Origin of the sequence: Nemorincola caseinilytica (assembly GCF_039540515.1) — a bacterium.
GTDB classification, from domain to species: Bacteria; Bacteroidota; Bacteroidia; order Chitinophagales; family Chitinophagaceae; genus Nemorincola; species Nemorincola caseinilytica.
On record NZ_BAABFA010000019.1, the window covers coordinates 1 to 230,686 of the forward strand.

Sequence of the window (230,686 nt, forward strand, 5' to 3'; positions counted from 1 at the left end):
TTGGTATTCCGATGAATTTGATGAAATGGTCAGGGAGCGTAGCAAATAATTTCAAACTGAGACACTACCCGGCATTGAGTTCGGGCACGGCGCAGCGGAACCAATTATCGAACGCGGCCTTTGATGCCTGGTAGGCCGCCCAGTAGGGCGCAGGTGCCAGCAGCACATTGACAGCAGATATATTGATGATGTGACCCCGGTTCTTTTCTATCGAAGGAATAAGCGCAAGTATGAGCTGCGTGGGGCCAAAGTAATTGACGGCCATGGTGCGGGTAAGATCGTGATGCCTGTTCAGGGAATCGTACAAGGAACGGCGAATGGACCTGCCTGCATTGCTCACCACTATGTGTATACCGCCGGGCAACTGCAGGAGTTTTTCCGTAAGTACCGCTACCTCTTCGGACTTTGAAAGATCGGTGGGGAATATGTGTGCCGTACCACCGCGCCGGGCTACCTCTCCCTGTACCTGTAGCAGCTTTTCCTCTGTCCTGGCCACAAGTAGCAAGGTAGCTCCTGTACCGGCCAGCATATAGGCCAGGCTTTCACCTATGCCATAGCTGGCACCGGTGATGAGGATGTTCCTGCCATTACACCTTTCCCCGAGCCGCCGCTCATTTACCGCCGTAGGCGGCAATAAGATATGCTGAAGAAGACCATAGCTAGAGTAGGCCATAGGGATGCGGATATGAGCTGCGAACAAATATCGCAAAACTTTAAGAGCATACCGATCTATAACGTTATCTTTAGAAAAGGCATGGGGTATGCCGGTAATGAAGCCACTATGGATGTGCGCAAATATAAAATATCGCCGGGGGAGAAAGTAAGGCTGTCCGAGGTAGCCACCGCACCGGGCAAGCTGCATGATGAGGAAGAACTGCGGGAAAAACTGGCTGCATGTGTAGAGGAGATATCGGCGCTGCAATACCGGCTGTATGCAGAGAACAGGCGGTCGCTGCTCATCATTCTGCAGGGTATGGACAGCTCGGGCAAGGACGGCACCATAAAACACCTGATGCGTGGCCTGAACCCGCAGGGCACACAGGTACACAGCTTCAAGCACCCTACCGACCTGGAGCTGGAACACGATTTCCTGTGGCGGCACATACAGAAGATACCCCAGCATGGAGAGATAGCCATCTTCAACAGGTCGCACTACGAAAACGTATTGATATGCAAAGTACACCCTGAACTGGTACTGGCAGAGCGCAGACCGGGCATAGATACCGTAAAGAAGGTAGACAAAAAATTCTGGAAGGAGCGTTACGAACAGATAAACGGCTTTGAGAAGGGGCTGGTAAGGAACGGCATAGAGATAGTGAAGTTCTTCCTGCACCTGTCTTTTGACGAGCAGCGCGACCGTTTCTTTGCCCGGCTGGACAATAAAGAAAAGCACTGGAAATTCTCGGCAGCGGACATTACCGAGCGTGGCTTCTGGCCGGAGTACCAGAAAGCCTACGAACAGGCACTGGAACACACCAGCACAAAGAAAGCGCCATGGTATGTGATACCTGCCGATCACAAACCATTTACACACCTGCAGGTAGCGCGCATAGTACTGGAAAAGCTGCGCAAGATGGATCCGCAGTTCCCACCTGAGGATAAAAAGGAGACAGCCCTGCTGCAAAAAGCACGCAAACAACTAAAGCAAGGCATGTAGCATCAGCCATTATCTTTTATAGCGCCTATGTTGCGCTGTATGCCCTTCCATTTGCTGCGCTTTAGGGGCGAGCTTTTGAATATCTTATTGAAGGCCTCCTCGCTCATGGCCTCCCATTCGCGCAGGGAAAGGTCCAGCACCTGTGGTATGGGTGTAAAAGCAGGTTCGCTATTGGGGCGGGAGAAACGGTTCCACGGGCATACGTCCTGGCACACATCGCAGCCGAACATCCAGCCATCCATTTTTGTTTGCAGGTCGCCGGGTATGAGGGCATCCTTCAGCTCTATAGTAAGGTAGGATATGCACTTGCTGCCATCTACCAACATGGGCGATACTATGGCCTCTGTAGGGCATGCATCCATGCAGCGGGTACAGGTACCGCAATGGTCGGTAGAGAAGGGCGCATCGGCCACCAGGTCCAGATCGGTGATGAGGGTGGCTATGAAGAAGAACGAGCCGGAATGACGCGTGAGCAAATTGCCATTCTTGCCCACCCAGCCCAGGCCGCTGCGCACGGCCCAGCTACGCTCCAGCACAGGAGCACTATCTACAAAGCCACGACCGTTAACAGCGCCTATGTGGGCATTGATGTATGCAAGCAGCTCGTTCAGCTTTTCGCGTATCACATAGTGGTAGTCGGTGCCCCATGCATACTTGGCCACCTTTGGGGCCTGCGGCAATTGTTCTGCCGCAGGAGAATAATTGAGCAGCAATGTGACCACTGAGCGCGCACCGGGCACCAGCTTGCGGGGATCTGTGCGGAGGTCGAAGTGGCGCTCCATGTACTGCATAGTACCGTGGAAGCCCTTGCCGAGCCATTGCTCTAGCCGGCGGGCATCGTCCTGCAGTTGCACGGCCTCTGCCACCCCGCACGACATAAAGCCGAGGCGCTGCGCTTCGGCTTTTATGAGCTGTGTATTTTTTCCGGCATTGTACAAGTGGCTGCAAAATTACACCATTGGCAACTATGCGGCGGGTTTGTCCTCCCTGCTGTCCTTGTTCCCTTCATCAGCTTTGCCCCAGGGTCTTACAGGTGTAAGCCCCTTTTGCGCAGGGCCCGTGAGCAAATGCCCATCAGGGCTATAGCGTGCGCCATGGCAGGGGCAGTCCCATGTACACTCGGCACTGTTCCATTTTACGGTACAGCCCACATGCGGACAAATGGCGCTGAGTATATGCAGCTTGCCCTCATCGCTCTTGTATATGGCCAGCTTCTGGCCCTCCCATTCACCCATTTTAGCCTCGCCGGGCGCTATGCCCGATAACTCCTCTATCTCCTCGGCGCTGAAACGGCCCGCCACGAACTGGTGTATGACATCGGCATTCTCTTTGAGGAAGGTACCAAGACCTGCCAGCTTTATCCTGCCGGGATCGAAGAGCTTTTCGTAGGAAGACGTACCCTTAGTGATGAGGTCGCACAATATCTTTCCCGACAGGGTGCCGTATATCATGCCATTGCCCCCGAACCCCGTGGCCGCATAGACCTTACTATGGCCGGGCATAAGCCCTATATAGGGCAGGCCATCTACAGAGTTATAGTATTGCGATGACCACCGGTAGGCCACAGTATCTATATCGAAGTACTGCCGCATATATAGCTCCAGTTCCCGCTGTACATGTGCGGTATCTTCATTGTGGCCCGTCTTATGGTCGAGCCCACCGGCTATGACATACTTAACACCATCTACCACCTGCGAGCGATAGTAGTGATATGGCTCCTTAAGGTCATATACCATAGCATCGGGGTATTCGCCACTTTTAAGGGTAAAGGCTATGGCATAGCTGCGGTAGGGCGCACAGCGAAAGCTGAATACATTGACACCAGGAGGCAGATGCGTGGCATATACGGCATACCTGGCCCTGATAACACCTTGTGATGTCTCGGCAGTAATTATATCATCATCATGCAGCTTGTGCACCATGCACTGCTGCACAATAACGCCTCCCTTCATCTCGAACACTCTTGCAAGGCCCAGCAGATGCTTCAGCGCATGCATCTGCGCCTGGCGTGCCACAGAGGCCGCCTTGACATATGGAATAGGAACAGGCAATATATCACTGCGCTGCATGGGTACACCCGCACGGTCGCTGGCCTCCATCATTTCCTGCAGCATATCGGCCTCTTCGCCCGTAGTGGCAAAGAGATAGCCCGTCTTATAGGCGAGGTCATTTTCTATGCCATACTTATTGGTGAATTGCTCTATGAGATCTATAGCCTCTCTTGCCCCTTTGGCCACAAGGCATGCAGCATCGTGACCAAAATGGCGGGCGATGTCGATATAGGGTGTATCGAGCACAGTATTGAGATGGGCCGTAGTGCCGCCCGTTGTACCGAAACCTATATTGTGTCCTTCTACCAGCAGGCACTTCTGCCCGCTCTCCTGTAGCAGCAATGCTGTTGTGAGACCCGTGATACCTCCACCTATCACCAGTACGTCATACACTGTATGTTCATCCCGGTCGTTGGCAGGTATATAGTTACCTACTGCGTGCTGCCATATGCTCTTTGATGCGCCATCCCTATCCATAACAATGATATTGAGATCATTATGAAATATCGCAAAAACGTTGCCACGGGCGGGCCATTATGTGGCCTATAAAAGCGTACGGGGAACAAAGAATTGACGATCAGTGACTTTGTAAAAAGAACATATAAAAAGCAGACCGCTTTTTAACAATATGCTTGGGGAATGTAAGAGATGTACCGATGCGAGAGGGAATATTCTCCCCACCTGTTGGGTGTGTACTGCCACAGGTGGGGGCCTGTATCAGGGCGCAGCATTCCACTCCAGCGATACCAGTTCCTCGTCATGTACGGTGATGGGACCCTTATGGGCAAAGCCCAGCTTTTGCAGCAGTCGCAGGGAATGTTCATTACCGGGTGTAACTATGGCCATGATGGTGCGCATGTCCAACACCTCTGCCCCATGACGCAGCACAGCATTTGCGGCCTCGAAAGCATAACCCTGGCCTTCGTATCGCGGCAGCAGCGCAAAACCGATATCGGGATGCGGCAGATATTCGCGCTGCAAGAGGCCGCACATACCTATAGAGGCATTGGTGGCGCGCAGCTTTACAAGCCACAGGCCAAAGCCCTTTTCGTTATAGCTTTTCATGGGGCCGTTCATAAGGTAGGCCAAAGCCGTCTCGGTATCCGATACACCGCGATCGCCTATATACTGTAGCCAGCCGGGGCTATTGAGCAGCTCTATGATAAAAGAGGTATCGTAAACGGAGAACTCTGTTATATGCAGCCTGTCTGCGGTAATGGTGGTCATGATGCAAGTGCAAATTAGCGCACTATGATGAGTATATTTACAGTGGCGGCAATATACCGCCAAAGGGGTCATTTAAAAGGTAGAACGATGGCAAAACAGAGACTGGTGGCGCTGACCGGCGCAGGCATAAGCGCAGAGAGCGGGCTGCACACCTTCAGAGACAGCGATGGCCTGTGGGAAGGCCACAGGGTAGAGGATGTGGCCACTCCACGCGCCTGGCGCCGAGACCCCGCGCTGGTGCAGGAGTTTTACAATATGCGCCGCCGCGATGTGCTGGCCACCGTGCCCAATGCCGCACATATAGCCCTTGCGGCCCTGCAAGAGCACTATGATGTGCATATAGTGACCCAGAATATAGACGACCTGCACGAAAGGGCGGGATCGCGCAATGTAATGCACCTGCATGGCGAGATACTGAAGATGCGCAGCGAGCGCAATGAATACCAGCTATACCCCATTACCACCGATATAACACTTGATATGATAGCCGCGGACGGCGGACGATACCGGCCGCATGTAGTGTGGTTCGAGGAGCCGGTGCCTATGATAGCACAGGCCATACCGCTGATGTATGAGGCCGATGTCTTTGTGCTGGTGGGCACATCGCTGGCGGTATACCCGGCAGCGGGACTCGTAGACCATGTACCCGACCATGTAATGAAGTATGTGGTGGACAAGCGCATACCCGAGGTGAAGCGCTTTCGCAATGTAGTACCTATAGAGCAACCCGCCACTACGGGTATGGCACACTTACTGGAACTGTTGCGTAACAGTAAATAAACGGGAAAAGGTACTTTCTACTATTTGAGACTGAAAAGGCTATCCACGAATTCGGCCTTGTCGAAGATCTGCAGGTCTTCCATGCGCTCGCCTACGCCTATGTATTTCACCGGTATCCTGAACTGGTTGGCTATGGCCAGCACTACCCCACCCTTGGCCGTACCATCCAGCTTGGTCACGGCTATGGCCGTAACATCGGTAGCAGCGGTGAAGTGGCGCGCCTGCTCTATGGCGTTCTGCCCGGTGCTGCCATCCAGCACCAGCAGTACCTCGTGCGGGGCATCGGGCATTTTTTTGCTTATCACGCGGCGTATCTTGCCCAGCTCGTCCATCAGGTATGCCTTGTTGTGCAGGCGGCCTGCGGTATCTATTATCACTACATCGCTATCGCGGGCAATGGCGCTCTGTACGGCATCGAAGGCCACCGAGCTGGGGTCGCTGCCCATCTCTTTCTTCACTATAGGCACACCTACACGGTCGCTCCAGATGGTGAGCTGGTCTACAGCCGCCGCCCTGAAGGTATCGGCCGCGCCCAGCAGTACGCTCTTGCCGTTCTTTTTGAAGTTGTGGGCCAGCTTGCCTATGGTGGTGGTCTTGCCCACACCATTCACACCTACTACCAGTATCACATAGGGCTTCTTACCTGCAGGAACATCGAACGTAGCAAATTCGTTGGAAGGGGCCGAGGTGAGCATGCTCATTATCTCTTCCTGCAGTATATCGTTCAGCTGCGATGTGCCCAGGTATTTATCGCGGGCCACGCGCTGCTCTATGCGGTTTATGATGGCCACCGTGGTATCTACACCTACGTCGGCGCTTATGAGGGCATCTTCCACCTGGTCCAGCACTTCCTCGTCTACCTTATCCTTCCCGGCAACGGCCTTGGCAAGTTTTGAGAAAAATCCCTCCTTGGTCTTTTGCAAACCCTGGTCAAGCGCCTCTTTCTGCTCCTGCTGATCTTTGTTCCGCCTGAAAAGTTTGTCGAATAAGCCCATGTTCTTTTATATAAAGGCGCAAAATTAGTAAAATATGATCACCCTTCCGCTGTTCATATGCCGTATACGGTGTGCTGGGCAGGTATCTCTATGTCCTCGAAACCCTTTCGCTGCAGCCTGTCGCTAAAACGCTGCTGTACCTCGTACTCGCCATGCACCAGGAAGAGCTTGCGCACCTGGCGGGGGTCCTGGCAGGCCAGCCACTGGCTCATGTCCTCGTAGTCGCCATGGGCGCTCAGGCTGGTTATCTCTGCTATATGGGCCTTTACAGGGAAGGCACGGCCAAAGATGCGCACCTCGGGCGGGTTGGCCTTGAGCCTGCCCCCCAGCGATCCCGGCTCGCAGTAGCCGGTAAGCAATATGGTATTGCGGCTATCGGTGATGTTGTTGGCTATGTGGTGCTTCACCCTGCCGGCCTCGGCCATACCCGATGCCGATATGATGACACAGGGCTCCTTACTGTCGTTGAGGCGTATGGAATCGTCCACATCCTCTATATATGTTAGCCCCTTGAAGGAGAACACATCATCGTCCTTGCGAAGGAGGTGCTGCACATTGCTATTGAAGCAAGCTGGGTACCGCTTTATGGTCTCGGTCATTTTCACCGACAGCGGGCTATCTACATAGTATGTGAGCGGCGGCAGGCGTTTTTCCAGCTCCAGGCGGTTCAGCATATACAGTATCTCCTGCGTGCGGCCCAGGCTGAAGGCAGGCATCACCAGCTTGCCCTTGCGCTTCAGGCAGGTCTCTACTATATGATCGAGCAGCTTGTCGGTGGCTACGGCCTGCAGGTCGTGCAGCTTGTCGCCATAGGTCGACTCCATGATGATGACATCGGCCTGCGGGAAATCCTGTGGCGAGCGTAGTATCATATCGCGGTAACGACCCACATCGCCGCTGAAGGTAAGGTGGGTGGTCACACCCTTCTCCTTTATCTTCAGGTTGATGGCCGCAGAGCCCAGTATATGGCCGCAATCGGTATAAAGCAGCTCTATACCTTCGTCCACAATGTATGGTTCGTTGTATGGTATGGTCTCGAAGAGAGGAAATACCGCAGTGGCATCTTCTTCGGTATACAGGGGGGCAACGGGTGGCTTGTGTTCTTTCTGCCGGTGTTTGTTCACATACTTTACATCGGCCTCCTGTATGCGGGCAGAGTCTACCAGCAGCAGCCTGGCCAGCGATGCCGTAGGTGGTGTACAGTATATCTTACCCTTGTAGCCGTCCTTTACCAGCTTTGGCAGCAGACCTATGTGATCGATATGCCCATGCGAGATGATGACATGATCGACCTCGGAAGGCTCGAAGCCCCACTCGCTATTGAGGCGGGTGGTATCTATGCCCATGCCCTGGAACATGCCACAGTCGAGCAATATCTTCTTAGTGGGGTTGATGTGCAGTAAATGCTTGGAGCCGGTGACGGTACGCGCCGCGCCATGGAAGGATATCTTCATGCTAACAGTGTTGTGTGTACAATGGCCTGAAATTACGGTAAAACCTGAGAAAGCACTGTTAAAAAGTACCGGCGGCCAAAGCTGTGTAATAGTGTAATAGCGGTACTGAGCTATTATAATTACCTTTGACATAACGTACACACCCATGCGCATCTTACTCACCTTATTGCTCTTTGCCGCCATCGCCTCGCTATGCTCTTGCGAGAAACTGGGTATATGTGTAGACCGTGACCTGAACATAGAGCGCCATGCCGATACCACCGCCAGGCTGCGCCTGGACGGTTACTACTACAGCCCTGCCGATACCGACGAGAATGGCCAGGTAATGAACGAGCTGATGGTATTCTACAAGAATGGTGTAGTGCTGCTGCCCGGCAATGTGAGCCAGGGCAACGAGGAACTGTACCTGCGGGCCATAGGCGGCTATACGGGCATACGCAGCTCCAAGGCCAGTTGGGGCGCATATAGCATAGACAGCATCCTTAATATAGCGCACTGGAAGCCTGCCAAATGCGGCGCACAGGCCGTATGGCGCAAGGGCGAGGTACTGAACGATACCACCTTTATGGTAAGGGAGGTACAGATAAAGGGACGGTATGGCACAGGTAAACTGACGAAGGAGCAGGTATTCCGCTACAGGCCGCACATGCCCAAACCTGATAGCCTGAACGATTTTGTGAACTAAGTAAACCCTACAACTCGGGCATGAGGCCCGACTCTGTGGTACGCTCGGCCCTGGCTATGTGACCACAACCTGCGTAGCGGCGTTTCCAGTAGCGGTCGTTGAGGCTGCTTACCACCACACCCCTCGAACGTGATGCATGTACGAAGTATCCATTGGCCAGGTATATACCCACATGCGAAATGCGGATACGATTGATGCGGAAGAACACGAGATCGCCCTCCGTGGCCTCATCGTGATGTTTTATACGCTCGCTGTGGCGGTATTGCTGGCGCGATGTGCGAGAGAGGTCTATACAGAATATCTGCCCGTATACTTTTTGTGAAAAGGCAGAACAATCTATACCCCTGATGGTGGTGCCACCATACTTGTAGCGCACGCCATACCAGTCGTCTATGAACTTGTAAAGCCTCAGGTTGCCCAGGTCTTCGGGCTCTTCTTCCAGCATTTCGGCAAAGCGCTCCATCAGCATCTCTGTCTCGGTATCGAAGGCGGTGGCCACCTGCATATCCATCTCTGCCTTGGCAGAGTCTACAGGCTCGGCCACAAGGGTTATGCTATCATTGATGACAATGGTATCGGCTACCTGGGCGGCAAAAGCACCCGGCTCCATGGGCGCACATATGAAGAGGCTGTAAAGAAAGTGGATATTAGTATCGGCCACCTGGGCGGTAAGCTGCTGGCCGAAGGATGTATGCGAAGCAAGGCAGCATAGCAGCAATGCCCAGAGACGGGGCGACGATGCTATAAGCTTTAATATTCTTCTCCGCATGATGAAAGAACTTTATCCAGATAAAGATAAGTTCCATTTTCGGAAAACCAAATATCAAATATAAAAATTTGAAATTCCAGATCTCAAATTCCAAGGGAAAATTCCAAATTCCAAAGCCCAAATTACAAAGGGGGAAATTCCAAAGGGGAATTTCTAATTCCCCCCAATACCTAATTCCTAAACCCAATTCCTAATTCCCCAAAAAGATCAAGGCGCCAGACGACAACGTTTCCAGCTACCATCTTCGTTGCGGGAGAAAGAGATACGATCGTGCATGCGGCTGCTGCGACCCTGCCAGAACTCTATGCGCTGCGGTACTACCAGGTAGCCGCCCCAGTGTGGTGGCCGGGGTACGTTCTCGCCAAATTCTTTCTGGTAGCGCTCATAATTCTGCTCCAGCACCTCGCGGCCGGGTATCTCGCGGCTCTGGGGCGATGCCCAGGCGCCAAGGCGGCTACCCACGGGGCGCGAATAGAAGTATTCATCGCTTTCGGCAGCGGGCAGCTTTTCTATACGGCCGTCTATGCGCACCTGACGTTCCAGCTCTTTCCAGAAGAAAAGCAGTGCCACAAAGGGGTCGGCAGCTATGTGCGTGCCCTTGGCGCTATCGTAATTGGTAAAAAAGGAGAAACCACGTTCGTCCGCCCCTTTGAGGAGCACTATGCGTGCATGGGGACGATGGTCGGCATCTACGGTAGCTAGGGTCATGGCATTGACCTCGGTAATCTGTGCCGACTCTGCCTCGCTGAACCATTTCATGAAAAAATGCATGGGATCATCTCCCGTCGCCTGCTCATCGAGGGCCTCGCGACTGTAATCCATGCGTATCTCCGCGATATTTAGCGGTCTGTGGGACAAGACAGAAAATTACTTATCGTCAGATGTACCGGTATATTTGAAGCTCACATACAGGAACTCTATCACCAGCAGGAAGAAAAATGTGTAAGTAAGTATGGGACCTACGCTCAGGTTAACGGCATCATAAAAAGCACCCAGCATCAAATGGCTCATGTTCGTGAATTTAGTGGGCGCAAGTTACATTTTTATGCCAGAAATAACAAAGCCTTCGAACAATAAGGAGTAACTTTAATATATGGACCGTGCGCACAGGATATATACCGGTATAGGGATAGGTCTACTGATAGTTGCCTTCTTCATCACCCTATGGAAAATGAACCTGGAAAGCGAGGCCTTCTACACTATAGACAGAGTAGAAAATATCATCTGGATAGCGGGCGTAGGGTTGGTGATGATAGGCCAGTATAAAAAGAGAAGGAAAAGGCAGAAATAGATAGTATATGACAGGCCCTACGAAAGCATTCTGGCAGGATAGCGGCCCTCGCATCTCCTTTTTGCCACTGCTGCAGAATATTTCGACGGACGTATGTGTGATAGGGGGCGGCATAGCAGGCATGTCGGTAGCCTATATGGTGGCCGCTACCGGCAGGCAGGTAACGGTGATAGACGATGGAGCCATAGGCGGTGGAGAGACCGGCCGGTCGACAGCGCATCTTTCGTTCGCACTCGATGATACCTATACATTACTACAGCGCCTATTTGGCAAGGCAGGCGCACGCCTGGCGGCCGAAAGCCATATGGCGGCCATAGACAAAATAGAAGAGATAACAGCGCGTGAAAGTATAGACTGCGGGCTGCAAAGGGTGAACGGCTACCTCTTTAACCCTTATGGCCAACAACTGCTGGACCTGCAACAAGAGCTACAGGCCGCCCGGGAAAGCGGCATACAGAACATAGCCATACAGAACGGTATACCCCTGCCGGGCATGGCCGCAGGCGATGCGCTCTGCTTTGGCGGCCAGGCCATATTCCACCCCATGCGCTACCTGGATGGGCTGGCTAAAGCGATACAAAATATGGGCGCCCGCATATATACCCATACACGCGCCACTTCCGTAATGTACGATGAGAAGACCTTTACCATAAACACCCAAAATGCATGCATAGTAGCACAGAGCGTAGTGGTAGCTACCAACGACCCTATAGTAAAGAGCGCCATACCCGGCAAGAACATAGCCTACCGCAGCTATGCAGTGGGTATGCGTTGCCCAAAGGGTATAATGCCACCACACCTCTTCTGGGATACCCATACGCCCTACTACCATATGCGGGCATGCAGGCTGGATGAAGCCAGCGACCTGCTGCTGGCCGGTGGTGGCGACCACCGCACCGGCAGGCATACCGGCCTGCAAGAGACCCGTGAGCGTTTTGCAGCTATAGAAGCATGGGCACGGGCATATGTACCCGGTGCGGGAGAGGTGCTGTACCGGTGGTCGGGGCAGGTGATGGAACCCATGGACCACCTGGCATATATAGGGCGCATAGAGACCGGGAAAGACCTGTTTGTGGTCACAGGCGGCTCGGGGCATGGACTGACGCATGGCACCATAGCGGGCATGATAATAGCCGACCTGCTGAATGGCATACCCAATAAATGGCAACACATATACGACCCATTGCGCCCTATACGCCGGTACGGGCAACTGCTGCGATACCGGCTGGGCAACCTGGCACAATGGACAGAACGCGTTGCAGTGAACCATGTGACACCTGAGAAAATAAGACCGGGAGAGGGCGCTATAATAAGCCATTGGCTGTACCACAAAGCAGTATATAAAGATCCGCAGGGCATATTGCACCAATTCTCTGCCATATGCCCGTATAGCGGATGTGTGCTAGTGTGGAACGGGCTGGAACATTCGTGGGACTGCCCGTGCTACGGATCGCGGTATGATGCCGTGGACGGGCGTGTGGTGAACGGGCCATCCAATATACCGCTACGCCCTATTTAACAGGGCTTACAGGAATAATGACCTAAATTGCAGAAGAGCATATTCCAAGCGCCATGAACAGGCAGACACATAAGATACTGATAGACGCACCACCCGAAAGAATATGGAACGTACTGTGGAACGACCTGACGTATATGTCGTGGTCTGCGGCGTTCAGCGCGGGATCGCGTGCAGAGACGGACTGGAAAGCAGGCAGCAATGTACTGTTCCTGGATAATACCAATAATGGCATGGCGGGGGTGATAGTGGCCGCTATACCGAATGAACTGATGTCTATAAGGCATATGGCAGAGGTAAAGAACGGCATAGTGCAGCCCGATAGCCCTGCAAGCAGGGAATGGATGGGCGCCATGGAGAACTACACCCTGAAAAAAGCAGGAGACCAGACAGAACTGACCATAGAGGTAGATGTGACACAGGAATACAGCGAATACTTTGCCCGCACCTGGCCACTGGCCCTGAACAGGATAAAGGGATTGGCAGAACGCAAATGACCTAATGATATATCTTTGTAATTATAAGAATGTAACTATGGAAAGCTCTTCGTGGAAAGACCGTATAACCACCGATCCTTTAAAATGTGGCGGAAGGCCCTGTATACGCGGAATGAGGATAAGGGTGACAGATATACTGGACCTGCTGGCCGCAGGACTGGACAGAGCTCAGATACTGGAAGAATTGCCCGACCTTGAGAACGAGGATATCGATGCTGCCCTGAAATATGTAAGCCAAAGGTTCGATCATCCTATACTTGCTGCATGACCTGACATTACTTCTTTACTACATCCTTTATGTGCTCCAGGTATCTTTTTGCCAGTACCTCTCTGTCGAAATTCTCGCGAGCATAGCGGTAACCGCTCTCGCCTTCGCGCGCGATGCGGCCGGGGTCGGCAAGATACTGGCGAATGATGCGGTCATACTCGGCAGTGTTCTCGGGCTCTACATATATGCCGGCACCGGCGGCCTCTACCAGCTCGCGCGATACCCCATCTATGGCCATGAGTATGGGCCGCTTGCAAGACATGTAATCGAAGGTCTTGTTGGAGTATACGGTCTTGAAAGTATCTACCCGCTTCAGCACCGATGCCCCCATCTCCGAGGCCAGTATATAGCGGAACACCTCGGCCTTGGGTACAGCATCCAGAAAGCGCACATTGGTTATCTTCCTATCGGCGGCCAGCTTTTTCAGCCTGTCTTTTTCCATACCCTGCCCTATGAGCAGGAAGAGCACATTGGTATCGGCAAGGGCCTCACCTGCATCCAGCACCTGCTCCAGGTGATTGGCCACACCGTGCGCCCCCACATAGGTGATAACGAAATGACCATCCAGCCCATGCTCTTTACGAAAAGTATCCCTGTCCACCTCGCGCAGCAGCTTCTCCGACAGGCTGAAGTCGGCGGCATTGGATATCTGTATCAGCTTGCGTTCGGGCATGCCTTTTTTATCGCGCAGGGCATTGTAAAAGGCAGGTGTAAGTACATTTATGAGGCGAGCGGTACGATATATGAAAGCCTCTACCCAATAGGCCAGCTTTATGATGAGCTTGTTGGTAAGCACACCTGTATCTATAGCCGATTCAGGCCACAGGTCGCGCACCTCGAACACGAAGGGCATACGCCTGAGCCGCGATATGAGGTAACCCGTAATGCCTACGAACAGCGGTGGCGAGGTGACGATGACCACATCGTACCTGCCCTTTACCTTGAACAGACCCGCATAGAAGGCCGAGAACATGAAGGAGAAATAGCCCCACAGCCTGCCAAGGAAACTTTTATTGTATGCCTCAGACACATGGCAGCGCCATACATCCATATCTCCTTGCTTTTTCTTTACAAAATACTTGCCCTTGTATTCGGCCCGCTTCTCATGGCCATTGTAGTGCATCATACCTGCCAGTACGGTCACGGAGTGGCCCTCTGCGGTCCAGATGCGGGAGAACTCGTTCCAGCGCGATCCGCCGGGGTCGTCCTCTTCCAGGAAGTACTGATGAATGAGCAGGATGTTCATGGCGGCGGCGAAGATACTATAACTCTACGACTGTCTTTATCACCCGCCCTGCGGTGGTGAAACAGTATTCATCGGTAGGCTCTTTGGCCCCATAGAGCGAAGAGCTCCAGCCATCATATTTGGCGGGCAGCATCGCTACCCCATCATCGCCCTCGGCCCTTATCCTTACTTTATGTGTAAGCGGCAGCGGCACATGCCATAGCTGCCGCATAGACATCTTTGCAGGTACGCATAGCAACTCGTCGGTCACCGTCCAGTATGGACGGCCTTTTTCCTTTACTATCGTACGCTGGTGGCGAATGCGCTTGTGCAAATGCCTGAAAGCGCTTATCCTGCCTGTGAACTTGTAGCTGCCTGCATCCTCGGTCATTTCCACACCCCGGCTTTGCGTCCAGTGATACCATATGAACCTGCCGCCCTTCAGCATCTGGTCATTATCGTCCACCATCACCGTATTGTGCGAGCGTGTGCCGCTGAAGTAGCGTATGGTAGCGGCATCGGTATTATACTTATAGCTGCCTGCATCGGTGAGTATGTTCTCGCCATTGTGCCATACATCTATGTGCAGGTTATCGGCCTGCGAAGGTCTGTCCTTATGGTTGCCACAGCGTATGAAAGTAAGTGTGTGCGGCTCGCGAATGATGTAGTACCCGCCCCAGTAAAAGGAATGCAGCCCATTGCCGGGATGCCATTGCTGCGTGGTGAGCTTGTCTATACCGTACCACGACCTATCCTCGTGGCTGCCATCTATACCGGCATCCAGGCCCAGGGCCGCGGCCAGCGCATGCAATTGTGACCGGTAGTCGCGGTAATGGGCATTGCTGAGCTTGAAGAAGAGCGCACCATCATTGGCACCATAATTGGGCAGCCAGCCGTTCTCGTCTACCATGCAGGTACGCAGGAAGCGTACAGAATTGCGGGCACGGTCGTACACCACATCGGCAAAGCGCTCACCGTTCTTATCGGCCAGCACTATACCCCAGGTAAGCAACTGTACCACTACCCTATGGTAATTCATAGAGAACTGCAGGAAGGTACCATCCTTATATACCTGGTAGGCCACCTCTTCCTCGAACCAGGCCTTGCCCCGTTCTTTCCATACGGCGGCGCCGGGCAGGGAGGGGTACAAAAGGCCGCCAAGGTAAAGCGTGAGTGTCTCGGTGATGGCATGATTGTTGCGCACGGCTATGCGCGAAAAATCTATGTTGTGGTATATGTGGTGCAGGTGCCAGTATATGGTATGCTGCACCTGGTCGAACACCTCTTCGGTAAGGGCGGGCGAGTGGCGATAAAAATGCAGGGCAAAGGTCCAGTTGAGCACACGCAGCGACATCTCCTGGCTACAGCGGTAGTTGGGGCCACGGTTCACGGGGTTACTCCCGATCCACGACAGCATATCATCGAATACCATTTGGCTATGGTCCTCACCAAAATGATGATCGTACCTGATGATGTCGTAAAGGTAGGAGAAGCGCGAACGCTCCCATACATATTTTATATCGCCTGCGGTGGCAGAGTAGTCGGGTATCTCGGTCCAGTGCTTGCTCACATCGTACCTGTAGCCGTTATCGGGATTGGTGACCCAATCGTGGTCAGGACCCAGGTCGGCAAGCACACTGTTGAACAACAGTAGTTTTCCCTGTTCCAAATGCCGGAATGCCACGGCAAGGCCCTCATCGGGCCTGCGGGGTATGGTAAGGGTATCGCGGGAATGGAAGAAGAACCTGTGTGTGCTCTTTCTCCATTCATCCAGCGTTATATACCTGTGAAAAGGGGGATCGGCAGGGAACCTTTTTTTCAGCAGGCCGGTGCGGCGCAGCAATTCATGCTTTGCCCTGAAGGCGGCCCACCGCCAGCCCATATTGCGTACCAGGTCTATTATCCTCTTTAGCTTTGTTATCATTCCCTGCCTGTCACAATGTAACTATGAACTCGCTTCCCTCATTGGGAGCGCTCTTTACTTCTATTTTGCCACCCAGCGACTCTACAGTGGTCCTGGTGATGTACAGTCCTATACCTTTACTTTCAAAACCCTGATGGAACACCTGATTCAGCTTGAAGAGCCTGTCGCCATACTTGTCCATATCTATACCCAGGCCATTGTCCCTTACCACGATGCACACATGCCCATCCTGCATTTCGGTAGTTATATCTATCTCGGGCACCAGGCCGCTGATGGTATATTTCAGCGCATTGCTGATAAGGTTATACAATATATTCTCCAGGTATGCTTTCGGGTACTGTACCCGGGTCACATCCAGCTTTATGCGTACTACGGCCTGCTTCTCGAGAATGGCGCTCTGCAACTGGTTGCATATATCGTTCACTATGGCCACCACATCACAATCGTCTTTGGGTATCTCCTTGTTCAGCTTTATCTGCGTTATCTGCATGAGGGTAGAGAGGCTATCCATAAGCGACATACTGCTGTCGTGTATAAGCAGCAGCGCCTCGTCCTGCGTAAATACTTCGTCCTGCGCAGGCTCTCCGTTGTTCCTTTGTGTCTGCTGTTCCAGCAGTGTTTCCGACAGCATCTTTATATTGCCGGCCGGCCCCCTCAGGTTGTGCGCTATGATGTGGCTCAGGTCTTCCAGCTGGTTCACCTTGTTCAGCAGGTTCTGCCTTGCCAGCTCCAGTTCCTCGTTCTTTTTGCGCAGCTCCAGCTCCATTTCCTTCTTGCCGGTAATGTCTATGACCTGCACTATGAAGAATTTGGGCAGGCCATCGTTGGTGCGCACCAGCGATAGCGTGAACGATACCAGTAAGGTGGCGCCACGCTTGGAGACAAGCCTTTTCTCACCGTTGTATGTAGAGATCTCCCGGCGCAGCATACGCTCTACCTGTTCCCTGTAGGTGTTCACATCTTCGGGATGGGTTATATCCTTCAGGCTCAGGCGCTGCAGCTCTTCTTTGGTATAGCCTGTTATCTCGCACAGCACACTGTTGGCATCTAGCCACATGCCTTCATGACTGAGCAGGGCCATACCTATACCGGAGTCGTTGAAGGCGCTGGCGAACGTATCACGGCTGGTCTGCAACTCCTGCTGAGCCTTTACCCTGTCGGTGATGTTGAGGCCATAGCCAATGCTCATCACATGTTTGCCCTGCTCATCGAAAACGGGATAATGATTGCGCAGGTGATATTCCGGTTCTCCGTCCTTGTTCACAAGCATCTCTTCCCACTCCACGTTGTGCCGGGTAGCTATGGCCTCGTCAAATATCCTGCGCCTGCGTTCTACCAGTTCGAACGACCTATTGCGCACACGGCAGTAGTCCTCATCGGTCTTGCCTATCATCCATTCGCGCAGCTCTTTGTTCTTTATGGCCGTGGGGTTGATGAACAAGTACCTGAGCTCATCATCGAACACCACTATATCGGCAGCTATCTGGTTCAGTATCTGCTCGTAGAAATTGCGCAGATCGGCAAGCTGTTTCTCGGTGTTCTTCTGCACCGTTATGTCCCTGAACTTCCAGATGCATCCTTTATTGTCCTTGCCCAGGGTGAGCGGTATATGGTCGCGGCCTATTATCTTGCCATTCACCATCTCCCATTCCTCGTTCAGCACTATCTCCTGCCGGGTCAGCACCTCTACGGTTCGGTCATAGAAACGCTGGGGGTCCTTATAGAACGGCATACGCGATGCTATGCTCTGGTACACATCCATGCCTATAAGCAGGGACGGATGCTCGCTTACATTGTAAATGTCGCAGAACATCTGGTTGGCATAGAGTATCTTCTTGTTCTCGTCTATCACCAGCACACCATCGTGCAGGTTGTTTATGAGCTTGGAGAGTAGCTGCGCGGTAGAGAAATATCTTTCTTCGGCCGTTCTGTGCGCATTGATGTCGGTATGAGTGCCTATGAAACGAAGGGGTTTGCCATCGTTGTCGCGGGCCACTATCATGCCCTTGCTCATCACCCACTTATAAGACCCGTCCGAACAGAGCACCCTGAATTCGGAGCGATAGGATGTCATGCCATCTTCCAGGTATTCATCCTTGTTATGCAGGGCAGCATTCCTGTCGTCGGGGTGTATCATGGCCACCCAGTCGGCTATGGTCCTTATATCCTGCGACGCATGGCCGAAGGTCTTGTGCCAGCGGGCAGAGAAAGATATGGTCTGCTCGGGTATGTTCACGTCCCACATGCCATCGCCCGATGCATCGAGCACCTGCTTCCATACCAGCTCGGTTATCTTGCCTACCTTTTTGGCAGACAGGAGCTCTATGGCCACCAGCACATTATCCATTCGCCCGGGCTGGCCTGATAGTACCCTTACCTTGTATTTCGATACCGTATCGCCCGATGTGATGCTATATTCCAGCGACTCGTTCTTCTTCTCATCGATACATGCCTTAACGAGGTAGCTCAGTTTATACACCAGCGCATTGCTGTCCGCAGGTGTCATTTTTCCTTCACCCTCGGGCGAGGCCCATTCATTTACGATAGCGCCATCGCGTGATACTTCCAGTACACGGTCGGCCATGAGCAATAATGTGCTCACAACAGTGTCTGTAGTATGGGCGAGGTCGCTTATCATATTTTATTTCAATGCAAAAATATGGATCAATTGTTTAACGATGCGTTCTGCTGTTCTGCCATCCCACAATTCGGGTATCTGGCCCTTTTTCCACTCGCCGGCGAACAGCCTGCTGAATGCCGGCGCTATGGCCGATGGGTGGGTACCCAATAGCTCGTTGGTACCTGTGGTGCAGGTCTCGGGCCGCTCGGTACTGTCGCGCAGGGTCATGCAGGGCACACCCATCACGGTGGTCTCTTCGGTAATGCCGCCAGAGTCGGTCACCACGGCGCGGGCGTTCTTCACTAGGTAGTTGAACTCAAGGTAGCTCATGGGCTCTGCCACATGCAGGTTGTCGGCCTTTATGCCTGTGGCATCCAGCATTTTGGCGGTACGCGGGTGAACGGGGAATATGACCGGCATTCCTTTAGCCCCCAGCAGTATCTCGCTTATCAGTTCGCGCAGCTTGCCTGCATCGTCCACATTGGCGGGGCGGTGCAGGGTCATAATGAGGTATTCGCCCGCTGCAAGGCCTGCCTTTTCCCATATAGGGGGCTTTGTAAAGCGGGGCATCTGCTTGTACAGCGTATCTATCATGGTATTGCCCACGAAGAAGATGCGGTCGTCGCTCACACCAGCCCTGCGCAGATTATCATTTGCAGTAACGGATGTGGTAAAGAAATAGTCGCTTATGGAGTCGGTAACGATGCGGTTTATCTCCTCGGGCATGGTCATATCGCCGCTGCGAATACCACCCTCTACATGCGCTACCTTTATATTGTTCAGTTTTTTGGCTGCTATAGAGCATGCCATGGTAGATGTCACATCGCCCACCACTATACACAGGTCGCAGGGCTTTCCCATCAGCAGGCGCTCGTAGGCGGTCATTATCTTTCCGGTCTGCTCGGCCTGTGTGCCCGATCCCGCCTCCAGGTTGTGGTGGGGTGCAGGTATATCCAGTTGTTCGAAGAAATCATGGCTCATCTTCTTGTCGTAGTGCTGGCCGGTATGCACCAGGCGGTAGTGTATGTTCACACCCGCTGCCTGCCGTGCACTTATAGCGTCTATTATGGGCGCTATCTTTATGAAGTTGGGCCTTGCGCCCGCTATGATATCTATCAGCATTATCTCTTCTTTAACCTCTCCCCGTCTCTCTCTTTCCGGAGAGGATGATGGGCTTTGATATTGTCTAAAAAGTATCTCTGTATCCTATATCCGCCTATCTCTGCACCTCTTCCCTACCCTATTAACTATTTAACCTTTTGACCAATTAACTAATTGACCAATTGACCCACCTCTACCCACTGCCTTGTGCGCAGGCTGTCTATGGCGGCCAGGCCTGCCAGCGTGGTATTCACTATCTCATCGAACGGTATGAGGGCGGATCCGCCGGTCCTCACACGCTCTACCAGCATCCTGAACTGGGCATTATGGCCTTTATCGGTATTCGTCTTCAGCTTTGAGAAGCCGCGCACACCATAGCCGGTAGTGAGCTGAAAATTGTCGCAGATGAGGGTACGCTCCTGCGAGTATACCTCTATACGCTCTTTGGAGTATTCCTTAGATCCATTGGCAAAATAGTTGATGACACCTGTACTGCCGTTCTCGTACTGCAGTAGTATGCTGGCATTATCGGTATTCTCGGCCGGGTTCACGCCCATGGCATTCATGCAAACCGCCTTTATGCGGCTGCCGGTAAGGTAGGTTATCAGGTCCATGTAGTGGCATGCCTCGCCTACTATGCGGCCGCCGCCTACCTTCATATCGTGTACCCATACATTGGCAGGTATGGCACCGGCATTCATGGTGGCTATCACATTCATGGGGGCATCGCCTATGGCCTTTTTTATGGCCACGCTGTGTGGCGAGAAACGCCTGTTGAAGCCCACGGTAAGTGTCTTGCTGCCATTGTATGCCGCCAATACATCATTGAGTCCCTGGCGGTCTATGGCCAGTGGCTTCTCTACAAATACATGCTTACCTGCCGCCAGGCACTCTGCCACCATATGCGCATGCTCGTTGTGGCGGGTGGTTATTATCATCAGGTCTACAGCGGGGTCGTTCAGTATGCTTTTGTAGTCCGTGGTGCTCTTGCCTATCTTGTATTTTTTGGCCAGCGCCGTACCGGTAACGCCCGCCGCACTGGCTATGCTGTATAGCGGCGCATTGATGGCGCCCAGTATAGGCAGCATGGTCATGCCGGTAAAATTGCCCGCACCTATGATACCTATACCTCCGCGGCCTGCCGCAAAGCTACCATCCGTTACCGTGACGGTCTCTGCCGGGCTGCTATCCTCGGGGTATTCCAGTATAGATGCTATGGCATCGCGGTTGCTGATGTCGTTGTATATCTTGCCATACTCGCCGAGGGGCACACGGCTGGTGATGAGCGATGTCACATCTACCTTGCCACGGCTTATCATATCCAGTATAGCGGTGAAGTTGCGCTGCTCTGTCCACCGTACGAATGGCAGTGGGTAATCGTTACCCTCCTTTTCGTAACTATCATCATAGCGGCCCGGACCATAAGAGCAGGACACCTGGAAGGTGAGCTCCTTCTCATAGAAGTCGGCCCGGCTGATGTTGAGGCCTATAACGCCTATCAGTATGATGCGGCCCCGCTTACGGCTCATTTTGGCCGCCTGTGCTATTATCTCGTCCGTCTTGGCCGATGCCGTGATGATGACCCCATCGGCACCTGCATCGCCCGTCATGCTGTGTACATAGCGCACAGGGTCGGTACCGGCGGTGGGGTTTATGGCTATTACGCCTTTTTTCTTTGCCAGTTCTACCTTGTTGGCGTCGGTATCTATACCTATCACCCGGCAGCCGTTGGCCAGCAGTAGTTCGGCAGTGATAAGGCCTATCAGGCCCAGTCCCACTACTACTATGGTCTCGCCCAGTTTGGGGTCGCAGAGGCGTATGCCCTGTAGCCCTATAGAGCCTATGACGGTGAATGTAGCGGCCTCATCGCTCACATTGGCGGGTATATGTGCTACCAGGTTCTGCGGCACACACACATATTCGGCATGCTGGCCGTTCGATGCCACACGGTCGCCGATGGCTATACCCTTTACGCCTGCGCCTACGGCTATGACGGTACCTGCATTGCAATATCCCAATGGTAATGGCTGGCCCAGCTTGTTGAACACGGCCTGCATGGTAGGCTTCAGCCCGTCGGTCTTCACCTTGTTCAGCACCTGCTTCACACGCTCGGGCTGCTGCATGGCCTTCTGCAGCATATTGGCCCTGCCGAACTCTACCAGCATACGCTCTGTACCCAGCGATACCAGCGTACGCGACGTTTTTATAAGCACATACCCATCCCTCACTACAGGGGCAGGCACTTCTTCCAGTATGGTATCTCCGGTCTTAAATGACTGTATTATCTGTTTCAAAGGAGTATGTTTTGTAAGACCGAAATATAAATATAATAAATAAAATTTATATATTCATTTTTTCGTTGTGCAAAGGTAATATTAATACTAGTAGCCCGGTATGAATATTCTTTTACGGAAAGATAGGTAAAATACCCTGACCGACATATATACAAAGGCGGCGACGGTTGTGAAAAACGTAGCAGGAACAGCAGTATGGGAACACCTCATTTTTAGCGACACATATTATAGAATTTATTTTTAACTCATTAATATAAACCTACAGATAAAGTCATTGATGCCAAAAAATAAATATCTTTTGTTTTACTAACATCGGGAGACAGTACTGCGCCAATTATCGTACATCAAAATGCACATTACTCTATTCTTAAACCAACCATTGTCTCTTTTTTATGAAAAAACTATCTATCCTCGTACTCGGCCTATGCGCCCTACTCTTCTCCCGCGATGCCTCGGCTACCATACATGGTACACTCGGCGCCTGCGTGGGCAACACCAGCCTGCTGTATGACAGCACCAGTTCCGGCCCCAGCACGGGCGGCACCTGGAGCAGCAGCAACGTAGCAGTAGCTACTGTAAGCAGTGGCGGACTTGTGACCGGCATTTCTGCGGGAACGACCACCATTTCGTACACCTCTACCCTGATGGTGACGAGCACTGCGGTATTTACCGTCAATCCTGCACCCGGGGCCATATCGGGCTCCACAACACCCTTCTGCGCGGGCTCTTCTATCACCCTCACCTGCCCTACTGCAGGCGGTGTATGGAGCAGCAGTTCTGGCGTAGCATCGGTGAGCCCTACCACAGGTGTGGTGACAGGTATATCTGGCGGCACGGCTACCATATACTATAGCATATCTACGGGTTGCTCTTCGAGCTTTGTAGTGACGGTGAACGGCGTACCATTCGTAGACTCTCTACTTGGCGCTAGCAGCATATGCGTAGGTGCTACGGGTACCATCACCTGCACCACAGCAGGCGGCGCATGGAGCAGCAGCAATACCTCGGTGGCCACTGTTAGCGGTGGCGTGGTAACAGGCGTATCGGCCGGTACTGCCATCATCTCCTATTTGGTAACAGGCGCTTGCGGCACAGGCTTGCGCACGCGTACCGTTACCATCACCTCTACCACCAGCCCCGGCACCATATCGGGCACAGGTACCGTAATGGTCGGTTTCACTACAGCACTCAGCAGCACCGTTCCGGGTGGCGCATGGAGCAGCAGCAATACGGCTATAGCTACCGTAAGCGCATCGGGCGTGGTAACAGGTGTGGCTCCCGGCATCGCTACCATATCTTATGGTGTTAGCGGGTGCAGCGGCATGGCATATGCCATATTCACCATTAGTGTAAGCGCGGCCGACTGCATATCGGGCGATGTACTGTTCTCAGGCTCTCCTTACTACGGTATGGTGAAGGTATGGCTCATCAAATACAATGGCTCTACCCATATGCTGTATGCAGTAGACTCTCTGAACGCATATGCCAGCGGCACCAGCGCTCATTATTCTTTCTGCGGCATAGGCACCGATTCGTTCCGTGTAAAGGCCGCCTGCGACTCATCGGTACTTAGCGCCCCCATGGGTTACCAGCCTACCTACCACACTGCCAGCGCATACTGGAGCGCCGCTACCGTGGTATACCATGTGACCGGCACTCATGACATGAGCAAGAACATAAATATGAACTATGGTGCGACCACATCGGGCCCCGGCTTCATAGCAGGCGATGTGACCACAGGCGCCAACAAAGGCACTGCCGACCCCATACCCGCTGTAGGCCTGCTGATATACTGTGTGAACAACACTACAGGCGCTATCATGCAGCAGACAGTTACCAATTCGGCCGGTCACTACTCGTTCAGCAACCTGCCAGTGGGTACATATAAGATATACCCCGAGCTGATGAACTATGCTACTACTCCGTATACTTCTATCACGCTCACATCAGGCTCATCGTCTATGACCAGCGCCAGCTTTGTACAGCATACAGTATCACATACCATCACTCCCATCACTTCGGGCGTGCAGGATATGAAGATAGCTACAGGCAGCATAGCTATCTTCCCCAACCCCACCAACGGTGTGCTGAACATATCCTGGGGTGTAGAGAACGCAGGTATGGCCGAGGTGCGCCTTGCCGACGTAACTGGCCGCAGCGTATTTGCTACTACTGCAGACCTGGGCGCTACTGCCGGTACCACTGTCCTGAACCTGAATGGTGTGGCCAAGGGCATATACATCATCAGCATAAAGGCCAATGGCCTGAATTACAACAACAAAATAGTTGTGGAATAACTATTATAACAGAGGATCATAACCCTACGCGGCCGTACCATAAAGTACGGCCGCTATTTTTTGCCAAAAGATCCGGCCCGGTTCTGCCATGCTATCGTTCGGCACACACATGCGCACGACATACATATAACATATCTTTCATTTCGGAATACCGAACTTTTTGCAGACATTTGTTCCACTCAGCGATGGGTCAGTAAGTACAGTCCTTTCCCGACATGCCATGGTATGTCGGGAACTTTTTTTTTGCCATATCCGCGTACCTCCTCTTATCATCCCTTCCGGGATATAGCCATACCATCCTACATGCCTATACCTTCATCGGCTATTTTTATGAAACCTTTGGGGCAAAACTTTGTACTTTAGCTTTCCATTTTTAAACACACTTTTTACATCATGAAACGTCTTTTCTTATCGGCATTCCTGTTCGCCGCCATACTGGCATCGGGCAATGCCCAGGCTCAATTGAAGGTTCCATCGCTCAGTCCTACCGCCAAGATCACGCAAGATTTCTCTGTATCCAATATAGAGATCACCTACAGCCGCCCGTCTATGAGGGGCCGCAAGATAATGGACGATGTGATACCCTATGGTAAAGTATGGCGCACCGGCGCCAACGCCCCCACGAAAGTGAAGCTGGGCGAGGATATGGAGATAGGCGGCATGAGGCTGAAGGCCGGCGAATACTCGGTATATACCATACCCGACAGGGACAAATGGGAAGTGATATTCAGCACGGCCACAGGTAACTGGACGGCCGATGGTTTCCCCCGCGAGTACGATGCCGCGCGCATAAAAGTGAAACCTACACAACTTAATGAAGACGTGCAGACATTCACCGTACAGATAACCGATATCACCTTCAATAGCTGTAAGATAGAGATAATGTGGGAGCGCACTAAAATAGTGCTGCCCGTAGTGGCCGACAACAAAGATGTGGTGGCCGGTAACATAGATAAGGCCATCAACAGCACCAATGTGCCCTATTTCCAGGCGGCCAGCTACTACTACGAGACCAACCAGAAAACAGAGCTGGCCCAGAAATATGTGAACATGGCCATAGACCAGAACCCCAAGGCATTCTATATGTGGTACCTGAAGGCCCGCATAGAGAAGAGGCTGGGCAATAACGAAGAGGCCATGTCTGCAGCCAAAAAATCGATAGAGCTGGCAACAGGCACGCCCAATGAGCTGGAGTACAAGCGCAACAACCAGAAGATAATAGACGACCTGAACAAGCAGAAACGTGCTACACAGCCCGCCGACTAAGGTGATACCATTTTACTACAAAAGCCCCTGCCCTACCCGGCGGGGGTTTTTAGTATACAGCAAGTTAACTTTTGTCCCGGGCAGGATGTGCTTGCTGTCCTCAATATCATTTTCATACTATATTTGCGTAGATGGCATTTTGGTGCCTCTCCCACTAATACAACAGACAGGTTTTGAACAAAGAGAGCATTTCGGTATTCGATATTTTCAAGATAGGAGTAGGCCCCAGCAGTTCGCATACACTAGGCCCATGGCGCGCCGCCCTCCGGTTCATAGACAGCATAAAGGCAAAAGGTATAGACAAGGTACAGCAGGTGCGTGTACTCCTATATGGCTCGCTGGCGAAAACAGGCAAGGGCCACGGTACAGATGTGGCCGTACTACTGGGCCTGTGCGGCGAAGACCCTGTGACCTTTGACGTGAACGAGATAACACCCCGCATACAGCAGATAGGCGCAGAAAAGACGCTGGACCTTGGTGGTATGCACAAAATAGCCTTTGACCCGGCGGTGGATGTAGTGTTCCTGATGACGGAATCGCTGCAATACCATCCTAATGCGCTCACCTTCCTTTGCTCCTTCGGCAATGGCGAGGAGATAGCAGAGACCTACTTCTCTATAGGTGGCGGCTTTGTAGTGAAGGAGGGCGAAGAAGGTGGCGGCAGTGGCGATTTCGTGCACCTGCCCTACCCTATAGAAAAAGCCGATTCGCTGCTGGCCGCGTGCAAAAGAACGGGACTACCCATATCGGGTGTGGTGATGGAGAACGAAAAGACCTGGCGCAACGAGGAAGATACCCGCAAGGGCATACTGCGTATATGGCACACCATGCGCGACTGCATATACCGTGGCAGCCACATAGGTGGTGAACTGCCCGGTGGCCTGAATGTGACCCGCCGCGCAGCCGACCTGAACAAAAAACTGACAAAGGGCAATACCTATAGTAATTATAACGAGTGGCTGCAGGTGATACGCAGCGGCGGCCATTCCTTCCAGTATACGCTGGACTGGGTAAGCTGTTTCGCGCTGGCGGTGAACGAGGAGAACGCCTCCTTCGGCCGCGTGGTCACAGCCCCTACCAACGGTGCGGCAGGCGTGGTACCTGCGGTATTGCAATATTTCATAGCCTTCTGCGATGGCGACAGCGACGACAAGATCGTCAACTTCCTGCTTACGGCATCAGAGATAGGCAGCATTTTCAAGAAGGGTGCCACACTATCGGCCGCTATGGGTGGCTGCCAGGCAGAGATAGGCGTATCATCGTCTATGGCGGCAGCGGCACTGGCCGAGGCCCTTGGCGGCACCGTAGAGCAATGCCTGATGGCCGGTGAGATAGCTATGGAGCACCACCTGGGCCTTACCTGCGACCCTGTAGGCGGCCTGGTGCAGGTACCCTGCATAGAGCGCAACACCATGGGCGCCATAAAGGCCATAACCGCAGCCCAACTGGCCCTGCAGGGCAACCCCGGCAATGCCCGCATAACACTGGACGCCGTGGTGAACACCATGTACGAGACCGCGCTGGACATGAACCACAAATACAAGGAAACAGCCGAGGGCGGCCTGGCCGTACAGGTACCACTGGGCCTGAGCGAATGCTGATGCCGGAGACTTAACGATCGCCGGGCCGCTACCTTGCCCGATATTTGGTAATTTTGCGGCCCTCATGCAGTTCCAGCTACATACCACCGACACCGCCTCTGCCGCAAGGGCGGGCACCATCACTACCGCGCATGGTGTTATAGAGACACCCATCTTCATGCCTGTAGGTACCGTAGGCAGTGTAAAGGGCGTATCGCAGCAGCAATTGAAGGACGAAGTAGACGCACAGATAATACTGGGCAATACCTACCACCTGTACCTGCGCCCCGGCACCGGCATACTGGAACAGGCCGGCGGCCTGCACAAATTCAACGGCTGGGACAGGCCCATACTTACCGATAGCGGTGGCTACCAGGTGTTCTCGCTGGCCGCCAACAGGAAAATAAAGGAAGAGGGCGTAGTATTCCAGTCGCATATAGACGGATCGCGGCACCTGTTCACGCCGGAGAATGTGATGGACACCCAGCGCACCATAGGCGCCGACATCATCATGGCCTTCGATGAATGCCCGCCTTACCCATCAGAGTATGGCTATGCCAAAACATCTATGGAGCTTACCCACCGCTGGCTGGCCCGTTGTGTGCAGCACTTCAACAGCACCGAACCGAAATATGGTTACGAGCAATCGCTTTTCCCCATAGTACAGGGCAGCACTTATAAAGACCTGCGCCGGGCATCGGCAGAATTTGTGGCCGGTATGGAGTGCGACGGCAATGCCATAGGCGGCCTGTCGGTAGGCGAGCCCGAGGAAATGATGTACGAAATGTGTGCCCACTGTTGTGAGTTCCTGCCTGCAGACAAACCCCGCTACCTGATGGGCGTGGGCACACCCTGGAACATACTGGAGAACATAGCCTTGGGCATAGACATGTTCGACTGTGTGATGCCTACCCGCAATGGCCGCAATGGTATGCTCTTTACCACACAGGGCGTTATCAACATCCGCAACAAGAAGTGGGCCGATGACCTCTCGCCCATAGACCAGGGCCTCGACTGCGCCACCAGCCGTTTCTATACCAAAGCATACCTGCGTCACCTGTTCATATCCTCAGAGATACTGGGCCTTACCATAGCCAGTATACACAACCTGGCCTTTTACCTGCACCTGGTGCGCCAGGCCCGCCAGCACATACTGGCCGGCGACTACACCACCTGGAAGAACAGCATGATACCCATACTGAAACAGCGACTTTAAGGGTATTCCCAGGAGTACTTTTCAAAATGATCGGTACACCCGGGCGACAGCGAGGACATTATCGCTCCCTCTCTCTGGGACAGGGCTGGGGAGAGGCCTACCCATACTGAAACAGCGACTTTGACCGTCGACCGCTCACGGTAGCCCGATGTTTCTTACTTTTATGCACCGGCGGCCATTCCCGCCGGTGCGCACCATAGCCCATGCAATTATTCTTCAATGCTGTGCTTGCCTTCAGGGCCATCCGTACCAATAAGCTGCGGTCGTCCCTCACTATAGCCATCATAGGGCTGGGCATCATGGCGCTTGTAGGCATCCTCACCGCCATAGAGGTGATGAAGGCCAGCATCTACTCCAACTTCAGCAGCATGGGGGTGAATACCTTCCAGATAACGAGCGAGATACTGAAAAAGAAGAAGCACAAGGGCGGCGGCGTGAATGTGACCGTGGTGGATGGCAAAAGCATTACCTATGAAGAGGCAAAGATGTTCCGCGAGCGCTACAGGTTCCCATCCGAGGTGGGTGTATCTTTTGGCGCTACCGATATAGCTACCGTACAGTACCGCTCCCAGAAGACCAACCCCAATATACGCGTGGTGGGCGGCGATGAGGCTTATCTTGGCGTATCGGACACAAAGCTGGAGGCCGGGCGAAATTTCTCTGTAGCAGAGGTGCAGATGGGCGGCTATGTATGTATACTGGGCAATGGCGTAGCCAAAAAATTGTTCAAGAACAAGCTAAGGGAGGGCATAAACCAGATAGTGTCTGTAGGCAATATGAAATGCCGCGTGATAGGCATTATGGAGACCAAGGGCGGCAGCATGATAATGAATGCCGACAACAAGGTAGTACTACCCCTGCTGACGGCCCGTTCGCAGTTCGGCGAGTCTGACGACTCCTACCTGCTCAGTATCAAGATAGACAACATCAACCAAAAGGACCTGGCCGCCGAGGAAGCCGAAGGGGTGTTCAGGGTCATTCGCAAGCTGCCCCTGGGTACAGAGAACAATTTTTCCATTACCCAGAACAACGACCTGGTGGAGATAGTGATGGACAGCATAGTGTATATAAGCCTTGCAGCCGTTATCATAGGCATCATCACCCTGCTGGGCTCGGTCATAGGTCTTATGAACATCATGCTGGTATCGGTGGCAGAGCGCACGCGCGAGATAGGTGTGAGCAAGGCGCTGGGCGCGCGTTCATCCACCATCAAGCAGCAGTTCCTTACAGAGTCGGTGCTTATAAGCCTGCTGGGCGGTATCACCGGCATCATACTGGGCATACTGCTGGGCAACTCTGTAGGCGGCATCTTTGGCACCGGCTTCGTGGTGCCATGGCTATGGATGGGCATGGGCGTTACCCTGTGCGCCCTTGTGGGCATCATATCGGGCATATACCCTGCCATAAAAGCCTCTAAGCTGGACCCTATAGTAGCGCTGCGCTACGAGTGATGGCTCCGGCGCAAACGCATTCATCGATACGGAACGGATAATACCTCCCTCTCCCTCGGGTTGCCATGTACCCACATTTTTTGCAGTAATAAGGATACGCCGGAAATGCTCCGTAGGAGCAAAAGGTTTGTAGGAAATGCCAGTTTATGCCGTCCAGACATTTATCTATTGTATGAAAAAACATAAAGTAGCATTGTCAGAGACTATCTCCTCCCCATCGGGGAGGCTGGGAGGGGCTAAACCAAATATAGCAGGTAGATGCTCTAAATGGTATTATCATGTCTTTCGAGAGGGCTACAGAGAGGCCTTTGTTAAAAATATGTGATATACGTTGCAATATTTGGTGCGCATATACAGCTCATGTACTTTTGTGGAGTGATCGGTCGGTCGAATGGATAAACAACAAGAGATATTGAAAGCTGCGCTTGCCCTTTTCGTAGAACATGGCTTCCACGGAACGCCTACATCTATGATAGCCAAACAGGCAGGTGTGGCCAATGGCACCCTCTTTCACTACTACAAGACCAAGGACGAGCTCATAACCGCCCTCTATGTGGCCGTGAAAAAGCAAATGACCGACTGCGCAGCCGCCGACGGCATGGCAGACCTGCCACTAAAGGAGACCTGCAGGCAGTTCTATACCAATGCACTGAACTGGGGACTGGACAATAGTACGGAGTTCCGCTTCCTGCAGCAGTTCATGAACTCGCCCTATGCTACTCTGTTACCAGATGAGCTAAAAGCACAAAGTCATGCGTGGATAGAACTGATAAAGGCCGGTATAAAGGCAAAACAGATAAACCCCCTTCCGGTAGACTATATAACTTCTATACTGTCCAGCCATCTCTTCGGGGTGAACCAATATATAACTAATGCGAACCTGTCGGCACAGGCGCGCAAAAGGATAATAGCCGAGTCGTTCGATATGGTGTGGGGAATGATAGCAGCATAAAAAATTTGAACAACAAATAGAGTGACCGGTCGGTCAACAAAAAAGAAAGAACATGATAATAACTATCGCATCAATAATAGTGGCCTTCATAATAGTGGTATGGGCCTATATGCAGCAGCCACAGTTCGGCAGAAGGCCGGCGGGCGACAGGCTGGCACAGATAACAGGATCGCCTAACTATAAGGACGGTGCATTTCAGAACCAAAGCCATACGCCGTCCTTTACCAATGGCGGCACCTTCCTGAAAGTATCCCGGAAGTTCTTCTTCGAGAAGAGCAAACGCTCTGCCCCCACCACAGCACTGCAGGCCACCAAGGTGGACCTGAAACAGCTAGACCCCAGGGAGGATGTGATAGTATGGTTCGGCCACTCGTCCTACTACATGCAGGTGGGCGGCAAGCGCATGCTGGTAGACCCTGTGCTGAGTGGCAGTGCATCACCGGTCAGTTTTACCACACGCAGCTTTGCCGGTACTGACATATATACCGCAGACGATATGCCGGAGATAGATGTGCTGTTCATAACCCACGACCACTACGACCACCTGGACCACAAGACCGTAGCCGCACTGAACAATAAGGTAAAGGCTGTAGTGACGGGCCTGGGTGTAGGCGCCCACCTGGAACGCTGGGGCTATGACCCACGCAAGATAATCGAGCGCGACTGGCACCAGGAGGTAGACCTGGGCGATGGCTTCAGGGTGTTCACAGCGCCGGCAAGGCACTTTTCGGGCAGGGGCTTTAAAAGGAATGTAACACTGTGGAGCTCCTTTGTACTATATACCCCACAGCATAAGATATACATAGGCGGAGACTCGGGCTACGACACCCACTTTGCCGAGATAGGCAAAATGCACGGCCCCTTCGACCTGGCCATACTGGAGAACGGGCAGTACAATGATTACTGGCAGAACATACATATGATGCCCGAGGAGACGGTACAGGCCGCTATAGACCTGGGAGCCAGGACACTGTTCCCTGTACACTGGTCAAAATTCGCACTCTCGCTCCACGACTGGGATGAATCGATAAAGCGTGTAGTGGCCGAGGCCGACAGGAAGGGCATGCCGCTGATACACCCCTCCATAGGTGAGCCCGTAAACCTGCAGCGCTACGCAGCCACCAAAAAATGGTGGGAGAATTATGTATAGTTGCCGCCGGTGAGGGTGCGGCAGCCATAGCGCCTTATTTTGATATTAGGCCCCCAGACAGTATTTTTGCGCACACCCCGGCATGCTATATGTTTCCATTTTTGCGAATATGGGAACTCATTCTACAGTGGGTCATCATATTAAACGCAGAAAATAGATGCTGTTCAATTCCTCCGAGTTTTTCATTTTTCTGCCCATAGTTTTCTTTCTCTATTGGTTCGTACTGAAGAACTCTTTCAGGCAGCAGAATATAATGCTGCTGGGTGCCAGTTACTTTTTCTACGGTTGGTTCGACTGGAGGTTCCTTGGGCTGCTCATACTTTCTACCGTTATCGATTATTCTTTCGGTTTCTGGGTGGCCAACGGTACCGAGCGGAAGAAAAAGCTCTTCCTCTGGCTCAGTATATTCAATAACCTTATCATACTGGGCTTCTTCAAGTATTACAACTTCTTTGTTACAGAGGCGGCCATCTTCCTGGGCAATTTAGGCTTCCATGCACACCCTTATGTGCTGAACATAGTACTGCCGCTGGGCATATCGTTCTATACCTTCCATGGTATGAGCTATGTGCTGGATATATACCGTGGCAACTTCAAGCCCATAGCCAATTTTGTCGATTATGCGGTCTTCGTATGCTTCTTCCCCCTGCTGGTGGCGGGGCCTATAGAGCGTGCGTCGCACCTGCTGCCGCAGATCACCACCTCGCGCAAATTCAGCTATGCTCAGGGAGTACAAGGCCTGCGGCTGATGCTATGGGGCTTCTTCAAAAAGGTAGTGGTGGCCGACAGCCTTGCCCCTATAGTAGACGATATATATAAGAACTACCATACCTACTCGGGCTCTACCGTGGCGCTGGGCGCCATTTATTTCTCCTTCCAGATATACTGCGATTTCAGCGGCTATACCGATATAGCGCTGGGCACTGCCAAACTCTTCGGCTTCGAACTGCTCACCAACTTCAAGTTCCCCTATTTCTCGCGCAACATAGCCGAGTTCTGGCGGCGGTGGCATATATCGCTTTCCTCCTGGTTCCGCGATTACCTGTATATACCACTGGGCGGCGGGCGTACCACCCGTGCCAAGGCCGTGCGCAATACCTTTATCATCTTCCTGGTTAGCGGTTTCTGGCATGGCGCCAACTGGACCTTCATAGTATGGGGCGGTATACATGCCCTGCTGTTCATACCCCTGCTGCTGGGCAACAAGAACCGGCAATTTACCGGCCCCATAGTAGCCTACGACCGCAGCCTGCCTACACTAAAAGAGCTGGCACAGATGCTGCTCACCTTCACGCTGGCCACGCTGGCATGGGTGTTCTTCCGCTGCCCCGATATGGCCACCAGCTTTGCCATACTGAAGCAGATGACGGTGAATTTCTTCCACGTTCCGGCCCTCAAGTCGTTCATGCTGTTCTATGTGGCACCGCTGGTACTCATAGACTGGTACTTCCGCAGGGATGAGCGTGCACTGGCCTTTCCCCGCAACAGGGCACTGCGGTACATTACCTATGCGGTCATGTTCGTCGTCATCATATACCATTCCAATAACAATGCCAGCTTTATCTACTTCCAATTCTAGGCGATGAAACAGTTCCTGAAAAAAACACTGGCATTTGGTATAGCACTGCTGCTTGTAGCGGCGGTGGTACAGGCTCTAATAACTGTACGCATAAAGAACAAGACCACTACCGGTCACGACCACCTGACGATATACCCCGGCGAAAAGTTCGATATACTGTTCCTGGGCAGCTCCCGCTGCGCCGACCACTTTATTCCCGGTGTCTTCAAACAGGACGTAGGGCTCACATCCCTGAACATGGGATGCATAGGCCATGCCGATATCCCCAGCTTCCTGCTGAAGCTGAACTACTACCTGCTGTACCACCCTGCCCCACGGTATGTGATCATGAACTTCGACCTGGCTACCATAAATGGCCCGCAAGACCCGGCACAGAACAGGAACTATTTGGCAAAACACTATTTCGCACGCTATGCATTCTTTGCTGAGCCGCACAACGAAATGGTATCGCAGTACTTTGGCTTCAACCTGGCAGAAAGATACCTGCCCATGTATGCCATACTGAAGTACAAGATGCTGGGCGACTGCATTACCATGAAGGATGGTAGGAACTGGATGAAAAAGGGCTACCTGGAGCAGGGAGGGGTATGGAATTTCGACCCCGTGAAGCAGAAAGATGCCGTGAGCCGTGGCCATGCCGATACCTTTCGCATAAGGTATGCGCCCATAAAAGACCAGATGCGCTATGTAAAAGACCTGTGCGCAAAGAACGGCAGCAAGCTGATATGCGTGCACACGCCCCTCTTCAGCATGGTGTACGAGGATAAAGGCTTTGAGCTGCCGGGCCAGATGTGCCGCGAGCTGGACATACCCTACATAGATATGCACAGGAATACCATTCCCGATAGCGTGGTATATTTCTCTGATATGCTGCACCTGAACGAGACAGGCGCTACCCGGTTCTGCAAGGCCCTCTGTGCCGATAGCACCTTCCGCGCTGCACTGGGCGGTACGGCACGCACAGTGGCCCCATAACGATAGGTACATTATCTTTGCCCGCATTATGAGCAAGAAAGAGATAGTAGTGAGCGGCATCCGCTCTACAGGATACCTGCACCTGGGCAATTACTTTGGCGCTATACAGAACTATGTGCGGATGCAGGAAGAGCACAACTGCTACTTTTTTGTGGCAGACTATCACTCCCTTACCACCCACCCCAAGCCCGAGGACCTGAAGCAGAACGTGTACCGCGTAGTGGCCGAGAACGTGGCCAGCGGCCTGGACCCCGAAAAAGTGGCCCTGTATGCACAGAGCGACATACCCGAGATACCCGAGCTATACCTGATGCTGAACATGCTGGCCTATATGGGCGAGCTGGAAAAAGTGCCCACCTTCAAAGAGAAGGTGCGCATGCAGCCCGACAATGTGAATGCAGGCCTGCTTACCTACCCCGTGCTGATGGCCGCCGACATACTGATACACAAGGCAGTGAAAGTACCCGTAGGCAAAGACCAGGAGCAGCACCTGGAAATGGCCCGCAACTTCGCTCACCGCTTCAATACACGCTATGGCACCGACCTCTTCCCCGAGCCGCAGGTATATCGTTTCAACAATGATACGGTGAAGATCATGAGCCTGGACGGTAATGGAAAGATGAGCAAGAGCGAGAACGTGAACGCCACCATATACCTGAGCGATGATGATGATACCATACGCAAGAAGATAATGAAGGCAAAGACCGACCAGGGCCCCACAGAGCCCAATATGGAAATGCCCGATTACATCCGCAACCTCTTTGTGCTGATGGATGTATCATCTGCCCCCGAGACCACGGCTACCTTCAAGGCAGCCTACAACAACTGCAACATACGCTATGGCGATATGAAGAAGCAACTGGCCGAGGATATGGCGGCCTTTGTGCGCCCCATACGCGAGCGTGCTGCCGAGCTTCAGAAGGACGAAGCAGCCATAAAGAAGATACTGAAAGAGGGTGCAGAAAAAGCCCGCGCCAGCAGCGCCACTACCATAGCCGAGGCAAGGAAACTGATAGGCATCAATTACTATTGATGCCTGCTGCCGGTGAGCGCCTGCCAATGGTAGCGATACCGCACAGCAGCATCACCAGCAGCGCACCTATCACATTCAGCCACAGGAAGGATACGAGGTCGGCGAGGTAGATAGCTATGATGGCCGCTTCTGTAATGACGGCCGCATAAAAGACCACCTTCCCGCCTACCCTCTTCATATAGAAGGCCACAAGGAAGATACCCAGTATGGTACCATAGAACAGCGAGCCCAGTATGTTCACGGCCTCTATGAGCGAGCCCATGCGTGCCGCGAACATGGCCACCGCTATACAGAACACGCTCCATGCCAGTGTATGCAGCCTGCCCAGCCGCAGCTCGGTACGTTTATCGGGATGGCCGCCGGGCAGGTGTATATCCATGAGCGATGATGCCGCCAGCGAATTGAGCGCGGCCGATATGGAACCCCACGATGCCAGTATGATGACCGCGAACAGCAGGCCCACCAATCCCTTTGGCAGGGAGTTCTTTACAAAGTAGAGGAAGATATAGTTGGTATCGTTCTTATCGGGGGCATAGCCCTTTTCGGCTATATATTTTACTACACTGTCTCGCAGGCCGTTCATCTGCTGCTGTGTGTTTTTGTATGCAGCTATGTCGGCACCCAGTTGTGCTTCATTCCCCGCTTTCCTGTGGTCTGCTATGGCCACGGCCTGCTGCTGGTAGCGCTCGTGTAGCTGTGTGTAGCGGGCATTCTCTCCCCCAGCCTTGGCAGGTTCCTGCCCCTGGTAAGATGCATATGCACCTGTATTGAAGTATACCGGCGCCGGGCGGAAACTATACAGCACGAATACCAGCACACCTATCAGTAGTATGAGGAACTGCATGGGTATTTTCACCAGGCCGTTCAGCAGCAGGCCCAGGCGGCTCTCGCGGGTGCTGCTGGCCGTTATGTAGCGGCCCACCTGGCTATGATCGGTACCGAAGTAGGAAAGCGCCAGGAAGAACCCGCCTATCAGCCCGCTCCATATATTGTACTTATCGTGCCAGTCGAATTTAGTGGTTATCACGTTCAGCTTGCCCGCTCGTCCGGCTATGTACAGTGCATCGTCCAGGCCTATGCTTGCAGGTAATTGTTTTACCACCAGCACACCTGCCAGCGCCATAGAGGCCAGTATCACTAGGAACTGCAGCTTTTGCGTATGCGCTACCGCCTTGGCGCCGCCGGTATAGGTATATACCATCAGCAGGCCGCCCATCACTATATTGGTGAGGTAGATGTCCCATCCCAGCATGGACGATAATATGATGGAGGGCGCATAGATGCTGACCCCCGTGGACAGTCCCCGCGACAGCAGGAACAGCAACGAGGTAAGCAGGCGCGTACGCCGGTCGAAACGCTGCTCCAGGTATTCGTATGCCGTATATACATTGAGCCTGCTGAAGACGGGTATGAAGGTGATGCATATGACCACCATGGCCAGCGGCAGCCCGAAGTAGTTCTGCACAAAGCGCATACCATCGGTATAGGCCAGCCCCGGCGCCGAAAGAAAGGTGATGGCGCTGGCCTGCGTGGCCATTACCCCCAGCAACACCACATACCATGGCATGCGCCTGTCGGCCAACAGGTAAGAATTAGCACCATCCTGCCCGCGGCCTTTGTACATACCATACCCTATCATGGCGGCGAGGGTCAGCAGCAGTACTATCCAGTCGGTAAGGCTCATGTGTGGGCGATAGATATGGCGTAATATACCACAACATAGCCATACGAATATCCCCCGTATGGCTATGTACTTTGTTAAAAAAAATGCCTTGTATGGTCGCGGCCTATCTTTCGGCTATCGCCTTTATATTGGCCATTGCCTTGGGCCACATACCGTCGAACATCTCTACGAAGTCGGAAGGGACATCTATATCTACTACCAGCTCGGTGCCGCCATTGCTGTTACGCAGGGTGTAGTTCTCCAGCGATCCCGCCCATTGCCGTACTTTTTCGCTGGTGGTATCTTCCACCCTACCTCTCACCTCGCCCAGGTGTTCTATGGACATGAATTCGGCAGGCCTGCTCTCTGCTATGCGAGATACCATGCCATCGCCATTCTCGCCGAGGAACAATGTTTTACTTCCCGTTTTCCAGTCGGTAACGGCATAGGATCCGGGCGAGAATGCCGTTGTCCATTCGCGGTAGGTCTTATCGTCCCAGAGTATGTCCCATACTTTTTCGCGGGGTGCATCTATCTGCACTTTGTACTGTTTCTTTTCCATGTGTCATTGAGTTTAATAAGGCAAAGATAGACCACCTCTGCCAAGACAACGATACACGGGTCCGACAATAAACAGGGCGATCGCGACAGCTACTGCCATCAGCCGTGGTACACCCGCGAGGCTACTATGCGGCCACCGGTCACCTCCAGTACTTCGGCCACCAGCATATCTGGCTCACTTTCTACACTGCGCACATACTCCATAAAAACGCGTTCCTCATTGGCAGTGAGGGTAGTATACCTGTAGTGCAGTGTAGGCAGCCTGTCGAACGCATCGCGCCACCATGTGCGCAGGGCGTCCTTACCCTTTACCAGTCCATTGGTCTCGGGGTGGCGTATCTTCAGCTTGGGGCTGTAGTGTACAGCATCATCGTCATAGAGTGCCAGCAGGTATTCTAAGTTATGTTCGTTAAAAGCGGCGAACCATTTTTTTGCTATTTCCTCGTTCGGGTGGGTCATAGGCAAATATACCTATGCGGAAACAATAATATCCATCATCGGCCGCAGGCACATCCTATATTCTCTGCCAGCTTGCAATGCATTCGCCTTAGCAGCCTTATAAAGAAGGGCCATACAAAGAAAGGCCCGCGAAAAGTGATGGTCTCTGTGACTATGGTGCCATGGCCGTTCTGCACCATATCGAACACCAGTCGCAGGTCGGCGCCCCTGCGTATGGGCGAATGCATTACCACCCGCACATTGGGCACAGCCTCTATTATGCTTACAGGGTAAGAGAAAGATATGCCTATGCCCATCACCCGCAACCGCTCATACAGCATATGGTCGTTGCCGCCCAGCGGTTCGCACCTGTATATCACCGGGTGCATATCTACAAAGCGGGGCATATCGCAGAAATAGGGATAGATCTCCTCTACCCTGCCGGGAATATGATGTACGAGAACTGTCTCTGCCATACACTATCAAAGATACCCCGATCTGCGTTAAGCAATTCTTATTACAGGTCGTTATCGGCTATCACCTGCAGCGACTGCCGTATCATGTTATCCACGGCACGGTCGGTATCGGCAGAGAAGGTCTTTGTGGCCCTGTTGGCCACGGCCGTACTGATAGACAGGCACTTGTGCCCCAGCAGTGCGCCCATACCATATATGGCCGATGTCTCCATCTCGAAGTTGGCCACACGATGGCCCTTGTGCCCGAACGATGCCAGTGCATCCAGTATGTGCGGGAATGCAGGTTGCAGGCGCAGCGTACGCCCCTGCGGACCATAAAAGCCGGGGCAGGTGACGGTGATGCCATGTACATAGCCATCGGTAAAATGCGAACGCAACTCCGCAGCGCCCTCGCATATATATGGGTGTATGTTCTTGCCCGTGGTAGCTATATGCTGTGCGAATGCCGCAAGCAGTTCTTGTTGCGCTGCATTCACTTCCATATCGTAGAACAGCATCAGGTTGTCCAGCCCCATAGCGTAGGTAGAAACGATCATGCTATCTACAGGTACATCGGCCTGCAGAGTACCGCATGTGCCCAGGCGAATGATGGACAACGAGGTCTTGTGTTCATTTATGGTCCTCGTGGCAAGGTCTATGTTCATAAGGGCATCTATCTCGTTCAGCACTATATCTATATTGCCCACGCCTATGCCTGTACTGATAACACTGATGCGCCTGTTGGCCACATAGCCCGTATGAGTGATGAACTCACGATGCTGCGCCCTATGCTCTATCTTATCGAAGTATTTGGACACCTCCTTTACCCTGTCAGGGCTGCCTACGGTGATAACGGTGGGCGCCAGGTGCTCCGGTGCTATATCTATGTGGTAAATGGTGCCGCGCTCTGTGATGATGAGTTCCGATGGTTCTATGTGTCTGCCGCTCATGGTAGTAAAGATATTGGGAGGGGAAAATTAGCCGCTATATGCTTCGCAAGCCCACCATCACCGAAACTTAACGATAACACAATATACGCTACCTTCATTAAGAACTACTATTGCTAACAATTCAACAGCAGCATTATGAACATTCCTGTAGTGGACCTGGCCGATATGCACAGCGGCAATGACGAACAGAAACAACATTTTGTACAAAGCCTGGGCAAGGCCTATGAGGAAGTAGGCTTCGTGGCCCTAAAGGGCCATGGCATACCCGACGACCTGATAGCCAAACTGTACACCGAAACACAGGCTTTCTTCTCGCTACCTGCAGACACCAAAACAAAGTACAAGAGACCCGAACTATCGGGCCAGCGTGGCTATACATCTTTTGGCACAGAACACGCCAAAGGCTATGATGCGCCCGACCTGAAGGAGTTCTTCCAGTTCGGGCAGATAGTGGAGCCGGGCGCTCCCAACCCCGAGCAGTACCCCGGCAATGTATCGGTAGCAGAGACGCCGTACTTCACCCCTACCATGCTGGAAGCCTACAGGGCCTTCGAGCGTACGGGCTTGGCCATGCTGCGCGCTATAGCCCTATACCTGGGGCTCGATGAGCACTACTTCGACCGGTATGTGCAGAACGGCAACTCCATACTCAGGGCCATATATTATCCGCCTATCACTACAGAGCCGTTATCGGCCATCCGTGCCGAACAGCATGAGGATATAAATCTCATCACCCTGCTGGTGGGCGCATCGGCCGACGGCCTGCAGATACTCACCCGCCAGAACGAGTGGGTGCCTGTGACATCGCTGCCGGAACAGATAGTGGTGAACGTGGGCGATATGCTGCAACGCCTCACCAACGACCGCCTGCGCTCTACCACTCACCGCGTAGTGAACCCGCCCCGCGAGCAGTGGCATACACCCCGCTACTCCATACCATTCTTCCTGCACCCGGTGAGCGATATGAGCCTGGTCTGCCTGGATAGCTGCATCAGCGATGAGCGCCCCAAGGCCTACGAAGACTATACCGCAGGCCAGTACCTGGATGAAAGGCTGATGGAAATAGGACTGAAGAAATGATGAAGTACCTACCCGAAGCACAGGCCGCAGAGCTGATGCAGCATGCGCAGGCCGCGGCTGCATACTCCTATTCTCCCTACTCGCATTTTGCGGTGGGCGCCGCAGTACTTACCACAGATGGTACTATCTTTAATGGAACGAACGTAGAGAACGCATCGTATGGGGTCACTATCTGCGCAGAGCGCACCGCGCTGGGTCAGGCCATAGCACAGGGCCGCAGAGATATAGTGGCCGTAGCGGTATGGTCTGCCACAGATACCATATCGCCATGCGGCGCATGCAGGCAGTACATCATAGAGTTCGGCAGAGATATAGTTATAGTTTTCAGGCAGGAGGGACAGGTGATACAAAGAACGATAGGCGAGTTGCTGCCATTCGCATTCTAAAGGACCACAATGGGGTGATCGCCGCCCCGGCTACCAAAGAGAACAGACAATGGAACGTTTTACCGGCATCATAGGCATATTACTGATATTGGGAATAGCATTCCTTTTCTCGAACAATAAACGACGCATAGACAGGCGGCTAGTGCTGAGCGGGCTGGTGCTGCAGATAGGCATAGCCCTGCTGGTGCTGAAGGTGCCCGCGTTCAATCAGTTCTTCCAGGGTATGGGACGCGCCATGCAAAAGCTGGAGAGCTTTGCCAGGGAAGGCGTAGCCTTTGTATACGGCGGCCTCGCGGCCATAGATGCCAATGGCAATGCCGTGAACTATGGCATAGCGCATGTGTTCGTCTTCGCGTTCAACATCACGGCCACGGTAACGCTGCTGTGTGTGCTGGTGGCCATACTGTATCATTTGCGGGTCATGCAGTTCATAGTATCTATGGTAGCCAGAGTGATGCATGTAGTGATGCGCGTGAGCGGTGCCGAGGCACTGAGCAATGCGGCCAGCGCCTTTGTAGGGCAGGTAGAGGCACAGGTGATGATACGCGCCTACCTGCCTACCATGACGGCCAGTGAGCTGCTGGCATCTATGAGCGGCAGCCTGGCCTGCATATCGGGCAGCATACTGGTGGTATATGCCAATATGGGTGTGCGTGCCGACCACCTCATAGCCGCCAGCCTGATGGCCGCACCCGGCGCGCTGGTGATATCGAAGATCGTATTTCCCGAAACAGAGGCGTCGCCCACTATGGGCACCGTGAAACTGGATGTAAAAAGCGGGTATACCAACCTGGTAGATGCCATAACGCATGGCGCGGCCGATGGCTTCAAGATATCGATGAACATGATAGCCATGCTCATAGCCTTTATAGCGCTCATAGCCATGGTGAACTGGGGCTTGCATCACATATCGCCCGGCCTCTCGCTCGATACGATATTCGGCACCTTGTTCTACCCCATGGCGTGGGCCATGGGCATACCCACTGCCGATGTACACAATGCTGCCACCCTGCTGGGGCAAAAGCTCACCATCAATGAGTTCGTGGCTTTCCGCAGCCTCACCAATGGCACTGTGCCCATCATCACGCAAAAGGGCCTCACCGTAGTATCTATAGCCATATGCGGCTTTGCCAACTTCAGCAGTGTAGGCATGCAGATAGGCGGTATAGGCTCCATAGCCCCCGAACGCCGCACCGACCTTGCCAAACTGGGCCTGAAGGCGCTGCTGTGCGGTACGCTTGCCTCCTACCTTTCGGCCTGCATAGCCGGCATACTGCAGTGATGCAGCACGCTTACTGCACTATGCTCACATTGGTCTGCGCCGTGTCGGTCGGTTGTTTCAGGCCACCCTCTGTCATTATGTACTCGGTATCGGTGTCTATGTCGTCATGGTCCTGCCAGTGGCGCTCATAGTTCCTTTGCCTGCGGGTGTTTATGGTATACCAGCTATAGTTGTCCACCGCTTCGCTCATCCTTATCCTTTTGCCTACAGGCACCTCTACCGTCACCAGTACCTGCTGGTTACGGAATTTATCCCTGCTGCTGATCACGAACCCATCGGCCAGTCCTATCACGCTATCCTGCTGTGTTATATCGAAGCCGAAATGTTCTGCCCGCTGCCTTGCCTCGCTGCCTGTATTGCCCCTGCTGGTGCGTGTGCGATATACATGAAAAAGTGTGTCCTGGCTCTTCTCTATGTTCACTCTTACATTGTTCAGCCACAGAGAATCATCGCTGATGCACCTGAAGGGCGCATCGTTGTTAGCACCTTCGCCGAACCACCTGTCGTGGCGGGCATGGTGGTTGTTGCCGGTCTTGTTCACATCTATATACAGTACCCCGGCAGATGGCTGCTGTATAGCATACACATCCTCGACCTCGCCTATGGTGCTGAAGCCCCTCGCCAGCGTACCGGCAGTGATGATGATACAGGTGATACCCGTGAGCCACAGCCCCGTGAACACATAGCCCAGGTAGTGGCGGCGTGTGTGTACCCTCATCATCCTGCGTATCATCCATACCACTATGGCCAGCAAGGGTATACCCAGTGTGAGCACAATGCCTACCCATGCCAGTGTATGCTGGCCCTCGCCATAGAATATGAAATTGGTAAAGGGCAGAACAGCAGCCCCGGCGAACAACAGTGCTATGAGCACACCAAAAAGGCTAAGGGCTATGCAACCCGCTATGAGCAGGAAAAAGGCCTTGAACAAAGTGCCTATCACACGGCCGAAGCCACGTCCGGCACGGCGACCTGCGCTCACGGCCTCACCTGCACGCGCCTGTGTAGCGGCCTTTATGCTGTTCATGTCTATGCGCTCGCCACGCATCTCCATACGTTCTGTGGCACTATGTGCATAGGGCACTACTGCCCATAGTATGGCATATAGTATGAACAAAGTACCCCCTACCGAACCCGCGAATATACCCGGGAAGCCATGGCCCCAACCCATAGAGAACCCATCGCCCGAGGAAATGGCTATGGCTACGGGTACCACCACTATCGTGCGCAGTATCCAGCGGTCTACACCGAAGTAGGCGGCCAGGCCGCTGCACACACCTGCTATCATCTTGCCCTCCCTGTCGCGGAAGAAACGCCTTGTGGACTGTGACCGCAGGCTGCGCGATGGCACCAGTATCCACAGCAGCACATATACCCAGAACAATGCGCCCGCCAGCAGCACGAACAGTATACGCACTATGGTAGGATCTATACCGAAACGCGCAGCCAGCCCACTGCACACACCTGCTATCAGGGTATCGTCGCCATTGCGGTACAGGCGGCCCTTCCATGCATCCTCGCTGTTAGGCGGCGGCGTGCTGGTGTGCGCCTGGTTTTGGCTTTGCCCGGGGTTCTCTTCCGCATCTGCAGCGGCTATATCCTCCAGGCGGCCTATGCTGTCCATCACCGCGTTCACATCGGCCATACCTATGCAGGGCACACCCTGTTTCAGGCGGTCGCTCAGCAGCTCGGCTATGCGGTCCTCTATATCGTTCATTATCTCCTCGTGGCTCTCCTCTTTGGCAAAGTGACCACGCAGACCATCTATATATCGTTTCAGGTGGTCATAGGCGGTCTCTTCTATCGCTATCACCCTGCCCTGAAAGTTTATGTTTATTATCTTTTCCATTGTTGTTGGTTTGTGTGGTAGGTTATTGTTGGTCGGTGATGGGTGGTAAAGAATTCTCTTTGCTCTTTAGCGTGTTCACGGCATAGGCCAGTTCGTTCCAGGTATCTTCCAGCTCTTTGTAGAATGCTATACCCTGCTCTGTGAGCGAAAAATATTTGCGCGGCGGCCCCGAATTGCTCTCTACCCAGCGGTAGGTGAGCATACCTGCGTTCTTCAGTCGGGTCAGCAGGGGGTATAGCGTACCCTCCAGCACTATCATCCGCGATGCCTTCATTTCTTCTACTATATCGCTGGGGTATGCCTCTCCCCTTCTTATCACCGACAGGATGCAGAATTCGAGTATGCCCCGGCGCATCTGGCTTTGTGTGTTCTCGATACTCATTTGGCTCCTTGTTTAAATGGTTATTCCTGAATTCTGAGACAAAACTATGCATAATTTTAGTACTATGCAACACATAGTACTATCTATTTAACACTACAATGTGATAAATGCTACTTTAGGGTGCACACAAGAATGGGAAAAACAGACCGGGACGGCCATATATTGACCGTCCCGGTAAAATACCCTGACTCGACCTCACCCTCCCCGACGGGGGAAGGATGGGGAGGAGCTACCCTATCGCGGCCCTTACCATAGGTGCTACCTCGGTACCAAAGAGGCGGATGGAATTCATCAGTTTAGAATGCGGAATATCCCCGGCTATGGTCTGCGCCAGGAAACGGGTATTACCGAACAACTGGTACTCAGCCACTATCTTGTCGGCCACCTCTTTTGCGGTGCCCACCATCAACGAGCCCTTGGGCGACCGCATGTATTCGAACTGCTCGCGCGTGAGGGACTGCCAGCCACGTTCACGGCCCACTTTGTTCATCAGCCTGCTGTATACGGGCCAGAACTCTTCGGCCGCCTGCTGTGAGCTCTCAGCTATATACATGTGTTGATTTATGGCCAGTTGCAACTGGCTGCTGTCACGACCTGCACGCTCTGCGGCCTGCCTGTATAGTTTGGTCAGTTGGGTAAAATGTACAGGGTCGCCACCCAGTATGGCTATGGTGAGGGGCAGCCCCAGGCCACCTGCACGCACCACCGATGCCGGTGTGCCGCCTACAGCTATCCATACCGGCAGGCGCTGCTGGTATGGCCGCGGGTACACACCCAGCCCGGGTATGGAAGGCCTGTGCTTGCCCTGCGAGGTCACCACTTCGTTATCGTTCAGTTGCAGCAGCAGTTCCAGCTTTTCGGTAAAGAGCTCATCATAATCGTCCAGGTCGTACCCGAAGAGCGGGAAGGATTCTATGAATGAGCCACGGCCTGCCATTATCTCCGCACGGCCCTTTGATATAAGGTCCAGCGTAGCGAAATTCTGGAACACGCGCACAGGATCGGCAGAGCTAAGCACGGTCACAGCGCTGGAAAGCCTTATATGCCTGGTGACCGCAGCCACAGCCGCCAGTACTACCTCTGGCGCCGATACCACATAGTCGGGCCGGTGATGCTCTCCCAGTGCATATACGTCCAGCCCTGTCTCATCGGCCAGTATGGCCTCCTGTATCAGCTCTGCCACCCGCCTTTGTGCGCCTGTGGCATGGCCGCTTATATGTTCTGCTGCTATCTCTCCGAATGTGCTTATGCCTAGTTCCATATAGCAAAGGTGCGCATTAATGGCGCACCCCTATTTATATAGCCATACGATATAGCTATAGAACGCGGTCACTAAAAGTATACCGCCATCTCCTGCTGGTATTTGCGTGCGGCCTCATGCACCTGCGCAGCAAAGCCCTCGCCACTGCCTGCATAGATGACCCCGCGCGATACATTGATGAGCACACCCGCATCTTTATTGAAGGCATTGCGGCATACGGTATCCACATCGCCGCCCTGTGCGCCCACACCCGGCACCAGGAAGAAGTGATCGGGCAGCAATGCCCTCACCTCCTGCAACTGCTCTTTGCGCGTAGCGCCTATCACGAACATGATATTGCCCGGCGTACCCCATGATGCTACCGTCGTCAGCACCCTTTCGTAAAGTAGCTCATTACCACATTGCTGTAGCTGGAAATCGGCGCTGCCAGCATTGGAGGTAAGGCCTAGTACTATGGCCCACTTGCCATCGAACTGCAGGAAGGGCTTTACGCTGTCCGACCCCATGTAGGGCGCTACGGTAACACTATCGTAGGGATATGTATGGAAAAAGGTGCGTGCGTACTGCTCCGATGTATTGCCTATATCGCCGCGCTTGGCATCGGCTATGGTAAAGATATCTTTGGGAATGTAGTTGAGCGTACGCTCCATACTCTGCCAGCCCTTTACACCCTGCGCCTCATAGAAGGCGGTATTGATCTTATAGGCCACGGCGAACTCCTTAGTGGCATCTATGATCCCCTTATTGAAAGCGAATGCAGGGTCTTCCTCCTGCAAAAGGTGCCGGGGTATCTTGGCAAGGTCGGTATCGAGGCCAACGCATAACACAGAGCGTTTGGCGAATATGTTCTTTACTAATGCTGCGCGATCCATGCCGTAAAGATATATCAGCCCGGGCATTTGCAGGCCTGCTGCTGTAAGGACATCAATTATAGTATCCTTTTATTCCGACACACCCGCGCGACCGCGCGGACATTGACACTCCCTCTCTCTGGGAGAGGGCCGGGGTGAGGCTAAGCACGGGCATTTGCAAGGGCTTATCCTCTTTTGGCCTTTGCTTTTGCCTTCTCAGCATTCTGCTTTATACGCTGCTTTACAATGCGTGTTATGAGCTGCAGCGGCATTGGCTGGCTAAGGGGGAACTGCACAGATCCCCTGCCTGTTTTGTACTTAGACAATACCTCTTTGAACGCCTCATCGTTCACAGGTGCGGGATAGAACCCTATATGGTTCTTATACCCGGCAAAGTATACCAGGTTGCCATTGAGCACATAGGTGGGCATATCGTACTTTATGGTCTCCTCTGCGGCTGGCGCGGCCTTCTGTACCGTAGCGCGCACCTGCTGCAGTACCGCCTGCACTTCCGGGGGAAAGGAGGCGATGTATGCATCTACGTTTGCGGGCTTTCCGGGTTTAGCTACCATGTTGTTCTCCTTTTATTTCTTTAGCGTTACTTATTAAGAAAGCCGCTGTCAGGCGGCTTTCTTTGGTAAATATACGGTACAGGACCATTATCACTGAACAGATACTTTATGCCCCCATTTGTGCTCGCTGGCCTGTACAAAATGTCTTAGCGATCATCAGAACGGCGGATGGAAAATGTACTGCGACACATAGGTAGCAGAATCCACACTGTCGTTCACCACTTTGTCGGCAAATATCATGATGTTCTTATCTATCTGTGCTGCCTCATATGCTACCATATACTTTTCTCCTTCGGCCAGCTTCTTGTTTATAGGCACTTTGCGGCTGCTACCCTCGTATCGCCTGCCATTCACATAAAAGAAGTAAGTGGTGCCCGACCGCCTGAGGATGCCCGCATCGAAAGATATTACCGTACCCACCGCATACGATGGATTGGAATATACAGGCGCCTTGGTACAGCCCGCCATACAGGCGCACAGACCGCATAGAAGTAAAATGTATCGTAAGGCCATATAGATGCGGAGTGGGTATATCATGTCGAAAAAAAGAGGGTATCTATGGGTGCAAGATCAGTGAATGAAGCGATAACCAAGCGCGAATTGCAGGCCAGAGTTCCTCCATCTGCCATAGTAGGGAAAGTCTACACCGTTCACATTCAGCAGGCCATGCACATAACGCGCACTGGCGGTAAGACGTGGCAATACCACCACCTCTGCACCGGCCACCAGCGATATATCATTGCTCTGGAACCATAAACCGCGTACGTTGGAGCCCGAACTCATATTCCTTGCCGATATCATGCGGGTATACTGCGGCCCCGCCTGCAGCCATACCACATCAAAAATGTTGTACTGCACCAGCAGGGGTATATCCAGGTAAGATGTTTTAAGGTCGGCATGGTAGGGAAGATAGTCCAGCCTGGCCATCTTTGCCAGTATCTCTACCCTAAAGGCCCATTGCCTCTTCGTGAGGTCGGCATAGATACCAGCCATAGGCATCTGCGAATAGCTGCCACCGAAAATAGTACTGCCGAACGTACGCTGCATATTGAGACCGGCCTTGATGCCCAGGGTCACATCGGGAAATGTTCGGTGTATCCTCGTCGATAACCCGAACTGGGCATAAACGTTGTGTGATAACACAAGTGCCGCCAGTACTATTACAAACTGTGGAAGACGCATCGGGCGTATGAGTTTTGTATAAAGATAGTAAGGGAATGTGACAATGCGATAATACGGCAATACCACGATGCAGGAAAAGAAAAGGTCAAAAATCGAACGGATACATTTGCTTTTTTACCTGATGCCAAATTCCAAATACCTAATTCCTAATTCCTAATTCCCGATACCTAATTCCCGATACCTAATTCCTCACCACTCCATTACGCCTCTACCTCTATACCCAGCTCCTCGGCCAGGTCTTTCTCTATGCGCAGGTTGTTGATGATGAACTGCTGGCGGTCGGGGGTGTTCTTGCCCATATAGTATTCCAGCAGCTTTTGTATCTGTGCATCCTGCGTCAGTAGCACAGGGTCTTTGCGTATATCGTCGCCTATGAACTGTGCGAACTCCTCGGGGCTTATTTCTCCCAAGCCTTTGAAGCGCGTTATCTCGGCTTTGGCGCCTATCTCGTTTATGGCGCGCTGCCTATCCTCGTCGGTATAGCAGTATATGGTCTTCTGCTTGTTGCGCACACGAAAGAGCGGCGTCTGCAGTATGTATATATGGTTGCCACGCACCAGGTCGGGGAAGAACTGCAGGAAGAAGGTCATGATGAGGAGGCGTATGTGCATACCATCCACATCGGCATCGGTGGCTATCACTATGTTGTTGTAGCGCAGCCCTTCCAGCCCTTCTTCTATGTTCAGCGCATGCTGCAGCAGGTTGAATTCCTCGTTCTCGTATACCACCTTCTTGGTAAGGCCATAGCAGTTCAGCGGCTTACCCCTCAGGCTGAAGACCGCCTGTGTCTCTACACTGCGGCTCTTGGTGATGCTACCGCTGGCGCTATCGCCCTCGGTAATGAATATGGTCGATTCCAGTTGCTTCTGCTGGTACTCTTCGCGGCCTTTTGTAGGGGGCTCTTCATTCAGGTGTATGCGGCAGTCGCGCAGCTTCTTGTTGTGCAGGTTGGCCTTCTTGGCGCGTTCGTTGGCCAGTTTGCGTATACCGCTCAGTTCCTTGCGTTCACGCTCACTCTGCTCTATACGTTTCTTCAGCGCCTCGGCCACTGCGGGGTTCTTGTGCAGGAAGTTGTCAAGGTCCTTACCCAGGAACTCTGCCACAAAAGCCTTCATCGATGGTCCACCATCGAATACATACTGTGAGCCCAGCTTGGTCTTTGTCTGCGACTCGAACACCGGTTCCTGTACACGAACAGAAATTGCAGCGCAAATGCTCTGCCTTATGTCCGATGCATCATAATCCTTCTTGTAGAACTCGCGCACGGTCTTTACGAATGCCTCGCGGAAGGCCGCCTGGTGCGTACCACCCTGCGTGGTATGCTGTCCGTTCACGAATGAGTATATATCTTCGCCATAATCGCCGGTATGGGTCATGGCCACCTCTATATCGGTACCCTTCAGGTGAATGATGGGATAGCGCAGGTTGTCCGGGTTGGTCTTGCGTGTCAACAGGTCCAGCAGGCCGTTCTTCGATACATAGTTCCTGCCGTTGAAGTGTATGAGCAGGCCCGCATTCAGGAAGCAGTAGTTCCATACCTGGTTCTCCAGGTACTCATGCAGGAAGTGGTAATGCTTGAACACAGTATCATCGGGGCGAAAGACCACCAGTGTACCATTGTTCTCTGTAGTATCGGCCTCCTTATATTCTTTGGTGAGTACTCCCTGCGCAAATTCGGCCACCTTGGTACGCCCTTCGCGGAAGGATGCTACTTTGAAGTACTTGCTCAGTGCGTTCACCGCCTTGGTACCCACGCCGTTCAGCCCCACCGACTTCTGGAAGGCCTTGCTATCGTATTTGGCGCCGGTGTTTATCTTGCTCACTACATCTACCACCTTGCCCAGGGGTATGCCGCGGCCATAGTCGCGCACGGTCACCTGGCCATCGCTCACGGTCAGCTCCACACGCTTGCCCTGCCCCATAGCGAACTCGTCTATACAGTTGTCCACCACTTCCTTTACCAGCACATATATGCCATCGTCCACGCTGCTTCCATCGCCCAGCTTGCCTATGTACATGCCCGGGCGCAGGCGTATGTGTTCGCGCCAATCCAGCGAGCGTATACTGTCTTCGTTATATTGTGGTATCAGTTCTGCCATTATCGTGGTATAAAGTAGAAAGTATAAAGTAGAAAGCTTTTCAGTAGATAGTATTTAGTAGACGGTCGTTGGTCAAATGTAGGCAGCATGGCGAATATGGTCAAAAGTTGTACGCCCCATATATCCACAATTTCTGCCGGTAGCCTGCTACGCACTACCCTGATGGGCGAGGCCTGCATAATCTGACAGATATTCATATTTCTTCGTCAGCTTACCGTCCTGACATATGGTGGCACGGCGCAGTATGTCGCTATTGGGGCTCAGCACCTCTGGCAGTACATATTTCTCAAAGTGTACCCCGAAGTATTGCGATGCATCGCACGGCAGCTCATTGGGCAGGTTGTCCACGGCCATTATATCTATGGTGTCTTTGGTATTCAGGAAGGGCGCTACCTGCTGCAGGCTGTTGCGGTCTACCCCGAACACGGGATCGGCTATGGTGGTAGAATCGTATGTGATAGGTACCGACCCATCCACATCGCAGCTTATATCGGCTATCACCCTTATGCGCCAGTCGTGGCGTTTTATATCGTCCTTCTCAAAGAGGCGTGCTATACGCTGCTCCCAGTATATACCGTTCATCAGTATATCTGTCTGGTTCACATAGGCCGAGAACAGGCATTTATACATCTCCGGGTGCGCATGGAAGTCATCGCGGTGGAACATATCATTGTCCTTGCGGGCATACAGGTCTCCCCCCTTCAGGTGGGTGAACACAGGATACTCGTACTGGTGGGTCAGGTAGTCCATGGGCTCTACCTGCTCTATATCCAGCTGGCGCATCACATCCAGCACGCCCGATGCCACCTTGCCCGATCCCGTTACCACTATCTTGATGTTGGGCATTTTTATGGCCTCATAGGCATGTATCAGATCCTGGTAGCTTTTCACCTTGTGCGCCGGCGGCAACTCGTACAGCCCATGCTTGCGGCCATAGGTAAGCAGGCCATTGTGGGCACCTACTATACCCGCATACATACCAAAACCCAGTATGCGCTGCTCATCGCTATGGGTAAGGCACTCATAATCTATCATGCGTATCCGCTTTTCTATCATAGCCCGCATCAGGTCCTTGTTGTGCGGCTGTTTCTTTTTGGTATGCGAGAAGAAGAAATAGGTCTTGCCGGGAATAAGATGGTCTATAGGCACCTCTTTGATACCCATCAGTATATCGCGGTCGGTCATGTCGTTGCTCAGGGTTATGCCTTCTGCCATGTATTCGGCATCGGCAAAGCAGCGGTTGGGCGATGGTTCTACGGTTATATTTATGTTGGGGTACTTATCCATTATGTACCTGCACTGGTGTGGCGTGAGCGCCACACGCTCATCAGGCAGCTTTTTTCTTTCGCGTATCAGTCCTATTCTCAGCATGTGCTAATTTTGCCGCAAAGATACGCTGCTACCAGCGCCGCGCCAAAGAGCATACACCCATCACAAAAGCCGAACATACATGACGAACTATTTCGAACTATACCACCTGCCGGTGAGTTTTCACCCCGACCAGGCAGCTGTGAAAAGTAAATACTACGAGCTGAGCCGCCTGCACCACCCCGACCGCTTTGCGGCCGCCGGTGGCGATGCCATGGCAAATGCCCTGCGCGATGCCGCATACAACAACGCGGCCTACAAGACCCTGCGCGATGCCGATGCCACCATGGCATATGTACTGAAACTGCACGGCATGCTGGAAGAGGAAGAGAAATATACCCTGCCCCCTGCCTTCCTGATGGAAATGATGGACCTGAACGAGGCAGTAAGCGACATGGAAGACATGCCCGGCAACGAAAACACCCGCGCCACAGCACAGAACAGCCTTGCAGAGCAGCTACAGCAGTGGGACGCCACCACCGCTCCCCTCACCCATCGCTACGATGCCGGAGAGCACGATAATGCCCTGCTAGCGCAGATAAAAGACATGTATATGCGCAAAAAATACCTCTTGCGCATACAGGAAAGAATAGATACATTTGCCACCCGCTGAGTACAAGCCTCGATGGCGGAACTGGTAGACGCGCTAGACTCAAAATCTGGTTATCGCAAGGTAGTGCAGGTTCGATTCCTGTTCGGGGCACCAAACAGGAAGGGGAGCTAGATTTTTTTAGCTCCCCTTTTTTATTTACGCTGAAAGCCTTGCTAGTAGCGATAAGCATGGGCATTACTCCATCTTCAATGTTGGTTCGAAGTTGGTTGTTTTCAAAAACGAGCTTTTTAGGGAACATCGAACCAATTATCTTGTTTTTTAGCTCCAAATCCGCTTCAGTCAAGAGTTCTGCCATATTCATCAAAAAGTATATGCCGAACTCCTGTATTTCCTGCTCTTCTGGATTTTTTTGATTGATAGAGGTTTGCGCTCTAACTAACTTCTCCAGTTCCGGCTGAAGTCTAGCTTTAATGCTTCTGTATTCAGATGCATCTAAGTGGCCGTCCAACATCAAAGTTTGTGCATTATCCAACCGGCTACGGTAGATTTGAATTTCTTTTTCGATTTTCTCAGCTTGCGCTTTTTGATCAGCATTTGTTTGTTTGTGCAAATTCGATGTGAGAGCATTTATCGTTTGTATCAGTTTTTTGTTATTGCTTACATCCCTCAATGCCTTTAAAAATATCTGATTTAAATTCTCAGCTTTTACTCTCTCCTTGCATCCGTCAAAGCAATGGTAGTAATAGTATTTACCCCCATTTCCACTTGACCCGCTTCCCGTCATTGTTTTCCCGCAAACTCTGCAAGTAAGAAACCCTCGAAGTGGCAACTGCTCTTGTTTAGTCCGCCTCGCAGGCATTCCAATTTTCTTTCTACCGAGCAGAACATCCTGAACATCATTAAAAACATCCATTGAAATTAATGGCTCGTGTTTGCCCTGGACGACCGTAGTTTCTTCATCCTTGTAGGCTGGGATTACAATTTTGCCAACGTAAAAAGGATTTCTTAGCATTGACCAGAATGCGTTCCTCGTTATTTTTAATCCTTTCTCATTGAACATTTTTCTTACAATGTCAATTGGATATTGGCCGGTCGCAAAAAGCTCAAATGCTTCTTTAACTAATGGCGCATTTCGGTCAAACAGGACAATCGGTCTGTTGTTTTCATCTCTTTTGTTAGCATAACCTATGGGGGCTAGATTTGCCCATTGCCCATTTTTCAAGGCTCTTCGCATACCGGCAATTGTATTCAATGAGCGCCGATCATTCTCAACTTCAGGAGTAGTTAGGTATATCGCAAGCATTATCTTGTTCTCTGGCACGCTTAGGTCAAGAGGTTGTTCTATAGCTTGTGGTTCTACCTTGTGCTTGTGCAGAGTGTTAATCATGTTATACGCTTCGGGCGCATTACGAGAAAACCTATCCCATTTTAAAAAGAGCAGTAAATCGACTTGTTCTTTGTTCTTTTTGAGAAAATCGAGTAAGCGATTAAATTCTGGACGTTCAAACGTCTTAGCAGAATAATCTTCCTTGAACAGTGCGACAACTTCGATACCGTTTACTGCACAATGGTTACGCAAGCGATCCTCTTGGTGATGAAGGCTATGCCCCTTTTCAGCTTGCTCGTCTGTACTCACCCGGATGTATAGTATTGCTCTCTTTTGCCTCATACGACCTTGAATTAGATTTTCTGTTTTTTACAATTTTTACTACTGCCTGCATAATTAGGTATGCAAATTCCCTCATGCGTGTTAGTTGAAGTTCGGTGTGTTGCGTTTGTTCGTCATCCCAGATGTTCCGCATAACCTCCAAAGAAATTTTTTCATTTGCATCTTGCTCATTTATGCTGGCAATCTTCGCTACTTTCTTACTTTTCACCTTAGTTCGTTTCTCTGAACCTACACTAGGTGACAAGGTGGATTGTCCGCGTTTGGGTCAAAGTGGACAGTTGTTGCCAATACTTCCACCACAATCCCCATAGATTACACTTCTTGCATGTTTTTGGGAAACCCCAACTTCTTAAAAATCACTTCCATTTGTTTCACGGTGAAGTATCGACCACGTTTTTCGCCAATCTCAGCCATGAAGGGTTCAAGCCATGTTTTGAAAGTACGCTGGCTAACTCCATAAAGTGTTGTTAGCTCTTTGTAGTTGTACGGCCTTACATTGATTGATGTAACATTTTCATTTCCTACCATAATATATCGCTTTAGAATTTACCACTTGATGGGTTGTGAATGTAGAGGCAGCAATTCTATCCATAAATTTCGATGAACTCATCGGTATGAAGATGGAGCAAGGCTGCTATACCATTCGTGTCCAGCTTCTGTTTTGATTTCACTTCGCTGATCCATCTTCTTATTAGCTCAGGTCTTTCTATGTCAATATCAAGTTCTACAGGCTCTCGCCTCCGCAATTTCTGTTCGTTAAATTGCTGTATCAGGTATCTCTTCTGATTGGGTGTTAAGAAGCCAAGATCATCGGCCCGATAAAGTAGTGAGATCATAGAGGCTTTCCATTTCGTTTTTAAATGAGCAAGCAAAGGCAAGGTAATCCCAGCCTCAAAGTCTTTCCTTATTTCGTTTTCAGGCATCAAGAACTCTGCTGCGAAAAGGTTCGCTTCATGGGCAATGTCTCTTTCCCAATCCACTTTAAAGGCAGTATGCATTAGCAAGTGTCCAAGCTGATAGGCCAATGAAAATCGCTGACGGTCTCCCAAAAGCGTTTTATTGAAGATAATTACCGGGTATTTAGCGTCTGTTATAATACAACGGCTATCAACCCGCTCTGTACCAAAATCAAAACAGGCAATAGCTATACCATTATCCTCCAATAACTTTACAACATTGGGTATAACTGGAGTATTTATTTGCCAAGTTTTTCTGACTTTTTGGGCAATAGCTTGAGGGGTGTTCTTTTCTGACACTTCGAAAAGAGGTAATTCAGGTTTGGAAACCGGAAGTACTTTCAATAAATGTTCAACATGAAAACGTATTATGTTGACCCTTGCATTTATAGGCGTGAGTAATCCGGCTGAAACTTTATCCCGACGGCGATATACAAGATGTTCTGGATAAACCTCGTTTTCTTGTCTAAAGAATGAAATCGGATAGTTAGTTATTTCAGCAATCTGACCAAGCGTTTCGTCTTTTATTCCTATGTCGCCGCTCTCAATCTTTCCCATGTTTTGCTGGGACATACCTACTCGGTTCGACACTTCAAGTTGACTGAATCCCCTTGATTCTCTTGCCAATACAATTAGTCCCTTTGATACTTTTTCTGCCATTTTCTCTTACTATGTCGGGTCAAAAGTAATTATATTTTGCAAATACGCAAAAAAAGTATCAAAAAATATCATCAAAAATTACGAAAATCGATCGTATAGCTTGCTTTAACGATACCCCTTAGTTGAGCATTCATTCGTTATCTTTTCCATTTTAATAGTTTAAATTTTTACAAAACAGCATCTTATGAAGTGCATTAAAAATTATTTGTTCGACAATTAATCGTTTGATTAATTTATTTGCTTAAATCAAAATAAAGCAAGTAATTTTGCGGCGAGTACTTGATGAAGATATGTTTGATAAGATTAGTAATGAGGGAATGGATACCACAACTGAGTGGAAAATAAAAAATGCGGCGCGTTCTGTGTTCCACAGGAAAGGGTATGCTGCAACCAGAACAAGGGATATTGCAGAAGAAGCTGGGATCAATATTGCACTTCTTAATTATTATTTCAGAAGTAAGCAAAAGCTATTTGAGCTTATCATGTTTGAAACCATGCGTGATTTTTTGCAAAATATGTCGTTGGTCTTTAATGACGAAAAAACAACATTGGAAAAGAAGGTTGAAATTATGGCGGACAAGTATATAGACTTCATAACAAAAGAACCGGAAATCCCCCTATTTATAATGAGTGAGATAAGGAACGATCCGGATAAGTTCCTGGAACGTTTGCCAGTCGCAAATTTGATAAAGAATTCAGTCCTTATAAAGCAACATCAACTAGCGGTTGAAAAAGGAGAATTGAATGAGCCCAACGTCCTTCATTTCATCATAAATATGATGAGCTTAGTAATGTTCCCTTTCATTGCGAATCCGATGCTAAAAAAAATCGGCAATTTGGATGACTCTTCATTTAATACACTTATGCAAAACCGCAAAAAGCTAATTCCGAGCTGGATAAAAGCCATGTTTACGTAGTATTTTTTTTGTCATGCGATTAAATAAATGATTAAAACAAGAAAATAATGGTGAAAAATCTTACGAAAAAATTGGTAATGGTAATGTGGTTTTTAGCAAACACCACTGCTTTTGCACAAGGCAGCTCTACGCTGACGCTGGATAGCTGTCTAGCGCTTGCCTCGCGCAATTTTCCACTTATAAAACAATATGCGTTGATTGAAAAATCTAACGAATACACCATCGCAAATGCTAACAAGGGATACTTGCCGCAATTCAATATAAACGGTCAGGGCACCTATCAATCTGAGGTAACCCAAATTCCAATAAGCCTGCCGAATGTTACTATAGAACCTTTGAGCAAGGATCAGTATAAAATTTACGGTGAAGTATCGCAGCCATTAACTGATCTGTTTACGATACGAGATCAAAAGGAATTGCTAAAAGTAAATGCGCGAATAGATGTGCAAAAAACAGAAGTTGATATATATAAACTTAAAGACCGAATAAATAATATATTTTTTAGCATACTGCTACTTCAGGACCAAATAGAACAATCGAATCTTCTTAGAGGTGATATTGAAAGCGCTGTAACAAAAACTAATGTAGCGATAGCAAACGGGGTAGCATTGAAAACTTCGGCAGACAACTTAAATGCAGAACTGTTAAAAACCGACCAACGTATTATTGAATTACAGGCTAACAGAAAGGGGTATATCGATATGCTTTCTCTTTTTGTGGGACGACAAATAAATGTTGGTGATATTTTCGAAATGCCAAAACCACAAATATTATCCACCAGCCAAATAAACAGGCCAGAATTGCGACTGTATGACTTGCAAAAAAATACGTTTGACATCCAAAGTAAACTTATATCCAATAAAACCCTACCAAAGGCAAGCTTATTTCTACAAGGTGGATACGGCCGACCCGCACTTAATATGCTAAGCAACGATTTCAAAACTTATTACATAGGTGGAGTGCGTTTTAGCTGGAATCTCAATAGCTATTATACGCTGCGTAATGAAAGAAGATTGCTTGAACTTAATAAGGTTGGCATAGACGTACAACGGGACGTATTTCTATTCAACACAAATCTGACGTTAAAACAACAAAATTCTGAGATCCAGAAAATACTGGAGCTCATCAATACAGATCGGGAAATTATAGTGATTCGCCAGCGTATAAAAGAGGTTACTAAAAATCAATTGGAGTTCGGAGTGGCTTCGACAAATGACTATACAACGGCAGCGAACGCACTTGACCTAGCCGCTCAAAACCTCATTTTACATAAGATACAGCTGCTGCAAGCGCAGTATAACTTTCAATTCACCTCAGGCAATTAAACATAAAATTAAAAACAATGACTAAAGGGATCAAAATAACAACGATATTCTTAAGCATCATGCTATTTGCTGCCTGCAAAAACGAAGAGAAATCATTTGACGCATCAGGCGCTTTCGAAGCTGAAGAAACAATCGTTTCCGCCCAAGCTACCGGTAACATCAACGAACTTAATATTCAAGAAGGGCAGGCTTTGAGAGCTGGCGATATCATCGGCTATATAGATACTGTCCAGCTATACCTCAAAAAAAAGCAGTTAGAAACTCAAATCACCGCCTTACTAAAGAGAAAGCCTGACGTAAGCGTACAGCTTGCTGCATTAGAAACACAACTTGCAACAACAGAAAGAGAACGGGCGAGGACTATCAACCTTCTAAAAGGAGATGCTGCAACCCCAAAACAGTTAGACGATATTAATGCCAACATAGCGGTCATTAAAAGACAAATCGAGGCTCAAAGGTCATCTCTGAGTATATCAAACGAAAGTTTCAATAGCGACACAAGACCACTCGCTGTTCAGATTGAGCAGATAAATGATCAACTATCTAAAAGCAGAATAATAAATCCTATTAATGGCACAGTCCTGTCTAAATACATGCAAGCACACGAGATGGCATCGCCAGGCAAAGCGATATATAAAATTGCCGATCTATCGACCATTATCTTGAGAGCATATATATCCGGCAACCAGTTGCCCAATGTAAAACTTAACCAAAAGGTGAAAGTAAATACGGATAATGGAAGCGGAGGGTATAAAGAGAGAGAAGGAACGATCATATGGATAAATGATAAGGCGGAGTTTACGCCGAAAACCATTCAGACTAAAGACGAGAGGGCAAACATGGTTTATGCAATAAAGGTGAAAATTGCTAACGACGGTAGTTATAAGACTGGGATGTACGGGGAATTAAAATTCTAAACTATGATCGACGTAGTACTTGACAATATCGTTAAGACCTATAACAAAAATAAAATACCCGCGGTTAATGATGTTTCGTTCTCTGTAGGAAAAGGAGAATTATTTGGATTGATAGGCCCCGATGGTGCAGGCAAGACGAGCATCTTTCGTATCCTAACTACATTACTTTTGGCTGACAGTGGTACCGCCTCCGTAAATGGGCTTGATGTAGTCAAAGACTATAAAAAAATAAGGAGTAAAGTTGGTTACATGCCGGGACGGTTTTCACTTTATCAGGATCTCACCGTAGAAGAAAATCTAAGGTTCTTCGCAACAATATTTAATACTTCCATTGCTGCAAATTACGATCTTATTAAAGATATATACGTTCAAATAGAACCCTTCAAAGACCGAAGAGCCGGCAAACTATCAGGAGGAATGAAACAAAAACTTGCTCTGTGTTGTGCATTAATACATCGGCCAACTGTTCTGTTTTTAGATGAGCCTACCACCGGAGTAGATACTGTTTCAAGAAAAGAGTTCTGGGAAATGCTTCAACGGTTGAAGCATCAGGGAATTACAATTTTAGTGTCTACCCCTTATATGGATGAGGCCACTCTTTGTGAGCGGATAGCTTTAATGCAATCGGGTACTATAATGTCCATTGATACTCCTCAAAATATTACGAAGCAGTTTCCAGACAATTTGTATGCAATACGAGCCAAGAATATGAGTAAACTTTTGAATGACTTGCGCCACAGTCGATTTGTCAAAAGCAGTTTTGCATTTGGAGAATTCCATCACATTACCTTAAAGGAAGAGAATACCAACGAGCAATTAGTAAAGGAAATGCGCGAGCATGGCAATGAAGAAATTAACATGACAATTGCGATGCCTACAATTGAAGACTGTTTCATCAAACTTATGAACAATGACAAATGACATCGTAATACATACCGAAAAGCTCACTAAACGTTTCGGAGATTTCATCGCAACAAATGAGATAACGTTCGACGTATACTCCGGCGAGATCTTTGGATTTCTAGGTGCAAATGGTGCAGGCAAAACTACCGCTATGAAAATGCTATGCGGGCTGTCTCGGCCATCATCCGGCAATGCTACAATTGCCGGTTATGACATTTATACAGGCACTGAAAAAATAAAGAAAAATATTGGTTACATGAGTCAGAAATTCTCTCTGTACGAGGATCTGACGGTGATGGAGAATATCGAATTTTTTGGTGGCATTTACGGATTAACAAAACGAATATTGAAAGAAAAAGGACAGTCACTTGTTGAAACTTTGGGAATGCAACGAGAGGCGAAAAAATTGGTGGGCGACTTGCCTTTGGGATGGAAGCAAAAATTGTCCTTTTCCGTTGCAATTCTACATGAACCGAAAATTGTTTTCCTTGATGAGCCAACTGGTGGTGTTGATCCAATTACACGACGACAATTTTGGGATCTTATATATGACGCAGCTGACAAAGGCATCACAGTATTCGTAACTACTCACTACATGGATGAAGCTGAGTATTGTAATCGGATTACCATGATGGTTGATGGTGTAATTAAAGCACTGGACTCGCCTACTAAGCTAAAACAACAATTCTCCGCCACTACAATGGACGAAGTATTCTTCGAACTCGCGAGGGGCGCAAAACGTAAAGCCGATTAACTATGAAACAATTTTTGACGTTTGTCCAAAAAGAATTTTACCACGTCTTCAGAGATCCAAAAACATTGCTATTGCTTTTTGGTATGCCAATAGCGCAAATCGTTTTATTTGGATTCGCATTAACTAACGAGATAAAAAATTCAAATATAATAGTATGCGATTATGCGAATGATCAAGCATCTCATCGAATCATAACTCAATTGCAGGTTAGCAAAAACTTTGATGTAACAAAGTCCATACTTAGCCATCGGGAAATAGAAAAAGCATTTAAGACTGGCAAAGTAAAACTAGCCATTGTATTTCCCTCAAATTTCAATAGTGATCTATTGCATTTAAACAAAGCCCAGATTCAGATCATAGCGGACGCATCCGACCCTAATACTGCGAGCACACTAACCAGCTATGCAACAAATATTATTATGCAGTATCAACAAGAGATAACGGCCGGATCAAAAGTTCCACTTCAAATTAATACTGATGTACGAATGATCTACAATCCTGAGCTGAAGGGCGTATACAACTTTGTTCCCGGTGTAATGGCGCTTGTGCTGCTTTTAGTTTGTGTTTTAATGACTTCAGTATCTATTGTGAGGGAGAAGGAAACCGGAACAATGGAAATACTGCTGGTGTCACCTTTCAATCCTATCCTAGTTGTTATAAGTAAAGCTGTTCCTTACTTTGTGTTGTCGCTGGTTAATCTTACCATCATTTTAGTATTAAGCTCAACCCTTATGGGAATGCCAATAAATGGCAGCATCCCTTTATTGTATTTCGAAAGCTCACTGCTAATACTTTGTGCGTTGTCTCTAGGACTTCTTATTTCTAATTCAACAGACAGTCAACAAACAGCAATGTTGGTTTCGTTGATGGGGATGTTATTGCCTACTATGATGTTTACCGGTTTCATGTTCCCCCTCGAAAACATGCCACGAGCTTTACAGATCGTCGCTAATATAGTACCGTCTAAGTGGTACTATATTACCATTAAATCAATTATGATAAAAGGCTTGGGATTAAAGGCTATTTGGAAAGAAACAATTATCCTGGTGTCTATGACATGCTTTTTACTGATTGTTAGCATCAGAAAATTTAAAATCCGTTTAGCATGAGAACACTTAGCTATTTGCTGAAAAAAGAATTTCGTCAGATTTTTCGCAACACTATGATCTTGCGGATGATTATAGCAATGCCACTAATACAACTTCTGGTAATGCCATTGGCGGCGGATTTCGAAATTAAAAATATCAATATTTCAATCGTAGATCACGATCATAGCACATATTCTACTCGCCTCACGAATAAGATAATTGCATCTGGTTACTTTAAACTTAACGACTACAGTAATTCCTTTGCCCAGTCATTTCGAGAATTTCAAAAGGATAATTCAGACCTAATTCTAGAGATACCAACAAATTTTGAAAATGATCTTATACGCCGAAACGCTAGCAATTTGTCCATTGCAGTAAACGCAATCAATGGAACCAAGGCTTCAGTAGGCAGTGCCTATTTAACCAGAATAATTTCTAGCTATAATTCTGATATTAGGATGAGTTGGTTGCAATCCCAGCGGAACGCCGTTAGTCCCACAATAGAAGTGACTAATCTCAACTGGTATAATCCGTTTTTAAATTATCCGTTTTACATGGTACCGGGTATTTTAGTAATACTTGTGACGATGGTCGCATCATATATGTGTGCACTAAACATTGTTAAAGAAAAGGAGGTAGGCACTATTGAACAAATAAATGTAACCCCTATAAAGAAGCATATTTTCATATTGGGTAAAATGATTCCTTTTTGGATAATAGGAAACATTGTCTTTTCCATTGGTTTATTTGGTATCGCAAGGTTTGTTTATCACATAGTTCCAATCGGATCAATCTTGCTGATGTATTTATTTCTATCGATTTATTTGATAACACTTTTAGGAATTGGTCTGTTGATATCGACGTATTCAAGCACTCAACAACAAGCCATGAGCTTAGCGTTTTTCTGTATGATGATCTTCATGCTGATGAGCGGGCTTTTTACGTCTATTGATAGTATGCCAGCATGGGCACAGTCGATTGCTAAGGTAAATCCAGTAACATATTTTATCGACGTGATGCGAATGGTAGTATTAAAGGGAAGCGGTTTTACGGATATACTACCGCAACTAATTATCATTTCAATTATGGCTATGTTTTTCAACGCTTGGGCAATCCTGAACTATAAAAAAACATCGTAGATACGATATGAAGAAGATACTCATTTCTTTCGCTTTTCTGCTAATTTCTGTAGTGAATGCCATAGCGCAAAGTAGTGATGTTATTGTTGGAAATTGGTACAGTAAGGAACTCAGTGGGTCGACGATGCATGTTTACAGAACTAAAAGTGGAAAATGGGCCGCTCAATTAACAGCATCGGAAAAAAAAGAATGGATAGGCAAAATACTCTTTGATGACTGCACCTTTGACTCAAAAGACAATTGTTATAAAACGGTGCTCGCGCCACCTAACCAGCCCTTTAAGATAAACACAAAAATCTACATAACGGAAGGTAGTTTGACAATGGTCGGGAAAAAATTATTCCTATCTAAAACATTTTATTGGATAAAATTAAACAACTAAATATTAAATCATGAAAAAGACAACATTGATGCTGGCAGTACTTGCCTTTTTAGTTTTGTGTTCTTATGTAATGCCGCAAGGCAGTGAATGGAAGTTGAAAGACGGCTACTCCATCAAATTCTCCAGTGATAATCCCTCTGGCGTTTTCAATTCAATGACAGGAGTTATTAATTTCGATGAGAATAATCTGTCGAAAGCAAAATTTGAAATTCAAATTGAGGCCGCATCTATCAATACAGGTAATGGGTTGAAAAATAAACATGCAAAAGGTGAGCGCTTTTTTGACGTAAAAAAATATCCCTATATCTATTTCAGATCTACGTCAGTTACGAAAAGTGCGTCAGGTTATGTGCTAACCGGGAAATTGAAGATCAAGGAAACCGAAAAGGAAATTTCTATTCCCTTTACATTTAGGAATAACGTTTTCTCAGGTTCTTTTTCGGTTAATCGACTGGACTATGGTGTCGGCCCTGAGAGTGGCATGGCCGGCAAAGCATCAAAAATCTTATTGATCGACATATCAGTTCCCGTCACAAAATAACTTTATGAAACAAGCTTTTTACCAAGCGGTTCTTTGCTCCATTTTGGCAATGGCGGCTGCAGACATCTATAAGGTAATATATTGCTCCTCATTGTCTGTAGATTTCTCAGTTATAATAAACGAAAAGTCAATCGCCTTAGCATCATTAGTGGGATGTTTCATCATCTCTTTTGGATATTTATTCTTTTCGAGGATTGCGAACAAAAATGTCGATGCCTGGTTTAACGTTATCTTACTCGTTTTAACGTTCGCATCGCTAGTTTCATCTTTTGCTGTCACTCTACCATTATCAGTAGAAATGCCAGAACTATTTCCTGGCTTGTCAGTACCCATGCATTTCTTTCCTTGTCTGTTCTGGTTAGCTACAAAATCTTCCTTTATGAATGGGAATGGTAAATACCGGCATACTTTAAGTTGAGTAGCTGCGCAGCAAAACCAGAATAGCAAGATCAAATGCATTTAAAGATGTGATCATCTCAGATGAGAGAACTTCTATAATATGGATAAGCCAAAATTACGTAAAGAAGAGACGACCTTCTTATCGGGCCCTTTATCGCGCATGGCAGAGCTTCGATATTGCGCTGCTACGGTGATTCAATTTGTTAAGGGTTTCCGTGCTTTGCATTTTACTGGACCATGTGTAACTGTTTTTGGCTCCGCTCGTTTCGGCGAGACGAGTACGTATTATGGTAAAGCCAGAGACATTTCATTCAAACTCTCAAAGGCTGGGATGTCGATAATGACAGGTGGCGGCCCAGGGTTAATGGAAGCCGCTAACCGAGGCGCAAGAGACGCAGGTGGCATCTCTCTCGGCTGCAACATTGCGTTACCTAACGAACAGCGCCCCAATTCTTATTTGGACAAATATATCAACATCGAGTTTTTTTTCGTGAGAAAAGAACTACTCAGAAAATATTCCGTTGGATTTGTAGTGATGCCTGGAGGTTTTGGTACGCTTGATGAGTTCTTTGAGACGATAACCTTGATACAAACGAAGAAAATTAGGAAATTTCCAATCGCGCTTGTCGGAATAGATTATCATAAAAATCTAATCAGTCATATTAATGGAATGGCCGAAAGTAATGCAATTAGTCAAGAGGATAAGGACCTTATAGTATTTACGGATTCAATTGATGAAGCGGTTAATCATATCCTAAAGTATGCAGATGAGAATCTTTCTAGGTATTATAAATACAAGCCAAACCCTCTACTAGGTGAAAACTCCGTACAGCTCAAAGCAAATTAATCTGCTACTTTTTATCTTGCTATTGTCATTAGTAGTGTGCCCTAACAAGGCGCAATCGCAGTTTGCAATGAAGAAGAGATTTTTTGATTCGCTTGTTGGACGCATGCCGTCGTTTTCAATATACAACGACAATTATTTTGTACTGGGTGCTGAGACAGACAAAAAAATTACCTCAGCCACTTCAAATGCAAAATTTCAAATCAGTTTTAAGCAAAGGCTATTCAGCGGTAAGTTACCGCTAAACAGCATGCTTTTTATGACTTATACTCAAAAGTCGTTCTGGAATATTTTTGAAAAATCTAATCCATTTGCCGAATCCAATTACAATCCTACAATCGCATTCGGCGTGCCGACATTTTCAAAAAAAACTAGTAACCTAACAGGCCTATTAGTATTTGCAATTGAGCATGAGTCGAACGGACGAGACTCCATCTTTTCTCGGAGCTGGAATCGGGTTGCTGCATCTTTCAGAACGAAGCTAAATGATGATCTCAACGTCGATATAAAGGTTTGGATTCCCTTTATGTATGAAGATAATCCACAGCTATTTCATTACATCGGATATGCAGAATTGGCATTTCACTATTCAATCATAAATGACAGACTCTCCATGGACCTTAATTGTCGCAAAGGCGATAAGGGATGGAATGGTAATTTGCAGTCTGCGATCAGTTACAGAATTTCAAAAAAGTCAAATCAGTTTTTATTTTTGCAATGGTTCTACGGAAATGCAGAAAGTCTTTTGTATTACAATAGTACAACTTCCGTATTAAGGGCGGGAGTAAACTTAAGGCCCTTAAATGTATTTTTCTAGATAACTACCTCATCAAACTGCTATCAAAGGCTCGATTCGTTTTCGGACGAAATAACTCATTATCTGTATAAATGCCGAAACTATAGATGCGTATAAGCCCCCTTTTACGTGTTACGAAACTGAATGGGGCTTTTTGTTGCTCTATGCTGTCAAAAAAAGTACTGCAAAAGTGTCGTCGGTTGTCATCCAAATCAATTAAAAGCATGAGAACACTACTCATAATATTGATGACGACAGCATCAATCGCAGCATTTGGACAAAATTCAAAAACATTAAAAACTGCAACAATGAACCAGTCGCTTATCGAACAAAATCGCAAAGTTGTCGACAATTTTTTTGTCGCGTTAGAAACACAAAAATTCGAAATACTCAAGGAAATTTTTGCGGAAGATGGGAAACAGCTAAATCCTTATTCGCCTACCGGGGTTCCGAAAAGTTTTGATGGCGCTAGCGGAGTTTACACGCAATACAGTGGGCTGACTGCAAACTTTGGGAACATGAGGTTCCCAAGACAGATATTTGCAACAGAAGATCCCAACTTTTTCTTTGTAAAATTTCGGGGTGAAATTGAAATTAAAAACGGTGGAAAATACGAAAATGACTATATCGGAACCTTCAAATTGAAAAATGGTAAAATTGTTGAGTATACCGAGTATTTCAATCAGATCGTTATGGCTAAAGCGTTCGGAATCGAACTGAAGTAGTAAAGATTTTAGCAATAGTTCGCTTTACCAGTAAAGAAAAGTAGGGTGTCTGTGCATACAGGCGCCCTATTTCTGTATTAATACAATCTACTTCTGAATAGCTTTGATTAGAAGGCAAAGCGAAGACAAATTACTTCGAAGAGCGTCCAACCATTATTTAAATGTCGGCAACTATTTTGCAACTTAAGTTGACTTGTTTTTGACTCGTCCGGTAACTCCTGAAATAGGGTTACACCGCTATTAAAACTGACAACAACTGTCACAAACGTGCCGAAACCTTACGTTTTGATACGTGTCGTTACGTTTCATGCAGTTACCTGCTATTTCTTGCTATTTGTTTGCGTTACCTCTCATTACATGCGCTAAGTGGAAAGTAGCCCTTTGCGGCAATAGCATCTTTGTGTCGAAAAAAGTCAAAATCAGACCATATGAATACAAAGATGAAAGAACTCATGCCGCCGAAAAAGAAGTTCGCACAAAGGAAACTGAATGTGTTCTACCTGGGCAAGGTAGCATGGAACTTCGCACATGCCCTGCTATGGAGTGAGCAGAAATTCACTGATGAAGAGATCAGCAAAGCCAAAGAACATCTCATCACACATTTCAGGGAATCTACCCACCGCAGGAAAGCCCTCATTGCCTTTTGCGAGCGCATTATCCTGACCAAGAACTACCTCGCCTCGAAAGAGCAGAGCGTGTTGCCGTCACCAGCCATCTGGCTAAACCCCAAGTATCACCAAGGCTTCCCCGAAACAAAGGGTTGGCTTCAGGCGGTTGAAGAAACACGTAAGAACGTACCCGGACACCTTAAACATTATACGGTGCTGGCTAACCACTATTACCTGTACTGCCTGCACCCGTCAAAAGGCATACTTCAGCAATGCCACGACAAGCTTGTGGACATGAACGCTAAGAGCCTGCTTCAATCTTTCTACACAACCATCTATCACTTCAACTACATCAACCAGTAATTATGGACAAACACGTCAACGAGGCTAACGGCGATATTACGTTCACCCTCAAGCCGCTGACCAGCCTGCAGCTTGCGGAGTTATACGGTATCAGCCTAAAGACCTTCTACAGATGGGTAGCCCCATTCAAAGCCGACATAGGCGATAAGCGTGGGAGATACTACACCAATGCGCAGGTAAAGATCATCCTGCAAAAGCTCGGAATGCCGTCCGAGACCATTACCGGATAATGGAAGTTCAGGGATTGTGGTGGATATATGGGGATTGTGGTGGAACAACTGTCCTCTTTGGCCCAAACAAGGACACCACCCCTCCCCGGCAATGATACCTTTCATAAAAACAACTAAGAATTTATGGTAAAGACAGATAGTGCGACAACGCATTTCAGCAACGTATTGCTTACAGGTACGATACTCCTCGCCAATGTAGACGTAAATGGACTGCTGGATTATGGCCTCAAAGCCTTTTTGGGTGGTGCGGTCTGGCTCGGCTACAAGCTGACGGCTGAATATATCGAACGAAAGAGAAAACAAAGGCAACAATGAGCGCAACAAAAGTTATCGCAGGAACAGCCATCGGAGCAGGGTTAATAGCAGGAGCCGTCTACTTCGCACGAATACGCAGAGCAGGAGTTCAATTGCAGGTGATACCCAATGCAAACATCCACCAGTTAAGCCTTGACGGGCTGACGATACGGGTAGACGCACTGCTGAAGAACCCTACCGGGGCGAGTTTCAAGATCAAGTACCCGTTCATAGAGATCACCCATAAAGATGTGCTTGCCGGAAGCTCACAGGTCGTCAACAAAGACATTAAGATACCTGCCTACGGACAAGTGCTAATAAAGGACATGATGGTCAAGATACCCGTCCTCAGCTTTTTCTCGGTGATGTATGACGTGGTCAAGTCACTGCTCAATAACAAGTCGATTGTTTTCAACGTAGGTGTCATCACAACCATAGACCTGGGCTGGTCACAGATACCCTTTGAACACAAACAAGACCTGACGTTAAAACACGAAAAGAATGGAAGCAAGAAAAGCGAGGACGATTAAAAGCGGGACTGAGTATGACCACCTGTTTCCCAAGGCGAACGTGGACACACATACTGTCATGAAAAATGCAGGCGTAGGCGATACAGTAGCATTCATACCGAAAGTGGTACACAAGACGCTCCAGCACACAAAAGGCATAGCGGGCGTACTGAAGGGCAAAAATGACTACGAGACCTGCCGCAATATCTGGCAATTCGTGTACGGGCATATCGCCTACCGCAAAGACAGGGATGGTTATGAGCAGATAAGAAGCCCTGCACGTAGCTGGCACGACCGGAAAGCGGGTGTGGATTGTGATTGCTACACAACGTTCATCAGCAGCATACTGACTAACCTGAGCATCAGGCACAAGCTGCGCATCACGAAGTATCACAGGGATTATTTCCAGCACATCTACCCGATAGCGGAACTGCCCGGAAGACAGGTAGCCATTGACTGCGTGACAGACAAGTTCGACTACGAAGTACCATACAGCGAAAAAAAGGATTACAAAATGGATCTACAGTATTTAAACGGTTTAGACGGATATAGCGATGGCTATATGGAAGGTACCGGGGGCATGGACGAACTCGGCAAGCTCTTCAAAAAGAAAGCGAAAGGCGGCGGCTCATCCGGTGGCGGCAAAAAGAAAGGCGGCCTGTTCAAAAAGATAGGGCAAGGCATCAAGAAAGCCGGACAAGGGGTAAAGAAAGCGGTCAAAAAGGTAAACCTGAAAAAGGTGCTGAACGTGGTCAATAAGTTCAACCCTGCTACGGTAGCCCTGCGCAACGGTGTTCTGGCCTCCATGAAACTGAATATCGGGAATGTAGGCAAACGCTTACGCTGGAGCTATATCACGCCGGAACAGGCGAAAGCCAAGAAGATGGACATGGGCAAATGGAATAAGCTGGTAGAGACCCGTAAAAAGCTGGAGAAAATATTTTACGGTGCTGGCGGCAAACCGGAGAACCTGAAAAAAGCCATCCTGAACGGCAAGGGCAATAAGAACCATGAAGTGCATGGGCTGGATGGTTTCGGGGCATTGTACAACCACAGGACGGGCAGATTTCACCGACCAATGGCGATGAACAACCGGATGAGACATTTAAGCCCGATGCACCCGCACCACCCTGTAAACAGGCTGCACAGGAATATGCCTGTAAGGAATGTTATCGGCAATGAGATGTTCGAATCGGAAAACCCTGTCGGTGAACTCGGAGAATTGGGCGAACCGATCACGGCGGCAACGATAGCAGCAGCATCCGGTGTTATCGCTGCCATAGCATCCACGCTTAAAAAGATCGGTGACATCTTCGGCGGCAAGGGTAAAGGCTCGGAGGACTTTGACGAGGAAGCCAACAAAGAAGCGGAGAAGGAAATACCGGAAGGTAAGAATGGCGAAGATGCCAAAGCCGCAGAAAGCCTTACAGATGGCGGTTCATCGTCTGATGAAAGCTCCGGTAGTGGTGGTTCATCCAAAAGCGGGTCTTCTTCAGGAGGTAGTGGTAGTTCAGGAGGCAGTTCTGGCGGCGGCAGCAGTTCCGGTGGAGGTGGTGGCGGAGAAGCTGAAAGCCCGTCCAGTCTTCCAAGCGCAGGCGGCGGCGGTGGTGGTGGCGGCAGCACAGCAGTAGCACCTTCCGGTGGAGGTGATGAAGAAAGCGGTGTAGCAGAAGCCCCAACAAAAGCAGCAGCGAAGAAAAGCGCGGATGATAGTGGCGGCGGCGATGAACCTAAAGAGGGCTTCTTTGAAAAGAACAAGAAGTGGATCATGCCCGTAGGCATAGGCGTAGGTGTCCTCACAGTGGGCGCACTCATAGCCAAGTCCATGTCGGCAGCCGCAGCAGCTCCCGCTCCATCACGCTCCCCTTCCAGGGCTATGCATGGCGTTCCTCACCACAGGAAGAAGAAAAACCACAAACGAAGCAAACCAGCGGCAAAGAAGAAAACCGTGCATCACAAGAAAGGCGGTAAGACGGTAAGCCGGGGCAAGCTGAAAGCGGTGATGTTTCATTGATCAGTAAAAACCAAATAACAGATATGGCAAAAGGAAAACACAAAAGTGCCAAGGGGAAAACGAAGGGCAACCGCTACTCGAAAAAAGCGCACAACGCCAGCTTCCTGCATAGTGTCGCCACCCGCACAGAGACCAAGGGCGACCCGAAGAACACAGCGATTGAAACCGTAAAGGACGTGGCGATAGGCGTTGTAGGCGGTGGTCTTGCAGGGGCAGCTATCGGTAAACCATCCTTCCTTGTCGGGCTGGGCGTAACGGGAATCGGTCACTACATGGGCAACCACCTTGCCACATTGTTCGGTGTCGGGCTAATGGCGGCTAATGGCTTCCAGAACAAATCGGTATCAGGCGTGGACGGGTTGAGTATTGATGCGGTCAAAGAGCGTGTAAGCGCCTATGGTAATACGCTGAAAGAAAAGCTTTACCTCGACAAAGTACCGTTTCTCAACAAGAACAAGGAAGAAAGCGCAAACGGCATCGGCGCACTGCAATTCTTCCAGCACCCCAACGATGCCCGTGCATACAATGAGCTGAACAACGAACTCGCAGCCCTTGACCAGATAGAACGCCAGATAGAAATGAGCGGCCTTGAACACATGGAAATGACAGGCATCGGCATGGGCGATATGGAAGGCTACGATGAGGTTGGCGAGATCGGGGAAGCAAACGAGTTCGGGGAACTCGGCGAAATGGGCGACCTCTCGGACATAGGAGACCGCAACCTCTAAGGAAAGCAAAAGAATAGAAAACGTAACCATCAATTTAAAAACCAAAAACAACAATTATGTACGGATTTGAAGGAGTAGAAGAGTACAACAACACAGGCGCATTGCTCGGTATTGACGGTCTGGACGGCGATGAGCTGCTGGGCGCACTGCGCAGGATGAATCCTATCGCAAGGGCAAAGACCATCAACAAGCTCGCCAATCCCGGCGCATCAAGCAGGGGATCAAGGGCGGAAATGGAGAAGCACTTCGGGGAACTGCCACCGAATATCAAGGAAGCACTTGTAAAAGGTGAGCTTCGCCTTGCGGACAACGTGATCTACTCGATCAAGCAGGTGAGCAGCAAAACCGTGAAGATGTTCGAAACACAGGACAGCAAATCGGTAGGTATCTGCAATGTGTCGAATGCAAAGCTGCCTAAAAATCAGGCGTTCCTCGTAAGCGGTATTACGCTGCTGGCTGGCGTTTCGGCTGACCTGACCAAGGACAAGATCATGGCAACCAACTTCCAGGGCATTGAAGGGTTCCCTGCACTGGCAACGGGTGAGATCAACCTCAAAGCCAACAAGAAGCAGATATTGCCGGAAACAAGTTGCAGCATCTTTAAGACCGCCAACTACCACCTGAAACCGCTGGGCTACTACAAGCTCGCTAACCCACGCCTCATCCTTGATGACGTGCTGATAGAGCTGACAGTGGAGTTGGGCACTACGGACGGCCTGCAAGCGAATACACACATATTCGCAGCTATGCACGGTACGATCACTACTCCATAATAGTAACAAACGGTTTGCAGCCGGACTGGCTGCAAATCTTTAAAACGCAGCAATATGGGCGACCTGTTCAAAGAAAACTGGAAGTACATACTTGCCGCACTCGCAGCACCCGCTCTGCTTATGGCGATCAGCACCAAGCTCAGAGCGCAGGCAGCACCTAAAAATACTGCCTCTGTCAATCTGCGGGCATTCCTGACGATGATACAATATGCCGAAGGCACTTACGGGGCAAACGCTTACCGCACCCTCTATGGAGGACAGCTTTTCAACAGCTATGCACAGCACCCGAACATTGCCATCAACAAGGGCGGCATTACCAGTACAGCGGCAGGAGCCTACCAGATACTCTTCAGGACGTGGCAGAGCGTGAAGCAGGCATTAGGCTTGCAGGATTTCAGCCCTGCCAGCCAGGACAGGGCGGCGGTAGAACTGATCAGGCGGCGGGGAGCATTGGAGGACGTTATCGCAGGACGTTTCGGCGAAGCCATCTACAAGTGCCGTAAAGAATGGGCATCCCTGCCGGGGGCAGGCTACGGGCAACACGAGCGCAGCTTCGCCTCACTTGCGCAGGTTTACCAGTACGCAGGCGGCCAGTTGGCAGCATAAAAAGCAAAACAAATGGAAAACACCAATCAGAAAGGAACACCGATAACGGGTCTCATCTTCAAATGGTTCGACATCAATGTGACGGAAGCGGACAAGACCTATTCCGTGTCCTATGAGCTGGACAAGACCATCGGTTATATCACGGGTATTGACTTCACTACCAACCGGGATAAGCTGATGTACCAGCGGGGGACGCACAAACTGGAGGTCAACCGATTTGAGGTGTTCCCGGAGGGCTTCCCTACCAAAAAAGTGTATCACCTGCCGGATGTGGAAGCCCATAAGCGGTTCTACAGGCGTGGTGACCGGATACCGGTTGGTAACGGTATCGTGAAAGTGGAATACAAGGACACCAGTGATGCAACAGCTCCATTCGAGCCTTACAGCATACGGGTCGTTCTTGATTGTGAACTCAAAGATAACTAACGATGCAAGGCAATATCATAGCTGTCAACATACCCATAAGCAGGAAGGGCGAGCTGAACTTTTTCCAGGTGAATCTGCCCGATGACGTAAAAGGCATCACGGGCATAGTTGCGGAACTCAGGGGCTTCAATGCCACTCCCGACCTGTCCACCCGTACCCTTGCAGGCACATTAAAGCTGCAAGCGGAACAGAACGCAGGCATCTGTTACAGTTGCCAGTTGTACACTGGAAGGAACGCCATAGAAGATGTCATATCAGGCTTCACCTATGCGGGAGGCAATATTACCGACCTCTATCCTTCAGTGTATTCAGGCAGCACCTTCCGGGGCATACAGCCCGTGAAGATACCTAACAGCTATGTGGTTTTCGGGTGCTTTGAGGATAACATAGGCAGGCAGATGAATCAGGACGTAGCCTACAACGTAGGACTACACCTCTATACGGTTTGGAATTAAAAACAACGCAATGACAGCAGACTTAGCGCACGACTATATCAGGCGAAGAATGGAAGAATTGGGTCATAGCAAGTACCATATCCGTTTCCGTCACTTCTTCCTCCGTCCCAAAGAATTGCGGAGCATATCGGGGAACAGGCAGCTATTCATCCTCACAGAACCCAATAGCAATATCAGGGTGAAAAGCGAGATAGGCGTGTTTGACCTGACCGAAACGACAGCCAATGAATTGCAGTATGAGCATCAGGGAACAATTGAGCTGACCAATTACAGTGTCCTGCCACAGCAGGTAAAAATGATACAGGTAATATTCAAAAACAAATAGACAAATGCCAGTAATAGAAGAAAGGTACGACCAGAACAAAATAGACAGCCTTAAACGCTATTTGAAGCGGGAAGCGGAAAAAGGCAGGACAAGGGACTACGAGATCATCGTTGACGGCTTCAAGGTAGTTTCCCGCACCAATGACGTAGAAGAGTTTGACGACTATGAGGACGAGATACAGGACAACACCCGCAATATCGCCATTCTCATCTATGACGGTGCAGGCACGAACAGGAACACACGCTATTCGTTCTCCCTCAATCAGGACAATGCCAGCCCGATACCCGCTAAACCCATCAACGGTATCGGAGGCCTTGGTGAGATAGACGAGATCATTCAGCAGAAGCTGGAGGAGAAAGACAGGGACTACAAGATCACCGCACTGGAAAAGGAGCTGGAAGAAACGCAGCAGCAGCTAACAGAAGCAGAAGACTACCACAGGCAGCTACAGGAAAGGATAAAGGAGCTGGAAACAGAGGTAGCGGCAAAGCCAAAGCCGAATGCGATCAACCTGCAACTCGGCGAGATAGGCGCGGCACTTGTCGGCAACCTTGTGAAAAAGAACATGCCGCAGATCTCCGGGTTGCTTAACGGCCTGATGGGAACACCGGAAGCACCACCGGCGCAAACACTGACAGAACCGGAAATGGAGGCGACATTCCAAAAACAGGATGCACAAGCCACATCTCAGTTCACGGAACAGCAGCTTCGCCACCTCAAGAACATTGAGATGATGGAAGCGGCGTTCACGACAGACCAGTTGCAGATCGTCATTGCCATTATTCAAAAGCTGATGGGCAGCCCTGAACAGGTGATCCCTGTAGCGCAATTCTTAAATCTTGACAAGGAACATGAATAAGCATAACTATTCGATAAGCATACCCGCAAAAACAGAAGCGGAAGCAGCGGACAAGATCAAAGCCCTTTCGGTACTGGCGACCAAGCTGACGGCGAAAGAGTTGACGAAGCTGGCGCATACGGTACAGCACGACCCCGTCAAAACAGCTATGGCAAAAGCATACCTGGGCGTATAACCAATTTTCAGGCACGATAAAATACAGCAACAGTGGATTACGCAATCAGCAATGGCGCAGAAATGTATGCGGAACACCCGCAAGAGCTTACCCTGAAGGATAAGCTGCAGTTCTCGCTGCTTGGTATCATCGTGGTGGGCGGCGCTGTTATTATCGGCAGGAACTGGGTCAGGAACGCAAGGGCAAACAGCGAAGAACGCAAAACGCTGGAAGAAGGCAGCGCACCGACCATTGCCAAACAGATCAAAATGGCTTTTGAGAATGACGGATGGTTCGGTACAGACAAAGATGCGCTAAGGCTGGCGATCAGGGATATACCTAGCAAGAGCGACTTCAGGAAGGTGATGGTGTCCTACCAGCGGTTATATAACAGCAGCTTGTTAGGCGATATGCAGAAGGAGTTGAAAAGCTCGGAGTATAATGAAATGCTGTACATCATTTCGGCAAAGCCGGAGACCTATAGTGCGGATAATGCCGGACAGGTCAATGCGGCGCAACTGGAAGCATGGGCAAAACGCCTCAATACAGCCTTCAACATTTCCTACGGGCCGTTCCCCGGAACAGATGAACCCGCCATTAAAGCCGTGTTCATAGAGATACCCACACAGGAGGCGTTCAGCCGGGTAGCGACAGTTTACCGTTCCCTGTTCGGCAGCGACCTGACAGAAGACCTGAAAAGCGAGCTGGAACTATGGGAATATGACCCGATGATGCAGATTATTTACAGCAAGCCAAAAAACTAAACGATGGAAGCTAAGAAAAGGAAAAAAACAACAAAGCCGAAGGGCAAGGTTAAAACCAAGGGGAAAAGAAAGGGCAAGGGGTTGGGGAAGGTGCCAGCGGTCAGGAGCAAGGCACCCGCACGGAAACCTGCCACAGGCAGGAAGCCCGCAGGGCAATGGTTCACGCCAGCATCCGCACCACAGGGAAGCAGCGCATCCAAGATCGTGCTGACCACGCTGACCATAGGAGCGGCTGGAGTTGTGGGTTATCTGGGTTTACAGCTCTGGAAGAAGCATAAAGCGGCAAAAGCGGGCAACCTCGACAACGAGCTGGATAAGATACAGCCGACACCCGTTAAGGAAACAAAGCTGCCGCCAATTCAGCCTGTTAACCCTAAACCTTACACACCGCCTACCGATACTACGCATACGGGAAGCGGTGGCGGCGGCAGCAGCCGCAATGACGATTTCCCGCTGAAAAAAGGCAGTAAGGGAGAGATGGTAAGACAGATGCAGCAGGCACTCATTGAGAAGTATGGTTCATCCATTTTACCTAAGTATGGTGCGGATGGCGACTTTGGCAGCGAGACAGTTGCGGCACTGAAGAAGAAAGGCTTACCGACTATTGTTACCGAGAGTGCGTTCAATGTCATCACACAGGGCAGCGATGGCGGTTCCGGCAATTACCCCCTTGCGGAGCAACTGCACAAGGCAGCGGAAAATAAGAGCTTCAGCTCGGTCATCAGCCTGCTCAAAAAGATAGGCAACAAAGACCAGTATCAGCAGGTGAGCAACAGCTTTATGCAGATGCGCCTGAACGGCGTCCGTCAAACACTGGTGAACGGTATGCTCAGCAGCTTTCACGATGAAGGCCAGAAACAGCAGATACGGATGGAGTTCATCCGCATGGGTTTGCAATACCGCAACAACAAGTTCAGCCTTTCCGGCTTTGACGGTAAGCCATTGGTGACGAAGAATGCAGCGACAGTATGGGTGTCACCAACGGAAAGTGTACAGGTGCCAGCCCAGACGGTTATCGGCAATGAAGTGACGACCAAACTGGACTACACCCTGTTTGAGAACAACGGTAAGTATTATTTAATCAAAACGGAGGCAGTAAAGTATCTGTAGCCTCCGCAATCAAAAACAAAAGCATGAAAGAAAAGCTAATAGCTGCCCTCATGGGGCATGGCTACAGGGTATTTACACGCCCGTTCGAACTGAATATCATCGGTATCAGGAGCAAGAGCGCAGTACCGAACCTTTTCAACGACCAGCTTAATATCCTGTACAAAGACGATACAGGGGCGTGGCAACTGCACAGCTTTGCTGCCACCACCGATCCCGGCACTTTCTGGCTGAAAAACCCGCTCAATCCGCAGGGTACGGCCATCCTGAAAGAAGGGCAATACCTGAACACTTATAGTGTCGGCCTGCACCGCAGCAAGTACCTCGCACTGGTGCAAAGGGCACCCGTTACGGTCATCAGGGACATAACGAGGGATGGCTCCCTTGATTTCAGCGGCAAGGAGGATACGGGCATGTTCGGCATCAATATCCACCGGGCATTGCAGCAGGGAACGACAAGGTTCATTGACAAGTTCTCGGCGGGCTGCCAGGTGATCGCTAATGCGGACGACTTTAAAAAGTTCATGGCATTGTGCGACAAACATCAGGCATTGTACGGAAATACCTTTTCCTACACCCTGCTGCACGAAACGCCAACACTGAGCCTTGCAGCCTGAAAAGAAAGGATATACGCGACAATAGGTATGCTGATAGCAGCCATAATCGGGCTGACCACCTACCAGATCATTCAACATTTAAACGAACAGGAAGCAAATGAAACAATTCCTCCAACAGCTATTTAAAGACAAGCTGGGAAGCTACAGTATGAGAGAGGCGGTTATAGCGGTATTGCTTGCTGCACTCATCATTAGTTGGATAGCCAAACAGTTCTTCAACAAGGATGTGCCGGAGTTCATGTTTTACACCTTCGGCAGCCTGATAGCCGCCGGATGTTTCGGCTACACGTTTGAGCGCAAGGGCGCACAGCAAAGCGTGGAATAGCGCAGCCTGTAAACCCTATCATTTTCTATCTCTAAACAATCAAACAACAATGCAACAAAAAATGAACAGGATTATGTTTTTAGTGCTAGGGCTGATCATCGGCATCGGCGGCACCATGATGTTTGGCAACCGCAAGGCGGCGCAGCCGGTAATAGTAACGGGAATGCAAACACCCGCTGATATGAAGAATACCAGCGTACTGGTTGAGGCAAAGTTTCAGGAAAGGCTCGATTCGCTTTCACAGACCAACGACAATCTAACCCGTAAAGTAAGCAGCAGTAAGACCGAACTGCAAAAGGCAAAGCAGGACAACAAGGTCTTACTGGAACTGGTGGACACGCTACTGGCGCATTCAGCCCAAACCACAGATACCGCTACACGACTGGCGCAATGTGATAGCCTTGGGGCAACAGTTCAGGAGCTTATCGTCACTACGAACCTGAAAGACAGCCTGTATGAGGATATGACATCAGCATTACAGGCACAGGTCAGCAATAAGGATTCTGTCATATCCACGCAGCAGGAGCGATACAATGTACTCCGGCTCTCGTTTGACCAAAGCCTTGCGCAACAGGACTTGCTTGCCTCCCAAAGTTTGTTATTGGAAAAACGGTTAAAAAGAATGAAAGCCAACAATAGGCTACTATCAGTTGGTTTGTTTGTGCTTACAGGTATAGGCACAGCAACGATAGTAGCTCTACACCATTAAATTAAGATGCAATGAAAATGAAAGAGAAAACAATTATATCGTCAGCCACATTAATGACATCACTTCTTGCATACTGGTATGCTAAGTCGGCAGGGAAGGATGCAGCACCGTATGTTATGCTTGGCGGCTTTGTTGGCTCAATCATAGGTGAAGCCATTGCCGATAAAGTAAAAAACAAACAAACAGATGAAGGTTGAGATTTACAACAACAGCAGGTGCATTCAATTCGTGTTCGATGGCACTCCCATAGCACTGAATAAGCAGCAAATCATTGCTATAGAGGTGTTAACCAATGATAAGGTTAAGATAAGTACGGTGGAGGGTGCTTCTCGGCAAATCTATATCAGCGCAGCCGATGTAGCAGCTCCAAACCGATTTGCCAATGCTATTGACCTTCATGCTATGCTATCAGACTTATGGGTAAAGGGGCTGGATTGTTGTAACGAAACGAAAGCCCGTATGGATAAACAGCTCATAGAGCTAAATAATATCCGGTTATTGCTTGGCGATATTAAGGAACAGTTGAAGCCAGCGCCGCAAACAGACGTATTTGCTGCCCCAAGAATTACAGACGATAGCCAGCCGAACATATTGTTTAGTGGCTTTGCAGCAACTGCAACAGCGGCCAGTGATCCAGGATGGGCTATCAAGCAGACAATTAGTCAGAACAATCAGATAATTGAATTGTGGTCTAATGGATCTAAGGCGTTGGCGAGTGTCTGGAGTGATCGCTACAACGTTAACTATCTGCCATTGGCGACACCAAAAATAGTATCGACCGCTGCGACAAGCACATAATAGCATTTATTTCAAAAATCGCACATGGAAACAATAGTAATAATAACCAGCCTGAGGGAGCTGTTCGCACTGTACCGATGGGTACTGATACGGGTGGCTAAAGACCCTAAAAAGGCGGCACAGATCGTCAGGCTGGTCATTTATAGCAGTAAAAGGAACAGGAAGCACAGGAAAGCTGCAAAGCAGCACTAAAACACCAATAATTATGAGTGCATTTGTATTTGCGGTAGAAGCGGAGCTGATGCTCAAAAGGAAACATAACAAACTGTCTATTGAAAAACTGGCGGCATCCTACGGCATTACAGACAAGACGGAAGTAAAGGAGCTGACAGAACTTGCGATTGTCAAGCAGGCAAGAAAGATCGCAAAGGGCGATGAGCCACTAAGGGAACGTTATGAACGGATAGTGGAACTCTACCACTCCCAGGTTAACCTCTCGCACCGGACAAGTCACTCTATTTTACTGCAACAATATTCCACACCTGCACCAATAGGATTTATAGCGGGCATCTTTTGTGGGTTGGACAAACTGCATACCAAGGGCGGGTACGGCTTTGAACCGTCAGCGGGCAATGGCTTGCTGACGGTAGCCGGAAAGCCGGAGCGGATATACGTCAACGAGATAGACCGATTGCGCAACAGCAATCTCAAAACACAGGGATTCGCTAATGTGTGGCAGCGGGATGCCAGTATGCCGTTCTTCGATGTGCAGCGCAATTTCGTAGCGGTCATCAGTAATCCTCCGTTTGGCAGGTTGGACAAGCCCGTATTGTTCGATACTTATCGGATAGACACCCTAGACCACCTCATGGCCTTACGTGCGCTGGAGACAATGACCAATGACGGAAAGGCTGCTATTATCATCGGCGGTCACACCCGTTACGACGATAAAGGCAGGATTGAACGGGGAAGGAACAGGATATTTTTCAACTACCTCTACAGCAGGTATCAAGTAGCGGAAGTGTTACAGATCGACGGACATAAGCTCTATTCAAGGCAGGGTACGGCGTTTGATACCCGCCTTATCCTAATCAATGGCAGAAAAGAAAAACCTGAAGGGGCAGCCCCGGTGCATGACCAGCAAAGGGACGAGGTAGTAAAAACATTCGATGAATTGTACAACCGGGTAACCGGGGCAATGGACATACCGATAGTAAAAGATATGAACAGGTTAAAACAACTGGAACAGGAAGCATTGGCATTACAGGATATGTTTGGGTTTGGCACATTAGGCGCACCCTATATGCCTGCATCCGACAGTTGCGTGGTACTCAATACGCAAGTGCCGGATAGTATGGCATTTGAAACGCAATCTGCCGTAGCACGCATTAAGGAGGAGGTTGGCGGCAACATTGACAACTTTGTACGCCACAGGCTGCAATTTCCTTCCCATGCTTCTCTATGCAAGGCTCTATCAGCGGAGCAAATAGATGCAGTGGCTATGGCTATTTACAATATCGAAGCCCGTGGGCAGGGAATGATAATAGGCGACCAGACAGGCATTGGCAAGGGGCGTATTGCAGCTTCTATGATCCGCTATGCAGTATGCCAGGGATTAAAGCCAGTATTCCTGACGGAAAAGGCTAACCTGTTCTCGGATATATACCGGGATTTGTCGGCTATCGGTTCTGGCAAGTTAAAGCCGTTTATTGTCAATGGCAGGGAGCCAAAGACCGATATTAAAGATGAGGACGGCAATGTTATTTACACAGCTCCGGCGGTAACAGAACAGCAATCGATTTTCAAATCGAGGAAAGTGCCAGAAAAATATGATTTCGTTGTTGCTACCTATTCACAGTTCAACAGCCCTGAAAAGAAGCCCGAAAAGCCCCTGTTCCTGCAAGCGATTGCGGAGGGGAACATCTTCATCATGGATGAGGCGCACAATAGCTCCGGCTCTTCCAATACCGGAGAGTTCTTACAGGGTGTGGTGCGCAATACCAAGGGCGTTGTATTCCTGTCTGCAACTTTCGCTAAAAGACCAGATAACATGCCTATCTACGGTATGAAAACTGCTATTGCGGATTGCAACATGAGCAAGGATGAGCTGGTCGAGGCTATTACGAAAGGAGGTGTAGCCCTTCAGGAAGTATTATCCTCACAACTTGTAGCGGAAGGACAAATGCTAAGACGTGAGCGCAGCTTTGAGGGTGTTGAGGTAAACTATATTTCGCTGGACGAGAAAACGGAGGAACACAGGGCTATCGCAGACAATATCACCGAAGTGCTGCGGGATATTATCGAATTTCAGGGTAGGTTCATCAATGAGGCGGTAGATGAGCTGGATAAGGTAGCGGTAGCTGAAGGAAAGGAAGTTGAGTTGAGGGAAGGGACATCACAGGCTGGTGTGGACAACCAGCCGTACTTCTCCAAGGTATTCCAGGTTATCAACCAAATGTTGTTCAGCCTGAAAGCGGAGGCGGTAGCAGAGCGGGCAATTATGCGGTTACAGGAGGGCAAAAAGCCTGTTATCGCCTTTGCCTCAACAATGGGTAGCTTCATTGAGACACTGGAGAATGAGCAGGGGCTACCCGTATCGGACGGCGATGTTATCAATGCAGATTTTTCAGAGGTATTGAAGCGTGGGCTGGATGGCATTTTGCGGTACACGGAAAAGGACGTAGACGGAAATTCGGTGTACAAGAAGTTCGAGTTATCTGAATTACTACCAGAAGCGCAAGTAGAATACCTGCGTATTGCCGAACGTATCAAATCTGTAGCTACTGGTATCACTATTTCGCCAATAGACGTTATAGTTAAACGGCTTAAAGAGGCTGGATATTCGGTTGCAGAGGTAACAGGGCGCAAGTATGAGCTGCAATTCAACGGCAAGGGCAGTAAAGCCCTGATAGCCTCTCGAAAGAAGCTCAACACGAATGATGCGTTCAGGCAGTTCAACAATAACGAGGTGGACGTGCTGATGATCAACCAATCAGGCAGCACCGGAGCATCCGCTCATGCCATACCAACGGCTAAAGTTCCGGCAACGGAAGTAAAGCAAAGGGTAATGATAGTATTGCAGGCAGAGCTGGACATTAATACGGAGGTACAGAAGCGAGGACGCATCAATCGTACCGGGCAGATATTAAAGCCGATATACGACTATGTAACATCAGCCATACCCGCTGAAAAGCGACTAATGATGATGCTGCAAAAGAAACTGAAGTCACTGGATGCTAATACTACCTCTAACCAAAAGCAATCCACCAAGATATTGGACGTGCCGGATTTTCTGAATAAGTACGGTGATAAGATCGTCAAGGAGTACCTGTTAGAATACCCGGATATTAACCGATTACTGGATGACCCATTGAAGCTGGAGGATAGCAAAGCAGACAGCGACAGCAATACTACAGCCATTGAAGATGCAGCGCACAAGGTCAGCGGACGTGTGGCGGTACTCTCTACCAAGATGCAGCAGGACTTTTACAACGAGGTAGCGGAACGCTATAACGATTACGAGGCTTACCTCCGGCAGGTTGGCGAATACGACCTTGAGGTTGAAGCCATGAACCTCGATGCAGAAACCATTAACTCCCGCATCGTGAAAATGGGTAAAGGATCAGACAGCGCATTTGGTGAAGACAGCATTCTGGAAACGATACGGGCGAACGTGCTGAAAAAGCCGTTTACACGGGCGGAACTCGGCAACCTGCTCAATGAAAGCCTGAAAGACAAGGATGCCATTACACAGCAAAAGGAGCTGACAGATGAATACCAGAACGAGAGCAGGCGAAAGTTGTTTGAAGAGGAACAGGACGTTGTTACCAAGTACGAGGAACTGATAAAGAACGTACCCAATGAAAAGAAAATCAGGAAGATAGCCGGGGAACAGGAAAGGGAAAAAACAATACGGGAGCGAGAGAACGAGTTAGCGACCGCAAGGGAAGGGCAGCTAAAAATAATCAGGACAAAGGCGCATAACAGGTCACACAGCCTGGAGAAGATATTCAGGTTCTTCTATGTCGGCAGGAACCTCCGCTACCCCATAGAGACGTTCTCTTCCGGCAATGAGCTGGTGCCAGCGGTTTTTATCGGTTATGGTATAGACCGGAAGAAAAAGAACCCTTATGCACCATCTCAGATAAAGCTCCGGTTTGCGATAGCTAATAGCAGCAAATACCTGTCTATACCTGCTTCTTATTCGCAGGATATAATGGCGATCATCGGTGCAAGCTCTGATGTGTCCCAACCGGATAAGGAAGGTTTGCTCACACTATGGGAGGATTACACCCGGCAAAATCATGTGGACAGGAAAATCCGGCACACGATCACCGGGAACCTATTGCAGGCGTTCAGTGACTTTAAGGGCAAGCTGGTTAGTTATACCACAATTGACGGCAAGACGGTCAAGGGCATTCTGATGCCGGAAAACTGGAATCCGGGGGATGAAGTGCAGGACAAGGTAGTTGTGCCGATCATTAAGGCGTTGCCCCTGATAAAATCGCTTGTCAATGGTGGCCACATTGTTACCAGCAATGGTATTTCGTTTTTCCGGCAGGGCGGCTACTTCAAGGTGATTGTTGCCGCATCGAGGGCAAAGGGTGGCGACATCTATCTCGACAAGGAAATTCTTGAAGTGGTCGAAAACAACAACTTTGAAAAGACCTCTGATAAAATGTATGCGATTGTCACAGAGGGAAATATCGGCAGGCTGGTGGAAATACTGCAAGCCAACCATAGTTGCGCCGTCACTGTTAACTTGGCACAGTTCAGGCTGATCGGCAGCGAAAACCAACGGTACAGCTCACGGAGAAAGATTGACATACCGGAAGCGATGCCTGATTTGCCTGTAAAAGAGGAAAGCAACATCATCTTCTTATTGGAGTTGGAAGCGGAAGCACTCGCATTGGAATTGGAATTACTCGCAGCTTAAAACACAATTATGATCACAGTTCAGAATTATCACGATAAAATAGCACAGGTTGATTTCAGTACCATGCCGGAGGCAATACGCAAAGGGCATGAGTTCGTAAAGAAGGTAACCGGCAACGGCGCACATTGGGATAACTACCACGCCAGCGATACCATTAAGAAGACCATAGACACCTACTTTGAGAAGCTGTCTGCTCACCTGAAGAAAAGCGGTAAGCCGACACACAAGGTGAACCGCTTTAACAAGGCTTCCAACAAATGGGAGGATGCTGAACCAAAGAAACAGAGAAAGTCGGCTGCAAAGTCTAAGCAGCCCGATTTGTACCAGCCATCATTAGTAGAGCGTATTCCTGAAGAGTTACGCTTTATCAGGCGGTTTGTCAACCTTAATGGTAAAGCTAAAAGCAAGGACGATATTCTGCGCTTCATTAATAGCCTGCAAAAAGCCATATTGGAAAAGAAGATACGCAAGTCATCCGTGCATGTCGAGCGTATAAAGTTCGTACAGGACACGCTTATTCAGGCGTATAATGAAATGGGTAAAACGATAACTATCGCCCTGCAGCCGGACACCCTCGAGGCATTGAGGAAGGCTGCCAATGACGAGAAGGTATTGCCTTCTGTCGGCTTTATCAAGCGGTATATCAATCTGAATGGAAAGGCAGGCACAAAGGATAAGGCACGGCTCCTGCTCGGACAGATCAATAGGGCATACCAGAAGGGTAAGGTAAATGACAGAGACCCGTATGTTGTGGAAATGTACGAGATCAAGAAGAACCTTGAGCAATTTTTGTCGGATAAGTCCATTAAAACCCTTGCTATTGAAAAGAATACCCTGAACGGTTTGCATGGTATTGTCAACGGTTGCTCCTGTCAAAATCTGAACGGATTTGATGGGGATGAAGAAAGTGGCAGCTATGAAAAACCTGCAGTTATGAACAGCATGGACTTTGCCAATATGCACTTTGATACGCTTGGGTTTAAAGGAAAATGGCTGGAGCTGATCGGCGACCCGTCTACGAACTTTTCGCTCATGGTGTATGGCAAGCCGAAAATGGGGAAATCATACTTATGCGTTGATTTCGCTGGCTACCTGGCTCGTAACCACGGAAAGGTTCTATACGTTGCAAGGGAAGAAGGGCTGGATAAAACCCTACAGGACAAGCTGAACGATAAAGAAGTGAAGCACCCGAACCTGTATGTTGCAGCTAACATCCCTGCAAGCCTGACCTTTTATGATTTCATCTTTTTGGACAGTGTTAACCGCTTGGGGTTAAAACCGGAAGATTTGAACAAGTTAAAGGCTATGTACCCCGATAAATCCTTTGTATTCATTTTCCAGACCACAAAGGAAGGAAAATTCAGAGGTGCAAATACATTCCAGCATGACGTAGATAGCGTGGTAGAACTGCCGGAAAAGGGAAAAGCTGTACAGTACGGGCGATTCAATGCCGGAGGGGAGATGCGGATTTTCTAGGTATATTTTTGCCGTTTTCTTAGTGATAGGGTTAATAGGGGCTGGCCTGTTTTCAGGCTGGCTTTTTTTTAACTATCTCAGCAAGTCAACACTTAGGAGAGTTGTTCGGACGGCAATTACCGGGTAAACTGTTTTTGCCATTTACAATTTAATAAATCCAGCTTCAAAGATGCTTTTTAGGATTTTAATATCCATGTAGGCTCACTTCGTAGCCAAGGCTTTTAAACTGACATTAATTATAGTATTTTGCACGAAATGCGTACTAAATAGCACGAAATGAAAATCAATAGGCTTAAAACAGCATTGACAGAACAATCAAGAACTAGTAGGTGGCTTGCTAAGGAGTTAGGCAAAAGCCCAAGTACAGTTTCTCGCTGGTGTACAAATGAGGTACAGCCTTCGATTGAAACTCTATCAGAAATCGCTAGGCTTTTGAAAATTGATGTAAGAGAATTATTAAATCCAACAACACAGAACTAAGATGGCAAACGAACGTGTACTAGACTTTTTTATTGGTGGACTATTAAAAAGCGCTAATATAAAATACACTCCAAATGGCAGTGACATTAAAGAGATACAAACAGCATTGAAAACAGCCTCAAAAAAGGGTACAAGCAAAGTTGGATTTCCTGAATTTACTGCAAAAGTCGGCAATTTTATACTTGTTATTGAGAACAAGGCTGATATGGAAAAGCAAGCCGTTTATGATGATGAGAAAAGAACAATATTGAGTAATTCTATAAAAGCACTAACTGACTTTGCCGAAAACGGTGCCTTGCATTATGCACAACAAATTATTCAAAAAACAAATTTTAAAAAGGTTTTTGCTTTTGGTTGTTCCGGTGATGAAAAACATCACACGATACGGCCAATTTATGTAGATGAAAACTCATATCGTCTGTTAGAACCTATCCAAAATTTTGAAAACTTCAATGAAAAAAATGTCGAGCAATTTTATCGAGAACAGGTTCTCGGAGAAATGCCGCCGAAAATCTTGGAAAAGGACGGACTTATAAAAAAGGCAGGGGAATTGCATGAAGCATTACGCAATTACGGACAGTTGGGCGATAAAGAAAAGCCTCTTGTGGTATCAGCCATATTGTTAGCCTTACAGGACGAGAATTTTGACATTAATAGTCTTAAAGGAAATGCTACTCAAACCGATGGGAATAAGATATTTACTTCAGTACGAAATTTCATGTTGAAAGTTGATGTTTCCCCGGAAGTCAAGCGGGACAAAGTATTGCGCCAGTTTAATATTATTAGAGACCGAACAGTGCTCAACCAGATAGATGATAGACTAAAAAATCCAAATAAGAAAAATGAGCTGGCTAAAACACCTTTACGATATTTTACAGAATTCATAAAAGAACATATTCTTGATTCTATAAAAGCCAATGCTCATCAGGACGTACTGGGGCAATTTTATGGAGAATTTATGAGGTATAGCGGTGGTGACGGGCAAACATTAGGCGTTGTCCTTACTCCAGATCATATCACTGAATTATTTTGCGACCTAGTACAGGTACAGCCAGATGATATGGTATTTGACCCCTGTTGCGGAACAGGCGGATTTTTAGTCGCTGCCATGCACCGAATGGAAAATTTAGCTAAAACAGAAAAAAAGAAGAAACATATAAAATCTCATCAATTACACGGAATAGAGATTAGAGAAGATATGTTCGCTATTGCAACAACCAATATGATTTTGCGGGATGATGGTAAAAGCAATTTAGTTCCTGATAATTTTCTAAACAAAACAGTGGCAGAACTAAGAGCAAATAAATATACCGTAGGTTTTATGAACCCGCCGTATTCACAAGCAAAAGGGAAAGATACCGCTCATCTTTCCGAAATCCATTTTATTGAACACTTACTAGATTCACTGGCAAATGGGGGAAGGTGTGCAGTTATTGTTCCGCAATCTACTATGGTAGGTAAAAGTAAAGTCGATAACCAGGTAAAAAAGCGCATCCTGCAAAACCATACCCTCGAAGGTGTGATAACGCTTAACAAAGAGACTTTTTATCGTATTGGTGTTAATCCTTGTATCGCCATATTTACTGCGCATAAGAAGCATGACCCAAATAAGTATTGTAAGTTTATCAATTTTGAAGACGATGGCTTCTTGATAAGAAAACATATAGGAATTGTAGAAACAGAAGTAGCCAAAGAAAAAAAAGCCCATTTACTTAATATATGGCTGCACGATTCACCAGCTGAAAGTCGTTTTATAGTAAGGACCACTATTGAACCTGAAGATGAGTGGCTTCATTCGTTTTATTATTTTAACGATGAAATTCCCAAAGAAACCGATTTTGAGAAAACAATTGGCGATTATCTCAGTTTTGAATTTAGTATGATTATGCAGGACAGGACTTATTTATTTGAAAATGCAGAATAATAAATAGAGATGGATTTAAAAAATAAAAATTGGAATGAATTCGAGATGGGCAAAATTTTCAAAATTTATGCTACGTCAAGTGGAATTGATAAAAACAAATTAGAGAACCACAACGGAAGGATACCTTATGTTACTCGCACTAATCAAACTAATGGATATGATTTATTTATTGGCAAGCAATTAGAAAAATATCAGGTAAACAAAAAAAACGTTATAACCATCGGCTTGGATACACAAACTATTTTTTACCAACAAACGAATTTTTACACGGGGCAAAATATTCAAATTCTTGAATTTAAAGAATTGAATGAACATGTAGCGATGTTCATAATTCCATTGTTAAAAAAACAAATGATGAAGTTTAACTGGGGTGGAAATGGAGCTACCCTAACAAGACTGAAAAAGGCGAAAATTCTACTTCCTTCAAATGCGGAGGGTGATCCTGATTATGATTTTATGGAGACATATACAAAGCATTTGAAAAGAGTGAAAGAACAGAATTATTTGGATTATATATCCCGTAATATTGAAGGATTAAAAGGAATATCAAAACCAGCTGCTTTAAAAGATAAGAAATGGGAAGTGTTTTTAATAGGAAAGTTGTTTAAGCTAACACAAGGAAAGTCAAAGGGGCTAAACCATCTGAATAGGGTTGAGTACGGCGGAGTTAATTATTTGGGAGCAACCAATAGTAATAATGGAGTAATTGCTTTTATAAAAGAGGAAGCACGTATGCTCCAAAAAGGAAACTGTATTTGCTTTATTAGAAATGGTGAAGGTTCTATGGGGTATGCTATCTATAAAAAAGAGGATTTTATCGCGACATCGGATATTAGCGCTGGCTATTCAAAATTTCTAAATAAACACGTTGGTTTATTTATCACGACAATTGCCGATAAAGTCAGAGGTAAATATACGTTCGGTTATAAACGAAGTGATACAAGGTTGCAAAAGGAAAAAATTCTGCTTCCTGTTCAATCAGACGGTGAACCTGATTATGCTTATATGGAAAACTATATGAAGTATCAGGAATATCAGAAATTAGAACAATACCTGAATTTTAAGTCAAGTGAAGTTACAAATGTGATACAAATTGGATAGTATGCAAAAATCAATAGGGATCAGAGTGACACCGTCAACACTGTATTTCTCAATCGTTTCTTATGAAAATGAGGAGTTGGGAATCATTATAGTAGATAAAATAAATAACCCCAAAGCATTAAATATTCCAGAGCAATTAAAGTTCTTAAGAAATACACTATGCGACATTATCAATGAATTTAGCATTACAAATGCGTGCATTCGAATAACTGAATCAAATGCGCAGTCAATTAATGTCTCTAGAATATATATTGAAGGTGTGATTCAGGAACTATTCGCAAGTTCAACAATCATTAAATACTATGTAGGCCAAATCTCCAACATAAGCGCAAATCTTGGCATAGAAAGGGTACAATTTAAACCCTATGCTGAAGGGAAAGAAGAATTTATGGGATTAAAAAATTGGGAGAAGTATTCGCTAGAAGAACGAGAAAGTTTAATGTCTGCAATTAGTGCTCTAAATATATAAGCAATGCCGTTAGGATTACATACGACCGAACTGAATTTTGAAACCACTAGAGAAATTGGTCAGGAGGGAAAAAATTCTCAAGTTTTTTTGGCACATGATAAACAACTTGATGGGGAAATTGTTGTAAAAAAAATAGAAAAAAGCAAAATTGTCAATCCAACCGAATATTATGAAGAAGCGAAGAAGCTATATGCTTCTTCACATAGTAACGTAGTAAGAGTGAATTATGGATGCTCTGACGCAAATTATATCTATATAGCCATGCCCTATTATAAAAATGGCTCTTTGAAAGCCCTAATTGCGACCAAAAATCTAACAATAAGAGAAATTATCCGTTACTCGATCCAATTCTTATCTGGATTGCATCATATTCATTCAAAAGGCCTAATACATTTTGATGTTAAGCCGGATAATATTTTAATTTCGGATAGTAACGAGGCTCATTTATCTGATTTTGGATTAACAAAAGCAATGAACAATTTTGGTTTTGCATCCCCTGAACAAATTTACAGTAAGCAAATTCCCCCGGAAACTTTTTCAAGCTCAGATAAGACAATCCATTTTGATATATATTTAGCGGGATTAACAATATATAGACTATTAAATGGAGAAGGCCATTTCCATGATCAATTAGGCGTTTTTACAACACAATCTGATTATATAAATGCTGTAACGTCTGGCAACTTCCCTAATAGGAGTAGTTACTTGCCGCATATTCCTCTGAAACTACAAAGGATCGTCAATAAGGCCATAAGTGTAAATATTGCCGATAGGCATCGGACGATATTAGAACTGATAAATGAATTGAGTGATGTTGATGAAAATTTAGATTGGCGATTTTCTCAAACAGGCTCGACGGATTCATGGGAGCGTGATAATGGAACTCATAGATATAATGTGCAAGTCGATTTGGCAGACCCCAAAAATATTAGTATAATTACTACAAAGACCAACAATTTAACTTCCAAATCCCAACGTGAAACAGCTCACTGTCATTCTAATTTGACTGCATCGAACGTTTTGTCTAAAATCAAACAAGCATTGAAGCTTTGAAAATAAAGGCAATAAAGTATAATGAAAACGGATTAACCAGAGCTGAAAATACAGCTCCAAAATTCGTGCTGCCTAAAAACGACCTACATAAAAGCAACATAAAAATTGAGGTGCGAAATCATTATATTAAAGTGTCTAAAAAAGGAAAAAAATAGCACCCTACTTCTCAAGATAAGGTGCTTCTCCACTAGCGGTTACCGGTCAAGATTCAAGCTTGTATTTGCTTTTGAATTGATAAATCTTATAAAAAAAATCCTTGATTTGGTTCGAAGAAATGTCAGTTAGGGGCACACGACCAAAACTTAAAACTCCTGTAAACACTGCGTTTCAGGGGTTTTTTGTTTGTATTTGTAACCAAAGTGTACCCAACGCCAGCTTTTACTCGGTATTGTACCTTACTTGGCTGATAGCGAAATATTGCAAGTAATAGTGCCGACATTTGAGTTCAGCGATCAACTCACGTTTTGCCTATCAATATACAAAGGCCAGGTAAATGATAGCTATTCCATCAAGGTCGCGAACGCTCACCTTTTCTTTATTTTTATTGTTTCTCGCGATCCCGGCCAAGAATGCAGGCTTTATGCCTCGTTCAATTCTGCATGTCCATACATGTTTTTTCTCCGAGAACCGCACCAGTAGCGGCGTTCCGGCGTACTAGCATAGCACGGACGCTGTGCACTCTATCTTACCGGTATAGCGTTTTAAGTATAAATGAGTAAAGATCCCGACATGTGCGAAATAACATTTTGATACGGGAAAATGCATTCAATACCATAAAAAAGTGTGCGATATAGCCTGTCCGAAGGTTCTACGGCACATTTTTTTTACCTGGAAACAAATATTTATTATATCAATTTATTTGATCTTCTGCAGGTAAAACATCAACATTTTGACCCTCCTCAGCTCTCATTTTGCTCTTCCCACCGCCTACATACATAGACAATAAAAACAAATCCATATTATACATTATGCATTATTCATATGGTCGTGTTCCATAGCACAAAATGCGATACTGAAAACAAAATCATACATACAATGACCTTCGTCATGCGAAATTTGCTTTTTGAATAAGGATCGATATTATAGCCGCCTTCGAATATTGATATTTAAAATATTAGAATAATAATAGTTTTTGTTAAAAACTAGTTAATTATAAAAAATAAAGTATATAAGTATTTGTTAGAAAGTGGATGAAAACAAATATTTCTATCAATGCCAATAATAACTCGATAACACATCTGATAAAAATTATTTCATGTAAAATTTAATCAGAAGGTTTTGAAATTCGGAATAGAGTTTTTAGGTTTGTCAAATCGAAAACATTTCATTAACAGTTTAGGCATTTTCATTTTTGTATTTAGAAGAATAACGACTACTTTTTTTTACTTGTATATTTTGTGCGATTTTATTTTACCCCTTCCTACTATGAATGCACAATTAACACCTAGTTAGGGTTTTATTGGGTTTTTACATGCAATTGCTGATCATATTTTTTCATCATTAAAAATGATATATGAAAAAGTTGTATTTACTCCTTGTTGTATGCTTATGTGCCATAGAGGCCTCTGCGACCACATATACCAACATTGCCAGCAGACCGCTGAACGTGGCCGCTAACTGGACCACGAACGGTCTGGCAGCGGGTGGTACTGCCGCCACAGACTTCGCCACACCTGGCGATGTATTCATCTTAGCCAATGCTCCGGCCACTACTTCCCTCACTACAGACTGGACACTGGGCGCTGTTACGCTCAACATCACCCGCGCGGTCACCTTCAATGGCGGCAGGGCTGTGATACTGAACGGTACCACCGCCACTGCCAACAATACACTTACCTTTTCGGCGGCGGGCAATACACTTACTGTAGGCAACGGCACCGATGCCACTACGCTTTCTACCACAGGGCGCATCACGTTCAGCGTAGCAACAGCTACACTCACCATCAATGCGCTGGCTACGGTAGATATGCAGGCCACAGGGTCTACTCTGGCCCACCCCGGCACTATCATAGCTAATAATGGCACCCTCAAAACAGCATCTACATCGGCAACGGCTCTGCCTGCCTCTAAAGACTATACCAATGGCGGGGTATGCACAGGCACAGTATCATTCTACAGCGCTGCTGCGCAAACGATACCAGCAGGCACCTATTACGATGTGTCCACCAGCGGTGGCGGCATAAAGACGATAGGCATATCTACAGTAAGGCACGAGCTGAACGCAGGCACAGGCACTAGCGTAAGGCCATCGGCCATAACTACAGTGGTAACGGGTACCGGCGCCACCATCACAGGTAGCGGCACAGTGATAGTTACCGCCACATCGGCCACGGCCCTTACCACACAGTATGCCTTTACCACATACACGCTCACAGGTCTTACGGTAGACTTCAACTCGACCACAGCACAATCTATAGCCGCCAGCGCTACTGTGGGCAATTATGGCAATCTCAGCATCACTACCACTACAGCAGGCCTGAAGACACTACTGGGAGATATAACCGTACTGGGCAACGTATCGGTAAATGCTACTACGGCCCACAATGCGCTGGATGCATCGGCAAGCAACTACCAGATAACCCTGGGTGGCAACTGGACCAACAAGAGCACATCGGGCTCTACAGCGCTCTTTGTGGGCAGGGCAGGTACAGTGACCTTCAATGGTACAGGCGTGCAGAACATAGGCGTGAACGGTGGTACCTCATACCCAAACTTTTACAACCTCACGAACAGTAACACCACCAACGTACTGAACCTGAACTCGAATGTGAACCTGGCAGGCAGCATGACCATAAATGCCGGTGGTACGGTAAATGCCGGTAGCAGCACTATGACCGTAGGTGGCAACTGGACCAATAACGGCACATTCACGGCCGGCACCGGTACAGTGAACTTCAATAGCACACCCTCCCATTCGGTAACGGGCATTATGACCGGCGCCAATAAGTTCAATAACCTTACATGCTCCAGCGCTACACCATCTGTGATATCGTTCTCGGGCAATGTAGAAGTAGCAGGTAATCTCACCATGTCAGGCACCGGTACATTCAGTGCACCACCCATATTGCAGGTGGGTGGCAACTTTGCGCACACAGCAGGCACCTTCACTGCCAATGGCGGCGAAGTGATACTGAACGGAACAGCTACACAAACACTACCCGGTAGTGTGGCCACTGTTTTCAAAACACTCACCATAGACAACACCACACCCAGGACACTCACGTCTAACGGCATCATCACCATAGGTAATGCCTTTACCCTCCCGCAGAACATAACCTGGAATACCACCACCTTTGCAGTAACAGACAGCAGCGACTTTACCAACAACGGCACCTACACCGCCACCACACAGGCCCTGAAGGTACTGGGCAACTTCATTAACGGGAATACGGGATCCTTCACATCGGGTACAGGTACTACGGCCGTAACTATAACCGGCGACCTTACCAACAACGGCACCTTCAACGGATCGACAGGTACAGTGATACTGAACGGTACAGGTACACGCAACATCACCGGCAGCATGACCAGCCCCAGCGCGTTCAACAACCTTACATTCAACAATGCCGCCGGCATATGGAACTTCAGCAACGATGCCACAGTGAAAGGCGCATTCACCATTACCACCGGTACAGTGAATGCACCAGCGGGTACATTGTATATAGGCGGAAACTTCGCCCATACTGCGGGCACCTTCAACGCCAATGGCGGAACGGTAGACCTCAATGGCGCTGCCAACCAATCGATACCCGGCACACTGGCCACTACCTTCCGTACGCTGATCATAAGCGGCAGCAGCCGTACCATCACAGTGAACAGGGCACTTACCGTAGGCGCAGCACTTACCATACCTGCCGGCATCACCGTTACTGCAGCCGCTAATGCCATCACCGATAGCAGCGACCTTATAAACAACGGTACATACACTACTACCACACAGGCCCTGAAGGTGATGGGCGACCTTACCAATACAGGCACCTTCACTTCCAGCTCGGGTACTGCAGCAGTTACCGTGAATGGCAACTTCACCAACTCAGGTACATACACATCATCGGGCGCGGGAGTTATCTCTATAGGTGGCAACTATGCCAATACCGGTACATTCACCGCCAACACAGGTACGGTAAAATTCGCAGCCACTACTGCAGGCCGCACGCTTACGGGTAACATGACCGGCACCAGCAAGTTCAGGAGCCTCACATTCGTAGGCGTAGGCGGTACATGGTCGTTCGGCGGCGATGCCGAACTGGGAGGGATACTTACCATCACATCGGGCACTGTAACGGCCCCATCGGGTACACTGAAAGTCGCAGGCAATTTCGCCAAGGCAACAGCAGGCGTATTCACGCATAACAACGGCACAGTAGAAATGAATGGCACAGCCGCACAGAGCATACCCGGCGCTACCATTACCTTCCACAACCTTAGCATTGCCAACACTACCGCCACAGTTACCGCCAATGCAGCTATGACCGTCAACAATATGTTCACCTCTGCTGCGGGCTCTACCCTCAATATGTCTACCCGCGCACTATCTGGCACATACGATGCTACCGGCCACAATGGCACCCTGCTCACACAGGCTACCTCATCGGCAGTGCCTACAGGCAAGACCTGGGGTGGCACTGTCAACTTCAACGCTACTGCGGCACAGGCCGTAGCGCGTGGTACCTATAACAACCTTACACTTACCGGCACTACTGCTGTAAAGACGCTGGGCGCAGGCGCTATGACCGTGAACGGAGACTTCACCCTCATCTCTACTACAGGTATCACCGCGCTTGCCGGTGCGCTGGATGTGAACGGCAACATTCGCATAAAAGGCACCACGGGCAACAATATACTCGATGCCTCTGCCAGTAACTACCAGATAAACTGTGGCGGCAACTGGATAGATTCCAGCACTACAGCTACCGACCTTTTCAACGAAAGATCGGGCACTGTGATATTCGATGGCAGCAGCGCACAGCGCATCTATACCATTGCAGGTTCTGTACTGCCTACCTTCTACAATGTCACGATCAATAATACTAACTCACCCCTTGCTGTAAATACGAACACCAACATTTCGGGTACGCTCAGCTTAGCAGCCAACACTGTGCTGAGCCCCGATGCGGGTGTGGTGTTCAATACACTGGCTGCGGCGGGTACGGTATCGGGCAGCGGTACATTACAGGTAACGCGGACGGCCGCTACTGCAGACTATAGCAACCAGTACAAATTCACTACCAATACCCTGGGCACTATCACGGTAGACTATGCAGGCGCCGGCGCACAGGACATCAATACACTTACCTACGGCACACTGAAGACCAGTGGCAGCGGCACCAAGACAGCCACAGGCAACATCACACTGAACAGTGCCCTGAACATAGGCTCGGGTACCTTGCTGGACCTCGGCAACAGCTATACACTGGGTGGCAGTGCATCTACCTTCACTGTAGACGGTACACTGCAGACAGCAATGCCTACTACTACAGGCACCGCTATACCTTCCGGCAAGACCTGGAGCGGAACAGGCACAGTGGCATACAATGCGGCCACCGGCCAGCAAACGATAGTGAGCGGCACCTACAACAACCTTACACTCGGCAACAGCAGCAATACGGACACCATCATTGCTACTGTGACCGTAAATGGTACGCTTACCCTGGGCAAGCTGTCTCTGGGCAACAACAACATCATACTGGGCAGTAGCGCCACCATATGGGGTGCATCTGCATCCAATTATATAGTAACGAACGGTACGGGCCGCATCCGCAAGCAGTTCATTGCCGATGGGTCATTTACCTATCCTACAGGAGATGCCGGTGGTCATTACAGTCCCATACAGCTCAATATGTCAGGTTCCGGTTACTCGGGCGCCTATGCCGATGCCGGCACTGTAGCTGCCGTGCATCCCAGTAATGCCAGCGCCAATAACTACCTGGGCCGCTACTGGACCATAGCGCTCAATGGCATCACCGCACCTTCCTACAGTGTAACAGGCACATATGTCTCTGCCGATGTAAATGGCTTTGCTACCTCCATACTTTCTGCCGTCTATACAGGCTCGCTCCCATGGGTAGAGTTCTCAGGGGCAGACAGCGTAGCTAATACAGTTACAGCTACCGGGCTCAGCAATACTACTGTGGCCCTTAGCGGTACCGATGCCGTACCTGTAGCATCGATATGGAACGGCACCACATGGAGCAATGGCACACCGGGCTCTGCTACCGATGTCACCATTACATCTACTGTAGTGCCTACACCGGCTACGTTCTCGGTACACGACCTCACTATCTCCAGCGGGGTATCGCTCAATACCGGCACCACTGCCAGTGTCACCATCACCGGCGATCTCATCAACAATGGCAAAGGCCTTAGCGGCACAGGCACCGTCATCTTTGCGAAGGCAGGCACCAGTGCCATTACCGGCGATACCGTAGCCTTTGGCGGCACCATAAGGGTGAACTCTGGCTGCACACTACAGACCAACGAAAAGCTGAGGCTGTCATCGCGTGCTACATATACCGGCGTCATTGGCGAAAGCTATGGCACCATATCGGGCCGGGTGATAGTAGAGCGATACAATGCCCCAAGGCGCGCCTATCGCTTCTTTGCACACCCTTATACCAGCGCCATCTCGCTTTCGCAGCTCACCGATATGATAGATATCACAGGCGGCAGCGTGGCCAATGGTTATACTGCTACTCCGTCCAATAGCCCCTCTGCCTTCTGGTTCAACCCGCTCATAGCCGATACAGTTACCGTAGGCACCAACAGTGGTTGGGTAGCATTCTCTGGCCCGCTCACCAACACCAACTGGAACAGGTACCAGATGGCAAGGGTAATGGTGCGTGGCGCCAAAGGTCAGGGCCTTACCTCGGCATCGTATACACCACTTTCGGTCATACTGTCTACAAAAGGCGAAGTGAACCAGGGTACACAAGTGATAACACTCACCAAGGGCACTAATTCACAGTTCGTGACATGCGGTAACCCCTACCCTTGCGGCGTGCAGATGAGCACAGTAACAAAGGGTACCAGCATAAACGCCAACTATACCGTATGGGATCCCAGCCTGGGTACAGCGGGCGCATATGTTAGCGTACCGTTCGGCATGTCCTATGTATTGCCTCCGTTCGCAGCCATAAGCACTACAGCTACAGACAATACAGACAACACGCTCACCTTCCACGAGTCGGACAAGGTAAGCACCTTCACTACCCTCTTCAGGTCTGCTCCTATGCCGTCGTGGGTAGAGCTGCAGATAGCGGACAGCAATAAGGATTGGGACAGGGTATTGCTGCACCTAGATGGCGCCGCCACTGCCACACAGGATGCTACCGATGCCGTGAAGCTTTCTAACCCCGACCTGGACCTGTATACGCTTTCTGCCGACAACGCAAGGCTGGCCATAGATGCCCGCCCATACAGTGCCGATATATCCATACCACTGGGTATAGCCTCTATGGAGTATGGCAGCTACGTTATAAGGACTGGCATGTACGGCATAACTGCGGACAATGCGCTCTACCTGCACGATAAATACCTGAACAGGACAGTACGCCTGAAAGAAGGTACCGAATACTGGTTCGATATCACGGCCGATCCCGCAAGCCAGGGCGAACAGCGCTTCGAGCTGAACACAAGCAGTGTGAATGCACTTGCCGGGAATACCGACCTGCTGCAACTATCGCCCAATCCTGCACAGGGCAGTGTGCAGCTATCCTACCACGACATAGCAGAAACAGGACAAGTGACCATAACGAATGTGACCGGCCAGGTGGTATATGCCGACACAGTACCTGCCGGAACAGGCAACATCACCATATCGCTGCAGAACATACCTGCCGGTATATACCTGGTAAAACTGACAAGCGGCAATGTGATGCACACGCAGAAACTGATAAAGAACTAAAGCAATAATAAACAGGGAACGACATGAAACGACTAAAAAGTATAGCAATGTATGTATTGCTGTCTATCTCTCTGGGCTGCGCGCCGAATATGGTGCAGGCACAGGGTTTTGAAGAAGATGTGGATGATGAGGACGTATCGAACATGCCGCTGGATGGAGGAGTGACATTGCTTGCCGCTGGCGGGTTCGTATACATACTCAAACGAATGTCGGTAAAGAAGAACGATAAAGAGGAGGATCTGGGACTACTGAAAAAATAGCGAAGAAATGAGAATAGCAACACCCCTTGTAACACTTCATAAAAATAATATCGTTCGCCTGCTGTCCATCAGCGCACTGCTGCAGTTAGTTACATATACCATCATCGGCCTGTCATCAAAAGGTGGCTATTATTCCGAGACCGTTGATACATATCTTAACTACCCCTATCACCTCAGGAAGGGCCTGATCATAATAGCACACAGAGCGCTGCTGTACATGGACCACCGTGCCATGCTGGTGAACAACGAATTCATATACAATATGCGACATGGTGGCATACATGTTGCATATGAGTGCCTGGGCTTCGGCCTCATGTCGCTGTGGACAGGTTTTGTACTGTCGTACAGGCCTATCACCACCAGGTGCCGGGTAGTGCTTATCTGTATAGGGCTGCTCGTCATCAACATCACGAACATCCTCAGGATGATCATCGTGTTCATCGCCCCGTTCAAGCTGGGTATGGGCATAGACAACCACGGAGTGTATAATGTAGTGCTGCATACTATAATACTACTGATGGGGCTGATGGTAGTGAAGAAGACACAGAAGATGTCCTCTATGCCGGGAGGCGGCATGTGCTTGGCGCACAACGATGTGAATGACCGTTATAAAAAAAATAAACAATAAAACTGATCAAATATTTCAAAATTTAATTACGCCATGTTATCACGAGCAACCAAACTAACAGAAGACATTGAATACATCATTGGCAAATTAAAGAACAAGGAAAAGTTCGGACTATTCGATGATGGTTCAAAATGCTACTTTCAGGATGGCACCAGGATCCACTATACCGACCTCTGGCGTGCCATACGCGTAGTGAACGGCATAGGAGAAAGCCGGCCGTGCAAACGCTTGCCGGAAGAATGTCCGCAAAGCTTTGTAGGGATATTCTCATACAAATACTCGAAACACAACTGGAAATGACCTACCCCCTGCTTGAAACGAAAAGCTAGGTTCACCCCCAGTGTTTGCGATCAGGCGCAGGCGCCCCGAAATATCGGGGGCGCCTCGCCTTTTTTCATTTCGGCCACCTGTACATGTGGCATGAAAATTGAACGGATAGGATAACGCCCTCTATGCACACAACAGATACGATATTGGAAAAAGTACTGGATACCATAAAAGAATATGCCGACAAAGCACATGACCGGCAGATGCGCAAGTATACACCCGAGCGGTACATCGTTCACCCCGTGCGGGTAATGCGGACATGTATGGAATATACCGCGGACCTGCCTGTGCTGGCAGCAGCCCTGCTGCACGATGTGCTGGAAGATACACCGGTGACACAAGAAGAGATGTTACATTTCCTGCTTACAGTGATGACCAAAGAAGAGGCCGAAAAGACCATGGCCCTTGTAGTAGACCTCACAGATGTATATGTAAAGAAAGACTTCCCAAAACTGAACAGGCGTGCCCGCAAAGCCAAAGAAACAGAAAGGCTGAAAGACACCTCACCCCTCTCGCAGACCATAAAGTATGCCGACATCATAGACAACTGCAACGAGATAGTAACGCACGACCCCGGCTTTGCCAGAGTATTTCTGTATGAATGCAGGAACAATCTAAAGGTGCTGGACAAGGGCGACCCGAGCCTCTACCTGCAAGCCCTGGCCACAGTGAACGCAGCCATATCTCAGCTACGCAGGTAAGGCCCAGACGACTATATAATATCTTGCTATTCCACTTTCTCAAATACCCTTAATGCAGTGCCATAGCCCGGCGCCGACAACCTATACTGGAACGAGGTATCTGTAGCGGTCACATGCAATTCCTCATCCGAAGCATCTATTTCCTCTCCTATCGATTCCGAAAGCTGTACAGAGAGGTCTATGGTAGCCTCGTCTATCACCGCAAAGTAGGCCGCATCCGGCAGTCCGGCCCCACCCATATCATCCGTCATATACATCGCGCGCGACACTCTTGTCACATTCACCTGCACACCGTTCGATGTTCGCTCATATACCCCTGTCAGGTCCACATCATCATCGTAGTTGGTCACTGCTATGTACCTGCCCACTTTGGTTATATAGCCATTGGCATTCGTCATGGCATACCGCATATAGTATATCCCGGGTGTGTTCACATCCAGCGTAGAGTACTCAGCCGTCAGCGACCGTGTACTGCCGCTTATATCGTCCGTACCTGTGGCGCCGGGGTCGGCATATGCAGTGCCCACGTCTATGGTCACATACTTCGCTCCGTTCAGGGCTATAGTGGGGTATGTCACCTTCACTACCCTTGTATCGTTATAAGGCTTTCTGCAGCCCGCCCCGGTGAGCGCCCACATTGCCAGCAGTACTATCAATAGCTTTTTCATAGAGAAGAGTTTGTTCCTGTTTTACTGTACATCCCACCATACCCTGTCTGTAATGTTCTTCTGGCCGGGGAAGTTGAGGTTTCGTGTAAGCTCGGTCTCGGGATATGGCAGCCGCATCGGGAACTGGTTGCCTATCCTCGATGCGCGCGAGATGGTAAAGATGTCGGGATAGCCGGTGCGCCGCCATTCGGTCCATGCCTCTATGTTCTGGTTACCCGTCATCGCGAACCATTTCTGGGTGATGATGGCCTCTATCTGCTCTTCCATAGTACCTGCAAGCGGGTACCCGGCCACATCCAGTATATATGTTTCCGCATCGTCGGCGGTCAGCTCATACTCCAGGAAGTTCGCCCCTATAGCCGCATTGTAAAGGTCCATCGCTGCAGATGCGGCCCCAGCACGCGCTGCGGCCTCAGCCTGCAGGAACAGGCTCTCGTAAGAAGACAACAACTTTACCGGTGCAGTGGCCGATGATGGGTCATTGGCATTGGCGCCCGTAAGCGCCGATGGCAGCGAATAGCTGCCGGGGCTGGGCGTACCATAATACCCCTGCTGCAGACCCACCGTACCCGTGTAGAACGAGAATATCCTCACGTCCTCATTGGCCAGCATGGCATTCACGGCGGTAGCACTGGCCACCACGTTCTGCGTAAAGCCCAGGTTCGATATCTCTGAATAGAACGGATAGGCATTGCCGGGGCTGCTGCTGTACGCTATCTGTGCCGTGGCCTCCAGAAAGCCATAGCTATTGGCCTGTGCCTCTGCTACGCCTGCCATGGCCGTAGTAGGGTCTACATATGCCATGCGCAGGTTCATGCGCAGCAGCAGGGTATTGGCAAATTGCCCCCAGGCATACATATCGCCATGGAATATCACATCATCTGTACCCGGGCCCAGGGCATCTACATCTATCAGGTCGCGCCCCTCGCGCACCAGCGCTATGATGGCGGGATATATATCCTGCTGCCTGTCGTAGCGCGGGCTCGTCACGCCGTCCTCGCCTTTCAGCGCATCGGTAAATGGTATGTCGCCAAAGTTATCGGTAAGCAACTGCAAGGTATACCCCTGCAGTATCTTGGCTACGGCCGTATAGTTCTTGGTGTTCTCGGCGGTGCCTGCCTTCTTTACTATCTGCCGCAGGTCGGTAAGTGTACCTGCATACAGCTCCTGCCATGCAGTATTGGCCGATGATGGTCCCGGCTGGTATTGCTCGAACGGTCTGTACTGCGATGCGCTCGGCGACTGTGTCCAGTACTGCGCCCACAGGCCGCCCACCAGCTGAAAGTAGTTGCCATACTGGTGGCTCAGCGATATCTCTGCAGCAGGCAGCAGCTCGGTAACGGTCACATCTGCCGGTTCATTGGGGTTCGTGTTCACATTCAGTGTCTTGCGACAGCTGTACTGGGTCGCAAGAACAATAGCACAAAGTATCAGTAATGACTTTTTCATAATAGCGGTTTAGAATGTGAATTTCAGGTTTATGCCATACCTCCTCAGCGAAGGCTGTGCCGAGAAATCGAAGCCCTGCGCATTGCCCGCGCCCGATGAGTTCACCTCGGGATCTACATACTGGTTCGATGCAGGGGTCCAGATAAAGAGGTTGTTGCCATAGACAGATACCGTAGCGCTGCCTATGAATATATTGGTGAACCATTTGGCAGGCAGGTTGTACGATATGCTGGCCTCGCGCAGCTTCACATAGCTGGCATTCACCAGGTTCTCCGATTCCGGCCGCAACCCTGCGCTGGTATAGTAGCTATAGGGCATGTAAGGAGTGGTATTATTATGATACTGCCCGTCCGATCCCAGGTAGGCCGAATTGGCCCAGACCTGCTCCTCCCTGTCCTCCGTCTCCTTCGATGTACCTACAAAGCCCAGCACATCCCTTGTGCGGCTGTATATGATGCCCCCCTGCTTGGTATCGAAGAGCACATTCACCCCAAAGCCTTTATAGCTAAAGGATGTACCGAGAGATGCCTGGTAGTCGGGCAGGTAGGTAGCATAGTACATTGCCGTTGTAGATACTTTGGGTATGCCCGTTGCAGAGTCCACTATCATCCTGCCATCGGCTGTCAGCTCGTGGCCGGTGGTGTAGAAGGTACCATAAGGCTTGCCTACTGCCGCCACTATGCTCATACCGCTGATGCCACCCAGCACTATCTGGTCGGTACCGGCGAATATCTCTTTTACCTCGTTGCGGTTGCGGGTATAGGTACCGTATATATCCCATTTCATACCCGCTGCCCTCAGTACGGTCACACGCATGGCCAGTTCCACACCACTGTTCGTTATCAGGCCCGTGTTCACGAATTTGGCTGTAAAGCCCGATGAGGTGGCCACTGGCACAGGTACTATCTGGTTGCGCGAGCGCTTGTTGTAGTAAGAGAAGTCTACAGTGATGCGGTTGTTCCAGAAGGCATCCTCTGTACCTATCTCGAACTCTTCCGAGAACTCGGGCTGTATGTTGCCCAGCCCCAGTGTATTGTCGTAGCTGAAAGCGCCTATACCGCCAAAAGGAAATATAGTGCTGCCGAAGTTGCCATTGGCGATGGCCCTGGTATAGGTCGTCTGGTCGGAGTATGGAGGCGCATCATTACCCACCGATCCGTAGGACACCCTGAATTTACCATAGTTCCATACCTTATCTTTCAGGTCGCCCTCCATCAGTTCGGTGAACACAAAGGATGTATTGGCGCCATAGTAGAAGTAAGAGTTCTTGATGGTCGACGACCAGTCGTTGCGCATGTTCAGCCCCAGGAACAGCATGTTCTTATATCCTGCCGATACGGTGCTGTACAAGCCTACCCTGCGCACCAGGCTCAGGTTATTGGCTGTAAGAGGCGTACCGTTAGAGTTGCTCAGGTTGTAGTATCCGGGTGTTATCAGTCCGCCTTCTTCATTGGTACTGGCAAATGTGTTGCTTGTACGGAACTGCGAATAGTTCTGCGCCAGCAGCACGTTCAGGTGCAGGTCCTTTGCCACATTCCTGTCATAGGTTATCATCAGGTCGTTGAAAATGTTGCTGGTATTATAGATATCCTCCGAATACCTGCCGTTATTGATGTGCGGCGCTCCCGTATACAACGGGTCGAACGGTTCTGAATTGAATTTTGGTGCCAGCTGAAAACGGCGGTCCGCAATGTTATCGGCCGCCAGCCTGTTGGTTATGGTAAGCCACGTTGCAGGCTTATACCCTATTATGAAATTGCCGAATATGCGGTCCACATCGTTCAGGTTCTTGAACTCCTGCAGCGTATAGTAGGGGTTCAGTGCATAGGCGCCATAGTAACCATAGCGTTGCACGCCTGTGGCATCGGTATAGTTTATGGAATTGAAAGGGTCGCTCAGGTCTTTCAAATGGCTTATAGGTATATCGCGCGGGGTCTGGTACAGGTTATCCAGCACCGATGCCTCTCGCTGCCCGAAGCCCGGCAGGTCGCTGTTTATCTTCACATAGTTCACATTGATGCTCGAGGTCACTTTATTGCTCAGCTCGGCATTGCCGTTGAAACCCACATTGTACCTGTCGTATGTCTTGCCGGGAAATATGGACTTGCTGTTCAGCGATCCCAGCGACAGGCGGTATGCTGCATTCTCATTGCCTCCGTTCATGCCCACATTGTTGTTCCATGTCTGGCCTACGTCAAAGAAATCCCTTACGTTATTGGGCAGGGCCTCATAGGGTTTTATCTGCTGCTCGCCGTTTATTATCTGCCCCCATGGCCTTATCTGCCCGTTGAATTTTTCTCCCCAACTGAAGTTCTCTCTCCTGTCGTCCCTGATGCCCTCATAGATATTGCCCTGCCCATAAGTGTTCTGCAGGTCGGGGTACTTCAGTATCGAAGACAGCTCGTAGCTGGAGCTCACCTCTATATCTGTCTTTGAAGGGCCCGTACGCTTGCGCCCTTTCTTGGTAGTTATCATTATGGCGCCGTTCGATGCCATGGAACCATACAGCGCCGTTGCCGCCGGCCCCTTCAGTACCGATATCGATTCTATATCATCGGGGTTTATATCGTTGGCCCTGTTACCATAGTCTACCTGGTTGCTCAGGTTGCCTATATTGCCATTGGTGGCAAAGTTCGAGTTGTTTATCGGCACACCGTCCACCACTATCAGCGCCTGGTTATTACCGGTAAGCGACGAGCCACCGCGCAGCACTATCCTCGACGATGAGCCCGGCGCATTCGCCGTAGAATTGATGTTCACACCTGCAGCCTTGCCCACAAGTGCATTTATGGGGCTGGTATTACCGCCTGTGGTCAGCTCGCTTCCGGTTATCTGCGTGGTAGCATATCCCAGCTCCCGTTTTTCCCTTCGCACTGCATTGGCCGTTACCACGGCCCCCTCCAGTGTGTGCGCCTCTATCAGCATGTTCACGTTCATTACGCTGTCGGGGCCTATGGGCCGCTCTATACGCTCGTAGCCCACATACTGGTACACCAGTATGTTCACACCATCGGGCACAGTTATGGCGTAGTTGCCATCCACATCGGTCACGGTACCCACTTGCGAGTTCTTGCCGTTCACTACTACGCCCGGCAATACAACACCTTTTTCATCTACCACCTTGCCGGTGATCCTGCGGCCACCCTGCGCCAGCGTGGCGGAATGGGACAACAATAAGAACATGAGGAAAGTAAGGAACGTTTTCATAGATAAGATCGGTTAGATGTACGAGATATCTTTTCCCATAGATGGGCATTGGAAAAACGATCGGGATATATACCCCTGCCGGTAAAAGACACTACATTTCTGAATGGTCAGGCCATCAGCTCTGGTCAGTGAATGTTCACATGATCGCAGGGAGTAATGCATACCGTATAACAAAGTTACCTCCCCCTTTTAGGGTTATCTTAACAGATCTTTAATGAAAATTTATATAAATGCCACATTTAATTATTATATAATATTATATCATTTCTGCTCTGTAGGGGTCTCTTTCTGAATGGTCTTTTTCTGCGATAGCGACCTCCTTAGCAACTCGCTCATCTGCTGCCACAGACTCCCCCTTCTCACCCCTTGCTCATCTGTGAAATGACGTTTGAAGAATTGCCGGGAATAGCTCATTTCCTCGTTCACCGCAGCGATGGCCAGCCGCGATCCTACTATAAGTAGTATACTCACATAGAACAACAATGATGCACCCAGTATGCCCAGCGCTACAGGTATCCGGGTCTGCCGTAGATGCGACACATGTGTTACACCCGGCCATTCTGTACAGATGGTATCCTCCCGAACATAGCGCGATGTTGTTGCATCAGTATCACAATCTTTTCAGTATGCTCTCTGTCCGCTCTTTCTGAAAGATCAGGTCGGGCAGTTGCTTTATGGCATATTCCTTCACGGGCTTGAATTGCCCATAGCTTACCTGATGGCTGAAGAGATCTATAAGACCCTCATAAGCAGCTACCTGGTATGCCATAAACGCCGAGTCTCTCTCTATGCCTATCAGCAGATCCATCTGTTGCCTTTTCGTCAGTATGCCTGTGCTGGGGTCTTTGGGCAAAAGCAACGCACCCTTGGCCAGGTGCTGCAGGTCATGATACATAGCACCGGTAGTATGACCGATAACAGTAGTGAACGATGCTACCGAGGAGTCGGCCGTGCCCGAACGGGCCGCATGCGCCATCTCTCTCATGTCCAGGCTATGGTGCGCTGCCGATACCAGGAAGGAATCGTCCGCCTCGTTCCTTGTCATGTCAGGGGTCAATGGATATTCGGCCGGCATAGACCGGCACCCCATTAAGAATATTGCTGTCTCCAGCATGTAGAACCAATAATTTTTACGCATGAGTGAGCTGTTCTAGTAGTTAAAAAGAAGGGTATGGTGCTATGTCCGTTGTCCCATCATCTGTTCGTAAATGAATGCTACATCTATGCACAACCGGTTCATAAGGTTCTGGTCTGTGTTACTTTCCCTGTCCACAAGGTGAAATTGCGAATGCTTATCTATCACCAGCTCTTCTACGCCTATACTTCTTAGTATCTGCGCCAGCTGATCGAGACATGTGTCGATGTTCATTGTTACTTGTCCGTCCTGATGGGCTTGTTGCATTGTGTTCATGTTCTAGCAGGTTATGTTTTAATGGAATTGTTGCCGCAATGATGCACTCACCGTCATAGCATATGCCATGCAGTGGGTAACGATATCTCTATCGGTAATAGCCAGTATGTATCTACTGGTATGTGGCCGGCCGTGGGGGGAATGTTCACCGGTTCCCGATAGTGTTTTTACTATGTGCAAGATCTGTGCCGCCGGTATACCTGTATCTACATGTAATGGCACTACCGCACAAAGCATATAGGCGGACCGTAATGTATAAGTGCGACCGATAATTGACCGTTCTTTGAAACAGTAGAAAGTGATCTGGGGCCGGCATTATCAAAAAATGAAAAAAACAGGATCATGGTCGGGAATGAAAAAAATAAATTCCACGAAAATTTAACGTAGAGCAATATCTACACATTGAGGAAGGCAAACTACACTTTGCCTATAATAGTTTCCGAATGAAGTACAGAAACAGATCGTCTGACAATTGGACTAGCATCCACACGCTTTGCATTTCGCTATTATCTTTTGTTGAAAACATTACTCAAAGAAAATGCAACACTTGTGTGAAATAAATTTTCTTAACTTTGCTACTCACGGCTTTGAGTGGCGTATTGATTTTTTGAGGAGGCAGATCTGGTGAAGCTGATCTTACATTCTTTTTAGCCCTACGGGCAACTCATTAGCAAATACTATAATGTTACATGCATTTCCCCTTACCGGGGCAATGTTAGCTGCACGTTTATCAAAATGAATTTAGAAGAACTATTTATTGACGAGTACATCGACCAGGTATTTGCACTCAATGCCCGATTCGAAGTGATCGTATGGAACAAAGTCTGCGAAATAACCTCCGGATCGAAAAAGGAAGAAGTGATGGGGAAGAATATCATGGATATTTTTCCCGAGATGAAGGAAAATGTCCCTTTCACCGATGCGCTCTATGCTGCATTGAGGGGCGATAGGTCTTTTATTCCTTACAACAAGCACACAATGAGCGCACCTTATGTGGAGCAACACTTGCTGCCCCTGAAGAACGACAGGTCGGAGGTAATAGGCGTGCTGGTGATAACGCACGATGTAACAGACCGTGTAAAGGCAGAACAGGAGCTGAAAACGCTCAATAGGTCGCTGGAAAATTTCAAAAGGATAATAGACAGCGCCCACGACATCATCATGACCTTCGATGTAGAGGGCAATATCACTTACTGGAACGCCGCTGCACAACGCACCTATGGCTATGCTACCGACGAGGTGCTGGGAATGTCCGTCGGCCATTTATTGCCCGAGGATAAAAAAGACCTTTTGCCGGTGATAATGAACGAATTGCGTGCCGACAGGGTCATAGACCTCATCACGAAACAGCGCACTAAGGATGGTGGTATCATAGATGCCGCGGTGAATATCTTCGCACTTATAGATGAGAACAATGTTTTCATAGGTGGCTGCAAGATAGCCAGGGATATGACCGAGATACTGAAATACCAGGAGAACATAGAAGGCCTGAACAGTGAGCTCACTACCCGCAACCGCCAGCTTGCCTCTGTGAACTCTGAGCTGAAGACCTTCACTAATGTGGCCGTCAACAACTACCAGGAGACCCTGCGGCAGCTATACCTTCATTTCGAATACATTGTGGCCAACGAGGCCGGCAAGCTCTCCGACCCCGGCAAGGCAAATATCCGCAAGGCACAGGCAGCCATACAGAAGATGAAGCTGCTTACCACCGACATCATCGCATTTACCCGGCTCAATGAGTTCGATACCAAGATCCGCACCATAGACCTCGATACCACCCTCGGCACCGTTGTAGACGACCTCAGGGATATCATCGATGCTTCGAACGCGAAAATAAAGATCAGCGACCTGCCCGAGATACAGGGATACCCTTTCCTTGTATCCCTCCTATTCCATCACCTACTGCAGAACGCCATCAAATTCAGGCGCGATAAAGTATCACCCGTGGTAGAGGTGTTCTATGAAGGGCCTGTAAGCCGCAGTGCGATAGCGCATACGGTCTCCTCTTCCGCGCTCAATTACCATGTCATACATGTAAAGGATAATGGCATAGGTTTCGATGCACAGGATGCCGATAATATCTTCCAGATATTCACCCGCCTGCACCCCTCGCGCTACAAGGGCTCAGGCATAGGTCTTGCCATCTGCAAAAAAGCTATGGAACTGCATGGCGGCACCATTACTACCGAGAGCACACCCGGCCAGGGCTCGTCCTTTCGCTGCTACTTCCCTATATCGTATATCGTATCGCCCCTCCCCATGGCCTGATAGGAAAATACGATGATGTAAAGAGTCCGCAGCCATATGGCCGCGGGCTCTCCATATTTTATATACTTTTGAAGAACAAACTATTATAATAGGCTATGAGAACAAGGAAACCGACGAACGGAAAAGTAAAAGGTGTAAAATTCACCATCAGCAAGACCACCGAAGAGAACGACCTGAAGAAAGTAAAAGAGCAGCTACTGAAAGACCTGGAAGAGAAAGAGAAGAACGATAAGGAATGGTACGATAAGGAAATGGACAAGAACCTGAAAAAGCCATAGCCCTTCCCTGATACCCAGGTACCTGATCGCCGGTCATGCCATAATACCCTTCTCCGGCAGCTATTAGTTCGATACCCTTCCCTGCCAGCTATTGAAACCGAAGCCGATATGCAGAAAGTGCCTTACCGATATCAATGTACGGTCGTGCCTGTACCCCATCGAGAACCTTAAGGTCCTGGTGGCGGCCGTGAAAGGGAATACCCAGTCCGAACCTATGTTCCATACCAGGTCTGCACCCCAAGGCACTGTGAAATATGTATCGTAATGGAACGGATAAGCCGCCAGCCCTACCCTTGGCTCTAAAGAAGCGTTGAGGATCGGTATCCTTGTGCTGCCTATCAGAAAGGCCTGCATTCTCACTGTCTCCGGGAACCCATATCGTTCTTCCGCTACGGGTATACTATTTGCCGCAATACCATATGCCAGCGATATGCGCGAAAGAAAAGTTCTGCTATTATCTGCTGCTCTCGGCGTCAGATATCCTCCGAACTCGATACCCGCACTCCCCAAACGCGCCTCATTGGTATAATAGCCGCCTGCGGTAGCTACGAAATAATATTGAGGAAAACGGTCGAACTCAAAAGCAAAACCATTGTTCGGATCGTTATAGTACTCCTCGTACGAATAGGGCACTACCTTCCCATACTCCGGAAATGCGAATCCTTTCTTTGTCACCTGTGTATTATAAGGTCGGAAGTACTTTATGATGTATTTACCTATCAGTTCATCGGCCCTATCAGGCGCTTTTTGTGCATCGTATGTCATCACTATCATATCGGCTATCGCATGGGCGGCCATTTCGGCATTTGGGGTCAGCGTTCCCTTGCCATCCTGCCATGCGTGGTCTCCGGTACCTTTTGTAGCATGAAGAAGGCACATGGTATTGTCCTCATTCTTACTTTTCGCATTTGGGGGCCACCACAGCCGCGATAGCTGCCATCCCTTTATGGTCACCAGTTGCCCGGTATTGTCACCAATCCTTGTAGCATGTTCGGTAGAGTAAGAATCGGCTATTATATGCATCAACACATATATGCCTCTCCCTGCCTGGCTTTCTCCCACAGGGTTCCTTACCATTTCCCTGAAGAAACAATAAACGGCCTTCAGGCATCCTTCTACCGATGATAATAATAGTTGTTCCTTCCTGCTTTCGATAGTGGCGTATTTACTTGCACGAATAACAGAACGGTCATCGGCCATGAAGTGATACATCTGCCGGTCCTGTGCGAATTGCCGCTCGAAAGACAGATCGGGAGAATGACTGTGCGGGCTGGGCATATCATCCGAAAGCACATTCGAATCTATAAGCTCCCTAAGAATGGTCTGCCCGCCGGGCCTGCTTCGTACCAGGTCATATGCCCTCTTTTCAATGGCTTTATGCCCCTTCGTATCGAAAGCATGCATTCTTTTATGGCAAAGAAGTAACAGGGCAGCGATATATACGGCGAGAATTGAACGCTTCATAAATATCATTTTATATAAAAATATAAAAAAATACCCTTTGCGGGAATTTCCATAATTCCCACATCTTACTATGTTCTCAACAATTATGAGTAATTTTCAGATCCGTACCACGCACATTATATCATATGAAACTACGCACTACTCTTTCCCTGCTCTTACTGCTTATCGCCGGCCTCAAGGGCTATGCGCAGCCTATGGAAGACATCGACGGCTATCTCCGCGATACGCGCATATCCGAGACCGCCAAAGACCTATATAAGGATGGTATCTCTTCTTCCGACATAGATGCCATAAATGATATAGCCGACAGCCTCTGCGCCCGCAACAGGGAAACACGGCCCTTCTACATGTACCTTGCCTGCAGGGTACTCACCAACACGGGCGGCATTCCTCCCGGCCGCCTGGGCAAGATGTGCCTCAAGGTCACCGAGTCTGACCCTACTGCGGTCATGGGCTTCCTTACATCGCATCATATGGCTGTAGAGCGTAGTTTCTTTACCTACTGGGCCGATGCCCTCGCCTACCAGTTCATGAACCATTGCGAATGCGTTACCGTTAGCTGCATAGCCACCTCGCAGCGCAAGGCCCGCCTGCAATGCAGGGCCGAAGCTTTTGCTGTCCTCACCGACCTCTATGCCGAGGTAAAGGCCAAGGTATGCGAGAACGAGGCGCTGGCCGTAGCCATGACGGTACCCGAGGTACAGGCCATAAGCAAGAACAGGAATTCACGCGCAGGTATATACTGCGCACCTACCAAAGGCATACCCTACTACTGGGTAAAGGTGTGGGAAGACAAGGACGATAAAGATGCCACACTCGATCTGCTGGTAGATCACGAAAGTTTCACCGTATACAACTACGATGCCGCCAATAACAGGATAATGACCCTGGATACCTGGCGCGAAAAACTGCACTGATACAACAGAGGCCCCGTATACGGGGCCTCTGCTTTTTTTACCTGCCGAATTTGTTCTTCAGCGCGCTCAGCGCATCGTTCATGTTCAGCGGCCTTTCAGGTTCTTTTTCCTTACCTGCATTATGACGCGGTATCGGCGGGCGGGCCTTCTGCTGCTGGGCGGGCGGTTCCTGTGTCTGCTTTATAGATAGCGCTATGCGTTTTCGGGCGGCATCTACTTCCAGCACCTTTACCATCACTTCCTGGTTCAGCTTCAGCGCCTCGCCGGGGTCGCTTATGTACTTGTGCGCTATCTCCGATACATGCACCAGCCCATCCTGCTTCACCCCTATATCCACAAAGGCGCCAAAACGGGTTATGTTCGTCACTATGCCCGGCACTATCATACCCACCTTTACATCCTCTATACCATATATATCCGCGAACTCGAATTGCCGTGCCTCGCTGCGTGGGTCCAGCCCCGGCTTCTTTAGTTCGTTTATGATGTCGCGCAGCGTATGCTCCCCCAGCTCGGGGGTCGCATACTTCTTTATGTCTATCAGTTTCACCTGCGCCTCATTGCCTATCAGCTCTTTTACCTGTATGCCCAGGTCGGCGGCCATACGGCCCACTATGCTATAGGCCTCGGGGTGTACAGCGCTTGCGTCCAGCGGGTCATCGCCATCCTTTATACGCAAAAAGCCCGCACACTGCTCATACGCCTTGGCGCCCAGTCTCGGCACCTTCATCAGTTGCCCGCGTTTGGTAAAACGGCCTATCTCATCCCTGTAGCTCACTATATTGGCCGCTATAGATGGGCCTATACCGCTCACATAGCTCAGCAGGTGCTTGCTGGCCGTGTTCAGGTTCACACCCACGGCATTCACGCAGCTTACTACTGTCTGGTCCAGTCGCTCCTTCAGGCGCACCTGATTCACATCGTGCTGGTACTGCCCTACTCCTATGCTCTTGGGGTCTATCTTCACCAGCTCTGCCAGTGGGTCCATCAGGCGGCGGCCTATGCTGGCCGCGCCGCGCACGGTTATGTCCTGGTCGGGAAACTCCTCTCTCGCTATCTCCGATGCCGAGTATACCGATGCTCCATCCTCATTCACCAGGAAGATGGGCAGCCCCAGCGACAGCTTCTTTATGAACTGTTCTGTCTCCCGGCCCGCAGTGCCATCACCTATAGCTATGGCCTGTGCATCGTATTGTTTCACCAGGCCGCGCAGCTGGTGCTCTGCATCTATCAGGCGGCCGGGTTCGTGTATGTATATCAGGCCGGTCTTCTTCAGTACGCCCTTCTCATCCAGGCATACTATCTTACAGCCGGTACGGTAACCGGGGTCTATGGCCAGTATACGTTTGCTGCCCAGTGGCGATCCCAGCAGCAGTTGCCGCAGGTTCTCTGCAAATACGTTTATCGCTTCCTCATCGGCCCTGGTCTTCAGCGCCAGGCGGAACTCGCTCTCCAGGTTCACCTGCAGCAGCCTGCGGTAGGCATCGCGTACTGCACGTTTCACCTGCTCGCCGGCCTCGTTGCGGCTCTTCACGAACTGTTCTTCTATCAGTGCCAGCGCTTCTTCTTCCTGCGGGGCTATCGCCAGGCGCAGTACCCCCTCCATAAAGCCCCTCATTATGGCCAGCATCCTGTGCGATGGTATCTTCGATACCGGCTCAGAGAACTCGAAGTAGTCCTTGTACTTCACACCCTCTGTCTCCTTATCGGCCAGTACCTTGCTCTGCACCGTTGCCTTCTGCTCAAAGAGGCGGCGCATGCCTGCACGCACCTGCGCATCCTCGTTCACTATTTCAGCTATTATATCGCGGGCGCCCTGCAGGGCCTCTTCGGGCGTGGTCACCTTATCGTTCAGGTAGGCAGCTGCCTCGGCCAGTGGCGTCATAGCGCCCTGTGCCAATATGGCCAGCGCCAGTGGCTCCAGGCCGTTCTCGCGTGCGGTCTGTGCCTTGGTCTTGCGTTTGGGTTTGTAGGGCAGGTACAGGTCTTCCAGTTCGGCTATGGTGATGGCGCTGTTCATCTTGCCCTGCAGCTCTTCGGTCATCTTCCCCTGCTCGGTTATGGTCTTTTCTATAAAGGCCTTTCGCTCTGCAAATTCCTGCTGGCGTGTCGCCTCGTCCTGTATGTTCTGTATCTGCACCTCGTCCAGTGCGCCCGTCTTGTCCTTGCGGTACCGGGCTATGAAGGGTATGGTGGCGCTCTCGGCCAGCAGTTCCAGCACGGCTGTTACATCCTGTGTCCTTAGGCTTAGCTTTGCAGCTACACTATGTGCATAATTGGTCATCTGGTAAGTGGTATTTTAGGGATGGCGAAAGTAGGGGGATATGCCGAACCTGAAAAATGAGATCTGTGCGAATATGTAATGTATGCACAAAAAAATGTTGCCCGGTAACCAGCCGGGCAACGACCACTGTACTCTGAGATTTATCCCTTTTTGATCTTGTTGCAGCTGATAACAGGGAAGTCTGCGGTTTCCCCATTATCGCCTAGGGTACATAGGGATCTGCGATAGAGATATAGGTGGTACAAACTTCGCATAAGCTCTTGAATATCAGTCACACATCTTTGGCAACGGCACATTTTTCCTGACAATGGCACGCACAGTGCAGTAAAAAGCTCGCACATGTGTCTCTTTTCTATCCTCAAATGCCATTATCAAGAAAAAACTACCATTATCATGAAATAGAAATGCTATTTCCGTATCTTACAGATACCCTGTATACCTTTCATCAGTAAGCCTTTACCTGACCCTGTGTTTTTGTTTGCGACCAGAACATCACCTCTATGCCTTATACATTCCTCGTAGTGGACGACGAGCGCCTGAACAGGAGCTACATACGAAACCTGATCACCGACCTTGAACCCAATGCCGTGATACACGAGGCCCGCTCTGCCGCCGCTGCAAGAGACCTGCTGGCCTCCGAGAACATAGACATCCTCTTCCTAGATATAAAAATGCCCGGGGAAGATGGTATGCAGTTCCTATCTACCCTCGAAGAACGCGTTTTCGAGCTCGTCATCACCACCGCCTATAGCGAGTATGCCATAAAGGCCATAAAAGAGGGTGCTATAGACTATCTGCTGAAGCCCGTGAAGATAACAGAGTTCAAAGAGGCGCTGTACAAGGCCATCAAACGGCGCGAGCAGGCCATCAGCCTTACCAGCAACAGGCAAGTGAACGAGCTGGAGACCGCGCTGAACCATACCATCACCATACATACACACAAAGGCACCAAATTCGCTATGGTAAAACACATAGTGTACATACAGGCCGATAACACCTATACCACCATCTTCATGTCCAACGGCGAGAAGATCATCACTACCCGCCCCATCATAAAATTCGAGGAGACACTGGACAACAGGCTGTTCTTCCGCATCCATAAGTCCTACATCATCAATTGTTACCACTTCAAGGAACATATCTCCAAGAATGGCGATATTGCGGCCATGGACAATGGCGCCAGGCTGGCCATATCGCGCTACAGGCTGAAGGCCTTCCTGGAGTTCATTCAGAACGCTACCTTAAAATGATATGCATCCACTGCAGCCGGGCAAAGGCGATACTGTTATACACGGTATGTATACTACTGTCGCTGCAGGCAGCGTATGCGCAGCAGTTTCCCATACGCAACTACCGCATGAAGGATGGCCTTGCCAATTCCATGATCTTCCGCTCCTATCAAGATCAGCGGGGCTTCATGTGGTTCTGTACCAACTATGGCATCAGCCGCTTCGATGGCACATCCTTCCGCAACTATTCCTCGCGCGATGGCCTTGGGGCCAACACCATCATGTCCATGAGCCCCGCCGGTGGCGATAGCCATTTCATCAGTACCTATGGCGGCGGCCTTTATGTACTGAGCGATACCGGCATATCGGCATACAGGGTCACATCGGGCCACATGCCCGGGAAGATAGTATATGCCACTCTGTACCATGGCAGTGTATGGCTCATCAGCACCAATGCCACCACTCTCTATCGCATCACCAATGGCGCTGTTACCGAGGTGAATGTAAAGGAAGAAGGCACACAGCCTGTACGTTTCTTCAAGATGTCGCAATGCGGGGACCGCCTACTGCTCACCTCATCTCACGGACTGTATATTGCCGACGACAATGGTACAGTACACCCCTACCTGCGCCACCTGGTACACGAGCCTATCAACGATATAAGGCAGGATAAGAACGGCTTTCTATGGGCAGGTATCGCAGGCCGTGTGCTGCAGATAGCTGACGAAAAGATAGTACACCAATACCCCATAAGCTCCTTACTGCCTCCCGGCGACATACTGGTGGACCATAACAACAACATATGGACAGCAGGTGCAGAAGGGGGTATATTCCTCATACGCCACGGTAAGCTGTCAGACATAACACCCATGCTCAATACCGGAGACGCCATCGTACACGACCTCTTCGAGGACAATGAAGGAAACATATGGATAGCTACCGGCGGCCAGGGTATATACCAGCTCCGTTCCCTCGATATGGTGAACTACCCCATAGAGGCGCAGAAGATAAAGAGCTATTGCAGGTCTGTAAGCCGCGTCAGCGATACCGAAGCCATAATAGGTTCTATAGGCACCATCAGCAAATGGGTAAATGGCAGGCTGCAGCCGCTGCATATGCAGGCGCTCACCCCTGTGGCATACATCTACTTTACCCACTATAGCAACGGCACTATATATGCAGGTACGCCCTATGGACTTGTTATAAGGGACAGAGACGGTAAGGAAAAGATACTCCGTTCTCCCGGCGATACACCCCTTGGTGCGCTCTCCATGCTCATCGATGGCGACTCTATCTGGGTAGGTTCGTTCAATTCGGTCTACAGGCTGCCCATGGGTGCGCATAGCCTCGATAGTGCCCATCGCATGTTCCCCATCAGCAGGTGCAACGCTATATGCCGCAGCCGCGATGGCGCCATACAGTTCGGCACCGACTCAGGCGTGCTACGCTACCGCCATGGACGCCTCTCCCACACACAGTTCTCAGCAAAGACCGCCGCCAATGCCGTGAATATGATATACGAGGATAGCCGCGGCATCACCTGGTATGCCACCGATAGCGGGCTGGCCTATCAGGCAAAGAACGGCATGGAATGGATGACCACCGCCAATGGCCTCAGCCACAACAAATGCAATGCCATACGCGAAGACAAGTATGGCACTCTTTGGGTAGGTACCGCGCATGGCCTCACTTCCATACAGCTTGGTACGATGCATACCCGCAATATGCAGACCGGCAATTTCGATAACGAGGTATTGTCCGTCTGCTGCATCGATAGCCTGGTATTCGCAGGCATGGTCGATGGCATGACGGTGATACAGCAGGAAGAAAGTATACGCAAGCCGCCGCCACCGCTCTACATCACCTCTGTGCGCACACCTGCAGGCATCCAGAACCTGCCCGCCAGGCTAGATATACCCTACGACCAGAACAAGCTGCTCATCAGCTTCACAGCCGTCTCCTTTGCCGATCCCGAAGAGATACAATACCGCTACCGCATTGCCGGCCTTGCAGACAACTGGAACATGACCAATACCAAAGAGGTAGATATACGCGCCCTGCCCGCCGGCGATCTCACATTCCAGGTAAGCGCACGCCTTGCCGGTGGCGATTGGGGCCCTGTGGTGTCCTTGCCCATTCATGTTTCGGCGCCGTTCTGGCGCAACCCCTGGCTCATAGCGTTCCTCCTCATTACCCTGTCATGGCTCATTTACTTCATCACCCGCAAGCTCATAGAGCAGCGCGAGGAGAAGAAGCGCCTGCGCCTCGCCCTCTACAACCGCATAGTGTACCTCAAGCAGCAGGCCCTCAGCGCCCTCATTAACCCCCATTTCATATTCAACTGTATGAACTCCATACAGCACTATATGCATGGCCACGATCACTACATGGCCAATCTCTATCTCTCCGATTTCGCACAGCTCATCCGCATGACGCTGGAACACTCCCGCTCTGCGTTCATCCCGCTGGAGCAGGAGATAGCACGCCTGCGGCTATACCTCTCCCTGGAACAGTTGCGCTTTGGAGATGAGCTACAGTACCAGCTATACATCGACCCCGCGGTAGAAGCCCTATCGCCGCGTATACCCAATATGATAGTACAGCCCTACATAGAGAATGCCATATGGCATGGCATCATGCCCAATAAGGGCGTGGGCATTATCTCCATCCGCTTTGTGAAGCACAGCGATAGCGAATTGCTCATAGAGATATGTGATAACGGCATAGGCATCAACAGGAGCAGGGCAGCCAATAAGAGCGGCGAGAAACGGTCGTTCGGCATGAAGCTCACTGCCGACAGGCTGCAGGTGCTGCAGCAGATGCTGGGCCAGCGTTTCTCGGTCTCCATCGGGGAAACTGGCGACAAGAAGGGCGCCGTCACAGGTACAATGGTAGAGATAGTATTGCCCCTCGCGCCATACGAGGACCGCCTGGGTATGGAGAACGACACCCTGCCCGCGCCCTAGTATTTGGCGCATGGTCGTTATCTTTACACCAATGAGACAATTATTGGTCCTTGCCGCCCTGCTGCTGGCCTGCACACAAGCCGCCCTTGCCGCTGCCGATACTACATTTATCACTCCTTACGAGCGCTCAGCGGGCAAGCGTACCGCTACCTACGATGAGGTGATGAGCTTCTACAAAAAGCTGAAGGAAAGCTACACCACCATAAATATGGGCGATATGGGGCCGTCGGACAATGGCTACCCCCTGCGCTATGTGGCCTACACCAATGATGGCAAGCTGGAGAAGGAAGAGATAAGGGCAGGTAGCAAGCTGGTGATACTGGTGAACAATGGCATACATGCAGGCGAGCCCGATGGCATAGATGCCTCTATGATGCTGCTGCGCGATGCCGCCACCGGCAAGATAAAAGTGCCCGACAACATAGTGCTGGTGGTAGTACCGGCATACAACATAGGCGGCATGCTGAACCGCAGCAGCCACAGCCGCGCCAACCAGAACGGCCCTGAGAGCTATGGTTTCCGTGGCAATGCCCGCAACCTTGACCTTAATCGCGACTTCATAAAGTGCGATGCCGCAGAGACCCTGGGGCTGGAGGACCTCTTCAACAAAGTGAACCCCGACATATTCGTAGACAATCATGTGAGCGATGGTGCCGACTACCAGCATGTGATGACCCTGCTGGAAACACAGCACAACAAGCTGGGCGGCGAGACAGGTACATTCATGCACAATACGCTCACACCGCACATATACAAAGACATGAAAACGCGCGGCTACGACCTTGTGCCCTATGTCAACGACTTCAATGGCACACCCAATAATGGCTGGCGCGAGTTCTACGAGCTGCCGCGCTTTGCCAGTGGCTATGCCGCCCTCTTCCAGACCATTGCCTATGTGCCCGAGACACATATGCTCAAGCCCTTCAAAGACCGTGTGCTAGCCACTTATGCGCTCATGCAGAGCATCATAAAGACCGGCAGCGAACATGCGGCAGAGATAAAGCTGGCGCGTGCCAACGACCGCAAGACAGTGCTGACGCAAAAGGAGTTCCCACTGGACTGGCGCTGCGACACCACACGTTGCGATACTATCACGTTCAAGGGTTACGAAGCATCGTACAAGACCAGCGAGGTAAGTGGCCTGCCCCGCCTCTACTACGACCGCAAAAAACCCTTCACCAAAAGGGTGCCCTTCTACAACGAATACGTCCCCTCCAGGTCGGCTACGGCCCCCAGGGCATACATCATACCCAAGGCCTGGACACCTATCATCATATGCCTCAGGGCCAATGGTGTGCGTATGCAGCGCATCAATTACGACAGTACCATGATGCTCACTGCCTACCACATAGACAACTACGAGACCTCGCCCCGCCCCTACGAGCGCCACTACCCGCATAAGAATATACAGGTCACTGCGCAGAGGACATCAATACAGGTGACCCAGGGCGACTACATCATTTGGACCAACCAGCCCGCACGCCGCTACCTGGTAGAAACATTGGAACCTACCGCGCCCGATGCCTTCTTCGTATGGAACTACTTCGATGGCATACTGCAGCAGAAAGAATACTTCAGCGATTACGTTTTTGAAGACGTCGCTGCCGAACTGCTGAAGAAAGACCCAACTCTGAAAAAACTATTGGATGAAGAACGGGCGAAAGATCCCGAGTTCGCCAAAAGCGCCGAGGCACAGCTCTACTTCGTTTACCGCCACTCTCCCTACTACGAACCCGGCCATATGCGCTACCCCATATACAGGCTGGAGGAATGATGGTTCTGCATGCGAACTTTTCGGTAAATTTGTTCTTATGAGACACTATCAATTTTCTGCCCAGATAGAAAGAGACCGGGAAAGTGGTGTATATGTAGCCTACGTTCCGGCACTACCGGGCGCATATACCCAAGCCACCAGCCTCGATCAGTTACAAATAAACCTGAAAGAAGTAAAAGAGCTTTGTTTGGAAGAGCTTACTGCCGAAGAGAACTAAGACAAACCGCACAAAATAGAACAACGCCTCACAGTGTGAGGCGTTGTCATTTATGCAGCATATCATCTTCTATATGCCCATGCCGTTCCCGCCGAAGCTCTCGGCAAAATATTTGTGGAAGTATGGTATCGTCTCTATACCCTTGAAGTAGTTGGCTACATCATACTTCTCGTTGGGAGAGTGTATGTTGTCGTTATCAAGGCCAAAGCCCAGCAGCACCGTCTTCAGTCCCAGCGTACGCTCAAAGAGGGCTATGATGGGTATGCTGCCACCGCCACGCGTAGGTATGGGGTCTTTGCCAAAGGTTGTCTTTATAGCCTTTGCGGCTGCCTGGTATGCAGGCGAATCAGTAGGTGTCACCACGGGCTCGCCACCATGGTGCGCGGTCACCTTTACCTTTACCGATGCAGGCGCTATAGATTCGAAGTGCTTCGCGAACAGCCCTGATATCTCGTCCGACACCTGGTGTGGTACCAGCCTCATAGATATCTTGGCATATGCCTTCGATGGCAGTACCGTCTTGGCACCCTCGCCGGTATAGCCACCCCATATGCCGTTCACTTCCAGCGTAGGGCGTATGCCGGTACGCTCCAGCGTTGTATAATCCTTCTCGCCCCATACATCGCCTACCTGCAGGTCTTTCTTATATTCGTCCAGGTCAAAGGGTGCATCGTTTATGGCCTTGCGCTCTGCTGCGCTCAGTTCCTGCACCTTGTTATAAAAGCCCGGTACGGTTATGTGGTTGTTCTCATCGTGCATCGATGCTATCAGCTTGCACAGTATTGTAGCAGGATTGGCCACAGCGCCACCATATACACCGCTGTGCAGGTCGCGGTTGGGACCTGTCACCTCTACTTCCATATAAGACAGTCCACGCAGGCCGCTCTCTATGGATGGATGCTCCATGCTTATCATCGATGTGTCCGACACCAGCACTATATCCGCTTTCAGCCTTTCCTTATTATCCTGCAGGAACTTGCCCAGGTTCACCGATCCTACTTCCTCCTCGCCCTCTATCATCACCTTCACATTGCAGGGCACATTACCGGTCTTCACCATTGTTTCCAGCGCCTTTATGTGCATGAACATCTGGCCCTTGTCGTCACACGCGCCACGGGCATATATCTTGCCATCCTTTATCACCGGTTCGAAGGGACCACTGTGCCACAGCTCCAGCGGGTCGGCGGGCTGCACATCGTAGTGACCATATACCAGCACTGTAGGCAGCTTGGCATCTACTATCTTCTCGCCATATACTATGGGGTGACCTGCCGTAGGGCATACTTCCGCAGTATCGCAGCCTGCCTTCAGCAGGTGCTCTTTCACGGCCTCAGCGCAGCGCGCCACATCTTCTTTATACTTGCTGTCGGCGCTTACCGATGGTATGCGCAGCAGCCCCAGCAGTTCTTCTAGGAAACGGTCTTTATTTTCGGTACTGTATTCATTCCAGGATGACATATCTTATTATTTTATTTTAGGCGAACAAAGTTAATAAAGTACGGCACACCACCGTAAAATACGTTTGGGGCCATACGCACCACCCATATCTTACCTATTTTTGCCACCTTACGATATGACCACGCTCAGCAACCAACACAAGATCATCATCATCACAGCCCCCTCTGGCTCGGGCAAGACCACGCTGGTAAAACGCCTCCTGGCCGCTACCGGAGAGCTTTCGTTCTCTATCTCGGCCTGTACCCGCAGCCCAAGGCAGGGCGAGGTACACGGAGTAGATTATTACTTCTTCTCCGAAGACCGCTTCAAGCAGCTTATAGATGAGGATGCCTTTGTGGAGTGGGAAATGGTATACGCAGGCAAATACTACGGCACCCTCAAGACCGAGATGCAGCGCATATGGGAAACAGGTAAATATCCCATAGTGGACATAGATGTAAGAGGCGCGCTCACCGTCATGAACAAATACCGCGGCCATTGCCTCACCATATTCATCAAAACGCCCTCTATAGACGAGCTGCGCAGGCGCCTGGCGGCACGCGGTACAGAGACCCCGCAAACACTGGAAGAGCGCGTTATAAAGGCCGAGGATGAGCTCACCTTCATACACGAGTTCGATAAGGTGATAGTGAACGACGACCTCGATACCGCCGCCACAGAATTGATACAGGTGGTAAAGGAATTCCTGCAGGCTTAGTAGCGCAGATCGCTCACCTTATATATACGCAGCACGGTACTGTTCTCCACTTTTATATCATATTCCACTCCGGGGTATTTGGTGTAGTCCTCCTTATGCAGCCTGAAGTTGGTGATGAAGTAGTTACAGCTATCCCTGTCGTATACTATTTTCAGTCTTGCTGCATCGGCAGGGTCCAGCAGCAGTATATTGTTCTCCAGCAGCAGAGTCATACCGCCCGAGCTTATGGCCACTACGCTGTCCAGCTTCTTATCGGCCAGGTATTGCATTCCCTTCCTGATGCCCGCACCCCAGTAGTCCAGCTCATAATTATTGCGCAGGTACTCGTTCTCATGCGATACCAGCGGGTTGAAATACACCTGCGAAAAATTCAGGTTCCGGGCCGTGAACCACCCTACGAACCCTATCTGCACTACACATGCCACAGCTATCAGCCTGGGGTACCACCCCTTGTATATGGTATACAGAAAATGTATGCCCAGCAACACGAACGCCGGGTATACGAAGTACAGGTGCCGCCAGTCGTCATATATCACCGAGTGAAGCACTATCACAGACAATACCGGCCCCCAGAAGCTCCCGAACAGCAGTAGCCGCCCACGTTCGGGGGTATTGTACAGATAACGCAGCGGGTTACGCGCAATACTGCCTATGAGAAGCAACATGCCCGCGCAGCCGCATACCAGCCACAGTAGCGGTGTAGTGATGCCGAACCATACCGGGAAATACGTCCATGGCAGTTTTTCACTGTCCAGGTACTCACCCATGAATAGCACTTGCGACTTCCAGGCATACCTCGTCATCAACTGGAACGACTCTACGAAGGTGCTCACCGGCGACCGCCACAGGTAGGGCCACGATATATATACCGCGAAGCAGAAGAACACCGACAGCAGCAGTATGTTGCGCAGCGTGGCCAGCATTATCCGCCTTTCCCTGCGGGCATGCCACACATCCAGCAGCAGGAAGAAAAAGATGATGCAGAACAGCGATACACCCATTATGCGTATGCTGGTAGCATACCCCAGCACCAGCCCCAGTATCACAAAGTACACACCCTTCTGCCGGGCAAAGGCCACATGTGCCGCCAGCAGCGACATGGCCATAAAGGCCAGGAAGGGCACATCCTTGCTATTGAAGAACGAATGCGCATATATGCGCGGCATGAACACCATGGCCAGGAAGGCAATGCACGATAGCGCCCTGCTGGCAGTAGTGCGCAGTGCTAGCAGCGCCACAGCCAATGCCCCCAGCAGGTACACCATGTGCGATACCAGGTGCCGCATATGGTATATCTCGGCAGGCACAGTGAGGCCCAGCGACTTTTCTATGATCACAAGAAAGAGCTCGAACGCAGCACCGTGGTTATCAGACTCCGTTTCAAAAAGCTCATTGCTGCCGTTGAATATATAGTTGTAGCTCAGCAACCCCGGTGCGCGCTGCAGTTGCTCGTCCCAGCTCATGCCATATTGCCGGTAGGTACACAGCGCCACGCATACTGCCACTACGAACAGCAACAGGACAGGGATATAAGGGTATAGGCGTTTCTTCATCTACAATGTCTTACCTGTACAAATCTAATGCATACGCACCGTTAAGCTTATGATAATTCATATAAAAAATGACCAATATCAGCTCAGGCCACGCAGCAGGTTTCGTATCTTTAGGCAAGTAAAACACCACACTATGTCATACATACTCGCTGCCACCGACAATTCCACTACATCTGCCAATGCGGTAACATATGCTGCCGCACTCGCCATGCGGCACCAGATGTCGCTGGTACTGTTGCATTCCTTCGTTTTCCCCGTAGCTACCAACGATATGCCAATGCCCGCATCGGTGGTGGAAGACACCCGGGCCGATGCCGAAAAGGCATTACGCGCCACCGTAGAAAAACTGGAAAGCAGCCATCCCGGCATACAAATAAGTGCCGAGGTGGCCTATGGCAACTTCCTCGATTCCATACACCACTATGCCGATACCCATGGTGCGCCATGGATGCTGGTAATGGGCAACAGCAATACACAGGAAGATTCCGCATGGTTCTTCAGTACGCTAAAGAACGCAAGCAAGGCTTTCCACTTCCCCGTGCTTGCCGTGCCCTTCGTGGCAACATATAAGGACGTGCAGAAGATATGCTATGCCGACGATATAGAGCAGAAAGAACATGCCCATGCACTGGATGCACTGCGCGATATAACACTGCGCTATGGGGCCGAGCTGCATGTGCTGAATGTACAGGAGGACGCCTCCCTGCACGACGAGGCATATGACGTCGGCGATCTCACCAAAGAGTTACTGGCCGATACCAACCCCAGCTACCACTATCGCCACATGGCCAATGTGAACGAGAGCATACACCTCTTCTGCCAGCACGAACAGATAGACTGGCTGGTACTCATGCCCGGCGAATATAGTTTCTTCGAAGGGCTCTTCCACAAGAGCCACACCAAAGCGCTGGCCCAGGCCATGGATATACCCATACTGCTCCTGCACTGATACCACTAAAGTAGTAAGGCGCTACACGCATTTTATCGCACCTTCGGTGCAGGTAAAATACCCCGGGCATATGAGAGCGTTCTTCACTGCTGCATTACTTTTTTCTGCCGCCACCACCGGTATCTGTCAAGATCTGGACACCACATACATACCTTACCGGCAGGGCAAACTATGGGGCTATTGTACCTCCGGCAAAAAGATCATCATCCCTCCGCAGTTCGATGAGGTGGATGTGTTCTACGGCCCGCTAACCACCGCCAAAAAAGACAGCCAGTACTGCATCATCAACAGGCATGGAGAGATACTGCATAAAAGCAGGAACTGGTGTACCACCCTGAATAATGGCGCTCACTACATAGCTACAGAGAATTCATATACAGAGCAGCTTTTCGGGCCGGACAAGCAGCCGCTCACAAAGGTCTGCAACAAGATAGGGTCGTTCAATAAATATGGCTATGCGCAAATAACTACCGGGTATAGCCAAATAGGTCTTATGGACCGTTCCTTCAAAGAGGTACTGGCTCCCGCCTATGGCAGCATAGAGTTCTTTACAGAGAATTTACTGAGGGTATACGAAAGCAAGACCTATACGTTCGGGCTGGTACAACTGTCATCCGGCAGGCAACTGGCCACCGGCTATGGCAGCATCTACGAGCCCCGCGAAGGGCTGATGATGGTGGCCCGAAACGGCGCATACGGCTTCATAGACATGATGGGCCGAGAGGTGATACCACTCATATACCACAAGGAAACGCCCAATGATGTGGGCCGCGATGAAAGATACAACGAGAGCACCTATGAGGACTTCCGTTACGATGGTTTCTACGAAGGTCTGGCAGTAGTGGTCAAAGACGACAAGGCAGGGTATATTGACAAGCAGGGCCGTACCATTATACCTTTTATATACGAGCGGGCCTTTGGTTTCCGCAACGATAGGGCATGGGTAAAGCAGAACGGCAAGTGGGGTATCATAGACAAAAAAGGCAATGTGGTAATACCCATCACGCACAATGCGCCCAATTACGTCTATGCCAAAGAACTGGAAGCATTGGATGGCTACCACGAGGGCCTTATAGCCATAGAAGAAGATACCCTATGGGGCTATGCCGATACGACCGGTAAAATGGTGATACCCGCAAGATACACACGCGCCATGCCCTTTCAGGATGGTAGGGCGGCCATATACAAGGGCGACCTGGTAGGCTTCATAGACCGTATGGGAAGAACCATCATACCGCCCAGGTACAAATGGGTAGAGGACGTGGGCTCATGGAACGGAATACCCTTCAACGATGGCCTCGCTATAGCCATGCACCCCGATGAGAAGTGGGTGGTCATAGACACTACCGGGAAACAGGTATTGCCCTACAAATTCTCCATCGGCTACAACATACATTTCGAGAAAGGCATAGCCTATGCCGCTGCAGATGATATCACCTATGTGTTCAACACCAAAGGAAAGGTGCTGTATACTTTTCCCAAGGGGCATTCGGTATTCTCCTACACCACCACCCTCTTCTTCGACCATACCGACCAATGCTACGTCAACATACGTACAGGCACTAAGTACTGCGACAGGTAGCTATCACAGTAGTGCCTTTGTCAGCGCCTGTTCGTCCCAGCCCAGCAGGTAGTTGCCATTGCCCAGGTCCCACACAGGCCGTTTCACTACAGATGTGTGCTGCATCATCAGTGCTATGGCTTTATTCTTGTCGTTCCAGCCTGCCTTCTCCTCCTCTCCCAGCTCACGAAAGGTAGTGCTGCGTGTGTTCACCAGCTTGTCTACGGCTATATGCTTCAGCCACTGCTCCAGCAGGGCTTTGTCCAGTCCTGTCTCCTTATAGTTATGAAATGTGTAGGGCACCTTGTGCGCATCCAGCCACTTCAGCGCCTTCTGCACCACATCGCAGTTCTTTATGCCGTATATGTTTATCATGCCCGCAAATATACTATAGCATACCTGTGCCACACCTTACTTATGCCCCGTTGGCGGCTGTATTCCGTGTAGCATCTGTGTTGCCGCATTTATACCCGCCTGTGCCTGCTGGTTGCCCGGCGATAGCTGCAGCGCCCTTTGGAAGGCCGCCAGCGCCTCTGCCGCCTTATGGTCGGTATAGTATGCTCCGCCCATGTTATACCACAGGTCGGCATTATTGGGATCTACTGCCAGGCCCTTTTTATATACTTCTATCGCCTCGGCATAGCGGCCCAGCTTGCCATACTGCTCCCAGCCCACACGCAGGTAGTGGTCGCATATCAGCTTGTACATGCCCGGCAGCGTGGGATATGTGGGGTACAGCTTCTTCACACTGTTCATGTTCTCCACCGCCTTGTCTATATCGCCCAGCTTATACCACGCTATACCGCGGTTCAGGTATGCCGCCACGAACCTCGGGTGTATGCCCAGCGTATGGTCCAGTATCTTTATCGCATCCTTCAGGTATTTTTCCTTGCCCTCGGGCGTCTTCTCAAAGTCGGCCAGCGTTATGTACGATGCTGCCACGTTCGCGTTCACCAGTACGCTGTTGGGCACTGTCTTTATATCGGTGCCAAAGAGGGTACTGTCGTTCTTCCATGCCTTGTTCCTGTCTATGGTCTTGAAGCTCATCAGGCCCACTACCACCACCAGTACAGAAGCTATGGCAGCATTCGCTGCCGATACCGATCCCAGCCGCTCTGCGCCCTTGCACAGCAGCCATGCCGCCGCTATCACAAAACCCACCGATGAATGGTATATCAGGCGTTCGCCCAGCGTAGCGCCTATATCGAATACCAGGTTGTTGATCATTAGCAGGTGCAGCATATAGAAGGCTATCGCAAAGCACAATATCTCCTTACCGCCCACGGTCACCTTCTGCTGCGATGCAGCCAACGAACGCTTGGGCAGGAATACGAACATGAGTATCAGCAGGCCCAGGTGTACCAGTATAGATAGTGATACCGACCAGTGCGAAAAGTCTTTATACGGTATCTGCGCATAAGAGTAGTCGGCCGATAGCGGGTGCGGGAACACCAGGAATTTCAGGTAATACAGCGACGATGATATCTCTGTAGCCAGTTTCTGTGGCCCTTCGGCGAACAGGTAGGGGTTGTTCAGCACTTCCTGCGCGGCGCTCTCTATCACCGGCGGCAGGCCCGAATACAACACGCTTACCACCGCTGCCGACAGCAGCAGGAAAGGCAGAAATGGCATCATCTTACTCCAGAACACACTTGTGTCGCTCTTATCTGTATTGGCCGGCTTCGCGAACAGGTAAAGCGCTCCCCCACCCAGCACTATGGCCAGCAGCCAGTAGCTCGATATAAGCGTTTTCGACGATTCCGCTATCGCTTCGTTCGTTGCCAGCTCGGGCGATATGGCCCTCAGCCTCACCACCAGGTACACGAATACCATAGTGAAGAAAGGCAGTATCGCCGTCAGGCTCCTGTATACCGAATAGCCCCTGAACACATACAGCGCCATCGGCAGCAGCGCCAGCACCGTTATGGCATATTCCTTCGACAGGAACGCAAGGAAATAGCTGAACAGCGCCACGGCCAGCAGCCACGGCTTGCGCTTGTTGTCCTCGTACTTGAATGCGAATATGAATGTCAGGCACATGAACAGCAGCGACATTATCTCGTCACGGCTCTTTACGTTTGCCACTACCTCGGTATGCACCGGGTGCGCCGTGAACAGCAGCGCGGCCACGAACGCTATGAGCGGGTAGCCCGAGAAAACGATATACCTCAGGAAGTACAGCAGCACCACCACCGACAGCATATACCACAGCACATTGAACACATGGCGCACCTGCATATTATGTATCAGTTGCTTCTGGTCGGGCCCCGAAACACCGTATGATATCTGCTTCTTCAGCACACTATCTACACCTTCTACCGGCACTGCCCCCAGGAATTGCTGCTCTACCGCGAACGATAATATCGATAACGGCCTGAAACGTCCACCCTTCAGCTGGTTGGTAGTGTTCAGTTGCCGGTAATAGCTCTGGTAGGCATCCTCGGTCATTATACCCTTCAGCCCCGCAAAGCCCTCCAGCACGAACTCGTTCTTCACTATCACTATACCATCATCATGCGCGAACTCATGCCTGAACGTATTGCAATAAATAACGAATGCCAGCAACGATAGGATGATGGCCTGCCCCTTGAAACCGAAGAACCAGAACCTGGGGTCCGATACCTTGTATTCCGGTGCTTTTTCTTTCGGCGTCTCTGCTATGGGCTTTTCCGGCTGCCGGGGCGCCGGGGCAGGGGTGGCTTGTTGTTTTTTGGCCATTTTATCTATATGATCCTCAAAAATAAAAATTTTGACCGTGTTCGGCACATTACATTATATACTGTCTCCCCCTTTACCCTCCCCCATAAGTTCCCGAACATTTTTTACATTTGCTGCCTGTAAAGAACACATTATGTCGGAATCTATAGATCAGATAGTAAGTGACGTATCGGCCAATATGAAAAAAGCCATTGCGCACCTCGAAAGCGAGCTCACCAAGATACGCGCCGGAAAGGCCACTCCCCAGGTGGTAGATGGCGTTTATGTAGACTATTACGGCAACCCTACCCCGCTGAACCAGGTGGCCAATGTTACCACCCCCGATGCCCGTACCATATCCATACAGCCATGGGAGCGCAATATGCTGGGCCCCATAGAAAAAGCCATCATAGCTTCCAACATAGGCCTTAATCCACAGAACGATGGCAATTTCATACGCCTCTTCCTGCCGCCGCTCACCGAAGAGCGCCGCAAAGAGCTGGTAAAACGTGTCATGGGCGAGGGCGAGCAGGCCAAGATAGCGGTGCGCAACCTGCGCCGCGATAGCATAGAGCAGGTAAAGAAACTACAGAAGGACGGCCTCAGCGAAGATGTGGCAAAAGACACGGAAGGCAGTATACAGGGCATTACCGACAAATATATAGCCCTCGTAGACCAGCACTGCAAAGACAAGGAAAAAGATATAATGACCGTATAATATCGGCCCATCGCGATAGATAGGCTCTTACAGGTCTTATTTGAATAATATCCAAAACACGGCTCTCTCCACCTCCTCCCCTTGGGGGAGGCCGGGAGTAGCTCCTGCACATGACCGAGCTTCAACAACGGATATACCTGCTGTTCTCCATACCCATCTATGCGGTACTAATACCCATAGAGATATTCCTCAGCAATTTCAGCCACCTGCGGTTCTATACCTGGAAGGAAACAGCCGTCAATATATACCTCAATCTCCTGAACGCAGGCATCGATATGCTGCTGCGGCTGGTGGTCGGTCTCACCTTCCTCACCTTCTTCTACCAGCATAGCCTACCCATACAGTGGCACCCTGTGGTATACTGGGTAGTACTGCTCCTGGGCGAAGACCTCCTCTTCTGGCTCGAACATTTTGTCGATCATCGCTGCCGCCTTTTCTGGGCCGTCCATGTCACCCACCATTCCTCTCAAGAGTACAATCTGTCCACCGGCTTCCGCTCTTCTGTCCTTATGCCGGTATACAAGTATCTCTACTTCATACCGCTGGCAGTGCTCGGCTTCCGCCCTGCCGATATCCTGTTCATGTTCTCCATCACGCAGATATATGGCATACTGGTACACACCCAGTACATCAAAAAGCTGCCCGCGTGGATAGAGTATATCTTCGTCACCCCATCGCACCACCGCGTGCATCACGCCAGCAACATACCCTATCTCGATAAGAACATGGGTATGGTCTTCATCATCTGGGACAGGCTCTTTGGCACCTTTGCGCCAGAGCTGCCCCACGAGAAGCCACACTATGGCATCACCAAGCCTATCGACACCCCCTATCATCCCCTGCATATCGTCACCCATGAATGGCAGGCCCTCGCCCGCGACCTCAGGCGTCCCATGCCCATCCTCACCAAAGTGCGCTACATGCTCAATCCTCCGGGCTGGAGCCACGACGGCAGCACCAAGACCTCTAAACAACTGCAGCAGGAGCTGGAAGCAAATAACAACAACTGACCTGTGTGGCGCCAGATACACCAACATCCCATCACCTCCCCTCGCGGGAGGCCGGGAAGGGCTTTTATTTGACATACGTCAAAAATGCCCTCATATACCCACCATAATATTGCATTACGAACATGCGAATATTATGAACCGACAACTGAAAATGTATCATTGGCTACCCCGCATCATATGCATGGCCGGCATAGCCTTCATCACCACCCTCTCGCTCGACTTTTATACTCCGAACCTGCCGCTCCCACAGCTCATCGGGTCTGCACTCCGGCACCTGTCCTTTTCTATAGCGCTCACCATACTACTGGCCGTGGCCTGGAAGTGGGAGCGCACCGGCGGTATCATATTACTGGCCGTGGGCCTGCTTTTAGCTCCCTTTGTCTATATACTGAATCATGGTCACAACCATTTCTCCATAGTGCAAAGCCTCCTTACAGTACTTATCGTCAACATGCCCTTTGTGCTGGCAGGGGCGCTCTTTTTGCTTAGTTATCACAAAAAACAGCAGGCCCATGCCATAGGCAATTACCAATGAGTTAATTAACATGCCCCTACGGAGTACTTCATTACCTGTATCCGGCTCACTATCATTACCTTTGCACCGCCCTGGCACAGGCGGCTCATAACGTCTCGTCTGTTCCTGCGGGAATATACCCGGGCCTAAATACTACTGACCACATGCTGCACAAGACCAAGATAATAGCTACCGTAGGCCCTGCCTGCAATACTCACGATAAACTACTGGCCCTTGTGAACGAGGGTGTCAATGTCTTCCGCCTCAATTTCTCTCATGGCACCCACGAGCAGCATGCCGAGGTCATAAGGCACATAAAGAGCATCAATAGCGAGTTCCCCTTCAACATAGCCATACTGGCCGACCTGCAAGGTCCCAAGCTGCGTGTAGGCACCATTCGCGATAATGCGCTGGAGCTGAAAAAGGGTCACCAGTTCTTCTTCACCAACGAGAAATGCCTGGGCACCGAAGAGCAGGTATACCTCTCCTACCCCGACCTCCACAACGATGTTCAGGTAGGCGAAAAGATACTGCTGGACGATGGCAAGATAGAGGTACTGGTAAAAGGCATAGACCACGAGGGCAAGCGTGTGCTGGTAGAGGTCACATCGGGCGGTATACTGTCGTCGAACAAGGGCATCAACCTGCCTGACACCAACATATCCCTGCCTTCGCTCTCAGAGAAAGACCTCAACGATCTGGACTTCATCATAGCACAGGGTATAGACTGGGTGGCGCTCTCCTTTGTGCGCAAGCCCGAAGATGTGGTGCAGCTGCGCCAGATAATACGAAGCAAGGACAGCAGTGCCAAGATAATATCGAAGATAGAGAAGCCCGAGGCCCTGAAACACCTGCGAGAGATAATACTGGCATCCGATGCTGTGATGGTAGCGCGTGGCGACCTGGGCGTAGAGCTGCCGCTGGAGCAGATACCCATGATACAGAAGAACATCGTGCGCAAATGCATACACCGCGCCAAGCCGGTGATAATAGCCACGCAGATGATGGAAAGCATGATAGACCGCCCACGCCCCAACCGCAGCGAGATAACCGATGTGGCCAATGCCGTGATGGAAGGCGCCGATGCCGTGATGCTTAGCGGCGAGACCGCTATGGGCCAGTACCCCGAGATGGTGGTACGCACCATGGTCAGCATCATCAACGAGGTAGAGAAAGAAGAGACCGTATACAACAAGAACCTCACACCGCAGCCCCACTCGCCATCCTTCCTCAGCGATGCGCTCTGCTACAATGCCTGCAAGATATCGGAAGACATAAAGGCCAATGCCCTCATCGGTATGACACAGTCGGGCTACACGGGTTTCATGCTGTCCAGCTTCAGGCCGCGCTCCCCGCTTTTCATCTTCACCAAGACACATACCCTCATCAACCAGCTAAGCCTTAGCTGGGGCGTGCAGGCATTCTATTACGACAAGGAAGAAAGCCTCGACGACATCATAGCCGACCAGCACAACATACTGAAAGAAAAAGGCCTCCTCAAGGCAGGCGATGTGGTGGTGAACACAGGCAGCGCGCCTGTGCGTGAGCATCTCTCCACCAATATGCTAAAGATAACCCGCATACTTTAGCGAGGGCCCAGTTCTACCACCTCGCACTGGCGCATATCCTTACCGTCTATCACGAACCGGATAAGGGTACGCACCTTGTGCCAGCCATGTTTGCCCGCTGCACCCGGGTTCATATGCAGGCACCTTAGCTTGTCGTCATACATCACCTTCAGTATGTGCGAGTGCCCGCTTATGAATAGCTGTGCAGGCCCGCTCGCAAGCGCTGCCTTCGCAGCGGCAGTATACCTGCCCGGGTAGCCTCCTATATGCATCATCAGCACTTCTACCCCCTCGCACACAAAGCGCAGTTGCTCCGGATAGGTGCTGCGTATATCGTAGCCGTCTATATTGCCGTATACACCGCGCAGCGGCCTGAAGGCCGCCAGCCTGTCGGCCACTGCAGCCGTACCGAAGTCGCCCGCATGCCATACCTCATCGCACTGTTCAAAGTGGCGGAACACGGCATCATCCAGGAAGTCGTGCGTGTCCGATATCAGGCCTATGCGCCTCATGCGGGTTGTTTGGTCTTACTCATTACGCGCTTGCGGTGCTGCTCGCCCCACTTGCCCAGCGATGCTATCACATCCTTCAGCGAGTCGGCATACGGCGTCAGCTCATACATCACCGATACGGGAGTAGAGTCATACACGGTACGTTTCACAAGGTATTGCATCTCCAGCTCGCGCAGCTCTTTCGATAGCATCTTGGGTGTTATCCCTATCTGCCTGTGCAGTTCCTTGAACCGGTAGTTCCCGAACGAGAGCGCCATGATGATGGGTATCTTCCATTTACCGCTCAGCACATCCAGCGCATCGCGCACCGGCAGCAGTTTTCCCGAACATTCTTTGGGGTCGTGGCAATCTATTTCACCTTTCATATCTCTATACTGTTGTATGTAACTATACCAAAGGAAACCAGTATACAGTTGTATAGTGGTATACTTTGTATAGCAAATATACAGGAGTTTTGCCAAAAAATGAACAAAATGAAAAAGAACAAGATCATTTTCTGGACACTCACCGGCCTGATGGCAGGCCTCATGACCATGAGCGCATCCATGTACTTCACCATGGCCCCGCAGATAACCTCGGGCTTCAAGACCCTGGGCTATCCCGTATATTTCATTTACCTGCTGGGTACTGCCAAGATACTTGCGGCCATAGGGCTGCTGCAGCCATTCTCGCCACGCCTGCGCGAGTGGGCCTATGCAGGTCTCACATTCACCTTGCTGGGCGCGGCCATATCGCACATGGCCACTGCTACGCCCTTTATAGGGCCACTCATATTCCTGGGCATACTCGCCCTGTCCTGGGTGTTCAACAACAAGCTGAAAAAAGCCACGGCCTAACATCTGCTTATGCCATGTACTTTTGTACAGCATATGGCTACCTACTACGACATACATACGCACAACACCGCTGCTCGTACAGGTACGCTCAGTATAGTGGCCCTGTATGAGCAGTTCTCATCTGCCTATGGCTACCCTGCGTGCAGCATAGGGCTGCACCCATGGTACCTGCAAGACCATGAGGCCGGTATGAGGGAATTAGAGCAGTATGCCTCATCGCCCAATGTACTGGCCATAGGCGAATGTGGTATGGATAAGGTATGCGATACCGACCTGCAGTTACAGGCGCGTGTATTCGAGCAACAGGTGGCACTGGCACAGCGCATAGGCAAACCATTGGTGATACACTGCGTACGCGCATACGATGAAGTATTGGCTATACTGTCCCGGGAACGCGTCACGGTCCCTGTCATCTTCCATGGGTTCAATAAAAAGAAGAGTATAGCTGATATACTCGTGAGCAAAGGCTATTACCTATCCTTCGGCTCTGCCCTGCTAAAGGAGGGCACGCCTGCAATAGAGGTCTTGCGGGAGATACCTGCCGAAAAATTCTTCCTGGAGACCGATAGCTCCGGCCTATCTATAGCAGATATATACGCAAAGGCCACAGAAATAAGGAAAACCACCGAAGATGCCATTATTTTGCAGCTAACGGAAAATTTCAAGACCGTGTTCAACAGATGATGACCGATACCAAATGGCTTTCGCGTACAGAACTACTGATAGGTAAGGAAAAGCTGAACAGGCTCATGGGCGCACATGTACTGGTGGTAGGCATGGGTGGTGTTGGCTCTTTTGCGGCCGAATTCATATGCCGCTCGGGCATAGGAGAAATGACCATCATAGATGGCGATGTGGTAGACCCCAGCAACCGCAACCGCCAGTTGCCGGCACTGGCCACTACCCATGGTATGAGCAAGGCCGAGCTGATGGGCGAACGCCTGCTGCAGATAAACCCTGAGCTACGGCTGAACGTGATAAAAGAGTTCGTGCGGCCCGAACGTGTAGAGGATATGCTCTCTGGCAGGCCGCACTATGTGGTAGATGCCATAGATAGCATCACACCAAAGCTCACGTTCATAAAGGCGGCACACAGCGCCGGGCTGCGTATAGTGAGCTCTATGGGCGCAGGCGCCAAGCTGGACCCCACCCGCCTGCAGGTGACAGATATTTCCAAGACCTACAATTGCCCCTTTGCGCAGCAGATACGCAAACAGCTGCGCGACTATGGCATACGCAAAGGCATAAAGGTGGTGTTCTCGCCCGAAGAACCTATAAAAGAGTCGCTGATGCTTACAGATGGCTCCAACTTCAAGAAGTCGGCATATGGCACTATCTCCTATTTGCCTGCCACTTTCGGTGCCGTATTATCCTCGGTCGTCATTCGCGATCTCATGGAGGGCACACCCACATCAGCATAAAACCTCGGACTACCTTGCAGATCTGAGATCGTGAAAAATACGGTCAGAGCCCATCACCTTCCCTTGGGGGAGGCTGGGAGGGGCTATAAAGGGAGCGGGTCATTTCATATGAAATGACCCGCTCCCTTTATGTGTATATCTTAAGATCAGTAAGTAAGTGTCAGCTGGTATACATGCACACCTATATTCAGTTGTGCAGCATCGTCGCAGCTACCGGAGCCATAGTTCAGCACACGGTTGCCGGTATAGCCGGTCACATTCACCACACCCGACTGTGCGAAGTTGCACGATGTAGTGAACTGCAGCGGGGTAGCTATGTTGAAATTGAACACATGCCCGTTTGGACGTGTAAGCGTGGCCATACCCGATATGGAATAGAAATCATCGCCACGGTCGTTGGTGGTAGCGCCGCCTACCCACCTGCGCAGCAGGTTGCCCGACCATACTATGTACTGGCTCTTCAGCGGATCGGGACTCATGTTCAACGAGTCGTTCACCTGTATCTTATAGTACCAGTTGCCGGTCACTGTAGTATCTACGCGCGTGGTCTTCACCCAGCCGGTCATCTGGTTGCCGTCCAGGTAGTAATTGTTGTATGTTATGGTATGTACCTGGTTGGTATCCAGGTATCTGCCATTATAGCGCACTATTATAGAGCCACGGCGTTTGCGGCCATCAGCACATTCGCAGTCCACATCGCCGAACCTCACTATGAGCGTATGCGGCGTATTGATGGTATCTACCGCTACCGTAGCGCAGGTGCTGGTAGACTTGCGTATATACTCGGCATTGTACAGTATACCTGCCTGGTCGGCAAGCGATATCACGTCATTGTTGGCAAATTCTATCCTCGATGCATCAGAGGCATACCCTATCCTGTCATCATCATTGGCAAGATAATTATCGTCATTAGTGTTCCTCTTGCCGCAAGAAGAGAACAACAGTGCAGACAAAGCGAACAATGAGAGATATTTACTGAATTTCATGCAATGCATAAGTGCCATATTTAGTGTTGTGCCTTCTCAGGTTAGTTAAATGAATACCAAATTTCACGCTAATATACACGATAGTGACAGATATTGCATAAAAACCGCCCAATTATCGGCTATTTTTGCAGAAACTACATCGCCGAACACACCGATCGCATTTGCATATCCATTCCTTTTTGCGGGCAGGGCTATTCAGCAGGCACTCCATTTAAGCCCAAAGGTTGGCTGTGGCAAGATATTTGTGTATATTTCGGATAAATTCAAAGACCGTATGAGGAGGTTTTTATTAGCAATTTTATTATTCGTGCCGTTCTCGGGGCTTCTCGCCCAGGAGACCGACAGCCTCTTCGCAGTGAAAAAAGAAGGGAACTGGGAAATAAAATACACCGTAAAGGCCCGGGAGAACGCCCGCATGCTTTCAAAGCGTTTCTATGTACCCGAGGGCCAAATGGAATATGCCAATGATGAAGGCACAATGAAAAAGCTTACCGAGGGCGCCACAGTATACATACCCGTGCTGAAGGAGAACTACTATGTGACCAGACCCGGCAAATTCAGCGGCAAGCATACCCGCGAACTATATTACAGGGCCAATTCCAAAGACGAGATAGCCGTACTGAGCAATTCCTGCGGTGTCACCAAGACCGAGTTCCGCGATTGGAACGCCCTGAAAGGCAATACCCTGAAGGCCGGACAGATACTCTTCATAGGCTGGGTACGCATGGTAGTGAAAGACTCTACCGAGCCTGCTACCCTTGCTGCCTACCCTGCCCCACCCAAAAAGGTGGTGGTAGATACCAGCAACACTCCTCCCGTACCCGGTGGCCTGGATAGTATATATAACCGCCAGACCAATAACGGCCTGAACGTACTCACCGAAAAGGGCACAGCGGCCTTCTTCGAAAAACCGGGCAAGAACACTATGTACTATGCCTTCCACAACGAGGCGGCCAGGGGCAGCATCATAAAAGTGTACAATCCCGGTACAGGCAAGAGCACCTATGTAAAGGTACTGGGCCCTCTGCCCGATACCAAGCTGTATGCCAACTGCATCATAGGCATCAGCGAGGGCGCTAAAGAGGCGCTGGGTATCAACAACGATACCAAGGCATGGTGCGAACTATCCTATGCCGCCGACTAATAGGTGCCGGCTACCGATCTGGCACCATTATTGTACTTTTTATAAAAAAATATATCCTTTCCTCTTCCTATGAAGGTGCTGGTAATAAGATTTTCATCCATAGGCGATATCGTGCTCACCACACCCGTGCTGCGATGCCTGAAGGAGCAGCTGGCACATGCCGAGGTGCATTATCTTACCAAGCTCACCTTCAGCCCCATACTCATGCACAACCCACACATAGACAAGCTGTGGTACCTGCATTCCGACCTGGCGCCTGTAATAGAGGAATTGAAAAAAGAAAAGTTCGACTGCATCATAGACCTGCACCACAACCTGCGCACCATGCAGGTAAAACGTGCGCTGAAGGTGAAGAAATGCTACTCGTTCCCCAAGCTGAACATACAGAAATGGCTCCTTACCAACCTGAAGATAGACCTGATGCCCGATAAAAGCATTGTGGACAGGTATATGGAAACAGTAAAGCCGCTGCGTGTGGCCAACGATGGCAAGGGACTCGATCACTTTCTGCCGCCACAGAAACAACTGGGCAACAAAGATATACCCATGAGCCACTGGGGCGGCTATGTGGGCTGCGTGATAGGTGGCTCTATGAATACCAAAAAGCTGCCTGTGGACAAATGGAAGGAGTTCTGCAGGCTATCGCCATACCCTATAATGCTGCTGGGCGGCCCCGAAGATATGTATGAGGGTGGCAAAATAGCCGAGATGGACCCCGTGAAGATCTACAACTCCTGCGGCAAGTTCAACCTCAGCGAATCGGCCGAACTGGTGAAGATGGCCCGTGTAGTGGTAAGCAACGATACAGGCCTCATGCATATAGCTGCCGCATACAAAAAACCTATCATATCCCTTTGGGGCAATACTTCGCCCGAAATGGGTATGTTCCCCTATTATGGCCACAACAACCTGAAAGAGCGCATAGCGCCCGAGCTGACCATAATGGAAAATAAGGCCCTGCGCTGCCACCCCTGCAGCAAGATAGGCTACGATAAATGTCCGAAAGGCCATTTCAAGTGCATGAACGAGCTGGATATGACCCAGGTGGCCGATCGTGTCCGGTCGTCATGGAACGCTACAGCAAAGAAACTGGTCTTTTAGCCGGCAATGTGCGTAAGATGTGTGTGTGACCACAAAATTAAAACAGGCGTTCTCCATTAGTTGTTAATTTAGAGCGCGAAAAACAGAACCGTATTGAAGATACTCTTCCTAGCCAACCGTGTGCCTTATCCCCCTTACCGGGGCGATAAGCTGAAGATATACAACCTTGCCAAGAGGTTGTGTAGCAGGCACGAGTTGCACCTGCTCACATTCGCGCAGACGGAGGACGACCTTTCCTATACCGCCGAGCTGGAAAAGCTCTTCAAAAAAGTACACATCATTTACCTGCCCAAGTGGCGCTCTATACTCAACTGCGTATCGGGCCTGTGGAGCGATGTGCCGCTGCAACTGCTCTATTTCCACTCTGCAGAGCTGCAGCAGAAGCTCAACGAGATGATAAGCGAGCACAGGTACGATGCCGTGCATGTGCAGCACCTGCGCATGTCGCCATACCTGGCCGCCCGCAAGGATATACCGCGCATACTCGATCTGCCCGATGCGTTCTCGCTCTATTGGGAGCGCCGCAAGAATGTAAAGCGCAGCCTTGCCGTCACCCTCTTCGAGAACATGGAGCAGAAACGTGTACTGAAGTACGAAAAAGTGCTGAAGGACTACGATATGTCGCTGGTATGCTCTGCCGAAGACCTGGAATACCTGGAACATCACCACCATACAGGCAACCTGCGCCTGCTGCCCAATGGTGTGGATATGACCACGTTCTCTCCCCGCCACCACGACTATGCGCAGAACGATACACTGCTTTTCACCGGCAATATGGACTATGAGCCCAATGTAGATGCCGTCATATATTTCACCCACTCCGTACTACCCCTCATACGCCGGAAACACCCGCATGTGAAGCTCATCATAGCCGGGCAGCGCCCGGTACCCAAAGTGCAGGAACTGGCCAATGATCATGTGCAAGTGACAGGCTTTGTGAAAGACCTTGCCGATACCTACAATGCGGCATCGGTGGTAGTGGCGCCACTGCGCTTTGGCGCCGGTACGCAGAACAAGGTACTGGAGGCTATGGCCATGGGTATACCTGTGGTATGCTCTAACATAGGCTTTGCAGGGCTGGGCATAAAGAGTGGCGAAGGCGCTATAATGCAGACAGATACTGCTGCGTTCGCAGATACCGTGATACAACTGCTGTCGTCAGAAGAGATGCGCCGCAAGACAGGTCAGGCAGGCGCAGAGGTCATAAGGACCCGCTTCGACTGGGATATCATAGCCGGCACACTAGAGCGCTACCTGCAAGAGGTAGCCGCCCGCAAGTGATCATTTTCTTTCTTGTTTATTTTCCTTCTATTACCAGCTTTTGTACATACCTGCTGCCATTGGCGTGCAGCACCACTGTGTATATACCGCCCGGCAGGGCCGCAGTGCTTACTGCATGGGTAGCAGGTGCAGCGGCCATGTGTTGCGAGGCTACTACCCTGCCTGTCATATCGCATATGGTCACATCAGCAGCGTCTTTTATTCCATATACTGCCAGGTATACTTCGCTCTGTGCGGGGTTGGGATATATAGAGAAACCGGAAACTGGCACCACTGCGGCCACACCACCCGGTTCGTTGGTCAGCTTGCGTATCACATGGTTGCCCTGGTCTACTATGTATATACGGCCCCAGCCATCTACGAATACCGCCTTTGGCGAATTGAGCTTTGCATTCACGGCCAGGCCGCCATCACCTGCATAACCATTGGTAGAGGTACCGGCCACATTGCTGATGATGCCCGCGCCATTCACCATGCGCACATTATTATTGCCCTGGTCGGTAAGGTACAGGTTACCCGTTACATCCAGCGACACACTGGAAGGATACCTGAGAGAAGCTGCCGTCGCAGGGCCGCCATTGCCGCTATTGCCGGCAGCACCTGTACCCACTATGGTAGCTATAGTGCCCGTAGAGGCCGTTACCTTACGGATGCGGTTATTAAAAAGGTCTGCTACATATATATTGCCTGCTGCATCTACAGCTATACCTGCCGGGGTAGAAAGCTGGGCATTGGTGGCAGCACCGCCGTCGCCGCTATTGCCCTGTATGCCGGTACCGGCCACAGTGCTCATTATGCGGTCGCCCGCGCTCACCTTGCGTATCACATGGTTGCCCGCCTCCGATATGTACATATTGCCCACTGCATCTATAGCTATGCTCTGCGGCAGTTTCAAAGATCCCAGGTGTGCGGTATCGCCATCGCCGGCATAGCCTGCTATACCATTGCCTGCATAGTTCTTTATGAAGCCCGATACATTCACTACCCGCACCAGGTGGTTGCCGTTATCTGCTATGTATACATTACCCGCAGCATCGGTGGCTATAGCCACAGGGCTGTTCAGTTTTGCCAGCGTTGCTGCGCCGCCATTACCGCTATAGCCGCTTACCCCCGTACCTGCAAAAGTGCTTATGATACCGGTCGCATCTATCTTTCGCACTACATTGTTGCCCGCATCGGCTATGTATATGTTACCGGCGCCATCTACTGCCATTCCGGCCGGTGTGTTCAGCCTGGCCATAGCAGCAGGGCCGCCATCGCCTGCATAGCCCTGCCCTGTGCCGGTAAAAGTGGTGATGTATTGCGCACCTGCCGGTGATACACGAACGAGGGCGATAAGTACCAGAAAGAGTATAGAGTAGCGTTTCTTATTCATAAGCAAGACAGTAGAGATCTGAACCATAAAGATATATATATTGTTTCAAAACAAAAGGCAGACCGGAAGAACGGCCTGCCTTTTTTATACGCTATAGCAGCGCTATCATTTACTTTCCATTCTTATAGTGGTGGGTATGCTCCTTTTACCCGATGCCGCTACCACTATACTTTTGAAAACTATATTGCCTCCATCAGGTACAGTAAAATCTATGGGAGCAGAATATACCAGGTCGTTCTCTGTAGGCTCTGCACCGTCTATGGTATAATGGATCTTAGCCCCCTCTACCGATGGCTGCAGCTCTATCCTGAACTTGTCGCCGCTCATCACCGTATCGGTAGCGCCTATGGCCACAGGTACGCGGTAGTTATACCCGGCCTTGTCTATCATGGCCAGGTGGTGTGGCAGGCGCTGCTCTGCAAAGTTCCTGTAGTCCCTTATCTGCACCGGTGTCCAGTTCACCTCGCTCATGGCCATCATACGCGGCAGCAGCATATACTCGGCCTTGCCCGGTGTAGCTATGTATTCTGTCCACAGGTTGGCTTGTACGCCCAGTACATGCTTTTGTTGCTCCTTGTTCAGCACCTCGGGCACGGGGTTGTAGTTATAGGTCTTTTCCAGTGGTGCGAAACCGCCTATGCTCAGTGGTTCCATGGCCGACTTGCTCTGCGCATGATCGAAGTACATGCCACCGCTGCCGGGTGTCATTATCACATCATGGCCCAATTGCGATGCGGCTATACCACCCTTGTCTCCGCGCCAGCTCATCACTACAGCGCCGGGCGCCAGGCCGCCTTCCAGTATCTCGTCCCAGCCTATTATCTCGCGGCCCTGCGAGTGTACATACTTGGCCAGCTTAGCTATGAAGTAGCTCTGCAGCCCTTCTTCGTTCATCAGCTTCTGCTCGGCTATCAGGTCGCGGCAGAACTGCGAACGCTTCCATGCTACCTTGTTGCACTCATCGCCGCCTATGTGTATGTACTTCGAGGGGAACATATCCATCACCTCGTTCAGTACATCGTACAGCACCTTGAAGGTCTCTTCGGTAGGGCATAGGAAATCGTCATAAGAGCCCCACTTCTCACCTACTTTATAGGTCTTTGCAGGGTCGCAGCTCAGTTCGGGGTAGGCTGCCAGCATGGCCAGCGTATGGGCGGGCATGTCTATCTCGGGCACTACGTTTATATACCTGGCGCTGGCATAGCTCACTATCTCGTTCACCTGCTCCTGTGTATAGAAACCACCATGGGGCATATTGTCGAACACGCCTGTGGCCGTAGGCCCCGATTCGCGGCCTACGCGTGTCTGCGCACGCTTGCTGCCTACTTCTGTCAGCTTGGGGTATTTCTTTATCTCCACACGCCAGCCCTGGTCGTCCGACAGATGCCAGTGAAAATTGTTCAGCTTGTACATGGCCATCAGGTCTATGTACTTCTTTATAAAGTCCACATCAAAGAAATGGCGCGACACATCCAGGTGCATGCCCCTGTAGCCAAAACGCGGAAAGTCCCTTATAGCAGCACATGGTATGGTAGCGTATCCCTGCGAGCCGGGCTTTATCATCTGCATCAGGGTCTGTATGCCGTAGAACATGCCTGCACCATGGCCCTTTATCTCCACGCCATCTTCGGTTATGCGTAGTTCATAACCCTCGGGGCGTATATCATCGGTAAAGGTCATGTTCAGTATCACCGTATTCTTCAGCGACATCTTTTTCTTGTCCACCGTCTGCATATCGGTCATGGCTGTGGCCAGGCCCATCTTGCGCATATAGTCGGCAAAGAACTTTACTGCCTTGTGGTTGGGCGAGTCTACCAGCACTATCGTCTCCGGTGTGAACTTGAATTCACCCTTACCTTTCGTCACCGATACGGGCGCAGGTATTATACCCATATTAGGGTCGCTTTTCTGTGCAAATACCCCCATGGGCATTGCCAGCATTGCTATCAGTATCGCTTTTTTCATCGTTCTGTTTTTTTTAGATAGGCACCCGGGTATACTTCATATGGTGGTGAAATATAGTCAATTATCAACAAAGCAGGCCAATTGCCTGCAATGTGTTACATATCTGCGATGCCCATGCGGCTATCTGCAGCTATTTATTGAAGATCATCCTGTATTCGGTCGATATCTTTCCTCTCGATATGTCGTCCAGCTTCTTCTTCAGCAGCCTTTTCTTCAGCGGCGACAGGTAATCTATGAACAGTTTACCTTCTATATGGTCGTACTCGTGCTGTATCACACGCGCTGTGATGCCATGGAATTCCGCCTCATGCTCCCGGAACTGTTCGTCCAGGTACTTTATGCGTATGTTGCTGTTGCGCTGTATATCCTCGCGCACTTTGGGTATGCTCAGGCAGCCTTCATTGTAGGGCCACATCTTGCCGGTCTCTTCCAGCATCTGCGCATTTATGAATACCTGCTTTATGGCCTTCTCATTAGGGTACTTTGCCTTGTCCTCATCGTCAAAATCCTTCACTATCTGGTCTGTGTCCACTATAAAGAGACGAATGGGCTTGTTTATCTGCGGGGCGGCAAGGCCTACACCATTGCTGTTGTAGAGCGTGTCCCACATATCGGCTATCAGTTTTTCCAGGCCGGGGTAGGCAGGCGTTATGTCCTCACCTACTTTACGCAATACAGGGCTACCATAGGCCACTACGGGTAATATCATCTATTTTTTCTTGTAATGAGGGGCAAAGTTACGGTTTTGCGCTGTAAGTGGCGCTGCTGGCCGGTATGGCCTTGGAGAAGGGGAAAGAAGCAGCAGAGGGGATATTGGGGGTTAGGTATCCTGTACGGGCCAAAGTATGGTCCCGTCGGCAGGGCGGCAGTGTGGGGGTGCGCCTGTCAGTTCACTATCTTATCGGCGCAGCAACTGCTGGCAAAGGCGTCGGGCTTTGCCTTAAAGGCATAACCCATGCCCAGTATATAGCCCATGGCCTCGCGCAGGGCCTCATTGCTTTTGAACTGGGGATTGGTGTTGATATCGGCATGTACCTCCATGTCCACATCATATTTGTTGAACAGGTCGCATAGCTCATAGGCTATCTCTATGCTCTTGGCCACCTCCAGCAGCATACGTTCTTTTATGCTGTACTGCTGCGTGGTCTTCTCATGGCTCAGGAACATGAAGCCGCCATGCTTCTCGCGCAGGAACACGATGACCGTAGCGAATTCCGTTTCTGCACCATGTACCTGCGAATCTGTACCGATACATACCTTTAGCTTGTAGCCCGCGCCTGTCTCTCTCAATATCGCCTCCTCTACTGCCGATTTTACGGGCATCCGTAGCGGTTCCCCGCTGAATTTTCTCCAAAGCATTTCATGCTGGTTTTAGTTATACTAAAGTTACCAACAATAATATTGCCAAAATATTATCTGCATTTTATGGCAATATGAAATACACACTTTATTAACATACCTAATGTGGGATATGCACACAAAAAGAGGGAATATCTACCGATACTCCCTCTTGCGCACACTTTATGCAATTTTGTTGTTATTTGTTCACCGATAGCAATGCCTGCCATGCCCTGGCGGCATCTCCCGCATCCAGCAGCCCTTTGGCATACCTGTGCAGGCCTTCCACACGGGCTGCCTCATCGTTCTTGTACATATCGTTCAGCGAGTTTATCCGCTTGTCGTTCAGCTGCTCTTGCGCAGGTATGGCCGTGCTATTGCCTAGTATGCCCAGGTCGTTACCTGTCAGTACCTTGCTGTTGCGCACATGTTCCGGCAGCGCATCTATGCCTATACCCAGCGCGGTATTGGGCTTTGCCACATCAAAAACGGCATTGCCCGATGCCCTGCAATAGTGGTCGCCTCCCATACGCGCCACCAGGTCTATCTTGTGTGGGTCTATATTGCCCTCGGCATTCAGTACGCTGTCGTCCACATGCATGCACAGCACCTCGCATATCACCAGGTTACCGGCTCCGCCCTCGGTGCCGGTAGGGGTCACACTCAGCACCCGGCACTCCAGTTGCACCGGCGACTCCTTTACCCTGAAGGGGCGCACTATCTGTGAGGGTATGGCCGTGAAGCCTGCCTTTTCAAATTCGTTCACTCCCCTGGGGTACTCGCAACTGGCCAGGTTGGTCTGCTGCACCATGCTGTAGTTCACTACGTTTATCACCACTTCCTCGGTCACCATTATGTTCTCCAGCGTATGCTTTATGGTATTGTCGCGCACGCGGCGGGCCGGCGAGAAGATGAGTATGGGCGGCTTGGCGCCAAAAACGTTAAAAAAGCTGAACGGAGAAAGGTTGGGAGTACCGTCGGCATCTATGGTGCTGGCAAAACAAATGGGCCTTGGGGCCACTGCGCCCAGCAGTAGGCTATGCAGTCGTGCGGTCTTCACTTCTCCCGGTATCACTATCATGGTATATACTGTTTTTATTGTGCCCACGCTATGCGGGAACGTAAATATAGTGCATAACTCATTGATGCGCATGGCAACACGCTACCGCATTCTACATAAAAGCAAAAGACCATACAAAACACTATTTTGATCGATAGTTATTCTTTAATGCGCACACACACATTTATTTCTATCGTACCCATACTTTTTCTACTTTTTTACCGTCTTTTACTACGAAATACATTAAATTTACTTTTTAAGAATAACACCTCTAAATGAAGAAGCATTATACACTTTTATATTGCTTGCTTGCTGTTCTGTTACCTTCTGCCTGGGCTCAATCCGTTCCGCCTACGGAATTCATTGAGAACAGGGGCCAGTGGGGAGAGTGGATAAAGTATAAAGCAAAGACCATAGCCGGCGAAATGGACCTGGAAAAAGATGGGTTCAGGTGTATACTTGCCGATCCTACCAATACCGAAAGGCTCGATTCTTTCCACCACGGACAGCTGACGGAGAACCCGCTGCTGAAGTTCCATGTATACAAAATGACGCTGGAAGGCGCCAGCGAAGGTGTGACCATAAAAGGCAACAAACAACAGACCAATTACTACAACTACTACCTGGGCAATGACCCCAAACGCTGGAAAGGTGGCATACATCCCTACCTCTCTCTTGAGTACAATGGTATTTACCGCAATATAGACATGCATGTCTCCTCCGAAGGCACTGCACTGGTATACGAGTTCTTCGTGATGCCGGGCGGCGATGCCTCGCAGATAAAGATCCGCTTCGACGGGCAGGACAAGATATCGGTGAATAAAAAGGGTACCCTTGTCATCAATACATCAGTTGGTACCGTGAGCGAGACCAAGCCCTATGTATACCAGTATATAAATAACAACAAGGTAGAAGTAGCCTGCAACTTCCACCTGGAGGGCAATATCCTCACCTTCGATATACCCAATGGCTACGATCATAACGCTACCCTTATCATAGACCCCGTTACCTACTGGGCATCCTTTACGGGCTCTACTGCCGATAACTGGGGCTTTACCGCCACATACGACAATGTGGGCAACTTCTACATGGGTGGTATCGTCAACTGCCTTGCTGCGGCAGGCGGGGGTTCATTCCCCGTTGATCCCGGTGCCTACCAGACCACATGGGGCGGCGGCCAGGGCGCCAGCGGCATACAGTTCGGTTCCGATATAGCTATCATGAAACTGACCCCCGATGGCAGTTCGCGCATATATGCCACCTACCTGGGCGGCGCCAATAACGAGCGCCCGCACAGCCTTGTGGTAGACAATGCAGGCAACCTGGTGATAGCAGGGCGCACACTCTCGCCCAACTTCCCGGTGACAGCGAGCGCCGTACAATCGGCAAAAGCGGGCGGATGGGACATCATAGTATCGAAACTGAGCGCCTCGGGCTCTGCTCTTATGGCGTCTACCTTTATGGGCGGTACCGGCGATGATGGCGTTAACTTCGACTCTACAGAATACTATTACGGCCACCTTAAGTACAACTACGGCGATGATGCCCGCAGCGAAGTGCTTACAGACAACCTCGGCAACATCTACGTTACCAGCAGTACCTCTTCTGCCAATTTCCCCGTTACATCTACGGCCATAGCCAGCACACTTGCCGGCATGCAGGATGGTGTGGTGTTCAAGCTGAATGCGTCTATGACCTCGCTTTTGTGGAGCACCTACCTCAGTGGTACGCTCGATGAGGCGGGTTATGTGCTGGGCTTCAACCCCTCACAGACCTCGGTATATGTGGGCGGCGGCACCAGCAGCACCAACTTCCCGGTAGGCCCCGGCGGCTGGCGCACTACCTACCAGGGCGACTCTGCCGATGGTTACATCCTCAAGTTCAGGAACAGCCCGCCCTACAATGTGCAGCGTGGCACCTATGTAGGCACTGCCAACTTCGACCAGGTATATGGCATACAGGTAGACCACAATGGCAATGTATATGCTATGGGCCAGTCGCTGGGCGGCACCTTCCCCACTACGGCAGGTGTGCATATGAATCCCAATTCCAGCCAGTTCATCGTCAAATTCGATAGCAATCTCACTACCAACCTCGTTTCTACCATCTTCGGTTCCGGCGATCCGTTGCATACCAATATATCGCCTGTCGCCTTCCTGGTAGATACCTGCGAAAATGTCTATGTATCGGGCTGGGGTGGCAATATCATGGGCGTCAGTTCGCTGGCCCATACCGGTACTACCACCGGCATGGAGACCTTCGCACCTCCGGGGGACGTCCCCATTCAAACCACTACCGATGGTTTCGATTTCTATTTCGTTGTCTTTGCCCCCGGGCTTACAGACCTGCGCTATGCCACATTCTACGGCCGCGTAGGTACAGGCGGCCTGGGCGAGCATGTGGATGGCGGTACCAGCCGCTTCGACAAAGCAGGCGTCATATACCAGGGCATATGCTCTAACTGTGGTGGCACCGCCGGGCCACCCTTCCCCACCACACCGGGCGTATGGGCCACTACTATGCCCAGCCCCAACTGCAACCAGGCCGGCCTGAAGATAGCCTTCAATATAGGCCCTGTAGATGTGAACATAACCGCCGGGCCCAGCACCAGCGGCTGCGCACCTCTTACCGTCAACTTCTTCAATGCCACCACCAACGGTCTCTCGTTCATATGGAACTTTGGCGATGGCAGCCCTACCGTCACTACTTATGCACCCTCGCATACCTTCACTACTGCAGGCACGTTCACGGTCACGCTCACATCTACCAATGCCAATGCCTGCTTCAAAACGGAAGACACGGCCTACCTGGTGATACATGTGGACACCAACAAAATAGTGCCCGATTTCACCTATACCGTTACCGATAGCTGCGGGCCGTTCATAGCCTCGTTCACCAATACCTCTACTACAAACATTCCCACCGGCGCACCTACCTATGAGTGGTCGTTCGGCGATGGCGGTACGTTCTCGGGTTTTGCCCCGCCGCCGCACAACTACACCGATACCGGCTGGTATACCGTAAGGCTGGTGATGGCCCATCCCGATGCCTGCAAGAGCCCCGATACGGTAGAAAAACGGATACACATCTACTACCAGCTCGTTTCTGCCAACTTCAGCATACCCGATTCGGTATGCTATGGCGCTGTAGTGCCCATAACCGGTGGCCCTGTGAATGCCACCAACGTACTGTGGACATATGGCGATGGCAAGACCTCTACTGTCACAGTACCTACACATGCCTATACCGCAGCAGGCACCTATACCGTTACCCTGGTGGCACAGAACCCCGGCGCATGCAATGGCTCCGATACCATACAGCATGTTATCAAGATATTACCCGCGCCGATAGCCAACTTCAGCTTTATACCCATAAAGCCCGAGGCGAACATACCCACCAAATTCACCAACAAGTCTATAAATGCCGTAAGGTACGAATGGGCCTTTGGCGATGATACCTACAGCACCGAAGAGCACCCTACGCACCAGTATACCCGTACAGGTTCGTTCAAGGCATGCCTTACGGCATACAATACCAGCAGCTGCCCTTCTATAGCCTGTAAGGATGTACCTGCAGAGGTACTGCCGCTCATAGGCCTGCCCACAGGCTTCAGCCCCAATGGCGATGGCAAGAACGACATACTGTATGTGCATGGCGCGGCCATAAAGAACATGAACCTGAAGATATACAATCGCTGGGGCCAGCTTATCTTCGAATCGAATAGCCTGGATGTGGGATGGGATGGTACCTTCGGTGGCCAGCCACAACCCATGGAGGCCTATGGCTATGTACTGAACGCAGATTTCATTGATGGATCGACAAGGCTGCTGAAAGGCAACGTCACGCTGATACGATGATAAAAAGAACGATACTGAACCTGTTGCTGCTGCTTGCTGCCTGTGCCGTACACGCACAGAGCATACACTTGTCGCAATACTACAATGCCCCCATGCTCATCAGCCCTGCCAATACAGGCCTGATGCCCGACCACGACTACCGCGTGGGGCTCAACTATCGCAACCAATGGTCGGCCCTGCCGGTGCCTTACAATACTTTTTCGGGCTGGGGCGACCTGAAAATAGGCGGCAATAAAGAAAGTGATCACAACAACTGGCTGGGCCTCGGCTTTGTAGTATATTCCGATAAGGCCGGCGACGGCCGCCTCGCTCTTACCCAGCTACAGGGAAGCATAGCCTACCACCTGCAACTGAACGAGAAAGCCATGTTATCCTTCGGCGGATCGGCAGCTACCGTTAAGCGCTCACTCGACTTCAACCGCCTCATATTCGACCAGCAGTGGGATGGCCTCGGCTTCGATCGCGGCTATGCTACGGGCGAACCCACAGGCATACTCAGCGACAACTACTATACCGTGGCCGCAGGCCTCAACTTTGCATATTTCCCCAATGAGAACCTGTATGTAAAACTGGGCGGCGGCGCTACCAACATCAACAAACCTGTAGAAAGTTTTTACAGCAATGAACAGAACGAGATAGCCCTGCGCCCCAGTGCCACTATAGATGTGCTGATGCGTACAGGTTCCATCTTCATCGTCAATCCATCGGCCTACTATACCACGCAGAGCGGCGCGGCAGAGATAGTAGCGGGCACACTGGTGCGCACCGTTCTCAGCAATGCAAATAATGGCACTCCTGTACAACTGATATTTGGCGGCTTCTACCGCATAGGCGATGCCCTCATAGGCACTATAGGTATGGAAGTAGGCGATGTGCAATTCATGGCCAGCTACGATGCTACCATGTCCTCGCTCAGCCCTTACAATGCCTCTTATGGCGCGCTGGAATTCTCCCTTATCTACCAGGGGCAGTATGGCAGGAACAAGGGCGGCCTCAAACGCAGCTACACTTGTCCCCGCTTCAACTGATGTGGAATAACTATTAAGCCAGTATGGTTGCCTTTACATCGGCCAGTATGTCCTGTGTCTCTTCTTTGCTGTTGCCTTCGGCATATACACGCAGCAGCGGCTCTGTACCCGATGCACGCAGCATTATCCAGCCACCATTGTCCAGGTGATACTTGATGCCGTCTATGGTCTCTACACGGTCATAACCATACTTGCCAAAACGTGCATAGCCGCCATCTGCGGCCTTCTTTATAATGGCTTCCTTTTTGTCGTTCTCTATATGCAGGTCGTGGCGGTCATAAACGAAACGGCCTATTATATCGTACACCTCTTCGCAAAGCTGTTTCAGTGTCTTACCGGTCTTGGTCATCAGCTCATACAGCGCCAGGCCATCGTATATGCCGTCGCGCTCGGGTATATGGCCCTTTACGGCTATGCCACCGCTTTCCTCGCCACCTACCAGCACATCGTCATGCACCATTATCTCGCTTATGTATTTGAAGCCTATGGCCGTCACTTCTACAGGCAGGCCATAGTGTGCGCACAGTTTCTTTACACGGTCGGTCACCGAGAAGGCTATCACCACCTTGCCCGTCATACCCTTGTACTTGTGCAGGTAGTGTATCAGCAGCAGTATTATGTTGTGCGCATCTACAAAGTTGCCATCCTCGTCATACAGGCCTATGCGGTCGGCATCGCCATCGGTGGCCAGGCCTATCTTTATCTCGGGTGTGGTGGCTATGGTAGTGGCCAGCTCGCGCAGGTTCTTATCCAGCGGCTCGGGCGCCTGCCCTTTGAAGCCCGGGTTATCCTCGCAATGCACCAGCACAGCATCCGGCAGCAGCCTGCGTATCACGTTCTGGCCTGCGCCATACATGGCATCATATGCCATCTTGAACGGCGACCTGTTCAGCATCTCGAAGTCGAATTTCTCCTTCAGATACTCTACATACAGGTCTTCCAGCGCTACGGTCTCCAGCATGCCTTTTTCCTTCCAGTATGCTATGCTCTGCTGTGGCATATCTACCTCGTCAGGTATCAGTGCCTCTACAGCAGCTATATCCTTCGGGCTCGATGGCCCGCCGTGCGGGCCCTTCAGCTTATATCCATTATAAGAGGGTGGGTTGTGCGATGCAGTTATCACCACACCCTGGTGCGCGCCCAGCTTCAGCACCCCCAGCGATATCATAGGCGTGCTGATGAAGCCATCTGCCAGCAGCACTTTCACCCCATTGGCACAAAGCACACCTGCGGCCGTCTCTGCGAACAGCCTGCCGCCAAAGCGGCAGTCGTGACCTACAAGCACTACAGGCGCAGCATGTTTCGGCTTTAGCCATTCCGCAAGGCCCTTGCTCACGCGGGCTACATTGTACACAGTGAAATCTTTGGCGATAATGGCGCGCCAGCCGTCTGTCCCGAATTTTATTTTCTCAGTGATCATGCTTGGTAATGAAAGATATCGTTAAATATTACAGTGGCAAAAGTATAAAAACGTTTCGTACCTGTAAGCTGTATAATTTTACTTCATCAAATCATAAAGCGCGATGAGCAATGAACTGGTATCGGTGAACCCCACCACCGGCAGGGAAATAGCAAGATATAAGACACACAGCGACAAACAGATAGAGACCGCGCTCCGCCGATCGGCCGATACCTTCGAAGAATGGCGGAAAATGACCTTCGCACAGAGGGCCACCATACTGAAGAACATCGCAAAAGAGATCCGCAAAGAGAAAGACACGCTTGTACGCCTTGCCACAGCCGAAATGGGTAAACCACTGGCACAGGGCCATTACGAGGTAGAGAAATGTGCCAAAACGCTGGAGTTCTATGCCAAGGAAGGCGCAAAATTTCTGAAGGATGAAGTGATAAAGACCGATGCCCGCAAAAGCTATGTGTCCTACCAGCCGCTGGGCGCTGTGCTGGCCATCATGCCCTGGAATTTCCCCTACTGGCAGGTGTTCCGCGCCTTTGCCCCAACGGTAATGGCAGGCAATGTGATGATACTGAAACATGCATCTAATGTCAGCGGCTGCGCACTGGCCATAGAGCGCATCATACTAAAGGGCGGCGCTCCGAAAGGCCTGCTGCAGACATTACTCATACCATCATCAAGGGTAGATGCACTGATAGATGACGACCGCATAGCTGCGGTAACACTTACCGGCAGCACACAGGCGGGCAAGAAGGTAGCTGCTGCTGCAGGCCGCAACCTGAAAAAGGCGGTACTGGAGCTGGGCGGCAGCGATCCCTATGTGATACTGGCCGATGCCGATATGGACAAGGCGCTGGAGATAGCTGTGCGTGGCCGCCTGGTAAATAGCGGGCAGAGCTGCATAGCGGCCAAGCGCTTCGTGGTGCATAAGGCAGTAAGGAAAGAGTTCGAGCAGCGCTTTACTGCTGCCATGCAAGCTGCTACCTATGGCGACCCTACCAATGAGCAGAACCGTATAGGCCCCATGGCGCGTGTAGACCTGCGCGATGAGCTGCACGACCAGGTGCTGCGCAGCACTGCCAAGGGAGCCAAACTGCTGTGCGGCGGTTTTGTACCCGATATGCCAGGCGCATTCTATCCACCCACGGTACTCACTAATGTCAAAAAAGGCATGCCTGCGTATGATGAGGAACTCTTTGGTCCGGTAGCGGCCATCATAGAGGCAAAAGATGATGCACATGCATTGCAGATAGCCAACGATACGGTGTATGGCCTTGGTGGTGGCATCATATCGCGCAATAGGGCAAAGGCCGAGAAAATGGCCGCTACAGAACTGCAGGCGGGCAACTGCTTCGTGAACGATTTCGTCCACTCCGATCCTTTGCTGCCATTCGGCGGCATCAAACAAAGCGGCTATGGCCGCGAGCTGGGCTCTTACGGCATTCGCGAATTCGTGAACATAAAAACGGTGTATGTGAAATAACATCACATACACCGCCTATTCTTTATTCATCCTTTTTACCTGCCTATCTTTTCCTCCAGTTCCATCAGGGCCTCAAAGGCTTTGTCATACTCCTTGTTCAGCGCTTCCAGCTTTGCGCTATGTGTGCGGTATGCCTCATCCACCTTCATGAATTCGGCCTTGTTAGAGTAGAACGCAGGATCGGCCAGTTTGGCCTCTAGCGCAGCGGTCTCCCCTTTCAGCTTATTTATCTCTTCTTCCAGCTTCTGGAAAGCTTTCTGCTGTTTCTGGTATTCCTTTTTCAGTGCGTTCAGTTGGTCGTTGCTCACATTGCTCTTGGGCGCTGCAGGCTTTTCTTCTTTCCGTACTACAGGTGCTGCCTTCTGTACAGGTTGTGCCTGCTCGCGCTTTATTTTGTCCTTATGCCACACATCCCATTCATCGTACCCGCCTACGAACTCGTTTATCTTGCCCTCCTCTATGTTCCATATCTTATTAGCCGTACGGCTTATGAAGTAACGGTCATGCGATACGATGATGAGGGTGCCCTTGTATTTGTTCAGCGCATCTATCAGCATCTCTACCGACTGCATATCCAGGTGGTTGGTAGGTTCGTCCAGCAGCAGGAAGTTGCCCTTGGCGGCTATCACCTTTGCCAGCGCTACCCTCGCCTTCTCCCCGCCCGATAGCACCTTTATCTTCTTGAACACATCATCTCCGCTGAACAGGAAACAGCCCAGCAGCTGGCGCAGTTCCAGCTCGGTCTTCCCGCTGCCGGCACGTTTCATTTCTTCCAGTATCTCCAGCTCTATGTTCAGCGCCTCTAGCTGGTGCTGTGCGTAGAAGCTCTCCTCTACATTGTGGCCCCATTTACGCTCTCCCTCTATAGGCTCCTGCCCGGTAATGATGCGCAGCAATGTCGATTTACCCTTGCCGTTGGCGCCTATCAGCGCTATCTTATCGCCGCGGTTTATCTCGGCGCTGGCATTGTCCAGTATGGTCAGGTCGCCAAAGCGTTTGCTTACCTCGGTAAGCGTACATATTATCTTGCCCGGCTGCACTGCTACATCAAAGTTGATGTTCATCACCGGCACCGATCCGTCTGGCGCTTCTATGATGTCCAGCTTATCCAGTCGCTTTATGGCGCTCTGTGCGGCCGCTGCCTTGGTGGCCTTTGCACGGAAACGCTCTATGAAACGCTCCTGCTGGCGTATATATTCCTGTTGGTTCTCAAAGGCCCGCTGTTGTAGTTCCATACGCTCTGCCTTCTCCTTCTGGAAGAAGGTATAGTTGCCACTGTACTGGTGCAGATCGCGCTGCCATACCTCTACTATCTTGGTCACCATCCTGTCCAGGAAGTAGCGGTCGTGCGATACTATCACCACACTCCCGGGATACCCTATCAGGTATCGCTCCAGCCATTCTATTGAGGGAAGGTCCAGGTGGTTGGTAGGTTCGTCCAGTAGCAGCAGCTCGGGTTGTTGCAGCATCATCTTGGCCAGCAGCACACGCATACGCCATCCCCCGCTGAACTGGTCGTATGGGCGTTGCAGGTCGGCAGTAGAAAAACCCAGCCCCTCCAGCACCTCGGCGCTTCGATGCTCCATCTCATAGCCACCTGCTACTTCAAAATCGTGCAGGGCATGACTGTAATCGTCCAACAGGTCGGCATCGTCGGGCTTGCTTTCCAGCTCCTTCATTATGCGCTCCATTTCCTTTTCTACCTTGTGCGCCTTCTCAAAGGCCTGCATGCCTACTTTCAGTATAGATTCTTTGGTAGAGAAACTGAGAAGGTCCTGGTTGAAGAACCCCAATGAAACATCTTTCGGTTTATTGATAACTCCGCTATCGGGGGTATAAGCACCTGTCATCAGTCGCAGCAGGGTACTCTTGCCTGCACCATTGCTACCTACAAGGCCTATACGTTCGCCTGTGCCTATCTGCCAGTTGGCATCTTCCAGTATCTCCCTCGCCCCGAATGAAAATGTGATATTTTGTAATGAGATCAGCATAAGGCTGCAAAATTACGGCGATCCGTGCAGCTACCCGTTCATGCTATATCATTTTTTGAAGATACGCCCGTCTATGTTCATAGGTTTTGTTTCCAGCGACCGTATTTTCGGCGCCAATGGATGGTGAGGATTTATCAGGTAGTTATACTCCTCATTCACTAGTACCGAAGGCACAGGCATGGCCAAGAACTCGTTTCTTTTTACAAAACCGTCACCAAGGCCTTTCAATACATCGGGAGGGGGACTTGTGTACCATTCTTTCGGCAGCTTTTCGGGTCGTACCGCAGGGGCTATACTGTCGGGTAGCTCTATCCTGGCCATGCAGAACCCGCTTGGTGGCAATTTGCCCATATGTACTATTGCCTCCAGCAATGCCAGCGATGCACTTTGGGCAGTATACAGCATATAGGTATTCTTGCTGTTCCATCTGCCACCATACAGGGCGGCACCGGTACCTGTAAGGTCAGTTATGTACCTGCAGTCGGCTATTCGGTATACTATCATTATGCGAATATGCCATGTTGTATCCTACCCAGTTCTTCCATTATCATGGTTATACCCAGCGATGTATCAAGAAATTCTTTGGGGCGCTTATTTCCGAATGTGTGCAGTTCGGTATCCATCCATTGCCTGAACTCCCCCAGGGAACCCAGAACTTCTTCCCCCCTGCTGTACAGTTTTGCCATTTCTATCATCCGCTCCGATTGCTCTTGCGACAGCTTCTGATCGGGTGTATATCTGCGTAGTGTCCTGTCCGATGTATGTACTATGGCTGCCATTTCATTCAGCGACAGGTCGGCTACAACCATCAGGTTATCCATTGCTTGCCTTGGTATTCCGGTGCGTATCAGGTTTATCAGGTCACTCTCGCTTTTCACAGTTGCGAAGTCCTTTTTGCCCCCCATGCCCATTATACCTACAGTGCGTACCGCTGCATTGAATGGCATTGAGCCATAACTGGCAAAGGGCTCTGACAAATAACTTGTCGTTTCTTCTTCTGTTGTTTTGTATTCTTTCGCCTCTTTTTGTTTTTTGTCGCCGGCCATAAAAATGACATTTGTCACAAATTTACGGACATTTGTCTGGTAATAAAAATTCTTCACCAACTTTTTCCATACTATTCAGCATATTACTCCACATGCTTCCTCAGCTTTAGTATCACCATCTTCGATGTTGGTGTATTGCTTTTATCGGCTGTGCTGTCTATAGGCACCAGCACATTTGTTTCAGGGAAGTAGGTGGCCGTGCATTGCTCGGGAATACTGAAGGGTATGATGATGAACTTATGTGCCACACGTTCTTTACCGCCATGGTAGTTATAGAGATCCACCAGGTCACCTGCGGCAAAACCCAGGCGTGTTATATCTTTCTCGTTCATAAAGATGACCCTGCGCTCATTGAAAACACCACGGTAGCGGTCGTTCAACCCATATATGGTGGTATTGAACTGGTCATGGCTTCTCAGTGTTTGCATCATTAGTTCATCAGGGGCCAGCTTTGTAAAGGTCACATCCGATGTGGTGAAATTCGCTTTGCCATTAAAGGTGTTGAATTTCCCCTCCCGTGGGCCGTTGGGAAGGTAAAAGCCGCCCAATATCCTTGCCCGTTTGTTGTAATCCTCAAAGCCCGGTATGGCCAGTTCTATATCGTTGCGTATATAGTCGTAGTGCTGCATGTAAAGGTCCCAATTCACCTTCGATCGGTCGCCCAGGGTGGCTTTCGCCAGTTTGGCTACTATCAGTGGCTCGCCCAGCAAATACTCCGATATCGGCTTCAAACTACCCTTCGACATCTGCACCACACCCATCGAGTTCTCGCAGGTTATGAACTGCGCCTCACCATTCATCATATCCAGGTCGGTATGGCCGCAGCAGGGCAGTATCATGGCCTCCTTACCGGTCACCAGGTGGCTGCGGTTCAGCTTGGTCGATACATGTACGGTCAGGTCCGTCCTGCGCAGCGCCTCTGCCGTATATACCGTATCGGGCGTAGCGCTCAGAAAGTTGCCACCCATAGCTATGAATACCTTCGCCTTTCCCTCGTGCATGGCATGTATGGCCTCTACCACATCATACCCATGATGCTGCGGCGGCCTGAAGCCGTATACGCGCTCTATGTTATCCAGGAACTTTTGCGGGGCCTTTTCGTTTATGCCCATTGTGCGGTCGCCCTGCACATTGCTGTGGCCACGCACAGGGCAGGTGCCCGCTCCCGGCTTGCCTATACTGCCTTTCAGCAGCAGCAGGTTCACCACCTCTTTTATGGTATCTACAGCATTTTTATGCTGCGTCAGCCCCATGGCCCAGCAAGCTATTATCTTGCTTTTCTTCTTAAAAACCTCTGCGGTCTGCCGCATCTGATCCATCGATATGCCTGCAGCAGCGGCCAGTTCTTCTACATTATATCGCTTTATACCTTTTACGAACTCCTCATATCCTGCTGTCCTTTCTTTTATGAATTCCTGGTCGAACACCGTACCGGGCGCTCTTTCCTCTTCCTCCAGCAGCAGTAGCTCTATGGCCTTTAGTAGGGCCATATCTCCGTTCAGTTTTACTTGCAGGAAAATATCTGTCAGCCTGGCCTTGATACCCAATGCACCCTTCACCGTTTGTGGATTGCTGAAGCCTATAAGCCCGGTCTCCGGCAGTGGGTTCACCGATATGATAGTGGCTCCGTTCTCCTTTGCCTCCTGCAGTGCCGAGAGCATACGCGGGTGATTCGTACCCGGGTTCTGCCCCAGTATGATGATCACTTCGGCCTTGGCAAAGTCTTCCAGCTTCACCGACCCCTTACCCAGCCCCACCGATTCATTCAGCGCCACCCCGCTCGATTCATGACACATATTCGAGCAGTCGGGCAGGTTGTTAGTACCATATTCCCTTGCGAACAACTGGTAAAGGAATGCAGCCTCATTACCCGTCCGCCCCGACGTATAGAAGACCGCCTCATCAGGCGAACTGAGCTTGTTCAGATGAACGGCTATCCTGGTAAAGGCATCATCCCAGCTTATGGGCTGGTAGTGTGTTGCGCCCTCGGGCAGGTACATCGGTTGTGCTACCCTGCCCTTCTTGCCTATCTCATAGTCGTTCAGCCTGGCCAGCTCGTATACCGAATTGTCTTTGAAGAACTGCGGTGTCAGTTTTTTTGTGGTGGCTTCCTCTGCTATGGCTTTGGCGCCGTTCTCGCAGTACTCTGCTATCTTCGATCGGTGCCCGTCAGGGTCGGGCCAGGCACAGCCGGGGCAGTCGAAACCATCTTTCTGGTTCAGCGCCAGCAAGGCCTTCATACCACGCGCAAGGTCCATCTCACCGAACACATGCTTCGCGCTCGATAGCACAGCAGGTATACCGGCAGCCACTATCTTAGGTTTGGTCAGCTTCAAATTGAGCAAACTCTCCGGGTTCTCCGCATTCGGTTTTTTGTCTTGTTGGTTATCCATCTTCTTGTTCGCAGTATACCTCAAATATACCTCTTATTCCAGAAATATGGGACCAGGCCAGTGTCAACGATATTGCAAAAAAAGGCCCGGATCCTCTTCTAAAAGATCCGGGCCTGCATAGGACTCATACTACTCTCGGCTTATTCCATTCCTACAGCTTCGTTACGCATCGCCACTACTCCGTCGAACACATCTATCAGCACTGGCTTGGCCTTGTCTATCTCACCGCCTATTATCTTTTTGCTCAGCAGGTTTATTATGTCTTTCTGTATCACCCTCTTCAATGGTCTTGCACCATACTGTGGGTCAAAGCCCCGCTGCACCAGGTAGTCCAGCGCATAGTCGGTGAACCTCAGGTCTATACCCTGTGCAGACAATTGCTTCTGTAGTCCTTCCAGTTGTATGCGTATGATGCCTTTTATCTCCTTACGCATCAGCGGGTGGAACATGATGATATCGTCTATCCTGTTCAGGAACTCCGGCCTCAGCGATTGTTTCAGCACTTCCATCACCTGCTCCCTAGTGGCGTCCATTACATCTTCTATGTCCTTTCCTTCCAGGTCTGCAAAGTTCTCCTGTATGATATGGCTGCCCATATTGCTGGTCATTATCACTATGGTGTTCTTGAAGTTCACCACGCGGCCTTTGTTATCGGTAAGGCGGCCATCATCCAGCACCTGCAGCAGTATGTTGAACACATCCGGATGCGCTTTCTCTATCTCGTCTAGCAGCACCACACTATAGGGTTTCCTTCTAACGGCCTCTGTAAGCTGGCCGCCCTCGTCATAGCCCACATAGCCGGGAGGCGCACCCACCAGGCGGCTCACACTGTGCTTCTCCTGGTATTCGCTCATGTCTATGCGCGTCATCATGCTGTCGTCATCAAAGAGTATCTCGGCCAGCGCCTTTGCAAGTTCTGTCTTACCCACACCTGTAGTACCCAGGAATATGAAAGATCCTATCGGCTTCCTCGGGTCCTGCAATCCTGCCCTACCCCTGCGTATCGCATCCGATACGGCTGTTATGGCCTCGTCCTGGCCTACCACACGCTTATGTAGTTCATCCTCCAGGTTCAGCAGTTTTTCGCGCTCGCTCTGCATCATACGTTGCACAGGTATGCCGGTTGCTTTCGCCACGTTCTCTGCTATATCCTCTGCATCCACTTCTTCTTTCAGCAGTCGCTTGTGCTGGCTGCTCATTTCATCCAGTTGCTTCGAAAGGCCCTCTATCACCGCCTCCTGTTCCTTTACCTTGCCATAGCGTATCTCCGCTACACGCCCATAGTCGCCTTCGCGCTCGGCCTGTTCAGCCTCCAGCTTCAGTTGTTCTATGGTCTTCTTGGCCTTGTTTATCTTGTCTACTATCTCTTTCTCTTCGGCCCACTTTGCCTTGAAGGTATCTCGCTGCACGGTCAGCATACTTATCTCCTGGCCCAGCTCTTTCAGCTTTTCTGTATCGTTCTCGCGCTTTATAGCCTCGCGTTCTATCTCTAGCTGGCGTATACGGCGTTCCAGTTCATCCAGTTCTTCGGGCATAGAGTTCAGCTCCAGTTTCAGCTTGGCAGCGCTCTCGTCTATCAGGTCTATGGCCTTGTCAGGCAAAAATCTATCAGTTATATACCTGCTGGAAAGCTCTACCGCCGCTATGATGGCCTCGTCCTTTATGCGCACCTGGTGGTGGCTTTCATAACGGTCCTTCAGACCGCGCAGTATCGATATCGCATCCTCGGGTGTTGGCTCATCTACCAGCACCTTCTGGAAACGGCGTTCCAGCGCCTTGTCCTTCTCAAAATATTTCTGGTACTCGTTCAGCGTGGTGGCGCCTATGGCACGCAACTCGCCGCGTGCCAGTGCAGGCTTCAGTATGTTGGCGGCATCCATGGCGCCTTCCATAGCACCTGCGCCTATCAGGGTGTGTATCTCGTCTATGAAGAGTATCACCGCACCATCGCTTTCGGTCACTTCCTTTATCACTGCCTTCAGCCTTTCCTCGAATTCGCCCCTGTACTTGGCGCCCGCCATCAGTGCGCCCATATCCAGCGCATATATGATCTTCGACCTCAGGTTGTCCGGCACATCGCCGTTTATGATACGATGTGCCAGTCCTTCTACTATGGCCGTTTTACCTACACCCGGCTCACCTACCAGTATGGGGTTGTTCTTCGACCGGCGCGAGAGAATATGCAGTGTACGGCGTATCTCCTCATCACGGCCTATCACAGGGTCCAGCTTGCCATTACGGGCCAGCTCGTTCAGGTTCTTTGCATAGCGCTGCAGCGAGTTGTACTGCTGGTCCGATGTCTGCGAATTCACTGTACTACCCTTGCGTAGCTCTTTGATGGCCGCAACTACGCCCTTCTCCGTAAGGCCTGCATCTTTCAGCAGCTTGGCGGTATCGTCATTGCCCTGCAAAATGGCTATGAGCATATGCTCCTGTGTTACGAACTCGTCGCCGAATGTCTTCAGTACAGCAGCTGTTCGCAGCAATGCGTTATTGGCATCGCGGCTCAGCGACTGCGCAGGCTCCCCACCCTGCAAGGTAGGTAGCTTTTTCACCTGTTCTGCCAGCTTGCCCTGTACAAATGATACATTCACATTGTTCTTCTTCAGCAGGTGCTCTACCGGGCCTTCGCCATCGTTCAGTAGCGCCTGCAGAAAGTGTGCTGTTTCTATAGTGGGGTTCTGTGCATTGAAGGCCAGTTGCTGTGCCTGCTGCACTATCTCCTGTGCTTTTATCGTGAAATTGTTCAAGTTCATGTGTCGTTTTCTTTACAAGCTATTATGTATAAAAAGTGTTCCAAACTAATTATGCGGAAATAATGTCATACAAGATCACTATATAATGCCATCCTGGCCTATCATTACCCGCTACAGCTTACAATTTGACAGGTATGGGGGGTAAAAGAAAAAGCTGCCTTTTACAGCAGCTTTTCCGTTCTATCCACAAAAGATATCATTAGTTCATCTTCGAGAAACGTTCTGTCTTTATCAGCACAGAATGTTCGTCGTATATCAGCAGCATATAAGTACCGTTGGGCAGGTCGCTTACATTCACTGTATTCGCTTCCTGGCCTGCGGCCTTGACAGTACGTCCGTCAGGAGACATCACTGCGAGTTTTACCTTCACGGGAGCATCTACATGTATGGTGGCCGATGCCGGGTTAGGATATACTTTCACATCCATTGCGGTACCTGTAGTGGTCACGCCGGTAGCGGTTATAGTGTAGTCGGCCGATGTGTCGGGGCAGCCGTTCACGTCTGCTACCACCACCTTATAAGTACCTGCCGATGGCGACATATACATGCTGCTGGTAGCGCCTGCTATGGCCGTACCGTTCCTGTACCACTGGTATGTTGCGAAAGAACCGGTATACAGGAAGTTGCCTGAAGTATTGAGGTCTATACCTGCTACAGGTGCAGCCAATACCGTCTTGGTGACCAGTGTCACAGAGCAGGTACCATTGTCTACCACCATACCGTATACGCCCGGTGCAGTAGCCACATATGTAGTATTGGTCTCGCCGGCTATGGGGCTGCCGCCCAGTGTCCACTGGTACAGCAGGCCGCTGGTGCCGCCGGTCAGTATCAGGTTGGCAGGGCCGCCACCACACAGCGTTATCGAAGCGCCTGCGGGCAGTATACCCATAGCAGGCATCGGGTCGCCAATGGTCATACCATGCGTGGCCGATGTGCTACAGCCCAGCGAATTGGTAACTGTATAAGATATGGTAACAACACCGGCAAAAACGCCCGTTACTATGCCCGATATACCTACCGTGGCCACTACCGGATCGCTGCTGCTCCATACACCACCTGTAGTAGCGGTAGAGAGCAGTGTAGTAGTACCTGCGCAGATGTTGGTGCTACCCGATATTGCGCTTACCACAGGTACAGGGTCTATCACTACCACAGCACTGCCGGCCATAACGGCATCACAGCCTGTAAGGGGGTCTGTTGCCAGTACGGTATAGGTACCGGCCGCTGCCTGCAGGCCGAAGTCGAAGGCTGTGCCTGTGCCCCCCATTGGAAGACCTACTGTAGATGCACCATTGTACAACTGGTAGTCTATGGTCGATTGTGAACCATCAAGGCCCACCAATACACCTGCGCCATCTGCGCAGTAGTTACCGCCGCCTGTTACATTATATACCACAGGCAGTGCATTGTTCACCAGTACAGGGGTACCGTTCATATCGTTGGTACAGAAAGTAGTATCGTTAGTGGCCTGCACGCTATATGTACCCGATGCTGTGAACAGCCCGAGGTCCAGCGCCGCACCCGTACCTGCTACAGGGCTGCCTATAGCGGTAGAGCCATTGTACAATTGGTAGCTCACACCCACTTCCGAGCCATCCATCGTGATGTGCGCACCTGTATCATCAGCACAGAATGTAGCATCACCCATCACGTTGAATACGGTGGGCAATGGGTTGATGATCACCTCTACGGTACCCGGCATATCGCGCATGCACCCGGTCAGTGTATTTGTGGCCGATACCGAATAGGTACCTGCCATTGTCTGTGTACCAAAAGATATGGCAGCGCCTGTACCTGCCATGGGCGCACCCATGGGGGCAGAGCCATTATAAAGCTGGTATTCCACATCCGACTCCGATCCGCTCAGGCTTATATCTACACCTGCGCCACCGGCACAGTAGGCGCCACCGCCCATTACAGAGAAGGTATCTGGCAGTGCATTCACCGATACGGTAAGCGTAGTACCGGCGGTACATCCGCCCGCAGTGGTAGTGATGCTGTACACATTGTCGCCCACCATAGCGGGTGTTATGGTCACTGTATCGCATGTGATGCACGAAAGGCCCGATGCACCTGCAAGACCCGTCCATGTATAAGAGAGTGTAGACGCACCATCCACTTTTACATTGTCAATGGTCCAGTACCAGCCGAAATTGGAATGGTAGTTCCACCTCAGCCTTACATCGGGCTCACCCATTGCATCTGCCGGAAGGGCCACAACAGCATTGGGCACTGTAGGGTCCCACGATGCAGCACCAGCATCCGCGCCTAGCTGGTTGTGAATGGGCAGCCATGACCCGCCTCCGTCTATAGAATAATCTACGGTCACATTTATATCGCCGGGGGCATAGAAACGGTAGTACTGGTTGAATGTAAGCGTAGCTGCCGTATAACCTACCAAAGAGAACGATGGTGAAGTAAGTATGGTCTGTGTGATGGTACCCATAGATGTAGCATCGGGCGACGACTGCATATATGGTGTGCCATCGCCGGGTGTGGCTGCTGCATGGGCCGGCGGCACCTTGGGCGCCCAGTAGCCCAGCGGGTTAAGGCCTATGGGGTTGGTGATGGTCCATCCGGCATCAAGGCCGCCATTGAAATCTGCCTCCAGTACCTCTACTACCGGAGCGAAGGCCGATGCTGCGAATGTAGCGCTGTCGCCCATGCACAAGGTAGCCGTTGAAGGAGTGATGGTGAGCGCTGATGGCGTAAGGTTGATGGTCACTTTCGCACTACCCTGGTCGCCCCAGCAGCCTTCTGCCGACAGCTCTCTGAAATAGTAGGTGTAAGAACCCTGTATAGTGATGAACTCGGAGGTAGAAGGTGAAAGCGTAGATGTACCGTTGAAACTGGTACCCTGGAAGTATATGGTGCCACCGGAGGAAGGCCCCGCTGTAAGTGTCACGCTATCGCAATAGGTCCCCGCTCCGGTCACAGTCACTGCCGGCGGAATGGGGTTGATGGTCATCACCTGGCTTGCAGTAGCAAAGGTAGGGGTCACACAGCCGGTAGCTCCCATTATCACACTTACTACATCGCCATCAGTGAGGGTACCATTGGAATAAGCCGTAGTGGTAGCACCAGATACAGATACACCATTTACCTGCCACTGGTAAGTAGGTGTACCACCATTGGTAGGTGTAGCATTGAAAGATACTGTACTACCCGCACATACCGAGGCCGATGGCGATACGCCGATAGCGACCGATGGCGTGAGTATGGGCGTAAGCGACAGCGAACCGAAATTGGTAACGCCCGATGTAACACCCGCCATACCTGCTACAGTAGCGGTAATGTTGCCTGAGGCAGAAGATGTAGCGGTAGCCTGCACCTGCAGGTTGCCTACCGTGAATACGTCTATCTGCCCGGTACCTGTCACAAATATGTTCACGGTAAGCGAGGTGGCCGTAAAGCCACCCAGGTTCATGAATACTATGTTCCTGCCTGTGGTGAAACCCGTTGTCGGTGTCACCGCGGTATTGAACCGCCACCCTGCAGGTGCGTTCAGTACAAATGTGCGGGGCGTACCGGTGGCTATATCGTTGGTATTGCCTTCCGAAACAGTGATGGTGCCCAGGTTGGTATAGCCCGGTGTACTACCGCCCACCGCAAGGTTGGCACAGATGTTGGTACCGTTAGAGGCTGGCGTTATACTAACTGCGGCAGAGGCCTTCTGCAACTGCGCACCCAGTACCATGGCCATAAATAGTAAGATCTTTTTCATGCAGACGAAAGGTTATTTTGGTCAGGATCAAAGAATTTTTCGCTACATATATTTTCCTCACCCCTCTGCAAGCATCTACACATACGTCCCCATAGAACGCATATATGTAACAATAGCGCTTAAAGATACATTATCCATGCCATAACTGCAAGAAATTTATACATAACTGACCGTCATTTCCCCCTCCCGGAAGGCCACTCATATGCATATGTTTTATACAATATACGTAACCACATATTTATCAGTTATCCTATGCGTCCACTCATTGACAGCTGCTTCTTATTGTGCGGCAGCGGTGCCGGCAGCTTTTACCATCAGTTGCCTGTATCTCTGTGTACTGGCCGAATCGCCCAGGAACCTGTACACATTGCTCATGCTCATGTATACATTGGCCGGTTGCTCGGGCCGCAGGCGTACCGCCTTTTCGTAGAAACCTATAGACTCCCTGAAAAGCCCTTTATTGCCATGTGCTGCGCCTATATTGGTAAGGGCATCCACATTCTCACCATCCCTCGCCAATACGCGCGATAGTATGTGTATCGCCTCATCCAGCCTGCCTGTGCGCAGGAATACACCACCCAGGTTCACAGCCGCCTGTGCATTGCCGCTATCCAGCCGCACCGTATTGCTGTAAGACACAATGGCCGAATCGTATTGCCCGGCAAATTCCTCGGCATATCCCTTCAGCAGGTATACATCACTATTATTCGGCAATATCTGCAGGCTCCTGTTGAATGCCACTACCGTCTTCGTATACAGCTCGCGTTTCACATTCATATCGGTCTCCTTATTCATCATGCGGGTATACTCTACCCCCAGCAGGTATTGGGCACGCCAGCTATTGGGCGCCGTTTCCATGCCTGTCAGGTACAGGTCCAGGTTGCTTCTCCATGCCTCGTTGCGGGCCATGGTCTTGCCGCCATACAGTACACTTGTGGCCAGCACCGCCACGAACAATGTACGCGAGTTGGCAAAGCTCACCTCGCGGGCAGGCGCTTTTAGCAGCTTTGCCAGCAGCCATACCAGCGCTATGCAATACCCAAGCGACCCGGTAAAGATGAAACGCTCGGCCATGGTAGCGCCTATATCCACCAGCAGGTTCGATGTGATGATGACCGACATGCCATAGAACAATATGCAATATGCCAGCACATCTTTCTTCTTAAAGCCACGCACCGCATATACGAACAGCGCAATGATAACGGCCACGGCCGCCAGTGCCTTGGGATCGGAGAACCCTATTATCGGTATCTGGCTGTACGAATAGTCGTACGACAATGGGTGCGGCACCAGCAGTATCACCAGGTATCTCAGTTGTATGTACAGGGTAGTGGCCAGCTTGTCGGCATAGTTGGTAGCGGCCATCAGGCCGTTGTTGTTCACCAGTATCACCACTTTTTCACCATCGCTCTCTATGAACATGCTACGCATGGCCAGGTACACTACCGCTACGGCTACATAGGGCACGGTCATCCTTACTATCTTAGAGAAAGGCGCATCACGGAAGAACCACACCGTCATAGGCGCTATCAGCACCAGGGCTATGGGCGTCTCTTTAGACATGAGGGCGCAGAAGAACCATACGCCCGATAGTATCATATCCTTCATCTTCCCATCATCGGCATAGCGCAGTGTGCGCTGCAGCGCCAGTGCCGAAAAAAGCAGCCCCATTATCTCGTCGCGGCTCTTTATACTGGCTATTACCTCGGTATGCATGGGGTGCAGCGCAAAAAGCAACGTCATGAAGAACGGTATGTAGGGCGATACATTGCGGAACATGCTGCGCAAAAGGGAGAACAAAACCACCACCTCCAGCGCAAAAAGCAGCAGGTTTATAAGGTGCCCCGTGGCGGGGTTGAAACCGAACAGGTCTTTCTCCAGCGCAAAGCTGGTAAGCATCAGCGGGCGGTAGGACGCATCGTGATGCTTGAATACGCCATAATAGGCCGCATGCGTAAAGAACTCCTTTATGGCCGACAGGCCCTTGCTCACATTAGGATTATCCTTGGTAAAGAACGGGTCGTCCAGTGTATAATCATACCCTATGGTGCGCATGTTCACAAGCAATACCACTGCGGCCAGTATTATCATCAGCCATTTCACGGGCGCCATACCTGCAGGTGAGGGTGCAGCTATGGGTTGTACAGGTATCGCTTTGGGTGTGGGTTGCTGCACCGGTGCGGGCTGCTGTTTTGCCTTGCCCGGCTGTTTCTGTTTTGCCATAATATATATGAGAACCAAAAATAACAGTAAAAACCGAACGCAATACCATCTTCGTTACCTTTATCGCCTAAAACCAACAAAGTATGGCAACACATCTTTTACTGCTTTTCAATTTCCTTTTCTTTTTCAGCGCTCCCAAGGGCGATGTGCCCAAAAGTATCTACGACTTCAAGGTGGCCGCGCTCGATGGCAGCACTATAGACTTCTCTAAATACAAGGGCAAGAAGATACTGATAGTGAACACGGCATCGGAATGCGGCAACACCCCACAATATGCCGACCTGGAAAAGATGTATGCGAAATACAAGAACAAGCTGGTGATAGTGGGTTTCCCCGCCAATGACTTTGGCGCGCAGGAGCCCGGCAGCAATACAGAAATAGCTGCATTCTGCAAGAAGAACTACAGCGTTACCTTCCCTATGGCAGCCAAAATAACTGTAAAGGGCGACGACAAGGCCCCCATATACCAGTGGCTCACCGAAAAGAAGCACAATGGCTTCAAGGACAGCGATGTGAAGTGGAACTTCCAGAAATATCTCATCAACGAAAAGGGCGAGCTGATGGCCATATTCGAGCACCGCACCAAGCCCATGAGCGACGAGGTGATAGCTGCCATAGAAAAATAACACACTATCATGACTTCCTTTTGCAAAGCTACCACCAGGTAGCTTTTTTTCTGCTCATTGATCATGCGACGATAACACCATTCTCCCTTTCGTGGCTACTGTTTATATCGTTTAGACATAGAATGGCGGCATGGCGAATTATAGGACGTAACACCGCCCTCCCCGTTTGGGGAGGGTTGGGGAGGGGGCTTATTACAGGTTTTACAAATGCCGGATATTAAAGTCTAAATGGTATTACTTGTGTGGGTAGCTCCTGACGGAGCAACGACCTGATAAAGGATATCCTTACAAACCTTTTGCTCCTACAGAGCATTTCTTACGGATACCTAATAATTGCAAAAAGACGTGGGTACACGCGCTTTACTGCCATGTACAAACAGAAAGAGCCGCCTAAATGGGCAGCTCTTTCTATCAATATCACAGATGTTGTTCTAGTTGGTATACCCGCTTATCTGGCTGTTGTAGCCTGTTAGCTTACTGAAATCGTCCAGCACCGGCGAGCAGTCTATCTGGCCATTCACGTTGTATTTCCATTTCAGTGTTCCCCTCAGCGTATCCAGCGCATACAGGTTCTTATCGTAGCTGCCTATGTATACAGAGCTACCATACAGTACCGGGCTCGATGTGATGATACCATTCGTAGCGAACGTCCACTTTACAGAGCCATTGATGATCCTCAGCGCATACAGCTTATAGTCCTTGCAGCCTACATATACCATTTGGTTGCTGGCATACGGCGATGATGTCACCTCGCTGTACAGGCTATCTACCCAGCGCTCCTCGGGCGTGAACATACCATTCACCGGGTCGATGGTGGTATCCAGGCAGTATACCCTGAAGTCGTTGGCGCCGAATATACATGTACCACCGTAGGCCGCAGGCGAGCTGCGAATGGCGCCCAGTGCTTTATAGCTCCAGCGTACTACGGCCGTGTCTAGGTATATACAGTACATATTGCTGTCGCTGATGCTACCTACGAACATATAGGGCTCTGCCACGGCGGGAGACGATACGAATCTTGCTCCCGGCACATCTAGGTTCCAGGTAGGGCTGGCCGGAATAGATGTATTGGCCGATGAATTGCCGGCTGTCTTCTCAAATCGGTATACCGAACCTACAGTAGTAGCTACATAAATATTGTTTCCATGTATTGTCGGCGACGATTCTATAGGCCCATTGGTAGCATAGCTCCATTTTTCTATGCCCGTGCCCGTATCTATCGCATACAGTCTGCCGTTAGAAGAGCCTATGTACAGCAGGTTGCCATCGGCTATAGGGGTAGATACCGTACCTACACCACCGCCAAATGAGAAACGCTTGGTCACCTCGCCGGTCTTGGCATTTATCTTTATCACAGAGTCACGAAAGGATGATACCAGGTATACACTACCCTTGTACAGTATAGGCGATGCCTTTACGGGGAAAGACAGGCCCAGCTCCCAGTTCTTCTCCCCTGTAGTGGGGTTTATGCCATAAAGTACCTGGTTGTTGCTGCCTACTACGATAGAGGGCGAATAGGATACAGGCAGAACCTCGTCGGGGCTATACTCCTTCTTGCAGGAAGTGAGCAACAGCGCCGATGCTGCAAAAGATAACAAAGCGTGACTCCAACGTAATGGCATATTTCTGTTTTTTATCTGAAGTTGCAAGATAACTATTTTCCTAAATTTTTCAGAACCATGCTACCGTGCCGCCCATAGGGGGCGGCACGGTAGCTGTTCTGTATTCCATAAGGCGCTATAAGCGTACTGTGTAAGGCTATACGCGTCTATTTGGCATTTTCTTTTTTCGGTCTGTTGAATATCCCCCAAAAACCTTTCTTCTTTCCCGAAGAGCTGTTGGATGTGGCCTCCTGCGTGCCTGCATCCTGTGCAGCGCTGTCTGTCGCCCGCGCAGGTTCGCTGCCACCCGTACTGGGTTTGCTCTGGGTCACCATTCCGGCCGCAGGTTTCGGTTTTGCAGCAGCTACCATGCTACCCGGGGCGGCAGGTCTCTGTGCTGTAGGCGTTGCTACCGGCGCAGGGCGTGTACCCACAGGCGTAGTTGCAGCATCCTCGGCCACAGGTGGCTGCACAGGCGCTACATTGCTGTTGTCTGCGGTAGCATCCTTGGCCGTAGGCTGTGTCTGCTCTGTAGGGGCCAGGTGTACAGGTGGCTTGGTGGTACCATGCGCACCGGCAACAGGTTTGTGCTGGGCAGGGCCGCCGGGTGTGGCCGGGCGCGGGTTGCTCCTGGCTACCACTGCCTTCTCTGGCTGCTTTGTGTTCTTTACGGTCTCGGCAGGCGTATGTGCAGCTACTGCAGGGGCGCCTACAGGTACCATTTCGGCGGCCACCAGCCTGTGTTTGCGTATCTTATTCACTTTATAGTCTGCGTTACCGGCATCATCGGCTCCGGCAGGCACATGTTTCTGTGCGCTTGCTACGGCACGCTCGTCAAAGTCGTCATAGCTATGCAGCTTGGTCCCTACCGCAGGCGCATTGCCATAGGGCGATACCTGGGTAGCGCTATTGTCTTCCTGCGCAGCGCCGCCATTGCCTGTAGCTTTCGGGCGGAATGTCACAGCTTTTTTCTGACCGTTCTCTGTAGCAGCCATATCTGTGGCGGCTGCTTCCTGTGCTGGTGTCACCTTGTTATCGGTCACTGCAGCAGTAGCTACCGGGGTTGCGGGAGCGGTGTTCTCGCTCTTGCCACCCATGTTCAGCGCTATGCTGCCCACCACCAGGGCCACAGAGGCTATACCTGCGTACCAGTACCATCCCGTACCTGTCGGTTTGGCGCCGGCACCGGTGGTATCCAGCCGTTTTTCCAGCGACTCCCACACCCTGCGGGGTGGTACCTCGGCATGGTCGGCAAGCCCCTCCCTGAAAAGGTCATCAAAATTTTTCATGTTGTTTTCCATCCTTTTCTACTTATTGATGAAACTTATTTTTTCTTTCAGCCTGCGGCGCGCATCGTTCAGGTACCACCGGCTGTTGTTCTCATTTATATTCAATAGTTCCGCTATCTCTTTATGTGCGTAGTTCTCCATCACAAAGAGGTTGAAGACCGTACGCTGTGCCTGCGGCAGCGACTGCACCAGGGCCAGCAGCTCTTTATGCGTCATCTTACCTACCGGCTCGCTACCTACCGATGCATCATCAGGGTGCAACTCTTTGTGGCTCTCCTTACTGATGCTTTTGCGCATATGATCGGTAGCGGTATTGATCACTATACGCCTTATCCACCCCTCGAAAGACCCCTGGAACGAGTACTGCCCCAGCTTCGTCAGCACTTTGTAGAACGAATCGTTCAGTATCTCCTCGGCCAGTGTCTCGTTATCGCTCACATACCTCTTTATCACGCCAAAGGCCTTGGGGGCGTACATATCATACAGTTTCTTCTGTGCGCTTCTGGACCCAGCTACACACTCTTTTACCAATATGTACAGATCTCCCTCACCAGGCATAGCAGTGGCTGCTGTCTGCAAATTGCTTTGTATGTATGTAGTACCCTGCAATTGCGTTTCAGATATAATAATTCGTTCTAAATATCTCTCTTTATCTCTGCTACTAACAATGAGACGAGTGGCGCAGCGCTAACGTTAGTAAATGGTGGAAAATACATTTACCATCATCCATATATTAATAAAATACAATGATCGCTATGCTCGTCCTCGCAGAGACACTATTAAAGATACTGCATTATACGATCCATTGCTTCCTGTACACCCCTGCGTTAACAATTCCCGCTCATGTTCTTTTACCTGCATATGACCCTCTGCCGGGCAGGCGTCTTTCAAAACCATTATCTTTGTCTATACCCGTCTGCCACTGTACCGATCACATTTTTACTGCAATGCATACATTTTCAGAAGAAAATTATTTAAAAGCCATATATAACCTGTACAAACAGGGAACAGGCAAAATAACACCCACCGCCATATCAGAGGCGCTTGGCAACAACCCTGCCTCGGTGGTGGATATGATAAAGAAGCTTACCGAGAAACAACTGCTGGAATACGAGAAAAGCAAGGGCGTGAAGCTGACCCCGGCGGGCATGAATGTGGCCATATCGGTGGTACGCAAGCACAGGCTGTGGGAGGCCTTTCTGCTAGATAAGCTGGGATATGGCTGGGACGAGGTACACGATATAGCCGAGCAACTGGAACATGTGCATCACCCCCAGCTGGCCGACCGGCTCGATAAGTTCCTTGGTTTCCCCCAGTACGACCCCCATGGCGACCCCATACCCAAGGCCAATGGCGATAGCGCCGTCACTTACAAGACACTGCTGGCCGAGATAGCCGAGGGAAAGACCTGCAAAGTGGTGGCGGTAAAAGACACCAGCGCGGCCTTTCTGCAATACCTGAAAAAGCTGGATATAGGTATAGGCACCCGCATCACCCTTACCGAGAAGATATCTTTCGATAGCTCTATGATCATAACCGTGGGCAACAATAAACAGGCTACCACAGTATCGAAGGTATTTGCAGAGAACCTATTGGTGCAGGAATAACGAACGCTATTTCTGCATAAAGATGGGTGGGTACTTGCCCGCAGGTATATCATTGTGGAATTCCCCTTCGTACAGCAGGCCCCCGAAAAAGTCATAGCACTTTCCGGGGCCATTCTTTTTACCTTCCTTCCACATGCCTTTATAGGTCACGCAGCCGGGGCTGTTCTTTATACTGCCTGCCGCCTTTACGGTAAGTACACCATACCCCTCATACAGGTCGTGATAAAAGTCGCCCTCATATACATTGCCATTGTACCAGTACATGGTACCACAGCCTGTACGGCGGTCCAGTATCCACTGCCCTACATATTTATCGCCATTGGTCCATTGGTAGGTGCCCGATTCCGCCCAGCGCAGGTTGTTCTTGAAAAAGCCCTCATAGGTATCGCCATTGGGCCATGTATACCGCCCCCAGCCGTTACGGTTGCTCTTCTCATAGCTGCCCAGGTATTTCTCGCCGCTGTTCCAGTTACATACACCTGTGCCGCTCATCTCATCGTCTACGAACTGGCCCACATACGTCTCCCCGTTCGACCAGTAGAACACTCCATCGCCATGCTGCCTGTCGTTCTTCCACTGCCCCTCATACCTGTCTCCGCTGATATAGTAAAAGACACCTTTGCCACAGCGCACACCATCTACATATTCGCCGGTATACCGCTCTCCGCTCAGCCACACCATTTCACCTGTCCCGTTCATTTTACCATTCACGAAAGAACCCTTGTATACATTGCCATTGGCCCACTTCATAGTGCCTTGGCCCCAGTATACGCCATCTTTCCATTCGCCGTCATACACACTGCCGTTGGCCATGTTCTGCGTACCCTTCCCGCTAAAGAGGTCTTTCTCAAAAGTACCTGCGAACTTATCGCCCTTCACAGTGGTATACGTTCCGGGCCCGGTCAGGTAGTCGTCCTTCCATTCGCCCTCGGCCTTGTCGCCATTGGCATAATACCTCACACCCTTGCCCGCCATATGCCCGTCTTTGAAACTACCTACATACTTATCTCCATTGGCCCAGTAAAAGGTACCCTGGCCCGATTGCAGCCCATTGGTAAATATCCCCTCGAACCTGCTGCCGTTCTTCCAGTAAAAGGTACCCTTTCCCTCCATTCTGCCGCTTATCCAGCCGCCTTCGTAATGGTCGCCATTGGCCAGGTATATAGCACCCTGTCCCCACATCTTGTCATTGGCCCATTCGCCCTCGTATTTGCTGCCGTCAGAGAAGTAGAACGTACCATGGCCGCTCATCTCGCCATTGGCCCAGTTGCCCACATATTTGCTGCTGTCGGCATAGTACATGGTACCCGGGCCATGCCTGTCGCCCGCGCGTACATTGCCGTTGTAGTAGTTGCCGCTATCATAGCGCTCGGTCACATGGCCATTGTGTGTGCCCATGGTACCGTTATTGTCTATTATCAGTTGTGCTGCTGTCTCATAGCCCTTTTTTACGGCCCAGTACAGTGGTGTGGTACACATGGTGGCCGTCTTCCACTCGGCATTTATGTTCAGCTTCTTTTTTATGCACAGCTGTATGAGGGGAATATTTCCGCAGGCAGCTGCCGTATGCATTACGGTCCAGCCACCGGGCCCTTTGGCCTTTATATCGGCGCCGGCCTGTATGGCGCTCTGCATCTGCGGGCAGTTCCCGTCCGATAGTTTGCCCAGTTCGGCAGCTAGCAATGCTTTGGCCTGCGCGGGTGTCAGTTTACCCGTGGTCTTGTCCTTTTCTGCAGCAGCCTTATTCTTGTTGGTATTTATGGCCAGTTCATCGCGCACGGGCTTGTCCTGCGCACCGGCAATGAGTGCCACCAGCAGGGAAAATACCGTTGCGAGCGCTCTTCTCCATACCCTCTCCACCACAATATTGTGTTCTAAGCCCTTATGCATACCACTTTCCGCACCTGTATTGGGGTAAAATACTTTTGACCCGGCAAGATATACAAGATCCGGCTATTTGCTATAACAAATTTAATTAATGAAAAGTTATTGATAACTATTGACTTACCTACAGCCTGTACAATTACATATTCACTACATGGAGATGGCCCTCAGATCGTCGTATAACATTCGTTGCAATAACACTCGCGCGACCGCGCGGACATAGACCTCCCTCTCCCTTCGGAGAGGGTCGGGGAGAGGCCGATACGCAACAATTTGAAATGCATATACACTGCGCGGTTGGCAATGCCTAATTCTGTACCTTTAGTACGAGAGAAAGTATAAGTGTGCTATACGCAGTAGTAGATATTGAGACCACGGGCAGTTTTGCCGCAGCTAACGGCATAACAGAGATCGCCATCGTGATACATGACGGCAAAAAAGTGCTGCACTTCTACGAGACCCTTGTCAATCCCCACATACCCATACCCTACTTCATACAGCGGCTCACAGGCATCAACAATGCCATGGTGGCCAATGCCCCCTCCTTCAGCGAGATAGCGGGACAGGTACACGAGCTGCTGCAGGACAAGGTATTCGTGGCACATAATGTCAATTTCGATTACTCCTTTGTACGGCACCACCTGCAGGACGCAGGATACAAGCTGGATACAAAAAAGCTATGCACCGTGCGGCTGGCACGCAAGGTGCTGCCCGGCCTCAATGGCTACAGCCTGAGCAAGCTCACAGCACGGCTGGGTATAAACCATGCCAACCACCACCGCGCCGGCGGCGATGCCCTGGCCACCGCCGACCTGCTTGCCATCATAACGCAGAACGATACCGAAGGCGCTATAGCCGCTATGCTCAAGGGCCGCAACAGCGAGCAATACATGCCGCCACACCTGCCCGTGGCCGAGCTAGAAGGACTGCCATCCGGCACAGGTGTGTACTACTTCTACAACGCTGCAGGCAAGGCCATATACATAGGCAAGGCCCGCAACATTCGCAAGCGTGTGCGCAATCACTTCTCTAATAACAAGGTGAACCGCCAGAAACAGGACTTCCTGAAAGAGACACACCATATAAGCTACAAAGAGTGCGGCACCGAGCTGATGGCACACATACTGGAAAGCGCCGAGATACGCAAGCTATGGCCGGTACACAACCGCAGCCAGAAGGGCTACCTGGCACAGTATGGCCTTTTCGTGTACGAGGATATGCAGGGCTTCATGCGCTTTGCGGTAGAGAAGATACGGCGCAGCCTGAAGCCGCTCTATACCTTCAATACTGTTACCGAGGGCCACTTCATGCTGCGCCAGCTCATAGAGGATATAGGCCTCTGTACCCGCCTCTGCAATATATCATCTGCAGCGGAATGCAGTTGTAAGGACCAGGCGCATACACCCGAGGAGTACAACAAAAAAGCTGCGCAGGCCATAGAGCAGATACGCACTATGCTGCCCACCTTTGCCCTTATAGACAAGGGCATAGACGATAATGAATATAGCTGCATACTCATGAAGAACGGCAATATCTTCGGCATGGGCTACATCACCGACAGGGCAGAGCAACTGAAGAGCATAACGGCACTGGAGAGCAGCATAGAGCCCGTGCAGGACAATGACTATATACGCAACCTGGTACTACGCCATGCTACCGAATACCCCGAAAAATGTGTAACGTTCTACTAGACCTGAAATACCTATTATGGGAAAATTCTCCGACAGCATTCAAGATGCGCACATCAAGTTCATAGAGCACCAGAAGATGTTCTTTGTGGCCACAGCGCCACTGGCCGCCGATGGCCACATCAATCTATCGCCCAAGGGGCTCGATAGTTTCCGTGTGCTGTCGCCCACACATGTGGCCTACCTGGACATCACAGGCAGCGGCAACGAAACATCGGCCCATGTGCTGGAGAACGGCCGCATCACTATCATGTTCTGCGCCTTCGATGGCCCACCCAATATACTGCGCCTCTATGGCACAGGCCGCACCATACTGCCCGGCAGCGCCGAGTGGAACAGGTACATATCGCTCTTCGGCGAGGCGCCCGGCATACGGCAGGTCATAGTTGCCGATATACACAAGGTGCAGACCTCCTGCGGCTACAGCGTGCCTCTCTACGACTATACCGGCGAGCGCGACCATGCCTATAAGTGGGTGGAAAAGAAAGGCCCTCAAGGATTGGAAGAGTACCGCGCCGAAAAGAACCAGGTGAGCCTGGATGGCCTGCCCACTGCCCTCGCGCAGCACTAAGAGGGCTGCGAACCGTTCAGATGCTCCAGTATATCACCAACACATAAGACAGGGACGAAAGCACGCCTCCATTCGGGAGACATAGGGAGACGGCTGAACGCATGTATCATACCGATCGAACATCAAAATTCGTCATTAAAAAAGTGTCCGATAACATCTCCCTCTCCTTTGGAGAGGGCCGGGGGTGAGGCTTACTAGCAATGGGTACATCTATTGTTCAATTGGTGTCACTCAGATCCCCCAATACTATAAAACGAACTGCCCCCGCTCATAGCAGGGGCAGTATATCTCAAATACGGGCCTACACCACCACCCTCCCTAGGGGGAGGCCTGCCTGCCGGTAGGCAGGGATGGGGAGGGGCTTTACTTTTTCTTCTTCTTGCCTTTAGTGGCCTTTTCGTTCTTCTTCAGGTCCTCTTCGGTCACATCGTCCTTGGCATTGCCCTTTATGTACAGGGTATAGCGCTTCTCGCCATGCGGCGTTATCGCGTTCGACTGTATGTATACCTCTTTGTGGAATACACCATGCTGCTCCTCGGTCTTCAGGCCCAGTTGTATGAAACCCTTCTGGCCGGGCAGTACGGGGTTCTTGCTCCACTCTACATTGGTACAGCCGCAAGATGGTGTCACGTTCATCACTATTATAGGCTCTGTGCCCACATTCGTGAATTCAAAGGTATGCATGGCCACAGGCCCTCTCTTTACCACACCGAAGTCATGGGTCTCACCGGTCTCGAATTTGAAGCGTGGCCCCGGCTGCTGTGCTGTAGCAGCGGTCTTGTCTTGTGCTAATGTTGTGGTCACAGTAGCACCCATCAGTAGTGCGCTCAGTACCGGAACAAGTAGTTTTCTCATATCTGATCTGTGTTTGAACTTTCCCTATTCCGAAAATAGTTGGCCATGGCCAACTATTTTCAGTTTATCCTTTATGTGGCCAGGTGGCCAGGAATTATTTTTGCTCAGTGGCAGGTGCTGCCGGTGCAGGGTCTGCTGGCTTGGGCTTCACATTACCCTTTATGTGCAGTACCATTGGGCTCTGCTGTGCGTTAGAGTTTATGGTCACGTCCTTGCTTATGGGGCCGGGGCGGTTCTGTGTGGTATAGGCCACATGTATCACACCTTTTTTGCCGGGCAGTATGGGCTCTGTAGGCCATTTAGGCACTGTGCAGCCGCAAGAGCCGTGTGCTTCCTGTATCACTATAGGCTCTTTGCCTACGTTCTTGAATTCGAAGTCTACTTCTGCCAGCGGGCCTTCAGGCACTTCGCCGAAGTCGTGGGTCTCTTCCTTGAACTTGAACTTACCTGCATCAGGGTTCGCCTTTGGTGCAGGGGGTGGAGGAGGCGGAGGAGGAGCCTGCTGAACAGCGGCAGCAGGGGCAGAGGTTTTGCTATCCTGTGCATTTGCAACGATGGCAGATGCCGACAGGCAAAGGAACGTTATGAATACCTTTTTCATTTTACCTTGGTTTGTTATGTTATCGGAACTATTAGTTTACGGGTATTAGTTGGTCTTCATCATAGAAGTGTTCTCCGGCACAGAGCTTACAGGCGCTTTCTCTACATTGCCTTTTATGGTCAGCACCTTGGTACCCGCGTTCGATACTACGGTTATAGATTTGGTGAACGCATTGGGCCTGCCCTTCGTGTGGTACGATACATCTATCTTACCTGTAGCGCCGGGGGGCACAGGCTCGCCCGAGAAAGAAGGCACTGTACAGCCGCATGAGGGCTGCGCTTTCTGTATGATGATAGGCTCTTTACCATTGTTCTTGAAGGTGAACGAGAACGATGCATCAGGGCCTTCGGGTACAGTACCGAAATCGTGTACCATATCAGCGAACGCAAGATCGTCGGCATTAAGGCTGGTAGCCGCGGGTACGGCAACAGCATTAGAAGTAGTAAGAGATGAAGGGGCAGGTGTGCTTATCTCGGTCTGCCTGTTCTCCTTCTTCTTATCCTTCTTGCTTTTCTTGTCCTGTGCCAATAGCACGCTGCACGACATCAATACGATACCAGCTGAAAGAAGTAACTTTCTCATCTTAAAAATTCTGTTTTATTTGTTCAGAGAAACAAATTTAATACCAAAGATCCGAAAAACAGATTTTTTTATTGTTAAAACCATTTAGGTCCCACAGGCCTTAACTTCGCACTCCCATGCATAAGTTCCTCATTATCCAGACCGCTTTTACGGGAGATGTGGTGCTTGCCACCGCCATAGTAGAGAAACTGCATAGCTACTACCCACAGGCGCATATAGATGTGCTGCTGCGCAAGGGAAATGAGGGCCTGCTGCAGGGCCACCCGCACATTACGGAAGTACTTATATGGGATAAGACCAGACATAAGACCCTCAACCTCTGGCGAATGGCCCTGCGGATACGGGCAAATAAGTATACACACGTCATCAACCTGCACCGTTTCGGCTCATCGGGCTTCGTTACCCAGCTCTCGGGGGCGGCATACAAGGCAGGTTTCAGCAAAAATCCCTTTTCCTACTGCTATACCCGCAGGGTAAAACACCTCATTTCTGAGCCGGGAGCAAAGGTACCTGTACACGAGACCGACCGCAACCAGCAGCTCATAGCCGACATCACCGATCCCATACCGGCCATGCCGGCCCTCTACCCTACCCCTACCGACCGCGAGCAGGCCCGGCCCTACCAGCAGGATGGCCCATATATATGCATTGCCCCCTCTTCGGTATGGTTCACCAAGCAGTTCCCGGTAGAGAAATGGGCAGAACTGATAAACGCCATACCGCATACCTATACCGTATACCTCATAGGCGCACCTTCCGATACCGTCACTGCGCAGCGCATCATAGCCGGTACCACGCACCCCGATGTACACGATCTCTGTGGCAAAATGCCCTTCCTGCGCTCGGCCGCCCTCATGCAGGGCGCCGTCATGAATTACACAAACGATTCTGCCCCCCTGCACATCGCATCGGCCATGAATGCCCCCGTCACAGCGGTCTTCTGCTCCACGGTGCCGGCTTTCGGCTTCGGCCCCATACGGCCCAATGGCGTAGTGGTAGAGACCATGGAGCCCCTTGCCTGCCGCCCCTGCGGGCTGCATGGGCACAAGGCCTGTCCCGAGGGTCACTTTCGCTGTGCAAAGACCATAACCAACCCACAACTGCTATGGTGGATACCGAACAAGACATAAAAGCCTGTGTGGCCGCCCTACAGGCAGGCGATACCATCCTCTACCCTACCGATACCGTATGGGGGCTGGGATGCGATGCCCGCAACGAGGCCGCTGTAGACAAGGTCTTCGCGCTAAAACAGCGCCCGAAGAACAAGAGCATGATAGTGCTGCTGGCCGATGCCCGCGATATACTGCGATATGTGGCTGCCCCACCACCCGATATCATAGCCATTGTAGAGGCCTTTGAGCGGCCTACCACAGTTATATACCAGAACGCCATAAACCTTGCCGATAATGTGGTGAATGCCGATGGCAGCATAGGCATCCGTGTAGCTACCGATCCCTTTTGCCGTGCGCTCATCAAACGTTTCCGTGGGCCTATCGTGTCCACATCGGCCAATGTAAGTGGCGAGCCTGCCCCGGCTATCTTCGCTCACATAGTACCTGCTATAAAGGATGGTGCGGGCTATGTGGTACATCACCGCCGCGATGATGCTACCCTGCACGCACCATCGCGCATCGTTTCCATAAATGATGATGGGGATATGATCATCATTCGCGAATGAGCCGGCACAAAAAGCCCATACTTTGGTGCCGGGCTTTTTTGTTCATGCTTTTTACTTTTCGCCTTTTCAATGGTCTCATATACCGACACATACATTTGCCCGAAATAATGTTAGGTGTGTATGGAGGGGTTTTGTGTAAATTTCGGGCAGCAAAACAGGGTTCATATCTATGAGAGTACTGCTTTTTATCCTTTTCTCATTCCTTTTTATAGCAGAAGGCCCGGCCGCTTTTGCACAGGTATACACCATAGCAGGCAAAGTGACGGACAGTAAGGATGCCACCCCACTGGCAGGCGCGGTGGTACAGGCAATAGCTGCGGCCGATACCAACCGCAAGACGGGCACCGTGTCGGATATAGATGGCAATTTTGTGCTGAACGATATGTCGCCGGGAGCCTACCAGGTGCAGGTGAATTACCTGGGGTACAAGGTGGTAAAGAAGACCATTACCATAGCCGCGACAAATGTGGATATGGGCACTATAGCTATGGAAGATGCGGCCAAAGAGCTGAAGACAGTGAACGTACAAGGCAAGCAGACCAGGGCAGAGCAGAAAGAAGACACCAGCCAGTTCAGGGCGGATGCCTACAAGACCAACCCCGATGCCACGGCAGAGGACCTGGTGGGCAAGATGCCCGGCATGACCAGCGATAACACAGGTGTGAAAGTGAACGGTGAGACCGTACAGCAGATACTGGTGGACGGTAAGCCGTTCTTCGGGTCGGACCCTACGGCGGCGCTGCGCAACCTGCCCGCCGAGGTGATAGACAAGATACAGGTGTTCGACAAGCTGAGCGACCAGTCTATGTTCACGGGCTTTGATGACGGCAGTGCGCAGAAGACCATGAACATCATTACCAAGCGCGCCAAAAGCGAAGGCTACTTTGGCAAGGTATATGCAGGCTATGGTACCGATGAGCGCTACCTGGCGGGCGGCAACCTCAACATCTTCAATGGCGACAGGCGTATATCCCTACTGGGGCTTACCAACAACATCAACCAGCAGAATTTCAGCAGCGAGGATATACTGGGTGTTTCCGGTGGTAGCGGCGGCGGGCGCGGCGGTGGTGGCCGTGGTGGTGGTGGCCGTGGCGGAAACAACTGGGGCGGTGGCCAGGGCAATAACTTCATGGTGGGCCAGCAGGGCGGTATAGCTACCACCAATGCGCTGGGCATAAACTATAGCGATACCTGGGGCAAGAAGATAAAAGTAACGGCCAGCTATTTCTTCAACAACAGTAATGTAGAACGCAGGGACAGCACAGCGCGTACTTATTTTGCCCCACAGTTCTACGGCGAGGATGCCACTACGCGTACCGAGAACATGAACCACCGCTTCAATATGCGGCTGGAATACAATATAGACTCTTCCAACTCTATCACCTTCACGCCATCGGCCAGCCTGCAGGACAACAGCAGCGTGACCAATGTACTGGCAGGTAACCAAATGGGCGATGTGCTGCAAAGCCGCAGCCGCAACAGCACATCGGCCGACAATACGGGTTACAACACATCGGGCAACCTGCTGTACCAGCATAAGTTCGGCAAGCCGCGCCGTACCATATCGCTGAACATGAACGGATCGCTGAACGAGAAGAGCGGTGATGGTACCAACTACTCGCTGAACGAATACATCACCAGCACCATTGATAGTGTGGTACGAGACCAGCGCTACGACCTGTATACCCATGGCAGCACCATAGGCGGAAATCTGACCTATACCGAACCGGTGGGAAAGAACGGGCAGTTGCAACTGTCGTACAATCCTTCGTACACCGAGAACGCATCGGACAAGCAGACCCGCAGCAGGGATGCTGCAGGTAATGACCTTCCGAATATAGACACCACCTTTTCCAGCATATACAACAATACCTATGTGACACAGAAGGGCGGCGTGAGCTACCGTGTAGGAGAACGAAGCAGCAAGCTGCACTTCAATGCCGGGGTGAACATGCAGCAGGCAGAGCTGAACGGGGTGCAGCAGTTTCCCCGGGACATCACTATAGCGCGCACATTCACCAATGTGCTGCCCAATGCCATGCTGAACTACAAGGGTGGCAGCGGCAGCAATATGCGCATCATGTACCGCACAGCCACCAACCTGCCATCGGTATCGCAGATGCAGAACGTGATAGATGTATCGAACCCGCTGCTGCTGCGCACGGGCAATGCCGAGCTGGTGCAGACCTATGAGCATACGCTGGTGATGCGCTATGGCCTTACCGATGCCAAGACCGCCCGTAACCTTTTTATGAACCTGTACCTGAACAGCACACAGGACTATATAGGTACGGCCACCTACATACCCACCCGCGATTCGCTGTATACCGACCCTGTATCTAATACTTCGATACTCATCAACCGTGGCGGGCAGTTGTCGCGGCCGGTGAACCTGGATGGCTACCTGGCCTCGCGTTTCTTCATTACCTATGGTGTGCCGGTAAAGGCCATTAAAAGCAACCTGAACATCAATGCAGGCTTCAATTATTCGCGCATACCCGGCCTTATAAATGATGTGGTGAACTATTCGGGCAACTATATACCATCGGCCGGTATGGTACTGAGCAGCAATGTAAGCGAGAAGCTCGACTTCACACTATCATATATGGGCAACTACAACATAGTGAACAATACCATACAGGCGCAGAACGCGAACAATTTCTACAACCATGCCGCATCCTTCCGTATCAACTGGATATTTGCGAACAATTTCGTGTTCAATACCAACATCACCAACAACTACTATACGGCCTTCAGCGGATCGGGCGACCAGAGCTACTTTTTGTGGAACGCATATGTAGGATATAAGTTCTTCAAAAAGGCGCTGGAGGCGCGCGTGAGCGTGTATGACCTGCTGAACCAGAACACCAGCATAACCCGTACCGTCACAGAGACGTATGTAGAGAATGTGAACACACAGGTGCTGCGCCAGTACTTCATGTTCCAGCTAACATATACGATACGCAAGTTCAAGAGTGGGGCGCCGCCGGAGCAGGAAAAACCCGTGGATGTACCCGGTATGCCACCCGGCATGGGCCCCGGCGGCAGAAGGATGCCATAGATGTAGCGACCGGATAAGAGCATAAAGCAAGAGCGCCATACCCCGAGGGGTATGGCGCTCTTGTATGTGAGAGGTATCAAAGCTTGTTATTGTATCACCAGTTGTTTTACTATAGGCGCTACATTGCCATCGGCAAAGGTAGCGCGTACAAAGTAAAGACCGGGGGCGAATGCGCCGGTATTCACAGTATAGCTGTTGCTGCGTATACCTGTGATGGTGTGCAGGGTACGGCCTGTCTGGTCGCATATGGTGATGGCGCTGAGTGCGGCACCGGCCGATATGTTCACAGAACCCGTGGCAGGATTGGGATAGAGCGATACCTGTGTTGTGTTTTTGGTCTCTTTTACTGCTGCCGCGCCATCGCATATGATGTTGTAGCAGAACTCCTCTACCATAGAATCTACAGAGTTCAGCATCACCGCATTTGACGACCATGGCACATGGCCTTCGCCATCATATATCCTGGTCATGTGGTAAATGTTCTGGGTGGCCATCACAGATTCGAGCTGGCCCATACCGCAGAGGTTCACATGCACCACACCCGATAGTGGGTAGGCACAGTTGTACGGTACCGTATTATCGGCAGTGCCCTGTGCATTCACACTGGGTTTGTCGTTGTAGTTTATGAATGAAGTGCTATTGAGCGCCCCTGCCAGGTTGATGATGCCCCTTACCTTTACATTATATCCTTCATTGCCGCTATTGCCCTCAAAGCCGCCATTGGTGAGCATGGTGTCGGCTATGTATGATGGTACCTCGGCCATACTGCCCAGGTAGCCCACATGCATATACAGCACGGCCCCTGCAGAGTTGCCACCCACAAAGATGTTGTTGGTATCTATATGGTAAGTGTTAGAGGTGTAAGCATCCTTCATGAAGTAGCGTATGGCGGCCTTACCATCACTTATGGCCTTTACCACTATGGATATGGCCTTGTTCGAATCGGCTGCCATAGAGAAGAGGTCGCCGAGGCGATAGTTGATAGATGCTGTGACATAGCCACGTTTCGCGAAGCGCTTGCAGAGCTCTACGATAGTGGGGTCATCGGTCTTGCTGCCGCCTATGAAGCTACCGCCATGGCCCAGTATCATCAGCGGCCTGTTTGGGTAGGTGTCCCCATCGGGCTGGTAGATGTCCATCTGCAGGTTGTAAGGCGTGGAGTAGGTGACGGTGCTCACACTGTATGTGGGAAAGAGCTCGGTATCGTAGCGGCCCGCGGGGCACTGTGCAGCGGCGCGTGTAGCGCCCATAACCGATATTCCCAGAAGAAAGGAGTAAAGTATCTTCTTCATAAATTGGTCGTTTATTTGTTTAGAGATCATTACAAGATAGTGAATTAAATATTAACAAACATTTTTAGGATAAATTTTTTATGCGTTCATTTTACCTGCGAGTATGAATATTGCTTTTAATTAGTAGCGTACAGAGGTAATTGTTCGGTAAGGGATCTTACCTTATTTTTCAGGAAAATGACAACTATGAAGGGTAAAATGATGGTGGCCCTGCTGGCTTTGGGCAGTATGGTGGCAGCCTGCGGCGGCGATAAGCCGGCAAAGACGACAGGCGGCGATAAGGCGGCAGTGAAAGAAAAGTACGATGCGGGTAATGCCTATATACTGGCGGCAAAGTTCGACAGTGCGGAAATGGCCTATAAGGAGTGCCTGAGCATGGACAGCACCTATTACCTGGCCCATTACCAGCTTTCCAGCCTGTATCAGCTTACAGGCGATATGGGCGGGGCAATGCGTGCCATAAACAGGGCCATAGAACTGAACCCCGAATTTGTGATGGCCTACTACAGCAAGGCAGGCGTAGAGGACCTGCTGGGCAATGAGAAGGAAAGCGCTACGTTCCTGAGCGCGGCACTGCGCCTGAAGCCCGATTTCTATATGGCACGCATGATGAAGGCCCAGAAGGCTGCAGCGGCCGGGAGATATAAAGAGGCCATAACCGACTTTGACGAGGCCATAGGCCAGCGGCCCGATGTGTACCTGGCATATAGCGGGCGCGGTGGCTGCCGGTACAAAGTGGGAGACATAGAGGGCGCCATAAAAGACTATACGAAGGTGATAGAGCTGAACCCGAACCAGATGATGGGCTATGTGAACCGTGCCGCCGCCTATGCGGGCGCCAGGGACTTCAGGGCGGCCATAAACGACATAAACACCGTGGTGGGTGTAGACCCGCTATGGTCGCAGGCATATATAATGAGAAGCAGCTACTACTATGTAATGAACAAGAAAGATAGCTGCTGCAATGACCTGCTCATAGCCCAAACGATGAAGAACCCCCAGGCCGAGCAATACATGAAACAGTATTGCAAATAGGTATACAGGAGGTTCTGTGAAGAGGTTTTATGACCGTTGGTAAATTATTTGTATTCTTTTTGTTAAATATGGAAAAGAATAGTAGTTTTAAGAACACCAAAAATCGACGACCACATGAAAAAGATCTTGACACTTATTCCCTCATTACTGCTGCTGGGGGCACTTGGCAGCCGCGCACAGACCACCATATATTCACAGGATTTCAATGCCAGTACGGCCACCCCTACAGGGTGGACACTGATGTCGGCCGATAATGGTGGTACTACCTCTACAGCGGGTAACCAGTGGCTTATAAACAACACATATACGCCCGGTATAGTAGGTACTGCAACGCCCTCACAACCTGCGGGCATCACCGGCGGACCTACAAGTAATTATCTGCATATCAACTGCGGGCCAAGCTTTTCAGGTCTTTATGGGCTGAATGCCAACTATAATGCGACAGGCTCAGGCGAGAAATACTTTGCTACTACAGCTTCGGTGGTCACTACAGGATACACTGCGGTATCTCTGAAGTTCTGGTGGATATGCGCCGGAGGAGCATCAGCAGATGGTAAGATCTACTATCGCACAAGCAGCTCGGGTACATGGACACTCATAACCACACCTATATCTTCTTATTTCGGTATGGGCTCGGCATGGAATTCACAGACCGTAACAATGGCCGCCTTCGATAACCAGGCATACCTGCAGTTCGGCTTCGAGTTCAGGGATGGCAGTGGCGGCAGCGACCCTGCATTCGCGGTAGATGATATAAAGGTAGAAGGTACCGGCGCTACCACGCCCGATGCCAGCATGACCGCCAGCAGCACTACTGTGTGCAGCGATAGCTGTGCCACATTTACCAGCACCAGCACAGGTACTGCAAGCATAGACAGCTTCAAATGGAGCTGCCCCGGCGCTACCATAGCTACACCACTGGTGAGCCCTGCCAGCATATGTTTCCCCGATGCAGGCACATACACTGTGAAGCTGTACCTGTATGATGGCGGCATACGCATAGACTCTGCATCTACCACCATGACGGTGAAGCAGTCTCCTGCACCTGTTATCATCAAAACAGGCTCTACACTTTCGGTTTCGGGTGCATATACATCGTACCAGTGGTATAACGGGCTTACCCCTGTACCGGGCGCTACCAATGCGTCCTATACCTATAGCGCACCGGGTGTGTATGGTGTGATGGTAGACTCCAACGGCTGTAAGGGTGTAGGCATAAAGAGCACACTGGCTGTGGGCCAGGTGAACGGAAGCGGCAATACCTTCTGGGTAGCGCGGCAGCAGGGCAATACACTGCCGCTCATCGCAGCATCGCCACTTGATGAGGCGCTGAACGTGGCCGTATATGATGCCACCGGCCGCGCTGTGACTAGCAGCAGGTGGGAAAAAGGTACTACATCGCTTATAATGAGTGAGATGAACGTGGCTCCCGGCATGTATATAGTGAGGCTGAGCAACGACAATACGTCTATGGTATTGCGCTGGCTCAGAGAGTAAGAGTTTTTTCTTGCAGCGGCAGGCCGGTCCTGCCGCTGCAAGTTTTTTACCAAATAAGACCGTCGCGATAAGCATCGCTGATCATGCATTGAGGTCTGGCCACATACGGAACAACGTGGCCAAAGAACATCCCGAGTATTTTCAGGAAATGATATCCCCGGGCCATTAGCCCTTGTACTCTCCCCATACACCACGCAGGGTATCGGCTATCTCGCCCAGCGTACACAGGTTCTCTACCGCAGTTATCACATGTGGCATCAGGTTCTCGGTGGTCTGTGCCTTCTCGCGTATGGCATCCAGGCTGGCCTGTGCTGCGGCATTATCTCGCTCGGCACGCAGCTTGCGCAGCTTTTCCGTCTGCACGGTGCGTATAGAGTCATCTATCTTCAGCAGCGGTGGCTCGCTCAGCTCTGCCGATGTGAACTTGTTCACGCCTACTATCACCTTGCTGCCATCTTCTATGGCCTTGTTATATGCATATGCCGACCGCGCTATCTCGTCCTGCATAAAGTTCTGCTCTATGGCCTTCACCGATCCGCCCAGGGCATCTATCTTTTCTATCAGCTTCCAGGCAGCGGCTTCTATTTCGTTGGTAAGGCTTTCTACATAGTACGATCCCGCCAGTGGATCTACCGTATCGGTAGCGCCGCTCTCAAAAGCCAGTATCTGCTGTGTGCGCAGTGCTATAGATGCCGCCTCTTCCGTAGGCAGGGATAGGGCCTCGTCATAGCCGTTCGTATGCAGCGACTGTGTACCACCCAGCACCGCCGACAGCCCCTGCAGCGCCACGCGTATCACATTGTTCTTGGGCTGCTGTGCGGTAAGCGTGCTGCCGCCCGTCTGTGTATGGAAACGCAGCATCTGCGCACGCGGGTCGGTAGCACCCAGCTCTTTGGTCATATGGGCCCACATGCGCCGCGCCGCCCTGAATTTGGCCACCTCTTCAAATATGTTGTTGTGCGCATTGAAGAAGAACGACAGGCGCTGTGCGAACACATTTATATCCAGCCCCTTCTCTATAGCCGCCTTCAGGTATGCCTTCCCGTTCGATAGGGTAAAGGCCAGTTCCTGCACAGCATTAGAGCCTGCCTCGCGTATGTGGTAGCCCGATATGGATATAGTGTTCCACTTAGGCACTTCCTTGCTGCAATACTCGAATATATCGGTAATGATGCGCATAGATGGCGCAGGCGGATATATGTAGGTACCGCGTGCAGCGTACTCCTTCAGTATGTCGTTCTGTATCGTGCCCGATATCTTGCGTATATCTGCTCCCTGCTTTTTAGCAAGGGCTATGTAAAGCGCCAGCAGTATGAAACCACTGGCATTGATGGTCATGGATGTAGTGATGTCGGACAGCTTTATGCCATCGAACAGCTCTTCCATATCGCGCAGCGAATCTATGGCCACACCTACTTTACCTACTTCGCCCTCTGCCATGGCATGGTCGGAGTCGTAGCCTATCTGCGTAGGCAGGTCGAAGGCCACCGACAGGCCGCTCACACCCTGGCTCAGCAGGAAGTGGTAGCGCCTGTTAGATTCCTGCGCCGTACTGAAACCCGCATACTGCCTCATGGTCCACAGCCTGTCGCGGTACATGGCCGCGTGTACACCCCGGGTGAAGGGAAACTGCCCGGGCAGCTCGTCCATCTTTACAGGTTCGCAATAGAGTTCCTTTATAACTATGCCGGAGTCGGTCTTTACCACTTTTTTGTTTTCCATCTTGTGCAGTTGCGGCTTTGCGGCCGGGGCGGAAAATTACACAATGCCTGTCATATTAGCCCCATACGCCCCGCATGCCCCTGCCGCAATTGAATTTTTAGTAATTTTATATAAAGATCCTATACTATGCGCCGCACTATACTTTCATCAGTTCTATTACTGCTGTCGGTCACCTGCCTGGCACAGCAGCACAAGGCCCAGCCCGGCAGCGCTACTGCCCTGCCAGCCGAAAGGCATACTATAAATTCTACATCCGCTACGCAGAACACAGAAACACTGCTGCATACCACAGCAAAGCCCACACCTGCCATAAGCGACAGGTACGAGCGCCTGGCCATGCTGGGCAATGGCAATAATGCGAATTCAGAGCTCCACCCCATGCACCCGGGGAATGGGCCCGGCGGCACCACCATGTATATACAGGACAACGGCCTGCGCGAGGCACGCTATACCAGCATGGTGCGGCCGCCCTCCCGCAATGCCTTCATAGATGCGGGCGCAGGCACCGTAGAGGCCCGGTTCGATAATTCGTTCAGGCGGTTCTTCTACTACTGTTCCTCAGAGTATGGCCGCAGAAAGTGCGACGATACCCTCTTTCGCAAGATCGCCAATGCTAATTGCCCGCATCCTGCATATCCGGGCTCGGTACATGGGTGGTCACTGGCATGTGGCTGTGCATGGTCGCAGTGCCTGTACACATATCCCTTCTGTCCCGCACATATGGTAAGCGATATGGCCCTGGCATCAGACAATACTACGCGCACCAGCAATTCATCCCAGTACTTCTCGTTCGACGGGCGCATCGTATACGGTACCGATACCCTGTATGGCATCATCACCATCACGCATAGCGATGTATCTGTAGAGCACGCCCATATAAAGAACACGCGCAGCACCCGTTACGCCCTTACCGATACACAGCTACACGCCATAACGGTATACAAGAGCCATAAGGAGCTGCACATGGTACGCCTCTGTGCCACCGACAAGCACCTGAGCCGACTGGTACACGCAGGCCGCCTTACCCTCTACGACCGCAGTTACGACTTTCTTACAGCAGGTAATGTTCGCAAACGTATTACCGTGATCACACCCGCCGGTATGGCTACCATAAACAATACCGAAGAACTGGCCGCAGCCATCAATGAACGATATGCCCTGAGACTGGCTGCCGGCGAGCTATCCCGCAAGGAGCTGATCACCCTCCTCAACAGGCTCGATTAGGATAATGCTACGGTACAAAAAACACGAAAGCCGGCCACAGGGCCGGCTTTCGTTATCGTAAGATATCCGTTTACTTCTTTGTATACTTTATCTCCATGTTCTTGAACTCCTTGCCACCCTGTGGCGTGCTGTACATTTCCATGGTCATGTGCTTCGCATCGGTATGTGTCACTACTTCTCTCATAGCGCATTCTGTGTTGTTCGATGGGTCTACACCTTTCCCTTTCATTTCCAGTTTTTTTGTAGCAGCATCGTAGGTGCCTTCCATTGCCATCATACCTGTGCCCATGTTGTCTACCCATGTGCTCATGAATACTTTCTTCGAGTTGTCGTAGCCCGATAAGCTCATCCCCTCGAACGGCATACCGCCCATATCGCCCTTGAACATGCACTGCTGATAGCGTCCGCCCATTATCATTTTGTACTGGGCCTCGCCCTTGCTGGTCTGTGCGGGTGCACCCTCTGCCATCCACGATGTTATTTCGGCCGTCCAGTTGCCCTCTTCTTCTGCCATCATCTTGTGCATATCTCCCGGCGTGGCATAGGCCATCCAGTTCTGCATAGCAGTAGCAGAGTCTACAGGTGCAGGTGCTGCTGGCGCCTCAGCTACAGTGGCCGGCGCTTCGGCGGTGGCAGGTGCTTCTTTCTCAGGAGCATTGCCGCAAGATGCCATCATCAGTGATGCAGCGGCCAATGAAAGGTAGATAGATGTCTTTTTCATGATAATTGATCTTTTGCTAAAAGTAATAAAATTATATGAAAAAAGAAATATCCGTACCCGGGCATTATTTTCCCGTTAAGGCATGGATATGACCATCAGGGCAGGGAATACTGCACCGTCCAGCCTATCTTTTCCATGTCCTGGTAATTCAGCTTGTAGAGCTTAGAGTATATATTGTGTGTCTTTACAGTGTCCCAAGACATGGTATCTACGGCCGCAGAATCTATAAAAAAGATGAACATACCCTTCAGCGGATCGCCGGGGTCGAAGTAGTCGCCTATGCAGCGGTACGGCTCATATATGAGCTCTCTTTTTTCGGTATAGCTAGGCAGGGCAAAATAAGTGGAATCGCCATGCTGCTGCCTGCCCACATTTCGCGGGTTCTCCCCGAATAATTTCGACATCTCCTTCCAGTCAAAGCTGTCGGACACCTGGGCAAAACGGCAATACACCGCTCTCTCTGTTCGGTTCACCACCGTTATGGCGGCCACATTGCATTTATCGCGGCGCCTGCAGGCCGCTATAGCCAGCAGTATACAACCTATGAGCAATATCCTGTGTACCATTGTTGTTTTGCGGTGGTAAATATACCGAAAGATGCGGGCGCACTCTGCTTATTTCACTTTTATCCTCAGTTCGGGCAGGATGCGGGTGGCACACTCGGGGCATATGGCCTTGATATCGGTAAAAATTATCTCTGAATTGTCGGGCGCCTCGCTTATGGCTTTCACTACGGCATTGGTAAGGAAGAAGGTCTTCACATTGTAATTGACAGGACCTTTGGCCGTAGAATCTTTAAAGGTGTAAGAGCTTACCGTGTACGGATAGCTGTACAACGAATTGGGGAATACCACCCGCAGCTTCGTTTGCCGTACTATGGTGCTCTTGGCCGCCTCTTTCACATCGTTCATGGTGCCTATGCGCGCCACGGGGCGGGGTATGCTGTCCGACTCGAAGTAAAGGGTCTTTATCACCTTCGATGTGCGGGCGTTCAGTATGGCCAGGCGCATGTGCTTTTCCTTGCCCAGGTAGGGCATGGCCAGTACCGTCATAGTATCGCCCACTATCTCGGGGTCGCCTATGCGCAGGGTCTTGTCCAGGCTTTTCAGCTTGTATTCGGTGGGCTTCATGCGTTTGTTATATACCTGTATGGCATTGTTTCCCGAGCGAAAGAGCAGCAGCGTATCTCTGCGCGCGCACCATTTGTTCCATACATAGAAGCTGTCGGTCTGCGCATGGGCGGCAGCGCATAGCATCAGCAACAGTGGGAGGAGGAAAGGTATACGTCTCATTCCGGCGAATATAGCAAAATAACATCGAGGGCATCCGTTAATATTCACATACACCTCTGAACAACAAGGCCCTCCGGCGCAGGGTATACCTGTACCGGAGGGCCGTAGAATATCTGTATGAGCGCTGCTTAGAAGCCTTTTGTGGCCACGCCGTCCTTTATGGCCTGCAGGGCTTTTGCCTCATTCATTATAGCTGCCATCTTGTTGCCCTTGCCATCGTGGCCTGCGGCCATATAGCCACCTTTTGCAGTGCGTGTGATAACGGCATCCTGCATAGGCACGTTCTTTTCTTTTGTCTTCAGGCAATATGCTTTGATCATTTTTGAAGTATCCATGTTATGTTGTTTTTAGTGTGTGAATAATAAATGTATGCATTGGCCTTCAAAGCAACATTTAAACATATTGCTGTGACAGCTTAACAAATATATAAAAATAGATCTGGAATAAACATGTGGCTGCAAAAAATTAAGAACGCGCTCCACATACATGCCATGCAGCAAGCTACGCTACATGGTATAAAAAGATACCTGCATGGCCATTGGCCATCCTTTAAAAAGTAAGAATAAGTAAGGGAGATTATTTTTTACCCTGCTGCTGGCGGTATACGTCGTAGCCGTGATCTTCTATGCTGGCATACACTATACACCAGTGACCCAGCAGGCACAGCGCCCATGCAGCTATGGTCCATGCGTGCCATGGATAGGCCCAGCCTTTAACGCCCTTATCATAGAACATACATGACAGAATGGTAACAATGACGAACACGACAGTATGGATCATGAACATCGACTTTTGTGATCCTGTAGGTTTTATTTTTTTAGGCATTAGTTACTGTTTTTTGGTATTGAGTGCCACAAAGATATACGGCCGGTACGATAAATTCAAAAAAAACGGCAGGTCGCCGCGCATTTTTTTACCCACATATCCGGCCGTTGCCTGTCTTGCTATATTAGCTGTATATTTACACTCCCCATCTCTGGCACTTATGCATTCACACACCTTTTCTATCCGCCATATGCTGGTCTCGGCCTGCATGGCGCCCTTGCTGTTTTGCCTTTCGCTGCTATTGCCCGCACAGAGGTGTGCCGCGCAGTACGACCTTGACTATATATCATATGCCGACTTTTACCAGACCCTGGCCCCCTATGGGCAATGGATAGACGATCCGCAGTATGGCTATGTATGGTCGCCCGGAGAGGATATCAACTTCCGCCCATATTATACCAATGGCCACTGGGTGATGACCGAGTATGGCAATACATGGGCATCGGACTATCCCTGGGGCTGGGCCTGTTTTCACTATGGCCGCTGGACGTATGACGAATACTATGGCTGGCTGTGGCTGCCCGGCGGGCAGTGGGGACCTGCATGGGTGAGCTGGCGCTATGGCGAGGGCTACTACGGCTGGGCGCCACTGGGTCCGCAGAACGGCCAGCCCGTTACCAGCTACAAATGCCCCAGCGACTGGTGGGTGTTCATACCCGCGCGCTACCTGTACTCCGGCAGCTATTACCGTTTCTGGTATGGCCCGCGGGATAACAAGAAGCTGGTGAAGGCATCTTCCCTCATCACCAATACATCAGAGAAAGGTAATTATACCTATATAACCGGCCCCGGAGCCGCACAGGTGAAACAGGCCACCGGCACCCCGGTGCAGATGTACAGGATACGCAACTCGAAGAACCATAATACCAGGATAAGCGGCGATGAGGTGCGCATGTTCCGTCCGGACGAGATACCCAAGGCCCCCAAAGTGGGCGAGGCCATATCTACCCCACCCAATGTGATCACCGCACCACGCCCCGTGCAGCCGCCGCGCCCGGTAACTGCCAATTCGGGCGCTGTGCCCCCCTTCAGGGAGGCTGTGATAACCCGCAACAATGCCAGCCAGGCCACACCCGGCACCAATGTGAACCGCACTGCCGAGCCGCAACCCGCCGGCAGGCCCGACAATAACCCTTATGAATGGGATGTGACACGATCGGTAAAGCAGGAGTACACCCCGCCTCCCCGCCAGCCGAAGCCCCAGCAGCCTGCGCCACAAAAGCCGGCCGCACGCCCACCCGCGAAACGCCCCCAGCAACCACGGCCGGGACAGGCGCCCAGGAAGGTGATAATAGAGCAGCAGTCGGCGGGCAAGTAAAATATCACCCTAAATGAATAACTACCGGGCAGGTGGCATGTGCCTGACATACTGTATTTTTGACCCCTGAAATGGTCGACCGCATCCTCTGTTCCTTACTGGCCGTAGTACTGCTTACCACAATGGGGTGCGCCAATATATCTACCCCATCGGGCGGAAAAAGGGATAAGACCCCGCCCAAACTGCTTGCCGTGACACCCAAAGACTCCCTGCTGAACACAAGGATATGGGAGATGCGCCTGCAGTTCGATGAATATGTGACCGTGAGCGATGTGCAAAAGGAGGTAGAGATATCGCCCATGCTACCTGTACCACCCATAGTGACGGCCACCGGCAAACATGTTAAGTTCAAGATAGAGGACTCTCTGCTGGAGGCGAACACTACCTACCGCATATCATTTGGCAAGGCCATAAAAGATGTGCATGAGGGCAATGCCTTCACTGGCTACACCTACACCTTCAGCACGGGCAACTATTTCGATTCGCTGGAGCTGACGGGATCGGTACAGAATGCCATGACAGGCATGACCGACACTACCGATGTGGTGGTGGTGCTCTACAATGCCGATGAGGACGATAGCGCTGTAGTAAAGAAAAAGCCCCGCTACAAGACCCGGCCCAATGCCAGCGGCACATTCTCCTTTACAGGGCTGCCTGCAAAGCCGTTCCGCATATATGCCATTAAAGATGGCAATACAAATATGATATATGATGGCGGCGGGGAAAAGGTAGCCTTCTGCGACAGCCTGCTCACCCCCACAGACTCATTTGCCCACCCTGTGACACTGCGGCTCTTTGCCGAAAAGGCAGATACGGCCGTGGTTGCGAAAACCGATACCGAGCCATCGAAAAAAGGTGGTGCGCGCGACAGGGAAAAGGCACCGACCAAGGCGACGGTAGATACGACATTCACCTACACCACCAACCTGGACACCAGCAGTAGTATACGCCGCACCTTCGACCTGAACGATACCATAAAGCTGTCGTTCAATAAGATACCTGCCCTGTATGCAGAGCAGCTTTCGCTGACGTATGACAGTGCAGGCCAGCGAAAGAACGTAGCGATACAGGTAGCGCCTGCCGCCACAGAGAAATACATAGTGTATATAATAGGAAAGCTAAAAGAGAACACCCTGTACACACTGCGCATGCAGGAAGGCTTTGCCGCAGACACAACGGGCAGAAGGACGGTGGCGGCACGATATGGGTTCCGCACCTTTAACGATGACGACTATGGCAAGATAAAGCTGAACATACCTGCCAGGTACACACCTGCGCCCGGCCGCCCGGCCCACCTGCTGGCAGTAGTGGCCGACGACAAGGAACTATATGCAAGGAAGATAACCGATAGCGTAATGGCGCTGACCCGCCTGCGCCCGGGCAAGTATACATTCCGTATAATTGTGGACAGGAACGGCAATGGCAAGTGGGATACCGGCGACCTGCTGGCAAAAGAACAGCCCGAGCTGGTGATACCCAGCACGGCATCGGTGCCGCTGAAGGCCGGGTATGACCATACACTAGACTTGGAGACCGACCCCACCAAGGGCAAGGACCCGAAGAACAAGAGAACAGGAAAATAATAGCATCTATATATGAAGAAGACATTCATCACACTTTCTATGCTTTGCGCAGCAATGGCGCAGGCACAGAACCGGCTGATGCCGGAGACGCTGTGGAGCCTGCACCGCGTAGGCGGCAACAGCATGAGCCCCGATGGCAAGTATGTATACTACACCTCGAAGTCAGTAGACTGGAAAACGGAGAAGAGCACCACCCACCACTACAAGCTGAACCTGGCCGATGACAGCCGCCGCGAGGTGACCACCGAAGGCCGTACCATAACACAGCGGTATGACAAGGCATGGTTCGCGTATAACGACAATGTACTGTACGAGAGCAACGACAGCGGCAATACATGGAAAGAGATATTCAACGGGCTGCAGGGCGCAGAGAACGTATGGGTATCACCCAATGGCAAATATGTGGCCTTCTCTAAGGATGTGATGATAAAGGCCGCCAATGGCACCGACATCTACAGCGATCTGCCCAATACCACCGCCAAGGTATATACCGACCTCAATTACCGCCACTGGGACACATGGGAAGATGGCAAGTACTCGCACATCTTCTTTGCCGACCTGAAAGCAGGCACTGTAAAAGACCTGATGGAGGACGAGCCTTATGACAGCCCGCAGAAGCCATTTGGCGGCGGCGAAGACCTGGCATGGGCTCCGGACAGCAAGGGCTTTGTATATGTATGCAAGAAGAAGGTAGGTAAGGACTATGCCATCAGCACGAACACAGATCTGTACTTCTACAGCATCAATACCGGCAAGACCACCAACTGGAGCGAGGGCCGCATGGGCTATGACACGCAGCCCATCTTCAGCCCCGATGGCAAGAGGCTGGCGTGGCTGAGCATGGGCCGCGATGGCTACGAGGCCGACAAGAACGATATACTGGTAATGGATGTGGCCACAAAGAAGATAATGAATGCGACATCGCACTGGGATGGTACGGCAGAGGGCTTCATATGGGACAATGGTGGCGAGAAGCTGTACTTCAATGCGCCCTTCGAGGGAACGGTGCAACTGTTCGATGTGGCAGTACCGCGCACCGACAGGGACAAACCTGCAGTGAACAACATAACCAAGGGCAAATACGACATAAATGGCATAGTGGGCCTGGCCGGCAATGGCGAGGTGATAGTATCGCGCACCGACATGAACCATGCTGCAGAGCTGTATGCAGTGAAGCCCAAATATGGCGACATGCGCCAGATAACGCATGAGAACGACCGTATGTACAACGATATACTCATGAGCAAGACCGAGCTCAAGAGCATACGCACACCCGATGGCGCTACCCTGCGCGCCTGGGTGATATACCCACCCGATTTCGACCCGAATAAGAAATACCCTACTCTGCTGTACTGCCAGGGAGGGCCGCAGTCGCCGCTGTCGCAGTTCTACAGCGTTCGCTGGAACTTCCAGCTTATGGCAGCACAGGGCTACATAGTGGTAGCGCCCAACCGCCGCGGCATGCCGGGCTGGGGCGTACAGTGGAACGAGGCCATCAGCAAGGACTGGGGCGGACTGCCCATGCAAGACTACCTGACCGCTATAGACGAGGTGGCCAAAGCACCCTATGTGGACAAGAACAGGCTGGGTTGCGTAGGCGCCAGCTATGGCGGCTATAGCGTATTCATGCTGGCCGGCATGCACAACAATCGCTTCAAGTCGTTCATAGCGCATGATGGCCTCTTCGACCTCAAGAGCTGGTATGGCACTACGGAAGAACTGTGGTTCGCCAACTGGGATATAGGCGGCGCCTACTGGAAACAGCCTGTGCCATCGAGCTACGAGAAATTCAACCCCAGCAACTTTGTGAACAAATGGAACACTCCCATTATGATAGTGCAGGGCGGACTGGACTACCGTGTGCCCATAGAGCAGGGACTGGAGGCTTTCCAGGCCGCGCAGCTGCATGGTATAAAGAGCAAGCTGCTGTACCTGCCCAACGAGAACCACTGGGTGCTGCACCCGCAGAACGGCATAGCCTGGCAGCGCGAATTTTTCAAATGGCTGGATGAGACACTGAAATAACAAAGGGCATATTTCTCTGCAAAAGCGGTCGCTGAAGTGACCGTTTTTTGTTTTTTTAACATAGCGGCATATGCGTACACAACAGCAAGAAGTTCAATCGTTTTCTTTATTACAAAACAAACAATATATTTTTATTTCATTACCAAATACAATATAGTTATACAACTATAGGTTTTAAGTATTATATTCGCTAAAACTTATTTTTTTATTGTGATAACGACAACGAAGAAGCAACTGGTAAAGTTCGCTCATAAAGGTACCCCTGATTTCTACAGTGATGTAAAGGCAAGAGTGAATGAGTATTTTACTTCAAAAAAAATATCCCACTACTCCAATACCGCTATGTACATAAAGACAGCAGCCATGCTGTCGTTGTACTTCGTACCCTACCTGGTGATAATAAGTGGCCTGGCAACGGTGAGTACATGGGTCTTCTATGCACTGTGGGTACTGATGGGCATAGGTATAGTAGGTATAGGTACCAGTGTGATGCACGACTCGAACCATGGCGCCTACGCCAAAAACAAGTTCACCAATGCATTTCTGGGCGGTATGCTGAACATACTCGGCGGCTATGCCAAGAACTGGCGCATACAGCACAACATACTTCACCACACATACACCAATATAGGCGGACTGGACGAGGACATACAAACAGGTGTGATACTGCGCATGACGCCCGAAAAACCCCTGAAGTGGTACCACCGCTACCAGCACATATATGCATGGGGCCTTTACTGCCTGATGAACATATACTGGGTAACCGCCAAAGACTACATAAAGATAGTTGCGTATAACAAGGCAGGACTGCTTGCAAAAGAAAAGACATCGCTGAATAAAGCCCTGCTGGAGCTTTCGCTGCTGAAGGTGCTTTACATAGCCTACATCATCGTACTCCCCATTATGATCTCGGGCATGCCCTGGTATCATATAGTGGGTGGCCTGGTGGTAATGCATGTTATTGCTGGCTTCTCGCTGGCGTGCATCTTCCAGCCCGCGCATGTGGTAGAGACCTCCGACTTCGCCGCCCCCGATGATGAGCGCAAGATGGAAAGCAACTGGGCAGTACACCAGATAAAGAACACTGCAGACTTTGCCCCCAATAACAAGCTGGTATGCTGGTTCATAGGCGGTCTCAACTTCCAGATAGAACATCACCTCTTTCCGCACATTTGCCATATACACTACCCGCAGATAGCCAAGATAATAGCAGAGGTAGCAAAGGAACATGAACTGCCCTACCAGGTAATGCCCACGTTTCGCAGCGCAGTAATTGCTCATGGCAAAATGCTGAAAAAACTGGGTCATAGCGAACGTCCTGTTATTGAGCCGTTCCACCTGGGTGTGGTAGATATATCTATGCAGAAGGCGATATAGTTAGCGCTGCTCACATGGCTGGTACACCGGTTCGTATTAACTTTGCTGCGCCGTATATGATCATTGTTTCTCCTTACCTTACTTTCCCATCCGTAGGATGGTGGCTGGCGGCCGTGCAGGCCGATAGCATATTGCTGGACGGTGGTGAGCATTTCGTGAAGATGACGGAGCGCAACCGCTACCGCATAGCAGGCGCCAACAACAGCATACTGCTGAGCGTACCACTGCAGAACGGCCGCGACCAGCGCACACGCATGGCCGATATAGCCATAGCCAACGAGGACAACTGGCAGGTGCAGCACTGGCGCACCCTGGTATCGGCCTACAACCGTTCTCCCTACTTCATGCACTACGAACCTTTGCTGGCCCCGCTGTATGAGACCCTTTTCGACAGCCTGCTGCAGTTCAACAAGGCCACAATGCTATGGGTAATGCAGCAACTGCAACTGCACCTGAACCTGGCCCTGAACGAGACCACAACCTACATAAAGGAATACCCCGCAGACCACCGGGACCTGAGGCATATGAAGGCATACCCCTGCGACGCCCCACCCTACCACCAGGTATTTATGGACAGGCTGGGTTTCCTGCCCGGCCTCAGCATACTGGACCTCCTGTTCTGCGAAGGGCCATCGGCAGCGGCATGGCTGCGCAGGCATACCCCAAAGGGGTGAACTTTAGAAACGCCCTTTTCTTTTTATGCATTTAATTCTATTTTTACAAGAGATCAATATATCATAAGAAATGAAGAAGTTCACCATGCTGGCACTGGCCGCATCACCCCTGCTGGCCAATGCGCAGGACGACCTGATAAGAAAGATAGAATCGAACAGGAGCTATACTACCACCAATGTATCTACCGGAGGAAAGAAGAAGGATGATAACAGCAAATACAAATTCCACAAGCTGATAGACCTGGAGCGTACCTGCGTGAAGAACCAGGCCAGTTCAGGTACCTGCTGGAGCTACAGTACCAATTCATTCCTGGAAAGCGAGATGATGCGCATGGGCAAAGAGCCGATAGAGCTGGCGCCCATATACAGCGCCCGCTGCGTATACAGCGATAAAGCCGACAACTATGTACGCATGCACGGCTCGGTAGCATGGGGTGATGGCGGATCGTGCCACGATGTACTGAACATGTATGCCAAATATGGCGCCGTACCGCAGGAGGTATACACCGGTCTGCAATACGGCACTACAAAGAACAAATTCGCAGAGATGCAGGCCATACTGAAATCTATGCTGGACGCAGTGGTATCGAACCCGAACGGCAAGCTCACCCCATCGTGGAAGAAGGCCTATAACGAAGTGCTGGACTCATACCTGGGCGAGGTGCCCTACAAGTTCAAATGGGATAATGGTACTTATACCCCCGAAAGCTTTGCCCGCCTGCGCGTGGGTATACACCCCGAAGACTATGTGGAAATGACCTCTGTGACCACTGCCCCCTACTACAAAAAGACCATGCTGATGGTGCCGGACAACTGGTCGTTCGACAGGGTGTACAATGTGCAGATGGAAGACCTTACCGACATCATAGACAATGCGCTGAACAAGGGCTTCACCGTGGCATGGGCCACTGATGTAAGCGAAAAATACTTCAGCTGGAAGAACGGCGTGGCCTATGTGCCCGAGAAGGAATATGACGACATGAACGATTCTGAGAAGAAATACATGTTCGACGGGCCGAAGTACGAGCGCGTGATAACGCCTACTATGCGCCAGAACGCCTTTGACAGCTACGAGACCACCGATGATCACGGTATGCATATAGTGGGTCTTGCCACCGACCAGAACGGCCGCAAATACTATGTGGTGAAGAACTCGTGGGGCGATAAGAACGACCACAAAGGCTACCTCTATGTGACCAAAACATATGTACGCTACAAGACCACGGCCATACTGCTGCACAAGAACGGTGTACCTGTGACACTGAGGAACAAGATGAACCTCTACTAGCAGTGAACAAATATTTGGAACGACCGGCGGGCAAATGCCCGCCGATCTTATTTTCGGACATAACGTAAATAAAGAAACAGCACCACGTTGCCGCAATGCTGTTCTTATTCACCACCAACAAGATAAGGTATGGCTACCTGATGATAACTTTTGATGAGGTACTGTTCTGGCCGTCGGTCACCGTTACCATATAAGTACCTGCATACAATATCTCTACATTGAAATAACACATTGTACTGCCCTGTGGTATGGTCTGCTGTTGTACTACCCTGCCGGTCATATCTGTAAGTATGGCATGCCTGTCGGCAGTACCGGCCACGCTGCATTGTACCACCAGCAGGTCGCTGACGGGGTTGGGAAATACCGATACGCTCACTACCGGCACATCCATACGCGCTACGGCTGTAGGGGTATATGTGGTCACTGTCTCGGATACGGTGGAACGCACAAAGCTGGACCCCGGCCCCGAAGCTGGCGCAACGCCATAATAGGTCTTTCCTATGAGGTAGGGAAATGCAGGGTTCCTATCGGCATCTATAGTGGCAAAGTAGCAGTAAGTGCCCAGGGGATATTCGGGCGTTTTGCAGAAACGGCCATTGTGCTCGTCCAGGTCGCCAATGCCTGCCACATACTCATAGTCTTCCTCATATGCACCAAGCGATGCCGGCAATGGCGTAGAGCCTACCAGCGGCGATGTGATGATATCTGTAAAAGCAGGGCCTGTTGCCGAGGTACCATCGGGCAGCGTGGTGCGCGATGTGATGCTGCGCAGCCTGTAGCCCGGCGCCATTCGCTTTATGGGGCTGGATGGGTCGTTGGGGTCGGTATAACCATAGGCACCGTATATGGGAAAGCCATCTGACGCAAAGCCTATGAGCGGCCCATGCGCCGCGCTGTTGGGCACATACAGGCCATCGGCAAGGTATACATTGCAGATATTGGACGTAGGCACGGCCGATACATTGTATGCAGAGGGGTTCTGATGCACATGATAATCGGCACTCATGGGGCCGGGATGACCGTGCGCACAGTCGAAACCCAGGTTCTCGAAGTATACCGCGTTCTGGTGCCACTGGCCCATGTTCATATATGTGGCGGCATCGCGCGCGGCATAGGCCACAGTACCATTTATGAAGACCGCTATGGCTCCCATACCCACTGCGGTGGGAGTGGGAGCTGCCACAGGATGGCGCGGTAGTTTTATGACATAATTATTATTGAGCGCCTTTGCCACCGTGCCTATAGCATATGGTCCGGTAACATAGGAGGGCACGCCTGTGGCATTCACATACACATAGTTATCGGAGTAGCGCACCTGCTGCACATTGGCCAGCGTGGCATCTACCTGTGGGGTGGTATTGCCTGTGATGTAGTAGCGTGCAGTGGTACCCGATGTATTGAACAGCCATCCGGTGATGACAGGGTCGGTCTGTGCATGAGCAACGGCCGTACAGAACACCAGTGGCAGGTATATAGCTGCTAATTTTTTCATTGCGTATCGTTTTAGGGAAATGGTCTCTATATGTTTCCTAGCCTTACTGCTTCACTATCCTTTTTACAAAGCCGGTGCCATTGGCCTCATCGGCCACCTGCACAAAGTATACACCATAGGGCAGTGTGCTCATATCTACGGTAGTGGTAGCAGTTATCTTCTTGCTGCTGGTGATGGTGCCTTTTACATCGAACACGGTAACAGTATATGGCTTGTTCTCCTGCAGCTCTATGGTGAGGTCGGTGACCACAGGCACAGGATACAGCTTTATGCCCGCCTCTATGGCCGCTATCTCTTTTACCTTAGTAGGAGTATACGGCGTAGCAGTACCGGGTACGGTGGTATGTCCCCCCGTAGGCCCTGTGTTGGTATTGCTGAACGCCCCGTAGAAAGTAGGGCCTATGAAGTAGGGATATGCGGGCTTTAGTGCGGCATCTACGGTAGTGAAGTAGGCATAGGTACCCGCAGGGTACTCCGGGGTCTTGCAGAAACGGCCATTGTGCGCGTCCAGGTCGCCGGCGCTTGCAGTGTACTGCCAGTCCTCTATAAAACAACCTATGGGGTAGCTGGCATCTACAGCGGGGCCGCTGGTGCGCGTAGTATAGGTCTTGGTAACGTAGCCGGACCGTATGCGGGTGATACCGCCCGTACCATCGGCATTGGCATAACCATAAGGGCCGTATACAGGGTAGCCATCCCATGCATAGGCCACTATAGGCGAGTGCTGGGTGGCATCCCAGCCGTGCAGCTTCAGGTTGTCGAAGTGGTGATGGTACATATTGGTAGGTGTGCTATGGCCATTGCTGGCGTCCATATCCATACCCTCGAAGTAGTAGGCCAGGCGGTTCCACACACCTGCATTCATATAAGACTGCGCATCGCCGGGGTGGAAGAACACCGAGCCATCCAGCATCAGGCCTATCTGGCCGCCCATTACACCCATGGGTGTGGTGGCCGGTGTGGGTACGCGCGGTATGGTCCAGGTGGCATCCAGGTCGGTAGCATCATTGTGCGTCACGCCATGCATATAGTAGTTGGGTACGCCGCTCGTCTTTACATATACGGTAGCTGTGGTGTAATACACTGCCTCTACATCGGTAAGTATGCCCGAGTAGGTATGGCCCGTGGTATTGAACCACCAGTTGATGATCATAGGATCGGTGACCTGGGCGGTAAGCATACGCGAGCTCAGCAGCATGATGGCGAGCAATAGTGTCTTTCTGTTCATATTGTCAGATCTTAGGGGGGAAGAGATGTTACAGTTGCCTGTAATGGTATAAGACGACATAATGCAAAGATCCCTTCGCTGCACCAAAGAAATTTATTTGCCGGGGATACCATGCCGGGGATCGGACAGGAATGCGTGATCCGATAAGGTATAGAGAAATGCCACCAGGTCGGCCTTCTGAACGGCTGTAAGGTAAATGCCCTTTTGCAGCCTGGGGTTCAGCGTAGGGCTTTGCTGTATACCCATTATATAATTGTTGAGCACCTGCCCCAGCGTCTTGAAACGGCCATCGTGCATATAGGGTGGCGACTGTGCTATATTGCGCAGTGTAGGCACCTTGAACTTCAGCGAATCGCTGCCGAGGTGGGTTATCTTCATCCTGCCTATATCGTGCAGGCTATCGTCTACGGCCAGGCCATTGTTCTCAAAGCCATTGCTGGTGAAGAGCGGTTCGGTGTGGCAGGCCGAACAATGCCTTGTGAACAGCGCATAACCTCTTGCCTCGCTCTCGGTGAATTCCGCCTCTCCCCTCTTTACACTATCGTACCGGGCATTGGCGCTCACCAGCGTGAGCATGAATTGCGACAGCGCTCTTAGCACATTCTTGTCCGTTATACCCCTGCGCCCGAAAGCATCGCGGAACAGCCGCCTGTAGGCATCATTTGCCTGTAGCTTCTGCACTATATGGGGCATGCTTTCGTCCATCTCCAGCGGGTTACTTATAGGTGTGGCGGCCTGTTCATCGAGGTGTGTTATCGAGCCATCCCACATGAGCGTGGTGCTCCAGGCCAGGTTCACCAGCACAGGCGAATTGCGGGTACCTATGCGGCCGTCTATACCATGGCTCAGGCTGTGGTCTACATGGGTAAAGGCATTGTAGGGCGAATGGCAACTGGCGCAGGATATAGTACTATCGCGCGAAAGGATGGGATCGTAGAAGAGCAGCCGGCCGAGCTGTATCTTCTTTTCGCTAAGGGGCGCATCGCCAAGGTCGTAAGCAGGTGCGGGCCAGCGCTGCGGTATGCCTGGCTGTACCTTTTCCTTTTTCCTGAACCCCGCAAGGGCAACCAATAGTACCAATAGACCTGTTACGACCGCTTTTCTCATTCCTGCCCCAAATATGGTGTATTTATTTGGACGACGAACTTTACCGGAACCTCCGCTGGCATCTAACAAAAAAGCGCACCCCGGGTGCGCTTTTTTGTCATTCATATTTTTCACCGGCACTACTGTGCCACATCCTTCGGATAGTCGAGATAGCCCCATTTGTTCATTACTACACCGTCTTTCAGCAGCATCAGGCCGGGGTTGGTACGCATGGCGGTCTTGCTGGCAGTGCCGTCCAGTATCATGAAGGGTATATCTGTCATGCCCCATGCTTCCTGGTAGGTCTGGCATATGTCGCGGCCTGCCGAGCATGCCACATAGAACGGTATGTTCATTGCCTTTGCCTTTATTGCGAGGGCCTTCAGGTCATCGAGCTTTTTGATGTTGGCCTTCTCCGGCTCGCGCAGGAACCATATGTATACATACCCCTTAGCACCCAGTATGGCCTGTGCCTGGTCCACATCGTTCGAGTCGTTCAGCGAAAAGTCATGTATCTCGGGCAGGCCTGTAGCCGGTGTCACCTCTACCGTATTGCTCGATACGAACTTCCAGCTAGGGTCTTTCCACGGGTAGTTCTCTGTAGTGAACTCCTGTTTCACACCGTTCTTCTCGTATACGAACTTCGTAGCAAATGTAGCTTCCTTATAGTCGGGGCCGGGCTTCATCTTCTCCAGTACATTATTACCTACTTTGTAGGGCAGGCAATCTTTCACAGGCAGGTGGCTCAGTGTCCACCACTGGAAACCGAACGCGAACACAGCGCCCACACCCACTATGGCAGCATTGTAAGCAGACCTATCGAATATGGGGAACACACGGTAACGGAATATCCACAGGAAGAGGACTATGGCCGTAAGCGCTACGTCTTTGTAGAAGGTGGCGGTATTAGAGATCTTTATGCAATCGCCAAAGCAGCCGCACTCCTTTATCTTGCCCGATGTGAGCGCATACCAGGTAAGGAAGGTGAAGAAAATATTAAGCAAGAGTAATAGCGTGACATAAAGCCGGAAAGCATTGCCCACTATCATAGCCACACCCGAGATGATCTCGAACGCTATCATCAGGACCGAGAATGTGAGGGTATACTTGAGCATGAAGCCCATGTTCCATACCTCGAAGAACTCATTCATCTTGTAGGTAAGGCCAAGAGGGTCGTTGGCTTTCACAACACCGGAAAAGATGAACAAAAGGCCTACCGCGACCCTTAGAATGGTAATGATAACTTTCATTGCAGTGGAAAGATTTAAATAATGCGTGAAATTAAGTCATTTATCTTTAAGCTACCGACAGCCGGCAATTAATAAATGATAAGAATGCGCACAAGGTTGCATGTGCTTACATTTACAGGGCCATTTAACACATTGTATATTATCAGGCTTATTCATATAACTATCAAGTTCACATAATATTTGAAAACGATAAAGAGTAAAGGCCGGGAACTGCCCCTAACTGCCCCTATGGTAATGGGCATACTGAATGCCACGCCCGATAGTTTCTATAACAAGGGGCGCGACAGCCGAGTGAGCGATATGCTGCGCAATGCAGAGGCCATGCTGCAGCAGGGCGCTACTATACTGGATGTGGGCGGAGCCAGTACACGGCCCGGCCAGCCGCTGATAGAGCCAAGCGAGGAACTGCGAAGGGTGATACCCGCCATAACGGCCATACGCGAACGGTTCCCGGATGTGTGGCTGTCGGTAGATACCTATAATGCGGCCACAGCCCGCGCAGCGGTACAGGCAGGAGCCGATATAGTGAACGATATAAGCGCAGGAGCCTTTGATGCCGATATGCTGGCCACGGTGGCCGCTATACATGTGCCCTATATAGCCATGCACATACAGGGCACACCTGCTACCATGCAGCAAGACCCGCGATATAACGATGTGGTGGCAGAGGTACACAGCTACCTGCGGTACAAGGTAGATGAATGCATGGCTGCAGGTATAGCGGATGTGATAGTAGACCCGGGCTTTGGCTTCGGGAAAACGGTGGAACATAATTTTGCGCTGCTGCGCGAACTGGGCACTCTGCGCGAATTGAACAAGCCCATACTGGCGGGCCTTTCCCGCAAGTCTATGATATGCAAGCCCCTGCGGGTGAACCCCGAACATGCCCTCAATGGCACCACTGCACTGAATATGGTAGCCCTGCTGAATGGCGCCGATATACTAAGGGTACATGATGTAAAGGAAGCGATGGAGGTGATAAGGCTGTATGGTCATTTGAAATAAGGAAGGGTTATTATTTACCGCGCTTCTTTTTGCCTGCGGCCGCGCCTTTTATCTCTTTTATATCGGCAAGGTCTTTTTTCCTGCCGGTAGCCTCTTTGTTCTTTATGAAGTCGCGCAGGCTAATGTAATAGATCTTTATGTGATCCATTTCCACTACTTCTGCTCTTTCATATGCTTCGGCAAATGCTACGCCGTCTATACTATTCAGTATATCTATTCTCAATGGTGGCATACCTATCTGCGAGATATACCCTTCTTTAAGAAAATCTTCCTTCACAAAACCCAGTGCCGTCATACCGAAATCTCTGATGACGCGTAAAAGTTTGGCAGCATTCTTCTCCGATATCTCTATCCATATATCTATGTCACCGGTATAGCGAGGCTTTCCATGAAATGCAAGCGCATAACCGCCTACCACCATATACCGTACTTTATGACGGTTGAGAAGTTCTATAAAGTCGGCAAGGTCTTGGGCCAGTATCATTGATGGAGCTTACGCTTATTTATGATGGTCTTATCGATACCGGCACTCCCTGCTTTGCCCCCAAATACCAGCAGGGTAACGGCCGCGATACGCTCGCTGGCAGGGCGGCTTTGCCAGTACGATATATCTTCTTTCTCTTCGGCTACCTCTTTCATTGGTCCTTTCCGCACTACTAACTCCATGCTGCGCCGTTTTGGTATAGGCAGTGGGCCTATCACATTTTTGCGCTCTACGGTCACATCCTCGTTCTCGAAAGCAGTTCTCTTTTTGCCCAGGTAATTATTAAGGGTATTGTAGCTATATGCGGGGTAATGGGCACAAAAGTTCCTGAGGTTGGAGAACACCTCCATTTTATTTTCTATCCTTTTCTTCCAGTATACCAGTATTATGCGCCTGTCGCGTACTGCCTCCATGCTATAAAGATACACAAAAAAAGACCAATATAGCTGCTATATTGGTCTTCTCCGGAACTCTTCTTTATGATTCTTACGCCTTTTCTTCCCATATCCGGGCCAGGTGTACCAGTATCTCTACGGCCTTCTCCATATCCTGCACGCTCACATATTCCTGCTTGGAGTGTATGCCCATCTCCCCGGTGAATATATTGGGACAAGGCAAACCCATGAAGGACAGGCGCGACCCATCGGTACCACCACGAATGCTCATGCGCTGCGGGCTGATGCCTGCACGCTCGTATGCCGCGGCCGCGTGGTCCATTACCTGCGGGCAGGTATCCAGCACTTCTTTCATATTGCGGTACTGCTCCTTCACCACGAACGTCATAGACGAACCGGGGAACATGCCCACAGCGTTCTCAGCTATGCCTTTCAGTCTTGCCTCGTGCTCGGCGAGTTTCGCAGTATCGAAGTCGCGCACTATGAACTGTACAGTGGCCTGCTCCAGCCCGCCCTGTATGGCCACAGGGTGTACAAATCCCTGCATACCCTCTGTCACCTCGGGGCACCATTCGTCCTTGGGCAGCATATCTACGAATGCGCCTGCCACTTTTATGGCATGCACCATCTTGCCCTTGGCATAGCCCGGGTGGGCGCTTATACCATTGAAGGTGACCGTGGCGGCATCGGCAGAGAAGGTCTCGCCCTCCAGGTGGCCGCGCTCACCGCCATCAAGGGTATAGCCATAGTGGGCGTCCAGTTTCTTCATATCTACTGCGGCCACACCACGGCCTATCTCCTCATCGGGGGTAAAGAGTATGCGTATCTTGCCATGCTTTATCTCTTTATGCGCCACCAGGTGGGCCGCCAGGTCCATTATTATGGCCACTCCGGCCTTGTCATCGGCCCCCAGCAGGGTCTTGCCCGATGCCGTGATGATGTCATCGCCTATGCGCTCCTTTAGATAAGGGTGCTCGGTAGTAGTGATGACGACCGATGTATCATCGGGCAATATTATATCGCTGCCATCGTATGCCCTGTGCAATATGGGCTTTACGCCTGCGCCACTGCAATCGGGCGCGGTATCTACATGCGAGCAGAAGCACAGTACAGGCACATCTTTATCGGTAGTGGCGGGAATGGTGGCATATACATACCCATGCTCGTCCAGTTCGGCATCGGTAATGCCCAGTTGCTGCAGCTCCTGTACCAGTATGCGGCTCAGGTCTTTCTGCTTCTCTGTAGAGGGCTGCGAGGGCGATGTGGGATCGCTTTGTGTATCTATCTGTACATAACGCATGAAGCGCTCTGCTGCGGTATGGCTGTGGCCGGGTATCGACATTGTTGTAATTTTGTAGCGGTAAAAGTAAGCAAGGATCTGAAAAATAGGCCGCAGCTTATTATCTTGTATCTCTTATGGCAGCTATAGGGTTCTCAAAGACAGACATATCGCAGATAGTGACGGTGACATTCACACTGTTCGCCGTTATAGATATTCTCGGCTCCATACCGGTCATCATCAGCATCAAGAAGAAGATAGGCGATATAAACGCCATGCTGGCCACACTGGTATCGGGCGGGCTCATGCTGCTGTTCTTCCTCATAGGCGAGCAGATGCTGCAGTTCATGGGGCTGGATATAAAATCGTTCGCCATAGCGGGTTCCATAGTCATCTTCATACTGGGGCTGGAAATGGTGCTGGGGCTGGAGTTCTTCAAGCCCGAGAAGGAGGGAAGCGCCAAAAGCAGTACCCTGGTACCTGTGGCCTTCCCGCTCATAGCGGGTTCGGGCACGCTCACCACCGTTATGTCGCTGAAGGCGGCCTATGAATACTACAACATACTGATAGCCATATTCATAAACCTGCTGATCATATACATCACCCTGCGGTCGGTGAACCTGCTGGAGCGCCTGCTGGGCCCCTCGGGCATATTGGTGGTGCGCAAATTCTTCGGTGTCATACTGCTGGCCATTGCCGTGAAGATATTCATGAACAATACCGGGCTGGTGACACATAAATGATCTGTTATCATACGAACAGCCCTACATTTTGAAAAAATGCGTTCTGTATGAGAAAATAGCTTACCTTTGCGACCTTATTTCACGCATGGCCAAATCCATGTATTAAAACGTAACAAAATGAAAAAAGGTCTTCATCCTGAAGCTTACCGTCTTGTAGTGTTCAAAGACATGTCTAACGAGACGACATTCATCACCCGCTCTGCGGCTCCTTCTAAAGAGACCATAGTATGGGAAGATGGCAACGAATACCCTGTGATAAAGGTGGAAATTTCCAACACTTCACACCCCTTCTATACAGGTAAGTCTATGTTCGTAGATACTGCCGGCCGTATCGAAAAGTTCAAGAAGCGTTACGAGAAGAAAGCCTGATAAGCTGCTTCATACCATATACAGAGGCTGTACCCATCGGTGCGGCCTCTTTTTATTTCGGTATTCACGGCCCTATGGTTATTTTTGAGGCCGTCATATTCCTGTACTCATGCATCACATCCTTTTCGATAGCGCCACACAGCGTGCCGACCTTCTCCCTTTTACCCACACCCGCCCCGTGGCCGATATACGCTGCGGCATACTGACCATGCGCGAACGCTGGGAGCGGTACCTGGGCACAAGCACAGGCACACTGACCGAGGCATACCTGCAAGAGCTATATCCTGCCAATGGCCATAAAGGCATGTTCATCAATGGCAGCGTATTCGCTACTGCGGCACTGGTACAGGCGATAAAAGAACTTGGGCCGGGTCAGGCGCTGGTAAAAGGCGATGTAGTGATAGCAGCGCATACCATAGAGATGGTGACCTATGCTGCACTAGAGATATATGTGGAAGACGAGATGGAGCATCTGGCCTATGATGGCGAGATAATGCAGGTAAGGAACATATGGGACATCTTCTCGCTGAACGATAAGGCCATTGCCGCCGATTTTGCCCTGCTGACCGCGGGCAGGAAGAGCGCTCCTACACCCGCAGGTGTTACCGTAACGGGCGATAAGCTGTTCATAGAAGAAGGTGCGAACATATATGCGGGCTGCATCATCAATGCCACTACAGGGCCCGTGTATATAGGCAAAGATGCCGAGATACTGGAGGGCACCCTGATACGCGGCCCGCTGGCCGTATGCGAGCATGGTGTACTGAAGATGGGGGCAAAAGTATATGGCGCTACTACCATAGGCCCCGGCAGCAAGGCGGGCGGCGAAATAAACAATGCAGTGTTCTTTGCCAATAGCAACAAGGCACACGATGGCTACCTTGGCAATGCCGTGATAGGCGAATGGTGCAACCTGGGGGCCGATACCAACTGCTCTAACCTGAAGAACAACTATGATGTAGTGAAGGTAAGGCACGAGGCCAGCGGTAAGGACATTTCTACGGGGCTCATATTCTGCGGGCTGATGATGGGCGACCATTCCAAATGCGGCATCAATACCATGTTCAATACGGGTACTGTAGTAGGCCCGGCTTGCAACATATATGGCGGTGGCTTCCCCGATAAGTATATACCTTCCTTCTCGTGGGGCGGCAGCGATGGGTTCGTGCCACATACGTTCGATAAGGCGATGGCCACGGCAGAGCGCGTATATGCACGCCGCAGCAAAAAAATGAGCAGCGCCGAGCGCACCATGTACCAGTATATATACGACAACAGGTAGCCGCAGCATAGCAGCTTCTCACATATAGATCGTATCTTTAAGTTCATCAGAACTTAATACCTTATGCCTGTAACTATAGGAATATCCGGCAAGCGCTACATAGCCGCCGGTGAAAGGAAGAATACCTACAATGCCATTCTGAAAGAGCTGCAGGCCATAGTACCCAACAAGCAGGAGGAGGTAATAGGGCTTACTTCCCTGGCCTCGGGTGCAGATACACTCTTTGCAACGGTCATCCTCGAAAATTACCCCAATGCAAAACTACATATAGCGCTACCCTTTGCGCTGGAAGAATACAGCAAGGATTTTCGCGACGAACCCGACCCCGAAGCACCTGACGAAAAGAGAACAGAGCGGCAGGTGCTGGAAGAATATATAAGGGGCCATGGCGTGAATACCGTGGTGGCACATGCCATACCACAGACCGATGAGGAGCGTAACGAAGCCTACTATGCTGCCGGGCTGTACATAGCCGACAAGTGCGATGAGATGATATTCGTATGGGACAAGGTAAAGCCCAACGGCCGTGGCGGCACCGCCGAGATACTGGGCTACTATGCCGAAACAAGACCCGGCAAGACCATACATATGGTGCACGTTTCCCCACGCACCAAAGACGAACTGAACGACAGGATAGAAGCTGAAATGAATAAGGCCGACCAGGCTGCCATAGAATACAAAAAGCTGTATAAAGATGTATGGTGGGCAGCCATACGTCTCGGCTTCCTTGCCGTTGTCTTGTTCGCTATAAAGGTCGGCTACCATTTCCACCACTCGCATCCGCATGACACCGCAGGCGAGACAGATGGCAGAATACCTGCAATAGTAGAGTTCGCCCTTACATATCTCGAACTCTTTACCGTGCTGCGCACATGGTGGCTCATACGCAAGGCCCGCATGCTGAAATACCATGCACACTATTTGCAGCAACGCATGAAAAGCGAAAAGCTACGGGGCATGCTTACATATAACCTTGCCAGCCTGCCTGTAGATACCGATGATGATATAACACATAGCGACCAGGATGTAGCCGCAATAGCAGACGAAATGAATAAAGTTGCGAACAGTACGAAGTACCACTCTTTGTGGTTCACACAGTATGCCGTAAAAGAGTTGATAACCGGGCAAATAGCGTATCATACCAAAACTATAAACAAGACCATTGGCAACCGCCCTCATAAATATGAGCAAGGCAGCAAGGCCGTGGCCATCGCATTCGGCATCAACATTCTGTACCTTTTCGCCTATACCACTGCAGAGCTATTGCATAAAGGACACTGGACAGCAATGGACATCTCTCACATAAACATTTGTTACTGGCTGCACATATTTGCCATATCGCTTACTATTATTCTTCCGGCCCTGTATGCGGCCATAGAAGGCGCACTCTACTTCAATGAGTGGAACATGCTGAAAGAACAATCGAAGACAACAAAAAGAGAGCTGGAAAGATATCTCACGTCTCTTCCATCCGTAACGAACACACCCGCGGGGGAAAAAGGCATACACGAGAAACAGGTACAAGTGCTGATGAAAGCGACCACCGCCATGCTTGCCGATAACAAGACCTGGCATCGTATACTGGGAGACAAGGGGATCTCTATTCGTGCATAGCGCTTATAAAAAGATGCGGCCGTCTCAAGATAATTGAGACGGCCGCTTTATGAAATACTTTAACGAGCTTATTTTATACCCATCTTGGTCTTTACCAGCGGGGTTATATCATATTCGTCCTTGCTGTATACTATACCGCCACCCTGGCTGTTCACGTCGAATATGTAGTCGTAGTTCTTTTCCTTTGCCACATCCTTTATAGCTTTATCGGCCTTCTCCAGTATGGGTGTGTACAGGTCCTGCTTCTTCTGCTGTATCTTTTCCTGGGCGCTCTGCTGCGTGCTTTCTATGCGGGCCTGCAGGTCCTGCAGTTCTTTTGTCTTCACTTCCTTCATGGCATCGGTCATGCCCTTCTCTCCTGTCTGAAATGCCTGGAGCTTTGTCTGGAACTCCTTGGTCATTATCTCTATCTGCTCCTGGAAGGTACGGGTATACTTCGCCAGTGATGAGTCGGCATTGATGCGCTCGGGCATAGACTGCAGCAGTACTGCAGAATTGATATACGCTATCTTCATCCCGGTGTTCTGCGCTTTGGCAATGTTGCCGAGCATAACACCACAGGCAACTAACAATATCAACTTTTTCATTTTTGCTTTTACTGTTTTATAACTATTTATATTAAACCTAATTTTTATGAAGCTGCAAAGTAAGTGCCATTATTTGTTTATTCCAAGAACTTTTAACACTTCATCACTTTTGTCCAGCTTGGGGTCGGCATAGAAAAGGGTGACGCCACCGGCCTTATCAAGCACCAGGTCGAACCCCTTCTGCGATGCCATTTTCTGCACTGCATTGAATACACGGTCCTGTACAGGCTTTACGAACTCCTGGCGTTTTTTGAAGAGGTCGCCCTCATAGCCGAAGCGTTGTTTCTGCAGGTCTTTGGCCTCCTTTTCCTTGGCCACTATCTCGTCCTGGCGGCGGTTGCGCATCTCGTCGGACAGCATGGGTTTTTCGGCCTGGTAGCCCTTATACATCTTCTCTACCTCGGCCATCTTGGCATCTATCTCGTCCTGCCATGTCTTGGAGAGGTTGTCCAGCTTGGTCTGGGCGTCCTTATAGTCGCTCATCTTCTCCAATATGAACTTGGAATCTATAAAGCAGTAGCGCTGCTGTGCCTGTGCACAGGCAGCAAGGGCAACAAGTATCAAACTAAAGAGCACCTTTTTCATACGTCGGTAGTTTAGATGTAAAAATAAGCGTTATAACAATAAGAACTAAGCACACATCACACTGCATCAATCCGGCTCGAAGCCCAGCATGAAGGTGAATTTGGCAAGGCTCTTCAGCCCGGTGACACCATATGTCGGGTCGTACTTGTCGAAGCCCACACCATAGTCGAGGCCCAGCAGGCCGAACATGGGCAGGAACACCCTTATGCCAACACCTGCATCGCGGTTCAGCTTCAGCGGGTTGTATTCGGTAAAGTTGTTCCATGCATTGGCCGCATCTACGAACGCCAGGCCATATATAGTGGCCGTGGGGCTCAGCGAGAACGGATAGCGCAGCTCTGCCACATACTTGTTGAAGATGGTGGCCGCCTGTGCATACGGGTCGTAGCCGCGCTGGCTTATTATCTCCTTGCCTATGAAGAACTGGCCCATGGTCATACCGTCGCCACCAAGCTGGTAGCGGCCGAAGGGCGAGTATCCGAGGCCCTGGTTGTAGTAACCCATAAAGCCATACTTCACACCCAGCCTCAGCACCAGGTTGCCATGCACCTTCTGGTACCAATCGGCCACGAACCTGTACTTGTGGTACTCTATCCACTTGTACTTCTTCTCAGTGCTTTCGTTGGTATAGTCCTTGCCGGTGAACATGCTGTAAGGCGGCGTGAACTGGAAGGTGAACGCTATATTGGAACCACCGCGCGGGTAAAGCGGGCCATCGAGCGAGTTGCGCGACAGCACCAGCTTCACGTTCAGGTCGTTGCTGGTACCATTAGCAAAGTCCACACCCTGTATGAGGTTGTAGTTCTTCAGCTTATAGTTATTGAAGTAAAGACCGTAGTTGAACACAAAGAAGTTATCGGGCCATGAGAGACGCTTACCCATAGACAGGCCGCCACCCAGCATTTGCAGGTAGGTGTTGCCGCTGGCACCCTGTGGCGCCATACGGTTGAAGGTGAGGCTGGCCGAGAGCGCATTGGGCCTGCGGCCACCCAGCCACGGCTCGGTGAAGGAAGTAGTAAGGGCATTGTAATAAGGCCCGTTGGATGCATAGGTAATGGAGAACTTCTGGCCATCGCCCACAGGCAGCGGATCCCAGAATTTGGGCCTGAAGATGTTGCGGGCCGAGAAGTTGTTGAACGTGATACCTATGTTGCCATAGAAGTTGACACCACCGCCAAAACCTGCAGAAAGCTGCAACTGGTCGCTCGATTTCTCTACCACGCTATAATCTATATCCACCGTACCATCCTCGGGGTGCGGCTTGGGTTGCAGACCTATCTTCTCCTGGTCGAAGAAGCCCAGGTTAGCTATCTCGCGCTGCGAGCGTATGAGGGCCGAGCGGCTGAACTTGTCGCCGGGATAGGTGTACAGTTCCCTGCGTATCACATGCTCATTGGTACGGTCATTGCCCGATATGCCTATCTCGCGTATGGTGGCTTGCGCACCCTCTGTTATGCGCATCTCGTAGTTGATGGTATCGCCTACTATAGACATTTCTACCGGCTCTATGTTGAAGAACAGGTAACCATCGTCCATATACAGGCTGCTCACATCCTCGCCACCTTCGGGGTTCAGTTGGCGGCCCATACGGGTCTCCAGCAGTGCCTGGTTATATACATCGCCCTTCTTTATGCCCAGCACGCGTGCCAGCACCTCTGATGAGTATTTGGTATTGCCCTTCCAGTTTATATCGCCAAAGTAGTATTTGTGGCCTTCCCTTACCTTGATGTCCACATTCAGGTTGCCGTTCCTTACAGGGTATACGGTATCGGCATCGATGGTGGCATCGCGGAAGCCCAGTGTGTTGTAGTAGGCCACAAGCGCCTGCTTGTCCTCTTCGAACTTCGTCTGGTTGAACTTGGAAGAAGCAAAGAACTTGAACCTGAAATAGGGATCCAATGCATCCATCGTCTTCGACAGCGACAGAAATCCGAATTCGCGCATGTACTTACCGAACGAGCGCTTGCTGCTGCCGTAGGCATTCATTGCCTTATCGGGGTGCAGGGTGATGTGGCTCATCTCCTTCGTACCCTTCAGTGTGCGCTTCAGCCTGGCCTCGGTGGCATTCTCGGCGCCTGCTATGTTCACCTGGTTTATGTGCGTTTTCACCCCCTTCTGTATATAGAAGGTAAGTATCACCTTGTTCACTGCCAGCGTATCCTTGCGCTCTATCACCGACACCTGTACGCGGCCATAGCCCTTGTCTACATAGTGTTTCTTTATACGCTCCATGGCCTCCTTGCGGGTGGCATCGGTCACCACCTTGTTGGTCACCAGGGGCATCTTGTTCTTCAGTTCCTTGGCCTCGCCGGTCTTTATGTTCTTGAAGTTGTACTTGCTGAGCCTTGGCCTTTCTTCTACCGCTATGTTCAGAAATATCTTGTCGTCTATTATCTTCGATACCGTTATCTCTATATTAGAGAACAGTTCCTGCTTCCACAGGGCGCGCACCGCTTTCGATATATTCTCATCGTTCGGCAGGCGTATCTTCTGCCCTACTATCAGGTTACTTACCGATATCAGCAGGTCCTGATCCAGGTATTGCGCACCCGATACCGTTATACCTGCCAGCTCGTACTCTTTGGGGCGGTTGGGATCGGCGCTCTGCTGCTGGCGGTAGCTACCCAGTCCCGAGCCTGAGCCCGACCCGCCTAGCTGCGCCTGCGCATTGAGAACACCCGTCATGCACAACGATACGAGCAGTATATATATACGCACAAGGCCACCTGTACGACGCACAACAGTATATTCTCCGGTATTTACGGGCATTTTGTTCTTCCTCATTTCCCTATGCATGATCGGGTCTGGTGGTGGTTTGTATCTGTTCGCTCGTTTTGCCGAACCTGCGCTCGCGCTGCTGGTAGTTCAGCAGGGCGTCATATAAGTTCTGCTCACGGAAATCGGGCCAATGAACGTTGGTGAAATAAAGCTCGGCATATGCCAGCTGGTATAGCAGGAAATTGCTGATCCTGCATTCGCCGCTGGTGCGTATCATCAGCTCCGGGTCGGGAAACGCATGTGTGTACAGGTGCTGCTGCACCAGTTGGTCGTTTATATCGGCAGTGTCTATCTCGCCCTTCTTCACTTTCTCTGCTATTATGCGTGTGGCACGGGCCATCTCATCGCGCGAGCTGTAGCTGAGGGCCAGTACCAGGTTCAGCCCGGTATTGCCTGCCGTTATCTCTATCGCCTCGTTCAGCTCTTTCTGGCATACCTGGGGCAGGCTCTCGAAGTCGCCTATCACATGCATGCGCACATTGTTCTTCCTCAGGTCTTCCACCTCTTTGCGAATGGTGTTCACCAGCAGCTCCATCAGTGCATCCACCTCGGCCTTGGGCCTGTTCCAGTTCTCTGCCGAGAAGGCATACAATGTGAGGTAGTCTATGCCTATGGCGCAACAGGCATCTACAATGGCGCGCACGCTCACTACACCCTCGTAGTGGCCGTAGACCCTGTCTTCGCCGCGCTCCTTGGCCCAGCGGCCATTACCATCCATTATTATGGCTATATGGCGTGGCAACCTGCTGCGGTCGATGGTATCCGGAATGTTCATTGAAGTATACGAAAAGTGCGCAAAGGTACAAAAATAGCTTACAGCCACAGGCAGCAAAATATGTAATAACAGTTTAACTCGATTTTAACTGCATTATTTTATAAATAAAATATATTTTATTATTTACACATTTTCGCGCCTGTAAATAGGAATACCCGGCTCACAGGCCCTATAAATAACAGCAAGATACATGTACCTTTATCGCCATAGGCCGGGGCTACCCCTGCCGGCAAAATGAAGGTCCTTCTTACCAGGTGCATATTGGTATTGCTGCTGTGTACTACCTGCGATAGCTATGCGCAGGTAAGGGTGAAACGCGCCCGCAACCGTTTTGCCGACGACAGGCCCAGGAAGATACACCCGCGCAACCCCGAACGCGACAAGCCACGAAAAAAAAGACAAAAAGATGCGACCACCTATGTGAACGCCGCCATACCCGACCCGCACAGCAGCCTGGACGATATATTCTATGTGAAATGGAAACCTGCCCGCAAGCTGACGTATGATGATTTTGTGTCCAATAAGAACCTGTACAATAAGTTCCTGCCCGCCAGGGATTCGGACCTGGCCAAGGTGATATACCCCGACTACCGCGACTTCTACAAAAAGCTGAACGACCGCCAGAACCCCGACCTGAAAAGCGAAGACAGCCTGCAGTGGCAGGCGCGGGCCGAGCGCCTGCTGCGCGAAAAGAAGGAGATAAGGAGCGAGTACATGTTCAGCACCACCAGTATAGACTCGGCAGGAATGTTCCCCATCACTATAGACTCCCCGGCGGCATCGGTGGTGGTGCTGTCGCCCGTCATATACCCGCTGGGCGAGGACAGGTACTATTATAATATAACGGCCCTTTTCAGCAAGCACGACTCATGGATGATAGTACGATCGAAGGACATACTGGACCATGAGCAGATACATTTCGATATATACGAGATATTCGCCCGCAAAATGCGGCGGCATGTGATAGAGACCATACGGCGCAACTACAATGCAGGTACCATGGCCAATGTGGCCGATGAGATAGCCCCGGTCTTCGAGCAGCTATACCAGCAGCTCACCGACCTGCACCTGGAGTTCGACCGGCAGACGGCAGCGCTCACGGGGGCCAACTCAACGCTGGTACCCACTAATGCCATATGGAAGCGGGCCATGCAACAGCAACTGGCAGAGCTGGAGAAATATGCCATTCCCGAGGCCACCATACGGCTGGAGTAGGTGCACTGGCACTTCACATAAATTTAAAACTGCCCACTGCGCTATCCTTTATCTTTGCCGCCCGGGCATTATGCCGCCATAGCGGCAATGCCTATTTTTGCCACCCTTATACTACAACACATGCACTTATACGAAAGGATACAGCAGACGGCCGAATTCATAAAGGCACGCATCACCAACGAGCCCCGCGTGGGCATCATATTGGGCAGCGGCCTCGGCGACCTGACCGAAATAATAGAAAAGGAACATACCATAGAATATTCCGAGATACCGCATTTCCCCACATCTACCGTACAGGGACATAGCGGCAAAATGGTGTTCGGCAGGCTGGGTACGCAGAACGTGGTGTTGATGTCGGGCCGTTTTCACTACTACGAGGGCTATGATATGCAGACCATCACCTTCCCCGTTCGTGTAATGAAAGCGCTGGGCGTAGACACGATGATAGTATCGAACGCGGCAGGTGGTATGAACAAGGACTTCGGTATAGGCGACCTGATGATACTTACCGACCACATCAATACCTTCCCCGAGCATCCGCTGCGCGGCCATAATGATGAGCGCCTCGGCACCCGCTTCCCCGATATGAGCCAGGCATACGACCGTGAGCTTATAGACCTGGCCATACAGGTGGCCGCAGAGAAGGGCATACCGGTAAAGCAGGGGGTATATGTAGGCCTGCAGGGCCCCACCTTCGAGACACCTGCCGAGTACCGCTGGCTGCACATAATAGGCGGCGATGCCGTGGGCATGAGCACCGTGCCCGAGGTGATAGTGGCCCGCCACGGTGGCATGCGCGTATTCGCTATGAGTGTGATAACCGATATAGGCATCAGCGATGTGCCCATCACCATCACGCACGAAGAAGTACTGGAAGCCGCACATGCCGCAGCCCCTAAGATGGCGGCCATAGTTACAGGCCTTATACAGCGCCTGCCCTACGCATAGGTATCTACTGCTGGGGTAATTTATATAGAATGATACCCGATGCGGTATCTGTCATTACTTTCTCGTACGGTATGGGCGAAACACCATCGGACAGGTTGTCGTGAAATATCTCATCAAAACCCGGATTGCGCAGTTTGCCATTTCCCTTGGGCGAGTGCAGGTAATATGTGATGCGGTATCGCTTTATATCCTGTACCAGGCGTGCGGTATTGGCCGCTTTATCCTCTTTTGGCTCAGGCCGTTGTTTGCTGATGACATAAAAGCGGTTGCCCGAAAAATACATCATCTTCGATAACAGCCGCGGATGCAGGTCGCTCACTATATCTGCCCCCTTTATACCTGCTGCGTTCAGCCTTTGTGCGAATTCATACTCTGCTCTGCCCTCGTTGCACATGGCGCGCAACTGCCATAGCGGGAACACCACTATGCTGGCTATGAACAACGGCTGCAGGTATTTTCTTGCCACACCGTCTATCTCGGCATGCCATGCCACCACCATACCTATGGGCAGCATCAGCCACAGGTAGCGCGATTCCAGGTGTACCATCACATAGCCCGCAGGCAGCAGCAGGAAGAAGAGGTACATGGCTGCCATATCGCCACTCAGCGTACGGAACTTCTTTAAGAACTGCACCAATATATACGCCCCTATCATCGGTAGCAGCACCGATATCTCTGCCATGCACCGCAGCAGCATAAGGCAGTTGTACCCCAGGCGCAGCACCTGCAGGCCTGCAAGATGCCACGAATCCCAGTAGTGCGAGAGATGGCCGTTCACATAGTACGGGTCTTCCCAGTAGTACACACTGCCGCTATGTATGGGCGGCACCAGTATATCTATACCCGTCTTCCATTCGGGATGCCCCACCAGGTACCACGACATATTGAGCGCACCTGCGGTAGATGTGGTCCATATACCATACTTGGTGTGCAGCATATATACCCAGGGAAAACAGCACGCCAGCATCACCGGCACGGCCACCAGCATTATGCGCAGCCATTGCAGCCTGTTCCTTTCTGCCAGGAAGAAAGTACCCACGCCTACGCACAGCACAAAGTAGGGCAGCGAATAGGCCTTGGCAAAGAAGGCCAGCGCGCCCACCATACCTATACCCGCCCACAATGCAGGCCTGCGCGCAAAGCCCTGCGCCAGCATCATACGCAATACGCATAGCATAAGGAAGCACCCCCACAGGTCATCGAACGACTGCCAGAAAACGGCAAAGCATAGGAACACCACCATCGCCATGCAGTATACCCACTGCCGCGCCACAGGTACACCAAAGCGCACGAACAGCGACCACGATGCCCACAGGAAACCCGTAGCGCCTGCCGCATTCACTACCACCGATGCCGGTACCGCCTGCATACCCGCCTTTATGAGCAGGGCCGTAAGCCAGCATGCCCATGGGCTCCACAGGCCATTCACGGCAGTACTTATGTCGCCATCGGCATAGCGCTGCGATATGGTGAGATAAGATGTGCCATCAGGATCGATATAATACCTGTACCATGGAAATATGATGTACAGCACCACCCACAGCAGCAATGCCGATACGATGGGTGGAAGATATGACCTGCTTGTTCGCTCCATAATGAGGACGTACTCAAAAGTAACCTAAAACGCCTTGTGCGCCACCAGCATCCTGTTGTTGCCATGAATATCCTTTCGTACATGCACACCGGCATACCCCTCCTGCACAAAGAGAGCTGCTGTCTGCAGCGCATGATCGGTATCCAGCTCGCAGTATATGCGACCACTGGGCGTCAGGTGCGTATGGCCCATCTGCGCCAGTGCCCGGTAAAAGACCAGCGCATCATCATCGGGCACAAAAAGAGCCAGCCAGGGCTCATGCCCACGCACATTGGCATGCAGCCGTTCTGCCTCTGCCTGCGGTATATAGGGTGGGTTCGATACTATGATGTCGTACATACCCAATTCCTGCCATGCTGCCTTGTTCAGTATATCTACCTGCATAAAACTTACATCTGCGTGCAGGTTCTTTGCATTCTGCCGGGCCACATCCAGCGCTCCTGCACTTATATCGCAGGCGGTCACCTCGGCCCATGGCAGTTCTTTCTTCAGCGCTATAGGTATGCAGCCGCTACCCGTACCTGCATCCAGTATGCGCAATGGGCCTTTGGCGTTCCTGTGGTCATCTGCTATCCATTCCACCAGTTCTTCTGTCTCCGGCCTGGGTATCAGCACATTAGCGTTCACCACATATTCCTCGCCCATGAACCATGCGCGGCCTGTTATGTATTGCATAGGCACGCCCTGCAGTGCCAGCGGCAGTACGCGTTCGTACTCAGCTGTTTGCGTGTCGGTAAGGTGCTCATCTTTGTGCGTGAGGCGCCCTAGCCTGCTCATTCCCGTTATGTGCTCTATAAGCCCATGGGCAATGGCCGCAGCCTCCCGCTCGTCGTACAAGGGCTGCAGGCGGTCTTTCAGTTCGTAAAATGCGGCTCCTATAGCGGGCATAGTGTAAAGACGCTGCTAATAATAGCCGCGTGCTGCCGTAAATATATACTACTTCTGTATTTTTGCTGCCTCAATAAATAAGCTACGCTTTTGCCGCATGGAATGGCTCACCGATCCTGAGATATGGATATCACTCATCACACTTACCGTACTGGAGATAGTACTGGGCATAGACAACATAGTTTTCATATCTATACTCACCGGCAAACTGCCCGCCGACCAGCAGGATAAGGCCCGCCGGCTGGGCCTTGCCCTGGCCATGGGCACGCGTGTGCTGCTGCTCATGTCCATAAACTGGGTGATGCGGCTGAAGGGCGAGCTCTTCAACCCCGGCGTATGGATGAATGTGCAAAGTCATAACCTGCTGGAAAAGCTATCTATATCGGGCCGCGACCTGATACTGATAGTAGGCGGCCTTTTCCTTATATACAAAAGCACTACCGAGATACACGAAAAGCTGGAAGGCGACGGCCATGAAGAAAAAACGCCTAAGGTGCATTCCTTCTCGGGTATCATAACACAGATACTGCTGCTGGACATCATATTCTCGCTCGACTCTGTGATCACTGCCGTAGGTATGGCCGACCACCTGGGCGTGATGATAGCTGCTGTAATAATAGCGGTAGGCATCATGCTGTTCGCAGCAGGAGCTGTAAGTAGGTTCGTGAACCAGCACCCTACTGTAAAGATGCTGGCCCTCTCCTTCCTGCTGCTGATAGGCATCAGCCTCATAGCCGAAGGTTTCGAGAACGGCATACCAAAAGGATACATCTACTTTGCCATGGCCTTCTCTGTACTGGTAGAGATGCTGAACCTGCGCGAAAAGAAGGTGAACAAGAAGAAAGGGCATCACTGATAAGGCAGACCACATAAAAGCAAGAGGCGACCTTCCGGCCGCCTCTTCTCATTTTGTATCTTCTCTTATTTTGTTCTCAGATACTTTTCCGGCCTTGCCTCGAAGGCCATTTTGCAGCCATCGCTGCAAAAGCGAATGGTATCGCCATTGTGTACCGTGTATTCGGTCCATTCGGCATCGTAGGCCATTTCGCATACGGGGTCTTTCTTCACATTCGGATCGGAGGATGCCTGCATCGCAGGTGCCCCTGCGGGCGTACCCTCTGCCTGCGTGGCCTGTTCGGCGCTATTGCCGCACGATGCGGTCAGTACCAGTAAAGCGGCTGCTAATATGTATATACGCATGAGTATAGTTTTTTTGTTACTGCAAAATTAGGTGCTTTGTGCCATACCTATGGCTGGTAGCGGCATACTATATACGCTTCCTTCTCGTTGCCTGCATGGTCTACCTCTACGCGTATATCTACCTTCATAGCGCGCGCCGTGGCGCCTGACAGCCCCACGGCCTGCTGCACCACGAATCTATCGCCATGCGCGTGTTCGGCATAGTTACACAGCACCTCTCCGGTAGCAGTATCTGTCACCAGCAGCTCGTAGCCATGCATCACGCCATCGGCGGTCACCGTAGCGGCTATGTTCATGGTATCACCATTGCGGTACACTTGTGCGGCCTGTGGTGCCGAGAAGGCTATATTCACTACCGTTGGGGTACCATCCTCATCATGGTCCTTTTTGCATGCGCTTATCGTCATTATGCAGCACCATATGGCTGCCAGTATCTTTATCGTTCTCAATGTTGTTCGTTTTTTTTAAAATAGAATGAAATAACCTGTTTCTGTCCTGTAATTGGGGCGTATGTCGCCGCCTGCATAGTGTGCATACACGGGCGCCAGGCACATCGCCCTAATGCCATGCTGCCTGTATGCCACCTGCGCGCCTGTGCTTGCAAATAATATATCGCCGCCACTGGCTGTGTTCACCCAGCCTTTATAATGTTCATACTCATCGGCCTGTGCATATTCATACCTTACGCCCACCTGTGGCGATATGCGCACCTGCCCCACCGTATATGCCCGGAATACCGACACCCCCATACCCACACGGCTGCCATACCTATAGCCCCCGGGCGATGTTGTGGTAAGCGTACCGCTCACATCGGCATTCATGCCGCTATTGCCGCGCAGCAGGGTATAGTTGGCATTGGCCAGTACATCCCAGCTTCCGGTACCCGGGCTCATGGCCTGTACATTGCCTGCCCCCATGATGGATGTGTAATGCCCCGTGGGCAGCTTGGCCCCCAACCCGCCGAATAGCGTATGCCTAACGCGGCCCTGCTGCCGCTCTACAAATACGCGGTTCAGCAGCAGCGACACATCGCCCATACCACTACTGGCGAGGTCGCCGGTCTCGGTACTGCGGCGCACATTGTACCTGTAGGGCACAAAGGCGAACACCTGGTAGCGCCCTATACGGTAGCGCCCCCATACCTGCAGGGTATGGAACACATCGTGGGTGTGCTCATCGGGCCGGCCCTTGTAGGCCGATGCGAATGCACCATACATATCGCTGCGCAGGTATTGTATGCCCGCAAAGTTGCGGCTGAAGGCCGGTAGCAGCCCTATGTATTGCCCACCTGCGCCTGCACCGCACACATCGCATGCGTATGCTGCATTGCCTGCCGCAAAAAGTGCGGCAGCAACAAGAATGATATTTTTCATTGCCTGTCGGAAGAAAAAAATGAAGAATGGGATATATGCACCCGCAATGGCCAGGCCATATGCACATGCGGCCGCCGTACGAACGACGGCATATCCATTATACTATCGTGCCATTAGCACACAGCAGGCGGGTGAAAAACAGAGCCGGGGTGGAAAAGAGGATGGAAAACTATATTGCCGGGTGGCTGATGCCCGGTATGCGCTACCGCAACAAAAGGTATATGAATAGCTGCAGGCAAGGTATAGGCCATCACTTCACCTATCTTCCACTTGGCAGGTATCGATGTGCCTTCCTTATTATTATCCTGGTCTGCTTTTTTCAGTTGTTTGTTCAGGTAGCATTTACCGCAGCATTTCTTTTCAGGCTTTGCACGGTTCTCGCACAGGTTCTTTGCAATATAGTCCTTGTTCACCTGGTACCATATCACTATTCCCAGTTTCACAAAACACTGGTAGGACAGGCTGAGCAGCAACAATATGGCCAACAGGCGGCGAGGCACAGCACAAAGGTAATAGCTATGCCACTGAGGGCCAACAGGAATTATTCATCATATACTGCACCGGCATATAGTACATTCAATTAGAATGTTTTATCTTTACCGAAACGTTCCACTTTTATGAAAATAAAACTCTGTTTACTCCTCTGCCTTGCCCTGGTACTGGGCGCTATCGACAACTCATATGCCGGTTTCCTCATCAAGAAACACACCTTCGCGGCCGACAGCGCTGCCGTCAATACTGCCGATGCCACACTTTCTCAGAAAGAACTGAGAAGGGCGCACCGCATGAACGACATCGCCACGCTGAAGCACCTGGTGCTTGCCAAAAAAGAAAGCAGCAAGATGCTACCTGCTGCCTCGCGCGATAACAGTGGCTGGGAAGGCATCGTATCGCTTGTGTGCGGCATATTGTCCCTGTTCACCCTGTATACGGCATGGCTATGTGTGCCTGCCATCATCTTCGGTATCCTGGGCCTGAGGGCAGGCAAAAAACACCGTGGACTGGCCATCGCAGGGCTTATACTAGGCGCAGTAGCATTCGTCATCTATGTCCTTGTGATACTGCTGCTTATAGCCATACTGGGCATGTTCTGATAAAGAATTCCATACACCAATATCGCAACGTTACCGGTCTCATGCCCGGTAACGTTGTTTTTTATATCTCCTTATGAAAAGATATTTACTCGCATTACTCATATGCACCGCCTGTTTCTGCATTGCATTCCCTGCCATGGGTGGTTTTCTTGTACAGCCTGCATCTGTTACCAGACCTGCTACCGGCAGCCAAGCTGCGATCTATCCCGGCACTTCGTTCGGATCCGCGCCATATCATACCGCAGACAGTACCGAAACCTCACCCAGGTCATGGAAAGGGCACCATCGGTCGGGCAGGCCCAGCATCATTTCCCTGGTATGTGGCATACTGGCGGTAGGTCCTTTCTTCGCATTCCCGGCACTTGTGGTCATAGCCTTTTCGGGCCTGGCGGTAGGTTTCGGATCACGAGCCATACGGCGGGAGAACAAGTACAAGGGGCTGGCCATAGCAGGCCTCATACTGGGTCTTGTGGGCCTGCTTGCCGTTGTGCTATACTTCACCGTCCTGTCTCTCTGACCGGAAAGAAAATCATCTTAGCGTACATATAAAACATTTGCACACTTTCTGCGTTGTAGATACTATATGAAAATATATCCACTCCTCCTGCTCCTTGCCTCTACCCTTTTACTGGCCCCTCTACACTCGCACGCGGGCTTCCTGGTAAAGAAACAGGCCCCTGCCAGCTCTGCTGCCCCATCTAAAAAAGACCGGAAAAAGGCAGAACGACTGGCCGACCTCGCCACCCTGCACCACCTGGTACTGGCAAAGAACGAAAAAGAAAAAGCAGGGAAACAGCAGGACAAGACCTCTCCCCCGCGCGATACCAGTGGCTGGGAGGGTATCGTATCGCTTGCATGCGGTGTAATAGCCCTCATACCCTTCACTTTTCTTCTTTTCATACCTGCCATAATATTCGGCATACTGGGGCTGAGGAAGGGCAAACAATTCCGTGGCCTGGCATTAGCAGGGCTCATACTGGGTATTATAGCCATACCCGTGCTGCTGATGCTGATAGCTCTTTCATTGGCCGGTACCATATAGCCTGTGCTTTGCATTCACCGATATTTCATATCTTGCAGCATACAATATCTACATACTACCTACGTTATACATACCATATGAGAATATATTCATTCCTCCTGCTCCTTGTATGCACCCTCCTGCTGGTCCCTGTACGCTCTCATGCGGGCTTTCTTGTAAAACACAGCAAACATACGGCCGTAGTATCGGTACATAATGCCATAGAGGCTGCCGTACCAGATGCAGCCAATACCGCAGCTCCCGCACCACACGAGTGCAATGGCTGCGAAGACAAAAGGCGTGAAGAGCGCCGCAATGGCTGGGCCGGAACGGCATCTATGTGGGTGGCCATAGGCGGGGCCATCTATATGTTCTTTCCCCCGTTCATGATACTGGCGGCCATATTCGCGGCCATCGGCCTGAAGCCGGGCAAGCCCAAGCGTGGCCGCGCTATCGCAGGCCTTATCATCAGTGTCTTCGGCCTTATGCTGTGGGGCTTCCTCATAGCCATAGGCTTGTGGTAACAGCCACTGCTACAGCACTATCTGCTGTACCGGGCCGCTCTTCGCAGGGTGGTCGGTATTGTAATGCAATCCCCTGCTTTCCTTTCTGAACTGTGCGCTCCTTACCACCAGGTAGCCTATGGTTATGAGGTTGCGCAGCTCGCACAACTGCGGCGATAGCGTTGTAGACCGGTATAGCTCCTCGGTCTCGTTATGCAGCAGGTCTATACGGTTCATGGCGCGCTGCAGGCGTATGTCGTTGCGCACTATGCCTACATAATCGCTCATCACCTGCTGCAGCTCCTTCAGGCTCTGCGTTATCAATATCATCTCCCTGGGGTCGTTCGTGCCCGATGTGTTCCATTCCGGCACCTCTTCGGCAAAGCTCACACCGTCTATACGCTCTGCTATATCTACCGCGCAGCGGTGCGCAAATACCAGCGCCTCCAGCAGCGAGTTCGATGCCAGGCGGTTTGCCCCATGCAACCCTGTGCTGCTGCACTCGCCACAGGCATACAGGTTCAGTATAGATGAGCGGCCCCACTCGTCCACCTTTATGCCACCGCAGCAGTAGTGTGCTGCAGGCGCTACGGGTATCATCTGTTTGGCCACATCTATACCTATGCTCATGCATTTGGCATATATATTGGGGAAATGCCCCCTGAAATGTTCCATATCCATATGCCTGCAGTCCAGGTACACATGTTCGGTGCCGGTACGCTTCATTTCGTTGTCTATAGCGCGGGCCACCACATCGCGCGGGGCCAGGTCGGCACGGGCATCGTAGCGCGGCATAAAGGCCTCTCCTTCTTTATTGCGCAGTATACCGCCATCGCCCCGCACCGCCTCGGTGACCAGGAAAGACGGACTCACACCTGCCTCATACAGTGCCGTAGGGTGGAACTGTATGAACTCCATACTCTCTATACGCCCCTTGGCGCGGTACACCATGGCTATACCATCGCCGGTGGCTATGCGGGGATTGGTAGTGGTGCGGTACACCTGCCCTGCCCCACCCGATGCCATCACCGTGCAGCGGGCCAGTATCTTCTCTACCCTGTTATCGCGCAGGTCCAGCGCGTATACGCCATAGCAGGTTATATCGGGCGTAGACTTGGTAACAAGATAACCCAGGTGATGCTGGGTGATGATATCGAGCACCAGCCAGTGATCGTGTATCTGTATGTTGGCATATTTGCGGGCCTCGGCCACCAACGCACGCTCTATCTCAAAGCCCGTTATATCCTTGTGGTGCAGTATACGGAACTCGGAGTGCCCGCCCTCCTTGCCGCGCTTATAGTCGCCCTGCACATCTTTGTCGAAGCGTGTGCCCCACTCTATTATCTCGTTCACCCGTTCGGGGCCTTCCTTCACTACTATATCCACCACATGCTCGTTACAGAGGCCATCGCCTGCTACCAGGGTATCTTCTATATGCTTGCTGAAGCTGTCGCGCTCCATATCATTCACCACGGCTATGCCGCCCTGTGCATACTTGGTATTGGTCTCGTCGGTATTGGCCTTGGTAA

The 230,686-nt window shown here is 50.7% G+C and carries 209 protein-coding genes, 1 tRNA gene and 2 pseudogenes (1 of these 212 cut by a window edge); 119 read left to right on the plus strand and 93 right to left on the minus strand.

Annotated elements, in window-relative coordinates; all coding sequences use genetic code 11:
- Positions 1-64 precede the first annotated feature (64 nt).
- Positions 65-673 (minus strand): SDR family NAD(P)-dependent oxidoreductase, encoded by a 609-nt coding sequence (locus tag ABD843_RS12805; protein ID WP_345083763.1) that lies wholly within the window; start codon positions 671-673, stop codon positions 65-67.
- A 114-nt stretch (positions 674-787) separates the two neighbouring features.
- Between ABD843_RS12805 and ABD843_RS12810 the strand changes: the two genes are divergently transcribed.
- The gene (locus tag ABD843_RS12810) at positions 788-1,657 is read left to right on the plus strand and encodes a PPK2 family polyphosphate kinase (protein ID WP_345083765.1); all 870 of its coding nucleotides are present in this window, start codon (positions 788-790) and stop codon (positions 1,655-1,657) included.
- Between the two features lie 2 nt (positions 1,658-1,659).
- On the opposite strand, the gene queG is transcribed toward ABD843_RS12810, so the two are convergent.
- From queG to ABD843_RS12825, 3 genes are all read right to left on the minus strand, one after another.
- Complete coding sequence (gene queG, locus ABD843_RS12815; protein WP_345083768.1) at positions 1,660-2,595, minus strand: tRNA epoxyqueuosine(34) reductase QueG; 936 nt, start codon at positions 2,593-2,595, stop codon at positions 1,660-1,662.
- 27 nt (positions 2,596-2,622) lie between these two features.
- A complete protein-coding gene (locus tag ABD843_RS12820; protein ID WP_345083770.1) occupies positions 2,623-4,185 on the minus strand; it encodes an FAD-dependent oxidoreductase in 1,563 nt (520 codons plus the stop codon).
- A 240-nt stretch (positions 4,186-4,425) separates the two neighbouring features.
- Positions 4,426-4,935, minus strand: a complete 510-nt coding sequence (locus ABD843_RS12825; protein WP_345083772.1) for a GNAT family N-acetyltransferase — start codon at positions 4,933-4,935, stop codon at positions 4,426-4,428.
- Positions 4,936-5,022: 87 nt separating this feature from the next.
- Between ABD843_RS12825 and ABD843_RS12830 the strand changes: the two genes are divergently transcribed.
- Positions 5,023-5,715, plus strand: coding sequence for an SIR2 family NAD-dependent protein deacylase (locus ABD843_RS12830; protein ID WP_345083774.1), 693 nt, complete (start codon positions 5,023-5,025; stop codon positions 5,713-5,715).
- A 20-nt stretch (positions 5,716-5,735) separates the two neighbouring features.
- Here ABD843_RS12830 and ftsY read toward each other — a convergent pair whose 3' ends face one another.
- Both ftsY and ABD843_RS12840 read right to left on the minus strand, forming a co-directional pair.
- Positions 5,736-6,710, minus strand: coding sequence for a signal recognition particle-docking protein FtsY (gene ftsY, locus ABD843_RS12835; RefSeq protein WP_345083776.1), 975 nt, complete (start codon positions 6,708-6,710; stop codon positions 5,736-5,738).
- A 53-nt stretch (positions 6,711-6,763) separates the two neighbouring features.
- A complete protein-coding gene (locus ABD843_RS12840) occupies positions 6,764-8,164 on the minus strand; it encodes an MBL fold metallo-hydrolase RNA specificity domain-containing protein (protein WP_345083778.1) in 1,401 nt (466 codons plus the stop codon).
- Between the two features lie 145 nt (positions 8,165-8,309).
- Between ABD843_RS12840 and ABD843_RS12845 the strand changes: the two genes are divergently transcribed.
- A complete protein-coding gene (locus tag ABD843_RS12845; RefSeq protein WP_345083780.1) occupies positions 8,310-8,849 on the plus strand; it encodes a hypothetical protein in 540 nt (179 codons plus the stop codon).
- Between the two features lie 7 nt (positions 8,850-8,856).
- Here ABD843_RS12845 and ABD843_RS12850 read toward each other — a convergent pair whose 3' ends face one another.
- The 3 genes from ABD843_RS12850 to ABD843_RS12860 all read right to left on the minus strand — a co-directional run bounded on the left by ABD843_RS12850 (position 8,857) and on the right by ABD843_RS12860 (position 10,629).
- Positions 8,857-9,618 (minus strand): C40 family peptidase, encoded by a 762-nt coding sequence (locus ABD843_RS12850; RefSeq protein ID WP_345083782.1) that lies wholly within the window; start codon positions 9,616-9,618, stop codon positions 8,857-8,859.
- A gap of 207 nt (positions 9,619-9,825) precedes the next feature.
- Positions 9,826-10,476 carry a pyridoxamine 5'-phosphate oxidase gene (gene pdxH / locus ABD843_RS12855; protein ID WP_345083784.1) on the minus strand — a complete coding sequence of 217 codons (651 nt, stop codon included), beginning with the start codon at positions 10,474-10,476 and terminating at the stop codon, positions 9,826-9,828.
- Positions 10,477-10,485: 9 nt separating this feature from the next.
- The gene (locus ABD843_RS12860; protein ID WP_345083786.1) at positions 10,486-10,629 is read right to left on the minus strand and encodes a hypothetical protein; all 144 of its coding nucleotides are present in this window, start codon (positions 10,627-10,629) and stop codon (positions 10,486-10,488) included.
- 82 nt (positions 10,630-10,711) lie between these two features.
- Here ABD843_RS12860 and ABD843_RS12865 point away from each other — a divergent pair, with 82 nt between their 5' ends.
- From ABD843_RS12865 to ABD843_RS12880, 4 genes are read left to right on the plus strand one after another with little or no spacing between them, the layout of a single operon-like run.
- A complete protein-coding gene (locus ABD843_RS12865) occupies positions 10,712-10,909 on the plus strand; it encodes a hypothetical protein (protein ID WP_345083788.1) in 198 nt (65 codons plus the stop codon).
- A gap of 7 nt (positions 10,910-10,916) precedes the next feature.
- Positions 10,917-12,428, plus strand: a complete 1,512-nt coding sequence (locus ABD843_RS12870; RefSeq protein WP_345083789.1) for an FAD-dependent oxidoreductase — start codon at positions 10,917-10,919, stop codon at positions 12,426-12,428.
- 53 nt (positions 12,429-12,481) lie between these two features.
- Positions 12,482-12,922: an SRPBCC family protein gene (locus ABD843_RS12875; RefSeq protein WP_345083791.1), complete on the plus strand. Its 441-nt coding sequence runs from the start codon at positions 12,482-12,484 to the stop codon at positions 12,920-12,922.
- A 37-nt stretch (positions 12,923-12,959) separates the two neighbouring features.
- Positions 12,960-13,190, plus strand: coding sequence for a DUF433 domain-containing protein (locus tag ABD843_RS12880; protein ID WP_345083793.1), 231 nt, complete (start codon positions 12,960-12,962; stop codon positions 13,188-13,190).
- Between the two features lie 7 nt (positions 13,191-13,197).
- Here the strand turns inward: ABD843_RS12880 and ABD843_RS12885 are convergent, their stop codons facing one another.
- The 5 genes from ABD843_RS12885 to ABD843_RS12905 all read right to left on the minus strand — a co-directional run bounded on the left by ABD843_RS12885 (position 13,198) and on the right by ABD843_RS12905 (position 22,354).
- A complete protein-coding gene (locus ABD843_RS12885) occupies positions 13,198-14,436 on the minus strand; it encodes a glycosyltransferase family 4 protein (protein ID WP_345083795.1) in 1,239 nt (412 codons plus the stop codon).
- A 16-nt stretch (positions 14,437-14,452) separates the two neighbouring features.
- On the minus strand, positions 14,453-16,339 hold the full coding sequence (locus ABD843_RS12890) for an alginate lyase family protein (RefSeq protein WP_345083797.1): 1,887 nt from the start codon (positions 16,337-16,339) through the stop codon (positions 14,453-14,455).
- Positions 16,340-16,349: 10 nt separating this feature from the next.
- Positions 16,350-18,977, minus strand: a complete 2,628-nt coding sequence (locus ABD843_RS12895) for a PAS domain-containing sensor histidine kinase (protein WP_345083799.1) — start codon at positions 18,975-18,977, stop codon at positions 16,350-16,352.
- Positions 18,978-18,980: 3 nt separating this feature from the next.
- Entirely contained in the window at positions 18,981-20,081 is a 1,101-nt protein-coding gene (wecB, locus tag ABD843_RS12900) for a non-hydrolyzing UDP-N-acetylglucosamine 2-epimerase (RefSeq protein ID WP_345083801.1), read from the minus strand.
- A gap of 149 nt (positions 20,082-20,230) precedes the next feature.
- On the minus strand, positions 20,231-22,354 hold the full coding sequence (locus tag ABD843_RS12905) for a bi-domain-containing oxidoreductase (protein WP_345083803.1): 2,124 nt from the start codon (positions 22,352-22,354) through the stop codon (positions 20,231-20,233).
- A gap of 392 nt (positions 22,355-22,746) precedes the next feature.
- Between ABD843_RS12905 and ABD843_RS12910 the strand changes: the two genes are divergently transcribed.
- The 10 genes from ABD843_RS12910 to trpS all read left to right on the plus strand — a co-directional run bounded on the left by ABD843_RS12910 (position 22,747) and on the right by trpS (position 35,853).
- Complete coding sequence (locus ABD843_RS12910; protein ID WP_345083805.1) at positions 22,747-24,651, plus strand: T9SS type A sorting domain-containing protein; 1,905 nt, start codon at positions 22,747-22,749, stop codon at positions 24,649-24,651.
- 393 nt (positions 24,652-25,044) lie between these two features.
- Positions 25,045-25,917 (plus strand): DUF2911 domain-containing protein, encoded by an 873-nt coding sequence (locus tag ABD843_RS12915; protein WP_345083807.1) that lies wholly within the window; start codon positions 25,045-25,047, stop codon positions 25,915-25,917.
- Between the two features lie 173 nt (positions 25,918-26,090).
- Positions 26,091-27,518: an L-serine ammonia-lyase gene (locus ABD843_RS12920; protein ID WP_345083809.1), complete on the plus strand. Its 1,428-nt coding sequence runs from the start codon at positions 26,091-26,093 to the stop codon at positions 27,516-27,518.
- Between the two features lie 64 nt (positions 27,519-27,582).
- Positions 27,583-28,713 (plus strand): tRNA guanosine(34) transglycosylase Tgt, encoded by a 1,131-nt coding sequence (gene tgt, locus ABD843_RS12925; protein ID WP_345083811.1) that lies wholly within the window; start codon positions 27,583-27,585, stop codon positions 28,711-28,713.
- Between the two features lie 203 nt (positions 28,714-28,916).
- Positions 28,917-30,164 carry an ABC transporter permease gene (locus tag ABD843_RS12930; protein ID WP_345083813.1) on the plus strand — a complete coding sequence of 416 codons (1,248 nt, stop codon included), beginning with the start codon at positions 28,917-28,919 and terminating at the stop codon, positions 30,162-30,164.
- 391 nt (positions 30,165-30,555) lie between these two features.
- Positions 30,556-31,116, plus strand: coding sequence for a TetR/AcrR family transcriptional regulator (locus ABD843_RS12935; protein WP_345083815.1), 561 nt, complete (start codon positions 30,556-30,558; stop codon positions 31,114-31,116).
- 52 nt (positions 31,117-31,168) lie between these two features.
- A complete protein-coding gene (locus tag ABD843_RS12940; protein ID WP_345083816.1) occupies positions 31,169-32,266 on the plus strand; it encodes an MBL fold metallo-hydrolase in 1,098 nt (365 codons plus the stop codon).
- 157 nt (positions 32,267-32,423) lie between these two features.
- Positions 32,424-33,845 carry an MBOAT family O-acyltransferase gene (locus ABD843_RS12945; protein ID WP_345083817.1) on the plus strand — a complete coding sequence of 474 codons (1,422 nt, stop codon included), beginning with the start codon at positions 32,424-32,426 and terminating at the stop codon, positions 33,843-33,845.
- A gap of 3 nt (positions 33,846-33,848) precedes the next feature.
- A complete protein-coding gene (locus tag ABD843_RS12950) occupies positions 33,849-34,820 on the plus strand; it encodes a hypothetical protein (RefSeq protein WP_345083819.1) in 972 nt (323 codons plus the stop codon).
- A 28-nt stretch (positions 34,821-34,848) separates the two neighbouring features.
- Positions 34,849-35,853, plus strand: a complete 1,005-nt coding sequence (gene trpS, locus ABD843_RS12955) for a tryptophan--tRNA ligase (protein ID WP_345083821.1) — start codon at positions 34,849-34,851, stop codon at positions 35,851-35,853.
- Here trpS and ABD843_RS12960 read toward each other — a convergent pair.
- From ABD843_RS12960 to ABD843_RS12980, 5 genes are all read right to left on the minus strand, one after another.
- Positions 35,840-37,537 (minus strand): sodium:solute symporter family protein, encoded by a 1,698-nt coding sequence (locus tag ABD843_RS12960; RefSeq protein ID WP_345083823.1) that lies wholly within the window; start codon positions 37,535-37,537, stop codon positions 35,840-35,842. The two genes, trpS and ABD843_RS12960, sit on opposite strands and share 14 nt — an antisense overlap.
- 103 nt (positions 37,538-37,640) lie before the next feature.
- Positions 37,641-38,078, minus strand: a complete 438-nt coding sequence (locus ABD843_RS12965) for an SRPBCC family protein (protein WP_345083825.1) — start codon at positions 38,076-38,078, stop codon at positions 37,641-37,643.
- Positions 38,079-38,176: 98 nt separating this feature from the next.
- Positions 38,177-38,536 (minus strand): nuclear transport factor 2 family protein, encoded by a 360-nt coding sequence (locus tag ABD843_RS12970; RefSeq protein ID WP_345083827.1) that lies wholly within the window; start codon positions 38,534-38,536, stop codon positions 38,177-38,179.
- A 35-nt stretch (positions 38,537-38,571) separates the two neighbouring features.
- Positions 38,572-38,991 carry an SRPBCC family protein gene (locus tag ABD843_RS12975; RefSeq protein WP_345083829.1) on the minus strand — a complete coding sequence of 140 codons (420 nt, stop codon included), beginning with the start codon at positions 38,989-38,991 and terminating at the stop codon, positions 38,572-38,574.
- A gap of 41 nt (positions 38,992-39,032) precedes the next feature.
- Positions 39,033-39,920 carry a nucleoside phosphorylase gene (locus ABD843_RS12980; protein WP_345083831.1) on the minus strand — a complete coding sequence of 296 codons (888 nt, stop codon included), beginning with the start codon at positions 39,918-39,920 and terminating at the stop codon, positions 39,033-39,035.
- A gap of 135 nt (positions 39,921-40,055) precedes the next feature.
- Between ABD843_RS12980 and ABD843_RS12985 the strand changes: the two genes are divergently transcribed.
- From ABD843_RS12985 to ABD843_RS12995, 3 genes are read left to right on the plus strand one after another with little or no spacing between them, the layout of a single operon-like run.
- A complete protein-coding gene (locus ABD843_RS12985) occupies positions 40,056-41,000 on the plus strand; it encodes an isopenicillin N synthase family dioxygenase (protein ID WP_345083833.1) in 945 nt (314 codons plus the stop codon).
- On the plus strand, positions 40,997-41,386 hold the full coding sequence (cdd, locus tag ABD843_RS12990) for a cytidine deaminase (protein WP_345083835.1): 390 nt from the start codon (positions 40,997-40,999) through the stop codon (positions 41,384-41,386). The genes ABD843_RS12985 and cdd overlap by 4 nt, the downstream gene beginning before the upstream one ends.
- A 49-nt stretch (positions 41,387-41,435) precedes the next feature.
- Positions 41,436-42,668, plus strand: a complete 1,233-nt coding sequence (locus ABD843_RS12995; protein ID WP_345083837.1) for a NupC/NupG family nucleoside CNT transporter — start codon at positions 41,436-41,438, stop codon at positions 42,666-42,668.
- Between the two features lie 10 nt (positions 42,669-42,678).
- On the opposite strand, the gene ABD843_RS13000 is transcribed toward ABD843_RS12995, so the two are convergent.
- The 9 genes from ABD843_RS13000 to ABD843_RS13040 all read right to left on the minus strand — a co-directional run bounded on the left by ABD843_RS13000 (position 42,679) and on the right by ABD843_RS13040 (position 52,235).
- On the minus strand, positions 42,679-44,517 hold the full coding sequence (locus ABD843_RS13000) for a PspC domain-containing protein (protein ID WP_345083839.1): 1,839 nt from the start codon (positions 44,515-44,517) through the stop codon (positions 42,679-42,681).
- A 22-nt stretch (positions 44,518-44,539) separates the two neighbouring features.
- Positions 44,540-44,899 carry a PadR family transcriptional regulator gene (locus tag ABD843_RS13005; RefSeq protein WP_345083841.1) on the minus strand — a complete coding sequence of 120 codons (360 nt, stop codon included), beginning with the start codon at positions 44,897-44,899 and terminating at the stop codon, positions 44,540-44,542.
- A gap of 229 nt (positions 44,900-45,128) precedes the next feature.
- Positions 45,129-46,160: an LLM class flavin-dependent oxidoreductase gene (locus ABD843_RS13010; RefSeq protein WP_345083844.1), complete on the minus strand. Its 1,032-nt coding sequence runs from the start codon at positions 46,158-46,160 to the stop codon at positions 45,129-45,131.
- Positions 46,161-46,231: 71 nt separating this feature from the next.
- Positions 46,232-47,032 (minus strand): orotidine-5'-phosphate decarboxylase, encoded by an 801-nt coding sequence (gene pyrF / locus ABD843_RS13015; RefSeq protein ID WP_345083846.1) that lies wholly within the window; start codon positions 47,030-47,032, stop codon positions 46,232-46,234.
- Between the two features lie 164 nt (positions 47,033-47,196).
- Positions 47,197-47,583, minus strand: coding sequence for an iron chaperone (locus tag ABD843_RS13020; protein ID WP_345083848.1), 387 nt, complete (start codon positions 47,581-47,583; stop codon positions 47,197-47,199).
- Positions 47,584-47,739: 156 nt separating this feature from the next.
- Complete coding sequence (locus ABD843_RS13025; RefSeq protein ID WP_345083850.1) at positions 47,740-48,096, minus strand: hypothetical protein; 357 nt, start codon at positions 48,094-48,096, stop codon at positions 47,740-47,742.
- A 57-nt stretch (positions 48,097-48,153) separates the two neighbouring features.
- Positions 48,154-48,765 (minus strand): outer membrane beta-barrel protein, encoded by a 612-nt coding sequence (locus ABD843_RS13030; protein WP_345083852.1) that lies wholly within the window; start codon positions 48,763-48,765, stop codon positions 48,154-48,156.
- A 200-nt stretch (positions 48,766-48,965) separates the two neighbouring features.
- Complete coding sequence (locus ABD843_RS13035; RefSeq protein WP_345083854.1) at positions 48,966-50,864, minus strand: DNA topoisomerase IV subunit B; 1,899 nt, start codon at positions 50,862-50,864, stop codon at positions 48,966-48,968.
- 147 nt (positions 50,865-51,011) lie between these two features.
- Positions 51,012-52,235 carry an NAD(P)-dependent oxidoreductase gene (locus ABD843_RS13040; protein WP_345083856.1) on the minus strand — a complete coding sequence of 408 codons (1,224 nt, stop codon included), beginning with the start codon at positions 52,233-52,235 and terminating at the stop codon, positions 51,012-51,014.
- A 79-nt stretch (positions 52,236-52,314) separates the two neighbouring features.
- Between ABD843_RS13040 and ABD843_RS13045 the strand changes: the two genes are divergently transcribed.
- Positions 52,315-52,845, plus strand: a complete 531-nt coding sequence (locus ABD843_RS13045; protein ID WP_345083857.1) for an iron-sulfur cluster co-chaperone HscB C-terminal domain-containing protein — start codon at positions 52,315-52,317, stop codon at positions 52,843-52,845.
- A 6-nt stretch (positions 52,846-52,851) separates the two neighbouring features.
- Positions 52,852-52,938: transfer RNA gene (locus ABD843_RS13050), tRNA-Leu, on the plus strand.
- A gap of 523 nt (positions 52,939-53,461) precedes the next feature.
- Here ABD843_RS13050 and ABD843_RS16430 read toward each other — a convergent pair.
- The 4 genes and pseudogenes from ABD843_RS16430 to ABD843_RS13065 form a co-directional block, all read right to left on the minus strand.
- Positions 53,462-54,454 (minus strand): annotated as a pseudogene (locus ABD843_RS16430) (recombinase family protein); the annotation flags it as partial.
- Positions 54,399-54,662 (minus strand): hypothetical protein, encoded by a 264-nt coding sequence (locus tag ABD843_RS13055; RefSeq protein ID WP_345083859.1) that lies wholly within the window; start codon positions 54,660-54,662, stop codon positions 54,399-54,401. The pseudogene ABD843_RS16430 and the gene ABD843_RS13055, both read right to left, overlap by 56 nt.
- A 104-nt stretch (positions 54,663-54,766) precedes the next feature.
- Positions 54,767-54,982: a hypothetical protein gene (locus ABD843_RS13060; RefSeq protein ID WP_345083861.1), complete on the minus strand. Its 216-nt coding sequence runs from the start codon at positions 54,980-54,982 to the stop codon at positions 54,767-54,769.
- A 56-nt stretch (positions 54,983-55,038) separates the two neighbouring features.
- Positions 55,039-56,070 carry a helix-turn-helix domain-containing protein gene (locus tag ABD843_RS13065; protein ID WP_345083862.1) on the minus strand — a complete coding sequence of 344 codons (1,032 nt, stop codon included), beginning with the start codon at positions 56,068-56,070 and terminating at the stop codon, positions 55,039-55,041.
- Positions 56,071-56,336: 266 nt separating this feature from the next.
- Between ABD843_RS13065 and ABD843_RS13070 the strand changes: the two genes are divergently transcribed.
- Genes ABD843_RS13070 through ABD843_RS13110 form a run of 9 tightly spaced genes read left to right on the plus strand, consistent with a single transcriptional unit; the run spans position 56,337 to position 64,036 of the window.
- Positions 56,337-56,987, plus strand: a complete 651-nt coding sequence (locus ABD843_RS13070; RefSeq protein ID WP_345083864.1) for a TetR/AcrR family transcriptional regulator — start codon at positions 56,337-56,339, stop codon at positions 56,985-56,987.
- 47 nt (positions 56,988-57,034) lie between these two features.
- Positions 57,035-58,312: a TolC family protein gene (locus ABD843_RS13075; RefSeq protein ID WP_345083866.1), complete on the plus strand. Its 1,278-nt coding sequence runs from the start codon at positions 57,035-57,037 to the stop codon at positions 58,310-58,312.
- A 17-nt stretch (positions 58,313-58,329) separates the two neighbouring features.
- On the plus strand, positions 58,330-59,229 hold the full coding sequence (locus tag ABD843_RS13080) for an HlyD family secretion protein (RefSeq protein ID WP_345083868.1): 900 nt from the start codon (positions 58,330-58,332) through the stop codon (positions 59,227-59,229).
- Between the two features lie 3 nt (positions 59,230-59,232).
- Entirely contained in the window at positions 59,233-60,150 is a 918-nt protein-coding gene (locus ABD843_RS13085) for an ABC transporter ATP-binding protein (protein ID WP_345083870.1), read from the plus strand.
- Positions 60,140-60,886, plus strand: coding sequence for an ABC transporter ATP-binding protein (locus ABD843_RS13090; RefSeq protein WP_345083872.1), 747 nt, complete (start codon positions 60,140-60,142; stop codon positions 60,884-60,886). The genes ABD843_RS13085 and ABD843_RS13090 overlap by 11 nt, the downstream gene beginning before the upstream one ends.
- Positions 60,887-60,888: 2 nt before the next feature.
- Positions 60,889-61,995, plus strand: a complete 1,107-nt coding sequence (locus tag ABD843_RS13095; protein WP_345083874.1) for an ABC transporter permease — start codon at positions 60,889-60,891, stop codon at positions 61,993-61,995.
- Positions 61,992-63,113, plus strand: coding sequence for an ABC transporter permease (locus tag ABD843_RS13100; protein ID WP_345083876.1), 1,122 nt, complete (start codon positions 61,992-61,994; stop codon positions 63,111-63,113). The genes ABD843_RS13095 and ABD843_RS13100 overlap by 4 nt, the downstream gene beginning before the upstream one ends.
- Before the next feature lie 7 nt (positions 63,114-63,120).
- A complete protein-coding gene (locus tag ABD843_RS13105; protein WP_345083878.1) occupies positions 63,121-63,495 on the plus strand; it encodes a hypothetical protein in 375 nt (124 codons plus the stop codon).
- A 10-nt stretch (positions 63,496-63,505) separates the two neighbouring features.
- Positions 63,506-64,036, plus strand: a complete 531-nt coding sequence (locus ABD843_RS13110) for a YceI family protein (protein ID WP_345083880.1) — start codon at positions 63,506-63,508, stop codon at positions 64,034-64,036.
- A gap of 66 nt (positions 64,037-64,102) precedes the next feature.
- Here the strand turns inward: ABD843_RS13110 and ABD843_RS13115 are convergent, their stop codons facing one another.
- Positions 64,103-64,369 carry a hypothetical protein gene (locus ABD843_RS13115; protein WP_345083882.1) on the minus strand — a complete coding sequence of 89 codons (267 nt, stop codon included), beginning with the start codon at positions 64,367-64,369 and terminating at the stop codon, positions 64,103-64,105.
- A 166-nt stretch (positions 64,370-64,535) separates the two neighbouring features.
- Between ABD843_RS13115 and ABD843_RS13120 the strand changes: the two genes are divergently transcribed.
- The 36 genes from ABD843_RS13120 to ABD843_RS13295 all read left to right on the plus strand — a co-directional run bounded on the left by ABD843_RS13120 (position 64,536) and on the right by ABD843_RS13295 (position 100,662).
- Entirely contained in the window at positions 64,536-65,282 is a 747-nt protein-coding gene (locus ABD843_RS13120) for an LOG family protein (protein ID WP_345083884.1), read from the plus strand.
- Between the two features lie 67 nt (positions 65,283-65,349).
- Positions 65,350-66,096, plus strand: a complete 747-nt coding sequence (locus ABD843_RS13125; RefSeq protein WP_345083886.1) for a phospholipase A — start codon at positions 65,350-65,352, stop codon at positions 66,094-66,096.
- A gap of 203 nt (positions 66,097-66,299) precedes the next feature.
- On the plus strand, positions 66,300-66,800 hold the full coding sequence (locus tag ABD843_RS13130) for a nuclear transport factor 2 family protein (RefSeq protein ID WP_345083888.1): 501 nt from the start codon (positions 66,300-66,302) through the stop codon (positions 66,798-66,800).
- Between the two features lie 428 nt (positions 66,801-67,228).
- Positions 67,229-67,771: a hypothetical protein gene (locus tag ABD843_RS13135; RefSeq protein WP_345083890.1), complete on the plus strand. Its 543-nt coding sequence runs from the start codon at positions 67,229-67,231 to the stop codon at positions 67,769-67,771.
- Between the two features lie 2 nt (positions 67,772-67,773).
- Entirely contained in the window at positions 67,774-68,001 is a 228-nt protein-coding gene (locus ABD843_RS13140; RefSeq protein ID WP_345083892.1) for a hypothetical protein, read from the plus strand.
- Between the two features lie 123 nt (positions 68,002-68,124).
- Positions 68,125-68,316 (plus strand): hypothetical protein, encoded by a 192-nt coding sequence (locus tag ABD843_RS13145; protein ID WP_345083894.1) that lies wholly within the window; start codon positions 68,125-68,127, stop codon positions 68,314-68,316.
- Positions 68,313-68,825 carry a hypothetical protein gene (locus ABD843_RS13150; protein WP_345083896.1) on the plus strand — a complete coding sequence of 171 codons (513 nt, stop codon included), beginning with the start codon at positions 68,313-68,315 and terminating at the stop codon, positions 68,823-68,825. The genes ABD843_RS13145 and ABD843_RS13150 overlap by 4 nt, the downstream gene beginning before the upstream one ends.
- A complete protein-coding gene (locus ABD843_RS13155) occupies positions 68,797-70,818 on the plus strand; it encodes a hypothetical protein (protein WP_345083898.1) in 2,022 nt (673 codons plus the stop codon). The genes ABD843_RS13150 and ABD843_RS13155 overlap by 29 nt, the downstream gene beginning before the upstream one ends.
- 23 nt (positions 70,819-70,841) lie before the next feature.
- Complete coding sequence (locus tag ABD843_RS13160; protein WP_345083900.1) at positions 70,842-71,546, plus strand: hypothetical protein; 705 nt, start codon at positions 70,842-70,844, stop codon at positions 71,544-71,546.
- Between the two features lie 56 nt (positions 71,547-71,602).
- Entirely contained in the window at positions 71,603-72,319 is a 717-nt protein-coding gene (locus ABD843_RS13165; RefSeq protein ID WP_345083902.1) for a hypothetical protein, read from the plus strand.
- Between the two features lie 120 nt (positions 72,320-72,439).
- Entirely contained in the window at positions 72,440-72,925 is a 486-nt protein-coding gene (locus ABD843_RS13170; protein ID WP_345083904.1) for a glycoside hydrolase family 24 protein, read from the plus strand.
- A gap of 12 nt (positions 72,926-72,937) precedes the next feature.
- The gene (locus ABD843_RS13175; RefSeq protein ID WP_345083906.1) at positions 72,938-73,351 is read left to right on the plus strand and encodes a hypothetical protein; all 414 of its coding nucleotides are present in this window, start codon (positions 72,938-72,940) and stop codon (positions 73,349-73,351) included.
- Between the two features lie 2 nt (positions 73,352-73,353).
- Positions 73,354-73,806: a hypothetical protein gene (locus ABD843_RS13180; RefSeq protein ID WP_345083908.1), complete on the plus strand. Its 453-nt coding sequence runs from the start codon at positions 73,354-73,356 to the stop codon at positions 73,804-73,806.
- 10 nt (positions 73,807-73,816) lie between these two features.
- Positions 73,817-74,131: a hypothetical protein gene (locus ABD843_RS13185; RefSeq protein ID WP_345083910.1), complete on the plus strand. Its 315-nt coding sequence runs from the start codon at positions 73,817-73,819 to the stop codon at positions 74,129-74,131.
- 4 nt (positions 74,132-74,135) lie between these two features.
- Complete coding sequence (locus ABD843_RS13190; RefSeq protein WP_345083912.1) at positions 74,136-74,990, plus strand: hypothetical protein; 855 nt, start codon at positions 74,136-74,138, stop codon at positions 74,988-74,990.
- Positions 74,983-75,165, plus strand: a complete 183-nt coding sequence (locus ABD843_RS13195; RefSeq protein WP_345083914.1) for a hypothetical protein — start codon at positions 74,983-74,985, stop codon at positions 75,163-75,165. The genes ABD843_RS13190 and ABD843_RS13195 overlap by 8 nt, the downstream gene beginning before the upstream one ends.
- Positions 75,166-75,197: 32 nt before the next feature.
- Entirely contained in the window at positions 75,198-75,908 is a 711-nt protein-coding gene (locus tag ABD843_RS13200) for a hypothetical protein (protein ID WP_345083916.1), read from the plus strand.
- Between the two features lie 3 nt (positions 75,909-75,911).
- Positions 75,912-77,018, plus strand: coding sequence for a peptidoglycan-binding domain-containing protein (locus tag ABD843_RS13205; RefSeq protein ID WP_345083918.1), 1,107 nt, complete (start codon positions 75,912-75,914; stop codon positions 77,016-77,018).
- Between the two features lie 23 nt (positions 77,019-77,041).
- The gene (locus tag ABD843_RS13210; protein WP_345083920.1) at positions 77,042-77,632 is read left to right on the plus strand and encodes a hypothetical protein; all 591 of its coding nucleotides are present in this window, start codon (positions 77,042-77,044) and stop codon (positions 77,630-77,632) included.
- A gap of 97 nt (positions 77,633-77,729) precedes the next feature.
- Positions 77,730-77,957 carry a hypothetical protein gene (locus ABD843_RS13215; protein ID WP_345083922.1) on the plus strand — a complete coding sequence of 76 codons (228 nt, stop codon included), beginning with the start codon at positions 77,730-77,732 and terminating at the stop codon, positions 77,955-77,957.
- Between the two features lie 61 nt (positions 77,958-78,018).
- A complete protein-coding gene (locus ABD843_RS13220) occupies positions 78,019-78,666 on the plus strand; it encodes a hypothetical protein (protein ID WP_345083924.1) in 648 nt (215 codons plus the stop codon).
- A gap of 11 nt (positions 78,667-78,677) precedes the next feature.
- Entirely contained in the window at positions 78,678-78,863 is a 186-nt protein-coding gene (locus ABD843_RS13225; protein ID WP_345083926.1) for a hypothetical protein, read from the plus strand.
- A complete protein-coding gene (locus ABD843_RS13230; RefSeq protein WP_345083928.1) occupies positions 78,853-79,464 on the plus strand; it encodes a hypothetical protein in 612 nt (203 codons plus the stop codon). Before ABD843_RS13225 ends, ABD843_RS13230 begins: the two co-directional genes overlap by 11 nt.
- A gap of 24 nt (positions 79,465-79,488) precedes the next feature.
- The gene (locus ABD843_RS13235) at positions 79,489-79,656 is read left to right on the plus strand and encodes a hypothetical protein (protein WP_345083930.1); all 168 of its coding nucleotides are present in this window, start codon (positions 79,489-79,491) and stop codon (positions 79,654-79,656) included.
- Between the two features lie 13 nt (positions 79,657-79,669).
- A complete protein-coding gene (locus ABD843_RS13240; RefSeq protein ID WP_345083932.1) occupies positions 79,670-84,340 on the plus strand; it encodes a strawberry notch C-terminal domain-containing protein in 4,671 nt (1,556 codons plus the stop codon).
- A 9-nt stretch (positions 84,341-84,349) separates the two neighbouring features.
- Positions 84,350-85,816 (plus strand): P-loop NTPase family protein, encoded by a 1,467-nt coding sequence (locus tag ABD843_RS13245; protein ID WP_345083933.1) that lies wholly within the window; start codon positions 84,350-84,352, stop codon positions 85,814-85,816.
- Positions 85,817-86,092: 276 nt separating this feature from the next.
- On the plus strand, positions 86,093-86,296 hold the full coding sequence (locus tag ABD843_RS13250; RefSeq protein WP_345083934.1) for a helix-turn-helix transcriptional regulator: 204 nt from the start codon (positions 86,093-86,095) through the stop codon (positions 86,294-86,296).
- A gap of 1 nt (position 86,297) precedes the next feature.
- Positions 86,298-88,220, plus strand: a complete 1,923-nt coding sequence (locus ABD843_RS13255) for an HsdM family class I SAM-dependent methyltransferase (RefSeq protein WP_345083936.1) — start codon at positions 86,298-86,300, stop codon at positions 88,218-88,220.
- Positions 88,221-88,229: 9 nt separating this feature from the next.
- Positions 88,230-89,321 (plus strand): restriction endonuclease subunit S, encoded by a 1,092-nt coding sequence (locus ABD843_RS13260; protein ID WP_345083938.1) that lies wholly within the window; start codon positions 88,230-88,232, stop codon positions 89,319-89,321.
- Position 89,322: 1 nt separating this feature from the next.
- The gene (locus tag ABD843_RS13265; RefSeq protein ID WP_345083939.1) at positions 89,323-89,790 is read left to right on the plus strand and encodes a hypothetical protein; all 468 of its coding nucleotides are present in this window, start codon (positions 89,323-89,325) and stop codon (positions 89,788-89,790) included.
- Positions 89,791-89,793: 3 nt separating this feature from the next.
- Positions 89,794-90,843 carry a serine/threonine-protein kinase gene (locus ABD843_RS13270; RefSeq protein WP_345083942.1) on the plus strand — a complete coding sequence of 350 codons (1,050 nt, stop codon included), beginning with the start codon at positions 89,794-89,796 and terminating at the stop codon, positions 90,841-90,843.
- A gap of 1,513 nt (positions 90,844-92,356) precedes the next feature.
- The gene (locus tag ABD843_RS13275) at positions 92,357-98,746 is read left to right on the plus strand and encodes a T9SS type A sorting domain-containing protein (RefSeq protein WP_345083944.1); all 6,390 of its coding nucleotides are present in this window, start codon (positions 92,357-92,359) and stop codon (positions 98,744-98,746) included.
- Positions 98,747-98,769: 23 nt separating this feature from the next.
- The gene (locus ABD843_RS13280; protein ID WP_345083946.1) at positions 98,770-99,006 is read left to right on the plus strand and encodes a hypothetical protein; all 237 of its coding nucleotides are present in this window, start codon (positions 98,770-98,772) and stop codon (positions 99,004-99,006) included.
- Between the two features lie 7 nt (positions 99,007-99,013).
- Positions 99,014-99,634: an exosortase/archaeosortase family protein gene (locus ABD843_RS13285; protein WP_345083948.1), complete on the plus strand. Its 621-nt coding sequence runs from the start codon at positions 99,014-99,016 to the stop codon at positions 99,632-99,634.
- 33 nt (positions 99,635-99,667) lie between these two features.
- Positions 99,668-99,934, plus strand: coding sequence for a hypothetical protein (locus tag ABD843_RS13290; RefSeq protein ID WP_345083950.1), 267 nt, complete (start codon positions 99,668-99,670; stop codon positions 99,932-99,934).
- A 152-nt stretch (positions 99,935-100,086) separates the two neighbouring features.
- Positions 100,087-100,662, plus strand: coding sequence for an HD domain-containing protein (locus ABD843_RS13295; RefSeq protein WP_345083952.1), 576 nt, complete (start codon positions 100,087-100,089; stop codon positions 100,660-100,662).
- Between the two features lie 26 nt (positions 100,663-100,688).
- On the opposite strand, the gene ABD843_RS13300 is transcribed toward ABD843_RS13295, so the two are convergent.
- From ABD843_RS13300 to ABD843_RS13325, 6 genes are all read right to left on the minus strand, one after another.
- A complete protein-coding gene (locus ABD843_RS13300; RefSeq protein ID WP_345083954.1) occupies positions 100,689-101,330 on the minus strand; it encodes an immunoglobulin-like domain-containing protein in 642 nt (213 codons plus the stop codon).
- Between the two features lie 21 nt (positions 101,331-101,351).
- Positions 101,352-102,779, minus strand: a complete 1,428-nt coding sequence (locus ABD843_RS13305) for a SusD/RagB family nutrient-binding outer membrane lipoprotein (protein WP_345083956.1) — start codon at positions 102,777-102,779, stop codon at positions 101,352-101,354.
- Positions 102,780-102,788: 9 nt separating this feature from the next.
- Positions 102,789-105,986 (minus strand): SusC/RagA family TonB-linked outer membrane protein, encoded by a 3,198-nt coding sequence (locus ABD843_RS13310; protein WP_345083958.1) that lies wholly within the window; start codon positions 105,984-105,986, stop codon positions 102,789-102,791.
- A 261-nt stretch (positions 105,987-106,247) separates the two neighbouring features.
- On the minus strand, positions 106,248-106,526 hold the full coding sequence (locus tag ABD843_RS13315) for a hypothetical protein (RefSeq protein ID WP_345083960.1): 279 nt from the start codon (positions 106,524-106,526) through the stop codon (positions 106,248-106,250).
- A gap of 70 nt (positions 106,527-106,596) precedes the next feature.
- Positions 106,597-107,031, minus strand: coding sequence for a DUF4142 domain-containing protein (locus tag ABD843_RS13320; RefSeq protein ID WP_345083962.1), 435 nt, complete (start codon positions 107,029-107,031; stop codon positions 106,597-106,599).
- A 132-nt stretch (positions 107,032-107,163) separates the two neighbouring features.
- A complete protein-coding gene (locus tag ABD843_RS13325) occupies positions 107,164-107,388 on the minus strand; it encodes a hypothetical protein (protein ID WP_345083964.1) in 225 nt (74 codons plus the stop codon).
- 744 nt (positions 107,389-108,132) lie between these two features.
- Here ABD843_RS13325 and ABD843_RS13330 point away from each other — a divergent pair.
- Positions 108,133-109,668, plus strand: coding sequence for a sensor histidine kinase (locus ABD843_RS13330; protein ID WP_345083965.1), 1,536 nt, complete (start codon positions 108,133-108,135; stop codon positions 109,666-109,668).
- Positions 109,669-109,763: 95 nt separating this feature from the next.
- A complete protein-coding gene (locus ABD843_RS13335; protein WP_345083967.1) occupies positions 109,764-109,946 on the plus strand; it encodes a hypothetical protein in 183 nt (60 codons plus the stop codon).
- Between the two features lie 63 nt (positions 109,947-110,009).
- On the opposite strand, the gene ABD843_RS13340 is transcribed toward ABD843_RS13335, so the two are convergent.
- Positions 110,010-111,350 carry a hypothetical protein gene (locus ABD843_RS13340; RefSeq protein WP_345083969.1) on the minus strand — a complete coding sequence of 447 codons (1,341 nt, stop codon included), beginning with the start codon at positions 111,348-111,350 and terminating at the stop codon, positions 110,010-110,012.
- Positions 111,351-111,535: 185 nt separating this feature from the next.
- Here ABD843_RS13340 and ABD843_RS13345 point away from each other — a divergent pair, with 185 nt between their 5' ends.
- A complete protein-coding gene (locus tag ABD843_RS13345) occupies positions 111,536-112,327 on the plus strand; it encodes a hypothetical protein (RefSeq protein ID WP_345083971.1) in 792 nt (263 codons plus the stop codon).
- A 37-nt stretch (positions 112,328-112,364) separates the two neighbouring features.
- Here ABD843_RS13345 and ABD843_RS13350 read toward each other — a convergent pair whose 3' ends face one another.
- Positions 112,365-114,608 (minus strand): Tex family protein, encoded by a 2,244-nt coding sequence (locus ABD843_RS13350; RefSeq protein ID WP_345083973.1) that lies wholly within the window; start codon positions 114,606-114,608, stop codon positions 112,365-112,367.
- Positions 114,609-115,108: 500 nt separating this feature from the next.
- Between ABD843_RS13350 and ABD843_RS13355 the strand changes: the two genes are divergently transcribed.
- Genes ABD843_RS13355 through ABD843_RS13370 form a run of 4 tightly spaced genes read left to right on the plus strand, consistent with a single transcriptional unit; the run spans position 115,109 to position 120,794 of the window.
- Positions 115,109-115,858, plus strand: coding sequence for a LytR/AlgR family response regulator transcription factor (locus tag ABD843_RS13355; protein WP_345083975.1), 750 nt, complete (start codon positions 115,109-115,111; stop codon positions 115,856-115,858).
- Positions 115,855-118,803: a two-component regulator propeller domain-containing protein gene (locus tag ABD843_RS13360; RefSeq protein ID WP_345083977.1), complete on the plus strand. Its 2,949-nt coding sequence runs from the start codon at positions 115,855-115,857 to the stop codon at positions 118,801-118,803. Before ABD843_RS13355 ends, ABD843_RS13360 begins: the two co-directional genes overlap by 4 nt.
- A gap of 31 nt (positions 118,804-118,834) precedes the next feature.
- Positions 118,835-120,577 (plus strand): M14 family metallopeptidase, encoded by a 1,743-nt coding sequence (locus ABD843_RS13365; RefSeq protein WP_345083979.1) that lies wholly within the window; start codon positions 118,835-118,837, stop codon positions 120,575-120,577.
- 37 nt (positions 120,578-120,614) lie between these two features.
- Positions 120,615-120,794, plus strand: coding sequence for a type II toxin-antitoxin system HicB family antitoxin (locus tag ABD843_RS13370; RefSeq protein WP_345083981.1), 180 nt, complete (start codon positions 120,615-120,617; stop codon positions 120,792-120,794).
- 69 nt (positions 120,795-120,863) lie between these two features.
- On the opposite strand, the gene ABD843_RS13375 is transcribed toward ABD843_RS13370, so the two are convergent.
- Positions 120,864-122,252 carry a dipeptidase gene (locus ABD843_RS13375; protein ID WP_345083983.1) on the minus strand — a complete coding sequence of 463 codons (1,389 nt, stop codon included), beginning with the start codon at positions 122,250-122,252 and terminating at the stop codon, positions 120,864-120,866.
- A 100-nt stretch (positions 122,253-122,352) separates the two neighbouring features.
- On the opposite strand from ABD843_RS13375, the gene gmk reads away from it, so the two are divergent.
- On the plus strand, positions 122,353-122,949 hold the full coding sequence (gmk, locus tag ABD843_RS13380) for a guanylate kinase (protein ID WP_345083985.1): 597 nt from the start codon (positions 122,353-122,355) through the stop codon (positions 122,947-122,949).
- Here the strand turns inward: gmk and ABD843_RS13385 are convergent.
- A complete protein-coding gene (locus ABD843_RS13385) occupies positions 122,946-124,502 on the minus strand; it encodes a glycosyltransferase family 39 protein (protein ID WP_345083987.1) in 1,557 nt (518 codons plus the stop codon). The two genes, gmk and ABD843_RS13385, sit on opposite strands and share 4 nt — an antisense overlap.
- 133 nt (positions 124,503-124,635) lie before the next feature.
- Here ABD843_RS13385 and ABD843_RS13390 point away from each other — a divergent pair, with 133 nt between their 5' ends.
- Both ABD843_RS13390 and ABD843_RS13395 read left to right on the plus strand, forming a co-directional pair.
- Positions 124,636-125,451: a universal stress protein gene (locus ABD843_RS13390; protein WP_345083989.1), complete on the plus strand. Its 816-nt coding sequence runs from the start codon at positions 124,636-124,638 to the stop codon at positions 125,449-125,451.
- A gap of 70 nt (positions 125,452-125,521) precedes the next feature.
- Entirely contained in the window at positions 125,522-127,033 is a 1,512-nt protein-coding gene (locus ABD843_RS13395) for a WG repeat-containing protein (RefSeq protein WP_345083991.1), read from the plus strand.
- 3 nt (positions 127,034-127,036) lie between these two features.
- Here ABD843_RS13395 and ABD843_RS13400 read toward each other — a convergent pair whose 3' ends face one another.
- Entirely contained in the window at positions 127,037-127,387 is a 351-nt protein-coding gene (locus tag ABD843_RS13400) for a Spx/MgsR family RNA polymerase-binding regulatory protein (protein ID WP_345083993.1), read from the minus strand.
- Between the two features lie 36 nt (positions 127,388-127,423).
- A complete protein-coding gene (locus ABD843_RS13405; RefSeq protein ID WP_345083995.1) occupies positions 127,424-129,730 on the minus strand; it encodes a tetratricopeptide repeat protein in 2,307 nt (768 codons plus the stop codon).
- A 133-nt stretch (positions 129,731-129,863) separates the two neighbouring features.
- Here ABD843_RS13405 and frr point away from each other — a divergent pair, with 133 nt between their 5' ends.
- The 4 genes from frr to pyk all read left to right on the plus strand — a co-directional run bounded on the left by frr (position 129,864) and on the right by pyk (position 133,540).
- Positions 129,864-130,427 carry a ribosome recycling factor gene (frr, locus tag ABD843_RS13410; RefSeq protein WP_345083996.1) on the plus strand — a complete coding sequence of 188 codons (564 nt, stop codon included), beginning with the start codon at positions 129,864-129,866 and terminating at the stop codon, positions 130,425-130,427.
- 110 nt (positions 130,428-130,537) lie between these two features.
- Positions 130,538-131,437, plus strand: coding sequence for a sterol desaturase family protein (locus ABD843_RS13415; RefSeq protein WP_345083998.1), 900 nt, complete (start codon positions 130,538-130,540; stop codon positions 131,435-131,437).
- Positions 131,438-131,570: 133 nt separating this feature from the next.
- A complete protein-coding gene (locus tag ABD843_RS13420) occupies positions 131,571-131,972 on the plus strand; it encodes a DUF7670 domain-containing protein (protein ID WP_345084000.1) in 402 nt (133 codons plus the stop codon).
- A gap of 143 nt (positions 131,973-132,115) precedes the next feature.
- Entirely contained in the window at positions 132,116-133,540 is a 1,425-nt protein-coding gene (gene pyk / locus ABD843_RS13425) for a pyruvate kinase (protein WP_345084002.1), read from the plus strand.
- Here the strand turns inward: pyk and ABD843_RS13430 are convergent.
- Complete coding sequence (locus tag ABD843_RS13430) at positions 133,537-134,031, minus strand: metallophosphoesterase family protein (protein ID WP_345084004.1); 495 nt, start codon at positions 134,029-134,031, stop codon at positions 133,537-133,539. The genes pyk and ABD843_RS13430 overlap by 4 nt on opposite strands.
- Positions 134,028-134,396 carry a winged helix-turn-helix transcriptional regulator gene (locus ABD843_RS13435; protein ID WP_345084006.1) on the minus strand — a complete coding sequence of 123 codons (369 nt, stop codon included), beginning with the start codon at positions 134,394-134,396 and terminating at the stop codon, positions 134,028-134,030. The genes ABD843_RS13430 and ABD843_RS13435 overlap by 4 nt, the downstream gene beginning before the upstream one ends.
- 108 nt (positions 134,397-134,504) lie before the next feature.
- Between ABD843_RS13435 and ABD843_RS13440 the strand changes: the two genes are divergently transcribed.
- From ABD843_RS13440 to ABD843_RS13450, 3 genes are read left to right on the plus strand one after another with little or no spacing between them, the layout of a single operon-like run.
- Entirely contained in the window at positions 134,505-134,867 is a 363-nt protein-coding gene (locus tag ABD843_RS13440) for a DoxX family protein (protein WP_345084008.1), read from the plus strand.
- Between the two features lie 9 nt (positions 134,868-134,876).
- Entirely contained in the window at positions 134,877-135,551 is a 675-nt protein-coding gene (locus ABD843_RS13445) for a TatD family hydrolase (protein ID WP_345084009.1), read from the plus strand.
- Positions 135,548-136,288: a tRNA threonylcarbamoyladenosine dehydratase gene (locus ABD843_RS13450; protein WP_345084011.1), complete on the plus strand. Its 741-nt coding sequence runs from the start codon at positions 135,548-135,550 to the stop codon at positions 136,286-136,288. Before ABD843_RS13445 ends, ABD843_RS13450 begins: the two co-directional genes overlap by 4 nt.
- A gap of 146 nt (positions 136,289-136,434) precedes the next feature.
- Here ABD843_RS13450 and ABD843_RS13455 read toward each other — a convergent pair whose 3' ends face one another.
- Positions 136,435-137,274, minus strand: coding sequence for a hypothetical protein (locus ABD843_RS13455; protein WP_345084013.1), 840 nt, complete (start codon positions 137,272-137,274; stop codon positions 136,435-136,437).
- A gap of 274 nt (positions 137,275-137,548) precedes the next feature.
- On the opposite strand from ABD843_RS13455, the gene ABD843_RS13460 reads away from it, so the two are divergent.
- The 3 genes from ABD843_RS13460 (at position 137,549) to ABD843_RS13470 (ending at position 140,800) form a co-directional block, all read left to right on the plus strand.
- Positions 137,549-138,418 carry a LysM peptidoglycan-binding domain-containing protein gene (locus tag ABD843_RS13460; protein WP_345084015.1) on the plus strand — a complete coding sequence of 290 codons (870 nt, stop codon included), beginning with the start codon at positions 137,549-137,551 and terminating at the stop codon, positions 138,416-138,418.
- Positions 138,419-138,487: 69 nt separating this feature from the next.
- Positions 138,488-139,519 (plus strand): glycosyltransferase family 9 protein, encoded by a 1,032-nt coding sequence (locus tag ABD843_RS13465; protein WP_345084017.1) that lies wholly within the window; start codon positions 138,488-138,490, stop codon positions 139,517-139,519.
- A 93-nt stretch (positions 139,520-139,612) separates the two neighbouring features.
- A complete protein-coding gene (locus tag ABD843_RS13470; RefSeq protein ID WP_345084019.1) occupies positions 139,613-140,800 on the plus strand; it encodes a glycosyltransferase in 1,188 nt (395 codons plus the stop codon).
- 16 nt (positions 140,801-140,816) lie between these two features.
- Here the strand turns inward: ABD843_RS13470 and ABD843_RS13475 are convergent, their stop codons facing one another.
- The 5 genes from ABD843_RS13475 to ABD843_RS13495 all read right to left on the minus strand — a co-directional run bounded on the left by ABD843_RS13475 (position 140,817) and on the right by ABD843_RS13495 (position 146,559).
- Positions 140,817-142,175, minus strand: coding sequence for an NHL domain-containing protein (locus tag ABD843_RS13475; protein ID WP_345084020.1), 1,359 nt, complete (start codon positions 142,173-142,175; stop codon positions 140,817-140,819).
- Positions 142,176-142,280: 105 nt separating this feature from the next.
- Positions 142,281-144,140, minus strand: a complete 1,860-nt coding sequence (locus ABD843_RS13480; RefSeq protein ID WP_345084022.1) for a beta-N-acetylhexosaminidase — start codon at positions 144,138-144,140, stop codon at positions 142,281-142,283.
- A 130-nt stretch (positions 144,141-144,270) separates the two neighbouring features.
- Positions 144,271-144,849, minus strand: a complete 579-nt coding sequence (gene def, locus ABD843_RS13485; protein WP_345084024.1) for a peptide deformylase — start codon at positions 144,847-144,849, stop codon at positions 144,271-144,273.
- 176 nt (positions 144,850-145,025) lie between these two features.
- Positions 145,026-145,499: a ribonuclease H-like YkuK family protein gene (locus ABD843_RS13490; protein WP_345084026.1), complete on the minus strand. Its 474-nt coding sequence runs from the start codon at positions 145,497-145,499 to the stop codon at positions 145,026-145,028.
- Positions 145,500-145,677: 178 nt separating this feature from the next.
- Positions 145,678-146,559, minus strand: coding sequence for a flavin reductase family protein (locus ABD843_RS13495; RefSeq protein WP_345084028.1), 882 nt, complete (start codon positions 146,557-146,559; stop codon positions 145,678-145,680).
- A gap of 284 nt (positions 146,560-146,843) precedes the next feature.
- Between ABD843_RS13495 and ABD843_RS13500 the strand changes: the two genes are divergently transcribed.
- Positions 146,844-150,395 carry a DUF7948 domain-containing protein gene (locus ABD843_RS13500; protein WP_345084031.1) on the plus strand — a complete coding sequence of 1,184 codons (3,552 nt, stop codon included), beginning with the start codon at positions 146,844-146,846 and terminating at the stop codon, positions 150,393-150,395.
- Complete coding sequence (locus ABD843_RS13505; protein WP_345084033.1) at positions 150,392-151,423, plus strand: PorP/SprF family type IX secretion system membrane protein; 1,032 nt, start codon at positions 150,392-150,394, stop codon at positions 151,421-151,423. The genes ABD843_RS13500 and ABD843_RS13505 overlap by 4 nt, the downstream gene beginning before the upstream one ends.
- A gap of 13 nt (positions 151,424-151,436) precedes the next feature.
- Here ABD843_RS13505 and ABD843_RS13510 read toward each other — a convergent pair whose 3' ends face one another.
- Positions 151,437-152,843, minus strand: coding sequence for a phosphoglucomutase/phosphomannomutase family protein (locus ABD843_RS13510; protein ID WP_345084036.1), 1,407 nt, complete (start codon positions 152,841-152,843; stop codon positions 151,437-151,439).
- Between the two features lie 103 nt (positions 152,844-152,946).
- Here ABD843_RS13510 and ABD843_RS13515 point away from each other — a divergent pair, with 103 nt between their 5' ends.
- Positions 152,947-154,320: an NAD-dependent succinate-semialdehyde dehydrogenase gene (locus ABD843_RS13515; RefSeq protein WP_345084039.1), complete on the plus strand. Its 1,374-nt coding sequence runs from the start codon at positions 152,947-152,949 to the stop codon at positions 154,318-154,320.
- A gap of 35 nt (positions 154,321-154,355) precedes the next feature.
- On the opposite strand, the gene ABD843_RS13520 is transcribed toward ABD843_RS13515, so the two are convergent.
- From ABD843_RS13520 to ABD843_RS13550, 7 genes are all read right to left on the minus strand, one after another.
- Complete coding sequence (locus ABD843_RS13520; protein WP_345084042.1) at positions 154,356-156,311, minus strand: ABC-F family ATP-binding cassette domain-containing protein; 1,956 nt, start codon at positions 156,309-156,311, stop codon at positions 154,356-154,358.
- 48 nt (positions 156,312-156,359) lie between these two features.
- Positions 156,360-156,815, minus strand: coding sequence for an RES family NAD+ phosphorylase (locus ABD843_RS13525; RefSeq protein WP_345084045.1), 456 nt, complete (start codon positions 156,813-156,815; stop codon positions 156,360-156,362).
- The gene (gene parS / locus ABD843_RS13530; protein WP_345084048.1) at positions 156,815-157,357 is read right to left on the minus strand and encodes a type II RES/Xre toxin-antitoxin system antitoxin; all 543 of its coding nucleotides are present in this window, start codon (positions 157,355-157,357) and stop codon (positions 156,815-156,817) included. Before parS ends, ABD843_RS13525 begins: the two co-directional genes overlap by 1 nt.
- An 83-nt stretch (positions 157,358-157,440) precedes the next feature.
- Positions 157,441-159,750: an FdhF/YdeP family oxidoreductase gene (locus tag ABD843_RS13535; RefSeq protein ID WP_345084051.1), complete on the minus strand. Its 2,310-nt coding sequence runs from the start codon at positions 159,748-159,750 to the stop codon at positions 157,441-157,443.
- Positions 159,751-159,890: 140 nt separating this feature from the next.
- Positions 159,891-162,506: an ATP-dependent chaperone ClpB gene (gene clpB, locus ABD843_RS13540; protein WP_345084054.1), complete on the minus strand. Its 2,616-nt coding sequence runs from the start codon at positions 162,504-162,506 to the stop codon at positions 159,891-159,893.
- A gap of 199 nt (positions 162,507-162,705) precedes the next feature.
- Positions 162,706-166,230 (minus strand): T9SS type A sorting domain-containing protein, encoded by a 3,525-nt coding sequence (locus ABD843_RS13545; protein WP_345084057.1) that lies wholly within the window; start codon positions 166,228-166,230, stop codon positions 162,706-162,708.
- A gap of 279 nt (positions 166,231-166,509) precedes the next feature.
- Positions 166,510-168,453: a tetratricopeptide repeat protein gene (locus ABD843_RS13550; RefSeq protein WP_345084060.1), complete on the minus strand. Its 1,944-nt coding sequence runs from the start codon at positions 168,451-168,453 to the stop codon at positions 166,510-166,512.
- Positions 168,454-168,536: 83 nt separating this feature from the next.
- On the opposite strand from ABD843_RS13550, the gene ABD843_RS13555 reads away from it, so the two are divergent.
- Positions 168,537-169,079, plus strand: coding sequence for a glutathione peroxidase (locus ABD843_RS13555; RefSeq protein ID WP_345084063.1), 543 nt, complete (start codon positions 168,537-168,539; stop codon positions 169,077-169,079).
- A gap of 431 nt (positions 169,080-169,510) precedes the next feature.
- Here ABD843_RS13555 and ABD843_RS13560 read toward each other — a convergent pair whose 3' ends face one another.
- The 3 genes from ABD843_RS13560 to ABD843_RS13570 all read right to left on the minus strand — a co-directional run bounded on the left by ABD843_RS13560 (position 169,511) and on the right by ABD843_RS13570 (position 172,527).
- On the minus strand, positions 169,511-170,701 hold the full coding sequence (locus tag ABD843_RS13560) for an outer membrane protein assembly factor BamB family protein (protein ID WP_345084066.1): 1,191 nt from the start codon (positions 170,699-170,701) through the stop codon (positions 169,511-169,513).
- 146 nt (positions 170,702-170,847) lie between these two features.
- Positions 170,848-171,969, minus strand: a complete 1,122-nt coding sequence (locus ABD843_RS13565; protein WP_345084069.1) for a hypothetical protein — start codon at positions 171,967-171,969, stop codon at positions 170,848-170,850.
- Between the two features lie 18 nt (positions 171,970-171,987).
- The gene (locus ABD843_RS13570) at positions 171,988-172,527 is read right to left on the minus strand and encodes an RNA polymerase sigma factor (protein ID WP_345084409.1); all 540 of its coding nucleotides are present in this window, start codon (positions 172,525-172,527) and stop codon (positions 171,988-171,990) included.
- Positions 172,528-172,916: 389 nt separating this feature from the next.
- Between ABD843_RS13570 and ABD843_RS13575 the strand changes: the two genes are divergently transcribed.
- Positions 172,917-173,576 (plus strand): metal-dependent transcriptional regulator, encoded by a 660-nt coding sequence (locus ABD843_RS13575; RefSeq protein WP_345084072.1) that lies wholly within the window; start codon positions 172,917-172,919, stop codon positions 173,574-173,576.
- Between the two features lie 6 nt (positions 173,577-173,582).
- On the opposite strand, the gene ABD843_RS13580 is transcribed toward ABD843_RS13575, so the two are convergent.
- Complete coding sequence (locus ABD843_RS13580; RefSeq protein WP_345084075.1) at positions 173,583-175,439, minus strand: ankyrin repeat domain-containing protein; 1,857 nt, start codon at positions 175,437-175,439, stop codon at positions 173,583-173,585.
- 365 nt (positions 175,440-175,804) lie between these two features.
- On the opposite strand from ABD843_RS13580, the gene ABD843_RS13585 reads away from it, so the two are divergent.
- Together ABD843_RS13585 and ABD843_RS13590 are read left to right on the plus strand one after the other, a co-directional pair.
- Entirely contained in the window at positions 175,805-177,151 is a 1,347-nt protein-coding gene (locus ABD843_RS13585) for an exonuclease domain-containing protein (RefSeq protein WP_345084077.1), read from the plus strand.
- Positions 177,152-177,167: 16 nt separating this feature from the next.
- Positions 177,168-177,719, plus strand: a complete 552-nt coding sequence (locus tag ABD843_RS13590; protein WP_345084079.1) for a pyridoxamine 5'-phosphate oxidase family protein — start codon at positions 177,168-177,170, stop codon at positions 177,717-177,719.
- Positions 177,720-178,082: 363 nt separating this feature from the next.
- Here the strand turns inward: ABD843_RS13590 and ABD843_RS13595 are convergent, their stop codons facing one another.
- The 3 genes from ABD843_RS13595 to ABD843_RS13605 all read right to left on the minus strand — a co-directional run bounded on the left by ABD843_RS13595 (position 178,083) and on the right by ABD843_RS13605 (position 179,757).
- Positions 178,083-178,574: a DUF1573 domain-containing protein gene (locus ABD843_RS13595; protein ID WP_345084081.1), complete on the minus strand. Its 492-nt coding sequence runs from the start codon at positions 178,572-178,574 to the stop codon at positions 178,083-178,085.
- Between the two features lie 94 nt (positions 178,575-178,668).
- Entirely contained in the window at positions 178,669-179,175 is a 507-nt protein-coding gene (locus ABD843_RS13600) for a DUF1573 domain-containing protein (protein WP_345084084.1), read from the minus strand.
- A 45-nt stretch (positions 179,176-179,220) separates the two neighbouring features.
- Positions 179,221-179,757 (minus strand): DUF1573 domain-containing protein, encoded by a 537-nt coding sequence (locus ABD843_RS13605; RefSeq protein WP_345084087.1) that lies wholly within the window; start codon positions 179,755-179,757, stop codon positions 179,221-179,223.
- 116 nt (positions 179,758-179,873) lie between these two features.
- On the opposite strand from ABD843_RS13605, the gene ABD843_RS13610 reads away from it, so the two are divergent.
- From ABD843_RS13610 to ABD843_RS13620, 4 genes and pseudogenes are all read left to right on the plus strand, one after another.
- Positions 179,874-180,887, plus strand: coding sequence for a glycosyltransferase family 9 protein (locus ABD843_RS13610; protein WP_345084090.1), 1,014 nt, complete (start codon positions 179,874-179,876; stop codon positions 180,885-180,887).
- On the plus strand, positions 180,863-181,435 hold the full coding sequence (locus ABD843_RS13615) for an L-threonylcarbamoyladenylate synthase (protein ID WP_345084093.1): 573 nt from the start codon (positions 180,863-180,865) through the stop codon (positions 181,433-181,435). The genes ABD843_RS13610 and ABD843_RS13615 overlap by 25 nt, the downstream gene beginning before the upstream one ends.
- 169 nt (positions 181,436-181,604) lie before the next feature.
- A pseudogene (locus tag ABD843_RS16435) lies at positions 181,605-181,949 on the plus strand (carboxypeptidase-like regulatory domain-containing protein); the annotation flags it as partial.
- A gap of 330 nt (positions 181,950-182,279) precedes the next feature.
- On the plus strand, positions 182,280-184,496 hold the full coding sequence (locus ABD843_RS13620; protein ID WP_425575759.1) for an outer membrane beta-barrel protein: 2,217 nt from the start codon (positions 182,280-182,282) through the stop codon (positions 184,494-184,496).
- Positions 184,497-184,582: 86 nt separating this feature from the next.
- On the opposite strand, the gene ABD843_RS13625 is transcribed toward ABD843_RS13620, so the two are convergent.
- The gene (locus ABD843_RS13625) at positions 184,583-185,788 is read right to left on the minus strand and encodes a T9SS type A sorting domain-containing protein (RefSeq protein WP_345084099.1); all 1,206 of its coding nucleotides are present in this window, start codon (positions 185,786-185,788) and stop codon (positions 184,583-184,585) included.
- A gap of 177 nt (positions 185,789-185,965) precedes the next feature.
- Here ABD843_RS13625 and ABD843_RS13630 point away from each other — a divergent pair, with 177 nt between their 5' ends.
- Positions 185,966-186,823, plus strand: a complete 858-nt coding sequence (locus ABD843_RS13630; RefSeq protein WP_345084102.1) for a tetratricopeptide repeat protein — start codon at positions 185,966-185,968, stop codon at positions 186,821-186,823.
- A 114-nt stretch (positions 186,824-186,937) separates the two neighbouring features.
- Positions 186,938-188,320, plus strand: a complete 1,383-nt coding sequence (locus ABD843_RS13635) for a T9SS type A sorting domain-containing protein (protein ID WP_345084105.1) — start codon at positions 186,938-186,940, stop codon at positions 188,318-188,320.
- A 165-nt stretch (positions 188,321-188,485) separates the two neighbouring features.
- Here the strand turns inward: ABD843_RS13635 and ABD843_RS13640 are convergent, their stop codons facing one another.
- The gene (locus ABD843_RS13640) at positions 188,486-190,042 is read right to left on the minus strand and encodes an acyl-CoA mutase large subunit family protein (RefSeq protein WP_345084108.1); all 1,557 of its coding nucleotides are present in this window, start codon (positions 190,040-190,042) and stop codon (positions 188,486-188,488) included.
- Positions 190,043-190,168: 126 nt separating this feature from the next.
- On the opposite strand from ABD843_RS13640, the gene ABD843_RS13645 reads away from it, so the two are divergent.
- Entirely contained in the window at positions 190,169-191,266 is a 1,098-nt protein-coding gene (locus tag ABD843_RS13645; RefSeq protein WP_345084111.1) for a MarR family winged helix-turn-helix transcriptional regulator, read from the plus strand.
- A 70-nt stretch (positions 191,267-191,336) separates the two neighbouring features.
- Here ABD843_RS13645 and ABD843_RS13650 read toward each other — a convergent pair whose 3' ends face one another.
- The 5 genes from ABD843_RS13650 to ABD843_RS13670 all read right to left on the minus strand — a co-directional run bounded on the left by ABD843_RS13650 (position 191,337) and on the right by ABD843_RS13670 (position 194,104).
- Entirely contained in the window at positions 191,337-191,987 is a 651-nt protein-coding gene (locus ABD843_RS13650) for a DUF1579 domain-containing protein (protein WP_345084114.1), read from the minus strand.
- A 95-nt stretch (positions 191,988-192,082) separates the two neighbouring features.
- A complete protein-coding gene (locus ABD843_RS13655) occupies positions 192,083-192,553 on the minus strand; it encodes a hypothetical protein (protein WP_345084117.1) in 471 nt (156 codons plus the stop codon).
- Positions 192,554-192,601: 48 nt separating this feature from the next.
- Positions 192,602-193,279, minus strand: a complete 678-nt coding sequence (locus ABD843_RS13660; RefSeq protein ID WP_345084120.1) for a hypothetical protein — start codon at positions 193,277-193,279, stop codon at positions 192,602-192,604.
- A 128-nt stretch (positions 193,280-193,407) separates the two neighbouring features.
- Positions 193,408-193,614 carry a hypothetical protein gene (locus ABD843_RS13665; protein WP_345084123.1) on the minus strand — a complete coding sequence of 69 codons (207 nt, stop codon included), beginning with the start codon at positions 193,612-193,614 and terminating at the stop codon, positions 193,408-193,410.
- A 241-nt stretch (positions 193,615-193,855) separates the two neighbouring features.
- Complete coding sequence (locus ABD843_RS13670; RefSeq protein ID WP_345084126.1) at positions 193,856-194,104, minus strand: 2TM domain-containing protein; 249 nt, start codon at positions 194,102-194,104, stop codon at positions 193,856-193,858.
- A gap of 190 nt (positions 194,105-194,294) precedes the next feature.
- On the opposite strand from ABD843_RS13670, the gene ABD843_RS13675 reads away from it, so the two are divergent.
- The 6 genes from ABD843_RS13675 to ABD843_RS13700 all read left to right on the plus strand — a co-directional run bounded on the left by ABD843_RS13675 (position 194,295) and on the right by ABD843_RS13700 (position 202,369).
- Complete coding sequence (locus ABD843_RS13675) at positions 194,295-195,422, plus strand: DUF6600 domain-containing protein (protein WP_345084129.1); 1,128 nt, start codon at positions 194,295-194,297, stop codon at positions 195,420-195,422.
- A gap of 71 nt (positions 195,423-195,493) precedes the next feature.
- The gene (locus tag ABD843_RS13680) at positions 195,494-197,005 is read left to right on the plus strand and encodes an Ig-like domain-containing domain (RefSeq protein ID WP_345084132.1); all 1,512 of its coding nucleotides are present in this window, start codon (positions 195,494-195,496) and stop codon (positions 197,003-197,005) included.
- Between the two features lie 12 nt (positions 197,006-197,017).
- Positions 197,018-199,030 (plus strand): S9 family peptidase, encoded by a 2,013-nt coding sequence (locus ABD843_RS13685; RefSeq protein WP_345084135.1) that lies wholly within the window; start codon positions 197,018-197,020, stop codon positions 199,028-199,030.
- Between the two features lie 210 nt (positions 199,031-199,240).
- Entirely contained in the window at positions 199,241-200,407 is a 1,167-nt protein-coding gene (locus tag ABD843_RS13690) for a fatty acid desaturase family protein (protein WP_345084137.1), read from the plus strand.
- Positions 200,408-200,463: 56 nt separating this feature from the next.
- Positions 200,464-201,081 carry a WbqC family protein gene (locus ABD843_RS13695; RefSeq protein ID WP_345084140.1) on the plus strand — a complete coding sequence of 206 codons (618 nt, stop codon included), beginning with the start codon at positions 200,464-200,466 and terminating at the stop codon, positions 201,079-201,081.
- 70 nt (positions 201,082-201,151) lie between these two features.
- Positions 201,152-202,369: a C1 family peptidase gene (locus tag ABD843_RS13700; RefSeq protein ID WP_345084143.1), complete on the plus strand. Its 1,218-nt coding sequence runs from the start codon at positions 201,152-201,154 to the stop codon at positions 202,367-202,369.
- A 133-nt stretch (positions 202,370-202,502) separates the two neighbouring features.
- Here ABD843_RS13700 and ABD843_RS13705 read toward each other — a convergent pair whose 3' ends face one another.
- The 4 genes from ABD843_RS13705 to ABD843_RS13720 form a co-directional block, all read right to left on the minus strand.
- Positions 202,503-203,861 (minus strand): YHYH protein, encoded by a 1,359-nt coding sequence (locus ABD843_RS13705; RefSeq protein WP_345084146.1) that lies wholly within the window; start codon positions 203,859-203,861, stop codon positions 202,503-202,505.
- Between the two features lie 43 nt (positions 203,862-203,904).
- A complete protein-coding gene (locus tag ABD843_RS13710; RefSeq protein WP_345084149.1) occupies positions 203,905-205,089 on the minus strand; it encodes a YHYH protein in 1,185 nt (394 codons plus the stop codon).
- Between the two features lie 93 nt (positions 205,090-205,182).
- The gene (locus ABD843_RS13715; RefSeq protein ID WP_345084152.1) at positions 205,183-206,196 is read right to left on the minus strand and encodes a cytochrome-c peroxidase; all 1,014 of its coding nucleotides are present in this window, start codon (positions 206,194-206,196) and stop codon (positions 205,183-205,185) included.
- Between the two features lie 119 nt (positions 206,197-206,315).
- Positions 206,316-207,425 (minus strand): BT_3928 family protein, encoded by a 1,110-nt coding sequence (locus tag ABD843_RS13720; RefSeq protein WP_345084155.1) that lies wholly within the window; start codon positions 207,423-207,425, stop codon positions 206,316-206,318.
- A gap of 180 nt (positions 207,426-207,605) precedes the next feature.
- Between ABD843_RS13720 and folP the strand changes: the two genes are divergently transcribed.
- Positions 207,606-208,430 carry a dihydropteroate synthase gene (gene folP, locus ABD843_RS13725; RefSeq protein WP_345084158.1) on the plus strand — a complete coding sequence of 275 codons (825 nt, stop codon included), beginning with the start codon at positions 207,606-207,608 and terminating at the stop codon, positions 208,428-208,430.
- A gap of 10 nt (positions 208,431-208,440) precedes the next feature.
- Here the strand turns inward: folP and ABD843_RS13730 are convergent, their stop codons facing one another.
- The 3 genes from ABD843_RS13730 to pepT form a co-directional block, all read right to left on the minus strand.
- Complete coding sequence (locus ABD843_RS13730) at positions 208,441-208,914, minus strand: nucleotidyltransferase (RefSeq protein WP_345084161.1); 474 nt, start codon at positions 208,912-208,914, stop codon at positions 208,441-208,443.
- Positions 208,911-209,327 carry a hypothetical protein gene (locus ABD843_RS13735; RefSeq protein ID WP_345084164.1) on the minus strand — a complete coding sequence of 139 codons (417 nt, stop codon included), beginning with the start codon at positions 209,325-209,327 and terminating at the stop codon, positions 208,911-208,913. The genes ABD843_RS13730 and ABD843_RS13735 overlap by 4 nt, the downstream gene beginning before the upstream one ends.
- A 73-nt stretch (positions 209,328-209,400) precedes the next feature.
- On the minus strand, positions 209,401-210,651 hold the full coding sequence (gene pepT, locus ABD843_RS13740) for a peptidase T (protein WP_345084167.1): 1,251 nt from the start codon (positions 210,649-210,651) through the stop codon (positions 209,401-209,403).
- 74 nt (positions 210,652-210,725) lie between these two features.
- Between pepT and ABD843_RS13745 the strand changes: the two genes are divergently transcribed.
- The 4 genes from ABD843_RS13745 to ABD843_RS13760 all read left to right on the plus strand — a co-directional run bounded on the left by ABD843_RS13745 (position 210,726) and on the right by ABD843_RS13760 (position 214,596).
- Positions 210,726-211,331 carry a MarC family protein gene (locus ABD843_RS13745; RefSeq protein ID WP_345084170.1) on the plus strand — a complete coding sequence of 202 codons (606 nt, stop codon included), beginning with the start codon at positions 210,726-210,728 and terminating at the stop codon, positions 211,329-211,331.
- A 117-nt stretch (positions 211,332-211,448) separates the two neighbouring features.
- Entirely contained in the window at positions 211,449-211,700 is a 252-nt protein-coding gene (locus tag ABD843_RS13750; RefSeq protein WP_345084173.1) for a type B 50S ribosomal protein L31, read from the plus strand.
- A 109-nt stretch (positions 211,701-211,809) separates the two neighbouring features.
- On the plus strand, positions 211,810-212,982 hold the full coding sequence (locus tag ABD843_RS13755) for a GlmU family protein (protein WP_345084176.1): 1,173 nt from the start codon (positions 211,810-211,812) through the stop codon (positions 212,980-212,982).
- A 63-nt stretch (positions 212,983-213,045) separates the two neighbouring features.
- Positions 213,046-214,596 carry a hypothetical protein gene (locus ABD843_RS13760; protein WP_345084179.1) on the plus strand — a complete coding sequence of 517 codons (1,551 nt, stop codon included), beginning with the start codon at positions 213,046-213,048 and terminating at the stop codon, positions 214,594-214,596.
- A 68-nt stretch (positions 214,597-214,664) separates the two neighbouring features.
- On the opposite strand, the gene ABD843_RS13765 is transcribed toward ABD843_RS13760, so the two are convergent.
- The 4 genes from ABD843_RS13765 to uppS all read right to left on the minus strand — a co-directional run bounded on the left by ABD843_RS13765 (position 214,665) and on the right by uppS (position 219,321).
- Positions 214,665-215,183 (minus strand): OmpH/Skp family outer membrane protein, encoded by a 519-nt coding sequence (locus ABD843_RS13765; protein ID WP_345084182.1) that lies wholly within the window; start codon positions 215,181-215,183, stop codon positions 214,665-214,667.
- Between the two features lie 69 nt (positions 215,184-215,252).
- A complete protein-coding gene (locus ABD843_RS13770) occupies positions 215,253-215,768 on the minus strand; it encodes an OmpH/Skp family outer membrane protein (RefSeq protein ID WP_345084185.1) in 516 nt (171 codons plus the stop codon).
- Between the two features lie 66 nt (positions 215,769-215,834).
- Positions 215,835-218,552, minus strand: coding sequence for a BamA/OMP85 family outer membrane protein (locus tag ABD843_RS13775; RefSeq protein ID WP_345084188.1), 2,718 nt, complete (start codon positions 218,550-218,552; stop codon positions 215,835-215,837).
- 4 nt (positions 218,553-218,556) lie between these two features.
- Positions 218,557-219,321, minus strand: a complete 765-nt coding sequence (uppS, locus tag ABD843_RS13780; RefSeq protein ID WP_345084191.1) for an undecaprenyl pyrophosphate synthase — start codon at positions 219,319-219,321, stop codon at positions 218,557-218,559.
- A 234-nt stretch (positions 219,322-219,555) separates the two neighbouring features.
- Here uppS and ABD843_RS13785 point away from each other — a divergent pair, with 234 nt between their 5' ends.
- Together ABD843_RS13785 and ABD843_RS13790 are read left to right on the plus strand one after the other, a co-directional pair.
- Entirely contained in the window at positions 219,556-220,536 is a 981-nt protein-coding gene (locus ABD843_RS13785) for a hypothetical protein (RefSeq protein ID WP_345084194.1), read from the plus strand.
- Positions 220,537-220,656: 120 nt separating this feature from the next.
- Entirely contained in the window at positions 220,657-221,484 is an 828-nt protein-coding gene (locus ABD843_RS13790) for a purine-nucleoside phosphorylase (RefSeq protein ID WP_345084197.1), read from the plus strand.
- A gap of 4 nt (positions 221,485-221,488) precedes the next feature.
- Here ABD843_RS13790 and ABD843_RS13795 read toward each other — a convergent pair whose 3' ends face one another.
- Complete coding sequence (locus ABD843_RS13795) at positions 221,489-223,078, minus strand: hypothetical protein (RefSeq protein ID WP_345084200.1); 1,590 nt, start codon at positions 223,076-223,078, stop codon at positions 221,489-221,491.
- 24 nt (positions 223,079-223,102) lie between these two features.
- Complete coding sequence (gene prmC / locus ABD843_RS13800) at positions 223,103-223,966, minus strand: peptide chain release factor N(5)-glutamine methyltransferase (protein ID WP_345084203.1); 864 nt, start codon at positions 223,964-223,966, stop codon at positions 223,103-223,105.
- 97 nt (positions 223,967-224,063) lie between these two features.
- Here prmC and ABD843_RS13805 point away from each other — a divergent pair, with 97 nt between their 5' ends.
- On the plus strand, positions 224,064-224,822 hold the full coding sequence (locus ABD843_RS13805) for a TerC family protein (RefSeq protein WP_345084206.1): 759 nt from the start codon (positions 224,064-224,066) through the stop codon (positions 224,820-224,822).
- Positions 224,823-224,887: 65 nt separating this feature from the next.
- Here the strand turns inward: ABD843_RS13805 and ABD843_RS13810 are convergent, their stop codons facing one another.
- From ABD843_RS13810 to ABD843_RS13825, 4 genes are all read right to left on the minus strand, one after another.
- A complete protein-coding gene (locus ABD843_RS13810; RefSeq protein WP_345084209.1) occupies positions 224,888-225,166 on the minus strand; it encodes a YHS domain-containing protein in 279 nt (92 codons plus the stop codon).
- A gap of 47 nt (positions 225,167-225,213) precedes the next feature.
- Positions 225,214-225,615, minus strand: coding sequence for a hypothetical protein (locus tag ABD843_RS13815; RefSeq protein ID WP_345084212.1), 402 nt, complete (start codon positions 225,613-225,615; stop codon positions 225,214-225,216).
- A gap of 15 nt (positions 225,616-225,630) precedes the next feature.
- Positions 225,631-226,539: a hypothetical protein gene (locus ABD843_RS13820; RefSeq protein WP_345084215.1), complete on the minus strand. Its 909-nt coding sequence runs from the start codon at positions 226,537-226,539 to the stop codon at positions 225,631-225,633.
- 113 nt (positions 226,540-226,652) lie between these two features.
- Positions 226,653-227,039 (minus strand): hypothetical protein, encoded by a 387-nt coding sequence (locus ABD843_RS13825; RefSeq protein WP_345084218.1) that lies wholly within the window; start codon positions 227,037-227,039, stop codon positions 226,653-226,655.
- A gap of 117 nt (positions 227,040-227,156) precedes the next feature.
- Between ABD843_RS13825 and ABD843_RS13830 the strand changes: the two genes are divergently transcribed.
- The 4 genes from ABD843_RS13830 to ABD843_RS13845 all read left to right on the plus strand — a co-directional run bounded on the left by ABD843_RS13830 (position 227,157) and on the right by ABD843_RS13845 (position 229,178).
- Complete coding sequence (locus ABD843_RS13830; protein WP_345084220.1) at positions 227,157-227,633, plus strand: DUF4190 domain-containing protein; 477 nt, start codon at positions 227,157-227,159, stop codon at positions 227,631-227,633.
- A gap of 73 nt (positions 227,634-227,706) precedes the next feature.
- A complete protein-coding gene (locus tag ABD843_RS13835; protein ID WP_345084222.1) occupies positions 227,707-228,150 on the plus strand; it encodes a hypothetical protein in 444 nt (147 codons plus the stop codon).
- Between the two features lie 66 nt (positions 228,151-228,216).
- Entirely contained in the window at positions 228,217-228,675 is a 459-nt protein-coding gene (locus tag ABD843_RS13840) for a DUF4190 domain-containing protein (RefSeq protein ID WP_345084225.1), read from the plus strand.
- Between the two features lie 77 nt (positions 228,676-228,752).
- Complete coding sequence (locus ABD843_RS13845; RefSeq protein ID WP_345084228.1) at positions 228,753-229,178, plus strand: hypothetical protein; 426 nt, start codon at positions 228,753-228,755, stop codon at positions 229,176-229,178.
- A 9-nt stretch (positions 229,179-229,187) separates the two neighbouring features.
- Here the strand turns inward: ABD843_RS13845 and nadB are convergent, their stop codons facing one another.
- Positions 229,188-230,686, minus strand: the 3' portion of a protein-coding gene (gene nadB / locus ABD843_RS13850) for an L-aspartate oxidase (RefSeq protein ID WP_345084231.1). The gene runs 97 nt beyond the window's last position; the window shows 1,499 of its 1,596 coding nt (coding positions 98-1,596); its start codon lies off the right edge, out of view; the stop codon is at positions 229,188-229,190.

Excerpts from the sequence above, each read along its gene's own strand:
- ABD843_RS12805 (WP_345083763.1), bottom strand. The coding sequence starts at position 673 with ATGGCCTACTCTAGCTATGGTCTTCTTCAGCATATCTTATTGCCGCCT.
- ABD843_RS12820 (WP_345083770.1), bottom strand. The coding sequence starts at position 4,185 with ATGGATAGGGATGGCGCATCAAAGAGCATATGGCAGCACGCAGTAGGT.
- ABD843_RS12825 (WP_345083772.1), bottom strand. The coding sequence starts at position 4,935 with ATGACCACCATTACCGCAGACAGGCTGCATATAACAGAGTTCTCCGTT.
- ABD843_RS12830 (WP_345083774.1), top strand. The coding sequence starts at position 5,023 with ATGGCAAAACAGAGACTGGTGGCGCTGACCGGCGCAGGCATAAGCGCA.
- ftsY (WP_345083776.1), bottom strand. The coding sequence starts at position 6,710 with ATGGGCTTATTCGACAAACTTTTCAGGCGGAACAAAGATCAGCAGGAG.
- ABD843_RS12840 (WP_345083778.1), bottom strand. The coding sequence starts at position 8,164 with ATGAAGATATCCTTCCATGGCGCGGCGCGTACCGTCACCGGCTCCAAG.
- ABD843_RS12845 (WP_345083780.1), top strand. The coding sequence starts at position 8,310 with ATGCGCATCTTACTCACCTTATTGCTCTTTGCCGCCATCGCCTCGCTA.
- ABD843_RS12850 (WP_345083782.1), bottom strand. The coding sequence starts at position 9,618 with ATGCGGAGAAGAATATTAAAGCTTATAGCATCGTCGCCCCGTCTCTGG.
- ABD843_RS12860 (WP_345083786.1), bottom strand. The coding sequence starts at position 10,629 with ATGAGCCATTTGATGCTGGGTGCTTTTTATGATGCCGTTAACCTGAGC.
- ABD843_RS12865 (WP_345083788.1), top strand. The coding sequence starts at position 10,712 with ATGGACCGTGCGCACAGGATATATACCGGTATAGGGATAGGTCTACTG.
- ABD843_RS12870 (WP_345083789.1), top strand. The coding sequence starts at position 10,917 with ATGACAGGCCCTACGAAAGCATTCTGGCAGGATAGCGGCCCTCGCATC.
- ABD843_RS12875 (WP_345083791.1), top strand. The coding sequence starts at position 12,482 with ATGAACAGGCAGACACATAAGATACTGATAGACGCACCACCCGAAAGA.
- ABD843_RS12880 (WP_345083793.1), top strand. The coding sequence starts at position 12,960 with ATGGAAAGCTCTTCGTGGAAAGACCGTATAACCACCGATCCTTTAAAA.
- ABD843_RS12885 (WP_345083795.1), bottom strand. The coding sequence starts at position 14,436 with ATGAACATCCTGCTCATTCATCAGTACTTCCTGGAAGAGGACGACCCC.
- ABD843_RS12890 (WP_345083797.1), bottom strand. The coding sequence starts at position 16,339 with ATGATAACAAAGCTAAAGAGGATAATAGACCTGGTACGCAATATGGGC.
- ABD843_RS12895 (WP_345083799.1), bottom strand. The coding sequence starts at position 18,977 with ATGATAAGCGACCTCGCCCATACTACAGACACTGTTGTGAGCACATTA.
- wecB (WP_345083801.1), bottom strand. The coding sequence starts at position 20,081 with ATGCTGATAGATATCATAGCGGGCGCAAGGCCCAACTTCATAAAGATA.
- ABD843_RS12910 (WP_345083805.1), top strand. The coding sequence starts at position 22,747 with ATGAAAAAACTATCTATCCTCGTACTCGGCCTATGCGCCCTACTCTTC.
- ABD843_RS12915 (WP_345083807.1), top strand. The coding sequence starts at position 25,045 with ATGAAACGTCTTTTCTTATCGGCATTCCTGTTCGCCGCCATACTGGCA.
- tgt (WP_345083811.1), top strand. The coding sequence starts at position 27,583 with ATGCAGTTCCAGCTACATACCACCGACACCGCCTCTGCCGCAAGGGCG.
- ABD843_RS12930 (WP_345083813.1), top strand. The coding sequence starts at position 28,917 with ATGCAATTATTCTTCAATGCTGTGCTTGCCTTCAGGGCCATCCGTACC.
- ABD843_RS12935 (WP_345083815.1), top strand. The coding sequence starts at position 30,556 with ATGGATAAACAACAAGAGATATTGAAAGCTGCGCTTGCCCTTTTCGTA.
- ABD843_RS12940 (WP_345083816.1), top strand. The coding sequence starts at position 31,169 with ATGATAATAACTATCGCATCAATAATAGTGGCCTTCATAATAGTGGTA.
- ABD843_RS12945 (WP_345083817.1), top strand. The coding sequence starts at position 32,424 with ATGCTGTTCAATTCCTCCGAGTTTTTCATTTTTCTGCCCATAGTTTTC.
- ABD843_RS12950 (WP_345083819.1), top strand. The coding sequence starts at position 33,849 with ATGAAACAGTTCCTGAAAAAAACACTGGCATTTGGTATAGCACTGCTG.
- trpS (WP_345083821.1), top strand. The coding sequence starts at position 34,849 with ATGAGCAAGAAAGAGATAGTAGTGAGCGGCATCCGCTCTACAGGATAC.
- ABD843_RS12960 (WP_345083823.1), bottom strand. The coding sequence starts at position 37,537 with ATGAGCCTTACCGACTGGATAGTACTGCTGCTGACCCTCGCCGCCATG.
- ABD843_RS12965 (WP_345083825.1), bottom strand. The coding sequence starts at position 38,078 with ATGGAAAAGAAACAGTACAAAGTGCAGATAGATGCACCCCGCGAAAAA.
- ABD843_RS12970 (WP_345083827.1), bottom strand. The coding sequence starts at position 38,536 with ATGACCCACCCGAACGAGGAAATAGCAAAAAAATGGTTCGCCGCTTTT.
- ABD843_RS12975 (WP_345083829.1), bottom strand. The coding sequence starts at position 38,991 with ATGGCAGAGACAGTTCTCGTACATCATATTCCCGGCAGGGTAGAGGAG.
- ABD843_RS12980 (WP_345083831.1), bottom strand. The coding sequence starts at position 39,920 with ATGAGCGGCAGACACATAGAACCATCGGAACTCATCATCACAGAGCGC.
- ABD843_RS12985 (WP_345083833.1), top strand. The coding sequence starts at position 40,056 with ATGAACATTCCTGTAGTGGACCTGGCCGATATGCACAGCGGCAATGAC.
- cdd (WP_345083835.1), top strand. The coding sequence starts at position 40,997 with ATGATGAAGTACCTACCCGAAGCACAGGCCGCAGAGCTGATGCAGCAT.
- ABD843_RS12995 (WP_345083837.1), top strand. The coding sequence starts at position 41,436 with ATGGAACGTTTTACCGGCATCATAGGCATATTACTGATATTGGGAATA.
- ABD843_RS13000 (WP_345083839.1), bottom strand. The coding sequence starts at position 44,517 with ATGGAAAAGATAATAAACATAAACTTTCAGGGCAGGGTGATAGCGATA.
- ABD843_RS13005 (WP_345083841.1), bottom strand. The coding sequence starts at position 44,899 with ATGAGTATCGAGAACACACAAAGCCAGATGCGCCGGGGCATACTCGAA.
- ABD843_RS13010 (WP_345083844.1), bottom strand. The coding sequence starts at position 46,160 with ATGGAACTAGGCATAAGCACATTCGGAGAGATAGCAGCAGAACATATA.
- pyrF (WP_345083846.1), bottom strand. The coding sequence starts at position 47,032 with ATGGATCGCGCAGCATTAGTAAAGAACATATTCGCCAAACGCTCTGTG.
- ABD843_RS13020 (WP_345083848.1), bottom strand. The coding sequence starts at position 47,583 with ATGGTAGCTAAACCCGGAAAGCCCGCAAACGTAGATGCATACATCGCC.
- ABD843_RS13025 (WP_345083850.1), bottom strand. The coding sequence starts at position 48,096 with ATGGCCTTACGATACATTTTACTTCTATGCGGTCTGTGCGCCTGTATG.
- ABD843_RS13030 (WP_345083852.1), bottom strand. The coding sequence starts at position 48,765 with ATGCGTCTTCCACAGTTTGTAATAGTACTGGCGGCACTTGTGTTATCA.
- ABD843_RS13035 (WP_345083854.1), bottom strand. The coding sequence starts at position 50,864 with ATGGCAGAACTGATACCACAATATAACGAAGACAGTATACGCTCGCTG.
- ABD843_RS13040 (WP_345083856.1), bottom strand. The coding sequence starts at position 52,235 with ATGCTGAGAATAGGACTGATACGCGAAAGAAAAAAGCTGCCTGATGAG.
- ABD843_RS13045 (WP_345083857.1), top strand. The coding sequence starts at position 52,315 with ATGACGAACTATTTCGAACTATACCACCTGCCGGTGAGTTTTCACCCC.
- ABD843_RS13060 (WP_345083861.1), bottom strand. The coding sequence starts at position 54,982 with ATGGTAGGAAATGAAAATGTTACATCAATCAATGTAAGGCCGTACAAC.
- ABD843_RS13065 (WP_345083862.1), bottom strand. The coding sequence starts at position 56,070 with ATGGCAGAAAAAGTATCAAAGGGACTAATTGTATTGGCAAGAGAATCA.
- ABD843_RS13075 (WP_345083866.1), top strand. The coding sequence starts at position 57,035 with ATGGTGAAAAATCTTACGAAAAAATTGGTAATGGTAATGTGGTTTTTA.
- ABD843_RS13080 (WP_345083868.1), top strand. The coding sequence starts at position 58,330 with ATGACTAAAGGGATCAAAATAACAACGATATTCTTAAGCATCATGCTA.
- ABD843_RS13085 (WP_345083870.1), top strand. The coding sequence starts at position 59,233 with ATGATCGACGTAGTACTTGACAATATCGTTAAGACCTATAACAAAAAT.
- ABD843_RS13090 (WP_345083872.1), top strand. The coding sequence starts at position 60,140 with ATGACAAATGACATCGTAATACATACCGAAAAGCTCACTAAACGTTTC.
- ABD843_RS13095 (WP_345083874.1), top strand. The coding sequence starts at position 60,889 with ATGAAACAATTTTTGACGTTTGTCCAAAAAGAATTTTACCACGTCTTC.
- ABD843_RS13100 (WP_345083876.1), top strand. The coding sequence starts at position 61,992 with ATGAGAACACTTAGCTATTTGCTGAAAAAAGAATTTCGTCAGATTTTT.
- ABD843_RS13105 (WP_345083878.1), top strand. The coding sequence starts at position 63,121 with ATGAAGAAGATACTCATTTCTTTCGCTTTTCTGCTAATTTCTGTAGTG.
- ABD843_RS13110 (WP_345083880.1), top strand. The coding sequence starts at position 63,506 with ATGAAAAAGACAACATTGATGCTGGCAGTACTTGCCTTTTTAGTTTTG.
- ABD843_RS13115 (WP_345083882.1), bottom strand. The coding sequence starts at position 64,369 with ATGGGTACTGACAAGCCAGGAAATAGTTCTGGCATTTCTACTGATAAT.
- ABD843_RS13120 (WP_345083884.1), top strand. The coding sequence starts at position 64,536 with ATGGATAAGCCAAAATTACGTAAAGAAGAGACGACCTTCTTATCGGGC.
- ABD843_RS13125 (WP_345083886.1), top strand. The coding sequence starts at position 65,350 with ATGAAGAAGAGATTTTTTGATTCGCTTGTTGGACGCATGCCGTCGTTT.
- ABD843_RS13130 (WP_345083888.1), top strand. The coding sequence starts at position 66,300 with ATGAGAACACTACTCATAATATTGATGACGACAGCATCAATCGCAGCA.
- ABD843_RS13135 (WP_345083890.1), top strand. The coding sequence starts at position 67,229 with ATGAATACAAAGATGAAAGAACTCATGCCGCCGAAAAAGAAGTTCGCA.
- ABD843_RS13140 (WP_345083892.1), top strand. The coding sequence starts at position 67,774 with ATGGACAAACACGTCAACGAGGCTAACGGCGATATTACGTTCACCCTC.
- ABD843_RS13145 (WP_345083894.1), top strand. The coding sequence starts at position 68,125 with ATGGTAAAGACAGATAGTGCGACAACGCATTTCAGCAACGTATTGCTT.
- ABD843_RS13150 (WP_345083896.1), top strand. The coding sequence starts at position 68,313 with ATGAGCGCAACAAAAGTTATCGCAGGAACAGCCATCGGAGCAGGGTTA.
- ABD843_RS13155 (WP_345083898.1), top strand. The coding sequence starts at position 68,797 with ATGGAAGCAAGAAAAGCGAGGACGATTAAAAGCGGGACTGAGTATGAC.
- ABD843_RS13160 (WP_345083900.1), top strand. The coding sequence starts at position 70,842 with ATGGCAAAAGGAAAACACAAAAGTGCCAAGGGGAAAACGAAGGGCAAC.
- ABD843_RS13165 (WP_345083902.1), top strand. The coding sequence starts at position 71,603 with ATGTACGGATTTGAAGGAGTAGAAGAGTACAACAACACAGGCGCATTG.
- ABD843_RS13170 (WP_345083904.1), top strand. The coding sequence starts at position 72,440 with ATGGCGATCAGCACCAAGCTCAGAGCGCAGGCAGCACCTAAAAATACT.
- ABD843_RS13175 (WP_345083906.1), top strand. The coding sequence starts at position 72,938 with ATGGAAAACACCAATCAGAAAGGAACACCGATAACGGGTCTCATCTTC.
- ABD843_RS13180 (WP_345083908.1), top strand. The coding sequence starts at position 73,354 with ATGCAAGGCAATATCATAGCTGTCAACATACCCATAAGCAGGAAGGGC.
- ABD843_RS13185 (WP_345083910.1), top strand. The coding sequence starts at position 73,817 with ATGACAGCAGACTTAGCGCACGACTATATCAGGCGAAGAATGGAAGAA.
- ABD843_RS13190 (WP_345083912.1), top strand. The coding sequence starts at position 74,136 with ATGCCAGTAATAGAAGAAAGGTACGACCAGAACAAAATAGACAGCCTT.
- ABD843_RS13195 (WP_345083914.1), top strand. The coding sequence starts at position 74,983 with ATGAATAAGCATAACTATTCGATAAGCATACCCGCAAAAACAGAAGCG.
- ABD843_RS13205 (WP_345083918.1), top strand. The coding sequence starts at position 75,912 with ATGGAAGCTAAGAAAAGGAAAAAAACAACAAAGCCGAAGGGCAAGGTT.
- ABD843_RS13210 (WP_345083920.1), top strand. The coding sequence starts at position 77,042 with ATGAAAGAAAAGCTAATAGCTGCCCTCATGGGGCATGGCTACAGGGTA.
- ABD843_RS13215 (WP_345083922.1), top strand. The coding sequence starts at position 77,730 with ATGAAACAATTCCTCCAACAGCTATTTAAAGACAAGCTGGGAAGCTAC.
- ABD843_RS13220 (WP_345083924.1), top strand. The coding sequence starts at position 78,019 with ATGAACAGGATTATGTTTTTAGTGCTAGGGCTGATCATCGGCATCGGC.
- ABD843_RS13225 (WP_345083926.1), top strand. The coding sequence starts at position 78,678 with ATGAAAATGAAAGAGAAAACAATTATATCGTCAGCCACATTAATGACA.
- ABD843_RS13230 (WP_345083928.1), top strand. The coding sequence starts at position 78,853 with ATGAAGGTTGAGATTTACAACAACAGCAGGTGCATTCAATTCGTGTTC.
- ABD843_RS13235 (WP_345083930.1), top strand. The coding sequence starts at position 79,489 with ATGGAAACAATAGTAATAATAACCAGCCTGAGGGAGCTGTTCGCACTG.
- ABD843_RS13240 (WP_345083932.1), top strand. The coding sequence starts at position 79,670 with ATGAGTGCATTTGTATTTGCGGTAGAAGCGGAGCTGATGCTCAAAAGG.
- ABD843_RS13245 (WP_345083933.1), top strand. The coding sequence starts at position 84,350 with ATGATCACAGTTCAGAATTATCACGATAAAATAGCACAGGTTGATTTC.
- ABD843_RS13250 (WP_345083934.1), top strand. The coding sequence starts at position 86,093 with ATGAAAATCAATAGGCTTAAAACAGCATTGACAGAACAATCAAGAACT.
- ABD843_RS13255 (WP_345083936.1), top strand. The coding sequence starts at position 86,298 with ATGGCAAACGAACGTGTACTAGACTTTTTTATTGGTGGACTATTAAAA.
- ABD843_RS13260 (WP_345083938.1), top strand. The coding sequence starts at position 88,230 with ATGGATTTAAAAAATAAAAATTGGAATGAATTCGAGATGGGCAAAATT.
- ABD843_RS13265 (WP_345083939.1), top strand. The coding sequence starts at position 89,323 with ATGCAAAAATCAATAGGGATCAGAGTGACACCGTCAACACTGTATTTC.
- ABD843_RS13270 (WP_345083942.1), top strand. The coding sequence starts at position 89,794 with ATGCCGTTAGGATTACATACGACCGAACTGAATTTTGAAACCACTAGA.
- ABD843_RS13275 (WP_345083944.1), top strand. The coding sequence starts at position 92,357 with ATGAAAAAGTTGTATTTACTCCTTGTTGTATGCTTATGTGCCATAGAG.
- ABD843_RS13280 (WP_345083946.1), top strand. The coding sequence starts at position 98,770 with ATGAAACGACTAAAAAGTATAGCAATGTATGTATTGCTGTCTATCTCT.
- ABD843_RS13285 (WP_345083948.1), top strand. The coding sequence starts at position 99,014 with ATGAGAATAGCAACACCCCTTGTAACACTTCATAAAAATAATATCGTT.
- ABD843_RS13290 (WP_345083950.1), top strand. The coding sequence starts at position 99,668 with ATGTTATCACGAGCAACCAAACTAACAGAAGACATTGAATACATCATT.
- ABD843_RS13295 (WP_345083952.1), top strand. The coding sequence starts at position 100,087 with ATGCACACAACAGATACGATATTGGAAAAAGTACTGGATACCATAAAA.
- ABD843_RS13300 (WP_345083954.1), bottom strand. The coding sequence starts at position 101,330 with ATGAAAAAGCTATTGATAGTACTGCTGGCAATGTGGGCGCTCACCGGG.
- ABD843_RS13305 (WP_345083956.1), bottom strand. The coding sequence starts at position 102,779 with ATGAAAAAGTCATTACTGATACTTTGTGCTATTGTTCTTGCGACCCAG.
- ABD843_RS13310 (WP_345083958.1), bottom strand. The coding sequence starts at position 105,986 with ATGAAAACGTTCCTTACTTTCCTCATGTTCTTATTGTTGTCCCATTCC.
- ABD843_RS13320 (WP_345083962.1), bottom strand. The coding sequence starts at position 107,031 with ATGACAAGGAACGAGGCGGACGATTCCTTCCTGGTATCGGCAGCGCAC.
- ABD843_RS13325 (WP_345083964.1), bottom strand. The coding sequence starts at position 107,388 with ATGCAACAAGCCCATCAGGACGGACAAGTAACAATGAACATCGACACA.
- ABD843_RS13330 (WP_345083965.1), top strand. The coding sequence starts at position 108,133 with ATGAATTTAGAAGAACTATTTATTGACGAGTACATCGACCAGGTATTT.
- ABD843_RS13335 (WP_345083967.1), top strand. The coding sequence starts at position 109,764 with ATGAGAACAAGGAAACCGACGAACGGAAAAGTAAAAGGTGTAAAATTC.
- ABD843_RS13340 (WP_345083969.1), bottom strand. The coding sequence starts at position 111,350 with ATGCATGCTTTCGATACGAAGGGGCATAAAGCCATTGAAAAGAGGGCA.
- ABD843_RS13345 (WP_345083971.1), top strand. The coding sequence starts at position 111,536 with ATGAAACTACGCACTACTCTTTCCCTGCTCTTACTGCTTATCGCCGGC.
- ABD843_RS13350 (WP_345083973.1), bottom strand. The coding sequence starts at position 114,608 with ATGACCAATTATGCACATAGTGTAGCTGCAAAGCTAAGCCTAAGGACA.
- ABD843_RS13355 (WP_345083975.1), top strand. The coding sequence starts at position 115,109 with ATGCCTTATACATTCCTCGTAGTGGACGACGAGCGCCTGAACAGGAGC.
- ABD843_RS13360 (WP_345083977.1), top strand. The coding sequence starts at position 115,855 with ATGATATGCATCCACTGCAGCCGGGCAAAGGCGATACTGTTATACACG.
- ABD843_RS13365 (WP_345083979.1), top strand. The coding sequence starts at position 118,835 with ATGAGACAATTATTGGTCCTTGCCGCCCTGCTGCTGGCCTGCACACAA.
- ABD843_RS13370 (WP_345083981.1), top strand. The coding sequence starts at position 120,615 with ATGAGACACTATCAATTTTCTGCCCAGATAGAAAGAGACCGGGAAAGT.
- ABD843_RS13375 (WP_345083983.1), bottom strand. The coding sequence starts at position 122,252 with ATGTCATCCTGGAATGAATACAGTACCGAAAATAAAGACCGTTTCCTA.
- ABD843_RS13385 (WP_345083987.1), bottom strand. The coding sequence starts at position 124,502 with ATGAAGAAACGCCTATACCCTTATATCCCTGTCCTGTTGCTGTTCGTA.
- ABD843_RS13390 (WP_345083989.1), top strand. The coding sequence starts at position 124,636 with ATGTCATACATACTCGCTGCCACCGACAATTCCACTACATCTGCCAAT.
- ABD843_RS13395 (WP_345083991.1), top strand. The coding sequence starts at position 125,522 with ATGAGAGCGTTCTTCACTGCTGCATTACTTTTTTCTGCCGCCACCACC.
- ABD843_RS13400 (WP_345083993.1), bottom strand. The coding sequence starts at position 127,387 with ATGATAAACATATACGGCATAAAGAACTGCGATGTGGTGCAGAAGGCG.
- ABD843_RS13405 (WP_345083995.1), bottom strand. The coding sequence starts at position 129,730 with ATGGCCAAAAAACAACAAGCCACCCCTGCCCCGGCGCCCCGGCAGCCG.
- frr (WP_345083996.1), top strand. The coding sequence starts at position 129,864 with ATGTCGGAATCTATAGATCAGATAGTAAGTGACGTATCGGCCAATATG.
- ABD843_RS13415 (WP_345083998.1), top strand. The coding sequence starts at position 130,538 with ATGACCGAGCTTCAACAACGGATATACCTGCTGTTCTCCATACCCATC.
- ABD843_RS13420 (WP_345084000.1), top strand. The coding sequence starts at position 131,571 with ATGAACCGACAACTGAAAATGTATCATTGGCTACCCCGCATCATATGC.
- pyk (WP_345084002.1), top strand. The coding sequence starts at position 132,116 with ATGCTGCACAAGACCAAGATAATAGCTACCGTAGGCCCTGCCTGCAAT.
- ABD843_RS13430 (WP_345084004.1), bottom strand. The coding sequence starts at position 134,031 with ATGAGGCGCATAGGCCTGATATCGGACACGCACGACTTCCTGGATGAT.
- ABD843_RS13435 (WP_345084006.1), bottom strand. The coding sequence starts at position 134,396 with ATGAAAGGTGAAATAGATTGCCACGACCCCAAAGAATGTTCGGGAAAA.
- ABD843_RS13440 (WP_345084008.1), top strand. The coding sequence starts at position 134,505 with ATGAAAAAGAACAAGATCATTTTCTGGACACTCACCGGCCTGATGGCA.
- ABD843_RS13445 (WP_345084009.1), top strand. The coding sequence starts at position 134,877 with ATGCCATGTACTTTTGTACAGCATATGGCTACCTACTACGACATACAT.
- ABD843_RS13450 (WP_345084011.1), top strand. The coding sequence starts at position 135,548 with ATGATGACCGATACCAAATGGCTTTCGCGTACAGAACTACTGATAGGT.
- ABD843_RS13455 (WP_345084013.1), bottom strand. The coding sequence starts at position 137,274 with ATGAAATTCAGTAAATATCTCTCATTGTTCGCTTTGTCTGCACTGTTG.
- ABD843_RS13460 (WP_345084015.1), top strand. The coding sequence starts at position 137,549 with ATGAGGAGGTTTTTATTAGCAATTTTATTATTCGTGCCGTTCTCGGGG.
- ABD843_RS13465 (WP_345084017.1), top strand. The coding sequence starts at position 138,488 with ATGAAGGTGCTGGTAATAAGATTTTCATCCATAGGCGATATCGTGCTC.
- ABD843_RS13475 (WP_345084020.1), bottom strand. The coding sequence starts at position 142,175 with ATGAATAAGAAACGCTACTCTATACTCTTTCTGGTACTTATCGCCCTC.
- ABD843_RS13480 (WP_345084022.1), bottom strand. The coding sequence starts at position 144,140 with ATGAAAAAAGCGATACTGATAGCAATGCTGGCAATGCCCATGGGGGTA.
- def (WP_345084024.1), bottom strand. The coding sequence starts at position 144,849 with ATGATATTACCCGTAGTGGCCTATGGTAGCCCTGTATTGCGTAAAGTA.
- ABD843_RS13490 (WP_345084026.1), bottom strand. The coding sequence starts at position 145,499 with ATGCTTTGGAGAAAATTCAGCGGGGAACCGCTACGGATGCCCGTAAAA.
- ABD843_RS13495 (WP_345084028.1), bottom strand. The coding sequence starts at position 146,559 with ATGATAGTGATACCGGGAGAAGTGAAGACCGCACGACTGCATAGCCTA.
- ABD843_RS13505 (WP_345084033.1), top strand. The coding sequence starts at position 150,392 with ATGATAAAAAGAACGATACTGAACCTGTTGCTGCTGCTTGCTGCCTGT.
- ABD843_RS13510 (WP_345084036.1), bottom strand. The coding sequence starts at position 152,843 with ATGATCACTGAGAAAATAAAATTCGGGACAGACGGCTGGCGCGCCATT.
- ABD843_RS13515 (WP_345084039.1), top strand. The coding sequence starts at position 152,947 with ATGAGCAATGAACTGGTATCGGTGAACCCCACCACCGGCAGGGAAATA.
- ABD843_RS13520 (WP_345084042.1), bottom strand. The coding sequence starts at position 156,311 with ATGCTGATCTCATTACAAAATATCACATTTTCATTCGGGGCGAGGGAG.
- ABD843_RS13525 (WP_345084045.1), bottom strand. The coding sequence starts at position 156,815 with ATGATAGTATACCGAATAGCCGACTGCAGGTACATAACTGACCTTACA.
- parS (WP_345084048.1), bottom strand. The coding sequence starts at position 157,357 with ATGGCCGGCGACAAAAAACAAAAAGAGGCGAAAGAATACAAAACAACA.
- ABD843_RS13535 (WP_345084051.1), bottom strand. The coding sequence starts at position 159,750 with ATGGATAACCAACAAGACAAAAAACCGAATGCGGAGAACCCGGAGAGT.
- clpB (WP_345084054.1), bottom strand. The coding sequence starts at position 162,506 with ATGAACTTGAACAATTTCACGATAAAAGCACAGGAGATAGTGCAGCAG.
- ABD843_RS13545 (WP_345084057.1), bottom strand. The coding sequence starts at position 166,230 with ATGAAAAAGATCTTACTATTTATGGCCATGGTACTGGGTGCGCAGTTG.
- ABD843_RS13550 (WP_345084060.1), bottom strand. The coding sequence starts at position 168,453 with ATGGCAAAACAGAAACAGCCGGGCAAGGCAAAACAGCAGCCCGCACCG.
- ABD843_RS13555 (WP_345084063.1), top strand. The coding sequence starts at position 168,537 with ATGGCAACACATCTTTTACTGCTTTTCAATTTCCTTTTCTTTTTCAGC.
- ABD843_RS13560 (WP_345084066.1), bottom strand. The coding sequence starts at position 170,701 with ATGCCATTACGTTGGAGTCACGCTTTGTTATCTTTTGCAGCATCGGCG.
- ABD843_RS13565 (WP_345084069.1), bottom strand. The coding sequence starts at position 171,969 with ATGAAAAATTTTGATGACCTTTTCAGGGAGGGGCTTGCCGACCATGCC.
- ABD843_RS13570 (WP_345084409.1), bottom strand. The coding sequence starts at position 172,527 with ATGCCTGGTGAGGGAGATCTGTACATATTGGTAAAAGAGTGTGTAGCT.
- ABD843_RS13575 (WP_345084072.1), top strand. The coding sequence starts at position 172,917 with ATGCATACATTTTCAGAAGAAAATTATTTAAAAGCCATATATAACCTG.
- ABD843_RS13590 (WP_345084079.1), top strand. The coding sequence starts at position 177,168 with ATGGGAAAATTCTCCGACAGCATTCAAGATGCGCACATCAAGTTCATA.
- ABD843_RS13595 (WP_345084081.1), bottom strand. The coding sequence starts at position 178,574 with ATGAGAAAACTACTTGTTCCGGTACTGAGCGCACTACTGATGGGTGCT.
- ABD843_RS13600 (WP_345084084.1), bottom strand. The coding sequence starts at position 179,175 with ATGAAAAAGGTATTCATAACGTTCCTTTGCCTGTCGGCATCTGCCATC.
- ABD843_RS13605 (WP_345084087.1), bottom strand. The coding sequence starts at position 179,757 with ATGAGAAAGTTACTTCTTTCAGCTGGTATCGTATTGATGTCGTGCAGC.
- ABD843_RS13610 (WP_345084090.1), top strand. The coding sequence starts at position 179,874 with ATGCATAAGTTCCTCATTATCCAGACCGCTTTTACGGGAGATGTGGTG.
- ABD843_RS13615 (WP_345084093.1), top strand. The coding sequence starts at position 180,863 with ATGGTGGATACCGAACAAGACATAAAAGCCTGTGTGGCCGCCCTACAG.
- ABD843_RS13620 (WP_425575759.1), top strand. The coding sequence starts at position 182,280 with ATGAACATCATTACCAAGCGCGCCAAAAGCGAAGGCTACTTTGGCAAG.
- ABD843_RS13625 (WP_345084099.1), bottom strand. The coding sequence starts at position 185,788 with ATGAAGAAGATACTTTACTCCTTTCTTCTGGGAATATCGGTTATGGGC.
- ABD843_RS13630 (WP_345084102.1), top strand. The coding sequence starts at position 185,966 with ATGACAACTATGAAGGGTAAAATGATGGTGGCCCTGCTGGCTTTGGGC.
- ABD843_RS13635 (WP_345084105.1), top strand. The coding sequence starts at position 186,938 with ATGAAAAAGATCTTGACACTTATTCCCTCATTACTGCTGCTGGGGGCA.
- ABD843_RS13640 (WP_345084108.1), bottom strand. The coding sequence starts at position 190,042 with ATGGAAAACAAAAAAGTGGTAAAGACCGACTCCGGCATAGTTATAAAG.
- ABD843_RS13645 (WP_345084111.1), top strand. The coding sequence starts at position 190,169 with ATGCGCCGCACTATACTTTCATCAGTTCTATTACTGCTGTCGGTCACC.
- ABD843_RS13650 (WP_345084114.1), bottom strand. The coding sequence starts at position 191,987 with ATGAAAAAGACATCTATCTACCTTTCATTGGCCGCTGCATCACTGATG.
- ABD843_RS13655 (WP_345084117.1), bottom strand. The coding sequence starts at position 192,553 with ATGGTACACAGGATATTGCTCATAGGTTGTATACTGCTGGCTATAGCG.
- ABD843_RS13660 (WP_345084120.1), bottom strand. The coding sequence starts at position 193,279 with ATGAGACGTATACCTTTCCTCCTCCCACTGTTGCTGATGCTATGCGCT.
- ABD843_RS13665 (WP_345084123.1), bottom strand. The coding sequence starts at position 193,614 with ATGGATACTTCAAAAATGATCAAAGCATATTGCCTGAAGACAAAAGAA.
- ABD843_RS13670 (WP_345084126.1), bottom strand. The coding sequence starts at position 194,104 with ATGCCTAAAAAAATAAAACCTACAGGATCACAAAAGTCGATGTTCATG.
- ABD843_RS13675 (WP_345084129.1), top strand. The coding sequence starts at position 194,295 with ATGCTGGTCTCGGCCTGCATGGCGCCCTTGCTGTTTTGCCTTTCGCTG.
- ABD843_RS13680 (WP_345084132.1), top strand. The coding sequence starts at position 195,494 with ATGGTCGACCGCATCCTCTGTTCCTTACTGGCCGTAGTACTGCTTACC.
- ABD843_RS13685 (WP_345084135.1), top strand. The coding sequence starts at position 197,018 with ATGAAGAAGACATTCATCACACTTTCTATGCTTTGCGCAGCAATGGCG.
- ABD843_RS13695 (WP_345084140.1), top strand. The coding sequence starts at position 200,464 with ATGATCATTGTTTCTCCTTACCTTACTTTCCCATCCGTAGGATGGTGG.
- ABD843_RS13700 (WP_345084143.1), top strand. The coding sequence starts at position 201,152 with ATGAAGAAGTTCACCATGCTGGCACTGGCCGCATCACCCCTGCTGGCC.
- ABD843_RS13705 (WP_345084146.1), bottom strand. The coding sequence starts at position 203,861 with ATGAAAAAATTAGCAGCTATATACCTGCCACTGGTGTTCTGTACGGCC.
- ABD843_RS13710 (WP_345084149.1), bottom strand. The coding sequence starts at position 205,089 with ATGAACAGAAAGACACTATTGCTCGCCATCATGCTGCTGAGCTCGCGT.
- ABD843_RS13715 (WP_345084152.1), bottom strand. The coding sequence starts at position 206,196 with ATGAGAAAAGCGGTCGTAACAGGTCTATTGGTACTATTGGTTGCCCTT.
- ABD843_RS13720 (WP_345084155.1), bottom strand. The coding sequence starts at position 207,425 with ATGAAAGTTATCATTACCATTCTAAGGGTCGCGGTAGGCCTTTTGTTC.
- ABD843_RS13730 (WP_345084161.1), bottom strand. The coding sequence starts at position 208,914 with ATGATACTGGCCCAAGACCTTGCCGACTTTATAGAACTTCTCAACCGT.
- ABD843_RS13735 (WP_345084164.1), bottom strand. The coding sequence starts at position 209,327 with ATGGAGGCAGTACGCGACAGGCGCATAATACTGGTATACTGGAAGAAA.
- pepT (WP_345084167.1), bottom strand. The coding sequence starts at position 210,651 with ATGTCGATACCCGGCCACAGCCATACCGCAGCAGAGCGCTTCATGCGT.
- ABD843_RS13745 (WP_345084170.1), top strand. The coding sequence starts at position 210,726 with ATGGCAGCTATAGGGTTCTCAAAGACAGACATATCGCAGATAGTGACG.
- ABD843_RS13750 (WP_345084173.1), top strand. The coding sequence starts at position 211,449 with ATGAAAAAAGGTCTTCATCCTGAAGCTTACCGTCTTGTAGTGTTCAAA.
- ABD843_RS13755 (WP_345084176.1), top strand. The coding sequence starts at position 211,810 with ATGCATCACATCCTTTTCGATAGCGCCACACAGCGTGCCGACCTTCTC.
- ABD843_RS13760 (WP_345084179.1), top strand. The coding sequence starts at position 213,046 with ATGCCTGTAACTATAGGAATATCCGGCAAGCGCTACATAGCCGCCGGT.
- ABD843_RS13765 (WP_345084182.1), bottom strand. The coding sequence starts at position 215,183 with ATGAAAAAGTTGATATTGTTAGTTGCCTGTGGTGTTATGCTCGGCAAC.
- ABD843_RS13770 (WP_345084185.1), bottom strand. The coding sequence starts at position 215,768 with ATGAAAAAGGTGCTCTTTAGTTTGATACTTGTTGCCCTTGCTGCCTGT.
- ABD843_RS13775 (WP_345084188.1), bottom strand. The coding sequence starts at position 218,552 with ATGAGGAAGAACAAAATGCCCGTAAATACCGGAGAATATACTGTTGTG.
- uppS (WP_345084191.1), bottom strand. The coding sequence starts at position 219,321 with ATGAACATTCCGGATACCATCGACCGCAGCAGGTTGCCACGCCATATA.
- ABD843_RS13785 (WP_345084194.1), top strand. The coding sequence starts at position 219,556 with ATGAAGGTCCTTCTTACCAGGTGCATATTGGTATTGCTGCTGTGTACT.
- ABD843_RS13790 (WP_345084197.1), top strand. The coding sequence starts at position 220,657 with ATGCACTTATACGAAAGGATACAGCAGACGGCCGAATTCATAAAGGCA.
- ABD843_RS13795 (WP_345084200.1), bottom strand. The coding sequence starts at position 223,078 with ATGGAGCGAACAAGCAGGTCATATCTTCCACCCATCGTATCGGCATTG.
- prmC (WP_345084203.1), bottom strand. The coding sequence starts at position 223,966 with ATGCCCGCTATAGGAGCCGCATTTTACGAACTGAAAGACCGCCTGCAG.
- ABD843_RS13805 (WP_345084206.1), top strand. The coding sequence starts at position 224,064 with ATGGAATGGCTCACCGATCCTGAGATATGGATATCACTCATCACACTT.
- ABD843_RS13810 (WP_345084209.1), bottom strand. The coding sequence starts at position 225,166 with ATGCGTATATACATATTAGCAGCCGCTTTACTGGTACTGACCGCATCG.
- ABD843_RS13820 (WP_345084215.1), bottom strand. The coding sequence starts at position 226,539 with ATGAAAAATATCATTCTTGTTGCTGCCGCACTTTTTGCGGCAGGCAAT.
- ABD843_RS13830 (WP_345084220.1), top strand. The coding sequence starts at position 227,157 with ATGAAAATAAAACTCTGTTTACTCCTCTGCCTTGCCCTGGTACTGGGC.
- ABD843_RS13835 (WP_345084222.1), top strand. The coding sequence starts at position 227,707 with ATGAAAAGATATTTACTCGCATTACTCATATGCACCGCCTGTTTCTGC.
- ABD843_RS13840 (WP_345084225.1), top strand. The coding sequence starts at position 228,217 with ATGAAAATATATCCACTCCTCCTGCTCCTTGCCTCTACCCTTTTACTG.
- ABD843_RS13845 (WP_345084228.1), top strand. The coding sequence starts at position 228,753 with ATGAGAATATATTCATTCCTCCTGCTCCTTGTATGCACCCTCCTGCTG.